This window comes from Sunxiuqinia sp. sy24 (assembly GCF_052677165.1).
On the sequence record NZ_JBQYLH010000002.1, the window covers coordinates 57,672 to 288,357 of the forward strand.

General features: G+C 43.5%; 194 protein-coding genes, 3 tRNA genes, 1 pseudogene and 1 riboswitch (2 of these 199 only partly in view). Of the genes and pseudogenes, 125 read left to right on the plus strand and 73 right to left on the minus strand.

The features are described from left to right. The 17 genes from ACUNWA_RS02445 to ACUNWA_RS02525 form a co-directional block, all read left to right on the plus strand. Positions 1 to 409, plus strand: the 3' portion of a protein-coding gene (locus ACUNWA_RS02445; RefSeq protein WP_445590292.1) for a retropepsin-like aspartic protease. It extends 26 nt beyond the left edge of the window; the window shows 409 of its 435 coding nt (coding positions 27-435); its start codon lies off the left edge, out of view; the stop codon is at positions 407 to 409. 60 nt (positions 410 to 469) lie between these two features. Continuing rightward, on the plus strand, positions 470 to 901 hold the full coding sequence (locus ACUNWA_RS02450) for a hypothetical protein (RefSeq protein ID WP_445590293.1): 432 nt from the start codon (positions 470 to 472) through the stop codon (positions 899 to 901). 112 nt (positions 902 to 1,013) lie between these two features. Continuing rightward, positions 1,014 to 4,010 (plus strand): protein translocase subunit SecDF, encoded by a 2,997-nt coding sequence (gene secDF, locus ACUNWA_RS02455; protein WP_445590294.1) that lies wholly within the window; start codon positions 1,014 to 1,016, stop codon positions 4,008 to 4,010. A 124-nt stretch (positions 4,011 to 4,134) separates the two neighbouring features. Further along, the gene (locus ACUNWA_RS02460; RefSeq protein WP_445590295.1) at positions 4,135 to 4,566 is read left to right on the plus strand and encodes a twin-arginine translocase TatA/TatE family subunit; all 432 of its coding nucleotides are present in this window, start codon (positions 4,135 to 4,137) and stop codon (positions 4,564 to 4,566) included. A gap of 18 nt (positions 4,567 to 4,584) precedes the next feature. After that, positions 4,585 to 5,622 carry a calcium/sodium antiporter gene (locus tag ACUNWA_RS02465; protein WP_445590296.1) on the plus strand — a complete coding sequence of 346 codons (1,038 nt, stop codon included), beginning with the start codon at positions 4,585 to 4,587 and terminating at the stop codon, positions 5,620 to 5,622. Between the two features lie 32 nt (positions 5,623 to 5,654). Continuing rightward, the gene (locus ACUNWA_RS02470) at positions 5,655 to 6,308 is read left to right on the plus strand and encodes an ABC transporter ATP-binding protein (RefSeq protein WP_445590297.1); all 654 of its coding nucleotides are present in this window, start codon (positions 5,655 to 5,657) and stop codon (positions 6,306 to 6,308) included. Positions 6,309 to 6,443: 135 nt separating this feature from the next. Then, entirely contained in the window at positions 6,444 to 7,208 is a 765-nt protein-coding gene (locus ACUNWA_RS02475) for a TIGR02757 family protein (protein ID WP_445590298.1), read from the plus strand. A gap of 84 nt (positions 7,209 to 7,292) precedes the next feature. Then, on the plus strand, positions 7,293 to 8,069 hold the full coding sequence (locus ACUNWA_RS02480) for an NIPSNAP family protein (protein ID WP_445590299.1): 777 nt from the start codon (positions 7,293 to 7,295) through the stop codon (positions 8,067 to 8,069). A 275-nt stretch (positions 8,070 to 8,344) separates the two neighbouring features. Then, positions 8,345 to 9,643, plus strand: coding sequence for a Na+/H+ antiporter NhaA (gene nhaA / locus ACUNWA_RS02485; RefSeq protein WP_445590300.1), 1,299 nt, complete (start codon positions 8,345 to 8,347; stop codon positions 9,641 to 9,643). A 321-nt stretch (positions 9,644 to 9,964) separates the two neighbouring features. After that, positions 9,965 to 12,853, plus strand: coding sequence for a M60 family metallopeptidase (locus ACUNWA_RS02490; RefSeq protein WP_445590301.1), 2,889 nt, complete (start codon positions 9,965 to 9,967; stop codon positions 12,851 to 12,853). 49 nt (positions 12,854 to 12,902) lie between these two features. Continuing rightward, complete coding sequence (locus tag ACUNWA_RS02495; protein ID WP_445590302.1) at positions 12,903 to 14,198, plus strand: DUF3472 domain-containing protein; 1,296 nt, start codon at positions 12,903 to 12,905, stop codon at positions 14,196 to 14,198. A 219-nt stretch (positions 14,199 to 14,417) separates the two neighbouring features. Beyond that, a complete protein-coding gene (locus tag ACUNWA_RS02500; protein ID WP_445590303.1) occupies positions 14,418 to 16,922 on the plus strand; it encodes a glycosyl hydrolase family 95 catalytic domain-containing protein in 2,505 nt (834 codons plus the stop codon). A gap of 201 nt (positions 16,923 to 17,123) precedes the next feature. After that, positions 17,124 to 19,028, plus strand: coding sequence for a sulfatase-like hydrolase/transferase (locus ACUNWA_RS02505; protein ID WP_445590304.1), 1,905 nt, complete (start codon positions 17,124 to 17,126; stop codon positions 19,026 to 19,028). A 42-nt stretch (positions 19,029 to 19,070) separates the two neighbouring features. Continuing rightward, on the plus strand, positions 19,071 to 19,553 hold the full coding sequence (locus ACUNWA_RS02510) for a sulfatase-like hydrolase/transferase (RefSeq protein WP_445590305.1): 483 nt from the start codon (positions 19,071 to 19,073) through the stop codon (positions 19,551 to 19,553). An 8-nt stretch (positions 19,554 to 19,561) separates the two neighbouring features. Next, positions 19,562 to 19,921: a hypothetical protein gene (locus tag ACUNWA_RS02515; RefSeq protein WP_445590306.1), complete on the plus strand. Its 360-nt coding sequence runs from the start codon at positions 19,562 to 19,564 to the stop codon at positions 19,919 to 19,921. Between the two features lie 37 nt (positions 19,922 to 19,958). Beyond that, on the plus strand, positions 19,959 to 21,089 hold the full coding sequence (locus tag ACUNWA_RS02520) for a glycoside hydrolase family 43 protein (protein ID WP_445590307.1): 1,131 nt from the start codon (positions 19,959 to 19,961) through the stop codon (positions 21,087 to 21,089). Between the two features lie 27 nt (positions 21,090 to 21,116). Then, on the plus strand, positions 21,117 to 22,652 hold the full coding sequence (locus ACUNWA_RS02525; protein WP_445590308.1) for a sulfatase family protein: 1,536 nt from the start codon (positions 21,117 to 21,119) through the stop codon (positions 22,650 to 22,652). A 155-nt stretch (positions 22,653 to 22,807) separates the two neighbouring features. Here ACUNWA_RS02525 and ACUNWA_RS02530 read toward each other — a convergent pair. Both ACUNWA_RS02530 and ACUNWA_RS02535 read right to left on the minus strand, forming a co-directional pair. Continuing rightward, positions 22,808 to 22,878 (minus strand) — tRNA-Cys (locus ACUNWA_RS02530). 98 nt (positions 22,879 to 22,976) lie between these two features. Further along, positions 22,977 to 23,681 carry a LuxR C-terminal-related transcriptional regulator gene (locus ACUNWA_RS02535; protein WP_445590309.1) on the minus strand — a complete coding sequence of 235 codons (705 nt, stop codon included), beginning with the start codon at positions 23,679 to 23,681 and terminating at the stop codon, positions 22,977 to 22,979. A 255-nt stretch (positions 23,682 to 23,936) separates the two neighbouring features. Here ACUNWA_RS02535 and ACUNWA_RS02540 point away from each other — a divergent pair, with 255 nt between their 5' ends. The 8 genes and pseudogenes from ACUNWA_RS02540 to ACUNWA_RS02575 all read left to right on the plus strand — a co-directional run bounded on the left by ACUNWA_RS02540 (position 23,937) and on the right by ACUNWA_RS02575 (position 37,467). Further along, positions 23,937 to 25,526, plus strand: coding sequence for a hypothetical protein (locus tag ACUNWA_RS02540; protein ID WP_445590310.1), 1,590 nt, complete (start codon positions 23,937 to 23,939; stop codon positions 25,524 to 25,526). Between the two features lie 327 nt (positions 25,527 to 25,853). Continuing rightward, on the plus strand, positions 25,854 to 26,936 hold the full coding sequence (locus tag ACUNWA_RS02545; protein WP_445590311.1) for a FecR family protein: 1,083 nt from the start codon (positions 25,854 to 25,856) through the stop codon (positions 26,934 to 26,936). Positions 26,937 to 27,204: 268 nt separating this feature from the next. Continuing rightward, positions 27,205 to 30,576 (plus strand): annotated as a pseudogene (locus tag ACUNWA_RS02550) (TonB-dependent receptor). 19 nt (positions 30,577 to 30,595) lie between these two features. Continuing rightward, positions 30,596 to 32,482: a RagB/SusD family nutrient uptake outer membrane protein gene (locus tag ACUNWA_RS02555; protein ID WP_445590312.1), complete on the plus strand. Its 1,887-nt coding sequence runs from the start codon at positions 30,596 to 30,598 to the stop codon at positions 32,480 to 32,482. A gap of 48 nt (positions 32,483 to 32,530) precedes the next feature. After that, complete coding sequence (locus ACUNWA_RS02560) at positions 32,531 to 33,697, plus strand: DUF5126 domain-containing protein (protein WP_445590313.1); 1,167 nt, start codon at positions 32,531 to 32,533, stop codon at positions 33,695 to 33,697. Positions 33,698 to 33,802: 105 nt separating this feature from the next. Further along, entirely contained in the window at positions 33,803 to 34,498 is a 696-nt protein-coding gene (locus ACUNWA_RS02565; RefSeq protein WP_445590314.1) for a hypothetical protein, read from the plus strand. Positions 34,499 to 34,590: 92 nt separating this feature from the next. Further along, positions 34,591 to 36,030, plus strand: coding sequence for a M60 family metallopeptidase (locus ACUNWA_RS02570; RefSeq protein ID WP_445590315.1), 1,440 nt, complete (start codon positions 34,591 to 34,593; stop codon positions 36,028 to 36,030). 147 nt (positions 36,031 to 36,177) lie between these two features. Continuing rightward, positions 36,178 to 37,467, plus strand: coding sequence for a DUF3472 domain-containing protein (locus ACUNWA_RS02575; protein ID WP_445590316.1), 1,290 nt, complete (start codon positions 36,178 to 36,180; stop codon positions 37,465 to 37,467). Here the strand turns inward: ACUNWA_RS02575 and ACUNWA_RS02580 are convergent, their stop codons facing one another. Further along, entirely contained in the window at positions 37,468 to 38,076 is a 609-nt protein-coding gene (locus ACUNWA_RS02580) for an RNA polymerase sigma factor (protein WP_445590317.1), read from the minus strand. 166 nt (positions 38,077 to 38,242) lie between these two features. Between ACUNWA_RS02580 and ACUNWA_RS02585 the strand changes: the two genes are divergently transcribed. Further along, complete coding sequence (locus ACUNWA_RS02585; RefSeq protein WP_445590318.1) at positions 38,243 to 38,485, plus strand: hypothetical protein; 243 nt, start codon at positions 38,243 to 38,245, stop codon at positions 38,483 to 38,485. Between the two features lie 130 nt (positions 38,486 to 38,615). Next, positions 38,616 to 40,124, plus strand: coding sequence for a GDSL-type esterase/lipase family protein (locus tag ACUNWA_RS02590; RefSeq protein WP_445590319.1), 1,509 nt, complete (start codon positions 38,616 to 38,618; stop codon positions 40,122 to 40,124). Positions 40,125 to 40,225: 101 nt separating this feature from the next. Here ACUNWA_RS02590 and folB read toward each other — a convergent pair whose 3' ends face one another. Further along, positions 40,226 to 40,576 carry a dihydroneopterin aldolase gene (gene folB / locus ACUNWA_RS02595; protein WP_445590320.1) on the minus strand — a complete coding sequence of 117 codons (351 nt, stop codon included), beginning with the start codon at positions 40,574 to 40,576 and terminating at the stop codon, positions 40,226 to 40,228. A 228-nt stretch (positions 40,577 to 40,804) separates the two neighbouring features. Between folB and ACUNWA_RS02600 the strand changes: the two genes are divergently transcribed. From ACUNWA_RS02600 to pulA, 7 genes are all read left to right on the plus strand, one after another. Continuing rightward, entirely contained in the window at positions 40,805 to 42,502 is a 1,698-nt protein-coding gene (locus ACUNWA_RS02600) for a glutamine--tRNA ligase/YqeY domain fusion protein (RefSeq protein ID WP_445590321.1), read from the plus strand. Between the two features lie 160 nt (positions 42,503 to 42,662). Then, positions 42,663 to 43,061 (plus strand): hypothetical protein, encoded by a 399-nt coding sequence (locus tag ACUNWA_RS02605; protein ID WP_445590322.1) that lies wholly within the window; start codon positions 42,663 to 42,665, stop codon positions 43,059 to 43,061. 99 nt (positions 43,062 to 43,160) lie between these two features. Next, a complete protein-coding gene (locus tag ACUNWA_RS02610) occupies positions 43,161 to 43,862 on the plus strand; it encodes a LiaI-LiaF-like domain-containing protein (protein WP_445590323.1) in 702 nt (233 codons plus the stop codon). 8 nt (positions 43,863 to 43,870) lie between these two features. Then, a complete protein-coding gene (locus ACUNWA_RS02615; protein WP_445590324.1) occupies positions 43,871 to 44,920 on the plus strand; it encodes a sensor histidine kinase in 1,050 nt (349 codons plus the stop codon). Next, positions 44,917 to 45,666: a LytR/AlgR family response regulator transcription factor gene (locus ACUNWA_RS02620; protein ID WP_445590325.1), complete on the plus strand. Its 750-nt coding sequence runs from the start codon at positions 44,917 to 44,919 to the stop codon at positions 45,664 to 45,666. Before ACUNWA_RS02615 ends, ACUNWA_RS02620 begins: the two co-directional genes overlap by 4 nt. 265 nt (positions 45,667 to 45,931) lie before the next feature. Beyond that, positions 45,932 to 46,477, plus strand: coding sequence for a hypothetical protein (locus ACUNWA_RS02625; protein WP_445590326.1), 546 nt, complete (start codon positions 45,932 to 45,934; stop codon positions 46,475 to 46,477). Continuing rightward, positions 46,478 to 48,418, plus strand: a complete 1,941-nt coding sequence (pulA, locus tag ACUNWA_RS02630) for a type I pullulanase (protein ID WP_445590327.1) — start codon at positions 46,478 to 46,480, stop codon at positions 48,416 to 48,418. On the opposite strand, the gene ACUNWA_RS02635 is transcribed toward pulA, so the two are convergent. Further along, entirely contained in the window at positions 48,415 to 49,623 is a 1,209-nt protein-coding gene (locus ACUNWA_RS02635) for an alanine dehydrogenase (RefSeq protein WP_445590328.1), read from the minus strand. The two genes, pulA and ACUNWA_RS02635, sit on opposite strands and share 4 nt — an antisense overlap. A 55-nt stretch (positions 49,624 to 49,678) precedes the next feature. After that, positions 49,679 to 50,101, minus strand: coding sequence for a tRNA (adenosine(37)-N6)-threonylcarbamoyltransferase complex ATPase subunit type 1 TsaE (gene tsaE, locus ACUNWA_RS02640; RefSeq protein WP_445590329.1), 423 nt, complete (start codon positions 50,099 to 50,101; stop codon positions 49,679 to 49,681). A 130-nt stretch (positions 50,102 to 50,231) separates the two neighbouring features. Between tsaE and gcvH the strand changes: the two genes are divergently transcribed. Then, on the plus strand, positions 50,232 to 50,612 hold the full coding sequence (gene gcvH / locus ACUNWA_RS02645; protein WP_445590330.1) for a glycine cleavage system protein GcvH: 381 nt from the start codon (positions 50,232 to 50,234) through the stop codon (positions 50,610 to 50,612). Between the two features lie 341 nt (positions 50,613 to 50,953). Here gcvH and infB read toward each other — a convergent pair whose 3' ends face one another. The 3 genes from infB to rimP all read right to left on the minus strand — a co-directional run bounded on the left by infB (position 50,954) and on the right by rimP (position 55,823). Then, positions 50,954 to 54,007: a translation initiation factor IF-2 gene (gene infB, locus ACUNWA_RS02650; RefSeq protein WP_445590331.1), complete on the minus strand. Its 3,054-nt coding sequence runs from the start codon at positions 54,005 to 54,007 to the stop codon at positions 50,954 to 50,956. A gap of 106 nt (positions 54,008 to 54,113) precedes the next feature. After that, entirely contained in the window at positions 54,114 to 55,349 is a 1,236-nt protein-coding gene (gene nusA, locus ACUNWA_RS02655) for a transcription termination factor NusA (RefSeq protein WP_445590332.1), read from the minus strand. 12 nt (positions 55,350 to 55,361) lie between these two features. Next, positions 55,362 to 55,823 (minus strand): ribosome assembly cofactor RimP, encoded by a 462-nt coding sequence (rimP, locus tag ACUNWA_RS02660; RefSeq protein ID WP_445590333.1) that lies wholly within the window; start codon positions 55,821 to 55,823, stop codon positions 55,362 to 55,364. Between the two features lie 227 nt (positions 55,824 to 56,050). Here rimP and ACUNWA_RS02665 point away from each other — a divergent pair, with 227 nt between their 5' ends. The 5 genes from ACUNWA_RS02665 to ACUNWA_RS02685 all read left to right on the plus strand — a co-directional run bounded on the left by ACUNWA_RS02665 (position 56,051) and on the right by ACUNWA_RS02685 (position 61,185). Continuing rightward, positions 56,051 to 57,301 (plus strand): HD domain-containing protein, encoded by a 1,251-nt coding sequence (locus ACUNWA_RS02665; RefSeq protein ID WP_445590334.1) that lies wholly within the window; start codon positions 56,051 to 56,053, stop codon positions 57,299 to 57,301. Positions 57,302 to 57,338: 37 nt separating this feature from the next. Next, positions 57,339 to 58,385, plus strand: coding sequence for a UDP-3-O-(3-hydroxymyristoyl)glucosamine N-acyltransferase (gene lpxD / locus ACUNWA_RS02670; RefSeq protein WP_445590335.1), 1,047 nt, complete (start codon positions 57,339 to 57,341; stop codon positions 58,383 to 58,385). Positions 58,386 to 58,406: 21 nt separating this feature from the next. Then, positions 58,407 to 59,795, plus strand: coding sequence for a bifunctional UDP-3-O-[3-hydroxymyristoyl] N-acetylglucosamine deacetylase/3-hydroxyacyl-ACP dehydratase (locus tag ACUNWA_RS02675; RefSeq protein WP_445590336.1), 1,389 nt, complete (start codon positions 58,407 to 58,409; stop codon positions 59,793 to 59,795). Positions 59,796 to 59,823: 28 nt separating this feature from the next. Next, positions 59,824 to 60,606 carry an acyl-ACP--UDP-N-acetylglucosamine O-acyltransferase gene (gene lpxA / locus ACUNWA_RS02680; protein ID WP_445590337.1) on the plus strand — a complete coding sequence of 261 codons (783 nt, stop codon included), beginning with the start codon at positions 59,824 to 59,826 and terminating at the stop codon, positions 60,604 to 60,606. 108 nt (positions 60,607 to 60,714) lie between these two features. After that, a complete protein-coding gene (locus tag ACUNWA_RS02685) occupies positions 60,715 to 61,185 on the plus strand; it encodes a hypothetical protein (protein WP_445590338.1) in 471 nt (156 codons plus the stop codon). Positions 61,186 to 61,284: 99 nt separating this feature from the next. Here the strand turns inward: ACUNWA_RS02685 and ACUNWA_RS02690 are convergent, their stop codons facing one another. The 3 genes from ACUNWA_RS02690 to ACUNWA_RS02700 all read right to left on the minus strand — a co-directional run bounded on the left by ACUNWA_RS02690 (position 61,285) and on the right by ACUNWA_RS02700 (position 66,021). Then, entirely contained in the window at positions 61,285 to 62,253 is a 969-nt protein-coding gene (locus ACUNWA_RS02690; protein ID WP_445590339.1) for a glycoside hydrolase family 130 protein, read from the minus strand. Between the two features lie 195 nt (positions 62,254 to 62,448). After that, the gene (locus ACUNWA_RS02695; RefSeq protein ID WP_445590340.1) at positions 62,449 to 63,747 is read right to left on the minus strand and encodes an MFS transporter; all 1,299 of its coding nucleotides are present in this window, start codon (positions 63,745 to 63,747) and stop codon (positions 62,449 to 62,451) included. 24 nt (positions 63,748 to 63,771) lie between these two features. Further along, positions 63,772 to 66,021: a GH92 family glycosyl hydrolase gene (locus ACUNWA_RS02700; RefSeq protein ID WP_445590341.1), complete on the minus strand. Its 2,250-nt coding sequence runs from the start codon at positions 66,019 to 66,021 to the stop codon at positions 63,772 to 63,774. 318 nt (positions 66,022 to 66,339) lie between these two features. On the opposite strand from ACUNWA_RS02700, the gene ACUNWA_RS02705 reads away from it, so the two are divergent. The 9 genes from ACUNWA_RS02705 (at position 66,340) to ACUNWA_RS02745 (ending at position 79,405) form a co-directional block, all read left to right on the plus strand. Beyond that, entirely contained in the window at positions 66,340 to 67,272 is a 933-nt protein-coding gene (locus ACUNWA_RS02705; RefSeq protein WP_445590342.1) for a lytic transglycosylase domain-containing protein, read from the plus strand. Further along, on the plus strand, positions 67,272 to 70,142 hold the full coding sequence (gene uvrA / locus ACUNWA_RS02710) for an excinuclease ABC subunit UvrA (protein WP_445590343.1): 2,871 nt from the start codon (positions 67,272 to 67,274) through the stop codon (positions 70,140 to 70,142). The genes ACUNWA_RS02705 and uvrA overlap by 1 nt, the downstream gene beginning before the upstream one ends. Positions 70,143 to 70,341: 199 nt before the next feature. After that, entirely contained in the window at positions 70,342 to 72,006 is a 1,665-nt protein-coding gene (locus ACUNWA_RS02715; protein WP_445590344.1) for a nucleoside kinase, read from the plus strand. Between the two features lie 135 nt (positions 72,007 to 72,141). Further along, the gene (locus ACUNWA_RS02720; protein ID WP_445590345.1) at positions 72,142 to 72,741 is read left to right on the plus strand and encodes a TetR/AcrR family transcriptional regulator; all 600 of its coding nucleotides are present in this window, start codon (positions 72,142 to 72,144) and stop codon (positions 72,739 to 72,741) included. Between the two features lie 51 nt (positions 72,742 to 72,792). Continuing rightward, on the plus strand, positions 72,793 to 73,446 hold the full coding sequence (locus ACUNWA_RS02725; RefSeq protein WP_445590346.1) for a TetR/AcrR family transcriptional regulator: 654 nt from the start codon (positions 72,793 to 72,795) through the stop codon (positions 73,444 to 73,446). Positions 73,447 to 73,457: 11 nt separating this feature from the next. Continuing rightward, positions 73,458 to 74,756, plus strand: a complete 1,299-nt coding sequence (locus ACUNWA_RS02730; protein WP_445590347.1) for a TolC family protein — start codon at positions 73,458 to 73,460, stop codon at positions 74,754 to 74,756. 21 nt (positions 74,757 to 74,777) lie between these two features. Continuing rightward, positions 74,778 to 75,827, plus strand: coding sequence for an efflux RND transporter periplasmic adaptor subunit (locus ACUNWA_RS02735; RefSeq protein WP_445590348.1), 1,050 nt, complete (start codon positions 74,778 to 74,780; stop codon positions 75,825 to 75,827). A gap of 39 nt (positions 75,828 to 75,866) precedes the next feature. After that, positions 75,867 to 78,986: an efflux RND transporter permease subunit gene (locus ACUNWA_RS02740; protein WP_445590349.1), complete on the plus strand. Its 3,120-nt coding sequence runs from the start codon at positions 75,867 to 75,869 to the stop codon at positions 78,984 to 78,986. A gap of 125 nt (positions 78,987 to 79,111) precedes the next feature. Further along, complete coding sequence (locus ACUNWA_RS02745; RefSeq protein ID WP_445590350.1) at positions 79,112 to 79,405, plus strand: PG0541 family transporter-associated protein; 294 nt, start codon at positions 79,112 to 79,114, stop codon at positions 79,403 to 79,405. A 79-nt stretch (positions 79,406 to 79,484) separates the two neighbouring features. Here the strand turns inward: ACUNWA_RS02745 and ACUNWA_RS02750 are convergent, their stop codons facing one another. Continuing rightward, positions 79,485 to 80,792 carry an MATE family efflux transporter gene (locus ACUNWA_RS02750; protein WP_445590351.1) on the minus strand — a complete coding sequence of 436 codons (1,308 nt, stop codon included), beginning with the start codon at positions 80,790 to 80,792 and terminating at the stop codon, positions 79,485 to 79,487. Between the two features lie 267 nt (positions 80,793 to 81,059). Between ACUNWA_RS02750 and ACUNWA_RS02755 the strand changes: the two genes are divergently transcribed. Beyond that, on the plus strand, positions 81,060 to 81,659 hold the full coding sequence (locus ACUNWA_RS02755; RefSeq protein WP_445590352.1) for a superoxide dismutase: 600 nt from the start codon (positions 81,060 to 81,062) through the stop codon (positions 81,657 to 81,659). Between the two features lie 512 nt (positions 81,660 to 82,171). Here ACUNWA_RS02755 and ACUNWA_RS02760 read toward each other — a convergent pair. Continuing rightward, positions 82,172 to 83,431, minus strand: coding sequence for a metallophosphoesterase (locus ACUNWA_RS02760; RefSeq protein ID WP_445590353.1), 1,260 nt, complete (start codon positions 83,429 to 83,431; stop codon positions 82,172 to 82,174). 373 nt (positions 83,432 to 83,804) lie between these two features. On the opposite strand from ACUNWA_RS02760, the gene ACUNWA_RS02765 reads away from it, so the two are divergent. Then, positions 83,805 to 84,380, plus strand: a complete 576-nt coding sequence (locus tag ACUNWA_RS02765; protein ID WP_445590354.1) for a superoxide dismutase — start codon at positions 83,805 to 83,807, stop codon at positions 84,378 to 84,380. A 288-nt stretch (positions 84,381 to 84,668) separates the two neighbouring features. On the opposite strand, the gene xylE is transcribed toward ACUNWA_RS02765, so the two are convergent. The 5 genes from xylE to ACUNWA_RS02790 all read right to left on the minus strand — a co-directional run bounded on the left by xylE (position 84,669) and on the right by ACUNWA_RS02790 (position 91,464). Then, positions 84,669 to 86,048, minus strand: a complete 1,380-nt coding sequence (xylE, locus tag ACUNWA_RS02770) for a D-xylose transporter XylE (protein ID WP_445590355.1) — start codon at positions 86,046 to 86,048, stop codon at positions 84,669 to 84,671. 4 nt (positions 86,049 to 86,052) lie between these two features. Beyond that, entirely contained in the window at positions 86,053 to 87,378 is a 1,326-nt protein-coding gene (gene xylA / locus ACUNWA_RS02775) for a xylose isomerase (protein ID WP_445590356.1), read from the minus strand. 99 nt (positions 87,379 to 87,477) lie between these two features. Next, positions 87,478 to 88,830, minus strand: a complete 1,353-nt coding sequence (locus ACUNWA_RS02780; protein ID WP_445590357.1) for a Gfo/Idh/MocA family protein — start codon at positions 88,828 to 88,830, stop codon at positions 87,478 to 87,480. 32 nt (positions 88,831 to 88,862) lie between these two features. Beyond that, positions 88,863 to 90,344 (minus strand): xylulokinase, encoded by a 1,482-nt coding sequence (locus ACUNWA_RS02785; protein WP_445590358.1) that lies wholly within the window; start codon positions 90,342 to 90,344, stop codon positions 88,863 to 88,865. A gap of 124 nt (positions 90,345 to 90,468) precedes the next feature. Next, entirely contained in the window at positions 90,469 to 91,464 is a 996-nt protein-coding gene (locus ACUNWA_RS02790; RefSeq protein WP_445590359.1) for a GntR family transcriptional regulator, read from the minus strand. 42 nt (positions 91,465 to 91,506) lie between these two features. Here ACUNWA_RS02790 and ACUNWA_RS02795 point away from each other — a divergent pair, with 42 nt between their 5' ends. Beyond that, the gene (locus ACUNWA_RS02795) at positions 91,507 to 91,719 is read left to right on the plus strand and encodes a hypothetical protein (protein ID WP_445590360.1); all 213 of its coding nucleotides are present in this window, start codon (positions 91,507 to 91,509) and stop codon (positions 91,717 to 91,719) included. Between the two features lie 151 nt (positions 91,720 to 91,870). Beyond that, positions 91,871 to 92,437 carry a nitroreductase family protein gene (locus ACUNWA_RS02800; RefSeq protein ID WP_445590361.1) on the plus strand — a complete coding sequence of 189 codons (567 nt, stop codon included), beginning with the start codon at positions 91,871 to 91,873 and terminating at the stop codon, positions 92,435 to 92,437. A 49-nt stretch (positions 92,438 to 92,486) separates the two neighbouring features. On the opposite strand, the gene ACUNWA_RS02805 is transcribed toward ACUNWA_RS02800, so the two are convergent. Beyond that, complete coding sequence (locus ACUNWA_RS02805) at positions 92,487 to 93,362, minus strand: proline dehydrogenase family protein (RefSeq protein WP_445590362.1); 876 nt, start codon at positions 93,360 to 93,362, stop codon at positions 92,487 to 92,489. 364 nt (positions 93,363 to 93,726) lie between these two features. Between ACUNWA_RS02805 and ACUNWA_RS02810 the strand changes: the two genes are divergently transcribed. Then, entirely contained in the window at positions 93,727 to 94,317 is a 591-nt protein-coding gene (locus ACUNWA_RS02810) for an OmpH family outer membrane protein (RefSeq protein WP_445590363.1), read from the plus strand. Between the two features lie 74 nt (positions 94,318 to 94,391). Then, on the plus strand, positions 94,392 to 95,573 hold the full coding sequence (locus ACUNWA_RS02815; protein ID WP_445590364.1) for a glycosyltransferase: 1,182 nt from the start codon (positions 94,392 to 94,394) through the stop codon (positions 95,571 to 95,573). A 49-nt stretch (positions 95,574 to 95,622) separates the two neighbouring features. Here the strand turns inward: ACUNWA_RS02815 and ACUNWA_RS02820 are convergent, their stop codons facing one another. Genes ACUNWA_RS02820 through ACUNWA_RS02830 form a run of 3 tightly spaced genes read right to left on the minus strand, consistent with a single transcriptional unit; the run spans position 95,623 to position 97,716 of the window. Then, positions 95,623 to 97,056 carry a pyridoxal-dependent decarboxylase gene (locus tag ACUNWA_RS02820; RefSeq protein WP_445590365.1) on the minus strand — a complete coding sequence of 478 codons (1,434 nt, stop codon included), beginning with the start codon at positions 97,054 to 97,056 and terminating at the stop codon, positions 95,623 to 95,625. A 2-nt stretch (positions 97,057 to 97,058) separates the two neighbouring features. Then, entirely contained in the window at positions 97,059 to 97,337 is a 279-nt protein-coding gene (locus tag ACUNWA_RS02825) for an acylphosphatase (RefSeq protein WP_299580841.1), read from the minus strand. Then, positions 97,330 to 97,716, minus strand: a complete 387-nt coding sequence (locus tag ACUNWA_RS02830) for a hypothetical protein (protein ID WP_299580838.1) — start codon at positions 97,714 to 97,716, stop codon at positions 97,330 to 97,332. Before ACUNWA_RS02830 ends, ACUNWA_RS02825 begins: the two co-directional genes overlap by 8 nt. A 421-nt stretch (positions 97,717 to 98,137) precedes the next feature. Here ACUNWA_RS02830 and ACUNWA_RS02835 point away from each other — a divergent pair, with 421 nt between their 5' ends. From ACUNWA_RS02835 to ACUNWA_RS02880, 10 genes are all read left to right on the plus strand, one after another. Further along, positions 98,138 to 98,614 carry a hypothetical protein gene (locus tag ACUNWA_RS02835; RefSeq protein ID WP_445590366.1) on the plus strand — a complete coding sequence of 159 codons (477 nt, stop codon included), beginning with the start codon at positions 98,138 to 98,140 and terminating at the stop codon, positions 98,612 to 98,614. A 35-nt stretch (positions 98,615 to 98,649) separates the two neighbouring features. After that, on the plus strand, positions 98,650 to 101,154 hold the full coding sequence (locus ACUNWA_RS02840; protein WP_445590367.1) for a S8 family serine peptidase: 2,505 nt from the start codon (positions 98,650 to 98,652) through the stop codon (positions 101,152 to 101,154). A gap of 306 nt (positions 101,155 to 101,460) precedes the next feature. Then, positions 101,461 to 101,814: a hypothetical protein gene (locus ACUNWA_RS02845; RefSeq protein ID WP_445590368.1), complete on the plus strand. Its 354-nt coding sequence runs from the start codon at positions 101,461 to 101,463 to the stop codon at positions 101,812 to 101,814. A gap of 323 nt (positions 101,815 to 102,137) precedes the next feature. Further along, a complete protein-coding gene (locus ACUNWA_RS02850) occupies positions 102,138 to 103,067 on the plus strand; it encodes a hypothetical protein (RefSeq protein WP_445590369.1) in 930 nt (309 codons plus the stop codon). Positions 103,068 to 103,835: 768 nt separating this feature from the next. After that, positions 103,836 to 104,558 (plus strand): hypothetical protein, encoded by a 723-nt coding sequence (locus ACUNWA_RS02855; RefSeq protein WP_445590370.1) that lies wholly within the window; start codon positions 103,836 to 103,838, stop codon positions 104,556 to 104,558. Positions 104,559 to 104,560: 2 nt separating this feature from the next. Then, positions 104,561 to 104,941, plus strand: coding sequence for a hypothetical protein (locus ACUNWA_RS02860; protein WP_445590371.1), 381 nt, complete (start codon positions 104,561 to 104,563; stop codon positions 104,939 to 104,941). 18 nt (positions 104,942 to 104,959) lie between these two features. Next, positions 104,960 to 105,664, plus strand: a complete 705-nt coding sequence (locus tag ACUNWA_RS02865) for a hypothetical protein (RefSeq protein WP_445590372.1) — start codon at positions 104,960 to 104,962, stop codon at positions 105,662 to 105,664. A gap of 29 nt (positions 105,665 to 105,693) precedes the next feature. Beyond that, the gene (locus tag ACUNWA_RS02870; protein ID WP_445590373.1) at positions 105,694 to 106,320 is read left to right on the plus strand and encodes a T9SS type A sorting domain-containing protein; all 627 of its coding nucleotides are present in this window, start codon (positions 105,694 to 105,696) and stop codon (positions 106,318 to 106,320) included. 557 nt (positions 106,321 to 106,877) lie between these two features. Further along, positions 106,878 to 107,594, plus strand: coding sequence for a DUF6261 family protein (locus ACUNWA_RS02875; protein WP_445590374.1), 717 nt, complete (start codon positions 106,878 to 106,880; stop codon positions 107,592 to 107,594). Positions 107,595 to 107,711: 117 nt separating this feature from the next. Next, entirely contained in the window at positions 107,712 to 107,960 is a 249-nt protein-coding gene (locus ACUNWA_RS02880) for a hypothetical protein (RefSeq protein ID WP_299580833.1), read from the plus strand. Between the two features lie 183 nt (positions 107,961 to 108,143). Here ACUNWA_RS02880 and ACUNWA_RS02885 read toward each other — a convergent pair whose 3' ends face one another. Then, complete coding sequence (locus ACUNWA_RS02885) at positions 108,144 to 109,148, minus strand: FAD:protein FMN transferase (RefSeq protein ID WP_445590375.1); 1,005 nt, start codon at positions 109,146 to 109,148, stop codon at positions 108,144 to 108,146. 313 nt (positions 109,149 to 109,461) lie between these two features. Here ACUNWA_RS02885 and ACUNWA_RS02890 point away from each other — a divergent pair, with 313 nt between their 5' ends. The 4 genes from ACUNWA_RS02890 (at position 109,462) to ACUNWA_RS02905 (ending at position 114,854) form a co-directional block, all read left to right on the plus strand. Continuing rightward, positions 109,462 to 110,172, plus strand: a complete 711-nt coding sequence (locus ACUNWA_RS02890) for a YebC/PmpR family DNA-binding transcriptional regulator (RefSeq protein WP_445590376.1) — start codon at positions 109,462 to 109,464, stop codon at positions 110,170 to 110,172. A gap of 122 nt (positions 110,173 to 110,294) precedes the next feature. Then, on the plus strand, positions 110,295 to 111,482 hold the full coding sequence (locus ACUNWA_RS02895; RefSeq protein WP_445590377.1) for a transglutaminase-like domain-containing protein: 1,188 nt from the start codon (positions 110,295 to 110,297) through the stop codon (positions 111,480 to 111,482). A 277-nt stretch (positions 111,483 to 111,759) separates the two neighbouring features. Continuing rightward, complete coding sequence (locus ACUNWA_RS02900; protein WP_445590378.1) at positions 111,760 to 113,367, plus strand: OmpP1/FadL family transporter; 1,608 nt, start codon at positions 111,760 to 111,762, stop codon at positions 113,365 to 113,367. 116 nt (positions 113,368 to 113,483) lie between these two features. Beyond that, positions 113,484 to 114,854 carry a C1 family peptidase gene (locus tag ACUNWA_RS02905; RefSeq protein ID WP_445590379.1) on the plus strand — a complete coding sequence of 457 codons (1,371 nt, stop codon included), beginning with the start codon at positions 113,484 to 113,486 and terminating at the stop codon, positions 114,852 to 114,854. A gap of 102 nt (positions 114,855 to 114,956) precedes the next feature. Here ACUNWA_RS02905 and ACUNWA_RS02910 read toward each other — a convergent pair whose 3' ends face one another. Together ACUNWA_RS02910 and ACUNWA_RS02915 are read right to left on the minus strand one after the other, a co-directional pair. Continuing rightward, the gene (locus ACUNWA_RS02910; protein ID WP_445590380.1) at positions 114,957 to 115,508 is read right to left on the minus strand and encodes a hypothetical protein; all 552 of its coding nucleotides are present in this window, start codon (positions 115,506 to 115,508) and stop codon (positions 114,957 to 114,959) included. After that, a complete protein-coding gene (locus tag ACUNWA_RS02915; protein ID WP_445590381.1) occupies positions 115,501 to 116,745 on the minus strand; it encodes a serpin family protein in 1,245 nt (414 codons plus the stop codon). Before ACUNWA_RS02915 ends, ACUNWA_RS02910 begins: the two co-directional genes overlap by 8 nt. Before the next feature lie 253 nt (positions 116,746 to 116,998). On the opposite strand from ACUNWA_RS02915, the gene ACUNWA_RS02920 reads away from it, so the two are divergent. Both ACUNWA_RS02920 and ACUNWA_RS02925 read left to right on the plus strand, forming a co-directional pair. Next, entirely contained in the window at positions 116,999 to 117,553 is a 555-nt protein-coding gene (locus tag ACUNWA_RS02920) for an RNA polymerase sigma factor (RefSeq protein WP_445590382.1), read from the plus strand. Then, entirely contained in the window at positions 117,550 to 119,040 is a 1,491-nt protein-coding gene (locus ACUNWA_RS02925; RefSeq protein WP_445590383.1) for an outer membrane beta-barrel protein, read from the plus strand. The genes ACUNWA_RS02920 and ACUNWA_RS02925 overlap by 4 nt, the downstream gene beginning before the upstream one ends. 124 nt (positions 119,041 to 119,164) lie before the next feature. Here the strand turns inward: ACUNWA_RS02925 and ACUNWA_RS02930 are convergent, their stop codons facing one another. Continuing rightward, positions 119,165 to 120,994: a fasciclin domain-containing protein gene (locus ACUNWA_RS02930; RefSeq protein ID WP_445590384.1), complete on the minus strand. Its 1,830-nt coding sequence runs from the start codon at positions 120,992 to 120,994 to the stop codon at positions 119,165 to 119,167. Between the two features lie 505 nt (positions 120,995 to 121,499). Here ACUNWA_RS02930 and ACUNWA_RS02935 point away from each other — a divergent pair. Further along, complete coding sequence (locus ACUNWA_RS02935; protein ID WP_445590385.1) at positions 121,500 to 123,029, plus strand: GNAT family N-acetyltransferase; 1,530 nt, start codon at positions 121,500 to 121,502, stop codon at positions 123,027 to 123,029. 166 nt (positions 123,030 to 123,195) lie between these two features. On the opposite strand, the gene thiL is transcribed toward ACUNWA_RS02935, so the two are convergent. Continuing rightward, positions 123,196 to 124,230: a thiamine-phosphate kinase gene (gene thiL / locus ACUNWA_RS02940; protein ID WP_445590386.1), complete on the minus strand. Its 1,035-nt coding sequence runs from the start codon at positions 124,228 to 124,230 to the stop codon at positions 123,196 to 123,198. Between the two features lie 146 nt (positions 124,231 to 124,376). Between thiL and sufB the strand changes: the two genes are divergently transcribed. The 4 genes from sufB (at position 124,377) to ACUNWA_RS02960 (ending at position 129,522) form a co-directional block, all read left to right on the plus strand. After that, positions 124,377 to 125,822: a Fe-S cluster assembly protein SufB gene (sufB, locus tag ACUNWA_RS02945; RefSeq protein WP_445590387.1), complete on the plus strand. Its 1,446-nt coding sequence runs from the start codon at positions 124,377 to 124,379 to the stop codon at positions 125,820 to 125,822. Positions 125,823 to 125,986: 164 nt separating this feature from the next. Then, on the plus strand, positions 125,987 to 126,736 hold the full coding sequence (gene sufC / locus ACUNWA_RS02950; protein ID WP_445590388.1) for a Fe-S cluster assembly ATPase SufC: 750 nt from the start codon (positions 125,987 to 125,989) through the stop codon (positions 126,734 to 126,736). Beyond that, positions 126,733 to 128,094 (plus strand): Fe-S cluster assembly protein SufD, encoded by a 1,362-nt coding sequence (gene sufD / locus ACUNWA_RS02955; RefSeq protein WP_445590389.1) that lies wholly within the window; start codon positions 126,733 to 126,735, stop codon positions 128,092 to 128,094. The genes sufC and sufD overlap by 4 nt, the downstream gene beginning before the upstream one ends. Before the next feature lie 207 nt (positions 128,095 to 128,301). Further along, positions 128,302 to 129,522 carry an aminotransferase class V-fold PLP-dependent enzyme gene (locus tag ACUNWA_RS02960; RefSeq protein WP_445590390.1) on the plus strand — a complete coding sequence of 407 codons (1,221 nt, stop codon included), beginning with the start codon at positions 128,302 to 128,304 and terminating at the stop codon, positions 129,520 to 129,522. A gap of 161 nt (positions 129,523 to 129,683) precedes the next feature. On the opposite strand, the gene trxA is transcribed toward ACUNWA_RS02960, so the two are convergent. The 4 genes from trxA to rbr form a co-directional block, all read right to left on the minus strand. Further along, positions 129,684 to 129,989, minus strand: a complete 306-nt coding sequence (gene trxA / locus ACUNWA_RS02965; protein ID WP_445590391.1) for a thioredoxin — start codon at positions 129,987 to 129,989, stop codon at positions 129,684 to 129,686. Beyond that, positions 129,976 to 130,194 (minus strand): DUF6132 family protein, encoded by a 219-nt coding sequence (locus ACUNWA_RS02970; RefSeq protein ID WP_445590392.1) that lies wholly within the window; start codon positions 130,192 to 130,194, stop codon positions 129,976 to 129,978. Before ACUNWA_RS02970 ends, trxA begins: the two co-directional genes overlap by 14 nt. A gap of 97 nt (positions 130,195 to 130,291) precedes the next feature. Continuing rightward, complete coding sequence (locus ACUNWA_RS02975; RefSeq protein ID WP_445590393.1) at positions 130,292 to 130,945, minus strand: Crp/Fnr family transcriptional regulator; 654 nt, start codon at positions 130,943 to 130,945, stop codon at positions 130,292 to 130,294. Positions 130,946 to 131,127: 182 nt separating this feature from the next. Further along, positions 131,128 to 131,703 carry a rubrerythrin gene (gene rbr / locus ACUNWA_RS02980; RefSeq protein ID WP_445590394.1) on the minus strand — a complete coding sequence of 192 codons (576 nt, stop codon included), beginning with the start codon at positions 131,701 to 131,703 and terminating at the stop codon, positions 131,128 to 131,130. A gap of 214 nt (positions 131,704 to 131,917) precedes the next feature. Between rbr and ACUNWA_RS02985 the strand changes: the two genes are divergently transcribed. From ACUNWA_RS02985 to ACUNWA_RS03000, 4 genes are all read left to right on the plus strand, one after another. After that, positions 131,918 to 132,340, plus strand: a complete 423-nt coding sequence (locus ACUNWA_RS02985) for a SufE family protein (protein WP_445590395.1) — start codon at positions 131,918 to 131,920, stop codon at positions 132,338 to 132,340. A gap of 12 nt (positions 132,341 to 132,352) precedes the next feature. Then, positions 132,353 to 132,658, plus strand: a complete 306-nt coding sequence (locus ACUNWA_RS02990) for an iron-sulfur cluster assembly protein (RefSeq protein ID WP_445590396.1) — start codon at positions 132,353 to 132,355, stop codon at positions 132,656 to 132,658. A gap of 277 nt (positions 132,659 to 132,935) precedes the next feature. Further along, positions 132,936 to 133,904 (plus strand): tRNA epoxyqueuosine(34) reductase QueG, encoded by a 969-nt coding sequence (gene queG / locus ACUNWA_RS02995; RefSeq protein WP_445590397.1) that lies wholly within the window; start codon positions 132,936 to 132,938, stop codon positions 133,902 to 133,904. An 80-nt stretch (positions 133,905 to 133,984) separates the two neighbouring features. Next, a tRNA-Gly gene (locus ACUNWA_RS03000) sits at positions 133,985 to 134,056 on the plus strand. A 9-nt stretch (positions 134,057 to 134,065) separates the two neighbouring features. Here the strand turns inward: ACUNWA_RS03000 and ACUNWA_RS03005 are convergent. Beyond that, positions 134,066 to 134,377 carry a winged helix-turn-helix transcriptional regulator gene (locus tag ACUNWA_RS03005; RefSeq protein ID WP_445590398.1) on the minus strand — a complete coding sequence of 104 codons (312 nt, stop codon included), beginning with the start codon at positions 134,375 to 134,377 and terminating at the stop codon, positions 134,066 to 134,068. Positions 134,378 to 134,546: 169 nt separating this feature from the next. Here ACUNWA_RS03005 and ACUNWA_RS03010 point away from each other — a divergent pair, with 169 nt between their 5' ends. Further along, positions 134,547 to 135,488, plus strand: a complete 942-nt coding sequence (locus ACUNWA_RS03010) for a DsbA family protein (RefSeq protein ID WP_445590399.1) — start codon at positions 134,547 to 134,549, stop codon at positions 135,486 to 135,488. 70 nt (positions 135,489 to 135,558) lie between these two features. On the opposite strand, the gene ACUNWA_RS03015 is transcribed toward ACUNWA_RS03010, so the two are convergent. Together ACUNWA_RS03015 and ACUNWA_RS03020 are read right to left on the minus strand one after the other, a co-directional pair. After that, positions 135,559 to 136,242: a PKD domain-containing protein gene (locus tag ACUNWA_RS03015; protein WP_445590400.1), complete on the minus strand. Its 684-nt coding sequence runs from the start codon at positions 136,240 to 136,242 to the stop codon at positions 135,559 to 135,561. A gap of 491 nt (positions 136,243 to 136,733) precedes the next feature. Beyond that, a complete protein-coding gene (locus ACUNWA_RS03020; protein WP_445590401.1) occupies positions 136,734 to 137,855 on the minus strand; it encodes an acyltransferase in 1,122 nt (373 codons plus the stop codon). A 185-nt stretch (positions 137,856 to 138,040) separates the two neighbouring features. Beyond that, a riboswitch (Fluoride riboswitch) is annotated at positions 138,041 to 138,105 on the plus strand. A 38-nt stretch (positions 138,106 to 138,143) separates the two neighbouring features. On the opposite strand from ACUNWA_RS03020, the gene ACUNWA_RS03025 reads away from it, so the two are divergent. Next, positions 138,144 to 139,448, plus strand: coding sequence for a voltage-gated chloride channel family protein (locus ACUNWA_RS03025; protein ID WP_445590402.1), 1,305 nt, complete (start codon positions 138,144 to 138,146; stop codon positions 139,446 to 139,448). A gap of 186 nt (positions 139,449 to 139,634) precedes the next feature. Here ACUNWA_RS03025 and ACUNWA_RS03030 read toward each other — a convergent pair whose 3' ends face one another. The 4 genes from ACUNWA_RS03030 to ACUNWA_RS03045 form a co-directional block, all read right to left on the minus strand. Further along, the gene (locus ACUNWA_RS03030; RefSeq protein WP_445590403.1) at positions 139,635 to 141,233 is read right to left on the minus strand and encodes a beta-N-acetylhexosaminidase; all 1,599 of its coding nucleotides are present in this window, start codon (positions 141,231 to 141,233) and stop codon (positions 139,635 to 139,637) included. 109 nt (positions 141,234 to 141,342) lie between these two features. Then, positions 141,343 to 142,677, minus strand: a complete 1,335-nt coding sequence (locus ACUNWA_RS03035; RefSeq protein WP_445590404.1) for a Gfo/Idh/MocA family protein — start codon at positions 142,675 to 142,677, stop codon at positions 141,343 to 141,345. 105 nt (positions 142,678 to 142,782) lie between these two features. Continuing rightward, positions 142,783 to 145,119 carry a LamG-like jellyroll fold domain-containing protein gene (locus tag ACUNWA_RS03040; RefSeq protein WP_445590405.1) on the minus strand — a complete coding sequence of 779 codons (2,337 nt, stop codon included), beginning with the start codon at positions 145,117 to 145,119 and terminating at the stop codon, positions 142,783 to 142,785. Between the two features lie 310 nt (positions 145,120 to 145,429). Beyond that, positions 145,430 to 146,212 carry a helix-turn-helix domain-containing protein gene (locus tag ACUNWA_RS03045; protein WP_445590406.1) on the minus strand — a complete coding sequence of 261 codons (783 nt, stop codon included), beginning with the start codon at positions 146,210 to 146,212 and terminating at the stop codon, positions 145,430 to 145,432. 210 nt (positions 146,213 to 146,422) lie between these two features. Here ACUNWA_RS03045 and ACUNWA_RS03050 point away from each other — a divergent pair, with 210 nt between their 5' ends. The 5 genes from ACUNWA_RS03050 to ACUNWA_RS03070 are packed head-to-tail and all read left to right on the plus strand — an operon-like array spanning position 146,423 to position 155,102. Then, positions 146,423 to 147,691, plus strand: a complete 1,269-nt coding sequence (locus ACUNWA_RS03050; protein ID WP_445590407.1) for an AGE family epimerase/isomerase — start codon at positions 146,423 to 146,425, stop codon at positions 147,689 to 147,691. Between the two features lie 2 nt (positions 147,692 to 147,693). Beyond that, a complete protein-coding gene (locus tag ACUNWA_RS03055) occupies positions 147,694 to 151,251 on the plus strand; it encodes a glycoside hydrolase family 38 N-terminal domain-containing protein (protein ID WP_445590408.1) in 3,558 nt (1,185 codons plus the stop codon). After that, on the plus strand, positions 151,248 to 152,600 hold the full coding sequence (locus tag ACUNWA_RS03060) for a sugar porter family MFS transporter (protein ID WP_445590409.1): 1,353 nt from the start codon (positions 151,248 to 151,250) through the stop codon (positions 152,598 to 152,600). The genes ACUNWA_RS03055 and ACUNWA_RS03060 overlap by 4 nt, the downstream gene beginning before the upstream one ends. A gap of 44 nt (positions 152,601 to 152,644) precedes the next feature. Continuing rightward, entirely contained in the window at positions 152,645 to 154,036 is a 1,392-nt protein-coding gene (locus ACUNWA_RS03065; protein ID WP_445590410.1) for a hypothetical protein, read from the plus strand. A gap of 43 nt (positions 154,037 to 154,079) precedes the next feature. Beyond that, positions 154,080 to 155,102: a uroporphyrinogen decarboxylase family protein gene (locus ACUNWA_RS03070; protein WP_445590411.1), complete on the plus strand. Its 1,023-nt coding sequence runs from the start codon at positions 154,080 to 154,082 to the stop codon at positions 155,100 to 155,102. A 1,043-nt stretch (positions 155,103 to 156,145) separates the two neighbouring features. Here ACUNWA_RS03070 and ACUNWA_RS03075 read toward each other — a convergent pair. Then, positions 156,146 to 158,101 (minus strand): glycoside hydrolase family 3 N-terminal domain-containing protein, encoded by a 1,956-nt coding sequence (locus tag ACUNWA_RS03075; protein WP_445590412.1) that lies wholly within the window; start codon positions 158,099 to 158,101, stop codon positions 156,146 to 156,148. Positions 158,102 to 158,293: 192 nt separating this feature from the next. On the opposite strand from ACUNWA_RS03075, the gene ACUNWA_RS03080 reads away from it, so the two are divergent. The 9 genes from ACUNWA_RS03080 (at position 158,294) to ACUNWA_RS03120 (ending at position 173,384) form a co-directional block, all read left to right on the plus strand. Beyond that, complete coding sequence (locus ACUNWA_RS03080) at positions 158,294 to 160,306, plus strand: alpha amylase C-terminal domain-containing protein (RefSeq protein WP_445590413.1); 2,013 nt, start codon at positions 158,294 to 158,296, stop codon at positions 160,304 to 160,306. 1 nt (position 160,307) lies between these two features. Then, positions 160,308 to 161,324 (plus strand): GSCFA domain-containing protein, encoded by a 1,017-nt coding sequence (locus tag ACUNWA_RS03085; RefSeq protein ID WP_445590414.1) that lies wholly within the window; start codon positions 160,308 to 160,310, stop codon positions 161,322 to 161,324. Positions 161,325 to 161,426: 102 nt separating this feature from the next. Further along, positions 161,427 to 163,373 carry an amylo-alpha-1,6-glucosidase gene (locus ACUNWA_RS03090; RefSeq protein WP_445590415.1) on the plus strand — a complete coding sequence of 649 codons (1,947 nt, stop codon included), beginning with the start codon at positions 161,427 to 161,429 and terminating at the stop codon, positions 163,371 to 163,373. Positions 163,374 to 163,392: 19 nt separating this feature from the next. After that, a complete protein-coding gene (locus ACUNWA_RS03095; protein ID WP_445590416.1) occupies positions 163,393 to 164,685 on the plus strand; it encodes a glycosyltransferase family 4 protein in 1,293 nt (430 codons plus the stop codon). A 13-nt stretch (positions 164,686 to 164,698) separates the two neighbouring features. Further along, positions 164,699 to 166,054 carry a glycoside hydrolase family 57 protein gene (locus ACUNWA_RS03100; protein ID WP_445590417.1) on the plus strand — a complete coding sequence of 452 codons (1,356 nt, stop codon included), beginning with the start codon at positions 164,699 to 164,701 and terminating at the stop codon, positions 166,052 to 166,054. Between the two features lie 185 nt (positions 166,055 to 166,239). After that, positions 166,240 to 168,777, plus strand: a complete 2,538-nt coding sequence (gene glgP / locus ACUNWA_RS03105) for an alpha-glucan family phosphorylase (protein ID WP_445590418.1) — start codon at positions 166,240 to 166,242, stop codon at positions 168,775 to 168,777. Between the two features lie 306 nt (positions 168,778 to 169,083). Next, on the plus strand, positions 169,084 to 170,904 hold the full coding sequence (locus ACUNWA_RS03110) for a patatin-like phospholipase family protein (protein ID WP_445590419.1): 1,821 nt from the start codon (positions 169,084 to 169,086) through the stop codon (positions 170,902 to 170,904). Positions 170,905 to 171,125: 221 nt separating this feature from the next. Beyond that, positions 171,126 to 171,701 carry a helix-turn-helix domain-containing protein gene (locus tag ACUNWA_RS03115; RefSeq protein WP_445590420.1) on the plus strand — a complete coding sequence of 192 codons (576 nt, stop codon included), beginning with the start codon at positions 171,126 to 171,128 and terminating at the stop codon, positions 171,699 to 171,701. 30 nt (positions 171,702 to 171,731) lie between these two features. Beyond that, entirely contained in the window at positions 171,732 to 173,384 is a 1,653-nt protein-coding gene (locus ACUNWA_RS03120) for an AMP-binding protein (protein WP_445590421.1), read from the plus strand. 164 nt (positions 173,385 to 173,548) lie between these two features. Here ACUNWA_RS03120 and ACUNWA_RS03125 read toward each other — a convergent pair whose 3' ends face one another. From ACUNWA_RS03125 to nikR, 6 genes are all read right to left on the minus strand, one after another. Further along, positions 173,549 to 174,772 carry a DEAD/DEAH box helicase gene (locus ACUNWA_RS03125; protein WP_445590422.1) on the minus strand — a complete coding sequence of 408 codons (1,224 nt, stop codon included), beginning with the start codon at positions 174,770 to 174,772 and terminating at the stop codon, positions 173,549 to 173,551. Between the two features lie 217 nt (positions 174,773 to 174,989). Further along, positions 174,990 to 175,688, minus strand: coding sequence for an urease accessory protein UreH domain-containing protein (locus ACUNWA_RS03130; protein ID WP_445590423.1), 699 nt, complete (start codon positions 175,686 to 175,688; stop codon positions 174,990 to 174,992). A gap of 11 nt (positions 175,689 to 175,699) precedes the next feature. Next, positions 175,700 to 176,437, minus strand: a complete 738-nt coding sequence (larB, locus tag ACUNWA_RS03135) for a nickel pincer cofactor biosynthesis protein LarB (protein ID WP_445590424.1) — start codon at positions 176,435 to 176,437, stop codon at positions 175,700 to 175,702. Further along, a complete protein-coding gene (gene larC / locus ACUNWA_RS03140) occupies positions 176,434 to 177,609 on the minus strand; it encodes a nickel pincer cofactor biosynthesis protein LarC (RefSeq protein ID WP_445590425.1) in 1,176 nt (391 codons plus the stop codon). The genes larB and larC overlap by 4 nt, the downstream gene beginning before the upstream one ends. Before the next feature lie 6 nt (positions 177,610 to 177,615). Continuing rightward, entirely contained in the window at positions 177,616 to 178,452 is an 837-nt protein-coding gene (larE, locus tag ACUNWA_RS03145) for an ATP-dependent sacrificial sulfur transferase LarE (protein ID WP_445590426.1), read from the minus strand. A 68-nt stretch (positions 178,453 to 178,520) separates the two neighbouring features. After that, positions 178,521 to 178,922, minus strand: a complete 402-nt coding sequence (gene nikR / locus ACUNWA_RS03150) for a nickel-responsive transcriptional regulator NikR (RefSeq protein WP_445590427.1) — start codon at positions 178,920 to 178,922, stop codon at positions 178,521 to 178,523. Between the two features lie 207 nt (positions 178,923 to 179,129). Here nikR and ACUNWA_RS03155 point away from each other — a divergent pair, with 207 nt between their 5' ends. From ACUNWA_RS03155 to ACUNWA_RS03180, 6 genes are all read left to right on the plus strand, one after another. Further along, positions 179,130 to 179,810 (plus strand): queuosine precursor transporter, encoded by a 681-nt coding sequence (locus ACUNWA_RS03155; RefSeq protein WP_445590428.1) that lies wholly within the window; start codon positions 179,130 to 179,132, stop codon positions 179,808 to 179,810. Then, positions 179,810 to 180,472, plus strand: coding sequence for a 7-cyano-7-deazaguanine synthase QueC (gene queC / locus ACUNWA_RS03160; protein ID WP_445590429.1), 663 nt, complete (start codon positions 179,810 to 179,812; stop codon positions 180,470 to 180,472). The genes ACUNWA_RS03155 and queC overlap by 1 nt, the downstream gene beginning before the upstream one ends. 70 nt (positions 180,473 to 180,542) lie before the next feature. Then, entirely contained in the window at positions 180,543 to 181,013 is a 471-nt protein-coding gene (queF, locus tag ACUNWA_RS03165) for a preQ(1) synthase (RefSeq protein WP_445590430.1), read from the plus strand. A 279-nt stretch (positions 181,014 to 181,292) separates the two neighbouring features. Then, complete coding sequence (locus ACUNWA_RS03170; RefSeq protein ID WP_445590431.1) at positions 181,293 to 181,694, plus strand: hypothetical protein; 402 nt, start codon at positions 181,293 to 181,295, stop codon at positions 181,692 to 181,694. Between the two features lie 84 nt (positions 181,695 to 181,778). Continuing rightward, positions 181,779 to 182,651, plus strand: a complete 873-nt coding sequence (locus ACUNWA_RS03175; RefSeq protein ID WP_445590432.1) for a pirin family protein — start codon at positions 181,779 to 181,781, stop codon at positions 182,649 to 182,651. 16 nt (positions 182,652 to 182,667) lie between these two features. Further along, complete coding sequence (locus tag ACUNWA_RS03180) at positions 182,668 to 183,129, plus strand: putative signal transducing protein (protein WP_445590433.1); 462 nt, start codon at positions 182,668 to 182,670, stop codon at positions 183,127 to 183,129. A 35-nt stretch (positions 183,130 to 183,164) separates the two neighbouring features. Here ACUNWA_RS03180 and ACUNWA_RS03185 read toward each other — a convergent pair whose 3' ends face one another. The 5 genes from ACUNWA_RS03185 to ACUNWA_RS03205 all read right to left on the minus strand — a co-directional run bounded on the left by ACUNWA_RS03185 (position 183,165) and on the right by ACUNWA_RS03205 (position 187,580). Beyond that, positions 183,165 to 184,163 carry an NADP-dependent oxidoreductase gene (locus ACUNWA_RS03185; RefSeq protein WP_445590434.1) on the minus strand — a complete coding sequence of 333 codons (999 nt, stop codon included), beginning with the start codon at positions 184,161 to 184,163 and terminating at the stop codon, positions 183,165 to 183,167. Positions 184,164 to 184,290: 127 nt separating this feature from the next. After that, the gene (locus ACUNWA_RS03190) at positions 184,291 to 184,545 is read right to left on the minus strand and encodes a hypothetical protein (protein ID WP_445590435.1); all 255 of its coding nucleotides are present in this window, start codon (positions 184,543 to 184,545) and stop codon (positions 184,291 to 184,293) included. Further along, the gene (locus ACUNWA_RS03195) at positions 184,545 to 185,192 is read right to left on the minus strand and encodes a class I SAM-dependent methyltransferase (protein ID WP_445590436.1); all 648 of its coding nucleotides are present in this window, start codon (positions 185,190 to 185,192) and stop codon (positions 184,545 to 184,547) included. Before ACUNWA_RS03195 ends, ACUNWA_RS03190 begins: the two co-directional genes overlap by 1 nt. A 71-nt stretch (positions 185,193 to 185,263) precedes the next feature. Further along, positions 185,264 to 186,181 (minus strand): D-hexose-6-phosphate mutarotase, encoded by a 918-nt coding sequence (locus ACUNWA_RS03200; RefSeq protein ID WP_445590437.1) that lies wholly within the window; start codon positions 186,179 to 186,181, stop codon positions 185,264 to 185,266. Between the two features lie 274 nt (positions 186,182 to 186,455). Continuing rightward, entirely contained in the window at positions 186,456 to 187,580 is a 1,125-nt protein-coding gene (locus ACUNWA_RS03205) for a formylglycine-generating enzyme family protein (RefSeq protein WP_445590438.1), read from the minus strand. Positions 187,581 to 187,705: 125 nt separating this feature from the next. On the opposite strand from ACUNWA_RS03205, the gene ACUNWA_RS03210 reads away from it, so the two are divergent. Further along, positions 187,706 to 188,470, plus strand: coding sequence for a creatininase family protein (locus tag ACUNWA_RS03210; RefSeq protein WP_445590439.1), 765 nt, complete (start codon positions 187,706 to 187,708; stop codon positions 188,468 to 188,470). A gap of 147 nt (positions 188,471 to 188,617) precedes the next feature. Here ACUNWA_RS03210 and rprY read toward each other — a convergent pair whose 3' ends face one another. From rprY to ACUNWA_RS03235, 5 genes are all read right to left on the minus strand, one after another. Further along, the gene (rprY, locus tag ACUNWA_RS03215; protein WP_445590440.1) at positions 188,618 to 189,304 is read right to left on the minus strand and encodes a response regulator transcription factor RprY; all 687 of its coding nucleotides are present in this window, start codon (positions 189,302 to 189,304) and stop codon (positions 188,618 to 188,620) included. After that, positions 189,264 to 190,904, minus strand: a complete 1,641-nt coding sequence (locus tag ACUNWA_RS03220; protein ID WP_445590441.1) for a sensor histidine kinase — start codon at positions 190,902 to 190,904, stop codon at positions 189,264 to 189,266. The genes rprY and ACUNWA_RS03220 overlap by 41 nt, the downstream gene beginning before the upstream one ends. Before the next feature lie 315 nt (positions 190,905 to 191,219). Continuing rightward, positions 191,220 to 191,957 carry a ribonuclease III gene (gene rnc, locus ACUNWA_RS03225; protein ID WP_445590442.1) on the minus strand — a complete coding sequence of 246 codons (738 nt, stop codon included), beginning with the start codon at positions 191,955 to 191,957 and terminating at the stop codon, positions 191,220 to 191,222. A gap of 4 nt (positions 191,958 to 191,961) precedes the next feature. Then, positions 191,962 to 193,203, minus strand: a complete 1,242-nt coding sequence (gene fabF / locus ACUNWA_RS03230; protein WP_445590443.1) for a beta-ketoacyl-ACP synthase II — start codon at positions 193,201 to 193,203, stop codon at positions 191,962 to 191,964. 20 nt (positions 193,204 to 193,223) lie between these two features. Continuing rightward, a complete protein-coding gene (locus ACUNWA_RS03235) occupies positions 193,224 to 193,460 on the minus strand; it encodes an acyl carrier protein (RefSeq protein ID WP_159521093.1) in 237 nt (78 codons plus the stop codon). Between the two features lie 188 nt (positions 193,461 to 193,648). Between ACUNWA_RS03235 and purN the strand changes: the two genes are divergently transcribed. Continuing rightward, the gene (gene purN, locus ACUNWA_RS03240) at positions 193,649 to 194,221 is read left to right on the plus strand and encodes a phosphoribosylglycinamide formyltransferase (protein ID WP_445590444.1); all 573 of its coding nucleotides are present in this window, start codon (positions 193,649 to 193,651) and stop codon (positions 194,219 to 194,221) included. A gap of 91 nt (positions 194,222 to 194,312) precedes the next feature. On the opposite strand, the gene ACUNWA_RS03245 is transcribed toward purN, so the two are convergent. From ACUNWA_RS03245 to leuS, 5 genes are all read right to left on the minus strand, one after another. Then, positions 194,313 to 195,560 carry a peptidoglycan DD-metalloendopeptidase family protein gene (locus ACUNWA_RS03245; protein WP_445590445.1) on the minus strand — a complete coding sequence of 416 codons (1,248 nt, stop codon included), beginning with the start codon at positions 195,558 to 195,560 and terminating at the stop codon, positions 194,313 to 194,315. 1 nt (position 195,561) lies between these two features. Continuing rightward, positions 195,562 to 196,431 (minus strand): YitT family protein, encoded by an 870-nt coding sequence (locus ACUNWA_RS03250; RefSeq protein ID WP_445590446.1) that lies wholly within the window; start codon positions 196,429 to 196,431, stop codon positions 195,562 to 195,564. Positions 196,432 to 196,618: 187 nt separating this feature from the next. Further along, positions 196,619 to 197,887 carry a hypothetical protein gene (locus tag ACUNWA_RS03255; protein ID WP_445590447.1) on the minus strand — a complete coding sequence of 423 codons (1,269 nt, stop codon included), beginning with the start codon at positions 197,885 to 197,887 and terminating at the stop codon, positions 196,619 to 196,621. 213 nt (positions 197,888 to 198,100) lie between these two features. Then, positions 198,101 to 198,619 (minus strand): hypothetical protein, encoded by a 519-nt coding sequence (locus ACUNWA_RS03260; protein ID WP_445590448.1) that lies wholly within the window; start codon positions 198,617 to 198,619, stop codon positions 198,101 to 198,103. Positions 198,620 to 198,829: 210 nt separating this feature from the next. Continuing rightward, on the minus strand, positions 198,830 to 201,481 hold the full coding sequence (leuS, locus tag ACUNWA_RS03265) for a leucine--tRNA ligase (RefSeq protein WP_445590449.1): 2,652 nt from the start codon (positions 201,479 to 201,481) through the stop codon (positions 198,830 to 198,832). Between the two features lie 2,026 nt (positions 201,482 to 203,507). On the opposite strand from leuS, the gene ACUNWA_RS03270 reads away from it, so the two are divergent. From ACUNWA_RS03270 to ACUNWA_RS03295, 6 genes are all read left to right on the plus strand, one after another. Further along, entirely contained in the window at positions 203,508 to 203,726 is a 219-nt protein-coding gene (locus tag ACUNWA_RS03270; RefSeq protein WP_445590450.1) for a GldL-related protein, read from the plus strand. Between the two features lie 121 nt (positions 203,727 to 203,847). Continuing rightward, the gene (locus ACUNWA_RS03275) at positions 203,848 to 204,237 is read left to right on the plus strand and encodes a hypothetical protein (RefSeq protein ID WP_445590451.1); all 390 of its coding nucleotides are present in this window, start codon (positions 203,848 to 203,850) and stop codon (positions 204,235 to 204,237) included. Positions 204,238 to 204,758: 521 nt separating this feature from the next. Further along, positions 204,759 to 206,243, plus strand: coding sequence for a sulfatase family protein (locus tag ACUNWA_RS03280; protein ID WP_445590452.1), 1,485 nt, complete (start codon positions 204,759 to 204,761; stop codon positions 206,241 to 206,243). Between the two features lie 42 nt (positions 206,244 to 206,285). Next, positions 206,286 to 207,599 carry a sulfatase-like hydrolase/transferase gene (locus tag ACUNWA_RS03285; protein WP_445590453.1) on the plus strand — a complete coding sequence of 438 codons (1,314 nt, stop codon included), beginning with the start codon at positions 206,286 to 206,288 and terminating at the stop codon, positions 207,597 to 207,599. 77 nt (positions 207,600 to 207,676) lie between these two features. Further along, a complete protein-coding gene (locus tag ACUNWA_RS03290) occupies positions 207,677 to 207,898 on the plus strand; it encodes a PLD nuclease N-terminal domain-containing protein (RefSeq protein ID WP_445590454.1) in 222 nt (73 codons plus the stop codon). A gap of 32 nt (positions 207,899 to 207,930) precedes the next feature. Next, positions 207,931 to 208,215 (plus strand): hypothetical protein, encoded by a 285-nt coding sequence (locus tag ACUNWA_RS03295; RefSeq protein WP_445590455.1) that lies wholly within the window; start codon positions 207,931 to 207,933, stop codon positions 208,213 to 208,215. Positions 208,216 to 208,242: 27 nt separating this feature from the next. Here ACUNWA_RS03295 and ACUNWA_RS03300 read toward each other — a convergent pair whose 3' ends face one another. Next, positions 208,243 to 208,497 (minus strand): transporter suffix domain-containing protein, encoded by a 255-nt coding sequence (locus tag ACUNWA_RS03300; RefSeq protein ID WP_445590456.1) that lies wholly within the window; start codon positions 208,495 to 208,497, stop codon positions 208,243 to 208,245. A 203-nt stretch (positions 208,498 to 208,700) separates the two neighbouring features. Between ACUNWA_RS03300 and ACUNWA_RS03305 the strand changes: the two genes are divergently transcribed. Continuing rightward, positions 208,701 to 209,306, plus strand: coding sequence for a MarC family protein (locus ACUNWA_RS03305; RefSeq protein WP_445590457.1), 606 nt, complete (start codon positions 208,701 to 208,703; stop codon positions 209,304 to 209,306). A gap of 487 nt (positions 209,307 to 209,793) precedes the next feature. Here the strand turns inward: ACUNWA_RS03305 and rfbC are convergent, their stop codons facing one another. Then, positions 209,794 to 210,357, minus strand: coding sequence for a dTDP-4-dehydrorhamnose 3,5-epimerase (rfbC, locus tag ACUNWA_RS03310; RefSeq protein WP_445590458.1), 564 nt, complete (start codon positions 210,355 to 210,357; stop codon positions 209,794 to 209,796). A 42-nt stretch (positions 210,358 to 210,399) separates the two neighbouring features. Next, on the minus strand, positions 210,400 to 211,179 hold the full coding sequence (locus ACUNWA_RS03315; RefSeq protein ID WP_445590459.1) for a sugar phosphate nucleotidyltransferase: 780 nt from the start codon (positions 211,177 to 211,179) through the stop codon (positions 210,400 to 210,402). A gap of 391 nt (positions 211,180 to 211,570) precedes the next feature. Here ACUNWA_RS03315 and ACUNWA_RS03320 point away from each other — a divergent pair, with 391 nt between their 5' ends. The 3 genes from ACUNWA_RS03320 (at position 211,571) to ACUNWA_RS03330 (ending at position 213,657) form a co-directional block, all read left to right on the plus strand. Continuing rightward, entirely contained in the window at positions 211,571 to 212,437 is an 867-nt protein-coding gene (locus tag ACUNWA_RS03320) for a cation diffusion facilitator family transporter (RefSeq protein ID WP_445590460.1), read from the plus strand. 121 nt (positions 212,438 to 212,558) lie between these two features. Further along, complete coding sequence (locus ACUNWA_RS03325) at positions 212,559 to 213,017, plus strand: DUF6452 family protein (protein ID WP_445590461.1); 459 nt, start codon at positions 212,559 to 212,561, stop codon at positions 213,015 to 213,017. Beyond that, positions 212,968 to 213,657 (plus strand): DUF6048 family protein, encoded by a 690-nt coding sequence (locus ACUNWA_RS03330; RefSeq protein ID WP_445590462.1) that lies wholly within the window; start codon positions 212,968 to 212,970, stop codon positions 213,655 to 213,657. Before ACUNWA_RS03325 ends, ACUNWA_RS03330 begins: the two co-directional genes overlap by 50 nt. Before the next feature lie 334 nt (positions 213,658 to 213,991). Here ACUNWA_RS03330 and groL read toward each other — a convergent pair whose 3' ends face one another. From groL to ACUNWA_RS03360, 6 genes are all read right to left on the minus strand, one after another. Next, positions 213,992 to 215,629 carry a chaperonin GroEL gene (groL, locus tag ACUNWA_RS03335; protein ID WP_445590463.1) on the minus strand — a complete coding sequence of 546 codons (1,638 nt, stop codon included), beginning with the start codon at positions 215,627 to 215,629 and terminating at the stop codon, positions 213,992 to 213,994. Between the two features lie 31 nt (positions 215,630 to 215,660). Beyond that, positions 215,661 to 215,939 (minus strand): co-chaperone GroES, encoded by a 279-nt coding sequence (locus ACUNWA_RS03340; RefSeq protein ID WP_445590464.1) that lies wholly within the window; start codon positions 215,937 to 215,939, stop codon positions 215,661 to 215,663. A 263-nt stretch (positions 215,940 to 216,202) separates the two neighbouring features. Beyond that, positions 216,203 to 216,553 carry a preprotein translocase subunit SecG gene (secG, locus tag ACUNWA_RS03345; protein ID WP_445590465.1) on the minus strand — a complete coding sequence of 117 codons (351 nt, stop codon included), beginning with the start codon at positions 216,551 to 216,553 and terminating at the stop codon, positions 216,203 to 216,205. Positions 216,554 to 216,566: 13 nt separating this feature from the next. Beyond that, positions 216,567 to 217,169 (minus strand): hypothetical protein, encoded by a 603-nt coding sequence (locus ACUNWA_RS03350; protein WP_445590466.1) that lies wholly within the window; start codon positions 217,167 to 217,169, stop codon positions 216,567 to 216,569. Further along, positions 217,169 to 217,699 carry an LptE family protein gene (locus ACUNWA_RS03355; RefSeq protein WP_445590467.1) on the minus strand — a complete coding sequence of 177 codons (531 nt, stop codon included), beginning with the start codon at positions 217,697 to 217,699 and terminating at the stop codon, positions 217,169 to 217,171. Before ACUNWA_RS03355 ends, ACUNWA_RS03350 begins: the two co-directional genes overlap by 1 nt. Continuing rightward, the gene (locus ACUNWA_RS03360) at positions 217,686 to 218,918 is read right to left on the minus strand and encodes a sigma-54 interaction domain-containing protein (protein ID WP_445590468.1); all 1,233 of its coding nucleotides are present in this window, start codon (positions 218,916 to 218,918) and stop codon (positions 217,686 to 217,688) included. The genes ACUNWA_RS03355 and ACUNWA_RS03360 overlap by 14 nt, the downstream gene beginning before the upstream one ends. A gap of 176 nt (positions 218,919 to 219,094) precedes the next feature. Here ACUNWA_RS03360 and kdsB point away from each other — a divergent pair, with 176 nt between their 5' ends. Next, on the plus strand, positions 219,095 to 219,841 hold the full coding sequence (gene kdsB / locus ACUNWA_RS03365) for a 3-deoxy-manno-octulosonate cytidylyltransferase (RefSeq protein WP_445590469.1): 747 nt from the start codon (positions 219,095 to 219,097) through the stop codon (positions 219,839 to 219,841). A 124-nt stretch (positions 219,842 to 219,965) separates the two neighbouring features. Here kdsB and ACUNWA_RS03370 read toward each other — a convergent pair whose 3' ends face one another. Together ACUNWA_RS03370 and ACUNWA_RS03375 are read right to left on the minus strand one after the other, a co-directional pair. Further along, positions 219,966 to 220,403 (minus strand): peptidylprolyl isomerase, encoded by a 438-nt coding sequence (locus ACUNWA_RS03370; RefSeq protein WP_445590470.1) that lies wholly within the window; start codon positions 220,401 to 220,403, stop codon positions 219,966 to 219,968. 62 nt (positions 220,404 to 220,465) lie between these two features. Next, on the minus strand, positions 220,466 to 221,146 hold the full coding sequence (locus ACUNWA_RS03375; RefSeq protein ID WP_445590471.1) for a lysostaphin resistance A-like protein: 681 nt from the start codon (positions 221,144 to 221,146) through the stop codon (positions 220,466 to 220,468). Between the two features lie 772 nt (positions 221,147 to 221,918). Between ACUNWA_RS03375 and gdhA the strand changes: the two genes are divergently transcribed. The 9 genes from gdhA to ACUNWA_RS03420 all read left to right on the plus strand — a co-directional run bounded on the left by gdhA (position 221,919) and on the right by ACUNWA_RS03420 (position 228,370). Next, positions 221,919 to 223,253 (plus strand): NADP-specific glutamate dehydrogenase, encoded by a 1,335-nt coding sequence (gene gdhA / locus ACUNWA_RS03380; protein ID WP_445590472.1) that lies wholly within the window; start codon positions 221,919 to 221,921, stop codon positions 223,251 to 223,253. Positions 223,254 to 223,386: 133 nt separating this feature from the next. Then, positions 223,387 to 224,151: a TatD family hydrolase gene (locus ACUNWA_RS03385; RefSeq protein WP_445590473.1), complete on the plus strand. Its 765-nt coding sequence runs from the start codon at positions 223,387 to 223,389 to the stop codon at positions 224,149 to 224,151. Between the two features lie 40 nt (positions 224,152 to 224,191). Further along, the gene (locus ACUNWA_RS03390) at positions 224,192 to 225,220 is read left to right on the plus strand and encodes an asparaginase (protein ID WP_445590474.1); all 1,029 of its coding nucleotides are present in this window, start codon (positions 224,192 to 224,194) and stop codon (positions 225,218 to 225,220) included. Between the two features lie 69 nt (positions 225,221 to 225,289). Further along, a tRNA-Ser gene (locus ACUNWA_RS03395) sits at positions 225,290 to 225,377 on the plus strand. A 155-nt stretch (positions 225,378 to 225,532) separates the two neighbouring features. Beyond that, entirely contained in the window at positions 225,533 to 226,351 is an 819-nt protein-coding gene (locus ACUNWA_RS03400; protein WP_445590475.1) for a MotA/TolQ/ExbB proton channel family protein, read from the plus strand. 8 nt (positions 226,352 to 226,359) lie between these two features. After that, entirely contained in the window at positions 226,360 to 226,815 is a 456-nt protein-coding gene (locus tag ACUNWA_RS03405) for a hypothetical protein (RefSeq protein WP_445590476.1), read from the plus strand. A gap of 40 nt (positions 226,816 to 226,855) precedes the next feature. Beyond that, positions 226,856 to 227,434 (plus strand): ExbD/TolR family protein, encoded by a 579-nt coding sequence (locus ACUNWA_RS03410; RefSeq protein WP_445590477.1) that lies wholly within the window; start codon positions 226,856 to 226,858, stop codon positions 227,432 to 227,434. 1 nt (position 227,435) lies between these two features. Beyond that, positions 227,436 to 227,906 (plus strand): ExbD/TolR family protein, encoded by a 471-nt coding sequence (locus ACUNWA_RS03415; protein WP_445590478.1) that lies wholly within the window; start codon positions 227,436 to 227,438, stop codon positions 227,904 to 227,906. A 248-nt stretch (positions 227,907 to 228,154) separates the two neighbouring features. After that, on the plus strand, positions 228,155 to 228,370 hold the full coding sequence (locus ACUNWA_RS03420; protein ID WP_445590479.1) for a hypothetical protein: 216 nt from the start codon (positions 228,155 to 228,157) through the stop codon (positions 228,368 to 228,370). A 170-nt stretch (positions 228,371 to 228,540) separates the two neighbouring features. Here the strand turns inward: ACUNWA_RS03420 and aspS are convergent, their stop codons facing one another. After that, the gene (gene aspS / locus ACUNWA_RS03425) at positions 228,541 to 230,295 is read right to left on the minus strand and encodes an aspartate--tRNA ligase (protein ID WP_445590480.1); all 1,755 of its coding nucleotides are present in this window, start codon (positions 230,293 to 230,295) and stop codon (positions 228,541 to 228,543) included. A 90-nt stretch (positions 230,296 to 230,385) separates the two neighbouring features. Between aspS and ACUNWA_RS03430 the strand changes: the two genes are divergently transcribed. Next, on the plus strand, positions 230,386 to 230,686 hold the 5' portion of the coding sequence (locus ACUNWA_RS03430) for a nucleoside deaminase (RefSeq protein WP_445590481.1). The gene runs 140 nt beyond the window's last position; the window shows 301 of its 441 coding nt (coding positions 1-301); its start codon is at positions 230,386 to 230,388; its stop codon lies beyond the right edge, outside the window.

The following is a 230,686-nucleotide window of genomic DNA, read 5'->3' on the forward strand; positions in this document are numbered from 1 at the left end:
TGAATTGGAGCACCAGAATTACCACCTGCTGGTGCAAGGAACCTTTGAAGATGGCGAAAAAGGCTATTGGATTGTGGATAGCGGTGCGTCAAAAACGGTATTTGACCGGCGACTGGATCAGTATTTTACGTTGATTGAACCGTCTTCGGATGAAGAATATCAGAGTGCCGGGATTAGTGAAGGCATGGTGGAAACGTCCGTGGGGCAATTGCGATCAATGGCTTTCGGGAAACTGAAAATAAAAGAACAGAAAGTGGCCTTGATTAACCTCGATCATGTGAATGAGATTTACCGGAAATACCGCGATATCCGAATTTGTGGCCTTTTGGGAAGCGATTTGCTGAAGAAGTATCATTGTGTTATTGATTACAAATACGAAACGATTTCATTTTCAAGGCCCCGGAAATGACTGGAGCTGTTTTAAAATACCCGTTTGTTTTCCATCGATATTTCACAAAAATGAATATATTTGCGACCAGTTGATAAGAATCTGGTGAAACTAAAAACGCACATATCCAAAGAAATCATGCTACGCCTGCTGATGTTTATAGCCATCGTTGCAGGGGCTGTGGTATTTGATATGTGTCACGATCAAGTTCCCGAACAAGTGGTCAACCAAACACAAGATACTGCGGAACACCAGTTTGATCGGTCGCAGGTTGTTTTCTGTAATCCGGTGAGCAGCTTTAAGCTTCGTACCGGCTCCGACCGATTGATTTCAAAATTATTATTTTCCAAAGGCCAGGATCGTTTCTTGTCGGCCTATCATAACCAGAAAGCTTACCATGTGCTAAAGGCCGAATCGTTGAAAGAACGTTCGCCTCAAAATGCCATGATCCATTTTCTGGAATTTATGATTTGTCATCACGCCAGCTCCGATGACAACCCTCCAATAGCATAAGGTTTTAGTCGAATTTTTATTCGCTTAAAGGTCTTGTTGTGAGCTCATCCCGGCTCTGATGCTGACTTCATTTTAAAATTAAATAAACACATAAAATCTAAATTTTAGACAAATGCAAAACAAAGGATTAATCAGAACTTTTGCCATTTTACTGGCTTTGGTTTGTGTTTACCAGCTTACGTTTACCTTTAAAGCTAAGCAGGTAGAACGCGATGCCCAGGAGTACGCTCAGGGTGATGAAACAAAGGAACGGAACTACCTGGACTCGATTGCCGGTGAGGAAGTTTATAACTTGTTAGGCTTGCGTGGTTATACCTATAAAGAAGTGAAAGCCCTGGAAATGAACCTGGGTCTTGACTTGAAAGGTGGTATGAACGTAACGCTGGAAGTTTCGGTTGTTGACTTGATTAAGTCGTTGTCGAACTACAGTGCCGATGAAACATTTAATGCAGCGATTAAGCGTGCGCAGGAATTGCAGCGCGACAGCCAGGATGATTTCGTAACGCTTTTCGGACGTGCTTTCGAAGAGACTGATCCGAATGCTCGCTTGGCAGCTATTTTCAATACGCTGGAGTTAAAAGATAAAGTAAAATACAATTCAAGCAATGCCGAAGTGTTGCAGGTTATCCGTCAGGAAACGGATGCAGCCATTGAAAACTCGTTCAACATTATCCGGACGCGTATTGACCGTTTTGGTGTTGCTCAGCCTAATGTGCAGCCCCTGCAAACGCGTGGTCGTATTTTGGTTGAATTGCCAGGAGTTGATAATCCGGAACGGGTACGTAAACTGTTACAAGGAACAGCAAACCTGGAATTCTGGGAAACCTGGGATAACAGCGAAGTGTATCCCTATATGTTGCAAGTGAATCAGCAACTGAAAGAAATACAGGAGCTGGATGCTGCTGATAAAGAAACAGACTCAGCAGAGGCTACGGAGACCGATGAAACAGCAGATGCTGCTACAGACGAAGAAGGTTCGTTGTTGGAAGAGCTGGAAACTGAAACAGCCGACTCAACAGGAGTGGATAACATGGCTGACTTCAGAAAAAACTATCCTTTGTTTGCGGTGTTAAACCCAAGCACAACGGCCGACGGACAATTGTATCCCGGACCTGTTGTGGGTACGGCTCATGTAAAAGATACTTCGGCCGTTAATACTTACCTGAATATGCCTCAGGTAAAATCGATCATCCCACGAAGCCTTCAGTTCAAATGGACTTCGAAAGCTGTGGATGAAGGTGAAAATTACTATCGCTTGATTGCGATTAAAGTAACCAGCCGTGATGGCCGTGCGCCACTGGAAGGTGATGTGATTGTAGATGCTCGTCAGGACTACGAACAATTTGGTAGCCGTCCGGAAGTGAGCATGACCATGAACTCGGAAGGTGCAAAAACCTGGGCTCGATTGACCAAAGAAAATGTAGGCAAATCAATCGCCATTGTATTGGATGACTATGTTCGTTCATTCCCCAATGTAAACGGTGAGATTACCGGAGGACGTTCAAGCATTTCAGGCTTGGAATCTGTTGAAGAGGCGAAAGACTTGGCAAACATTCTGAAGTCAGGAAAAATGCCTGCTCCTGCCCGTATCCTTCAAGAAGAAATTGTTGGACCTTCACTGGGACAAGAAGCGATTAGCAGTGGTATGTGGTCTTTCTTCATTGCCTTCGTGCTGGTATTGGCTTACATGTTCTTCTTCTACAGTAAAAACGCTGGATTGACCGCCAATATGGCCTTGCTGGCCAACTTGTTCTTTGTGATTGGAGTACTGGCTTCATTGGGTGCTGTTTTGACGCTGCCAGGTATTGCCGGTATTGTATTGACAATTGGTATGTCGGTGGATGCCAACGTGCTGATTTACGAACGTATTCAGGAAGAGCGCCGCGCCGGTAAAGGCTTGAAGCTGGCGATTGCCGATGGTTATAAAAATGCTTATTCAGCGATTATCGATGGTCAGGTAACAACCTTGCTGACAGGTATCGTTCTATACATGTTCGGTTCAGGTCCGATTAAAGGATTTGCAACTACTTTGATTGTAGGTATTTTTACTTCATTATTCTGTGCAATCTTCTTGACTCGTTTGATTTTCGAACGTCAGCTGGGTAAGGATGCGAAAATTACTTTCACTTCAAAACTGACTGATAACTGGTTGAGACATTCGAACATCAAGTTCCTGGAGAAACGTAAAATCGCTTACATCATTTCTGGTACCTTGATTGTCATCTCTATTTTGTCGTTCGCTACACGAGGGTTTAACTACGGTATCGATTTCAAAGGGGGACGTACTTATGTGGTTCGTTTTGATGAGGATGTAAAAGTGGCTGATGTGGGTAAATCCCTGACGGCTGTATACGGAGAAGCTCCTGAAGTGAAAACATTTGGTGGAAGCAACCAGGTGAAAATCACGACAGAATATAAAATTGATGAACTGACCGACGATATCGATGATGAAGTTGAGCAACTGTTGCTACAAGGATTGAAGGAAGGCGGCTTTATCGGGCAAATGGATATGGACGGCTTTATTGATCATCACCGGATGAGTTCTCAGAAAGTGGGACCAACCATTTCTGATGATATTAAGAAAGATGCTTTGATTGCAATTACCTTCTCGCTGATCATCATCTTCCTCTACATCCTTATTCGTTTCCGTAACTGGCAATATGGATTGGGAGCGATTGCTGCTCTGGCGCATGATTCGATCATCGTGTTAGGTATCTTCTCGGTGTTCTATGGTCTGTTGCCTTTCTCTTTGGAGATTGACCAGGCATTTATTGCGGCTATTCTAACGGTATTGGGTTATTCAATTAACGATACTGTAGTGGTCTTTGACCGTATTCGTGAATACATCGGGCTGCACCCAAAACGTAACCGTGAAGAAAACGTGGATGACGCCATGAATTCAACATTGCGTCGTACCTTCAGTACTTCATTGAGTACCTTTGTGGTATTGTTGGCTATCTTCCTGTTTGGTGGTACATCCATCCAGGGCTTCACCTTTGCCTTGCTGGTAGGTGTTGTGGTAGGTACTTACTCTTCCTTGTTTATCGCAACGCCAATTTCGTACGATACACAAAAAAGAGCAGTGAAAATTGCTGCTAAAAGAAAATAATTTACAGAGACTTACTTGGGAGCCCCGGCTAGTTTAGCCGGGGCTCTTTTTTTTTAAACCGAAAAGTCGCTTTGGTTACCGATGTACTGAACTTGTTTGTATATTTGTTGAAAATTTTGAAAAAATGACCCTGCATATGCTGTTTATTAGTGGTGGTGAAATCGTGTTGGTGATGATGTTGGCGCTTTTATTTTTTGGATCAAAAGCCATTCCTGATATTGCCAAAACCCTTGGAAAAGGGATGCGTGAATTTAAAAAGGCAACGAACGAGATTAAACGTGAATTTGAAGATAACACCAGCGAATTTAAACGTGATGTCGATGATATCCGGTCAACGGTAAAAAGTGAAACCAAGAAAATCAGTCAGGATATTGATCAGGTTTCTTCAAAGATGAAAGAAGAAACGTCTAAATTATCGCAGGAGGTAGAATCCATTTCTGCACAGACTGAAGAAAAGACAAACCAACTGAGCCACGAGGTTGAGGAGGCTTCGACCAAGCTCGAAGAAACGAACGCTGAACTTTCTCCGGAAAAAGAAGGAAAATTAAAGGACTGAACCCTTTAACTCAAAATCATGCCAATTGTATTGTATAGTTTGGCAATGCTGCTTTGTTTTATCCTATTGGCACGCATTGTTGATCAGTTTTTTGTTGTTTCTCTCGATCGGATTTCAAGTGATTTGAAGTTGTCGTCTGATGCTGCTGGTGCCACGCTGATGGCTGTTGGTTCCAGCGCACCGGAATTGTTTGTCGCTCTTTTTTCAGTTCTGAAACAAGGAGATCACGAAGCGATTGGAATTGGAAGCATCGTTGGAAGTGCCCTTTTTAACTTACTCGGAATTGTTGGTGTGGTGGCATTGGTTCGCAAAACGGTGTTAACCTGGCAGCCTGTTATTCGCGATATTTTATTTTACTTAATTGCTGTGGCGCTCTTGCTCTGGGGGATTTTCGATGGAAGCTTCAGTATGTGGGATGCCGCTGCTTTTCTATGTGTTTATGTGATTTATGTGGTTGCTGTCGTTCGGTGGCGAAAAATATTTCCCTATAAGGATATGGAGTTTACTCCTGATGAGCAGCCCGAAAGCGGTGAGGAACCAGCAGCGTCGAATATGGTCGACAAAATGCTCGGTTTCATTTTTCCCAAAGCAGAAAAGTACTACCTCGTATTTTTTGTGTCCATTGTATTGATTGCCGGCTTAAGCTGGGTTTTGGTTGAATCAGCCATTCATTTTGCATATATTCTCGATATTCCTGAGGCTATTATTGGGTTGACGGTTTTGGCGGTTGGAACTTCGGTGCCCGATTTGATATCGTCACTAATTGTAGCCAAGCAAGGGCGGGGCGATATGGCAATCAGCAATGCTATTGGATCCAATATCTTTGATATCTTGGTTGGCCTGGGCTTACCGTTTATGATTGCCATGTTTATTTATGGGGGAACCATTGAAGCCGGAGGTCAGAATTTATTGGAATCTTCTTTCATCCTTTTTGCATCCGTTATTGCTTTTGCGTTGCTTCTATTAATTAAACGCTGGAAAATTAACTGGGTAACCGGTGTCGTATTGTTGGGCTTATATGTGTTTTATTTGGTTCGCGAAATCGTCTTACTTTAATTATCTTTAGGGCTCATTAAAATCTATCTAGTTTGATTGAGGTTCAAAATATAACCAAATCGTTTGGCAAGCTTCAGGTGCTTAAAGGCATCAACTTGCACATCCCCCAAGGAAAACTGTACAGCATTGTAGGCCCTAGCGGTGCCGGAAAAACAACCTTATTGCAGATTATGGGAACCTTGAGCAAGCCCGATTCAGGCGATTTGGCCATTCGCGATCAGGCGGTGTTTGCAATGGATGAGAAACGCTTAGCTGCTTTCCGAAATCGCGAAATAGGTTTCGTTTTTCAATTTCATTATTTACTCCCCGAATTTAATGCCTTGGAGAATGTGTGTATTCCGGCTTTCATCGCTAAAAAGTCGAAAAAGGAGGCGGAAGCTAAAGCCCGGGATTTGCTCCATTTTTTGGGATTAAAAGACCGGATGACTCATAAGCCGGCAGAATTGTCTGGCGGCGAACGCCAGCGCGTAGCTGTTGCCCGGGCTTTGATTAATGATCCGGCCATGATTTTAGCCGATGAACCCTCGGGTAACCTGGATTCCAAAAACCGGGAAGATTTGCACGACCTGTTTTTTACACTCCGCGACCAGTTTAACCAAACATTGGTGATTGTAACCCACGATGAAGATTTTGCTCGCCAATCGGATAAGATTATCCGTATGCGCGATGGTTGGATTGAAGATTAGCTACTAAATCACCGATTGACAATCAAGATCTTGAACACGTCTTATTCTTCCTTGTTATTTAGTTGACATTGATGGAGACTGACGGAAAGCTTTTGCCGGGCAGCCGTTCAATGGCAATACGTTTAATTAAAGCACATGGAGACATTCGAAGAACGGCGCCAGCTGCTGGACGAAAAGGCCAGCCAATATAATCATCCGGATTTTATAGCCACCGACCCCATACAGATTCCCCGGCAATTTGCACGGAAAGAAAATGTTGAAATCGCCGGATTTCTTGCGGCTACCATTGCCTGGGGGCAACGGCCAACCATCATTAAAAATGCGTTTAAACTGATGGCGATGATGGATCAAAAACCGTTCGACTTTTTAAAAGATACGGAAGAGGCTGACTGGGGAGATTTTCTTGATTTTAAACATCGAACGTTTAATGGTGTGGATTGCCTGTTTTTTTTGCGCTCACTCAAAAATATTTATGAGAATCATGATGGGTTGGAAGCGGTTTTTACCAAAGGTTACCAGTTCGATCAAACGGTGGCTTCAGCCTTGCGCTACTTTCGGCAGGTTTTTTTTGACGTGTCCTATGAGCGCCGATCGCAAAAACATGTATCCAATATTGACAGGGGAGCTTCAGCTAAACGTTTGAACATGTATTTGCGCTGGATGGTGCGGCAGGATGACCGGGGAGTGGATTTTGGCCTGTGGAAACAGATTCCGATGTCGGCGCTGCTTTTACCGTTGGATGTGCATACGGGGCGGCAGGCAAGGCAGCTAGGCCTGCTCACCCGAAAGCAGGATGACTGGAAAGCCGTGTTGGAGCTCACCGACAAATTGCGTGCGTTTGATCCCCATGATCCGGTGAAATATGACTTCGCCCTTTTCGGGATGGGGGCTTTCGAGTAATTGGCAGAATATGACCTTGTTATAGTATATTGTTTCGGGCTATTTTGTATCTTCAAGTCGTTAACCTCTAAACCAAAATAACGAATGAAAAGACGAAATTTCCTCAAGGGCTCGGCAGTTCTGGCCGGAGCTACGGTAAGCGGACAGCTTGCGGCTAATGGCACACCTTTAAATTCAGAAAAAGAGATCTACGAATGGCGTGTGTACCATTTTAAAAATGGCGGACAGAAAAATAAGGTCGGCCGCTTTTATCAGGAAGCGCTCATTCCGGCGATGAATGAAAATGGCGTGAGAGTAGGTGCTTTTGGCGAATACGGACTGACTGATCCGCCAACAGTTTATTATTTGCTGGTGTATCCTTCCATGGCCGAATATTCCCGGGTGAAAAAAGCGGTTTGGAAAAATGAATCCTTCCTAAAGCAAGCGACGAATTATTTTGAAGACACAGCTGAAAGTGGCACTTACAGTCGTTTTGAGACTTATCTATTGGAGGCTTTTGATGCAATTCCTCAGTTGCGGCAGCCTGATGAGGGGCGTGGGTTGTTCGAACTACGCACTTACGAAAGTAATAACGAAGAAGCTTGCCAGCGTAAAATCAACATGTTTAATAAGGAAGAGCTAGCCCTGTTTGACCAGGTGGGATTACATGCTACTTTCTTTGGCGAAATACTTGCCGGGCCGCAAATGCCGGCTTTGGTGTACATGCTTTGGTTTAAAGATATGGAAGAGCGGGAAGCGAACTGGAAAAGGTTTGTTAGTAGCCCGGAGTGGAAGACGATGAGCCAAAAGCCGGAATATGCGCATACCGTAAGTGTGGTCAATAAAGAATTTCTGATTCCATTCGATTATTCTCAAATCTGATTGGACTTAGAATGACCTGGTTTGACAACTTAAAAATTGCGCTCAATCGGTTGATAGGAGAATGGTTTTCGTTTATTAATAAGATGTTATTTCGGATTGATTTAATGAACCTTTTCCCGATTTGTTTGATATGTTTATAGCGATAATTCAACATAAGTGATTCCAGACTGGTTACCGTGAGAAATTTATTCGCAGGTTGACGGTTCTGTTATTACCAACTTTGTATAACGCTGACGATTAATCAGGCTTGAGACGTCGGCATAAATTCTTTATTCATGATTCAGAAAATAATGACGCCATTTCAGAAGTTTGTTAAAATTGAGAGTTTTAGCGGGATCCTTTTAATGACGGCGACGATTTTGGCCTTGGTGTGGGCCAATTCGCCACTTGCCCACTTGTATGAGTCGCTTTGGGACTACAAGCTGGGATTTACTTCCGAACATTTCAGTTTGAACAAGCCGCTTATTTTATGGGTCAATGATGGTTTGATGGCTATTTTCTTTTTTCTGATCGGCTTGGAAATTAAGCGTGAGTTGCTGATTGGAGAATTGAATACCCTCAAAAAGGCAGCCTTCCCTTTGTTTGGAGCATTAGGAGGAATGCTGGTGCCAGTGGCCTTATTTCTGTTAATGAATAATAATCCGGAAACGGTTCAAGGTTGGGGGATTCCGATGGCTACCGATATTGCTTTTTCGCTGGCTATCCTCAATGTTCTTGGAAAACGGGTACCTGTTAGTCTGAAAGTTTTTCTGACTGCTTTTGCTATTATCGACGATTTGGGAGCAGTAATTGCCATTGCGGTATTCTACACCTCGGGCATGCAATGGGCTTTGCTTTTATATGCCTTCGGCCTGTTAGCGCTTCTTTTTATTTTGTCGTCACAAAAAGTTTATTCCAAATACCTGTTTTTTATTGTTGGTGTTGTGGTCTGGGTATTGTTTCTCAAATCAGGCGTTCATCCAACCATTGCAGGTGTGTTGATGGCTTTTACCATCCCCATTCGTCAACGGATTGGCGTGTCGAACTATACCAGCAAGTTGAATGGAATACTGGAGGGACTGAAACTCTCCGGATCAACAAAAAAACCAATTTTGACGAACCAGCAAATAGAGCAGATGGATGAGCTTGAAGACCTGACTGATAAGGTGCAGTCGCCTTTACAGCACCTGGAACACCGCTTACATGGCTGGGTTGCTTATCTGATTCTTCCGGTTTTTGCCTTGGCCAATGCCGGCATCTCTATCGGAATGGATGTTCAATTGGATGTTGCTTTGATAGCCTCTATCGTGGTGGGCTTGGTTGTTGGAAAAACGGTTGGAGTAAGTTTATTCGCTATGCTTGGACAAAAGTTGAAACTGGTTGATTTTCCGGATGGGGTGAACCTGAAAAATATTCTAGGCGTGGCGATGTTGGCCGGAGTTGGATTTACCATGTCTATTTTTATTTCGAATCTGGCCTTCACCGATGCGGTATTAACGGATTCGTCTAAAGTTGGTATTTTACTCGGTTCATTGATTGCCGGAGTAGCCGGTTATGTTTTCTTGTACTTCAACGGTACAAAAAAGACTTCGTAGCTTGCGTATTATTCGATAAAATTTGTTTCGGGAAGATATCCTGAATGTAGACTGAAATAGCTTGGCAGCTCAACTGCCAGGCTATTTTTTTTGATTTAGGTTTTATCTTTTCTCAGTCGAGGAGGATTAATATGCGATGCTGCTAGCCCGCTGTTGAGTTTATCAAAATTCAAGAAATAGTTCATACAGCATATTCCTTTAGTTGTAACGGGGAATAAAAATTTAAATATTTGCCATCCCTAAGCCAATTAACTAGCGATCATTATTTTTTAGAGGATTCCGAAAGGACTATTTAATTACTAAAGACCTAAATGTTAATCGATGAAAAAAATGAAATTGATTTTATTATTTGTAGGACTACACCTGCTGCTTCTCCAGTCATGCAGTAAGAGTTCAGAAGTTACTTCAGCGACCCCTGTTCTTGAAATTGCCCAAAGCAAACTTGAAATTGGCTTTTTGGCTCAGGAATCCTCCTCCAGCATTAAAGTTGCTACCAATGCCGAAAACCTGCAAATTGTAAGTTCCGATAGTTGGTGCATGACCAGCTACGACAGCCAATCCAAGAATTTAACGATTTCTGTAGACGAAAATGCAGCACTTACATCGCGCAGTGCAACGGTAAAACTCACCCATGCCAACTTAAGCGAAACCATTACAGTGATGCAGTTTGGCATAGAACCTTCCATTTTTGTTTCCATCGATACCTTAATGACCGATTTTAAATCGAAGGATATCACTATTGAGTTGTACTCTAATGTTGGCGTGAAAGCTGAAAGCGAGGTCGATTGGATTGAAAATACAACGAAACTAAAAAGCGTATCAATTGATCCGGTGAAGTATAGTTTCAATTTTAACATTAAAAACCTTTCAGATAGTGACGTCCGCGAAGGGCATATTTATTTTCAACACGAAGAAGGAGATTTGGCCGACACGGTGTTTATAAAACAGCTGATTATTACTTCGGACGATTACGAACCTACGTCTTCTGACGTTTTTGAGAAAGATCAGAAACTGCCGGTGCTTTCAGCTACTCTTACGCCATCCGATAAGTACCAGTCTGGCCAGAATATTGACAAAACACTGGATGGCGAGCTGGGGACTATCTATCATTCGCCATGGGGAGGTATGCCCGACAAGCCGGCAATTACATTCGAGTACCTGTTGGATCCGGAGCAGTCTCCGGTAATGAATTACCTGGTGTTGCATCCGCGCACCAGTGGTGCCAATGGGATTATTAAAGCTGCTACGGTATGGGTGAAAACCCAGGAAAAACCCACCTATGAAAAAGTGGCCGACATTGCTGCATCCAATAGCAATAACCCTTTGGTTGTATCTTTCGAAACGCCTGTTCTGAACCCTCGAGGGATTAAGATTATTGTGACTGATGCTTACACGCATGATGCCGGTAAATACTATGTTTCTCTGGCCGAGTTCGAGTGCTATGAAAGTAAGTCTGTTAATGCGCTGGATGCAGATCTGGAATTTTTTACTGATGCTACTTTTTCGGAGCTAGTCCCTGGGTTACAGGTAAATGACCTTGCTCAAATTCAAAACCAGTTTTTGCAAAATATTGCAGCTTACCTACTGACGGAGAAATATCCAAAGGAATTTCGGGTGCAGGAATACGAACCATACCGACCGGTTGGAGAGTTGGCTTCCGAATTGAAAACAAGTGCTTACAGTCAGTTTGAGAATCCCACGGGCGTCTATTTCGCAGCCGATGAAGAAGTCATCCTGTTTGTAGGAGAGAAACAGGGAGCCGACATGCAGCTGCGAGTGAAGGACTTTGGCCCCTCGGGAGATGACAATTTCTATCCCTTAAAGCAAGGATTGAATGTATTGAGTATGAAAGGCCAGGGAAATGGTTACATCAGCTATTATAGTAGCAACTATGAAAGCCTGCCGAAGGTAAAAGTGCATATTGCATCCGGACAAGTTAATGGTTACTTCGATATCAATCGGCACACCAACGAAGATGGACGAAACTTGCTGGAGCAGGCAGTAAGCGAAATTATGGATATTAAAGGCGAACGGGTGCAGTTGGCTTACAGTGTTAACTCATTGAAAAACTACAGTCTGAATAGTTTGTACGATCTGACAACTATTTATGATAGCATTGTGAGCAGCCAGCAAACGATGATGGGACTTCGCAAATACAACAGGCTGCCCAAAAATCATATGCTGGGTCGCGTTATTTGGGACGGTTATATGCATGCTGATGGCTGGGGGGCTGCTTTCCACGATAATACCATGAGTACCATTGCTGATCCGCAGAAACTGAAGAATAGCAATTGGGGACCGGCTCATGAGTTTGGCCATGTGAACCAGACCCGCCCGGGACTGGTGTGGGTGGGTACGACGGAAGTAACCAACAATATTTTCTCCAAATGGTGCCAGTTTAATTATACGCCGTACAGTATGCGATTAGAGCATGAAAATGTTGGCGGTACTGTAGGCGGTCGTTTTAATGCTTATATGAACAATGCCTTTATTAATCAACAGGAGTGGGGGCTTCAGGCTGGACCCGATTCAGATTATGGTGCGAATAGTAGTAATGTATGGGGTGGCGATGTTTTTGTAAGCTTGGCACCGTTGTGGCAGCTGCAGTTGTTTTTCCATATTGCAGGTGAAGGCAATGACTGGTATCGACCCTATTTCTATGCCGATGTTTTTGAAGCTGTTCGAAATACGAATGAGAACGGAATGTTGCATGGTCAACTGCAGATGAATTTCGTAAAGAATGTGTGTGACGCGGTGCAGTATGATCTATCCGACTTCTTCACTCAAATTGGGATGCTGCAACCGGTTGATAAAATGTTTAATGATTATACCAGCCGGCAAAAGACCATCACGCAAAGCATGATTGATGAGACGGTTAGTTATATCAGTCAGTATCCAAAGCCAGCGTTGAATCATTCGATGCAGTACATTTCAGTCAATAGTTATCAGGCCTATAAAAACCGCTTGCCGGTAGTTGGAACTTATGGTGAGGGGGTCGTAGCTTTGAGTAATCAGGTAAAAGTAGATCATGCGGCATGGAGAAATGTCACTATATTTGAAACTTTCTCCGGAGATGAGCTTATCCGGATAACCATAGTGGGCACAGGCGATGCCAACAATCGGTCTACCCTGGTTGCCTATCCGGCAGGTGCAACACGAATTGAAGCGGTGGCATTTGACGGCACACGAACGCTGGTTTATGGAGAATAGAGGAGATAGGCTACTTATTTACTACTAATTTATATTGAACAATAAACACATGATGAACAAAAAGCAGTTCTTGCGAATTTTAGCCGCAGCATGGCTATTATTCTGTCTTCAGACAGGCTTGGGCAAAACACTTGTCCACGCTCAGGTCCTTATCCCAACAACCGGCAACAGCTGGGTGATCAATAATGGTTTGAAAACTACTGAAAACATAGGAAAAGACGGTATCCGCTTTCATAGCAGTTTCTCCAAAACATTCCGAACCTTCTTTTATGCAGAAAACACCGGTCAACTTAAGCTTGGGATTCGAGGTCAAGTCAGCGGTGGAAACGCCCGGGTGAAAATCACCGTGGGGAAACAGGAAAAAATAGTTGAGATGGCAAATGAAGCGTTGACCATTCTGTGGGCTGGTGATTTTACCTTGAAAAATCCCGGTTATCAGCAGGTTGATATCACGAGCCTTTCAGGGGACGCTGATGTTTATATCAGCGATGTGGCGGTAGACGGACAGCCAGTGGAAAGTGATTTTTATTTTGCGAAAGATGATTTTTACTGGGGACGTCGCGGACCATCGGTGCATTTGCGCTACCTGGTTCCCGAAACGGTAAAAGATGTCACCTATTTTTACAATGAAATTACGGTTCCTGAAGGCGAAGATGTGATTGGCTCCTACTTTATGGCCAATGGTTTTGGTCAGGGTTATTTCGGCATTCAGGTGAATTCAGAAGAAGAGCGGCGTATTTTATTTTCGGTTTGGAGTCCGTTTCATACCGATAATCCGGATGAAATTCCCGAAGATCAACGCATCAACATGCTCCGTAAAGGAGAAGGCGTACATACTGGCGAATTTGGTAATGAAGGATCTGGTGGACAAAGCTACAAGAAGTTTATGTGGAAAGCCGGAGTTACCTACGGTTTCTTGCTGAAAGGGGTGCCAAGCGGAGACAATTCGACCACATTTACCGCATGGTTTTTCGATCCCGAAGCAGGAGATTGGTCGCTGATTGCCAGTTTCGATCGGCCACAAACAAACACCTACCTGACAGGTTTGCATTCGTTTTTGGAAAACTTTATTCCACAGGCCGGTATATACACCCGTAAAGTGCAGTACACCAACCAGTGGGTGGTAGATGCTAAAGGAAATTGGACAGAACTGAATCAGGCTGCTTTTTCAGCTGATGCTACGGCCCGGAAGAATTCGCGCCTCGACTATGCCGGCGGGCAGCTTGGTGATGCTTTTTATTTGAAAAACTGCGGGTTTTTTACGGGGAAAACGGATTTCGGTGCAGAGTTTATCCGTAAGTCAAAAGGGGAGCACCCAATAATCAATTTTAACTCATTGCCTTAAGACAGAACCTCGAAAAGCATTCTCTTCGGATTGATAAACTTTGATGAATGCATTGTGAAAAATAAAACGCGGAGCTAGCTGATATTCGGTCAACTAGCTCCGCGTTTTATTTTTGGGGGATCATTTCAAGTCACGATTGTGTCTTGAACAAAATATGACTATTTTTAAGGCTTATTTTTCAAAACCTGTCTATCTAATCGCAATACAAATAATAAACGAATGACTAAAATCAGAATGAAACGTTTCCTGCTTACGGCTTGCTTGCTTTGTGCGGTGGCTCCGATTTATGCGCAAAATACGACTTACACCAAAGGCTTGTCGGTTTGGTTTGATGAGCCGAATGATTTGAGTGGAAAAGCCATTTGGTATGGTGGTGATGAAAGTCGCTGGAAAGGAGAGGATAAACCCATTTCAGCCGGAAATTCGGCTCGTAATTCAGATCAGGATTGGGAGTCGAGATCCTTGCCATTGGGTAACGGAAGCCTGGGTGCCAATGTGATGGGCTCGGTAGCTACGGAGCGAATTACTTTGAACGAGAAAACCCTGTGGCGGGGTGGCCCCAACACAGCTAAAGGAGCAGCTTACTATTGGAATGCAAATAAGCAGTCCGCTCATTTGCTTGACGATATTCGCCAGGCTTTTGTAGATGCCGATCAGGAAAAAGCAGCCAGGCTGACCCGCGAAAATTTCAATGGTTTGGTTCCTTATGCATCGGATGCCGAGAAAACGTTTCGTTTTGGAAATTTCACCACTATGGGGGAGCTGTACATTGAAACTGGAATTGAAGAGTCTGCCATCAGTGGATATCAGCGAATTCTTTCTGTTGATTCGGCCTTGGCGGTGGTTCATTTTCAGGCAGATGAGGTGGACTACCAACGCCGGACTTTTATTTCTTATCCCGATCAGGTGATGACCATCCGGTTTTCGGCCAATGAAAAAGGCAAACAAAACCTGACATTTAGCTACGCGCCTAATCCGGTTTCAGAAGGTGAAATACAGGCTGATGGACAAAATGGACTGGTTTACACCGGTCGGCTCGATAATAATAACATGCAGTTCGTGATTCGGATTCAGGCTATCACGCAAGGTGGAACCTTGTCGAATGCAGGTGGTCAGCTGACGGTAAACGGAGCCGATGAAGTGGTTTTCCTGCTTACGGCGGATACCGATTACCAGATGAATTTTGATCCGGACTTTTCAGATCCGAAAGCCTACGTGGGGGTTGAACCGCTTGCAACAACTCAAAGCTGGATGAAACAAGCAATGCGCAAGGGCTACGACCAACTTTTCAGCAATCATTACCAGGATTATTCTGCCTTGTTTAACCGAGTTCAGCTTGACTTGAATCCAACAGTTGAAAGTCTGGTTTTGCCAACAAACAAACGCTTGGAGCGATATCGTGCTGGAGAAAAAGATTTTCACCTGGAGGAACTGTATTACCAGTTTGGCCGCTACCTGCTCATCGCCAGCTCGCGTCCGGGTAACCTACCGGCTAATTTGCAGGGCCTTTGGCACAACAATGTTGATGGGCCTTGGCGGGTGGACTACCACAATAACATTAACGTGCAAATGAACTACTGGCCGGCCTGCGCCACTAGCCTGGATGAATGTATGCTGCCGATGATTGATTTCATTCGCACGTTGACCAAACCGGGTGCCGAAACGGCCAGGTCCTATTTTGGTGCTCGTGGATGGACTGCTTCCATTTCAGGAAACATCTTTGGTTTTACGGCTCCGCTAACCAGCCAGGATATGTCGTGGAATTTTAACCCAATGGCCGGACCGTGGCTGGCGACCCATGTTTGGGAGTATTACGATTATACGCGCGATAAACAGTTTCTGAAAGAAACAGGCTATGAGCTAATCAAAAGTAGTGCGCAGTTTGCGGTGGACTATTTGTGGCATAAGCCTGATGGAAGCTATACCGCAGCGCCGTCAACGTCTCCCGAACATGGCCCGGTTGATCAGGGAACCACCTTCGTACACGCAGTGGTTCGTGAAATCCTGTTGAATGCCATGGAAGCCAGTGAGATTTTAGGAGTCGACAAGCAGGAACGCAAGCAGTGGGCTGAGGTTTTGGAAAGACTGGCTCCTTATCAAATTGGGCGCTATGGTCAATTGATGGAGTGGTCGGAAGATATTGATGATCCGAAAGATAAGCACCGCCATGTGAACCACCTGTTTGGCTTGCATCCGGGACATACGATTTCGCCTATTGTGACTCCGGAATTGGCGGAAGCTTCGCGCGTGGTTTTGGAACATCGGGGCGATTTTGCTACCGGATGGAGTATGGGTTGGAAGCTAAACCAGTGGGCGCGCCTGCACGATGGCGATCATGCCTATAAATTGTATGGCAACCTGTTGAAAAACGGAACGCTGGATAACCTGTGGGATACGCATCCACCATTTCAGATTGATGGAAACTTTGGAGGGGTAGCCGGAGTTACTGAAATGCTGCTACAAAGTCACATGGGCTTTATTCATTTGTTGCCTGCTCTTCCTGCGGCCTGGGGAAGTGGATCAATCAGCGGACTTTCGGCACGCGGTAATTTTCAGGTTTCTTTGAAATGGAAGGATAACCAACTTTTGCAAGCTACAGTTAGTTCAAATGCAGGTGAAACTTGCACGATTCGTTATCTTGATCAGGAATTGACTTTCAAAACCCAAAAAGGAAAAAGCTATAACATTCGGCATCGTGATGGCGCATTGAAGCTGGAAAACTAATCCTCAGAATGGAGGAGATGATTTAAGAAGACCAGGCTTAAAAGCCGGGCGAAGAAGAGAAGCATTTTTTCGATGCTTCTCTTCTTTTTAGATCATCCTGTTAAATAGTTCGGCTTTAAATTGATCAGAATCAATTAATTTAGCATATTTATTTCAAATTAAGTTGCTGAAATAAAATAGCCTGAACTAAAGTTACCTCCTATGAACCTCACTAAACCACCGAGAATACTGCTTTGGATACCGCTGCTAGTTGGAAGCACAGCATGGGCACAGCCCAAACCCAACATTTTGTGGATCACCATTGAAGATACTTCTCCCCAATTTATTGGATGCTATGGCAATGAAGATGCCCGGACACCTGTCATTGACCGGTTGGCCGGCGAAGGCGTTCGTTTTACCAATGCGTTTTCTACCGGAACAGTTTGTTCGCCCAGCCGATCAGCCATTATAACCGGCGTGAAGACCTATAAAACCGGCACCGGAAATCACCGGAGCAACTATCCGGTTCCGGAGTCAATCAAAGGATTTCCTTATTACCTGAAGTCGGAAGGTTACTACACCACCAACAACAGTAAAACTGACTACAATGTAGCCCGGGCTAAGGATTTTATAAAAGAAGCCTGGCATGAAAGCTCGGGCAAGGCGGGCTGGTGGAACCGACAGCCGGGGCAGCCCTTTTTTGCCGTTTTTAACTTGGTAGATAGTCACCAATCCCGAACCATGACAGAAAGTTATGCGTGGTATGAACAGCATGTGCTGGAACATCTGGAAGAAGCAGAACGCATTGGCAATGATGATTTTGAGATGCCACCATTTTACAATGACAACCCCGAAATGCGCAGGCAGATGGCCCGTGTCTATAATTCCATCAAACTAACGGACAATAAGATTGGAGCTTTGTTGACCCGCCTGGAAAAAGATGGACTGAGAGACAGTACGATTATCTTCTTTTATGCCGATCATGGAGAGGGCATTCCGCGTGGAAAAACCAACGGAATCAACCTGGGGTACCGGGTGCCGTTTGTGGTTTGGTTTCCTGAAATGTACAAGGACCTTTCGCCTTGGGGAACGGGCGTAGTTACGGATGAGCTGGTTGATTTTACAGATCTGGCACCAACGATGATCCGTTTGGCAGGAGGAGAGCTTCCTGCACACTTGGAAGGCCGAAGTTTGCTGGGAGCCGATCGCTCTGAAAAGGCGGATTACCTTTATTTATCGTCTGATCGCTCAGACAATGGAATCGATAAAGTTCGAACGGTGACGGATGGAAAGTTTGTGTATTCCCGAAATTTTATGCCGTTTATGCCTGAAGCCCGCTATATTCGCTATATGGAAATTGGGGAGATTAAGCAGCAAATGCGCAAGGAACTGGCTGAAAACAAGCTGAATGACTTGCAGCAAAGCTTGTTTGCAGAACGATCCGCTGAATTTCTATATGACATTGAAAATGACTCATGGGAAACCAATAATCTGGCTACTGATCCTGATTTCAAGCCCATTTTGGAGCAAATGCGCAGCCAGTTGAAAATGGAGATTCTTCGTGCTCGTGATGTTTTGCTTTTGCCCGAATATGAAATTGGCTTGATTTCAGAAACAACAACGCCGTATGAATTCAGGCTGAAGGACCAAAACTATCCGGTTGAGGAAATCTACAAGGCTTCTTCCTTGTCGGGAATACGAGGGAAGAAGGTTTCCAGGCAGCAGCTTAAATTGCTTCAGTCCGATAATAAAATTGTTCGCTACTGGGCCATGCTTGGCTTAAGATCTCAGCGTCCGGAATACTTGAGAGCATGCGAGCCTGAAATTGTTCAGGCCATGAAGGATAGCTATCCTCCTGTGGCGATTACTGCTTCGGCAATGGCTTTTCAGCTATTTCAAAATGAAGCCGCAGAAAATCAGCTAAAGCAATTTTGCGTCAGCGACAATATGGATCTGGCCTTGATGAGTTTGAATTACTTGCTATATGTTGATAATAAACAGCCATTTGTTGAGGTCGTTAAGGCCGTTCGTGAAAAGAAGATAAGCATTTATAATGTGAAGGCGGCCTGTGCTGATTTTCTCGGAAGCTTGGGGCTGCTACCAAATAATACGGATTTCCGACAGTAGCGATCTGTTCAAAAAAGTTTTCAATTTTTAGTGATATCAAAGATGATCAAATTTAACAATTCATATCGGTTGGCGGCGGTTAGCATAGCCATTCTTACGGGAGGAGCTGCTTGTTCAGTCAACAGGGTTTCGAGTGAAGAAGCAGCTAAACCCAATATTGTGGTTGTGTTGATTGATGATGCCGGCTATGCCGATTTTGGTTTTATGGGATGCCAGGATTTGAAAACCCCAAACATCGACCGCTTGGCTAGTCGTGGGGTGGTTTTTACTGATGCGCATGTGTCGGCAACAGTTTGTGGACCTTCGCGTGCAGGAATTATGACCGGGCGTTACCAACAGCGATTTGGTTTTGAGTGCAATCCTTCGGCTGATTCTTGCCATGTGAGTTTAAACGAGCTCTCCATTGCTTCGGCCCTGAAAAAGGCTGGTTATAAAACGGGTGCTTTTGGTAAATGGCACTTGGGTGATCAGCCTGGCTACCGCCCTAACGAGCGGGGGTTTGACTGCTATTGGGGGTTTCTCTAATTCCCTATTTGAAAGGTGAAAAGCAGGGGAGTCCTCACAAGCAGCTTTTTTGGCGTAAAGATGAAATGGCGGCAGTTCGTTCGGATTCCATGAAGTTGATTCGGGTTGAGCGTTTGCCGGTGGTGATGTATAATTTGTCTGACGATTTGGAAGAAACGAATGATTTGGCATCCAATGCACCTGAAGTTACAGCCCATATGGAAACTGCCTTGGAGAATTGGGAAAAGGGACTGATGGAACCCTTATGGACCGAAGGAGCGACTTGGGACACCATTTCCTGGATGATTCATCAGGATTTGATGTTAAATCGTGCGGTTCGGGTTAAAAATCCGAGACAACTGAATCAATGGAAACAAAAAATGGATTAGTCGCAGCCACATTTAAAAACTTAACTATTTTTAAAAAATGAAATTATCAAAGGAACTAACGACCCTGACTTTTGTTTTGCTGACCTTGTTTTGTTCCGCTCAAAACAACAAGCAACAGCACTTCGAGCCTGGAGCACTTTGGCCTGACAACAATGGTGTTCATATCAACGCACATGGCGGTGGTCTGATGGAGTTCGAAGGAACCTACTATTGGTATGGGCAGCATATGATTGAAGGCAAAGCAGGCAATCGGGCCATGGTAGGCGTGCATGTTTACTCGTCCAACGATTTGTACAACTGGAAAGATGAGGGAATCGCACTTCGGGTTTCAAATGATCCCGAGAGCCCGATTGTAAAAGGCTGCATTATTGAGCGTCCGAAAGTTATTTTCAATAAAAAGACTGGGAAGTTTGTGATGTGGTTTCATCATGAATTGAAAGGAATGGGGTACTCCGCTGCAAAAACCGGACTGGCCGTGGCCGATTCACCTACCGGTCCGTTTCAATACATTCACAGCGTCAACCCGAACGCCGGACAGTGGCCGCTGAACTTTACCGCTGAGCAAAAGCAAATGAGTTTTCCGAAAGAATTGAAGAGCTGGTCGGAGGAATGGCTTGAGGCCGTTGCCGGTGGTTTGTTTGTTCATCGTGATTTTGGAAAAGGGCAAATGGCTCGCGACATGACCCTGTTCGTGGATGATGACGGAAAAGCCTACCATATTCATGCTTCGGAAGAAAATCTAACTTTGCATATTTCAGAGTTAACCGACGAATACACGGCATTTACAAATCGCTATGTTGCGGTATTGCCTGCCGGTCATAATGAAGCACCAGCGATTTTTAAGAAAGATGGAAAATATTATCTGATTGCTTCAGACTGCACGGGCTGGGCACCCAATGCTGCGCGGTCGTTTGTGGCTGATCAGATATTTGGGCCGTGGGAATCGTTGGGGAATCCTTGTCGGGGAACTGAAGAACAGATGAACACGACCTTTGACTCACAAAGTACATACATCGTTGAAAACCCCAAAAAAGCAGGGGAGTTTATCTTTATGGGTGATCGCTGGATGCCGGAAAATGCCATCGACGGACGCTACATCTGGCTGCCCATCATGTTTGAAAATGACAAGCCGGTTATTCACTGGCAGGAAAAATGGCAACTGAATTAACAGCTAATTATTCAATATCAATAAGTAATGAAAAATCTACTACTGACTACAACTTGCATGGCTGCTGTTGCGGCCTGCACAACAAGTGAAAAACCAGCAACAGAGCTTAAGCCCAACATCGTTGTGATTTACCTCGATGACTTAGGCTATGGTGATGTGAGTGCCTATGGGGCGACTCAGATTAATACACCAAACATGGATGCGTTGGCTAACGGAGGCGTAAGGTTTACCGATGCGCATGCTACTTCGGCTACCTGTACGCCCAGTCGTTTTGGCTTGCTAACGGGCGTGTACCCTTGGCGAAATAAGGATGCCAATATTCTTCCGGGTACGGCGCCTTTAATTATTGATACCGCTCAGGTAACCATCCCTAAGATATTGAGTAAAGCAGGCTATCATACCGGGATCGTGGGTAAATGGCACCTTGGCCTGGGAACCGGAGTGGTTGATTGGAATGGACATATTGCTCCCGGACCGAACGAGGTGGGATTTGATGATGCGTACATTATGGCAGCCACGCAGGATCGGGTGCCAACCGTGTATATCGACAATGGCTATGTGGATAATTTGGATCCTAATGATCCAATTGAAATTAGCTATCAACACAACTTTGAGGGTGAGCCAACAGGAAAGGATAACCCGGAATTGTTGACCATGAAATGGCATCATGGGCATAACAACAGCATTGTGAATGGAGTTCCTCGTATTGGTTTCATGAAAGGCGGAGAGGCCGCCAAGTGGAGCGATGTGGATATGGCAGATCATTTTCTGGCCAAAGCGCAGGAGTATGTCAAAGATCACAAGAATGAGCCTTTCTTTTTGTATTATGCCATGCAGCAACCCCACGTGCCACGTACGCCGCATCCTCGTTTTGTTGGTTCTACGACCATGGGACCTCGTGGTGATGTAATTGTTGAGGCCGACTGGTGTATTGGCGAGTTTATGAAAACGCTGGAGGAAGAAGGTTTGTTGGAAAATACGCTGATTGTATTGACCAGTGATAATGGGCCGGTAATCAATGATGGTTACTACGACGATGCCGTTGAGAAATTAGGGAGTCATACTCCTTCAGGTCCTCTTCGCGGCGGAAAATACAGTTTGTTTGAAGCTGGTACGCGTGTGCCATTTATCACCTACTGGAAAGGCAAAGTTGAACCTCAGGTATCCGATGCTCTGGTTTGCCAGATGGACTTGTTAGCTTCTTTTGCCTCTTTGGTTGGTACAGAAGAGAAGACGACTGATAGTCAGGATTTCCTTCCGGTTTTGCTGGGCGAAAGTACTACCGGACGCGAGAATCTGGTGCTTGAAGCTACCAGTCGTACAGCCCTGCGTAAAGGTGATTGGCTGATGATTCCTCCCTACAGGGGGGCGGCTAAGATTCAAAGTGTTAATATTGAGATTGGGAACTCGAAGGATTTTCAGTTGTATAATCTGAAAGACGATTTGGGACAGCAGCAGAACCTGGCTCAGGAGCATCCGGCGAAACTGGAGGAGATGATTGAAACCTATACCACGCTTCGAGGTGTCGACAGATCAAAAATAAAGCCAATTGAACTGAAATAGTTGGAGTAAGAAGAAATTGAAGTTTTTTTGAAAATACCGTGGGGGTGACCTCATGGTATTTTTTTTTGAATGCTATCGTGCTTGAGTAGTAAACTGAAATATTGCAAGAAACGAAAAAAGACCCACTGAATAAACAGCAAGTCTTTTTTAAAGTGAGGTCTCTGGCGGATTCGAACCGCCGTACGCGGTTTTGCAGACCGCTGCCTAGCCACTCGGCCAAGAGACCTTTTCGTAATTGGACTGCAAATGTAATAAAATTTTCCACTTCTACACAAGAATTCTTCATGAGAAGAATATAGTAACGGGTAGAATTTTGCTTGTCGATCAGGAGAGGATTTCAGATTGAAGGGTGCAAAACGATTTACAGAAAGGGCATAGGGGTTGATAATCACCGTTGAGCATATTCTCCTTGCATGCATGAATCATCATTCTTATTGGGTTGGAGCTACCAAATTTGGCTCTGATATTTTTTAAATGGGTTCGTACGGTTGGCGTACTAATATTTAAGGCTTTTGCTATTTGCATGGTGTTTTCGGACTTGACCCAACACGATAGAATCTCTTTCTCCCTCAAAGTCAGGGCTTGATGGATTTGGTCCTGTTGGTCTTTCTCCATTAAGGTGTTGATTAGTTTGGGACACAGGTATTTCCCGGAGTCCATAATTTCATGGATGGCCAGAATCAATTTACTGCTTGAACATGTTCTGAGTAAATAACCATTAACGAGATGCATCAATGTTTCCAGAAAATTATGACATACTAATCCGGAGACAATCAGAACTTTAAGCTGGGGGTAAGCTTGACGAATACGTTTAACGATCTCAATACCTTGAGGAGAGATGTAGGATAGTTCTGTTATCATTAATTCCGGTTTGTTAACGCGAATACGCTCCAAAAGCGTGGCTAATCTGTTAGTCGTGACTTCAAGAACCTGAATTTCCTTCACTTTGGATAAGACAGAAGCGAGGCCTTCAGCCATTAATCGCTGGTCATATGAAATACAGATATTGATCTTTGTTGGCGAATACATGCGACTTGAATTTGCCTATTCAAGTTACAAAAAAAAAGCATGGGATAACTGCTGTCCGTCAGCATATTAATGAGTGTTTCTTTTCCTGCGTTGAGTTGTTCTCAACTTGTGTTTATATCGGTCTGTGATTTTGCAGGAGATAAAATGCATAGATAGAGGATTGTCGGAAAGTTGGGATTGGTGTAACTTATTTCTCATTCCCTCTTAGTTTTTGCGCACGTAAATTTCAGATCATGTAATTAAAAATTTATCACCATGAAAAAGAAATCGTTGACTTACTTTGCTTATGTTATTATGATTCTGATGCTGAGTTCCCTCAATGCTTGCCAGAATCAGATGTATGATCCGGCGGTGGATGATCCGTTGAGCTTGAAGAAGGGGGGAGGAAGACCAGCTGATGTTGATAAGGGTGACTTGTATGGCGATTTGGTGGAAGTTGAGCGGAACGACTCAGGAGTGCCTGTGCTCTATGCGTTGCGGTACAAAGTTGACTATCAAGATCAAGCTGTTGAAGGTTATATCGATGTGACCAATCCGAAACTTAATGGTGTTTTTGACTTAACTGTTTTGGTTCGTGATGAAGATGGGTTTGTTGAGATGGAAACGCCAACTGGCGGAGGTGACCCTATCCCCAAAACGGAACCTGCAACGATTAATCCGGGCGATGACAAGATTTTGAATCTGGAGGATGACGGCTTTTCACCCATCGTTCTTTATGATGCTGAAGGCGAAATGCTACCTGCTGTTGTTGAGCATGTTATTCCTGTGGAGCAGGGACGGCTTAATCTGATTCGGACCACAGAAGATGTAATTGACCGGCGTATGAAAGAAGTGATAAAGAACTTTGGCGATGGTACCGTGGCCGATGTCATTCGCGACTATTGTGGGCGCTTGTTTATGTTGCGCACCGAGGCAGTACGCACTGAAGGTGTTGAAGATAAGCCTATTGATTCGCCCTTGGAGAATATGGCGGTCTATTACCAGCTAATGGTTTATGGTTTTAGTCAGTCGGCAATGGATAATGGCTTACTCTTTTTAGTTCAGGAGGAGCCTGAAATTGGCGGATTTAATTTTCAATCGCGTTTGGACGACCGCTGGGGTGAAGGCTCTTTTAGCTATGATATGCTCGTCAGTGCCGAACAACGCGATTTCGTAGCCAACCTGGCTGCTGCTTGTATTGCTGCTGCTTCGGATAAGACAGATCGACTAATCATTGACGAAATTGCGCTGGTTAACCGTTTCTTGAATATCCCTAAAGCCATTGGAAATGATATTGACAAGCCTGCGGAGCAAGTAATTTCTTTTTTACCTTATGTTGAGCAAGAAGTGCGCATGATGGATAAAACGGATAAGCATGAGTATAAGAAATACCGCTACTATGTGGACTATTCTTTCTTTAACTACAATCGAACCAAATTTGAGAATACTTTGATTGATTATTGCACCATTGTGGGTGACTACGATGAGGACAGCACGTTGATCGGTACACACAAGGAGGTGTTGGTTGCAGACCTGCGTTTGCATGATATCTTGATGGGGGATGCCCCGCTGACTGCTGATGCCAATGAGACTTACGTTTACTCTCAGAAGTCTAACCAGCCAACGTCCGGAGCCTTGGGATTTGCAAACCAGGCCGATGACTATGTGCAGGCACTGGAAGTGGTGCATAATAACGAGGAATTTCTGGTTTGGAAGTTGCCGACCCCGACCTGGGACTATCCGGGCTACATCCCCTTTCGGGAAGACGCTCCGTTTTACTACACTCAGCCGGAAGATTCGCACAGTAAAAAGCCGGAAGGAAAAGGAGATGACAGTACAATGGATAAGGGAGGGGAAGGTCACTGATACCTTTGATTTTATTGGTGATACAGCTTGCTGTTAACCCATTGAAATGAGAGGTATTTAGAAGTTTAAATTGCCGATAGAAAATTGCAAGTGTTTAATTCGGTCTGATTGATAAAGAACTTTGTGAAATAACTGCGGAATGCCTGTTTGTCGACAGGCATTCTTTTTTTGTTGCGTTGTGCCATCTCCTAAGGGTTGTAGCAGAGGTTATTCTGTGTCCGCGTTGTCGTTTGTTGATCCATGAAAAAGAAAAAGTTTTAAAATTTTGCCAGAAACATGAGTAGGTTTTTCTATTGACAAGGTATTAACAGAAACGTATGAGTAAGTATGACCAATAAGAAAAAAAATACCTTGGCTTTATTTGATGAGATTGTTGACTTTCTGAAAAAGCAAGAAGCCACTACGGACATTGATGAGAAAAAGCACTTGTGGAATAAAATAATTCAAACAACAGCTCATACAAGACGACAGAAGAGGGTGCGAATTTATGCTTCCTTGACTACTGCAGCTGCAGCAGCTGTTTTAGTGGGGCTACTGATATGGATTGAACCTGCAAGCCGGTCTGAAGATGAAACGAAGCTAAACATGGTTTTTTCAGAGGTCTCCATCCCCAAGCAAGCTTCTGATATCATTCTCATGGTTTCTGATAGCAATGAAATTCGAATTGATAAGGATACGGCGGTGGTCAACTTTTTTGAAAAAGGGAAGATTACAGTAAATAACAAGGCAATAGCAACCCAGAGTTCGTCAAAGGGGATGGAAGAGAAATATAACCAAATCATAGTCCCCGGAGGGAAACGGACCATGTTAACGTTATCGGATAGCACAAAAATCTGGATCAATGCGGGTACACGTGTTGTTTTTCCGAAAGAATTTAAAGGAGTTAAGCGGAAAATTTTTGTTGATGGAGAGGCTTATCTGGAAGTAGCTAAAAATACTGAAAAGCCTTTTATTGTTGAAACACCTGTCCAGTTTGAAATTGAAGTTTTAGGAACTTCGTTTAATGTTTGTACTTACGATGAATTAGAATTTGCGACAGTTGTTCTTGTTCATGGGAGTGTTGAGCTCAAAGGAGTTGGACGGCAGAAGAGAATTATGAGTCCAAATCAACTCGTCCGAATTGATGAAAAAGGGGTATTGGATGAAACGATTTCAGTAAATGCTGAGGACTATACCAGTTGGACCAAAGGAATAATGGTTTTGAACTCCTGGCCTTTTTCAGAGGTGTTGAAAAAGCTTCAAATTTATTTTGGTGTTTCGTTGGAGGTCGATCAATCACTGGATGAAATCATTTCTGGACAACTGGCTCTTAAAGACAATTTTGAAGAAGTACTTTCCGGTTTACAACACATTGTTGCTTTCACTTATTCGAAGGATCAGAATGGAATATATAAAATTGAGAAGCATTGACTTTCTTAATAAGAGGATATAGAAAATTACAAACACGAACCTAAAATCTAAATGAATAAAAACGAATTGCCTATGAAGAGATGACGAAACAGAAAGAATAAAAAACAAATAAGCCGGTCGATACTGGTATTATCGTCCGGCTTTTAATGAGATTCAAAATGTAAATTTTAAAATCTATTACCTATACAAATATATGATTAAAATAGATGCAAATGGCTTAAATATGCGGTCACTGTTAAGGAATAATATTCGAAGAATGAAATTGTTAATGGTCTGCCTTATTTTAGGTTTACAATTAGGTTACGGCGAAAATACTTATTCGCAAACAGTAACAATATCCGTCAATACCGCAGGGAAAACGGTGAAAAGTGTGTTAAAAGAAATCAGTCAGAAAACGGAGTTTGTCTTTATCTATCAAGATAATAATCTGGATCTTAATCGGGAGGTTGAGGCTCAATTCGACCAGCAAGAGATCACTACAATTCTTGATAAATTGTTTGAAAATTCAGAGAATGCTTATGTGATATCAGGGAGGCAAATCTATATTACAGAAAAACAGTTAATACCTGGATATGAAGAGCCATCTAAACAAACTCAAAAAATTACTGGTAAAATTACCGATAAAGATGGAGAATTGCTGGTTGGTGTAAACATTGTTATAAAAGGTACCATCAGTGGAACAATTTCTGACATCGACGGTAATTTTGCGATTAATGCAGTGCCGGGGCAAACTCTTGTTGTTTCGTTTATTGGGTTTAAAAAGCAGGAAATCCTGGTTAGTGAGCAAATGCAGCTTTCAATTGTTTTGGAAGAAGATCAAACTCAACTTGAAGATGTTGTGGTTGTGGGTTATGGAAACCAGAAGAAAGCTTCGGTTGTAGGATCAGTTCAGTCTATTAAACCTGCAGAACTGAAAGTCCCTTCCACACAGTTATCAACCAGTTTTGCAGGTCGTGTAGCAGGTCTTATTTCCGTACAGAGGAGTGGACAACCTGGAGCTGATGGGGCTAACTTTTGGATTAGGGGTATTTCAACATTTGGAGGATCGACTACTCCGTTGATTATTCTTGATGGAGTTCAGATTAGCTCGGGTGATTTGAATAATATTGATCCTGAGGTTATTGAGAGTTTTTCGGTGCTGAAGGATGCTACGGCAACTGCCTTATACGGTACATTGGGAGCAAATGGTGTTATGATCATCACTACAAAAAGTGGTAAGGACCTCAATAAACCTAAGATTAATGTTCGCATAGAAAACTCGATTGCAACTCCAACGTACAAGGTAGACCTCGCAGATGGAGTTACATATATGAATATGTACAACGAGGCACAAAAAAACCCTTCAAGTACCTCATTCATTCCCTACTCTCAAGATAAAATTAATGGGACCATTGCCGGTAACGATCCAACTATTTATCCTAATGTTGACTGGTATGATGAGCTGTTCAGAGATTATCAGACCACGCAAAAAGCGATCATTAATATTACTGGCGGTAGCTCTAAAGTTGACTATTTTTCTTCTCTTTCCGGATCACACGAATCAGGTCTGCTTCAGTCGAGAAGCAGAGACTATTTTTCATACAATAACAATATTTCCTTATGGAGGTATAATTTCCAGAACAACCTTCGGTACTACCCAACAAAGACGACCACTGTAGGATTAAGGTTAAATGTTTAATTAAGGGACTTAAATGGGCCTTACGGATCAGCGAATGACTTATTCGGTACGGTAATTAACACAAATCCGGTCGATTATCCAGTACTCTATCCTGCAGACGATATCCGCAACTTGAGCTACACGAGTGGCCATGTAATGTGGGGAGGACGACCCAATACGAATCAACGGAGAGTTAACCCTGTTGCCGAAATGGTACGTGGCTTCAATTCAGATTTTCAAAGTACAGTAATTGCTGCACTTCGGGTTGATCAGAAACTCAATTTTATTACGCCTGGCCTTGACTTTAGCGGGCTGGTCTCATTTAGAAACTGGTCTCGAACACATATTTCGCGTAGTGCAGATTACAATCAATACTATTTAGGTACAACTATATATGATGATGCTGAAAACGTAACTTCTTATGAACTTGAACGGACAACGGGCTCGCCAGTATCAACCGTTCTTGACATAAATGGTGGCGCCAGTTCTGGTACCGGGAACAGAACCATGTATATTCAGGCTCAATTAAACTATTCGAAAAAGATTAACAGCGTTCATGACATTGGCGCAATGTTACTTTACAACCAAAACGAATATAACATTAATACACCCGGCACGCTAACAAATTCGTTACCTGAACGAAAACAGGGATTTGCCGGACGTTTAACTTATGGATATGGAAACCGTTATTTGGCTGAATTCAATTTTGGATACAATGGAAGTGAAAACTTTGCCAAAGGTCACCGCTTCGGGTTCTTCCCATCAGTTGCTCTGGGGTACAATATCTCTGAAGAAGAATTCTTTCAACCATTGAAGCCTGTTATTTCGCACCTCAAACTTAGAGGATCATGGGGTAAGGTTGGGAACGATCGAACTTCCGGAGGACGTTTCCTTTACCTTTCTGATGTCAATCTAACAGGAGCCGGCTATACGACTGGGGTTGAGCAAAATTATTCGCAATCCGGTCCGGTTTACAGCCGCTACCAAAACAATGATTTGTCATGGGAGATTGGCGAAAAGGCCAATATTGGAATGGATATTCAGTTGTTTGAATCTTTTGAGCTGGCAGTTGATGTTTTTAAGGAGCATCGTACAAATATTTTTCTGAAAAGACAGTCAGTACCATTATTCTTTGGTTCAGCAAAAACTGCTATATTCGGAAACGTGGGAGAAGTAGAAAATAAAGGAATCGATGGAGCACTAAGTTATAATAAGCAAGTAAACAGTAGTTTATTCGTTTCCGTAAAAGGTACTTTTTCGTATGCACATAACGAGATATTGGCATATGACGAACCCGGTTTTCTGCAATACCCGGGCAATTCCAGAGTAGGACACAGCATCAACCAGCCTTTACTTTATATTGCAGATCATTTATTTATTGATGATGCAGAGGTGGCCAATAGTCCTACGCAATTAATTGGAGGTTTTATTAGCGGTGGCGATATAAAATATGTTGATATTGCTGATATTGATGGTGAAACCGATGGACAAATTGACCGAAACGACCGAAAATACACAGGACATCCAACAATCCCGGAAGTCGTTTATGGGCTGGGAACTTCAATGCAATATAAGAAATGGGATTTTTCGGTCTTTTTTCAGGGGGTAGCCCGTACCTCTCTTGTAATGAGTGGATTTCATCCATTCGGTAATAGCCTCACACGAAATGTCCTTCAGTTTATTGCAGACGATTATTGGAGCGAAGATAATGAGAATATTTATGCCGAGTACCCAAGGCTTAGTATTGCAGATAATGGCAACAACACAACTGCATCTACTTATTGGTTACGCGATGCGTCCTTCCTAAAACTGAAAAATATGGAAATCGGATATTCTGTGAAGTATTGGAGATTTTATGTCAGCGGTACCAACTTATTGACCTTCTCTAAATTTAAGAAATGGGATCCGGAAGCAGGTGGAGGCTCTGGGTTATCATATCCAACAATGAGAGTCATTAATCTTGGAGTTCAATTATCACTTTAACATACAAAAAATGAGATACATGAAGAATCTAATAATTATATTATTGGGCATAATATTGCTAAGTGGCTGTGATTATCTCGATATAGTTCCAACAGAAACAGCAAATGAAAGTGATGCCTTTGAAGATCGGGAGGCAGCACGTAGATATCTATATTCCTGCTATTCCTATATTCCAAAAGCTAGAAGCGGCGCTGCGTCGCTCGATCTATTAACCTCCGATGAGGTGGTTACGGCATTCGAGCATGAAACATTTGCAAATTTTCCTCAAGGGAATTATACTCCTACTACACCCATAATATCGTACTGGAGTACCTTGTTTCAGGGCATACGCCAATGTTACCTGCTCATTGACAATATTGATGATGTGCCTGACATGGATGATAGCGACAGACAGAATTACAAAGCTGAAGCTACCTTTTTGGTGGCGTACTACCATTATTTGCTCATTAAGTGTTACGGTCCAACCATACTTGTAACCAGCACCTTTGCATTGGATACGAAACTGGAAGATTATCCATCTCGCTCACCGTATGACGAATGTGTACAGTGGGTGGCCGATAAGTTTGATGAATCGGTTGCTTTGGGCTTACCAAACTCTCAGGATAATACGGCGTTCGGGCGAGCCACAAAGTCAGCGGCGCTAGCCATTAAGTCGCGCATGTTACTATATGCAGCTTCTCCGCAATTTAATGGAGGGACTGTTAATTATTCTGATCGTGATGCCGACGACATTTCGTCTACGTATGCCAGTTTTCAAAATGAAGACGGGACTCTGCTCATGCCCGTAAATTATGATGCAACGAAGTGGCAAAAAGCAGCGGATGCAACTCTTGCTGCGATTAATGCAGCCCAAGATGCAAATATTCGTCTGTATCAAACTGAGGATGTACCAGCCTCAATACTTCAACCTGAAGATTCTGTAGAAAAAGCTTTACGTATGACCATTACAGATAGAGACACTCGGGAAACCATCTGGGCAGAAACCAGGAAAGAAGGTTATTACGGTCTTCAACGAAAGAGTACCCCTTATAATGAAAAAAGTCATAACTCTTACAATGGAGTAGGCCCAACAATGACCATGATTAAGGCATTTTATACAGAAAATGGCTTGCCGGTTGATGAAGACCCAGCGTATGACTACGATAATTCATTCGAATACAGTAGTCAAACCGATCTTTCTCATGGAATTGGAGTGACACTTAACCTCAATAAAGAAAGAGAACCTCGCTTTTACGCTTGGATTGCCTATCAGAATAGCTATTATGAGGTACAGTCTTATGCCAGCGATTTGAACGTTTCCGACGATTTATCCAAATTTATTGTTGGCTTTAGAAAAAATGATAATTGCGGAATTAAAACACGAACACGACAATTTTCTCCTTCTGGTTACCTGAATAAAAAATGCGTGCATCCACAATTCTCGAGACCCGCAAACGGAGTAGCGATAGATTATCCCTGGCCAATAATTCGCTTGGCAGAATTATACCTGAACTATGCCGAAGCATTAATTGAAATCGGAGGAACGGCCAACCTGACAACTGCAAAAGAATATATTGATAAAGTGAGAGAAAGAGCCGGAATACCAACAGTTGATGAAGCATGGGCAACAACAGGGGTGACATTAGATCAGGATAAAATGCGACAGATCGTTCGCCAGGAAAGAACCATAGAACTTTACCTTGAAGGACACCGCTTCTGGGATGTTAGAAGGTGGCTGCTCGGAACTAAATATTTCAATGAGAAGGTACAGGGAATGGATTACAGCCAGGCAACCGATGACGGGTTCTTTAGAGTCGTGGATGTCAATTATACCAGGGCATTCCGGATTCCTCAAAATTATTTGTTACCCATACCGTTTGGAGATACTGAGATTAATCCTAAGATTATTCAAAATCCGGGTTACTAAAGGCTGAGATAATGATATGAATTACAACAAACATTTAAATATAAACGAATGAAGATTTTAGTAAATATATTGTTATTGTCATTTATATGGGGGGTAATATCCTGTTCTGATAAGGATGATAATCCTATCATTCCATCTTCGATATTAGAAACAAGTAGCGAAGCCGATTATGGAGCGGTTATTTTAAAGTGGAGATTGCCTGAAGACAATAGTGTTGACTATGTGAATGTGTCATATAGTATTGATGACAAAAGATTTAGTAAGAATATCTCCAAATATGCTGTTGATTCCATTTCCGGGTATGTTACAGTCACAATAAATGGTTTTGCTGACACTAACCCTTACAACTTTGAACTAAGATCTGTTAATGTAACGGGAGGAGCTTCTCAACCAATAACAATTATGGAATCTCCACTATCTCCGGCATACGAAACAGTTGTTTCAACAGTCAATGTTATACCCGATTTTGGAGGTGGTATTGTAAGCTGGACAAACAATACAGGGAAAAAGCTGACAATCTCTGTAAACTATGCTGATCCTGATAATCCGACAAGTACTTTAACCGCAAGTTTTACATCCGACGAAACAGGAATTGGAATAATATCAGGTTTACCTGCTAGTCTAACTGTATTTAAAGTAACAGCATCAGATCAATACCAAAACTCATCCACTCCTGTTAGTTTTGAATTGACACCATTGGCCGAAAGCAAAATATTGAAAGACAATTGGTCAGTTCCGGGCTATGTGGATGATTCCCCGAGTGGAAAAATTGGATATTCATCACAATCGACGCCTGAAGGAGGATCGCCGGACGGACGTATAATTGCCATTTTCGACAATGATATTAGTACATATTGGAATGCAGATTGGGCACATGGAGCAAGCTATCCTCATTGGTTTATTATTGATATGGGTGAAGAAGTAACCGTTAGCAGGGTTGAATTAACTCGTCGACAGGGAAATAATAAAGGACACATTGGTCAACAATTCCTGACATGTACTGCAGCAGGAGCTACAGAGCCTAGTGATCCAACAACCTGGCAATGGGAAGACCAAGGGGAGTACAGTTTCGATATTGAAAGCGATGATCCTCAGAGTTATCGTTTGCTTTCTAATCCAAAAGCACGATACCTGAAAGTGTATATTGATCCAAAATTTAAGGGACGAAACAATAATACGATGTTAGCAGAGCTAACTGTGTACGGTTCTAAATAAAATTTCAAGGAAACCTTTCTACAAAATGGAAAGGTTTCTTTTTTTCTTATTCAAGCCTAAGTGGCATTCTTTCGATCTCAGAGAAACTACTAATTGACTAACAAAATGCTTATATCATTATTCCGAGACAAATTATTGATTCTCATTGCCGCAACATTCATAATCTATTCTTGCTCAAAAAATGAAGTAGATAACCCAATTATCGATACTGTTTTGGAAGTTCCGGTTTCAAAACTAGAATTTGACCGGATCGGCACAACAAAAACGATTGAAATTACCACCAATCAATCTCCGGTATTCTGCGAATCAGGTGTTGCCTGGTGTTCTGCCAGTTATGCAGAGGGTGTAATTACAGTAGAAACTACCACCAATCAACAAGCCGTCGAACGGGCAGCAATTATTTCGGTTAAAGCAGGAGAACTCAAAAAATCGTTCTCGGTTTCTCAATCAGGCCTCGATTCGTACCAGGGAGATATTAAAGATGACATAAAAGTTGCTGTTTCAGGTGCAGAAGCATCATCTTATCAGCCAGGAGCAAGCATCGAAAGATCATTTGACGGAGATTATACAAACGGTTACCACTCCAAATGGGATAACCATGCTGAAGATTACTTTCCTATCACGTTGGATTATCATTTTTCAAATGTTTCTGCGATCGACTATCTTGTTTATTATCCACGACAGAGCGGGACGAACGGACTATTTAAGGAATTTGAGTTGTGGGTAGCCACCGAAGACAATCCTACTCTTACCAAATACGGTGACTACGATTTTAATGGCAGTTCTGTCCAAGTCGCTTAATGTTTTCATCGGCATTGGTAAAACCAACAACCATTCGGTTCCTAGTAAAATCTGGTGTCGGCGACAGACAGGGTTTTGTTTCCTGCGCAGAAATGGAATTCTACCAGAAAAACCCAGATAATTTCGATTTCTTATCGATTTTTACCGACAACAGTTGCTCCGAGCTAAAAACAGGAACAAGCGAATCGGCCGTAATGACCATCCCAAACAATTTTTTCAAAGACATGGCGCTGGAAATATTCCGCGGAGAATACAACCAGGAATTCAGAATTCAGGAATACCGCTCCTGGCAGGATCCTGCCGTAATGGCCAAAATAAACAAAACAAGCACCTACAGTTTACGCGACAACCCTACCGGAATATCTGTTTCTATCGGAGATGAACTCATCTTTTTTGCCAATAACCCGGATCACAAAAATGTATCAATTGTTATCCAGGATTTGGAAAATGGCTTTGGAGGAAACTCCTATCCGGTTGCCAACGGATTAAACAAGATCAACATTACTTCCGGGGGCTTAGTTTACGTGATGTACCACACCGAGTCCGCCACAGAAAGCCCGGTGAAAATCAACTTTGTAACCGGCACAGTAAATGGCTACTTCGACAGTCAGAAACACAATTCAGAGGATTGGAGCAGGCTTTTAAGTAATGCAAGCTACAAGCATTTTGACGTTCTGGGAAAATATGCACACTTAACTTTCCCCACCGAAAAATTCAGGGAGAATACCCCCGACGGGCTGGCATTGATCAACAAATACGATGACCTGGTTCACCTGGAATGGGAATTTATGGGACTGTTTAAATACAACAAAACCTTTAACAACCGCATGTATTTCCACGTGGTTTATACCGACAGTTACATGTATTCGACCAGTTACCGTACCGCTTATGTTACAGGAACAATGAACGATCTGTGTAGCCTGAATAAACTCGCCACATCTCCCTGGGGCCCGGCGCACGAAGTGGGTCACTCCAACCAAACCCGCCCCGGCCTGAAATGGATCGGAATGACCGAGGTAACGACCAACATTCACTCGCTACACGTACAAACATCGTGGGGCAATACCTCGCGCCTTATTTCTGGTGACAAATACAATAAAGGATTCAACGAGCTGGCGAAAAAAGGCATTCCCCACAACCAAAACGGGGATGTGTTTGTAAAACTCATTCCTTTCTGGCAGCTGAAACTGTACCTGATGGATGCATTGGGGAAACAGGATTTCTACAAAGATCTGTATGAATACATGCGGAACCAGGACAATTCGCAAGCTACAAACGATGGCTTTTATCAGCTCGATTTTGTGCGCGCCACCTGTCGCATTGCCAACCTCGACCTGACCGCTTTCTTTGAAGCCTGGGGTTTTCTTACGCCCATAGACATAACGGTGAACGATTATGCAACTAAACAATTCACCATCAACCAGCAGCAAATTGACAACCTGAAAGCAGAGATTGCCGCTAAAAACTATCCGCAACCCGCGCATAACAACATTTATTCAATAACTGACAACAACGTCTCTAACTACAAATAGACAGCAATAACAGAGAAAGGTAGTTCCTGCAGGCAAAGGCGGTATGCAGCTTTTCAAACGGCGCATACCTGCCTCGGCGGGGCTCCTCAAAAAAAAGAAGTAAATTCGATCTCTTGAATCGTCAATAGTAAAAGCAAGCAAAATAAAATGAAGCATTTAGTTCTTATTCTTTTTATTATCCTGAACCATGTATTTTCAGCCGGTTCAGCAGTAAATATTCCACTTGGCGGGAATGCTTATGTTACCCAAAAAGCAGGAACCGTTGATATCAACAAAAACGGCCTTTCCGGCTGGGACGATAAAGCTGCCGTAATTTCCTGCTGGTTTAAAACAGGCCACAGCGGAAACTTGGACATAGCTTTGAAAACCCGAACACCCGAAGGCAAATCCGAAATTGAAGTATCCATAAACGGGAAAGCGCAAAAACTTACCCTTGATAACCCTGCGTGGGAAAACATTAAAGTGGGAAGTACAACGGTAAAAGAAAACCAGCATGTACGTATTGATTTCAAAGGCAAAACGCGCACAGGTTCTGTTTTTGCAGATATTTCTGACCTTATAATTGAAGGCGAAGCAGCACAGGAACCGCTGATTTTTGTGCGCGAACCCGAGAATTTCTATTTTGGCCGGCGTGGCCCCTCGGTTCATCTTTCGTACCCGATTCCCGAATCGGCCGGAAACGTAGAGTACTTCTACAACGAAGTGATGGTACCTGAAAAAGAAGATGTGATCGGTTCTTACTACATGGTCAACGGTTTTGGCGAAGGATACTGCGGAATCCAGGTAAATTCGCCCACCGAAAGAAGAATCCTGTTTTCAGTTTGGAGTCCTTATTCAACAGATAATCCCGAAGAAATTCCGGTAGAAGCCCAGGTTCACATGCTCGGCAAGGGCAAAGACGTGGTTACCAAAAAATTTGGGGGCGAAGGTTCTGGCGGACAAAGTTTTCTGCGCTATCCGTGGAAAGCTGGAAAGACCTACCAGTTTCTGACCCGGATTCACCCCGACCAAAACCGCGAAGGTGCCACTGTTTATACTTCGTGGTTCTTTGATCCGGAGCAAAACAACTGGCGACTGATTGCTTCTTTCTCGCGACCGCAAAAGATAACATGGTACACCCGCCCGCATTCTTTTCTCGAGAACTTTATCCCTTCGCAGGGGCACCTCACCCGAGAAGTAGAGCTTACCAACCAGTGGATCGTTACCGAAAAAGGAGACTGGATAGAGCTAACCGAGGCCGGCTTTACCTACGATGCAACGGCTGCCGCCAAACGCCGCGCCGATTATTACGGTGGCGTAACAAAAAACCGGAAATCGTTTGTCATGAAAAACTGTGGCTTTTTTGATGAGAACACGGCTTACAGAACGGTTTTTACCCGCGAAAAGTCTCCTATCGCTCACCCGGGAATCGACTTTAAAGCCCTGCCCAAGCAATAGCTATTTCGACACCATACACAAGAGAATCAGGTTTTTCTTCAGATCATCGGTACTGAGAAAAACCTGATTTTCTTTATCCAGTAAAAGGTTTCGCAATTTGGATAAGGCTCTTGACGACGAATTCATCGATGATTGCTCGTTGATATCCAGTATCTCCGCAATTTCTTTATGAGAAAGCTCCTGAATGTATCTAAAATAAAGGATTTGCTTTTGCTTGTCCGAGAGCTGATCATAAGAATGCAACAGCTTTTTTAGCATCAGTACCTCCTCATCGTTGCCACCAAACTTCTTCTCCAGGTCCTCCTCGTCCACGGGCATGTGAAACGAGATATCGTTTTCAGAAACCAGTAATTTCTGCTTGGCCAGTTTATCAATCAAAATATTCCGTATCGATTTTAACAGATAAGACCGTACATGCATGGTTGGCTTTATGTTTTTGCTGGAGTACAGCTTTACAAACAAATCCTGGATGCAATCTTTTATGAAATCTGTGTCAGGATATAACTTCAATCCATAGTTCAATAAGTGGTCATAGTATTTGGTATATATGACTTCAAGAATTTGTTTTTGCCCATTAACAAAAATGTTCCAATATTCGGAATCTTTCATTACTTGTATTAGCTAGGTATGTTTGACATCTGATCCAATCGGACTGTTTTTCTACGAATGTCAGTTTTGGAATAAGATGTCAATCTTCAATTTTTTAAAGTCAGGCTTTAGTGATTCTTTAAAAAAGGTAATTCATGTGTGATAAAAATACAGAAAACTTTTGTTAATGTGGGTGTTTTATGGTAGGAATGTGGATCAGAAATCAGAAACATGGATTACGGAGTTGAATGAGAAAAATCCTTATTATATCACTATTTCAGTGATTCTCTATTTCGATAAACGTTTGGCATTTGAAGGATTTGTAGTTGGCTTTGGTTATGGTAAATATGGGTTACCTAAGTTTATTTTCTACTCTCCGTTTTTTATGGGTTTTGTCTGGAGGCTATTCAGTCAGGTTTTATACCGATAATACTCAGGGATAATTCATAACTTTCTGTATTGGAAGACGGAAAACCTAGTCATTTGTTTGTAACTTCACGAAGCGGAGAGTTTTGACTTCAGCTCCACTGTCTTTGAGGTAGAACCAAAGATTTGAAATCATGGTACGAATCACAAGCTTTTTAATGTTGATGGGTCTCTTGGTTGGTTGCCAACCAGCCGAAGAGGAAGTTCAAAACAAAAAACCGACTGGTTACATTATTGGTGATTCCACTGTGAAAAACGGTCGTGGTGATGGTGCTGACGGATTGTGGGGCTGGGGCGATCCTTTAGCGCAATATTTTGATACGACTAAAATTCGTGTTGAAAATCATGCCTTGGGAGGAACCAGCAGCCGGACTTTCCGGACCCAAGGGCTTTGGGATGAAGTGTTGCGCAATTTGCAAGCCGGAGATTATGTGCTGATACAGTTCGGCCACAACGATGCCGATCCAGTTAATGATGATTTTCGGACGCGAGGCACCTTCGAAGGTATCAGCGATAAAATGGAGGAAATTGATAACTTGCTCACGGGCGAGCATAAAGTAGTTCACACCTATGGCTGGTATATTCGGCAATACATTATTGACGCGAAAGAAAGAGGAGCCATTCCTGTGGTGTTGTCCCCTATTCCCCGAAATCGTTGGGTGAACGGCGAAGTTGTGCGTAACGATGCCACTTATGGCGAGTGGGCGCGAGAAGTCGCTACCTTTGAAGAGGTGGAGTTTATTGACCTGAATGAGAAGATGGCATTGGCGATGGAAGCTGTGGGAGAAGATTCGGTAACCGGTAACTATTTCTTTAAGCACGATCAAACGCATACATCAGCTCAAGGAGCCGTTTTCGCAGCCTCGCTGGTGGTCGAGGGCTTGAATGAATCTACTATTTGTAAATTGAAAGATTATTTGCTGGAGGCGCCAAGAATCCTCTTTCCGGTGAAGCGAAATGTTTTCTTCTTTGAGGATTCCAATGTGGCGCGAGGTGATGGCAAGGTCGTTGGCTGGGCCCGCGAGCTGCCAGTTTATTTGGATACTAGCCGACTAGATATTTTGAATCCGTGCCATTCCCCCCATAATGGATGGAATTACTATTCTCAAGCTCATTGGAGTGAAGTTCTGGAGCAGATGAATGAAGACGATTTTCTACTCATTCAGCTTGGGCAGCGTGAAAAGGTCGGTAGTGAACAGACTCAATATCTGAGCCCGGAGCCGGAATCAGGTGGTGAACCCCAGCAAGAGAGTGGTGAAAATGGCACCAAAGAAACGAATCATTCTTACCCCAAGTTTCTGGAAGAATACATTAAAGATGCAAAAAACAAAGGGGTGTCAGTTATTCTTATTTCACCACTTCTACACAATGAATGGTCAGGAGGAATGGTGAAACGTGTGGGTGACACTTCCGGACAATGGGCTAGAGAAGTGGCCGAAGCTGAGAATGTCTTTTTTATTGATTTGAATAATTCCATTGCTCTTGAGTATGAGGCGATGGGGCCTGAAATTGTCAACCAGTTTTTTGGGGACAATTCGAACTATTCCAATGAAGCCGGGGCCCGGCTGAATGCTTTGATCCTAGCCAAAGAAATCAAAAAGCTTCGTTCCTGTGCTCTTTCGGGTTATGTCAATTTAAACTAAGTTGAATTGTACCTGGGAGAACTCCCCGTTTACGTTAAGCTGTAGCTATTGAGCTTGCCGAAAGTAGCCAATAGCTTCTTTGCATTTACTCAAGCTATACTTCACCGACTTATCGTTAGGCTTACCTTTTCAATTTGTCCGCCCATGGGGGGATTCATCTTCGAAATTTTCACTTTGGCATGCGCAATTTGCGGGAAAGAATCGTATAGTCGGTCTACGATGCGGGTAGCTACGTTTTCCAGTAAGTCCGAGGGAATGGCCATTTCCTCTTTAATCAGCTCATAAGCTCTTTGGTAGTTTAAGGCATCCTCCAAGCGATCCGATTTCCCAGCAGCTTCACAATCGGTTTGAAGACTTACATTCAGAATAAACTTGTTACCTACTTCTTTCTCGACCTGATAATGCCCGTGATAGGCAAAAAACTCCAATCCTTCCAAATCAATTTGTCCCATTTTCCATGCTTTTTAAAGGGTAAACTAACAGGGACAAAATTAATTTTTCTTTTTTAGAAAAAGATTTTGTTTGACTTAAAACCATTTGTGCAGAATCATTTTATATTTTTGTGCGTTATAAATGCAGTGAATCATCCATTGTCGTGATTTGAGTCATTAATAACTTGTGATATAGGCGATGCGGAAAATAATGAATAGGTCCGTGACCTTAATTAATTGAAAACTTCTATGAGCGAGAAAACTCCTGAAAAAGAGCCGGTGGTTAAAAATAATTTTATCCACCAAATTATTGAAGAAGAACTGAAAGCAGGGAAGAATGATGGAAACGTACATACCCGGTTTCCGCCCGAGCCTAATGGTTATTTGCATATCGGACATGCGAAATCAATTTGTTTGAATTTTGGTACCGCTCAGAAGTTCAACGGGCTGACAAATCTTCGTTTTGATGATACCAATCCGTCCAAAGAAGAAACGGAATACGTTGATTCGATTAAAGAAGACGTACGTTGGTTAGGATTTGATTGGGGTGACCGGGAGTTTTTCACTTCTGATTACTTTGACAAGTTGTTCGAGTTTGCCGTAAAACTGATTGAGGAAGGAAAAGCTTATGTCGATGATCAGGATGCGGAGACAATTAGCAGTCAGAAAGGAACGCCAACGCGGCCTGGCGTGGAAAGCCCATGTCGTACGCGTACGCCGGAAGAAAACCTCGACCTGTTCATGCGAATGAAAGCAGGTGAGTTTAACGAGGGAGAACGTGTTTTACGTGCTAAGATCGATATGGCTTCGCCTAATATGCACATGCGCGATCCGATTATTTATCGGGTGATGCATGCACCACACCACCGGACAGGCAACAAATGGTGCATTTATCCAATGTACGATTTCGCTCATGGGCAGAGTGACTACTGGGAAGGAATCACGCACTCGGTTTGTACCTTAGAATTTGAAGTGCATCGCCCTCTTTACGATTGGTTTATCGATCATCTGAAAGAGAGTGAATATCGCCCGCGTCAGATTGAGTTTGCCCGTTTAAACCTCACCTACACTGTGATGAGTAAGCGCAAACTGTTGGAGCTGGTGAAGGAAAAATATGTTAATGGTTGGGATGATCCACGGATGCCGACGATCTCTGGCCTGCGACGTCGGGGTTACACCCCGGAATCGATCCGTAACTTTGCCGAGCGTATTGGGGTGACTAAGGTGGATGGCATGATTGACGTAGCGCTGCTGGAGCACAGTGTGCGCGAAGATCTGAATAAAAAGGCACAACGGGTGATGGGGGTTCTGAACCCATTGAAAGTGGTGATTACCAATTATCCTGAAGGACAGGTGGAAGAAATGGAAGCCATCAACAATCCGGAAAATCCGGATGCCGGTAAGCGAAGCGTTCCCTTCACCAAAGAGATTTATATTGAGCGTGATGACTTTATGGAAGAACCTCCACGTAAGTTTTTCCGTTTGGCACCGGGACGTGAAGTACGCTTACGCTATGCTTACTACATTACTTGTACCGATGTGGTGAAAGACGAAAACGGTGAGATTATTGAACTGCATTGTACTTACGATCCGGAGACCAAAGGAGGAAATTCACCCGATGGCCGTAAGGTAAAAGCTACCATGCACTGGGTTTCGGCCACCGAAAATGTGGAGGCTGAAGTGCGCTTGTATGATCGCTTGTTTTTGGATGAAAATCCGGACGGACACAAAGACCGCGATTTTAAAGAGTTTATGAATTCAGATTCATTGACCGTGCTCAATAAATGTTACATCGAGCCTTTTGTTAAACAAGCGAAAGCATTGGACTCGTTCCAGTTTGAGCGCTTGGGTTATTTCAATGTTGACCCAGACAGCACAGAGCAAAAGCTGGTGTTTAACCGCACCGCTCAGTTGCGCGATAACTGGGCAAAATTTAAAGGAAAATAAATTTAGAATGACTATAGAAATGGGCGAGACAGGTTATGTCTCGCCTTTTTTATGAGTTTATCGTGCTTCTTACCGATTAATCACTTCCATTAACCGATCACTTTTTCAATCGAAAACTTGGAATCCTTAGTTTTACGATGGAAATTTAAGTGGAGCAATTATGGAAAATCATCATTACAGACAGGACAAGCACTCCCAAAGAGAACGAAAATCGAATGGATCTTTTTTAGGAACTGTTTTGATCATTATTGGTATTCTTTGGATTCTGAAAGAATTTGGCTGGCACATTGGTTTGCCGGGATGGCATGCGGTTCGAGAGGGTGCAATAAACTTTTTCAACATCTTTCATGTTGGAGCAGTTACCATTACCTGGCCGGTTATCTTGCTCATTGTTGGCATTCTGTTACTTGCTGGCCGTCGATTGATTGGCACCTTGCTGATCGTTTTGGCCGTATTGTTTCTGCTGCCGCATTTCATCATTCCGGGAATACTGACCATTCTCTTCTTACCGGTCATTTTGCTGCTGGTTGGGATTATCCTGATTATTCGAATTCTTTAGAGCAGGGGAGCGGGACAAATCTTTTTTGCACCTGTCGGAAGAAAATGATTTTCAGCGAAGAATTTAACTATTATAGAAGCTATATTAAGATACTAGGTTATGGACAATAAGAGGAATAAACGGTTTTATTTAGGGGTTGTATTGATCGCCATTGGAGGATTTATGATTCTTGAACGCTTAGGTCTGATTCCATGGAGTATTGTCGATCTGTTGATTTCGTGGCAGATGTTATTAGTTGCCATTGGCATTATTTCGTGGCTTGGCGGTAACCGAACCGGAGGACTTATTCTAATGGCCATTGGCGGTTTTTTCCTGCTACCGGAATTTATTGAGGTGCCCCGACAATTACGTCGTTTATACTGGCCTATGGTTTTGGTGGCGGGAGGAGTGCTTGTTCTCCTACGACACAGCGGGTCGGGAGCCCAGCCAACAGAGGGAATAGGAGGCAGGGATCTTGATCAGTTTGACGATTTTGTCATCTTCGGAGGTCGCGAAATATTTATCAACTCACAGAATTTGAAAGGGGGACGAGCGACTTCCATTTTTGGAGGAATTGAGTATGATTTTCGGCAATCGCAGCTAGCTCCCCAAGGTGCAGTTATTGACTCGCTCTCGATATTTGGCGGATGCAGCATTAAAGTACCCTTGGAGTGGAATGTTCGGAATGAGGTAACAACCATGTTTGGCGCTTTTACCGACAAGCGTGGCGATACGTTTCAGCACAGTCAGTATAATCCTTCAAAAACACTTGTTATTCGAGGATTTACGATTTTGGGAGGTTTTGAGGTTAAGCATGTTTAGTTCAACGCATGAGGCATCCCTTTATCAATAATAAAACATTGATGCTCTATTATGGAGTATTTTGGCTAACAATTGGCACGGTCAATGTCGTGGTTCAAAACCTTTGGTTTGGTACCGATCTGACTACGGCGTTCTTGTCCGCCTTTCCCTTTTTTGCCTTGTATCCGATCTTGGGGGCCAGTATTTGGTTTGTTATTAAGTATAACAGTTTGGAAGAGAAGGATCTGTTATGGATGATGCTTTATCATCTGATTGCGGCCAGTTTGCTTAATGCAATCTGGCTTTACCTGGGCTTTATGTTTGTTAAAATAATTGATGATAGCCAGTTGCAGTTGCTGTATGAGTCTTTACCCAACAAAATTTTTTCAGGCTATGTGATGTATAGTATTTATGTGATGTTTTTCTACTCCATCAACTATTACCAAAGTCTGAAAGAAAAAGTACAGAAAGAAGCAGAGTTGAAGGCTTTGGTCCGGGAAGCCGAACTTAGTGCCCTCAAATCACAGATTAATCCACACTTTCTTTTCAACAGCCTCAATTCCATTGCTTCCCTAACCATTAGCGCTCCGGAGAAGGCACAGGAAATGGTGATCAACTTATCCCGGTTTATGCGTTATTCTTTGCAGCACGATCAGGATGAATCGGTCTCCTTGGCCGATGAGTTGGAAAATATCAAGCTATATTTGAGTATTGAGAAAGTTCGCTTTGGCAAGAAATTGAACCCGGTGTTTAGCGTTGAAGAGCCTTGTCAAGCGTGTCAGATTCCGAACATGATTCTGCAACCTTTGTTTGAGAATGCGATAAAATATGGTGTTTATGAAGCGACAGAACCGGTGAGCATTTCTACCAGCTGTACAATCAAAGAGAATCATATTCTGATCTGTATTGAAAATGATTACGATGGAGAATCAGTCCGAAACAAGGGCGAAGGCATTGGGTTGCAAAACATAAAGCATCGGTTGAAATTGATTTATGGGTCAGCCGACCTGCTGAAACTAACGGACTATAAGACACGTTTTAAAGTTGAATTATTACTTCCAAAGACGATACCGGCATGAAACAGACATTGAAAGCATTAATCATCGAAGACGAGGAGCTAGCCAGAAATCTGCTCAAGAGCTATTTGAAAGATCACCCAACGCTTCAGTTGGTCGGCGAATGTGAAAATGGGTTTGAAGGCGTTCAGAAAATTAACGAGTTAAAACCGGATGTGGTCTTCCTGGATATTCAGATGCCCAAAATTACGGGCTTTGAAATGTTGGAACTGCTGGACCATAAGCCGGAAATTATTTTTACGACAGCTTACGATCAATATGCTTTAAAAGCATTTGATTACAATGCGGTGGATTATTTGCTTAAACCATTTTCGAAAGAACGCATGCTGAGGGCCATTGACAAGGTGGTGGACCGGATTGGTAAGGAGGAAAACACGGCGGATAAACTGGAGCAGTTAAGCACTTATGCCGTGCAGGAGTACCTCGACCGGATTGTGGTGAAAGATAGGCATAAGATTAATATCATTCCTGTCGGGCAGGTTCGGTACATTGAGTCGTTGGATGATTATGTGTTGATTTACACACGGGATGGGCGGCACATGAAGCAAAAAACCATGAAATACTTTGAGTCGCACCTTAATCCGAAAGATTTTATTCGTATCCACCGGTCTTACATTGTGCATGTCGATGATATTGCTGAAATTCAGCAATATGAAAAAGAATCGTATGTGGTCATTCTCAAGGATAAAACGAAATTGAAGGTGAGTAAAACCGGTTATAAGAAGATTAAAGATAGTCTGCATTTTTAGGCTGGATTCAGTCTGATTTGTTCAAGGAAAACGTACTTCTTCTTCCTGCTTTTCATCGATTCCTGATTCTTTGTGTGGGTAGAAAACCGATACAAACATTGGCTTTCATATTGCGAGCATTAGATAAACTCTATTTCGTCTATTAATGAGCGGCGTATGCATTTTAATTACCCTAAATCTAACTTCGGGCATTTCGCTCAGTAAAACTCCAGAGTCCGGTATTAATTGCAGGACTTTGTTATTTTTACATATTCAAATTGAAACTATGAAGAAGTTACTTTTCATTTGGCTTTTATTGATTCCGGCAGGTGTGTTTGCTCAAAACGAGGTTCATCCCGAGGGCTATAAATTACTGTGGTTTTTCCTTATCCTCGTTGCGATCCCCATCCTTTATTATTTTATTCGAAAATTGCTGCCAAAATCGGTAAATACAAAAGGTAAACCGGTTTCGGTTTCCAGGCGACAACTGAAAATTGACTTATTGAAAGACCGCAAATATTGCCCCAATGTGTTGACCCTGCGAGTGGAAAATAAAAGTAAGAAAGATATTGATTTGGAAGCACCTGTTTTAAGTTTTCGCAAACTATGGTCGAAGCGTAATTTTAAATTGAAGGGCATCAACCGATACGAAATTTACCCCCTTTTTCTGGAAGCCGGAAAAACGCATGAACTACGTATTGATTTGAGTGTTTTCTTTAATCATGACCGGAAGCTTAAACGGTTTTTCCGGGCAAAAATACGGCTTCAGGATACCAAAGGGAAAAGTTATTCATCCTCTTCGATCATCTTGCGGAGAAGCTTGTTTTCATAAATGAGAAACTGGAAGTTCAACCATATCGACTTTTCTACTTATCCCTACTACGGTGGTGATGACCTGGGCGTGCGGTACTCGGCCCAAAATCTGCAGGTGAAGGTTTGGGCTCCAACGGCCCGGCAAGTGGAGTTGAAGTTGTATAAACGTAGTGCTGGCGGACGCCCTACCCACATTGAGGCTCTTAATTTGATGGCTGATGGTGTTTGGCAGCTGGCCTTGGCAGGCGATTTTGAAGGACTATATTATACCCTCCGGGTTAATGATGGCGAATGGTTGAATGAGACGCCCGGTGTTGATGCCCGGGCTGTTGGAAGTAACGGTCGGCGTGGGCTTATTTTTGATCCCAGGAAAACTGATCCGGAAGGCTGGGAGAGCGATCAGCCAATCGCTACTGATCATCCGGTTGATGCTGTGTTGTATGAATTGCATGTCCGTGATTTCTCTATCTCGCCGACATCGGGCATGAATCATCGGGGGAAATTTTTGGCTTTCACCGAAAAGAACACGCGAACGCCCGGCGGAACAGTGACCGGCATTAATCATCTGAAAGTGTTGGGAATTACTCATGTTCACCTGCTACCCGTGTTTGATTTTTTTAGTGTGGATGAAAATCACCCGGATGACAAATACAACTGGGGATATGATCCACTTAACTTCAACACGCCCGAGGGAAGTTTTGCCACCAATCCGGATGACACATCGCGAATTACTGAGTTTAAGCTTTTGGTGCAGGCTTTGCACCAAGCCGGAATTGGAGTCGTGATGGATGTGGTTTATAATCATACGGGCTATACGCGTCGGTCGTGGTTTAACCAAACCGTGCCGGGCTATTATTACCGACAAAAAAGCAACGGGAACTTTTCGAATGCCAGTGGTTGTGGTAACGAGGTAGCTACAGAACGGGCGATGGTGCGCAAATACATTGTAGACTCGTTAAAGTATTGGGCATCGGAATTTCACTTAGACGGTTTTCGTTTTGACCTGATGGGAATATACGATTGTGAGACTATGAATGAAATTCGCCGGGAGTTGGATCAATTGCGTCCGGGGATGCTGCTGTATGGTGAAGGCTGGGCTGCTGATCACAGTCCGATGGATGAGAAGTACCGGGCGGTAAAACGAAATGTTGCCAGCCTAAACCATATTGCTTGTTTTAACGATGATATGCGCGATGCGATCAAGGGCAATAATTTTGAGGCGAAAAACAAAGGCTTTGTCAATGGACGAACCTTGAATGAAGAAGCGGTGAAATTTGGCGTTGTGGCGGCCTGCCATCACCCGAAGATTGTTTACAGTTACGTGGAAAGTTCGCATGAGGCTTGGGCCAAAGAGCCTTGGCAATGCGTCAACTACGTGTCGTGTCACGATAATTCTACCCTGTTTGATAAGTTGATGCAAAGCTGTCCGGATGTTTCGGAAGAAAAGCTTAAGAAAATGCAAAAGCTGGCTGCTGCGCTAATTCTGACCTCACAGGGTATTCCGTTTTTGCATGGTGGAAGCGAGTTTTGCCGAAGCAAGAAGGGAGACCACAATTCCTATAAATCATCCGATGTAATCAATCAAATGGACTGGAATCTAAAGGATCGGTTTGTAGATGTGTTTGACTATTTTCAAAAATTGATGGAGCTTCGAAAAGCGATTGCTGCTTTTCGCATGCGTTCGGCCGATGAAATTCGTCGGCACCTGCATTTTTCTGAGAACTACGAGCCTGGGGTTTTGGCTTATTCCATTCTGGATTATCCAAACCAGTTTGGCTGGAAAACCATTCAGCTGATTTTTAATGCACGGAAAGAAGCAACCACCATGGAGTTGGATTGGCATAAGTGGCAGGTGGTTGCCCGCGAAGATGAAATTGAGTTGAACGGAATTGACTGTTTGCTCGACAAAAAAGTATCAGTGCCAGCCCTCTCTATGATGATGCTGGTTAAAGGAGATTAGAAAATAGCCAGCAGCAAGTCAATATCTTTACTCGGAATATTTAGCTTATTGCCCAAGTCCTTATTGGTTAGTATGCCATTATATATGTAAACGCCGCGACGAATTCCTGTGGAGCTTTTAATGTAGTTCTGAATCCCTCCAATTTCTCCAACGGTAATGATAATGGGCGTTAATACGTTGCTAAGGGCAATGGATGCGGTGCGCGAAACCATTGAAGCCATATTGTGAACGCAGTAGTGAATAACGCCGTGCTTGATGTAGGTTGGATTTTTAAGGGTTGTTGGCATGCTGGTTTCAAAACATCCGCCCTGGTCGATGTTGAGGTCAATAATAACCGATCCGTCTTTCATATCGCGCACCATTTCTTCAGATACCTGAAACTTAGTCTTGGAGTTAAAAGACATGGCACCCAGCACCACATCAGCCGATCGCAAGGCTTTTTTTAAAACATTGGGATATAGTACCGACGTGAAAATTCGCTGACCAAGCCGGTCTTCAAGTTCCTGAAGGCTGAACATGTTATCATCAAAAACTTTAACCGTAACACCCAGTCCCAAGGCTGCACGAGCTGCATATTCCGCAGCGGTTTTAGCGCCGAGAATGACCAATTCAGTAGGAGAGATACCCGTAACAGATCCGAGCAAAACACCTTTTCCATTTCTTGAATTACTTAAATATTCGCTGGCAATGGTGATGGCTGTTGAGCCGGCAATCTGACTCATCAGGCGAACAACAGGCAAGCACTTATTTTCATTTTCCATGTACTCGTAGGCAATGGTGGTCACTTTTTTCTGCATCAGTTTTTGCACCGTTTCCTGGCAGTGATTGCTCAGGTGCATGTTGGAAATCAGTGTTTGGTGACCGCGCAGCAGGTCAATTTCGTCGGCATCGAATGGAGCAACCCGGATGATGATGTCGCATTGAAAAACCTCTTCACGTTTGTCAACAACCACGGCTCCGGCTTCCCGGTATTCTTTGTCAGAGTAGCTCGCTGCTTTGCCGGCGTCTTTCTCAATATAAATCTCATGCCCGTAGGAAACTAGTAGTTCAACGGCTTCGGGCGTAAGGGGAATACGATATTCTATTTTTGAGAAATCTGACGGAATGCCAATGGTAATCTTTTTGCCTCTCCTGCGAATCTCCAACATTTCTTCCTTCGGAAGAAGTAAGGATTTGATTTCCGATTGTTGCTCTTTTTCAGTCATCCTGACAAAAATTAATTGCTCAATTTAGTCTATAAATGTAATTATTCAAAATGAATCAGAGGATATTCGCTTTAATCTCACGCGATTGGTTATCCAATACCTCAATATTCACGGCAATGATATTGTCAGGAAGCAGCGCTTCAATGTTTTCAGGCCATTCCATAAAACAGTATTTCCCGCTGTAAACGTAATCGTCAAAGCCAATGTCGAGTGCTTCTTCAATGTTTTTGATACGGTAAAAATCAAAATGAAAGATACGCTCATTGCTGGCGGTGCTGTATTCATTGACCAGAGCAAAGGTCGGACTGGTAATGGGGTCGGTGGATCCCAAGGCCCGGCATAATGCTTTGATTAATGTTGTTTTGCCAGCGCCCATCTTGCCATAGAAGGCGAATAATCGTTCTCCCTTAAAATAATTGAGAAATGCTTCCGCTGCTTGTGGAAGCTCATCGACTGAATTAATTTGGATTGAAAACATGCTTTTAATTTCTTGATTGCAGCAAATTTAAGTAAACTTCGTTTTAAAAAACACGAAGGCTGATTTTTGTTCGATTCCTGTTTGCAAAAAATGTATTACTTTTGAAGAAATCACAATTGAAGTTAGCATTATGAATCTGCCAGAAAACTTAAAGTACACTAAAGAGCACGAATGGGTTCGTGTGGAAGAAAACGTTGTTTACGTGGGTATCACTGATTTTGCTCAGGGCGAATTGGGTGACATCGTGTTTGTAGAAGTCGAAACAGAAGGCGAAGAGTTGGATAAAGCGGAAACGTTTGGAACCGTTGAAGCCGTAAAAACGGTTTCTGACTTGTTTATGCCTGTTGGCGGTAAAGTACTTGAATTCAATACCGAATTGGAGGACGAGCCCGAGCTGATTAACAAGGATCCTTATGGGAAAGGCTGGTTGGTGAAAATTGAGGTGACAGATACTACTGATTTGGATGACCTGATGGATGCCGCAGCTTATCAAGCCATGCTGGAAGCTTAATTTGCTCTTTTGTAAATAGCAAGGCTACACGTTTGATGTGTGCCGATGAAAATATAAAATGAACCCTGAGGAACGAATTCTTCAGGGTTTTTTAGGCTTGTTTTTTTGATAAAAGTGCGAACTCATAACCTGAATTTGATCCAATACAATTGTGTCCTACTGCATTCAATTATCTCCAGCTGCCTTCTGCTGAAGAGCGAACCACAGCACAAAAAAAAGCAAGGTCTCGTTTGACTTTTATCGAACCGGTGATCTTATTATTTTGAGGGGAGCTTTTCCGAAATATAACGACAAAAAAAATCCGGCTGGAAGGCCGGATTTTAATTCGTTGTAAGTTTATCTTATAGAGTCTTGGCGACTTCAATCTCGTGGAAGGCTTCTACCATATCTCCAATTTTAATGTCATTGTATCCTTCAATGTTCAGTCCGCACTCATAACCTTTGGCCACTTCTTTCGCATCGTCTTTAAAGCGTTTCAATGATCCGAGTGTTCCGGTGTAAATTACAATACCATCGCGGATAAGTCGTACTTTGTTGTTTCGGTTAATTTTGCCATCGCGGACAAGACAACCGGCAATTGTTCCAACTTTAGTGATTTTGAAGGTTTCCATGATTTCTGCAGTACCCAAAATCTCTTCTTTGATGTCCGGAGAAAGCATCCCTTCCATCGCTGATTTAATTTCGTTGATCGCATCGTAGATGATTGAGTACAAGCGGATATCCACTTCTTCTTTCTCAGCCAGCTTACGAGCCTGCATACTTGGACGAACCTGGAATCCAATCACAATCGCATCCGATGCCGTGGCCAGCATAATGTCTGACTCAGAAATGGCACCTACGGCTTTGTGGATTACATTAACCTGAATTTCTTCGGTTGACAATTTAATCAGCGTGTCCGAAAGTGCTTCGATAGAACCATCCACGTCACCTTTTACAATCAGGTTCAGTTCCTGGAAGTTTCCAATAGCAATCCGGCGTCCGATCTCATCCAGCGTAATGTGTTTCTGCGTACGTAACCCTTGCTCGCGTGCCAGCTGCTCACGTTTGCCGGCAATTTGACGGGCTTCGCGTTCATTTTCAAAGACATTGAATTTATCACCTGCCTGAGGAGCACCATCCAATCCAAGGATGATTACCGGCTCTGAAGGGCCAGCTGATTCAATACGTTGGTTACGCTCGTTAAACATGGCTTTAATGTGGCCGTAATATTTACCGGCTAACATGATGTCGCCTTGGTGCAGCGTTCCGTTTTGAACAAGTACCGTAGCCACATAACCCCGTCCGCGGTCAAGCGATGACTCGACGATGGTTCCGGACGAACGCTTGTCTTTGTTTCCTTTCAGTTCCAACATTTCGGCTTCCAGCAATACTTTTTCCAGCAGCTCGTCGATATTCGTACCATTTTTCGCAGAGATTTCCTGACTTTGATATTTACCGCCCCATTCTTCAACGAGGAAGTTCAAATTGGCCAGACCTTCTTTTATTTTGTCGGGATTGGCACCCGGCTTATCAATCTTGTTAATCGCAAAAACGATGGGCACACCAGCAGCTTGCGCGTGGTTAATGGCCTCTTTGGTTTGCGGCATGATGTCGTCGTCAGCGGCAACAATAATAATCGCAATATCAGTTACCTGTGCACCACGGGCACGCATAGCCGTAAAGGCTTCGTGACCTGGAGTATCCAGGAAGGTGATCATCCGGCCGTCTTCTAGGCTTACGTGGTACGCTCCGATGTGCTGGGTAATTCCTCCTGCCTCACCGGCAATTACGTTTGCGTTACGGATGTGGTCAAGAAGCGATGTTTTACCATGGTCAACGTGTCCCATTACGGTAACAATCGGTGCTCTTGGGTGTACTTCATTGGGTTCATCATCTTCTTCAACACCATCGAGGATGTCGGCGCTGACAAATTCTACTTCGAATCCAAACTCTTCGGCTACGATCGACATGGTTTCCGCATCCAGACGCTGGTTGATGGAAACAAACAATCCGAGGCTCATGCACGAAGAAATAACTTCGGTGACACTCACATCCATCATGGTTGCCAATTCAGAAACCGATACAAATTCGGTTACTTTCAGAATTTTTTGTTCTGCACTTTCTCTTTCGTGGGCTGCTGTAGCCTTGTCGCTTGCTGCTTGTCGTTTATCACGACGATATTTTGATCCTTTTGATTTCTGTTTTCCAGAAGTCAGACGGGCCAATGTATCTTTAATCTGCTTTTGTACATCTTCCTCGCTAACCTCTTTCTTAATGATTTTGCGTTTTCCTTTACCGCCTTGCTGTTGCAAGCGTCCGCGCTGTGGTTGGCCTTGTTGTGCTTGTCCGGGTTTGGTTACCGTAATACGTGAGTCGGAATCTTTTTGGATGCGGCGACGTTTTTTCTTTGCGTTTTGTGCGCTGGCATCGCTCGAAGAAGCCACTGGCTTTCTCTTTTTAATCTCGATTCGACCAACAACGTTAGGTCCTGAGAGCTTTTCAACCCGGGTTTTTATTTCATTATCCTGACCTTTGCCCTGCTCCGGACTGGTCTGGCGTTTTTGCTTTTCTCTTTCCTTGCGTTCGTCTTCTTTTTGTTTTTTTGTCTTTTTCGTCGGACGCGTTTTCTGGTTGATTGACGAAAGGTCGATTTTACCGACTACTTTGATTTCATCAACTTTCGGAACATTAGTCTGAACATCTTCAATTGATTCAGCTTTTGTTTCTTCTTTTTCCGTTTTCTCGGGCTTTTGCGCTGCTGTTTTCTCTTCCTTCTTCACTTCTTGAACAGGCTTGGGTTCTTCTTGTGCCGGTTTGGGTTCAACTGGCTTGCTTTCCTGAGCTAATGGTGCTTCAACAGGTTTTTTTTCTTCCTTGGCTTGGGCTGGCTTTTCTTCTTCTTGTTTCTGGTCCCCTTTTTTGATAATGGTTGGTTTTCCCTCCCGCTTTTTGGGCTGAATACTGTCCAAATCAATTTTGCCAAGCACCTTGGGGTGTTCAACTTCAGATTTCTCTTCTGCTTCTTTTTCTTCTTTCGGCTGAGGTTTTGGTTCAGGCTTGGCTTTTGGTGCTTCCTTTTTAGGCGGATTCATATCCTTGATCCGAACTTCTTCCACTTCCTCTTCTTCCTCGTCGTGATCAGAGTCTTCTGAATAGGCGTCAGTATTTTCAAGCGAAATAGATTCGTTTTTACTACGGTGACTCATCAGGTTGATCTTTTCTGACTCTTTTTTCAGCGTGATGTCACTCTTATACTCTTTCTCGAGCATGTGGTATGCATCTTCTGAAATTTTAGAGTTCGGATTTGAATCAATGTCAAATCCTTTTTTATGCAGAAACTCCACGATTGTGCTCGTTCCCACATTAAACTCTCTTGCTACCTTACTAAGTCGCGTACTTTTTTTGCCAATTGCCATATACCCAATCTATTTTTTTGTCTTTTTTTAAATTTTGCGCAAAAAACTATGCAATTTTAAATTCAATTTATTTAAATGCCAATAGTTTAATGTTAATTGTTTTTGATTACTCAAACTCGGAACGCAAAATCTTTAATATGTGATCAATTGTTTCTTCTTCTAAATCTGTCCGTTTAATCAGATCATTACGGCTAAGACCCAACACGTTTTTCGCGGTGTCGCAGCCAATCGATTTTAATTGATCCAAAATCCAAGCGTCAATTTCGTCTGAAAATTCTTCCAGATTTACATCTTCATCGTCTGTTGCCATTTCACGATAAACATCAATTTCGTAGCCGGTAAGTTGGCTTGCCAGGCGAATGTTTAGTCCTCCTTTACCAATAGCCAGAGATACTTCATCTGGTTTTAAGTAAACATCGGCACGTTTGGTGTCTTCGTGTAGTTTGATGGACGATATTTTTGCCGGATTTAATGCCCGTTGAATAAACAACTGAACATTGGCAGAGTAATTGATCACATCAATATTCTCATTTCTTAGTTCACGAACAATGCCGTGAATACGGGATCCTTTCATGCCGACGCAAGCGCCTACTGGATCAACCCGTTCATCATATGATTCAACTGCTACCTTCGCACGTTCGCCGGGAACCCGAACAATCTTCTTAATGGTAATCAGACCATCAAAAATTTCAGGAACTTCTAACTCGAACAAACGCTCGAGGAAAACAGGTGAAGTGCGAGACAGGATAATCAAAGGGTTGTTATTGCGCAGTTCTACTTTGTAGACCACGGCTCTCAGGTTATCGCCTTTGCGGAAATAATCTGATGGTATCTGTTCTGTTTTGGGAAGGATTAATTCGTTGCCTTCGTCATCCAATACAAGGATTTCCTTTTTCCAAACCTGGTAAACTTCTCCGGTAACAATGTCACCAATTTTACTTTTATATTTACCGAAGATATGGTCTTTTTCCAACTCCAGAATTCTGCTGGCCAGGTTTTGACGCAAGTTTAAGATTGCTCTTCTCCCAAAGTCTTTCAATTTGACCTCGTCAGTTACTTCTTCACCAACTTCGTAGTCATCATCAATTTTTTTAGCTTCAGAAAGCGTGATTTGGGTGTTCGGATCTTCAATGTCGTCATCCTCTACGACCTCACGGTTGCGCCAAATTTCAAAGTCGCCCTTGTCGATATTGATAATGATGTCGAAATTCTCGTCTGTTCCGTATGTTTTTTGCAATACATTGCGGAAAACGTCTTCAAGAACGCTCATCATGGTGACCCGGTCAATATTTTTCAGGTCCTTAAATTCGGAAAAGGTATCGATAAGATTAATCGTATCCATCTTGCGCTCGTTTTAGAATTTTATAATGTTTTTAACTGTTTTTGCGTCACCAAACGCTATACGATGAAGGCGGGTGATTAGTTGCTTTTTTTTATGCCCTTCCACTTTCTCGCGTTTGCTTGTCTCTAATTCAAATCCATCCTGATCAGCCGATTTTAGCTCTCCTTCCAGTTTCTCACCGGTGTTCAGAACAACTTCCATCTCTTGGCCGATGTTTTTTACAAACTGGCGATAGACTGTTAAGGGTTGTCCTAAGCCGGCAGATGCGACCTGTAGTTCAAAATCGTCTTCTTCGCGATCTAAACTTCCTTCAACCAAACGGCTTATCTGAACGCAGTGATCAATTGTAATACCGCTCTCGCTATCCAGGGATACCTTGATTTGGTTACTTGGAGTCACTTCCAGACTTACGATAAACTGGTCTTCACTTAGTTTATCTTCAATGAGTTGTGTGATTTTATTTTTATCAATCATAAATTGCGACTAATAAAACAGGGGACTTTGGGGTCCCCTGCAAACGGTCTATCTTCCAATTGTCAGCGCAAAATTAGCAAAAGGAATCCAAATCTCAAAATGTGGAAGTTAATGATCATCAGTTAATACGTGTTTCCAAAGAGTACTAGCATGCCTGCCTGACAGTAAGGAATGAAAAAGTTTCTTATTTTTGTTGATAACGCATTTGAAAAAACCTTATTATTAGATTGAAAACAAATAAAAAGAAGATCATCAATGATCCGGTTTTCGGATTCATCTCCATTCAATCCGAGTTTATCTATGATTTAATAGAGCATCCGTTTCTTCAGCGATTGCGGCGAATCAAACAGTTAGGACTCTCTAGTATTGTCTTTCCGGGGGTTAATCATACCCGATTTGAGCATGCGATTGGCGCTGTTCACTTGATGGGCTTGGCAATTTCTAGTCTGAAAATGAAAGATGTCGATATTAGCGATGAAGAAGCCGAAGCGGTGACCGCGGCGATTTTGTTGCACGACATTGGGCATGGCCCGTTTTCGCATGCCTTGGAGCACTCGCTGGTTGAAGGAATTTCGCACGAAACAATTTCGCTGTTGATGATGGAGGAGCTGAACCGACAGTTCGATGGTCAGCTGGCAATGGCTATCTGTATATTTAAAGATGAGTATCCGAAAAAGTTTTTACATCAGTTGGTAGCCAGTCAGCTGGATATGGATCGGCTGGATTACCTTCGGCGAGACAGCTTTTTTTCGGGAGTGACCGAAGGGACAGTTGGTTCGGATCGAATTATTAAAATGCTGAATGTGCGCAATGATGGCTTGGTGGTTGAATACAAAGGAATCTATTCCATCGAAAAATTTCTGATCTCACGGCGTTTGATGTATTGGCAGGTGTATTTGCATAAAGCAGTTTTGTCGGCCGAGCATATGTTGGTGAAAGTGCTTCGAAGGGCAAAGGAGTTAGTTATGAGTGGCGTCGATGTGTTTGCTACGCCCGCACTGCACGTTTTTCTTCAGCATGAAATTACTATGGACTGTTTCGCGAAGCAGACATTTGCCGAACAGCAAAGCTTGCTTGAACTCTTTGTCGAACTGGACGACAGTGATCTTATTCTGGCTATGAAGCAATGGCGGCATCATGATGATAATATTTTGTCGTACTTGGCCGGAGCTGTTATTAATAGAAAATTGTTTCGAGTGAAGATTCAAAATTCACCTTTTTCAACGAAAGCCATTTCAGAACTGGAGACGGAGGTTATGAATCGCTGGGGAATCGCTGAAGATGAGTTACATTATTTTCTGATTCGAGATTCAATTACTAATTATGCCTATATTCAAGGGAGTGATAAAATTAATATTTTAATGAAGAACGGGGACGTAAAGGAGATTAATGATGCCTCTGATGTTAACCTTTCTAGCTTGCTTCAGACGGTAAGTAAATATTTTGTCTGTTATCCGAAAGAATTGGACATTAAGTAATTTAAACCTATTTTTGCAGCGCGCCAAGAAAGAATATATGGAATTTAAAGCACTAAATATAGCTGATTTCCTTCAAGGTACGATTGAAGGAAATGAGCAAGTAAGCGTTAACAATGTATCGAAAATTGAAGATGGAAAACCCGGCACGCTGGCTTTTCTTGCTAATCCCAAATACGAAAGATACATTTATGAAACGGAGGCATCAATTGTTTTGGTTAATAAGAATTTTAAGCCAGAACAGCCTGTAAAACCCACTCTTATTCGGGTGGAAGATCCTTACGAGGCTTTTGCCTCTTTGTTGGAGTTGTATGAACAAGCTAAGCAAATGAAGCAAGGCATTGAGCAGCCTTCTTTTATTGATGCATCAGCTACCGTTGGTTCCGAAGTGTATTTTGGAGCCTTTGCTTACCTCGGACAAAATTCAAGCCTTGGCGACAATGTCAAGATTTATCCGCAAACATTTATTGGTTCTGGTGTAACGATTGGAGACAATACGATTATTTATGCCGGAGCAAAAATATATGATGGCACCGTAATCGGAGCCAACTGCGTTATTCATGCCGGAGCGGTTATTGGTTCCGATGGCTTTGGCTTTGCACCTAAGCCCGATGGATCATATAAAAAGATTCCGCAGGTTGGGAATGTCATTTTGGAAGATGATGTTGAGATTGGAGCGAACTCCACGATTGACTGTTCAACGATGGGGTCGACGATCATTCGCAAAGGAGCCAAATTAGATAACCTGATCCAGATTGCCCACAACTGTGAGGTTGGGGAAAATACGGTAATGGCCGCTTTGGTTGGAATTGCCGGATCAACGAAAGTTGGAAAAAATTGCATGTTTGGAGGCCAGGTTGGAATTGCCGGCCACCTAAACATTGGAGATGGTGTAAAAATAGGTGCCATGGCAGGGGTGACCAACAATATTAAAGCGGGGCGTACGGTCCTCGGAGCACCTGCGATGGATCATGATCAAGCTTTGAAATCCTATGTAGTTTATAGGCGTCTGCCCCAAATGCGGAATCAATTGATTGACCTGCAAAAGGAAGTAGCGGAGCTGAAATCGAAATTAAACGAAGAATAAGTTTTAGAAAACGACTTGGTAATGATAATGATGCAAAAAACTTTAGCCCGTGAATTTTCATTGAGCGGCAAAGGATTACATACAGGAGTGCAGGTTAATATGACTTTTAAGCCAGCTCCTGAAAATTACGGATTTAAATTTCAACGAATCGACCTTGAAGGAGCCCCTGTTTTAGAGGCTGACGCCTGTCTGGTAGTCGATACTTCCAGAGGAACGGTAATTGGCAAGGACGGAGCCCGTCTGAGTACGATCGAACATGCCTTGGCTGCACTTACGGGTATGGACCTGGATAATGTCCTGATTGAGATTGACAATGAAGAGGTCCCAATTTTGGACGGAAGCTCCAAGCTGTTTGTTGAAGCGATTGAAGAAGTAGGTGTTGTTGAGCAAAATGCCGAGCGGGAGTATCTTGAAATTACCGAGAAGATTGTCTATAAAGACCCTGAATCGGGTTCGGAAATCATTGCCTTGCCCGATAGTGAATACAACTTGAATGTGATGATCTCATTCAATTCGCGGGTGCTGAGTAATCAGTTTGCCAGTATGGAAAGCCTGGCTGATTTCAAAAAGGAAGTAGCTCCATGCCGCACGTTTGTTTTTGTGCGTGAATTGGAGTTTTTACTGCAAAACAACCTGGTTAAAGGAGGTGATATGGATAATGCCATTGTCATTATGGACAAGGAGATTAGCCAGGAGGAACTCGACCGTATCGCCGATTTATTTAATCACGACCGTATCGAAGTTCAAAAGGAACAGGGAATTTTGAATAACCTGGCTCTTCAGTTTGAGAATGAATGTGCCCGTCATAAATTGTTGGATGTAGTTGGCGATCTATCTTTGGCCGGCCGTCGGATAAAAGGGCGCATCATTGCGACCAAGCCCGGTCATAAAGCAAACACTGAGTTTGCCAAGTTGCTGAAAAAAGAAATTAGAAAAAACGAAGTAGCGAAAGCGATCCCTCAATATGATCCTAAACAAGAACCTTTGATGTCGGTGAACGATATCAGATCGTTTCTTCCTCATCGGTTTCCATTTTTGTTGGTTGATAAAATCATGGAGATCAAAGATGATTGTATTATAGGGGTGAAAAATGTGACTGTCAACGAGCCGTTTTTTCAGGGACATTTCCCCGAAGAACCCGTGATGCCGGGGGTACTGCTGATTGAAGCGATGGCCCAGTGCGGCGGTCTGTATGTGCTGCATGATAAAGAAGAAAAATATTCCACCTATTTCATACGTGTAGATAATGTTAAGTTCAGGAAGAAAGTAGTTCCGGGAGATACCTTGTTATTTCGGATCGAGCTGGTTTCTCCTATTCGTCGCGGAATTGCCAATATGAAGGGACTTTGTTATGTCGGTGATACCATAGTCGCTGAAGGCGACTTTATGGCACAGATTGTAAAAGCTTGAAGAAATTACTGAAAACAATTATTATAAGATGAAACAACCGTTAGCTTACGTGCATGCAGAGTCACAGGTGGCAGAAAATGTGGTGATTGAGCCATTTGTCACAATTGACAAGGATGTCATTATCGGAGAAGGAACTCGTATTGGTTCAAACGTAACCATTATGCCCGGAACCCGGATTGGTAAAAATTGCCGTATTTTTCCTGGAGCAGTTATTGGAGCCGTTCCACAAGATTTAAAATTCAAAGGCGAATATTCTACGGTCGAAATTGGTGATAACACCACTATTCGTGAGTGTGTAACCATCAACAGGGGAACAGCAGCAAGAGGAAAAACAGCGGTTGGGAGTAACTGCTTAATCATGGCCTATGTGCATATTGCGCATGACTGTCTTGTCGGAAACAATGTGATTCTGGTAAATAGCACCCAGCTGGCAGGTGAAGTGGTCGTTGATGACTGGGCCATTATTGGCGGGATGTCAGCGATTCATCAGTTTTGTCATATCGGATCTCATGTAATGATTTCCGGAGGTTCACTGGTGCGTAAAGACGTTCCTCCGTTTATTAAAGCAGGGCGGGAACCGCTTTCCTATGTTGGTATTAATTCAATCGGGCTAAGGCGCCGTAGTTATAACAATGATAAGATTCGGGAAGTGCAGGAAATTTACCGATATATCTATCAAAAAGGACTGAATATCGCACAGGCGGTTGAAATTATCGAGGCTGAAATGTCAGCAACACCTGAACGTGATGAAATTCTTTTATTTGTAAAAGACTCTAAGCGCGGAGTTATTCGTGGTTATTTCCCGGATTGATCTGCGAGTTAAGATATTAAAGAATAAACCCGGTTTATGCCGGGTTTTTTTATGCAACTTTTTGGGGGAGCCTTTGTTGTTATTCCAATATTTTAACGATTTGTAGCCATGAAATTTCGATTACTTGCCTTTGTGCTTTTAATTTCTAATCTAGTGTTTGCTCAGGAACATGATCACGAACATCATCGCCACCACCTTGGAGTTGGGGTGGGAGGTGCAAGTCTGCTTGCGGAGAATGAACAGGCGTTGGGCACACATTTACATTACCTTTATCGCGTTGCCCCACACAGCCGGCTTTCTGTTGGTCTTGGGCTTGAATCGGTGTGGGGTGAGCATACTCACAATACGATTACAGCATTGCTGAACTATAACATCCTTCCACGTTTGTCAGTCAATGTTGGTCCGGGGTATAGTTTCGCAGAGGAAGAAGGCGAATCGCACAAGGCTTTATCCGGTCACCTGGAGCTTTTATATGAGTTCTCTATCGGCGAGTTTCATCTAGGGCCTATGCTAGGGTTTGGCTTCGAGAAGGACGAATCGCATGCCTCTTTGGGGATTCACTTGGGCTTTGGGTTTTAGTTCCTGAGTCAGCCTAAATGATATAAAAAAAATCCGGCTGCGACCAGCCGGATTTTTTTATTGCTCCAACACCAGATGGGCGGAGTGCTTCTTCAATAATTATAACGAGTTATTCTTGATGAAATCGATGATTTCTTGTTGATAACCAAAAGCCATTCCCACTACGGTATCGGCAGCACCGTAATAAACAGCGATTCTTTCGCCATCGTTTAGGGCAGCGCATGGGAAAACTACATTGGGAACATCGCCAGCCAATTCGTATGGCGCAGCAGGAGCCAACAAATAAGGTTGCGTACGGTAAAGTACTTTGGATGGATCTTCCAGGTCAAGCAAAGCTGCTCCCATTGAGTAACGGAATCCGTTGCAGGTATTGATTACACCATGGTAGAACTCCAACCATCCTTCTTCTGTTTTAATTGGCACTGATCCAGCTCCAATTTTAGTACACTGCCATGCACTATTTTCAAAAGGGCTAACCTTCATAACACAGCGGTGTTCACCCCAGTATTTCATGTCGGGGCTGTAGCTAATGTAGATGTCGCCAAAAGGAGTGTGTCCGTTATCGCTCGGACGACTTAGCATGGCGTAGCGGCCATTGATTTTTTCAGGGAAAAGCACTCCGTTGCGGTTGAAAGGCAAGAAGGCACTTTCGCACTGGTGGAATGTTTTAAAATCGAAGGTGTAAGCGATTCCGATTGTTGGTCCGTGGTAGCCATTACACCAGGTTACCCAGTAGCGGTCTTCAATAAAGGTTACGCGCGGGTCATATTTATAGTCCGATTCGATCATTTCGGTATTTCCGGCAACCATTTCGATGGGCTCGTGGTTGATGTCCCAGTTAATTCCATCTTTACTGAATCCGGCAAAAATATTCATTTGAACAGCTTTGTTGTCGCAACGGAAAACGCCGGCAAAGCCGTCTTCAAAAGGAACAACAGCACTGTTGAAAATACTGTTCGAGCTTGGAATCTGGTAGCGTCCAATAACTGGATTTGCAGAATATCTCCACATGACCTCGGTTGAGCCCTCCGGTCTGTTTTCCCATGGCATAGCGGTTTTTGTCTTCATTATTCTATTTTTTTTGAATTATTAAAATTAGTTCTTTTTGTTAGTACGTATTCAGCTTGGGTTGGAGTTGCCAGTTTGCAGCGTTTAAGTCGCCTGTATTAGGCTTTATATTATCAATCTCTTTTTGCCTGTGACATGTCTTCACCTCCAGCCATTTTCGATACGTCTTCTCAATTAAATGATTAAAGTTATACTTTATTCTTCTATTTTTTTCGGTTCCGATTCTTTATTGTCCGGATGGGTGAAAGGAACAAACTTGGCCGCAAAGAATGATGGAATCATGGCGACTAAAATAAATAGGAAGAATGATTTGTAGCCGACTGAATCGCTGATAAAGCCACTAAGCATACTTGGCAACATAAAGCCCAGATTCATAATACCTGACGCAAAGGCGTAGTGAGCCATCTTGTATTTTCCGGGGGCTACCTGTTGCATCATAAATAGCATCAGGCCGACAAATCCGAAGCCATATACAAAGTATTCAATAATGACTGCCGAGCCTATCAGATAAAGGTTTGATGGGCGATACGTAGCCAGCAAGGCGTAAATAATGAATTGGAAGTTGAAAGTGCAAACCAATATAAACAGCGAACGGCGTAAACCGCGTGCGGCAATGAAATAGCCAGCCAGAAGCGAGCCTACAATAAAGGCTGCCGAGCCAAAAACACCATACAAAAGGCCAATTTCTGAAGTGCTTAGTCCAAGTCCTCCATCGGCTACGGCTGCTTTGAAGAATAGCGGTGCAATTTTTACGGCAAAACCTTCCGCAAAGCGATAAATAAGGATAAAGGCAATATACCAGCCAATGTATTTTTTTTGAAAGAATGTTTTCAGCACATCAAGCAAGGTTTGAAATCCTTCTTTTATTGAATGGACCTCGTTGGTGGCATTGCCTCCCGATGGGAGCATGCGCATGTGGTAAAAGGCCAGTAAAACCATAATGGCTCCATAGGTTCCCATCACTATCATCCAGGCATGCATTGCCCCTATCGTTTCTTCCAGAATCCCGGCCAGATAAACCAGTCCTCCGGCTGTTAATACTTTGGCAATATTATAGGAAGCACCTTGCCAGCCAATGTATTTGGCCTGATCTTGTGATGATAGAACGCTCAAGTAAACGCCATCGGTGGCGATGTCGTGTGTTGACCCACTCAGCGCAACCACTGCCAGCAGAGCAATGGAGTAGGTGAAAAAATCATTTAGTGGTAGCGAAAAAGCAACCAATGCAAAGGTAATTCCTGTAACCAGCTGTGTGGCTACAACAAAATGCTTTTTGGTTTTAAACATCTCTAGAATCGGGCTCCATAGAGGTTTTAAGGTCCAGGGCAGAATGATGAGCGATGTCCAGAATGCAATCATCGCATCGCTAATATCAAGGCTTTCGTACATCAATGGTGAAGCCTGATTAATAGCAGCAAAAGGTAGCCCCATTCCGAAGTAAACGGTGGGGATCCAAGCAGCTGGATGGATTTTTTTTAGTTGATTAAAGCGCATGTTCGTTGGTATTTTTTTTGTTTTTTATTTCTCAATTTTCAGTACGCCACCCGAAACAAGCTCTTTGTGGTTGATGAAGTAACGATTCAGCTTTTGACCGTCTTTGCTGATCTTACGAATGTACTCTCCATCTCCTTTGGTGCGAATGATGAGTTCTTTGCCTGGATAGAAATTTTGATCCAGACGGATTTTTACTTCGTCAAAAGCGGGTTGCGCAATGGCGTAATCGGTATCTCCAGGGCATACGGGGTAAAAACCCATCATGCTGTAAACGGCCCATGCAGAAAGTGTTCCACAGTCGTCATTCCCCGGAATTCCTCCTGGCGCATTTTCATAATGTTCATTTAGTAATCGGCTGACTTCTTTTTGTGTGCGCCACTCTTCGCCTTTTACATAGTTGAACAACCACGGATAATGAATGTCGGGTTCGTTGGCAACATCGTAATGTCCGTCATCAAAAATACCTTGCAATTTTTGAGTGAACTTTTTCTTGCCACCCATCAATTTCATCAATCCGTTAATGTCGTGAGGAGCACAAAAGGTATATTGATAAGCATTGCCTTCATGAAAGCCCGGGCTTGGTTCAAAATTCTCTCCTTGTTTCGGATCAAAATCTTTGTAGAAAGAACCATCAGCCATGCGCGGACGAATCATTTGAAACTCGTCTTTGTCGAAGTATTCCTTGTAGCGGAGCGATTGATTTAAGAAACGCTTGTAATCGTTATCTTTTCCCAACGCTTTGGCAAATTGAGCCAGGTTCCAGTCGGCTATGTAGTATTCCAAGGCATGCGATACCGAGTTGTCAAAAGGAGTAGCGTAAGGAATATATCCTTTGGAAAGATAGTCATCAATATCCGGACGCAGTTTGTTTTCGGCTCCTGGGGTAGTTGCCGATTTGTACATGGCTTCGTAAACCGTTTCCACATCAAAGTCCGTTAATCCACGTAGGTAAGTGTCGGTAATCACCGGAATGGCAGGATCTCCTTCCATTACATGGGTTTCGGTGCTGTTAAGTTCCCATTTCGGCAGCCAACCACTTTCTTCATACATCGCAATCATCGAGCGAACCATGTCTAACTGCTGTTCCGGATAAACCAGACTCATCAGTGGGTGGAAGTTCCGGTAGGTGTCCCAAAGTGAGAAAACCGTATAGCGATCGCCTTCTTTAACCTCGCCAATTCCGTAGGATTCCATTAGCGGATATTGCCCATTCGCATCGTTGATGATGTTGGGATGGATTTGCATATGATATAGTGCGGTATAAAATACCGTTTTCTGATCGTCAGTTCCTCCTTTTACAGAAATACGGGAGAGCGCTTCATCCCATTTTCCTTTTGCTGCTGCGCGAGTTTCGTCAAAGTTAAACCCGGGCATTTCGATATCCATGTTTTGTCTTGCATTTTCAATGCTGACATATGAAACAGCTACTTTAACCAGAATCTCTTCATCTTTTTTGGTGTCGAATGTCATGTAAGTGCCAATGCTGTCGCCGGCCATTTGTGCTTGAAATTCAGAATAAAATTTAAAGGCTCCGTCGTTGGAGGACCAGGCTGATTCAGCCTTCATTTGTGGCATCTTTTTCCAGGCTCCAAATGATTTGGCTGGTTTACTGAAGCGGGCCACAAAATAGACGGGGCGCTCTGTGCCGTCGTTGTAACAGAACGTACCTGTCATGCGCCAGCCTTCAATTTCACGGTTGTTTACAATCCGCAGTGCTGCTCCACTTTCGTTGGTTAAGCCGGTTCCCAAATCCAGCAAAATGTTGGATTGTCCTTCCGGGAATTTGAATTTACTTAATCCAACCCGCGCACTTGCGGTTACTTCTGTTGTGATGTCATATTTCTCCAGATAATTGCTGTAATAGCCGGGAGACGCTTGCTGCTTAGTCATTGGTGAGCCATAGGCTTTATTGCTGGCTTCAACTTTCCCAGTAGTAGGCATCAGCAAAATGACTCCTAGATCGGGGCATCCAACACCACTCAGGTTGACATGCGAATAACCCGTAAAAAAATGGTTGTCCCATGAATAGGGTGTCGACCACCACTGGTTGTCCTTGTCCCATTTGTTACTGGCTGATCCGCTAACATTGAAAGGTACGACAGAAGCCATCCCTTGTGGCACCAGGGCTCCAGGATTGGTAGTGCCATAGTTGGTGCTGCCGATAAATGGATTTACCCAGTCGGTCGCAGTTTTTTCTTGTGCGAGGGCTGGATAAATGCTGTTCAAAGCTAAAATGAAAGTCAGAATAGCTAGTCGTAAAACGTTATTAGGCATGGTTATAGAATTTGATATTTTTAAAATGCCAAAGGTAGTTAATTCACTTTTTGTTGGATCGTTTTATATTGAATATGGCAGAGGTGTCAATTATTTTAAAAAGTTTGCTTGCTGTAATGGTTTGTTGGCTAGTTGATTGTGTGTGTTTGGCTTTAGTGTACTTTTTTAATTGAAAATTGCTCGCTGAATCTTTGTTCCATCGTAAATCAAGCCATAGCGCTGGCTTGATCTGATTTCTCGTTTTTTAGGATTAAATAAGTTGAAAGCCAAGGGCAAAAGAGTTATTTTTGCCGTTTAATAAATTTTGAAAGACGGATTATGAAGCGGAAAGTGAGTCAACTATTTTTTACCTTGTTCTTAGTTGTTTTAGTTTTGGGAGGATACCAGTTCTTGGAATCTTCAACCTATCCTGAGCCTGCTCAGGAAACACCAATCAGGCATTATTACAGCTCAGTGGAGGTTCCCGATTCACTCACATTTTGTGGTGAAAAAGTGCCCATGGAGCTTTTTGATGTTTATGAGAGCCTGGACCGGGAATTGCTGGTGAATTCCTATTTTCATTCACAAACTCTGCGGTTTATAAAGATGGCACCACGCTTTTTCTCAATCATCGAGCCCATTTTGAAAAAAGATAGCATTCCCGACGACTTTAAATATCTGGCTTTGGCCGAGAGTGGTTTTAATCCCAGCGCTGTTTCTCCTGCTGGCGCTGTTGGCTTTTGGCAGTTTATGAAAGGTACGGCGGGCGATTATGGTTTGGAGATTAATCGGGAGGTAGACGAGCGTTATCACATCGAAAAATCGACGCATGCGGCCTGTGCCTACTTGCACGAGTCGTACGCTAAATATGGCAACTGGACTATGGTTGCCGCTACCTACAATGCTGGGCGAAATTTTGTAGGCCGCCAAATCGAACGCCAAAAAGAAACCAATTACTACGATCTGTTGTTAGGAGAAGAGACCAGCCGGTATGTGTTTCGTATTTTAGCACTGAAACTGATTATGGAAGACCAACGGAAGTACGGTTTTGAGGTGAATGAAGGCGAGTATTATCCGCTTTGGAATACCAAAACCATTGAGCTTTCAGGCCCAGTCACCAACTTTGCCGATTTTGCTCAGGAGCATCAGACGAACTATAAAATACTAAAAATGCTTAATCCGTGGTTGCGCGAGGCCTATCTGACTAATTCAAGAGGGAAAACCTATGAGATTAAATTGCCGGCAGAAGGATTCAGATCAATTACAAAGTAATGCCCATGCAGAAAACAGAAACAGCCGTTCTGGAAGAAGAACGCTTAGAAAATGAAGACAAGGTTGTGGTGCTCGGAGCACGTGTACACAACCTCCAAAATATAAATGTCGAGATTCCACGAAACCAACTCACGGTTATTACGGGCCTGAGTGGGAGTGGAAAATCTTCGCTTGCATTTGATACGATTTATGCTGAAGGTCAGCGGCGGTACGTCGAAACATTTTCGGCCTATGCCCGGTCGTTTCTTGGAAATATGGAACGTCCCGATGTGGATAAAATCACAGGACTTAGTCCGGTTATTTCTATTGAGCAGAAAACCACCAACAAAAATCCCCGGTCAACGGTTGGAACAGTCACTGAAATTTATGACTTTCTGCGTTTGCTATATGCGCGGGCGGGTGAGGCTTTTTCCTACGAAACAGGGGAGAAGATGGTGAAATATACCGATGACCAAATTCTGAAACTGATTCAGGAGAACTTTTCAGGGAAACGGATTTTGGTAATGGCTCCGCTGGTGCGTGGCCGAAAGGGACACTATCGGGAGCTTTTTGAGCAAATACGGCGTAAGGGTTTTTTGTATGCCCGTATTGATGGAGACGTGAAAGAACTTGTGCCAAACATGAAAGTTGACAGGTATAAAAATCATTTCATTGAGGTGGTTGTCGACCGGCTGGAAGTTGAACCGGAAAGTATGAAACGGCTGAAGGAGTCGGTTCATACAGCCATGACCCAGGGACATGGGATTATTTTGGTTATGGAGCACGACTCTGATAATATGAAATATTACAGCCGACAGTTGATGTGCCCTACATCTGGTATCTCATATGCAGAGCCGGCACCGCATAATTTTTCATTCAACTCTCCACAAGGTGCTTGCCCGCGGTGTAATGGTTTAGGTCAGGTGGCCGAAATTGATCTGGAGAAAATTATTCCCGAACCAGATAAAAGTATTGCTAAAGGCGGAATCGCGCCACTTGGACTGCAGAAAAACACACTTATTTTCTGGCAGATAGAGGCATTGGGCGAAAAGTATGGGTTTGATCTGAAAACACCCGTAAAAGATATTCCGGAAGACGGCTTGACCGCTGTGCTCAATGGAACCAATGAGCGCATTCAGTTGAAGAATTCACCGCTAGGAAGTTCGGTGAATTACATGATGAGTTATGAAGGGGTTATTAAATACATCAACAATCAGCGGGATGATAATCCATCGAAAAAGGCGAAAAAGTGGGCTAATCAATTTATTAAAGAACGCTCTTGCCCCGATTGCAATGGACTGCGCTTGAAAAAGGAATCGCTTTATTTCAAAATTGACAATCGGAATATTTCAGACGTGGCTAAACTGGATATTAGCGAACTCAGTATGTGGTTGCAGGATTTGGAGGAGCGGTTAACCGATCGGCAGCGTAAGATTGGTACAGAGGTGATTAAAGAAATTCGTGACCGTGTCAGTTTTCTGATTGATGTGGGACTTGAATACTTGTCACTTGACCGGACTTCACGCACGCTTTCGGGTGGCGAATCGCAGCGCATCCGACTTGCGACCCAAATCGGTTCGCAACTGGTTAATGTGTTGTATATTCTGGATGAACCCAGTATTGGTTTGCATCAGCGGGATAACCTGCGTTTGATTCATTCGTTGCAGAAACTGCGTGATACCGGAAACTCGGTTATCGTGGTCGAGCATGATAAAGACATGATGCTTTCGGCTGACTATATTGTTGATATGGGCCCGTTTGCCGGAAGACATGGAGGGGAAGTGGTGGCTGCCGGTACGCCCGACGCACTACTGAAGGCCAATACGCTGACCTCGAAATACCTGACGGGCCAAAATCAGATTGCCATTCCAGAGGTTCGTCGGCCGGGAAATGGTCAAACCATTAAGCTAAAAGGTTGTTCGGGCAATAACTTAAAAGAGGTGAGTGTTGAATTTCCGCTGGGAAAATTAATTTGCATTACCGGGGTGTCTGGCAGTGGAAAATCCAGCCTGATCAATGGAACGTTACAACCCATTTTAAGCCAGCATTTTTATAAATCGGTGAAAGATCCGTTGCCCTACCTAAAGATGGAAGGGCTGAAAAATATCGACAAAGTGGTTCAGGTAGATCAATCGCCTTTGGGGCGAACGCCACGATCAAACCCGGTGACTTATACTGGTGTTTTCTCCGACATTCGAGCCTTGTTTGCTCAGTTGCCAGAGGCTAAAATTCGGGGGTACAAACCAGGGCGCTTTTCCTTCAATGTAAAAGGAGGACGCTGTGAAGACTGCCAGGGTGGCGGACTGAAACTGATTGAGATGAGCTTTTTGCCCGATGTGTATGTGCACTGCGATACCTGCAATGGAAAGCGCTATAACCGCGAGACACTGGAAGTACGCTACAAAGGGAAATCTATTGGCGATGTCTTGAATCTGACGATTAACCAGGGAGTGGATTTTTTCGAACATTTGCCATCCATCGCCCATAAACTGAAGACACTGCAGGAAGTTGGTCTGGGCTACATAACTCTGGGGCAGTCATCAACCACCTTGTCGGGTGGCGAGTCGCAACGGGTTAAGCTGGCAACCGAGCTAGCTAAAAAAGATACCGGCCAAACGCTCTATATTTTGGATGAGCCTACGACTGGTCTTCATTTTGAAGATATCCGGGTTTTGCTTGAAGTGTTGAACAGACTGGTAGATCGGGGCAACACCGTGATTGTGATTGAACACAACTTGGATGTGATTAAGGTTTCTGACCATATTATAGACCTTGGGCCAGAGGGTGGTAAAGGTGGAGGACAGCTGCTTTGCGCCGGAACACCGGAGGAGGTTGTGAAAAACCGAATGTCGTATACCTCCATGTATCTGAAAAAAGAGTTAGCTTTATAGCTGTCAGCAACGAAAAAGTTTCATGGCCGAATGATCAACGAGCAGCAATGAGGATTAAACAGATATTGTAAGCTTATTTCTTTTGGTTTAATCGGCGATGAAAAGAGCATGAGTTTTAAGCAGCCCTGTATCCAAAAAAAAGGATTTCGATTTTGGGTGATTCGTGCTCGATATTAGAACACTAAAAAAAACGGAACGGATGAAAACCATTGAGATCTATTGTGAAAATAATCAAACAACAAAAGCTTATCCATTAGGGACAACACTGGAGGAAATTTCGAATGACCTTCAGATAAAGCTGCCGAATCCGGTTTGCGGAGCATTGGTTAACCACAAGGTGAAGGAGCTATCGTTCTCTGTGGTGAAGTCTAAGCGCATACGCTTTATTGATTATTCACACCCTGATGGGCGGCGCCTCTATACGCGTTCTTTACTTTTCTTGCTTTATGTGGCGGTGAAGGAAACCTTCCCGCAGGTAAAACTGAAAATTATGAATGGGATTTCGCAGGGCTATTATTGTGAACTCGTTGGACTGGAGCGACCGATTACAGATTCGGATATCTTCGAACTGAAAAGTGAAATGCGGCAATGGGTTGAGCTTGACTTGCCTATTGAAAAAAGAGGAATGCCTACTGCGGAGGCTGTCGACATTTTAAACCAGCAGGGTTTGGAGGAAAAGGCCCGCTTGTTTGAGCAGCAGGGAACGCTGTTTTCATATCTCTATTTTGTGAACGGCTTAGCCAACTATTTTTATGGTCACCATGTGCCTGCAACGGGTTACCTGACCAACTTCGGGCTGGAAGCCTATTTCGATGGCTTGTTACTGCAAGTTCCACAGCCGGATAGTTTCGATGAACTCTTTCCGGTAATTGAGCAAGAAAAGCTTTTTGGTGTTTTCAAGGAGCATAAACACCGGGCCAGTATTCTGGATGTTCCCGATTTAGGCAAGCTGAACGAGTATACTGATAAAGGGAAAAGTGGCGATATTATTAAGATTTCGGAAGCCTTGCACGAAAAGAAGATTGCCGAAATTGCGAATGAGATAGATGCTCATCGCGATAATATAAAGGTGATCCTGATTGCAGGGCCTTCGGCTTCCGGGAAAACTACTTTTACCAAGCGACTGGCGGTACAGTTGGCCGTAAATGGCTTGGTTCCCCATATGATTTCGCTGGATGATTATTTTGTGGATCGGGATAAAACTCCTTTGGATGCGAATGGCGAATTCGATTTCGAAGCCTTGGAAGCTATCGATATCCAATTTTTCAATGAACAGCTTTTACAGCTTTTTAATGGCGAAGAAGTTGAATTGCCTAAATTTAATTTTGCGCTTGGTAAGCGATTGAATTCGGGAGAAAAACTTCGCTTGGGCGATGGTCATTTGTTGATGGTCGAAGGTATTCATGGAAATAACCCGGGACTGACTCCCCACGTGAATGAAGGGCAAAGCTTCCGGATATTCTTGTCTGCACTAACTCAAATTTCTTTCGATGACCATAATCATATTTCAACGACCGATAATCGGTTAATTCGCAGGATGATTCGCGATAGCATGTACCGTGGGTACTCAGCTGCAGAAACCATTAGGCGCTGGCCGAGTGTGAAGAATGGCGAAGAGAAAAACATCTTTCCTTATCAGGAGAATGCGAATGTGATGTTTAATTCAGCCATGGTGTATGAATTGGCTGTGTTGAAAAAATATGCCGAGCCTTTACTGAAAAATGTGCCGGAAAACCAAGTTGAATATAGCGAAGCCAATCGCCTGCTGAAATTCTTCAGCTACATCAAAAGTATTGATGATTTCGAGATTCCGCCGACTTCGCTCATCCGTGAGTTTCTTGGCGGAAGTAGCTTTATGTATTAACTTCTTGAAATATAGAATTGAAGAGGTGGCTCGTAGAGTCGCCTCTTTTTGCTTGTGGCTGTTAATGCCTGAAATATTTCTAGAAAACTTTAAAGGATTCAGGAGTTTTTATACCTTTGGCAGAAATTTTAGAATATGGAAGTACGTGATCGCATAATAGAAGAAGCCACTCGCTTGTTTTTCAAATATGGTATCCGGAGTGTTACCATGGATGATATTGCTGCGGGTATTGGAATCTCGAAGCGGACGGTTTACGAGAACTTTAAGGATAAGACGGAGCTTGTTTATACCTGTATGCGTGATTTGATGCAGAAACAGGATAAAATAAACCAAGAGGTAATGACCAATTCGGCCAATGTGATAGAAGCCCTTTTAACTTCCATGAAGTATGGTATTAAAGCTATTAATATGATTAGCCCGTTATTTTTTCATGATTTGAAAAAGTATTATCCGGCAATTTGGAAGCCGCTTCATGAGGAGAATCAAAAAAAGAATTACAATCAGATCTATACACAACTTCGAAAGGGGATTAATGAAGGCTTGTTTCGAAAAGAGATTCATGTGGACATTGTTTCCAAGTTGTTTTATGAACAGATTAACCTGATTTCAGATGAAGCTGTTTTTCCTCATGATGAATATGTATTTGCTGATTTGTTTAAAAGTCTGATGATTAATTTCATACGGGGTATCTCAACTCGTAAGGGAATCGATTTGGTAGACGAAATGTTGCGCTAGTTTTTTTTGCGCTTGAGAAAACTGTAAAAAATACGAAAGTTTTCGGGGTTTATGATCGATAATAAAAAAATAATAGAAAAGACCTATCAACTTTACCTGAAGTATGGGATTAAAAGTGTTAGTGTCGACGAGATTGCCGCGATGCTCGGTATTTCCAAAAAGACGCTTTATCTCCATATCCGCAGTCGGAATGAGTTGATCCAAGAAGTCGTGGAATATGGTAAGCTTAAATTTGTGTCAGGCTTGCGGCAGGCCATTGCATCGGAAGAGGAAGTGCTTCCTCAGTTGGCCCAGTTCTTTCTATACGTAATCCGGATTGTTCGAAAGACAAATCCATCGTTCTTGCCCGATCTCAAGAAAGTTAGTCCGATCCAGTATCAGGCGGTTGATGAATTTCGAAATGATCAAATTTATGAGCTTATTCGTCCGATCATTGAGCGGGGGATTGAACAGGGGCTCTTCCGACCAGATCTCGATATTCGTTTTGTTTATCTCAATCATATTTCCAAAATGTCCGAAAGGTTATCTCGGACTTTACCCACTTATAATCAGGCGATCTTTAGTGATTCCATGTATCGTTTAATCTTAAATGACTTGATTGGGATAAGTACGTTAAAGGGGCATCAGCAGATTGAAAATCAATACAGTGACTTGCTCTTGCTGAACCAGCACGAGCCGTTTAACATTAATTCAGGAAACAATTAAAATAATTAACAATGAGTAGAAAGCAAATTATCTTGTTTGTTCTGGCGTCGTTCTTGCTTCAGGGAGCGAAGGCCCAGGATAAACTTTCCATTGACTTGAATGAGGCGAAGCAACATGCTTTGCAATTCAATAAAAACATCCAGAATTCAGCGCTTTCGGTACAGCTGTCGCAGGAGCAACTGAAGCAGGCAATTGCTGCTGGATTACCCCAGGTGGATGCCACCGCCGATTATAACAATGCTTTGGGAGCTGAAATCTCCATTCAGTTTGCCGAGGGGCAACCGGCATCTCAAATTCCGATTGATCCAACCAGTAGTTTTAACTTAACGGTTGGGCAGTTGCTTTTTAGCGCCAACTATTGGGTTGGGGTTCAAACAGCCAAACTGTACCAAGAACTTTCGGAAAAGAGCCAGACTAAGACGGAACGGGATGTCATTAGTCAGGTGGTTGAAAGCTACTACTTGGTGATCGTGTCAGGTGAAGCACTTGAAATTTTGCAGGAGAATGTGAATAACCTACAAGCAGTTTATGAAAAAACGGCTCCTTTGGTTGAGTTTGGGATGACGGAGAAAGTGGAGCTCGATCAATTGTCGGTTCAGTTGAATTCACTTAAAAATGCAATGAAATCGGCCGCAAGACAGCATGTGATGGCGCAGAATATGTTGCGGCTGCAGTTGGGCGTTGAAGCTGATATGGAGTTGGAATTAACCGAAGAGCTTGACGAATTGCTGTCCGGCGAAGATTTTGACCAAGGCCTGACCGGTGGTTTTGATCTTGCACAGAATATCGATTTCCAACTGATGGAAGCTCAGGGGAAGGTTCAGGAAAAACAAGTGGATATGCAAAAAGCGAATTACCTGCCAAGCCTATCCAGTTATTATTCTTTTAATCACAAGATATTAAAACCTGCTTTCGATATGGCTCCCACGCATATGGTTGGTCTGCAGATGAATATTCCGATTTTTTCGAGTGGTGAGCGAAGAGCTAAGGTGCGTGCCGCTAAAATTGATATGGAAACCTATCGGAATGAACAGGCACTGCTGGAAGATCAATTGTCGATTCAATACAAGCAGTTAAGTTTTGATCTGAAGAGTGCCTTGGAGAATTTCATAAATCAACAAAATAACATTGAAGTTTCACGAGCGGTTTATAAAAACTTAAAACAAAAATATGACCAGGGAATGATCTCCAGCCTGGAGTTGACAAGTGCCGACAACAATTACCTCAAAGCCGAATCAGACTTTTTGCAGGCAGCATTGGAGCTGCTGCAGGCTCAAAACCAATTAAACACCTTAACAGGAAAACTTTGATAAACAATGAGACAAATTAGCATGAAACGATTGAATTACAGTATAGCTCTTGGAGCATTAGGTTTACTTAGCTTGGGAGCCTGTTCTTCTGGACAGGAGAAAAAAACGGATGTAAGCACTGAAGTGGCAGCCGAAAGGGTCCGGATAACCAGTTTGAAAGTTGAGGAAATTACCCGTACTGTGGAATATACGGCAACATTGGAACCCTTTAAAGAAGTGCATATGGCTCCAACATCTCCCGGACGTATTGAGCATATCCGGGTTGAACTTGGAGACCGGGTGAAAAAAGGGCAAGAGCTGGTACGAATGAATGATACCCAGCTCATTCAGGCAGAAATTCAACTGAATAACCTAAAGGCAGACTATACGCGGTTGGATACGCTGAAGAAGCTGGGAAGTATTGCTCAACAACAATACGAACAGCTGCAGGCGCAATACGACGCTGCTAAGGAGAATGTGGATTTCCTTAGGAAAAATACCGTTTTGGAAGCTCCTTTCAATGCTGTCATTTCCGGAAAGTATTTTGAATCGGGCGAGATGTACTCCGGGGCGCCTGTTGCAACTGTTGGTAAAGCTGCGATTTTGTCGGTTATCCAGGTTGATAAGCTAAAAGCAATTGTTAGTGTATCTGAAAAATATTTCCCAAAAGTTGAACTGGGAATGTCGGTGTCGCTGTGTTTTGATGTGTATCCTGACGAAACTTTCGAAGGTGAAATCTTTCGAATTGCACCGACCATTGATCCGCAAAGTCGCTCATTCGAGGTGGAAGTAAGTATTGATAATCCTAAAGGGCAACTGCGTCCGGGAATGTTTGGCCGCGTAACGGTTGGTTTGGAGCAGACTGATGCCATTGTTTTGCCGGCTTTGGCGATATTGAAGATGCAAGGTTCGAATCTGCGCTACTTATTTGTTGAGGAAAACGGTCGAGCTAAGCGTGTTGAAGTTCAACTGGGAAAACGATTTGATGATAAGGTCGAGGTTCTTTCTGATCAATTGAAGCTTGGCGACCATATTGTTATTGAAGGACAAGCCCGGTTGCTGGACGGTGGCTCTGTTGAAGTTGTAAACTAGCCGCATCAGAAACATTGTAGAATTTAATACACAACAATTATGAGTATATATAAAAGTGCGGTCGACAAACCAGTTACAACTTTCATGATTTTTGTTGCTATCATGGTTATGGGGGCCTTTTCGCTTATCAATATTCCGGTCGATTTATATCCGGAAATGGAGCCTCCTTATGTTTCTGTGATGACGACTTACTCTGGAGCCAATGCTTCGGATATCGAAAGTAATGTAACCAAAGTACTGGAAGATGTCCTGAACTCGGTGGATAAACTCAAGGAAATTTCATCAACATCGTCAGATAATATTTCGGTTATTTCTCTTGAGTTCGAATGGGATGCCAACTTGGATGAGGCAACCAATGATATCCGGGATGTGATTGACCGGAGTTTGGATAATCTTCCGGATGGAATCGACCGTCCAACGATATTTAAGTTTAATACGAGTATGTTTCCAATCCTGTTTTATGCCATTACAGCAGAAGAGTCGTATCCGGGATTGGAAAAACTGATTGACGAGAAGGTGATTAATCCACTAAACCGGGTGGATGGAGTAGGATCGGTTGCCATGGTAGGAACACCTCAGCGTATGGTTTATGTCGATGTTGATCCGAAACGCCTGGATGCTTATGACCTGACGCTGGAACAAATTGGTTCTATTATTTCGGGCGAAAACCAAAACCTTCCGTTAGGGAATGTGAAAATGGGTAAGATTGATTACCAAATTCGTGTTCAGGGAGAGTTTTCTGAAAGTGAGCGAATCAAAAACTTGGTAGTTGCTAGTAGAGCTGGCAAACAAGTTTTTGTGCGCGATATTGCAAGCGTGCGCGACACCTTGAAAGATGTTACACTGGAAGAGCGGATTAACGGGGAAAACGGGGTGCGACTGTTTGTGATGAAGCAGTCGGGAGCCAATACGGTGAAAGTTGCACGGCAAATCAAAGACCGGCTGGAAGAGTTGAAACCAACCTTGCCGGCCGATGTGAAAATTAAGGAAATTTTTGACTCGTCAACCTTTATTAAAGGATCGATCAGCAACCTGTCGTCAACGCTAATGTATGCCATGATTTTTGTGGTGTTGGTGGTTTTATTCTTTTTAGGACGCTGGCGGGCTACCTTCATTATTGTGCTTACGATTCCAATTTCGCTGATTGTCTCGTTTGTTTACCTCTACCTGACAGGCAGCTCGCTGAATGTGATTTCGCTGACCTCACTCTCGATTGCCATTGGAATGGTGGTGGATGATGCTATTGTGGTATTGGAAAACATTACCCGGCATGTGGAGCGAGGAAGTAGTCCGCGGGAAGCTGCCATTTATGCTACTAACGAAGTTTGGATGTCGGTTATTATTACCACTCTGGTGGTGGTGGCTGTGTTTTTCCCTCTTACCCTTGTTTCGGGGATGACCGGCGTATTGTTTAACCAGCTGGGATGGATTGTCACCATTACCGTAGTTACGTCAACCTTGGCCGCTATTTCGCTAACTCCGATGTTGGCATCGCGGATGTTAAAGCTGAGCAAAAAGCAAAAACCTCGCCGGTTCTCCTGGGAGAATACCATTGAAAAATGGCTTTATAAATTCGACTTGATGTATGAGAACTTGTTGCGTCGATTGTTGCATTACAAATCGGTGGTTGTTATCAGCACTTTTCTGGTGTTCTTTGCCTCCTTATTCCTGATGAAATATATTGGAACCGACTTTATGCCGGAGTCGGATGAAAGCCAGATTCAGGCCAATATTGAGCTGCAAACAGGTTTGCGGGTTGAAGAAACCTCAAAAGTTACCCGAAAGCTTGAATCACTTATTCGGAAGCGGTACCCTGAAGTCGAATTGATTTCCTCTTCGTCCGGAGCTGATGATGAAGGTGGATTTATTTCGATGTTCAGTACTACCGGGTCCAACATTATTAACCTCACGCTACGGTTGAGCGATATTGACGAACGAGAGCGAACAGTGTGGGTTATTGCCGATGACTTCAGAGAGCAGATTGCTTTGTTTCCGGAAGTGGTAAGCTCCACCATTTCAACCTCCAGTCAGGGGTTGGGCGGTTCAGGTAATATGGTTGAATATGAAATATACGGGTACGATTTTGATGTGACCAACTTGTATGCAGAGCAGGTGTTGGATCGGTTGAAACGAATGGATGGTGCACAGGATGTAACGATCAGCCGCAAAAATGATAAGCCTGAATTGCAAATTGTGTTGGATCGAAACAAGCTGTCAGAGCATGGCCTGACTACAGCGCAAGTATCCATGTTTATTCGTAATCGGATCAATGGTTTGGTGCCATCCTACTATAAGGAAGAAGGGGAGGAATATGATATCAAAATCCGACTGGAAGAAAAGTACCGCAATTCGATTTCTGATATTCAGGAGATGACGATTATGACACCAACCGGACAAAAGATTAAACTGAAAGAATTGGGCAAGATTGAAGAGTACTGGTCGCCACCGAGCATTGAGCACAAACGCCGCGAACGCTTGGTAACCATTTCAGCATCGCCCGATCGTATTTCGTTGGGAGAACTGGCTACGCGGATTAAAACCGAAACGGCTCAGCTTGATACGCCTCCTGAGATTGTCGTTTCGGTTGGTGGTGCCTACGAAGATCAGCAAGAATCGTTTATGGACTTGGCCATGTTGTTTAGCTTAAGTTTGATTCTGGTGTTTATCGTCATGGCCTCTCAGTTCGAGTCGTTGCGGATGCCGCTGATTATTATGTTTTCGATTCCGTTTGCCTTTACCGGGGTCATCTTAGCCTTGGTGATTACCGGAACAACCTTGAGTGTCGTCGCTGCATTGGGAGCTGTGCTATTGGTTGGTATTGTGGTGAAGAACGGAATTGTATTGGTCGACTTTATTAACCTGATGCGGGACCGTGGCGTGGAACTCTATGAAGCCATTGCCCTTTCCGGAAGGTCGCGCTTGCGTCCGGTGTTGATGACTGCTGCCACTACAATTCTAGGAATGCTGCCTTTGGCCATGAGTACTGGAGAAGGAGCTGAAATATGGCGCCCGATGGGAATTACCGTTATTGGAGGATTGGTATTCTCAACCCTCGTGACCATGGTGATTGTGCCTGTGATGTATGCCGTATTAGCCAGCCGTGGCGAACGCCGGAAAAAAGAAAAAGTTAGAGAACAGTTTATATTTATGGACAAGTAAAACAGAAAGAGATGAAACGACCATGAATTATAATTCTCCAGTGTATACATCTGGAATGATTTATACCGGGCAGTCGGAGCATGGGCGTTTTATCTTACACAAAGGAAACCCTCAATTTTAATAACATGAAAGCCGTATTTATTGCATTTAATCAAGCCAATACCGAACGTGTAGAGTACATGCTGGACCGCCTTGACGTGAGAGGCTACACTTGGTGGAACGACGTACTTGGGCGCGGATCGGTTGATGGAGAACCCCGCATGGGAACTCACACCTGGCCCGAGATAAACTCTGCCGTACTCACGATTGTAGCCGATGAACAGGTAGATATCCTTTTGGAAAAAGTTAAGAAATTGGACGAAGTTAATAAGGAAGTGGGCGTACGAGCCTTTGTTTGGGACGTTCTTAAATCAGTATAAATCACTCTTTGTCATGGCCCTTCCTGATCATCTTTCGATGAAAGGGGAGGGCTTTTTGTTTGCTGATGTTGGCGTGCCTTTATTTCCGAATGAAATTTGTTCTCATCACTTTCGGAAACAAAAACGTTTGAAACACCCCACGACTAAGCATAAACAACATCATGGCCAACCAGAGAGCATGACTTTCTAAAAAAGGCTGCAGCAGAAAATAGCTTGGGAGAAAAACGAATAAGCTAGCGCCTAGCATGCTGTTGCGCATTTCTTTCGAGGCTGTGGCGCCAATATAAATTCCATCCCAAATGAAGGACGCAAACGAAAGCAGGGGGAGTAGAACCAGCCAGAATCGAAAGTTAAGAGCTGTTTCAATTAAATCGGTTTGGTTGGTAAGCACCTCTAAAATAAGTCGGTTGGCAAACAGGTAAATGAGTGCAAAAGCGAAGGCCAGCAGGCCACCCCAGTAAAAGAGCAAACGAGTAACGCGTAGAAAAAGGGTTCGGTTTTGTTCCCCTTTGTACCGACCGGCAAGTGCTTCGCCGGCATAGGCAAAGCCATCAATGAAAAAGGCAAAAAACAACAAAAACTGAATGAGAATGGAGTTGACTGCTAACATGTGATTGTTGATGCTGGCCGATTTCGACGTGAAAAAAGTGAAAACAAAAATCACACAAAAGGTGCGGATGAAAATGTCGGAGTTGACCCGAAAAAAGTTTTTCATCGCCTTGGGATCAATAATGGCTTTCCAGTTCCAGGGTTGAATCAGCTGGCGATACGATCTGAAAAACAGAAACAAGCCAAGCGCAACGCCAAGATATTGTGCCAGCACTGTTCCAAGAGCAACTCCGGCTGAGTTCATATGAAGTGATTTGACAAACAGAAAGCTTAGCACGATGTTGAAAACATTGGCTGCAATGGAGGTAATCATTGGAAGTCGGGCATTCTGCATGCCCAAAAACCACCCATTAAGTACGTAGAGTCCTAGGGTGGCTGGCGCTGCCCAAACTCGGATTCGGAAATATTCACGCGCAAGCGATTCGACTTCGTCACTTCCATTGATCAATTGAAAACTCAGCCATTCAATCGGAAACTGCAGGATAAGAATGATTAGTCCAATAAAGGTGGAAATCAACATGGCGCGTAGCAGAATGTGATAACTTTCAGGTGTATTTTTTTCGCCATAAGCCTGAGCGGTAAAGCCACTGGTACCCATGCGCAAAAAGCTGAATCCCCAATAAATAAAGTTGAAAATAACGGTTCCCAGCGAAACGGCACCGATAAAGACTTCAGAATCCAGATGTCCCATCAGAGCCAGATCAACGAGGCCCAATAGTGGAATGGTGACATTACTGACGATGTTGGGAAGGGCTAAACGGAGGATTCTTCGGTTCACGATTTTTTTTGTGCAAAGGAACAAAAAATATTTTGGGCGCTAAACGCTCCTTTTCGATGACAGAAACTTACTTTCGCTCAAGCCAAGGTAGCCATCTATCCGAGCCCATAGGTTTAGTTGTTCATTCGTTGAAACTTATCGGGTGAACCTATCTGGCATAGATATTTTCAATAAAATTAGGTCTAATCTTATTTGGATCGAAACAATTTACCCCTTAGTTTTGTATATAAAGATAAACGAATCCGAAAATCACAAAATAAAATTAATATGGCATTTGAATTACCAAAATTAAGTTACACATACGATGCTCTTGAACCATTAATTGATGCTCGCACCATGGAAATACACCATAGCAAGCACCACGCTGCTTATACAAGCAAGCTGAACGATGCAGTTAATGGAACCGAGCTGGAGGGAAAATCAATTGAAGAATTGCTGGCCAATGTGTCATCACACTCAACAGCCGTTCGGAATAACGGTGGTGGTTTTTACAACCACAATTTGTATTGGGAAGTTATGGCTCCGGGTGGTGCTGCCCAACCTGAAGGAGATTTATTAAAAGCTATAACTGATTCTTTAGGGTCAGTCGATAAATTTAAAGACGCTTTTGCCAACGCAGCTGCAACCCGATTTGGTTCAGGTTGGGCTTGGTTGGTAAAGCAGGGTGATAGTTTGGTTGTTTCATCAACACCCAATCAGGACAATCCATTAATGGATGTTGCTGATGTAAAAGGGACTCCAATTCTTGGAATTGACGTTTGGGAACATGCTTATTATTTAAAGTATCAGAACAAACGCCCCGACTACATTGAGGCTTTTTGGAAAGTCATCAATTGGGATGAAGTAGCCAAACGGTTTAAAGGTTAGTTGATTTTTGGTTTTTTTCCCCGAAGCAGAGGCTTCGGGGTTTTTACTGCCCTAAAGTTAGTGATCTGATTAAAAAACAAGAACGTTCTTTTGCGTTCTTCAAACTTGTCATGGTTAATCCATATTTATTTTTCATACCCGTTCGAATACACTCCTCCTTCTCCTCATTTTTCCATCAATATTCCATTTTATTTCGATTCGGAAACTATGCAATGGCCTAGTAAATAGCTGTGTATGCGAAGTTTTGAGGCAAAATTTTAATTGATTTTGTCAGCTGGAATAAACAAAACAGCTATCTTTTTATGATGCCGACCACCATATCGTCGAACTAATTGCCCGTAATAGTCTGGCAATTCCGAGTCTCGATGCCATCGATTATTACGCTTTTCTTTTGATTAATGATGCTTGGAGGGCCGTTGAGAATATCCAGAATACAGTTCAAGTACTTCAGCAACTTTCAAGTTTTGAAAATCGGAGTAGCGAACTGGCCTTTGTGGTTGAATACGGAAAAATCAAGCAAGCTCAATCATGGTAATTTCGGGTAAGATTCCCAATCGTCCCTGATATCCGATGAACCCAAATCCACGGTTGACATACAAATACTGGTTTTGTTGTTCATACAGACCTGCCCATTGATCGTACACATATTGCACCGGACTCCACTTGAACCCGGGAATATCAATGCCGAACTGCATGCCGTGGGTGTGTCCGCTCAAGGTGAGTGTGATATCGGGAAAATACTGACGAACTTCGGCATCCCAGTGCGAAGGATCATGGCTCAGCAATATTTTCAAAGGAATATCTTTCCCTTCCAATCCAGCAACCGCTTTTTGCAGATCGCCATATTTTGGAAATCCGGCCTTTGCTCCCCAGTTTTCAATGCCGATTAAGGCTAGCTGCTGATTGTCCCGCTCCAGCACCACATGCTCATTGAGTAGCAAACGCCACCCCATCGTTGCATGATGTTGTTTCAGTTGTTTTAGGTTTTGTTGCTTGCTTTCTTCGGATGGCCACGAAACATAATCGCCATAATCGTGGTTTCCCAAAACGGAATATACGCCCATGGGGGCCTCCAACTTTTTGAATACGTCAAGATAGGGCTCAAGCTCTTCGGCTTTGTCGTTGACCAGGTCGCCCGTAAATAAAATCAGATCAGGTTTTTCTTTCATAATGGTAGCCACCCCTTCGGCTACGGCTTCCAGGTCATCAAAACTGCCGGAGTGAATATCTGAAATCTGGATGATGCGTAAGCCTTTAAAGGCCTCGGGAAACGAGTTGGCATCCAACCGGACGCGCCTGATTTGGTAGCGGTACCGGTTAGTCATGCCGTACACCAGCCCCGAGGTGAGTGCAGCTCCCATCAGTAAAGCAGTTTGAGAGATAAAACTAAACCGGCTGATAAAGCGGGATCCATCGGCAGAAGGAGCACCGGGACTGCTTTTAAATGATAGGAAAAACTTAACGACATTGGGAAGTAGTAGTAGCAGGTCGCCTACGAGCATAATGGCTGCAATCAGTACTTTGCCCAGAAAAACACCAATGAGCATATTCACCAGGTATTTAACGCCAATCGAGGGCCAGGAAGTTCGGCCCCAATGCGGGAAAGCCCACAAACTCCATAAAGTAGCCAAAGATACGAGCAGGTAAAGGCCAAATAGCCACCACTGAGTCCCAGTGTTCGTTGGTCGCAAAACGGTTCGTAAGGCAACAAAGGAATAGTATTCGACGGCCAAAATAAAAAGGCCAAAAATCAGAAATTGTTTGCTAATCATCTTCGTGTTTTCTGGGGTGCTGTATTCATGTTCCTTGTGAATATCATGCAGGGTTGAAATAGAAACCAACAAAAGCGGAACTTTCAATAGTAACAAGCATATTCGCCGGATAGTTGTGTCATGAGGATGAATCTATAACGAAACGGAGTGGCTAAACTTGAGATCTTGGTCGTTTTATGTCACAGTCTCCAGTAAGCTTGATTTCCCCCCAAGAGTCCAACATTCTAGGTCATGTATTTCGAACCTCTTTTTATTGTTTATTTGGAATCTTTTTAAATAGCTGTCTGTGGCTTTTTACTTCAAACTTTTTGGGCTTACTTCATGTTAGAAAGACAAAAATCAAGCAAAATATCTAACTTTTAAATTAAAGATTATGTCATTTGAATTACCCGTGTTACCCTACGCCAAGAATGCGTTGGAACCATACATTAGTGAGAAAACCCTGGAATTTCATTATGGGAAACATCACCAGGCCTATGTAAATAATCTAAACGGATTGATTCAGGGTACGAAGTTTGAAAAAGCAGATCTGGAGACGATTGTGAAAGAGGCCGATGGAGGCATTTTTAACAATGGCGCGCAGGTTTGGAATCATACATTTTATTTCATGCAGTTTGCTGCAGATGGCTGCGCTGAGCCTAAAGACGCTTTGAAAAAGGCAATTGAAGCTGAATTTGGTTCAGTTGAATCGTTCAAGGATGCTTTTTCGAAAGCTGCAGCTACCTTGTTTGGGTCAGGCTGGGCATGGTTGGTTAAAGATGCTGCAGGTAAGTTGAGCATCGTTCAAACCAGCAATGCGGCTAACCCGCTGCGCGATGACTTAACTCCACTGATGACTTGCGATGTGTGGGAACATGCGTATTACCTGGATAAGCAAAATGCTCGTCCGAAATACATTGAAGATTTTTGGAAAGTATTGGACTGGAAAGTAATTTCAGAACGTTTCTAGAATTGGAACGATGAGAGCAGAACAAGCACTGGAGGCTTTAATTGGCGCAGAAAAACCATAAAAAGCAGGAGAGATTGTGGAAGTGTCAGGTCTGGAGATGAAGGACGTGGATAAAGCCATGAAGGAACTGAAGGCCAGGGGGCACATTGTTTCACCCCAGCGTTGGCATTGAGAGCCCAAAAATAGAAAAAGGGGACCATTGAGGTCCCCTTCTTCGTTTGCGAGTATTTGCTATTAATTTACCTGAAAATTAATGTTTATAACCCATGCTAAAGGTTCAATAAGAAATTATTTTTTGAGCAAAGATTCCATCTCTTCTAGTGTTTTTCCTTTGGTTTCCGGAACCATTTTCCACACAAAAAAGAATGAGAGTAAACTCATGGCTCCGTAGAAACAGTAAGTCATGCCGCTGCTGAATTCCATCATGGCGGGGTAGGTTGAAGAAATAAAGTAGTTGGCTGCCCATTGTGCGGCAACAGCTATTGCCACTGCTTTTCCACGAATTTTGTTAGGGAAAATCTCAGAGATTAAAACCCAGGTAATCGGTCCCCACGACATCATGAACGAAGCGGTGTAGATTATGATGAACACCAGCGTGCTGATGCCAATGATTTGCATGAAGGCCAGCGTTCCGATGGCGAACATGCCGATGGCCATGCCAACCGAACCAATCATCAGTAAAGGTTTGCGTCCCCATTTGTCAACTGTTACAATGGCCACGACCGTGAAAACCACGTTCACCAGTCCCATAACTACCGTTTGCAACATCGATGCATCTTTTTCGGCTCCCATACTTTCGAAAATTCGAGGGGCATAGTACAGCGCCACATTGATGCCGACAAATTGTTGGAATACCGATAGCAGAATTCCAATAATGATGATGATTTTTCCATAGGCGAACAATTTGGCTGATGATTTTTGGACTGTGCCTTTAATGTCCTGAAGAATTTGTTGTGCCCGTTCTTTACCATTAATTTTGGTAAGAATCGCAAGCGCTTCATCGTCTTTATGATTTAAGGCCAGGTAACGAGGGGTTTCAGGAACAAAGAACAGGAGGAATCCGAAAATGCCTGCCGGAATGGCTTCCGAAGTAAACATCCGACGCCAACCAACGGTGTTAATCCACTCCAAGGTTTGTCCATTGGCAATGCCCCAGTTCACGAAGTATACCACCAACATTCCGAAGATAATGGCAAACTGGTTTATAGAAACCAGGCGTCCGCGAATATCAGCCGGGGCAATTTCGCCAATATACATGGGGCAAACAGCCGACGCTAATCCAACGCCAATGCCGCCAATGATCCGGTAAAAGTTAAACATGTAGAGCAAACCCATGGTCGGTTCTCCTTTGGTGAAAAAGAGGAACTCCGGATTCCCAGAGCCCAAGGCACTCAGGAAAAAGAGTAAGGCAGCCAGCATGAGTGATTTTTTCCGTCCAAGATGCTTGGCTAGCAAACCAGATAACCCACCACCAATAATACAACCGATCAGAGCACTGGAAATGGTGGCTCCATGCACCCAGGAACTGAGTCCGAGTCCGTTGATCAGAAAGGCTTGAACTGATTTTTCTGCTCCGGAGATGACAGCCGTGTCATACCCAAAGAGCAAACCTCCTAGCGTTGCCACCAAAGTGATGGCAACGATGTAGAGTGAGTTTTGTCCTTTCATACGCTTAGATGTAGCAGTTGATTAGTTGTTCCAGCATTTCTTGTTTGCCGCTAATCTGTTGGGGCTCTCCAACTTCTTTGGCTACCGTATACAGATCTTCAAGACTTAATTTTCCGGCATCAAATTCGGCGCCCTTACCTGATTCGAAAGACACATAACGCTCTTTGCGTAATTTCAGGTAGTCTGATTCTTTCAGAATTTTATCAGCAATAATCAAGGAGCGAGCGAAAGTGTCCATTCCGGAAACGTGAGCGATGAAGATATCATCCAGATCGGTAGAGTTACGGCGCACTTTGGCATCGAAGTTAATCCCTCCGTGGGTGAACCCTCCGGCGCTGATAATTTCCAACATGGCTTCGGTTGTCTCGTAAATATTGGTTGGGAATTCATCCGTGTCCCAGCCATTTTGGTAATCCCCTTTGTTGGCGTCGATTGATCCTAACATGTTGGCATCTGCTGCCATGCGCAATTCGTGGGCAAAAGAGTGTCCGGCCAAAGTTGCATGATTGACTTCGATGTTGATTTTGAAATCATCAGCTAAGCCATTCTTTTCCAGGAACCCCAAAATTGTTTGCGTGTCGTAGTCGTACTGGTGCTTGGTGGGTTCCATTGGTTTTGGCTCAATTAGGAAAGTCCCTTTAAATCCTTGCTTACGACCATAATCGCGTGCCATGCGAAGGAATTGTCCCATGTGGTCCAGTTCTTTTTTCGTATTAGTGTTTAGCAGACTCATGTAGCCTTCGCGTCCTCCCCAGAATACATAACCGGTTCCACCCAAGGCGATGGTGGCGTCAATGGCATTTTTGACCTGAACGGCCGCATTGGTAACTACATTGAAATCAGGATTGGTTGAAGCTCCATTCATGTAGCGAGGATTTGAGAACACGTTGGCTGTTCCCCAAAGAAGTTGAGTTCCGGTTGCTTGCTGGCGTGCTTTTGCTTCATCGACCATTTTTGCCAGGCGTTGCTCAATTTCAAAAACCGAACCGTCACCCACCACATCAACATCGTGGAAGCAATAAAAAGGAGCACCAATTTTAGTGATGAATTCAAACGCGGCATCCATACGCTCTCTAGCAGCATCCATTGGATTTGCAGCGCCATCCCATGGGAAAACTTTGGTTCCTGGTCCGAACGGGTCACCACCATCACCACAGAAGGTGTGCCAGTAGGCCACAGCAAAACGCAGGTATTCTTTCATCGTTTTACCGCCAACAACACGGTTTTCATCGTACCATCTGAATGCCAGTGGACTTTTTGATTCTGGCCCTTCGTATTTGATTTTATCAATACCTGGGAAATACTCTTTGTTTCCTTTAAATACAGTCATGTTTTATTTTTTTTATGATTATTCAATCTTTTTATATTCAGAGTCAGAGATTATTTGTTGCTGCATTGGCAGCTACCTATTATGTCGATTGACGTTTGACTACCAAAGATTTTCACCGTAGGACCATCCTTTGCGGACAGGCTCTTTAATGTAGTCGTCTAATTCTGGTCGGTTCGTGACTTTCATATTTTCAGCATCGTACTCAAGTCGTCCTCCAAATCGTTGGGCCAAAACTCCAACTTGCGCCATTTCCATAAGGCTGGCTGAATAGTCAAAGTTCGAACCCGGCAAGGTTCCATTTTTTATGGCGTCAACCCATTCTTGTACTGGCTTCTCTTCTCCAACTCTTGGGATCGTTTGGGCCGGGGGATTCTTCAAGAATTCTTTCATCTCTTCTTCAGGAACCAACAGGCGTGCGTCGTTGGGTCTGCCACCTGTGATTAGCGTTTTTTTATCACCAATCATAATCATTCCACTTCCTGGTAATTCGTCTACGCCCCATTCTGGTCTGATTGCTGGTTTCTCAAAGCCTTCGTACCATTTCAGGGTCACCGGAGCTTTGTTGCCACGTGCAGCAAACTGCCAGGTAACTAACGATTCTTCAGCAACAAAACTGTGATCAGGAACAGGATTAGTGACAATGGCATCAACGGTATGAGGTAAGCCAAGGTCCAAAGCCCAGAAAGGAGCATCAAGCGTGTGGCAGCACCAGTCGCCTAATTTCCCGTTTCCATAATCGTAAAAGCCTCTCCAGGTTCTTGGAGCGTATAATTTGTTGAACGGACGTTCAGGTACCGGTCCTTGCCACAGATCCCAGTCTAGTCCTTCGGGTATTTTATGTGCTTGCGGTGGAAAAGTGGTTGGTTTGCTAAAGTAGCCATCTTTTTCAAAGTTAATTTTACCTTGCCAGGCAATCACTTCTTTTACTTCTCCGAGTACGCCAGCTTCATACCACTCTTTTGTCAATCGGATTCCATTTGTGGTGTGTCCTTGATTTCCCATCTGAGATACAACACCATAATGTTTGGCTGCTTTTGTTAAAGTGCGTAATTGCCAAATATTGTGCGCGAGTGGTTTTTCTACAAACACATGTTTGCCCAACTCCATGGCAGCCATTGCGGCAGGAAAGTGCGTGTGGTCAGGGGTGGCAATGATGACGGCATCAATGTCGTTTGCCATTTCGTCAAACATCACTCGAAAGTCTTTATACTTTTTAGCATTGGGACGTGCTTCAAATCCTTTTGCAGCCATCCGATCGTCAACATCACACATCGCGACAATACTTTCTGCCGGAACCTGGGTCCACGATGCGGCCCCTCGTCCGCCAACACCAATTACGGCAATATTTAACCTGTCGCTTGGTGAGCAACTAATCATGTTAGGAATGAATATGGCGCCTGCTGCCGCTGCAGAGGCTGCTTTCATAAAAGATCTTCTAGAAAGGTTTTTCATTGGTATGCGGTTTAGGTTTAAACTAGTTTGTATTAAATCACTTTTTCAAGTTCTGTTTTCCATCGTTCGTAGGCTCTTTGGTATTGATCCGTATTCACACCAGGCTCGATGGTTTCCAGTTTAGTCAGGTTTTTAAATGCTTCTGCAGCTGATTGGTAATAGCCTGAACCAATCCCGGCGCCTCGCGCGGCACCTACTGAGCCATCGGTATTGTATAATTCGATGGTTGCTCCGGTAATGCCAGCCAGCGTTTCTCTGAATATTGGGCTGAGAAACATGTTGGCTTTTCCGGCCCGAATTACTTTTGCATCGATACCAATGGTTTTCATCACTTCCATGCCATATTTAAATGAAAATACGATTCCTTCCTGGGCCGCGCGGAATATATGAGCTTGAGAATGAATGTTGAAGTTGATGCCGGCAAAGGTGGCTCCCGGATTTTTGTTTTCCAGTACGCGTTCTGCACCATTTCCAAAAGGAAGAATGCTTAAGCCTTCAGATCCGGCAGGAACCGTTGCGGCCAGCTCATTCATCTTTTCATAGGAGAAAGCGCTGTTGCCTACTTGGCGGTTCAGCCATGAGTTCAGGATTCCGGTTCCGTTAATACAAAGTAGCACGCCCAGTCGATTGGCTTCAGCTGAGTGATTTACATGGGCAAAGGTGTTGACACGTGACTTTGGGTCGTAAGCTACTTCTTCGCTTACTCCGTATACGACTCCTGATGTGCCAGCTGTTGTGGCGATTTCTCCCGGATTCAGCACATTTAGCGAAAGCGCATTATTGGGTTGGTCGCCTGCCCGGTAACTTATTTTTGTGCCTTTAGCCAGACCCAGCTCGCGGGCTGCCTGCTCGCTCACTTCACTTTGAACGGAGAATGTTGGTACAATTTCGGGAATGAACGAAGCTTCAAATCCGTAGTAATCCATCACCAGCCTGGAGACTTCGTTTTGCTGAAAGTCCCACAAAATACCTTCGGATAAACCGCCGGCCGTGGTTTGTATATCGTCACTGAGCTTCATGGCAATGAAATCACCGGGCAGCATTATTTTATGTATTCGGCTGTATTGTTCCGGTTCGTTGTCCTTCACCCATTTCAGTTTCGAGGCAGTAAAGTTGCCCGGCGAATTCAGTAAGCTTTGCAAGCATTGCTTTTCTCCTATTTCTTTTAGGGCCTGATCGCCAATGGCAGCTGCCCGGCTGTCACACCATATAATGGATGGGCGAATGACCTTCTGCTTACGATCAACCATCACTAATCCGTGCATTTGGTAGGAAATACCAATGGCGTTGATATTTGTCGGATTTACGTTGGATTCTGCCAGCACATCCTTTAAAGCTAGTTTGAGGTTTTTCCACCATTGCTCCGGATCTTGTTCAGCCCAGTCAGCTTGTTTGGCAACAATTTTCATTTCCTGCTTAGGGTAGAAAGAGGATGCGATACATGCGCCTGTTGCGCCCGCTATTAGTGAAACTTTGACAGATGAGCTGCCGATATCAAAGCCGAGTAGATACATAGTTGAGTGCTTATCGTAAGTTTAAATCTTCTATTCAGACCGTTCTGTTCTGGTATGTTGTGCAAATCTAGAGACAGATAGCCCGATTTCAAAGCAACTGGAATATGTTATAAAACAGAATTTCTTATAATGAACTACGTACCTTCAGACTTGTAGGAACACAATAGTTAATTGGTTGCCCATTGGTTACAAATTCAGCTGCTTTTCGTCCCATTAGTTCAAAATCAGTCGAAATTACAGTTATTCCGTCTTTGACATATTTTTTCATTGGTGTTTCATTGTATGAAATCACGCCCACTTCTTTGCCGGGTGTCAGTTTCTTTTGGTCACATTGGTCGAGAAAGCGGGCTAGCATGCGGTCGCTCACCATCAGATACAGGTCGCCTGGTTGAATGTCCAGTTCTTTTGACTTTTTCATGACTTCGGATTGGATGTCATGATCGTTGCAAAACTGGTCGAAATAAGCAATAGATTCCTGCGGATGATCGGTAAACTCAGGGTACAGATAGATGAAACGTTTGTATTTGCGAATGAAATTGATGTTACTTTTGAACGATGTGTATAAAGTTTTGCCAAAATCCTGATACACGGCTGAGTTGTCTTTTTGAGCGCGGATTTTCCAGTCAATGATCAGGAGTTTGTCTTTGGGAATCCGCTTGATGATTTCCGGCACCCGTTCATGATCAAAATTCATCACAATGTAGTTGGTGTATTTTCCAACACTTTCCTTAAGGATTGTTTCAAATACGTTGATGTTGTAGTGATGGAAGTGCAAATCAACGGTAATATTTTCCGGCAGATTTTCCAAAAAGGATCCGTACAAAACTTCTTTGTACGCTTTAAAGGTGTCTAAAAACAGAAATACCTTGGTGGTGGCTTTGGCTACAAAATAACCTTTGTTGGGCACCGACTCAATCGTTCCTCGGTTCTTTAATTCGGCATAAGCCTTAAAAACCGTATCGCGCGACAATTCACTCTCTTTGCACAACTGGTTTACCGAAGGCAGTATATCGCCAACCTGCAATAGGTTTTTGCTGATGGCTTCCGTAACAGCGTCAATCAGTTGTTGAAACTTTAGCTGATTTGAAGCCGGATCAATTTTGAAATGAAATTTGCTCATGAAATTCAGTGTCTTAAGTGTTCTGTTCTGGTATGCAAACTTATGAAACAATTTAGAAAATGTTCGTATTTTATTCGTTTTTCTGCGGGTTTTTTCCCGTATGGAAATTTAAGTTTGATTGAAGTTGCTTGCCAATGGCGTGACCAAGCCATTGATATGTTGTTTTCGCTGAAGGGTAATATTTGTGTGTTAGGGGCGTTTAAGAGGGAAAGGATAAGTGGAGAGGATTTTTTTAATAGGTACTTTAAAGTTTAGTTAATTCGGTATGATCTCCCTTGTCCTTTTTTACTTTTCAGCATAAGACAAGGTATTTCCTCATATCCTCAAAATAATGCAGCATCCGGTAATCAGTTCCATTTTTTTATCTTGCGCATGGTTTTCATCGATCAAATAAAAATCAAACAACATGTTAAAAGAATTGATTCTGAAAAACAGAAGTTACCGGCGGTTTTTGGAGCGCGAACGCATAAGCAGGAAACAGTTGAGTGCATGGATTGATTTGGCGCGCTGTTCGGCAAGTGCACGCAACGCGCAATCGCTAAAGTATGTTTTAGTGACGGAAGAGGCAAATTGTGAAAAACTGTTTCCTCTGCTGGCCTGGGCCGGGTATCTGAAAGATTGGCCTGGGCCGGCAAAAGGAGAGCGGCCAGCTGCCTACCTCATCATGCTAAATGACCGGGAAATAAGCGAAAACTATTTCTGTGACCACGGCATTGCTGCTCAGAGTATTTTGCTGGGAGCTGTTGAGGAAGGCTATGGCGGTTGCATTATCGCAGCGGTGAACCGGAAAAAGGTGAGTGCACTTTTCGAATTGAGTAATCGTTATGAGGTGCTGCAGGTGCTGGCTTTGGGAAAACCCGACGAGGAAGTTATTCTGGAAGAAATGGTCAACGATGACTACAAATATTGGCGCGATGAGCGAGGGGTACACCATGTCCCCAAGCGAGCTTTAGAAGATTTGATTTTATCTTGAAAAAACAGAGGCGATTTTGAAAGAATATCGCCTCTGCTAAATTTAAAACCTAACCTCTAAAAAACAGTGCTTTTATGATATGATTTGCCATTTGTGGGTTTTCCTTTAAACGGCGGGTCGAGTAGTTAAACCACTGTTCGCCAAAAGGAACATAAACCCGCATCTTATGACCAGCCTGAACAATTGAATTTCGCAGTTCGGGAGTTACGCCATAGAGCATTTGAAATTCATACATCGACTGAGGAACCTGGTATTTTTCAATTAATTTGATGGCTTCTTCTACCAGGTATTTGTCGTGGGTGGCAATGCCGGCATACATCTTATTTTTGAACATGAATTCCAGATCGTCCAGAAAATGGGTTCGAACTTCCTGGTAATCTTTGAAGGCAATTTCTTTCGGCTCAACATAAATACCCTTGCATAAGCGGAAGTTCAGGGGATGTCCGTTGGATGGGAATTTACTCAAATCTGTCAGATCCTCAATTGTACGCCGAAGATAGGCTTGAACGACAAGCCCTATATAGCCACTAAATTCCTTTTTCAGTCTTTTAAAAAGCAGCAACTCAATGTCGACACATTGCGAGTCCTCCATGTCAATTCGGATGAAATTGTTTTTTTCAGCCGCTTTGGAAACTATTTCCCGCAAGTGTTGGTAGCAGGCTTCCTGATCGATCAGCAATCCAAACATGGTTGGCTTTAAAGAGAAGTTGCCTTTTATATTTTCATTGGTAAAACGTTCAATGATTTCCAGGTACTGGTTTTTGTTATCTTCTGCTTGTTCCAAACTGGAAGTGAACTCGCCCAGTAAGTCGATGGTCACTTCAATGTTTTGTTCATTCAACTTGCGGGAAACCCTCAGACCATCCTCAATGCTTTTTCCGGCGATGTATCGCTTACTGAACTGCCAAATCAATTTTTTTGGCATGTAAGGAAGTATATTTGCAATCATTTTATTCAACATGTTCTTTTGCTAGTTTAGTTAATATGGTTTTTCACTAACCTAAAATACGTATTCAGGGCACTCTGTATCAATGATGTTTGTCAGCGAAAAGTCATGATTTTGCGCATGTTTTCTCTGCATATGATCCTACTGGGAGTCTTAAAAAAATATTGCATTAAAGCTGAAAAGCTGATTTTAAATTTTTATTTTTGGCTCAAATTATATTGAAAGGGAAAGCATTTGAAAAGGTTGATGCTTGATATTCGTTGATTGAAATGACGAAAGATTAAGCCCGATCAAATGGCATTTTGGTATTCTTTCTGAAAAAATTAAAACTAATTAGAACAAAATGAAAAATTCTTCATTGATCCTGAACTTGGTTTTGACTGTTGCAGTCATTGTGATTTATGTGTTACATTTTAGTGGAAAAAGTGCCGGAGAAGGTAGTCATGATAATTCATCGACTGCAGGCTCAACTTCTGATTTAAAGATTGCTTATGTCAAGGTTGATTCTCTGATTATGAATTATGATTTAGCGGAAGAATTACACGATACATTCACAAAAAACCAGGAAGCCTATACCAAAGAGTACACGGACAAACGTTCGTCTTTTGAAAAGCGTGCTGCTGCTTTCCAGGAAAAAGTACAGCGTGGTGGTTTTTTAACTCAGGATCGTGCCATCCAGGAGCGTGATCGTCTGGTAGGTGAAGAGCAGGAGATTTTAACTCTGGACCAAGAGCTTTCTACAAAACTATCAGAAATGCAGGCAGCTAATAATCAGCAATTGATTGATAGCTTGATGGATTATTTGAAAGAGTATAACGAGGATAAAAAATACAATTACATTTTGAATGCGGGCAATGTGCTGATTGGTGATGACGCGCATAACATTACCAAAGAGGTATTGGACGAGTTGAACCTGCGTTACAAGAATAAATAAGAAACAAAATAGTCATTTTACGGCTGATTGAATCCGGACTTTGTCCGGATTTTTTTTATCCCTAACTTTCCTGCATGACTTTTGCCAACCGCTACATTCAACGCAATATTAACTACCCCGCATGGGTTTCAGAGATGCCCGCAGCAGACCTGGGCATGATTGTGGTAATCCCCTGTTTTGACGAACCGGATATTTTGCGAACGATTCATTCGCTGGCTGCTTGTCAGCCGCCCAGGCAACAGGTTGAAGTGATCGTTGTGGTGAACCAGTCGGAACATAGCCCGGAGACGGTGACCCTTCAGAATCAACAAAGCATTCAGGAGCTGGAAGCCTGGCAGCAAAGCGAGACACCGGCTTTTTTTCAGCTTCATGTTTTGGTTCCGCCACCTTTTCGGAAAAAGCATGCCGGGGCCGGACTGGCCCGCAAAACCGGCATGGATGAAGCCATCCGACGCTTTGCAGCAATCGATAAGGCCGATGGGTTGCTGATCTCGCTGGATGCGGACACACTGGTTGCTCCCAATTACTTGGTAGCCCTTGAGGAGCATTTTCAGAAGGCCCCCAAGGATGTTGCAGCAACACTGAAATTTGAACATCGGATTTCGGAATTGGAAGAAGAGCGGCACCGGCAAGGCATGCAACTGTACGAAACCTATTTGCATTATTACAAGCAGGCGATGGCCTTCACAGGCTTTCCGCATGCGATTTACACCATCGGTTCAGCCTTTGCTGTGCGCGCCGAAGCGTATGTGAAGCAGGGTGGGATGAACCGTAAACAGGCGGGCGAGGATTTTTACTTTTTGCATAAACTGGCGCAGGCGGGCCACATTGGCGAAATTAACCAAACCTGCGTTTATCCTTCGGCACGCATCTCGCACCGGGTTCCGTTTGGTACCGGGCCGGTGCTCAGGAAATGGCTAGAGGGGGACGAAAGTCTGACGCAAACCTACAACTTTCAGGCCTTTCAGGATTTAAAGCAACTGTTCGACCTGTTGCCAGGGCTTTATGCCGCTACCAATATCCAGGCGCTGTTGAACCAGTTGCCAGCGCCTTTAAAGGCTTTCCTGACAGAAGATGGGTTCCTGGCCTCGCTGGAAGAAGTCCGCGCCAATGCTGCACGTTATAGCAGTTTTCACAAACGCTTTTTTGCAAATTTCAATGCGTTTAAAATGCTGAAATTTCTGAACTTCACCCATCCTCACTGCTATCCTTTGCAGGATTTGGATGAAGCTTACCGGCAACTCAAGCAAACTTGAATGGCCTGATAAGCGTGTGATGTTTATTTCATTGCTATTCCTCGGGCGTTTAAGCCAGCTGTGCAGCTGTTTGCTGAATCAAGGCCCAGGCTCGTTCTACATGTTCTTGCCGGGTTTGCGTTTGTCCCACACTCATGCGAAGCCAGAATTGCCCATTCAGAACGGTATGTGTCAGAAAGATTTTACCACTTTTATTTAGCGCGTTCATCAGCTCCTTATTGAAAGCATCTCCTTGCTTATGCCGGAAACAAACCAGGTTGAATGGCGGTTGGTTCAGCAATTCGAAGTCTTCCGATTTATCAACCCAGGCAGCCAGCTCTTTTGCCAGGCGGATGTGCTCACTGATGTGGTAGCGCAGTCCTTCCAGGCCATAATGCCGAATAACAAACCACAGTTTTAATGCCCGAAAACGACGCCCCAGCTGGATGTGCCAGTCGCGGTAATCAATCACGGCTCCTTTTTCGCTTGCTTCATTTTTAAGGTATTCCGGCAGAATGCTTAAGGTTTTGATCAGTACCGCTTTGTCGGTAACATAAAAGCAGTCGCAGTCAAAGTTGGTAAATAGCCATTTATGGGGATTGAAGGCGTAACTCTTGGCCAATTCTAGGCCATCGAATGCGGCGCGGTACTCGGGACACACGGCGGCTGATCCGGCCATGGCGGCATCAATGTGAAGCCAGATGTCGTAACGGCGGCAGATTTCTCCAATGGCCCGAATCGGGTCAACAGCGTTGGAGGAAGTGGTGCCAATGGTTGCGCAGGCAAAAAACGGGATAAAGCCTTCCTCCAGGTCCTGCTTGATCTGCTGTTCCATTTTCTCCGGATCCAGGGCGAAGTTTTCATCCACCTCCACAATGCGCAGGTTGCGTTCACCAACGCCAATCACTTTAATGCCTTTCTCCAGCGAAGAGTGTGTTTGCGACGAGGCATAGGCTACAATCTTGGGGCAGCCTCCCAGCTTGTTGGTTCCGAAATTGGTTTTCATTTCGCGGGCACAAAGCAAGGCGGTAATCAGCGCGTTGGAGGCGGTGTCCTGAATAACCCCGCCACCGTTGTTGGTGGTTTTAAACGCCTGTGGCAAGCCCATCATGTCAACCAGCCAATCCATTACATGACTTTCCAGCTCGGTGCAGGCGGGGCTGGTGGCCCACAGCATGCCTTGAACGCCCAGTCCGGCCGAAAGCAGCTCGCCCAGAATGGATGGTCCGGAGGTGTTGGACTGGAAGTAGGCAAAGAAATTGGGGGATTGCCAGTGGGTGATTCCGGGCATAATGAATTGTTCCACATCCTTCATCATGGCATCAAAGCTTTCGCCTTTTTCCGGCGCATTGGGCGGCAGGTTCTTACGAACATCACCGGGGCTTACCTGCGATAAAACTGGATAGTTTTCGACTTGCTCATAGTAGTCGGCGATCCAGTCAATAAGTTTTTTGCCCTCCTCGCGAAATTGCGCCGGGCTCATATGGTAGTTTTGTGTTGTCATGGTTAATATCGGATGCTAAAATCGCTGTAATTGGCGTTTGGTTCTAGTTTACTTTGGTTTAATTGGTCGGTTCGGCTATAGCCGTTTCCTAGTTTCAGGTAATCGATAAAACAGTTCAAATCCTTTTCCCGGCCTTCTACTTCCAGTTCCACTTTCCCGTTGGGCAGGTTTTTCACCCAGCCATTCAGCTGGCATTCCTTGGCTTTTTGATGAACAAAATGCCGGAATCCAACACCTTGAACCCTTCCGGAAAGTAAGATATGACGTCTGGATTTAGCCATGATTGACCGGTGCTTCTTCGGGAGCTTTCCCAAATTCAGTCACCACATCCGGATGTACCAGTGCCCAAATGGAATAGATGCCGACACCTGTTCCAACCGGGAAATTGAAAATAGCCAGAACCGACAGGATTAAAACCAGGATGCGGGCCCATTCTTTTCGTTTAATTAAGCCAAGTCCGCCAATAATGCCAGGGATAGCCACCAGGATGAAAAGAACGGCAATGACATTGGCCACAATCGATAGGACGAGGTTGGCTTCCGCGTCGTCGGAGAAATCTCCAACCAAATGCAGAATGGTATAAATTAGGAGGGCGAAAAGTATTCCGAAGATGCTGTAGCCAATTTGCAGGGCTGCAACAATATTGATGTGTTTTTGCATGATGTGATTTTTGCTTTAAAATTAGCAAGAATGTTTGAGATTTGCATGCGGTTTACAAGTACTTCTTGCTTTAGGCCTGATTAGCTGGAAAGAATTGGTGCCCTGATGGTTAATTGCACCCTTGAAGAAGGCTTAAGCACGCTGATGTTTTGAGCTATCAAAGCTGCTTCATAACATAAATGTTTTCAGGCAACCTTTTTATACCTTCAATCATCTATTAGTCAATTGCGATTTTTAAGGAACCCAGGGGACTATGATCTAATTACTTTTCCTAAGTTATAGAACTTTGGAAAAGGTATACACCGACAATTTGCAAGACCTTAAGATGTAAAAGCGATGGATTTACACCCGCCTTAGTACGATTCGCCCCCCCCTTTACGCCTACTCTTAAAAAAATAGTAATAATCAAAAACTTAAAATAATGAAAACAATCAGTTTAAAAATCGGCACTTTCCTTATGCTCTTTGCTTTAATGGGAGCAGGGTGCGAAAAAGAAAACACGATTGAGAATGAAGATCTTATGCCTGTAGAAGTTTTTAAATTTTCTGATTTCGGGTGTGAAAATATTCCATGGCATTTAAAGCAAGGATATGCGAATAACCACTACGTCATTACCTCTCAACAAGAACTTGAAAAATACGTTGAAATTGATTGTAGTCCTCAAATTGATTTTACTAAATACATAGTGATTCTTGGTAGTAAGTCATTCACTACGGGAGCTACTATCTACAGTGAAAGTGTAGAAGAAAGCAGTTCTAAGACAAAATACACTATAACTTTTTTAACGGATATATCTACAGTTGCAATTGGCCTCTCATATCATGTTGTAATAAAGAAAACACTTGGAGAGGACGTTAAAAATATCGAGGTTATAGAATATGTCAAACAGGAAGAATAAAAAAACAAAAATCACTAACTAAACGACATTGAATCATGAAAATTGTAATTATACTAGGAATAATCTTTGCTTCTTTAAATCTTTTTGGACAAAGTGATTCATATTATTGGTATAAGGGTGAAAAAGTTCATTTAAAAGAAGTGAAAAATAAAAAGTTTGTATTATATGAAAGTCGGCATGAAGATCAAGTTATTGCTGACTTAAATAAGTACTCATTGAAAGTGCTTAAAAAATATAAGGATAATTCGATTAGTGCATTAGATAAACTAAAAAAGGAAAAGGAAGATTTGAGCTGGTTAATTGTTGAAAAACAACAAGAAATGAATGGTTTTGTCGATTCATTTTCTAAGCAAGTACTATATGTATCTTCATTTCTCTTGACACAGGATGACTCCGAGGTAGGACTTTCTCATTTGTTTTATGTGAAACTTAAGAATGCAGGTGATATAAAATTATTAGAAGGACTCGCAGTTGAAAATAATGTAGAGATTCTTGGTAAAAATAAATTTATGCCTTTGTGGTATACATTAGCATGTAGTAAAGATTCTAAAGGAAATTCTTTAGAAATGGCAAATTTATTTTATGAATCAGGAAGATTTCATTCATCCGAACCTGATTTAATGGCAGACAAATTAGTTGAGTGTGTTGATGATGATTATTTCTCTGATCAATGGAATTTAAGTAATACTGCCCAGTATGGGGGAACCAGTGGGACAGATATAAATATTTGCGATGCTTGGGATTTAGTTAATGGGTGTAATAATGTAATAGTTGCTGTTTTAGATCATGGATTTGAGTTGAATCACCCAGATTTGACTAATGTATCAGCATTAAGTTATGATACGCCTACAGCAACCTCCCCTAGTATGGTTAGAGGTGACCATGGTACTGCATGTGCAGGTATTATTGGAGCAACTGCTGATAATAATCAGGGTATTGCTGGTGTTGCTTCAGGATGTCAATTGATGTCGGTTAGTCACCCATTAACGCTTACAATCAATGCAAGACAAGAATTAGCAGATGGAATTAATTGGGCCTGGCAAAATGGAGCTGATATTATTAGTAATTCATGGGGGCATACATCTTTAGCCGGAGCTTTTATTGATGATGCGATTGATAATGCATTAACACAAGGGCGAAATAATTTGGGATGCGTTGTTGTATTTGCCACAGGAAATGATGACGGAGCAATAAACTATCCCGCAAATAGTAATCTGGATATTATTGCTGTAGGAGCTATGAGTCCGTGCGGTGAACGGAAAAATCCAAACTCTTGTGATGGGGAAGATAGATGGGGAAGTAATTATGGGACACAATTAGATGTAGTTGCCCCTGGTGTATTAATACCAACGACTGATAGGCAGGGTAATAACGGATATAATCCGAATATACCCATACACACCAACAATAATGGGAATTTAGTTAGTAATGATTATACTGATAATGACTATACGGTTTGGTTTAACGGTACATCTTCTGCTTGTCCTCAAGTTGCTGGTGTTGCAGCATTGATATTATCAGTTAACCCTGGGTTGACTCAAGATGAAGTTAGGGATGCCATTGAATCAACTTGCACTAAAGTCGGGAATTATAATTATTCAACAGTTTCTGGAAGGAATAATGGGACTTGGGATGACGAAGTTGGTTATGGTTGCATCAATGCCCATGCTGCAGTGTTGTCAATTTATCCATCCCTTTCCGGCCCCTCCATTATTTGTTCTTCCGGGGCATCTTTCTCCTTAAGCAATCTGCCACCTGTTGATTCCATTACCTGGGAGCCAGGACCAAACCTTTCTCTTACTTCCGGTCAAAACACTTCAACGGGTGTATTTTCAGCTACGGGGTCTGGTAGCAGTTGGGTTGACGTAACACTGAACACCGTTTGCGGCGATATTAGCTTGCCACGAAAAACCGTTTATGCAGGAACTCCTGATCCGCAGGATATTGATTTTGTCAATGTTGGGCCATATTATCCTGGATCAATGGTCTTATGCGAAGATATACCAAACGATGGGATAGTCCGTTGGGATGCAACAGGCAGTATATTAGAATATTCGTGGAGTGTTTACGATGATGGATCTAATTCCTGGCAAGTAAATCAGCACCCCATGGATCCGTTTGCTGAAATACCAATGGAGAATGTACAGATTATTAAACCTTACGGTAGCGTGAATGGTTGGGTAAATGTAAAAGTTAAAGCCAGAAATGCATGTGGATGGGGTAATTACAGTGCTCCGGCTTTGCAGTTTTCTACAAACACATGCTATCCCTATCTCCTCTCTCTATCACCCAATCCCTCCACCGTAGAAACTACTATTTCGGTAGGGCCTGCTTCGGCAGAGGCCAAAAGCACCGAAGCTTTACCGGAGTGGGATTTGGAGATTTACAACCAGGGGCAACAGTTAAAAGCCCGCAAGCAAAAAATAATAGGAAGTCAAACCACGCTAAATACTTCGGGCTGGAAAGAAGGGGTGTACATTATCCGGGCTAAAGTAAATGGTGAGGTGCTGACCGAAAAGCTGGTGGTGAAAGAGCAGTAAGCAAAAGAAAGCTTTCATTAGGCCTTGTATTTATGCCGGGCCTAATGAAGTTTCAGCTGCTTCATAACATAAATGTTTTCAGGCAACCTTTTTATACCTTCAATCATCTATTAGTCAATTGCGATTTTTAAGGAACCCAGGGCACTATGATCTAATTACTTTTCCTAAGTTATAGAACTTTGGAAAAGGTATACACCGACAATTTGCAAGACCTTAAGATGTAAAAGCGATGGATTTACACCCGCCTTAGTACGATTTGCCCCCCCTTTACGCCTGATTCTGAAAAATAGTAATTAAAAACTTAAAATGATGAAACCAATTAGTTTTAAAATCACTATCATCCTCCTGCTCTTTAGCTTGATGGGGGCGGGATGTGAAGAAGATGATGAACGAGACCCTTTATGTTACCAGGGAAAGATCGTAAGCCTTAACCAAGGGGACGGATGCCAGAATATTATAGAAATTGTCAAAACCATTAAAGATGGCGAGCTTGAAGCAGGCAATACAATGACTTTTAATCCAGAATTATACGAGGCAACGTTAAAAGTAGGAGATGTTGTATATTTTAAGATCATCCAACATGAAGATTGGGCAGGTCCCGCAACTGCTGACTGTTTATGGGCACAGTTCACGGCTCAGATAGAATTTTGTAACAATTAAAATCTCAAAATTATGAAAAGAGCTTTTACAACAATCGTTATCGTTTTTACGTGGCTGGATCGGATTTGGAATCCGATCCCTACTAACAATGGATTTGGAATCCATAAGGTCGAACTGTTTAATTCCCCATCTCCCCTTGTTTGAGCGAAGCGGTAACAAGGGCTTTGCTTGGTGTCGTTTTTAACGACCATTAAAAAATCGGCCAGCCCCCTTACGCCTGATCCTGAAAAATAATAATCAAAAACTTAAAATGATGAAAACAAAGTATCAGGCTTCTGCTGCTCCTTCTTTTAATTAGGAATGTAAAAATATGAAATAAGAGTATGGTTTTTAATTTAGAATTCGCTATGCAACAAAAACCTTTATCAAACTTTAAACTCTGGTTAAATATATTGATATTAATCTTCCTTGTCTCATGTTATAAAGAGGATGACTATCCATCACCGATAAATTACATTATCGAAGGCCCGCAGGACCAGTTCCCGGCTTTTTCACCGGATGGCGAACATATCGCCTATTATCATTTTGCTTGGGGAAACTCTGGCGATTATCCCACAGGGCTTTACATTATTGATAAGAACGGGGGTAATCGTAAATTAGTTTTGCGAGGGGATCATTTTTCACCGTCCTGGTCTCCCGATGGGCAGTGGCTTGTTTTTAGCTCTGGGGGAGTAATTCAAAAATGTAAAATAAACGGAGACAGCCTTACCACTTTTTCAGGCCTAAACCATCTGGATAATCCTGAGTTTTATTTTCCGGATTGGTCGTCAGATGGTAAGTATATATTATTTGACAAGCCATTAGGCGATGAGAGAGGCTTATATTCTATGACACACAAATTCCAGAATCCAAATGTAATTTTTGGGATCAATATTACTTCTGGTAGGGATTCAGAATTATCTCCTAATGAGAATGAATTCATTTATTATGATTGGGTAAATGGTAGGACTCCAAGTGAAATCTTTAAGCAAGATCTCATGGGTAAGATGAAGATTAGACTTACAAACAATGAAAGAGATGATCGTGCTCCCACTTGGTCCCCAGATGGCCAAATGATAGCCTGGAGCAGCAGCCTTCGCTTATGCGTGATGGATGCCGACGGAACTAACCAGCAGGAGATTGCTTACGGCAATGATCCTTCGTGGTCGGTAAATGATGAGATCGTATTCAGCCATGCGAATGTAGACTATTCTAAAGAGGTATTGTATATCGTGAATCGGGATGGTACCAATCAAAGACAAATTACATTTTAAGATTAGCCTCTATTAACGTGGCTGGATCGGATTTGGAATCCGATCCCTATTAACAATGGATTTGGAATCCATAAAAGCCAAGCCAACAGTTTAATAAGCTTACCCGCTTTAGCCGGGCTGCCAGGCAAAATATCATTCATATAAAATTTTAAAACTTATAAAAATGAAAACAACTATTCTAAAAATCAGTGCATTCCCCTGTCTCCCCCTTGTTTGAGCGAAGCGGAAACGAGGGGTGAACTGTTCTGAGTTTGTAACTCAATTTGCTGTGTTTTATTTAGATTCTTTCCGGATTAATACGACTCTCTCTGCTTAATAAAAACAAAAAAAATGTCCGGTGAACCCATGAAGTGCACCTTTTGGCCTTTTTTTGATACCCGTGTTTAACGAACAAAAGCCAGGTTTTCAGGAATGATCTTCTCCTGTTTTTTAACAGGCCAGCTAAAAGGAACTAGCTATTGTTCAATGGAATAAACAAAAAAGTTGCTACCATATTGGATTTAAAATATGTTCGCTAACATGAAAACCTAACGCAACTCTTTGGTAACTTAGCTCATCTACTTTCCAATTGCGGTTCATAAAAAGGGACAACGACTACGAACTTTTCCTTCCCGGCAACTGCCGGATTGAAAAAGGTAATTAAGCGTACACGTTGAAACTTTAAAGCCAAAGATCATGAAATCACAACACCCGCCTTAAAAACTTTTCCTTACCGGCCGGATTTCCCGGCAAAAGAAGAATATATATTAAACTTTAAAACAAGAAATAATGAAAACAATTCTATTTTTAATTTTACTTATGCCTATGCTTGCTTTTCCACAATCAGAAGGTGTTAAGTGGGACTATCCCGTAAAACCCGGTTCAGAGGTCTGGAAATCGTTAAAAAATAATGCTGAAAAGGTTCAAAATTGTCAAATTCCCGGTGATGTATTAGCTACCATGAATACCCGGGATTTATTAAAAGTTTGCCTTAGCTATCCCTTATTACCCGATATCTTTGCTTTTAATAACATCAAAGATGGTTTTGTCAAATTTGAAAATGACTTCAACGGATTCCGGGAGCTTTTAAAGCGCGATGATGCACCTGACGAATTATTGAAAAAATATAAGTCAATAGAACCGGCAGCGATTCCTGCTAACGGGACCATACTGGAAAAAGGGAACTATGTATTGAATATGTCCTTTATTGAGCTTTTTATTTCGCATCCTTTAATGTTGAAAAAAATTGATACTAATGGTAAAAAGGAAATCATTCAAGAGCTTTTGCTGAAGAAAGAAAAAAAGAAAAATCAGCCGGATTGGTACCAGACAACTGGAATTCAAACGAATTATCTGGCCATTACCAGTATCGTTATGAGCGATTCGGACAAGTTCAAATCAGAACTTGATATGACCAAGGTATCTCCCTATATCTATTACGGTATTTTAACCGATCCGGAAATACCAAATCAAATCGATCAGGTAACAGATAAATATTTAAAAAATAATTGATCATGAAAACCAAAATATTATTGGTACTGGGGGCCATCTTTTTTACCCTCTCGTGTGAAAAGGAGGGGAACAGTTATATTGATCCACTTAAAGAAGTTAGCGCCTGTGGATATAACGACCCGTTAAATCAACTGGAATGGCTGAATGAATTGGCCAATAAATCATTGGATGACAAAACTGGAAATTATATCGGAAGTATATGGCTGATAACCTATGAAAACTCGGATATCATCGTCACGGATATGGCTTTAGGTTCGGGAGGAATCGCTTTTTATCTTTTTGATTGTAATGGAGTACAGTCTTCTGATTTAGAGGATTTGAGTTTGGACGAATTGAATAGTTATTTAACAGATTCAAATAAAATTTTTTCAACTTCAAATTAATAAATACATAATCGAATCATGAAAAACACGATAAATTTATTAATCTTTCTCCAATTTATTTTAGGAATTGCTTATGGTCAGGACTATAGAAATGACGTCTGTACACCGAAGGGAACTACGGTAATTGCATATATCACCTCTGAAAATTCTAATTACTGGAGGGATTATTATGATACATATTATGCTAGTGCTTATCCTAATGCGGTTCAAATTGAAACTTATGATGGGTATAGCTCAACTCGCAAATTTAACTGTCACGGTTATGCCTGGCATATTTCAGAAGGGGGTTCTGATCGTTGGATAGGCTATGGTTATCCCTACGATAATAATCCTGAGTATACCTATTGGCAGGATGGAAGTTATGTAGAAGTAGCTCAAAGTGTATACCCTGGAAAGGTGAACTGGTTATCAGGAGATCATTCTGCAATAACAACGGAGAATCCAGGTGTACTGATTTCAAAATGGAATGAATATCCTCTAATGAGACATGCATGGGATGATTCTCCTTACGGAACGAGTAATTTGAAATATTATAAACTAAACTTCTCTATTTCCGGCCCTTCCCTCGTCTGTTCTTCCGGTGCTTCTTTTTCCTTAAGTAACCTGCCAGCTGTCAATTCTATTGCCTGGAACCAGGACCAAACCTTTCTCTTACTTCCGGTCAAAACACTTCAACGGGTGTATTTTCAGCTACGGGGTCTGGTAGCAGTTGGGTTGACGTAACACTGAACACCGATTGCGGCGATATTAGCTTGCCACGAAAAACCGTTTATGCAGGAACTCCTGATCCGCAGGATATTGACTTTGTTAATGTTGGACCATATTATCCTGGGAGTGCCCAAATTTGCTTGGATATGCCCAATGACGGCAAAGTGATTTGGAATAAAGCTGGCTCTGTTCTGGAATACGAGTGGGATGCCGGTAATTGGCAGGTGGTGCAACACCCTATGGATCCCTTTGCCTTTATTCCGAAAGAGAATGTTCAAATTACGGCTCCCCCTTACGGTGCCGACAACCCGGTATCGGTAAGAGTAAAAGCCCGTAATGCATGTGGTTGGGGGACTTATTTAGCCCCTTCTCTTGTTTTGTCAGGAGCCAACTGCTATTCGCTTTTGCTGGTCGTTTCGCCCAATCCCTCCACCGTAGAAACTACTATTTCGGTAGAGCCTGCTTCGGCAGAGGCCAAAAGCACCGAAGCTTTACCGGAGTGGGATTTGGAGATTTACAATCAGGGGCAACAGTTAAAAGCCCGCAAGCAAAAAATAATAGGTAGTCAAACCACGCTAAATACTACGGGCTGGAAAGAAGGGGTGTACATTATCCGGGCTAAAGTAAATGGTGAGGTGCTGACCGAAAAGCTGGTGGTGAAAGAGCAGTAAGCAAAAGAAAGCTTTCATTAGGCCTTGTATTTATGCCGGGCCTAATGAAGTTTCAGTTGCTTCATAACATAAATGTTTTCAGGCAACCTTTTTATACCTTCAACCCTTGTTTGAGCGAAGCGGTAACAAGGGGTTCGCTTGGTGTCGTTTTTAACGATCATTAAAAAATCGGCAGCCAGCTTTTATTTCTCGCGTTGTAGAGATCAAAACTGATAGCTAACTTTTATTTCTCGCCTTGTAGAAATGAAAATCGGCGGCCAGCTTTTACTTCTCGCTCCGTAGAAATGAAAATCAACAGCCAACTTTTACTTCTCGTTGCGTAGAGATGAAAACTGACAGCCAGCTTTTGCTTCTCGCGTTGTAGAAATGAAAACTGACAGCTAACTTTTACTTCTCGCGCTGTAGAAATGAAAATCGGCAGCTAATTTTTACTTCTCGCTCCGTAGAAATGAAAATCGGTAGCCAGTGACTACTGTTCCTTAATTTTTGCATTCCTATTGTTAAGTTGATCAATTTGTTGTAATTTATGGTTCTTAATCATTTAAAAATCAATAGTTATGATCTTAAAAATTTTATACTCTTATTTCAGCCTTGCCCATTTAGTCAGTCTTTCACAGCGGATGATACAGTTGTTGACCGACCGGTTTCCCGATCATCCAATGATTTCATCCTTGCTGGCCACCATTCGCCTTAAGCAGGAAATGGCTGTTCAGGCGGTTGGCAGCAGTAGCTGGCAAGCATTAACCAGTTTGATCCGGAAGGCCGATCAGCGACGCGATAACAGTTACCGCTCCTTGCGCGATCATGTAGCAGCGGGTTTACTGCGCGAGAACGAGGAGTACCGGCTGGCTTGCGAATCGCTGTGGCCTCTTTTTGAAAAAAACGGCTTGCGTTTATACCATGCTTCTTATGCTGAAGAAACAGCAGCAATTACGAGTTTGCTAAAGGACCTGAATGACCAGGCGATGCAAACGCACCTGGTAACCATTCATGCGGTGGAATGGATAACCGAACTGCATCGCGACAACCAGGCGTTTGTTAATCTTTCGCAGGAGCGGACTGCTGCCCGTTCGACCGACGACACGGTGACTGATAAAGAGGCTTTCGATCAGTTAAAAACCTCCTTGGATTTGCTGTGCAACATGCTTAATGCCCTTAATGCGCTCAACGAACCGGTAGGAATTCGTGAAACGGTTGAAGAACTTGATCAAGCGATTCGTGAGGCTACGGCATCGGCCCGGCAAAGTGGCAGCCGTCCGGTGGTCAATCAGTAGGAGCACCGGAGCAACTATACGGCCCATCAGACTGTTATTGAAAATAGACCAGTAGTCATTACGATTAAACTGGATTTTTAAGTATTTTTGCAGCACTTATAAAGAAAGGAGAGAACCATGGAATTTTTGCTAGTATTTGGCGTTGCTGTAGCCTTGGTGGCCCTTGCTTTTGTTGGGTTGGCCATCCGCATTTTAGTTCAGAAAAGGGGGAAATTCCCGAACCTGCATATTGGAGCCAACAAACACATGAAGGAGCGCGGCATTACCTGTGCCCAGACTTTTGATAAGATGGAGCAGGCAAAAGCCAAACGTCAATTAACATTTAAACAACTTTCACTGATTGAGGATAGCCCCGGTGGATGTTGATAACTTGCAGCTCAACTGAGCTTATGGTATAATCAGCCGTCTTTTTTCGTTAAAGGACGGCTGATTGTTTTTTCGAGTTCTAAGTTCCAGGTTCCAAATTCCAGGTTCCAAATTTCAAATTATCGGTTGTCCGATATTCCTTCCCCGTTCTCCTGTTTCCTTACTCCCTTCTTCCTTTCTTCGCTACTCGTATTCCTTTTTCAGCAGCTTTTTAAATCCCGGGCTTACATAGGTTTGGTAGTTCCCGTTTGGGTCTGAATAAATAAAGTACACATCAATCTCCGGGTCAGCTTCGGCTATGGCGATGGATTTTTCCAAACCACTCACCATAAATGCCGTGGCATAGGCGTCGGCCGTCATGCAATTGTCGGCTAATACCGTTGTGCTCAGCAGGCTGTGCTGAACGGGGTAGCCGGTTTTCGGATCGATGGTGTGGGCGTATTTTATGCCATCTTCCACATAGAAATTACGGTAATTGCCCGAAGTGGCCAAGGCTCTGTCCTGCAGTTCAACAATGGCTTTTAGCTTTTGCTGGGTGAAAAATTCGTTGTCATCGGGTTTGCTGATCCCAATTGACCAGTAGTTTCCTTTGGCATTTTTTCCTTTGGCAACCACTTCGCCACCAATCTCAACCATCAGGTTTTTACAGCCCTGGCTATACAAATAATCCGCCACCATGTCGCAGGCAAATCCTTTGGCAATGGCACTGGCATCGAGCATGGTGTTGGGATGATCCTTCATAAGCTGACTGTTTTCGAGATGTACTTTTTGGTAGCCAACCAATTGCTTGAGCGAGTCGATGAGTTGGGGGGTAACCTGTTCTTTGTTTTTGAACCCAAATCCCCAGACATTCACCATCGGAGCCACGGTTATGTCGAAGGCGCCATCGGTGAGTTCCGAAATTTTCTGAGCCTGCTTAAAAATGGTGATAAAGAGCTCGTCCAGTTCGGTGGGTTCATTTTTATTCACCTTCGAAATGGTTGAGGTTGAATCGAAGGTGGACATGGATTGGTTCAACTCCATCATAACGGCCTCAATTTCCGGCTGAAGGTCTTTCCCTTGCGGGCTTTCATATGTAACATGATAAATTGTTCCGTAAATATACCCCTCGTTTGAAATGTACTGAGCGGGTTGTTGGCAGGATGCCAGCGCGAAAAGAAGGAGGGAAAGAAGGTAAAATGTTCTCATTGATCTTGTGTTTTGAAGTTGTCCTTTAAGCGGTTGAGCCTTTGTTTTGAGCTGATGGGCGCCACAGGGCTGTTTGCTGGTGTAAATATAGCGCATTCCTGTTTGTTGTGGTAATTTTTGAACCTCTTCCATCCAGATACCTTGCTTTTTATTGGGAGCACAATTTACGGGACAAGAAGTGTGCTTGTAGGTTGTTTTCCAGCTGATTGATGCTTTAGGGGCTTCTTTTTTGGCTTTTCAGAAACATTCTTGGATGATTATTTTTAATTTTGCGTTCGGAAAAATAAAACATTCACACTAAAATATTTGAACTGTGGGAAGAGCATTTGAATACCGGAGAGCAGCCAAGGAAAAACGCTGGGGGCATATGTCCCGAATTTTTCCAAAGTTATCACGATCAATCACGATGGCCGCCAAAGAAGGCGGGCCTGATCCGGATATGAATGCCAAATTGCGGACAGCCATTCAAAATGCGAAAGCGCAAAACATGCCTAAAGACAATATTGACGCGGCCATTAAGCGTGCGGCAGGAAAAGATGCCAGCAATTATACCGAAGTCAACTACGAAGGCAAAGGTCCTCATGGGGTATTGATTTTTGTTGAATGTGCCTCTGATAACACCACCCGTACGGTGGCCAATGTGAAGTCGTACTTCAACAAAGCTGGAGGTAGCCTGGTGCCTACAGGTTCGCTCGAATTTATGTTTGACCGCAAAGCGGTGTTTCAGTTTGAAGCTTATGAGGGGCTGGACCTGGAAGAACTGCAACTGGAATTGATTGACGCCGGACTGGAAGAAGTGGAGCAAAATGAGGACACGGTTTACGTGTACGGCGATTATACCAGCTTTGGAACACTTTCGCAGGCGCTGGAAGAGTTGAAGATTGATGTGAAAAAATCAAGCTTGCAGCGTATTCCAACATCGGCCGTCGAGTTTACCGAAGAACAACTGGAGGATATTGAAAAACTGCTGGATAAAATTGAAGAAGATGACGATGTGCAGCAGGTATTTACCAACATTGCCTGATTTGAATTTGAAATAAATAAAAACAGAACGAAAAGCTGTTGTCCGTCGGGCAGCAGCTTTTTTTGTACCCTGATCTTTGTGAAATTGTTCGGCGATAACTCAAAAAGAATTATTTTTGCCCTATGAGAAAGATTTATACACTCTTGGTTTTGATTTTGGTAGTAGCTTCTTCCTGCCAGACCCAATGGACAAATGAAGAACAAGCACAGTTGGAAACGGCTTTTAATAAAGCCGGTGAGAATCGGGTGGAGCTGGAGAAGGCCTTGGAGCAAGCACCCAAAGAGCACCGTAAGGCGGTTTTGTTTTTAGTGACAAACATGCCTGAGCGGGATTTGACCTCGTTGACTGCAGACTTTATTCTTGAAAATACACGGGTGGCCTATCAGGCGCGCGAGCAGTTTGCCTGGTGTCAGGCTTTGCCCGACTCCGTTTTCTATAATGAGGTGCTGCCTTATGCCAGCTTAAATGAACGACGCGATAACTGGCGACAGGATTTTCTGGATCGGTTTACGCCATTGGTTGCCGAGTGTGCTACTATTTTTGAAGCGGTTGATTCGGTGACTCAAAACATTAAGGATGTGGTGAAGGTGGAGTACAATACCAAACGCCGTAAAGCTGACCAGAGTCCCTACGAGTCGATGGAACAAGGCATGGCAAGTTGTACTGGTTTGTCAATTTTGCTGACCGATGCCTTTCGGGCTGTTGGAATTCCGGCGCGTATTGCTGGCACGCCATTGTGGACCAACATGCGCGGAAATCATACCTGGGTTGAGGTTTACCTGGACGGAGAATGGTACTTTACCGAGTACTATCCTGATGAATTGAATAAAAGCTGGTTTTTGGCCGATGCCGGAAAGGCTGACCCCGAAAAGCCGATTCATGGAGTTTATGCCACATCGTTTAAAAAAACAGGCTTGAGCTATCCTTGCGTGTGGGATGAAAGTATTCAATACATCCCGGGAGAAAACGTAACGGCCAGATACATCCGCCTGTACGAAGAGCAGGTGAAAAACAGTTCGCTGAATGATGATGAATTGTTGGTGGATGTGGTGCTTTACAAAGGGCGCGATACAGGCAATGGCGACTTGCGGGTGTCGGACCGCGTAGAGGTTCTGCTGGGCGATAAAATGATTGATTTTGGTTATTCGCCGGCTACCGTTGATGATTTGAATCGCTTTTTAAAGTTCAAACTAAAGAAGAATACAACATACACTTTCCGCTTTGCCGATGGCGATGGAAATCAGTTGGAACAGGAAATTGAAACGGGCGATCAAGCTGAATTGATTAAGCTTTACCAGGTGACGTTGTAAACCTGCAATTGGTTTGATAGAGGGGAAGTTGATCCCTTCGTCGATCATGAATTTTGAAGGCGATGGAGACAGTTATTTTTAACTGCTTCCATCGCCTTTTTTCAATAGAGTCTTCTGCTAACGGCCTTTGTTAATGTTAGTAAGAGTTCAGATTATACTTTTAGACCAAGAGACTTCTTTAGTCTAATGTTTTTCAATTAACTGATATACAGCAGGAATGCTTTTTTGAAAAACAAAATATTTTACTTTTGTCAGTTACAACTAATCTTTAAATTGAATGAAAAGAACGACTTTATTATTCATTGTATGCTTTTTGGGCATGCAATCGGCATTTGCTGGAGGCTTGTTGACAAACGCGAATCAGAGTGCGCAATACATTCGGATGCTTTCCAGAAATGCTTCTACTGACCTGGATGCAGTATATTTCAATCCAGCCGGGGTAATGGAGCTGCAGAATGGTTTTCATTTTGGTTTTCATAGTCAAACGTTGTTTCAAACCCGAACCATTACAACCACTGCTCCTTTGAATAATCAGGAATTTATTGGCGATTTGAAAGTGCCTGTTTTTCCAAGCGCCTTTGCGGTGTATAAGAAAGACAAGCTGGCCTTCTCCCTGGGATTTGGACCTAATGCCGGTGGCGGTTCCGTTGTTTTTGATGATGGAATCCCTTCCTTTGAAGGGAGAATTGCCAGCCAGGTAAATGGACAGCTGGTGCCAGCTTTAGCCGGACTTGGGGCTTTTGGGTACAATGTGGAGTCAGGATACGATGCTGCTATCGCTTTCGAAGGACAATCGGTTTTTTGGGGAATTCAACTGGGGATGAGTGCAGAAATCAATGATGTTGTGTCGGTTTATGGAGGGGTTCGGGTTTTGCCTTCGGTGAACACTTATACCGGAACAATTTCAAATATCAAACTGAAAGTAAACGATGAGCTGACCAATGCAGAACAGTTTTTATTAAATGCGTCTTCACTCGTAGGTTCTTATGCTGTAAGTGCTGCTGAGGCAGCTTTAGGTATGCAGTCCTTAGTTGAAGGAGGCGCAGGAAGTTATACGCTGGCGCAGGTGGAGGGAGCTGGCTATATTGATGCAGCTAAACGTGCAGAGATAGAACAGGGCTTAATGGTCCTTGGAGCTAATCAGGATCAGATTGATGCGATGCCGATTACTCAGGTTCAGGGAACCTTCAATTCAGGAGCCACTTCTCTTAGTGCTACTGCTGGCGAGTTGGAGAATAACTCGGCCTTGCTGCAAGATCAGGAATTGGACACGAAACAAACAGGGACTGGTTTTACGCCAATTTTAGGAGTAAATATTTCTCCCAGCGATCGCTTGAATATTGGGGTTAAATATGAATTCCAAACCGTATTGAAATTGACCAATGACACCAAGGTCGATGATACTGGCTTTTTTCCGGATAAAGCCGAATCGCGTACCGACATCCCTGCCATTTTAATGGTTGGGGTAGATTATCAACTGACCCCAAAGTTAGTTAGCTCGGTGTCGTTTAATAATTACTTTGATAAAGGTGTAAATTGGGGGAAAACGATGTCTGGCGACAAGCGGGTTGTCGATGATAATTTGTGGGAAATTTCACTCGGATTGCAGTACGATGTTTCTGATCGTTTTGCGCTGAGTGCCGGAGCAATGCAGTCAACCACCGGAGTAAGCGAGCAGTACCAAAGTGACTTCAGCTACAGCAATTCTTCCAATTCTTTTGCGGCTGGTTTTCAGTGGAAAGCAACCAAGCAGTTGACCTTGGATGCCGGCGTGCTTTATACGGCTTATGAGGATGAAGATAAAGCGTTTCCCGCTTATACGGAGACCTATGACAAGGAAAATCTGGGCATCGCTATTGGATTGCAATACAGTATTTTCAAATAAGCATTTTCGACAAACGAAATAAATACAGAAGAGGCACTCACGGAGATGCCTCTTTTTTTTGGCTTGAATAATGGCTATTTTTGATGCCTTTCAACTAAAATATAGAATTCAAGCATATGAAAAAATGGACTTTTTTCTTGGCTGCGATGCTGCCATTGTTAGCTGTCAGTCAGTCGATTGATCAAAATGATCTGGATAAAATTAGGTCGGGTTTTGTGAAAGATAATTATACTGTTGGCATGCAAAATGCCTTGTCGTCCAATCCAGTGACCGGTTTGGCGTGGAGCCGCAACAATGAAGGCACAACCGATCATTACTTTACGTATCGTGTTGATGTTTCGGGAATTACAAATCAAAAAAAGTCGGGCCGTTGTTGGCTGTTTACTTCCTTGAATATTTTCCGACCTATGGCCAGTAAGCATTTCAATACGAAATCGCTTGAGTTTTCCGAAAACTACCTTTATTTCTGGGATTTGTTTGAAAAGGCCAATTTGTTTTTGAATAACATTGTTGCGACGGCCGATCGCGGGATTGACGATCAAAAGGTACGCTGGTACTTTCGCTCGCCGGTTGATGATGGCGGTCAATGGAGCAACTTCGTTAATCTGGCCAATAAATATGGCATGGTTCCTCGTGAGGCGATGGAAGAAACCTATTCAAGCGAAAATACAAGTTGGATGAACAAGCTGGTGAATCGCAAATTGCGCGAGCAAGCCATAGCGTTGCGCGAGATGAAAGCATCAGGTAAAAGTGAAAAGGCCATTGACAATGCCAAAGTTGACATGATGGCTGTGATTTACCGTATGCTGGCATTGAACCTCGGTGAACCTCCTGTTGAATTCGAATTCAGATACAAAGATAAAGAAGGAGAGTTGGTTGCCCCCAAAACGTTTACGCCAAAATCATTTATGCAAGAGGTGTTGGGCGATATTCAACTGAATGATTATGTGATGCTGATGAATGACCCTTCGCGTCCGTTCTGGAAGCATTACGAAATTGAGAATTACCGCAATGTTGAGGAAGGTGAAAACTGGCACTATGTCAATTTGCCCAACGAGGACATTAAAGCGTTTTGTATTGAATCGATCAAAAACAACGAGGCCATGTATGCTTCGTGCGATGTGGGCAAGCAGTTGCGTCGCGATTTTGGCGTGTTGGATGTTGATAATTTCAACTATGAAGCTGTTTACAACGTTCCTTTCACCATGTCGAAAACCGAGCGCATTCAGAGTCGCGAAAGCGGTTCCAGTCATGGTATGGCCCTGATTGCTGTTGAGGTCGATGCCGATGAAAAACCGGTGAAGTGGCAGTTTGAAAACAGCTGGGGCGAGCAGTCGGGCGAGAAAGGTTACCTTACGTTTACAGACGAATGGTTTAGCGAATACATGTTCCGGATTGTTGTTCACGAAAAATATGTGAGTCAAAAAGTGTTGGATATCTACGGTGAAAAAGCAGAAATACTACCGCCTTGGGATCCAATGTTCTAAGGGAATTGATAAAAGGCAAAACGGGCAGCATGATATAAATGCTGCCCGTTTTTTTTGGATTAATTAAGAACGATTGAGAAAACCAGGTGCTGATTTGTTTGATCAAAAATGCTCTTCAGTGTATCCTGCTTCACCCCGAATGCCAATTAACCATTCCACAATTTCATCTGAAGCCGAACTTGTATTTTTCTGGTACCAGTCGCCACGTTGTTGGAGTAGGTATCTGGTGAGCGAAGGACTATCTTTTTTAGCAAGGTAGATGGCGTAAATCTCAGCACCGGCGTCGGCCATCACCGACTTCCCCTCGGTAAGTTTACCTTGGCGGGCTCGCAATGCCAGCAGTTCCATTCTCTTGATGTCACTTCCATCCAACAAGTCTAATCGGCTTTCTGTTTGTGAAAGGTTATTTTCGAAATCTTCAAGGCTTATTTGGTTGTTTTCTGGCCAAATCCAGTTTTCCGGTTGATGGTAATCGTAGCTATTTCCATGCTGATCGATGATAAAGCCCTGATGCTGATAAGTCCAGGCATGATTCACATATTCAAACTGAAAATAGATGGTGAATTCTTCCGGATTGGTCAGCTCTTCTTCCTCAGTACACGAGGCTGCCAGCAGAAAAGGGAAGATTAGTAATAGTAGTTTGATTTTATTCATGGCGCAACGGATTATTAACTTTTCCCATAAACAAGAAGGCGTTGGTATCTTTTTCGCGAATGGCGAAAACAAAAGGACGATTGACATCGAAAACAGGTTCTGGCCCGATCGAAGTGACCGCAACGGTTACGCCTGTTACGGCTGCGGCTTCAGTTCCTTTTTCATCGAGCTTGATGAAGCTTTTGTGTTTTACTTCAGAAAGAAATAAATCAGAGCGGTTCGAAATGCCTGAGAAGTTCGAACGTGATGCATCAAAGGCATCATTCATTCCCAAAGCTTTCAGGTTGTCCACCAAGCTGCTTTCGTAGGCGAATTCAAGTTTCGGAAGGTAGACTTTCAAGTTACGTTGATGTAGGTTTTCAAGCCAGTTGTTTAGTTTTGCTTGATTAAGATCACCAATTACATCATGGGTTGAATAATTTTCATGTGGAAGGAAAATCAACATGCTGTATTTTTCGCTGCCATAAGGTAGTTCCAAAAGTTGGAATTGTTCTGTCTCGGTATAATTCAAGCTCGTTTTTTCCAGCATCATGCTTGGTACTTGCAACTCGTTCCCTTTTTCGGTGTAAAACACACGATCTGCTGTTTTATCTTTATCGAACCGGTAAGTCCACTGCCCATTAAAATAAATGGCATTGATCAGGTACATCACATCGTTGGACGAAACCTCTTCAATTATCTTTTCAATTTTATTTCGGGTTTGGTCTTTCACCCATCCATTGACCCTGCTCAAAGCGGCATCCGGGTTTTTAAAGTCCAGCGCTTCTACTTCTGCTGCATAGTAGCTTTGGTTGGTCGAAATGAAGTCGGACTTTACGTTAAAATCATCGCGGTGAAAAATAGCATTGGCAATCGATAATTCAACTTTGGGGTCGTGGCTCCCCAGAGCATCAACCAACAGCTTGTAAGCTTGGTTGATTTGTTCTGCAGAAAAACCGGTTTTATGCAGCACCCTTTCCATTTGGGCTTTGGTATCTTCCTCGGCGCCATTGTAAACCATGGCCAGTGCCAGCGAAATGCTCAGTGGCGAAATCATCAGGTTTTCGTCTTCTTTTAATTCGGCATTCACTTGGCTGAAAAGTTCCAGTCCCAAAGCGTTATCGGCTTCAACGAGTTGTTGTGATTTTAAATCGAGTTGAATGTCATTCACTTTGCCTTCATCCACTGGAGAGTTGGAACAGGAGTGGAGTAGGGGGGTGAAAAGAGAAAGACCGGCAAGTAGAATAAGTGCTTTCATCGTTGAGCTATTTTAGATTTTGATGCTGCTTGTGTTTGTTTAGATTGTTTGACGTTAGAAATGGTTGCGTCAAATAAAAAAAATAAGGCGAAAAGTGGATGGCTTCACGCAACCATTAAGCGATGGTTAGCATCTGCTTATTGAATCACCCATCATGCCTGTTGAAAGGTGTGCGTTTTAGAACAAACCAAAGAATGACTTGCTATTTGTGCAAGTATTCTACTAATTTTGATCTTAACCAATTGAAACGATTTTGAAAGATCTGAGGCAAGTCATTATTGATAGTGCTGCCGGAAAAGCAAAAGCGCAGGCTGAGCTATACCGGTATTTGGCGCCCAAGATGTATGGGGTTTGTCTGCGCTATTCCAAAGATAAAACCGAGGCTGAGGATAATTTGCAGGAAGGTTTTTTAAAGGTCTTTGAAAAAATTGGTTCATTCCGGCATGAAGGTTCGTTCGAAGGTTGGGTCAGGCGGATTATGGTGAATGCGTCTTTAGAGCGTTACCGTAAAAACCATTTGATGCATCCGGTTGAGGATATGGGTGTTTATGATGGTCCCGAGCTTAACGATCAGATTATTTCGCAAATATCGGCTCAGGATCTGATGAAAATTATTCAGGAGTTGCCGCCACGTTACCGGATGGTGTTTAACCTCTACGTGTTTGATGGCATGAATCATAAAGAAATTGCCGAAGAAATGAAAATTTCGGTAGGAACCTCAAAATCGAACCTGGCGCGTGCCCGGGCAATATTAAAGGAGAAAGTAGTGAAAGTTTTTGGAGAAATAGAAAATAATTATTCTGCATGACAAAGGATAATAACCAATTAGATGAATTGTTCCGCTCGAAATTACAGAATTTTGAACATGAGCCGCCAGCTTATGTCTGGAGCCGCATTCGGGAGCAACAAGTAGGGAGGAAGCGTCGCGTGTTGTTCTTTTACCTAAAGGGAGCTGGTGTTGCCGCAGCGGTTTTACTAGCCTTCTGGTTAGGGTGGCAGATGCAGCAGCAGCCTGGGGAGCTGACACCGGTATTGTCTGATCGGCAAGTGCCGGTAAACGAGCAAGCGATTCAGTCAGATCCGGGAGAGTTGGGTGTTGAAACGGAAGGAAGTAGCGCAGTTGCAGAGGAGCCGGTGCAAGCAAACGCAGCTTATGTGCAGGAGGTAAACGAGGCCGATGTTCAAAATACAATTAAATCAGAAGGAGTAACAAAAAGAGATCCAAATTTGTCAATCGAAAATAGCTATGCTTTAAATCGGGTTTCGACCGGAGGTGAGGAGCAGCGAATTTTGAAACGGTCAACAAACATGGAAAAAGAACCAGAACCCATGCGTTTATTGAGCTTGCTTAATATTCAGTTGGACGACTCGTTTGAGAAGCAGTCGGCCTTGGTTGAAATGAGCCGGAAACAGCGGGAAATATCTTCGGAACTGAATCGTCTGGATCAGTTTAAGGTGGAAGAAAATGCCCGGATGCTGGTCCTGAACCGTCAAGCTGGAGATCAGCAAGGCTGGCAGGTAGGGGCTATGCTGACGCCGGGCATGGCGGTTAATGAAGCCTCGCAAAGTCCGGAATATTCACGTAATATGACTGTTTCAAATTCGAAAGATAACTTTCAGGTGGGGGCAGGCCTTGCTGTTGAATACAAAACAAAGAAGCGATGGAGTGTTCAGAGTGGGGTATACTACAGCAAGCTGGAACAAACTTCATCGAACCAACCATTTCAGCCGGAAAATATAGCTTCCGATTTAGTCGGTGGGGAAGCTGTTCGAGGAGATGCGGCTTACTTCAATACTGCTGTTGCAGTTAAAGCAGGCGAGATGCTGATGAATACAGCTGCCGGAGTTATCTCTATCGACCGGCTACCAACCAATGCCAAGCTAAGTAATAGTTTTGAATCTTTGTCGGCTAATGATGGGATTTTATTGACCGAAACGGAGTTTGAGCAGAACTTTGAGTATATCGAGATTCCGCTTATTTTTCGTTATCAGCTGATTGATGCAGTTTTTGATTTACAGGTGCTTGGAGGATTCAATACCAGTGTGCTTGTTGGAAACAATGCGTATGCCAGCAGCCAGTATGGTAGCGAGCGGATTGGTGAAACCCGAGATATGAACCGACTGAATTACAGTACGAGTGTTGGGCTTGGGTTGGGCTATGGAATTTCAGATAAGATTAGCTTGCATGTTGAGCCACAGTTGAAGTATTTCCTGGGCTCGCTGAACGGCAATGCCGATGTAGATTTTAAACCTTATACCATTGGGGTTTCAACAGGATTAAGCTATCAGTTTTAGTCGCAAGAATGGTTTGTTTAGCTGCGTTCTAACTTTTATAAAAGAATAAAAGGGATCTCTGGTCGGGATCCCTTTTTCTTTCTGTTTCAATTGTTTATTGTTCTTGGCGTATTTCAATCGTGTCTTATGGTAAAATCACTTTATTGATTACGTGGATAACTCCGTTGGTAGCCTGTACGTTGAGTAAGTCGGCAATCAATCCTGACTCACGTTCATTGGCATCGGTAATGGTAAGCGTGGATAGATCCAACTCAAAACTACCATTCTTAGTGGTGACCGTTCCGGATTCCAGATCGCTGGAATAAACCCGCCCATCAACAACATGGTAAAGTAATACGCTTGTTAATAGTTCCACTGAGAGATCATCCAGGCTGGTTACATCTGGCCCAAGTTCTTCAAGCAGATCCATAAATGCTTGGTTGGTGGGCGCAAAGACCGTAAATGGACCTCCTTCAGCTAAGGTGCTTACCAAGTCTGCTTTTTGAACGGCTGCAACGAGGATCGAAAATTCCGGATCGAAACTCAAGGCTGTACCAACCAGATTCATTGCTGGAGGAAGCAGCACTTGGTCAATGGCATGAATCACACCGTTGGTCGCTTTAACATCGGCGATAGCGACGGTGGCTTCATTGATCATGACACCAGAGGTGAGATCAACCTCTATTGCAGCACCATTCAAGGTCGGTACAAAGCCATTGGCTAAGTCGGTTGAGAAAACACTACCGTCAACAACATGGTACAGTAATATTGGAGTCAATTGTTCGGCTGTTAAATCGGCTACACCTCCTACGCCAAGTTCAGCAAATAATGCTTCGAAAGCGGCGTTGGTTGGAGCAAATACGGTAAATGGTCCACCTTCGGCCAGCGTAGTCGCTAAGTCAGCTTTTACAACGGCTTCAACCAAAATGGAGAACTCGGGATCATAGCTTATCGCTGTTCCAACCAAATTTGTTGGAGGTAATAACACTTTGTCGATGGCGTGAATGACACCATTAGTTGCTTGTTGGTCAGCTATGATAACGGTGGCGTCATTAATCATTACACCGCCAGAAAGATCAACTTCAACTTCTTCACCATTCAGTGTTGCCACAGGACCGGCTGACAAATCGAAAGAGAATACACTTGCATTTACAACGTGGTACAGTAAGATCGGAGTCAATTGTTCGGCTGTCAAATCGTCAACACCACCCACTCCAAGATCGGTAAACAAGGCTTCGAAAGCGGCGTTTGTTGGTGCAAATACAGTGAATGGCCCACCATCAGCTAGGGTGCTCGCCAAATCGGCTTTTACAACTGCTTTAACAAGGATCGAAAATTCAGGGTCGAAACTAATCGCTTTTTCAACTAAATCCATTGAAGGTGGTAACAATACCTTGTCAATAATGTGAATTAAACCATTCTTGGCTTTCAAATCGGCTAAATCAACTGTCGCGTCATCAATCATTACACCGTCCGATTTGTCAACCGTGAGGTAGGCGCCATTGACTGTTTCCACTAATCCATCCGACAGATCGCTCGCTTGAACACGGCCTGCAACGGCATGATAGAGTAGAATAGGGCTCAGTTGTTCGCCTGTTAAAGCGTCAATTCCGCTAACGCCCAGTGCGTTGAAAAGTGCTTCGAAAGCTTTGTCGGTTGGAGCAAAGATGGTTAAGTCCGCGTCTGCAACCGTGCTCACCAAACCTGATTTTACCAGTGCTGCAATCAAAGTGTTAAATTTCGGTTTCTGGGAGATAAGAATTTGTTTCTTTGAATCAGAAATGTCTCCGGAGTAGGAAGCAGGATCATCTGTAATTTGTTGCAAAGAGGTTGCCAGGTCAACAGGGGAAACAATTTCCGGCATCACCGGATCATCATCGTCATTGCAGCTTACAAAAGCTAGAGACATTAATACTACCATCACTAAGGATAGATACCTGGTTACATTCAATTTTGTGTTTTCTAATGTTTTCATCGTCGTTAAGTTTTTGAATTCGATAGTAAAACGTGTTGGGATGTAAAAGTGTTTAATGAATATTGATATTCGCTAAACAAATAGTACGTAATATTTGAAAATGCTCATTGTTTATGAGCGTATCGAGGGGTTTGGCTTGTTTGTTAATAAATGTTAATGATATTCTTTGTTTAAGCCGGGATGGGATGATATTAGTATTTTGAAGCTGAATGGGAGTGTGGAGTGTGTGATTTCTTCTAATTCATTATGAATTGTTTATAGCCGAGGGCTGGCTCCAGTGTCAGGAGTTTTTGGTTGATTGCTTTCTGTTTAGCTTGTAGGCATGAACTGTGAGATTGCCTGCACGGAAACTCGACGTTGATAAAGAAGAGCCGCTGGTTTCGAATCACCCGATTGATCTAAATTGATAGCAGTATGTTTTTATTTCTAAGTGAGTCGACCTAACTTTAGCCGGCATTTAGCTGTTGTTGCAAATGAAAATTACTTACATAAGCGATTTCTGAATATGACAAATACCAATGAAATTGAGAATATTGAGCTGTCTTTTTTAAAGCTTAGTGACTACGAGGAATTAAAGCGCGCTTTGATTGAGTCTTACCCGGAGATGCCCGACTCCTATTGGCTTAAGCCGCATCTGAGAACATTAATCAGCCGGTTTCCGGAGGGCCAAGTGGTTGTTAAGGTCAATGGGCAGATTGCTGGTTGTGCCTTTTCAATCATTGTTGATTCAAATAAGTTTGAAAGCCAGCACACCTATAAGAAAATTACGGGGAACTATACCTTTAATACGCATAACCCGGATGGGGACTTGCTTTATGGCATTGAGATATTTATTCGTCCTGAGTTTCGCGGACTTCGGCTTGGCCGGCGTTTGTACGATTACCGGAAAGAACTTTGTGAGCGGCTCAACCTGAAAGGAGTAGCTTTCGGCGGTCGTATTCCCAACTACCATAAATATGCCGACCAAATGTCTCCCAAGGAATATATCGCCAAAGTCAGGCGTAAGGAGATTGTGGATCCTGTGTTCAACTTTCAGATTTCGAATGACTTTTATCCGTCTAAAATTCTAAAAAATTATCTGGAGGGCGATGAAGCTTCTAATGATTATGCTGTTCTGCTCAAGTGGGACAATATTTATTTTGAAGAAGAAAGCCGAAAGCCGGTGATCACCAAAAAGATTGTGCGGTTGGGCTTAATTCAGTGGCAAATGCGTCTTTATAAAAACCTGGATGATGTGATGAATCAGGCGGAATATTTTGTGGATGCTGTTTCGGGTTACCGTTCTGATTTTGCCCTGTTTCCTGAGTTTTTCATGGCTCCACTGATGGCTGATAACAATCATTTAAGTGAACCCGAGGCGATCCGGGAGCTGGCCAAACACACCGATGAAATTATCCGCCGATTTTCGGAGTTGGCCATTTCTTATAACATTAACATCATTACGGGTAGTATGCCTGAAATGGTAAACGATCGCTTGTATAACGCTGGTTACGTCTGTAAACGCGATGGTTCCGTTGATCGGTTTGAAAAGCTGCATGTAACGCCTGACGAAGCAAAGGTTTGGGGAATGCAGGGAGGTTCGGAGTTGAAAGCGATTGAAACGGATTGCGGAAAAATTGGGGTGTTGATTTGTTATGATGTGGAGTTTCCGGAGCTGGGACGCCTGTTGGCTGACGAAGGAGTCGACATTATGTTTGTTCCTTTCCTGACCGACACCCAAAACGGCTATTCGCGCGTACGGAATTGTGCTATGGCGCGGGCCATTGAAAATGAGTGCTATGTGGCCATTGCCGGTGGCGTTGGAAATCTTCCCAAAGTCCATAACATGGATATTCAGTATGCTCAGTCGATGGTTTTTACGCCCTGTGATTTCTCCTTCCCGATGAATGGAATTAAGGCGGAAGCAACGCCCAATACCGAAATGATTGTGATAGCGGATGTGGATATTGATCTGCTTCGGGAGTTAAATCAGTTTGGTAGTGTGCGCAATTTAAAAGATCGTCGAAGCGATATTTACGAGGTTAAAAAGAAATAGAATCGATTCGTTGAACAGACAAAGAAGGCTTCTATCTTCTGACTTTTCTTTTCTGAGCTCGGTTTGGTCAGAAAAACAACCGGGAAGTCATTTACTTAAAAACGGCACTGCTGAACGAGAATGAGTCAGCAGTGCCGTTTTTTATAACGTCGTTATTTTAGCGTAATTAAATTGGGTTCCAGCCTTGAGCTTGTAAGGGGATGGCTGTTCCGGCACCGGTAATCATGTTGGTTCCGCTGCTGGCTTCGGTAATGTGTCCAATGACGGTAATGTCCGGATCATTCTTTATTTTGTCATGATCGGCCAATGGAATGGTAAATAGCAATTCATAATCTTCGCCACCATTCAGGGCAGCCACAAGTGGGTTGATGCTTAACTCTTCAGCAAACTTCTTGGTTTGAAAATCCAACGGAACTTTCTCTTCGTAAATGGCGCAGCCCACGTTGGACTTTTGACAGATATGCATAATTTCAGATGACAAGCCATCGGAAATGTCAATCATGGCATTCGGTTTAACCTCCAGCCTTTTCAGTGCGCTAATCACATCGGCTCGTGCTTCTGGTTTTAGCTGACGTTCCAAAATATAATCGTAGCCCTCCAGTTTGGGCTGCTCTTTGGGGTTTACTTTGAAAACTTCATTTTCACGCTCCAACAGTTGAAGACCCATGTAGGCTCCACCTAAATCACCCGAAACGCAAATTAAATCGTTCAGTTGGGCACCATTCCGATAGACCACATCTTCTGATTTGGCTTCGCCGATGGCTGTTATGCTGATAGTTAATCCGGTTAGCGAGCTGGTGGTGTCACCTCCCACTAAATCGACGCCATATTTTTCGCAGGCCAGATGAATACCGGCATACAACTCGTCAATGGCTTCAACTGAAAATTTATTGGAAATAGCCAGTGAAACGGTAATTTGACGAGGATGTGCATTCATGGCAAAAACATCGGATAAGTTTACCACTACTGCTTTGTACCCTAGGTGTCTTAAGGGGACATACATCAGATTGAAATGAATGCCCTCGGTGAGGAGATCAGTCGTTACAACGATTTGTTTGTCTTCAAAGCTTAGTACGGCAGCATCGTCCCCAACACCTTTAATTGTACTTTTGTGTTGAATTTGGATGGCTTGCGTCAGACGATCAATAAGTCCAAATTCGCCGAGTGTAGAAAGTGCTGTTTGATTCTTAGTATTATCCATTTTTTAAATATCAGACCTTAAGGTGTGGATTTAAGTGTTTTCGCCTGCAAAAATAGCTTTACTTCCTTATCTTTGCAATTATTTTTAAACAGTCTATTTTAAAGTTTGTTATTACAAGCGGAAAAAGTAACGTATAAAAAGGGGATATGGAAGAACAAGATAAGATATTACACGAGGTAACCTCACAAGAATATAAATTTGGATTTGTCTCTGATTTTGAGTCCGATTCAATTCCAAAGGGATTAAGCGAAGATGTTGTCCGCTTAATTTCGGCCAAAAAGAATGAACCTGATTTTATGCTGCAATTTCGGTTGGATGCCTACCGTAAATGGTTGGAAATGCCGATGCCGGATTGGGCTTACCTGAAAATTCCTCCAATTGATTTTCAGGAGATCATCTATTATTCTGCGCCAAAAGCAAAACCAGAATATGAAAGTCTGGATGAAGTTGATCCGGACTTGATTGAAACATTCAATAAGTTGGGCATTCCTTTGGAGGAGCAAAAAGTACTGGCCGGAGTTGCTGTTGACGCGGTGATTGACAGTGTGTCGGTTAAAACAACCTTTAAGGAAACCTTGGCTGAAAAAGGAATTATCTTTTGTTCTTTCAGCGAGGCGGTGCATGAACATCCTGATTTGATTAAGAAATATTTGGGAATGGCTGTGCCAACTTCCGATAATTACTTTGCCGCCTTAAACTCTGCCGTATTTTCTGATGGCTCATTCTGCTATATTCCCAAGGGGGTGCGCTGTCCGATGGAGCTTTCAACCTATTTCCGTATCAATGCTGCTGGAACCGGCCAGTTTGAGCGGACCTTGATTGTGGCTGAGGACGATAGCTACGTGAGCTACCTGGAAGGATGTACCGCTCCTATGCGGGATGAAAATCAATTGCACGCTGCGGTGGTTGAGATCGTCACTTTAGATCGGGCCGAAGTAAAATATTCAACGGTACAAAACTGGTATCCGGGAAATAAAGAAGGCAAAGGCGGGGTATACAACTTCGTAACTAAGCGTGGTATTTGCCGGGGCGTTTCTTCCAAGATTAGCTGGACTCAGGTAGAAACCGGTTCGGCCATCACCTGGAAATACCCAAGTTGTATTTTGATGGGCGATAACTCGGTCGGTGAATTTAACTCGGTAGCGGTAACCAACAACCATCAGCAAGCCGACACGGGTACCAAGATGATTCATATCGGCAAAAATACCAAGAGTACCATCATCTCGAAAGGAATTTCAGCGGGCGTGAGTAACAACGCTTACCGTGGATTGGTAAAAGTACTTCCAGGTGCTGTTAATTCCCGTAACTTCTCTCAGTGCGATTCGCTTTTGTTAGGATCAACCTGTGGAGCACATACTTTCCCTTACATTGAAGTGGGGAATAAATCATCGGTGGTGGAGCACGAAGCAACCACTTCCAAAATTGGCGAAGACCAGATTTTCTATTGTAACCAGCGGGGAATTTCAACCGAGGATGCCATCGGAATGATTGTGAATGGCTACGCGAAGGAAGTCTTGAATAAGTTACCGATGGAATTTGCGGTGGAAGCACAAAAGTTGCTGGCCATCAGCTTGGAAGGAAGTGTTGGATAATTGAAATTATATATAAATCATAGATTTTGAGTGAGTTTTTTGCCCGGCAACAGGTCGCCTGAAGCGATTTCGATCCCTCAAAAGCAGAAGAGGGAAAACGGTGATGGTCCAAACAGCAGATCATATACAAAACTCAGAGCTCGGAATACGAAATTTAGAATAACATGCTAACAATAAAAAATTTAAGAGTTGCTATTGAAGGGAAGGAAATCCTGAAAGGAATCAACCTTGAAATTAAAGCAGGCGAAGTGCATGCCATCATGGGACCAAACGGCTCAGGAAAAAGTACCTTGGGGAATGTGCTGGCAGGGAAAGAAGAATATGAAGTGCTGGAAGGTGAAGTCATTTACCAAGGCCAGAACTTGCTCGATCTGTCGGCTGAAGACCGTGCCCGCATGGGCCTGTTTTTGGGTTTTCAGTATCCCGTTGAAATTCCGGGTGTTCCGATGGTGAATTTTATTAAGACATCAGTGAATGAAATGCGCAAATTTAATGGTTTGGAGCCGTTAACAGCCGGCGAATTTCTGAAGTTGATGCGGGAAAAAAAGGAATTGGTTCATTTGGATTCACAGCTGACAAACCGTTCTGTTAATGAAGGTTTCTCGGGTGGAGAGAAGAAGAAAAATGAAATATTTCAAATGGCCATGTTGGAACCCAAATTAGCCATTTTGGATGAAACAGACTCTGGGCTGGATATTGACGCGCTGCGGATTGTTTCTGATGGGGTGAACGCCTTGAAACATCCTGAACGATCAACGATTGTGATTACGCACTACCAGCGTCTGTTGGATTATATCGTTCCGGATTTTGTGCATGTTTTGTACCAAGGACAGATTGTGAAATCAGCCGGTAAAGAGCTGGCTTTGGAGTTGGAAGAAAAAGGGTACGACTGGCTAAAAAATCATAGTTTATGACATTAACAGCAAATAAAGTCGCGTTAAGCGAAAAATATACTGAGCTTTTTTATGCAAACCGGAGTCTGCTGGATGAGGGATCATCCGACTTGCTCAACCGGATGCGTGAAATCGCCATTAAGCGTTTTGAACAAGGAGGAATTCCCGGATTCAAAAACGAAGATTATAAATACACCAACCTCGAGCGGGTCTTTGGCAAGTCGTTCCGGCATTTGTTTCAATACCAGCCGGTTGATGTTGACCTGAATGAAGCTTTTCGCTGCGATGTTCCTCAGCTGGATACGGATGTGGTGTTGCTGGTAAATGGCTGGTACTATGCCAAAAATCAACCGCTGAGTAATTTGCCCAAAGGGGTGGTTGTAGGAAGTTTAAAACAAATTGCCAACGAGCAGCCTGTGTTAGTGAAGAACTACCTGAATCGTCAGGCTGGTTTAAGCGAAGACCCAGTAGTGGCTTTAAATACCGCTTTTGCACAGGATGGCTTTTTTATGTATGTGCCTGATCAGGCTGTTGTTGAAAAACCCATTCAGGTGATTAACCTGATGCGTGCTGACGAACCTGTTTTTGCAACGCAGCGAAATTTGATTATTGCGGGCAAAAATAGTCAGGCAAAGGTGATTTTTTGTGATCACACCATGAGTTCAAGTGATTTTATGACCAATAGTGTGACCGAAGTATTTGTCGGGCAGGATGCTGTGTTGGATGTGTACACTATTCAAAATCAAAATAACCAAGCCAACTCCGTGAATTCTTCTTTTTTCAGACAAGAAGCCAATTCCAACTTGTTAAGCAGTGTGGCGACCTTGCATGGCGGACTGATCCGAAACAATTTGAAGGTAGAAATGGCCGGTGAACATGCTGAAGCCAACTTGTATGGCATGTCATTTACCGACAAAAATCAACATGTTGATAACTTTACCAATATCGAACATGCTGTTCCGAATTGCTTGAGTAATCAGGTGTATAAGAATGTGTTGGATGAAGACTCGGTGGGCGCTTTTACCGGACGAATTCACGTGGTGCGCGATGCTCAAAATACCAATGCGTTCCAGCGAAATAATAATGTTTTGTTGACCGATTCTGCAAAAATGAATACCAAACCGCAGCTGATTATTGATGCGGATGATGTAAAATGTAGTCACGGTGCCACGGTTGGTCAGATTGATGAGGAAGCTTTATTTTACCTTCGTGCCCGGTGCATTGGTGAAGCCGAAGCCCGCATGATACTGATGAATGCGTTTGCTCATGAAGTTGTTCAAAATATACGGGTTGAACCCCTCCGCGACCGGATTGACGAACTCGTTGAGAAACGGCTGCGCGGAGAACTGGCCCGCTGCCACGCTTGCGATAAAAATTAGTAAGATATAATCCAAAGCCTCACCTCTCGTGAGGCTTTTTTATTTTCAGAATCTCGTTGGCTGAAGACTAATCTAATCCTGTTGATTTTGCAGGCCGTCTTAAACTTCAAAAGTTTAATCAAAAACATTAGTTTTGTAGCTCTGTTAGTGTATTGAGCACTTCAATTAAGTGAAGCGCTCAATTTCCATTTAATTCAAAAGACAATCATGACACTCGATATTGCCCGCATACGGAAAGATTTTCCAATATTGGATCAACAGGTTTATAACAAATCCTTCATTTATCTGGACAGTGCAGCTTCGTCGCAGAAAGCGCTGTCGGTTTTAAAAAAGGAAGAGCAGTTGCATTTGGAGTACTACGGCAATATCCACCGGGGCGCGCATTTTATGGCCGACCAGGCAACCAATGATTTTGAGGCCGCTCGCGACTTGGCGAAGGACTTGCTAGGAGCCCAGGCGCGGGAAGAAATTATCTTTACAAAGGGCACAACGGAAAGTATCAATCTGGTTGCTTTTTCCTTCGGCGAAGCTTTTGTACAGGCGGGTGACGAAATCATTGTTTCAGAAATGGAGCACCATGCCAACATTGTGCCCTGGCAGTTGATGGCAGAGCGCAAAGGAGCCAAAATTGTTGTCTTGCCTTTTGATGACAATGGCCGATTGGAGATTGAAAAGCTGGATGAGCTGATGACAGCAAAAACCAAGCTGATTGCGGTGGCTCATGTTTCGAATACGCTGGGAACCATTAATCCGGTAAAACGAATTATAGGACAAGCGCATGCGGCAGGGGTTAAGGTGCTGATTGACGGAGCGCAGGCTATTTCGCACCTGAAAGTGGATGTGCAGGACCTGGATGCAGATTTTTATGTGTTTTCGGCGCACAAAATGTATGGCCCCAACGGGGTGGGCATTTTATACGGAAAAAAAGAACTGCTGGATCAAATGCCTCCATACCAAAGTGGGGGAGAAATGATTTCCGAAGTCACTTTTCAAAAGACTAGCTTCAACGAGTTACCCTATAAATTTGAAGCTGGAACGCCCAACATTACTGGAGTGATTGCTTTTGGTGAGGCCATCCGCTACTTGCAAAGTTTAGCTGTCGAAGAAGTGGTCGCTTACGAGCACCAGTTGTTGGATTATGCTACTCAGAAGTTGAATGAAATTCCCGGGATGATGATTTTCGGAACCCAAAAGGAAAAATCGGGAGTTATTACCTTTAATATTGAAGGCATCCATCCGTTTGATTTGGGAACCATGCTCGATAAAATGGGTATCGCCGTGCGTACTGGTCGCTTGTGCGCCGACCCGGTGATGGACCATTTTCAACAGCAGGCAACCATTCGTATTTCCTTTGCCGTATACAACACGCTGGAAGAAATTGATGAGTTCATTAAAGCGCTGAATAAACTAGTCGTGATGCTGGGTTAAGGCGTCCTGCTGATCTCAAAAAGCGTTTGTCGAATTAACCAGATGAATTAAAACAAAAACAGGAATTCTTGCGAATCCCTGTCTTCTTCTTTCCCCTTTTGGTCGACTTCTCAGTCTCAGCTAAACTCCCTCGGGAAGAGGGGTATCTTGATTTGGTTTTTTTAGAAGGAATGAGTGGTTTGCTGGATGATCGAAGCCAGCTGGTCGGCTTGCATCACCCCGCTTCCTGTCCATTTGCGTTGTCCGTTTTGGAAAATCATGAGCGTAGGGACGTTTCTAATTTGAAACTTCGTCGCTATTTCCTGATTCTTGTCCACATCAATTTTTAGAATACGGACCTGCTCGCCCAATTGATCCTTAACTTGTTTCAAGATGGGGGCCATCATTTTACAGGGGCCACACCACTCTGCCGAAAAATCGATCAGCACCGGCGTGCTTTCCTGGATAATCTGGTTAAACTTTTCCATCGTCTGCGGTTTTTTCTTTTGATTTTTTCATGTCGCTAATCAAAAAGCCCATCAGTCCACCATACAAGGAGCTGGTGTGCCAGTTGGCTTGTATAGGGCAAGTGCCGGAGTTACAGCCAATATAATGCCAGTATAAAAATCCGGCAAAAGCACCGACGAGTGTTCCAACGATTTGCCATTTATGCTTTAGGATAATCTGTTTCATGTTTGTCTTATTTTTTAGCAAAGAAATAGGATTGCTTGGTTTTGGGAAGTGACTTGAGTCACACAAACTGTTGGCTGTAGAGAATTGGGTGATGTGCTTAGAGATTCGAGTGGATTAAGGCCGAGAAATCAACTTCATTGCGGCTAAGTTTAACCAGCCCTTGTTGCTCCATTTTTTTCAACAGTCGGGAAATAACTTCACGCGAACTGTTTAGTTGATAGGCAATATCTTGATGTTTGCCACGATACTGCTTTTCGCCGGTCGCTTCAAAACGGGCTATGAAAAAGCGGCGCAACCGTTGGTCTAGATTCTGAAACGCGATAGCATCGATCGTGTCCAATAGCTCCTCAAATCGCTTGCGGTAGGCATACATCACATACGACTTCCATTCAGGGAAGCGCACCATCCATTGGTCCAGCAATTCAACGGGAATGCGGATGATCAGGCTGTTCTGCTCGGCAATAGCGCTGATATTGCTTTGCTGTTGTTCCATGCAGCAGGTGAGTGCCATGGAGCACACTTCTCCCGGATTCAGAAAGTAAAGCAGAAGTTCACGGCCATCTTTGTCCTGGCGGATTACGCGCAAGCTTCCTTCCAGGATGAGAGGAAAGGATTTGATGAACTGGCCTTCGCGCAAAATCTCGTCATCGGCATCGATGGCTTGAGGCAAACCGTGCTGTTCAATCTCATCCACTAGTTCGTTTCCGAAGAAAGGAAAGCGTTTAGTTAATATGGCTCGGATGTTTGACATGGATGACAGCAAAAGTAGTAAGAATCGGTGAGGAAATCGCCTGAAGAAAAGACCGGAAGACAGAGTCATTCTGAACTTGGTTCAGAATCTTTCAGGAGTAGCTGACAAACCCTGAACCAAGTTCAGGGTGACACTGATGGTTTTTCGGGTAGCTTTTCTGCAGGCGATTTTTTTAGTTAAGCTTAATAGTTTGTTGCTTCAATTTCGAAGTACTCTTGCTCATGTTCGCAGGCAGGGCATTTTTTGGGCGGACGTTGTGACTCGTGTAGCAAACCACAAACCCTACATTTCCAGATCACCTTGTCTTCGCGCTCGAACACCCGGCCTTCTTCCAGATTTTCATACAGCGTGCGGTAACGCTCTTCGTGGTGTTTTTCAATTTTAGCAATCGTTTTGAAAACCACGGCAATTTGTTTGAAGCCTTCTTCTTCGGCTATACGGGCAAACTCAGGGTACAAATCTGTCCACTCTTCGTTTTCACCATCAGCAGCAGCTTTCAGGTTTTCCAGGGTTGACCCGATAACACCGGCAGGGTAGCTGGCGGTAATTTCAACCATCCCACCTTCTAAAAAACGAAAGAAGCGTTTAGCATGAGCTTGTTCGTTAATGGCTGTTTCTTCAAAAATAGCGGCAATTTGCTGTAAGCCTTCTTTGCGTGCTTGTTTGGCAAAAAACTCGTAGCGGTTCTTGGCCTGTGATTCACCCGCAAAAGCTTTCAGTAAGTTTTTTTCTGTCTGAGTTCCTACTATTGAATTCATTCTTTATGTATTTAACGATTTTTGTTGATTGATTCTTTGGAAGCTTGAAGATAATTAAATACACTGGGAATTCGAAGTTTGACAGGGTATTTAGAATCATTCAATAAATGATATTTTATTGTTTATTTTTTTAATAAGATGCCGGGGACAGGATTTTATTTTTGTGTGATTCTTAAAAAAATTACGACCTTTGCACCCTTAAAAGCTAAAGCTCATGACAATAGAAAATATACAGCACGAGATTGTGGAGGAATTCTCACTTTACGAGGACTGGATGGATAAATACAGTTATCTTATTGAGTTGGGGAATGATTTGAAAGATCTGGACCCCAAACAAAAGAACGATCAGCACTTGATTAAAGGATGCCAGTCGCGGGTTTGGCTGGTGCCGGAGTTCAAAGACGGAAAGATTTATTTCGAGGGAGAGAGCGATGCGGTGATTGTGAAAGGCTTGGTTGCGCTTTTGTTGCGTGTGGTTTCGGGACGTACTCCCCAGGAATTGATGGAGAGTGATTTGCACTTTGTGGATGACATCGGCTTGAAGCAGCACTTGTCGCCAACACGCTCCAATGGATTGGTTGCCATGATCAAACAAATTAAGTTATATGCTGTTGCTTATAACAGAATTTCAAGCTAAAGAGAAGACGCTATGGATGCCAGAATAGATTTAATTATAGAGAACTTAAAAGAAGTTTATGACCCGGAGATTCCGGTAAACATATACGATTTGGGCCTGATTTATAACATCGATGTGGATGAAAATAGTAAGGCCAACGTGATTATGACCTTAACTGCTCCTGGCTGTCCGGTGGCCGATATGCTGGTGGAAGACACCCGGCAGGCGGCTCTGACAGCAGAAGGAGTGGAAGATGCCCACGTAGAACTGACTTTTGAGCCGCCATGGGACAAGTCGATGATGAGTGAAGAAGCCCGCCTGGAACTGGGATTCTTTTAAGAAAATGGTCTGTATTGTAGGCCAAAATAACCTTCAAGGGGTGAGCTGGATCTAGCTCACCCCTTTTTTTGTTGTTGGCGGGGTTTTTGAAGTTATGAACAAATTGTTGATAACTCGTGTCATCCAGAGCCATCGCTCGTTTTGGAGGGCTAGATCCGCTAGCGATAGTTGGGGTATCGCTAATGGGCGAAGTAGGTTTTTTTGTTCCTGGTAGCTATTTATTTAAAGCGAAAGAGTTTTTATTTTAGTGTACTTGTTTATAGTTTTAAGCCATTGTATGAGCACAACACAAAAAGTATTTTCAGAAAAAATTAAAGCCAAAACGCGGGAGTTGGGCTTGCTTGATTGTGGTATTTCCAGGGCGGAACGGCTGGAAGAAGAGAAACCTCGGCTGGAACGTTGGCTGAACCAGGAAATGCATGGCGAGATGGGCTACATGGCTCGTAATAAGGACATGCGTCTGGATCCGCGGTTGATTGTTGAAGGGGCACAGTCGGTGATTTCTGTTCTCCTGAATTATTTTCCCAAGGAACAGCAGCATGATTCCGAGGCTCCGGTGTTGTCCAAATACGCTTATGGCAAAGATTATCATTTTGTCCTGAAAGACAAACTGAATGCGTTGCTGAAATTTATTCAGGATGAACTAGCGCCTTGTAACGGTCGGCCGTTTGTCGATTCGGCTCCGGTGTTGGATAAAGCGTGGGCCGCCAAGGCTGGGCTGGGCTGGGTAGGCAAACATACCAACCTGATTTCGGTGGAGCATGGCAGTTTCTTTTTTATTGGTGAGCTGATTGTGGATTTGGAGCTGGAGCCCGACACGCGCGTGGTACGCGACTATTGTGGATCCTGTACGCGCTGCATCGATGCCTGCCCCACACAGGCTATTGTGGCTCCGCGGGTGGTTGATGCCCGGCGCTGCATCTCGTATCAAACCATTGAGCAGAAAGGTGAGTTGGATGAATCGTTGCAAGGTCAATTCAACGACCGGGTGTTTGGCTGCGATATTTGCCAGGATGTGTGCCCCTGGAATCTGAAATCGGAAGCCCACCAGGAACCGGATTTTGAACCACACCCCCAATTGATGAAGCTCACCCTGAAGGAGTGGCAGGAAATGGATCACCCTTTGTTTAACGAGTTGTTCCGAAAATCAGCCGTTAAACGAACCAAGTTTGAGGGGCTGAAGCGAAACCTACGATTTATTGAGCGGGCCAGCAGTCCGGGTGAATCTCAATCCCCAGAGGAATAAATAGTTGGTTGAAAAAAAACGGGCTCGCTGGAACATCAGAGCTGAAAATGAATTACATTTGAACAAGTTAGCTCAATCAGGCGGGAGTAGCTCAGTGGTAGAGCATCAGCTTCCCAAGCTGAGGGTCGCGGGTTCGATCCCCGTTTCCCGCTCATGGTATCCTACAGCAGGGTTTCCAGTGTTTTGAAAACAGGAAGTAGCGATTTTCCTTTCTCCGATAAATGGTATTCAATATGCAGCGGTTTTTCCCGGACAATCATTTTTTCTAGTATTTCCTCGCTCTCCAGCTCGCGTAGTGCCACCGCAATGGATTGCTTGTTCGCGCCTTCCAATTGGCGCAAAAGCGCATTGAAACGAACTGGACCTTCTGCGGCCAATCGAAAAATCTGGGGTTTCCACTTTCCTGAAAGCAGTTTCAGCAGGCCTTCAGCCGGGCAGTTGCCATCAGTTGGACAAGAGTTCGTGGTAGTCATATTTTTCTGACTTATTGACTGGTATTTTTTTATCAATCATTTTTGCAGCTGAAATATTCATCAGCTGATAAAAAAGACAAGAACGAACAGGGGGCTTGATTGTTCAGGAATTCTGTGTTTCGAATAATAGAATAAACGAAGCCTGCTTCAGGTAAAAAAAACAAAGAATATGGAAGAAAATAGAAACAATCCGATGGTTTGTGATCCGGAGGTGGGGGTTTGTGATATGCCGGAACAACTGCTACAGGACAAGAAAAAAACGCATTCGGCCGGAAAGAAACCGGTAAAAATCATCTGCTTCTCCGATCCGATTTGCTCTTTTTGTTGGGGCATCGAACCGCAGTTGCGAAAACTGATGCTGGAATATGGCGATGACGTGGAGTTGGAGTACCGCATGGGGGGCTTGCTTCCCGACTGGAACTACAATCGTGGTGGAATAAGTAAACCTTCGGATGTGGCCCAGCACTGGGACGAACTGAGTAGTTATTTTGATATGCCTATTGATGGTGACATTTGGCTGGAAGATCCTTTGCACTCGTCTTTCCCGCCATCGATTGCTTTTAAGGCTGCACAGTTGCAGGATGAAACGAAGGCCCTTCAATTTTTAAGAAGGTTGCGGGAAATGGTGTTTGTGGAGAAGAAAAACATTGCCCGGTGGGAAACGATTGCAGCGGCGACTCAGCAAACCGAACTGGACTTGGTTCAGCTTAAGGCTGACGTTGAAGGACGGGGGGCAGTGCTGTTCGAGAAGGATCGGGACTTGACTCAAGAGCTCGGTGTCAGAGGTTTTCCTACGCTGTTGATTTCTGCCGAAGGGCAAGACCAACAGGTGATTATTGGGTTTAAACCGTATGCTATTTTTGAAAAAGCGGTTGTTGACTGCTATCCGGAAGCGGTAAAAAAAGAGTACGACCGATCGTGGGGAGGTTTGTTCCATGAGTTTCCGACGCTAACCTCTCGTGAGTTCGCCGAATTAAGCGGGAAATCCACGGAGGCAAGCGAAGGCCTGTTGCAGGAGTTGGCCGATCGGCAGGAGCTTCGGAAAACTGCGATTAAAACTGGTACGCTGTGGACAAAGGCTCTATCCAAGATAACTGTTAGTGGCAGGTGATCCGCGAAACGAATGCTGCTTAGATGGGGCGTAGCTTAAGTGTGAACAGATAAGAGGATTGTAGATAAGATCATTCTTGCTTAGTTAAATTAAAGATCCTGGTGCCATTACCCGTTGAAAAATCCGCTGGATAGGTGTCACTACCCGGTTTATTGGCTGCTAAAATTATTGAATTTTCACCGTTGAATTTATAAATAGCATAAGCGTCTTTTTCAATATACTGAGACAAACTGCTTGAAGTTACTGTGGCAATAAGTTGTCTTACTTCATTGCTTGTATTCACGGCGTAATAGCCGGAGTAGACTTCATGTCCACCTGCAATATATCCGAATTCATTTCCCGCAAAGTTCATTTCCCATTCGGTATCTGTACCTACTTCATAACCTCTCCAGACGCCATCTAACTCATTGACATCATCGATATTAATGAAATTAGATTTGGTTTCGGTATGTGATCCATACTCATTACTGACTTTCAAGCTGATAGAATATGCTCCCAAATCAGAATAACTATGTGACGGATTCTGTAGTGTACTTGTATTGCCATCACCAAAATCCCACAACCAGCTGGTTGGATTATTTAAAGATTCATCGGTGAATGTTAAAGATACGCCGATATCGGTGTTGGTATCAGAAGAGGAAAATTGAGCAACAGGAGAATTTACGTCGTCATCATTCTTCCCACAAGATATAAAAGAGGCCAGCAGAACTGTAAGTGTCAAACAAAAAAGAGTAGTCGTTGAGATTTTTTTCATAATGAACGTTTTTAATTAATTCGATAGAAGTTTAATTATTCGGTTTTTTTGTTGAATTCCGACTAAGGTCAAATTTAATAAATTAATAATCCCTTCAAAAATTGTAGGTTAGCATCAGAACTTAGTCGAATGCCCTTATGTGAGATCTGCCGCATGAAGCGTAAGAGATTTGTTCAGTTTCCCTGTTTCAAATTGCAGCCGAGCCCAAGCGCATATTTTGTTTTAACTTTTTTAGCCAAATCTCCGATTTATCAGTGATTGCTGAAGCTACGAACCATCCGAATTGCACCGTGCCTTTATGCTTTATTGCGGTTTATTGTTAGCGATCGTAATTGAGCCAGCAAATGGGCGGCAGATTGTTCGATAAAGGAGAAAAGCCAGCTGAATTATTTTCAACCGGCTTTTACCTGGTGCTATTTTTTCTCTTTGAGTAAGCGAGCTCACTCCTGATCCGTCATTGTTATTCATTCTGTCCCAGGATCAGACTGGCATCAACCAATAATATAATTCGAGCGTGGGAAAAATGAAATTGGTTTCACAATACCGTAGGAAATTGAAAAGGTAAGTACGGTTAGTAGAAACTGTTCAAGCCCTGGATTTATCATCATAGAGTTGTGCAGCCAGGCTGTTATCCACAGGGTGATGATGTAATGAACCAGGAAAATACCATAGCTAAAAACGGATAATTCGGTAAAAACACGCTTCATGAAAGCTGATAGTTTAATGTTCTGAAATAACATGAAAACTCCAGCTGTCATGATGACGACATTGGGAGACAGAAAGCTAATGTTAAACTCGATTAGTTTCCAGTTTTCTACATGCGATAGTGCTAGTGTTTTAAAAAATGCATTTTGGTCGTGTATGAATCCCCAGTAGGTAACAATGACTCCAACGATAAAAAGAATGGCTCCGATAGCCATTGACTGACCGGCTTTCAGACGGTTGTGATGGTGTAGGAAGTAGCCCAGAATAACATAGCCCAGATAGCCTCCGAAATAATAAAACATGCCAAAGTCGTTCCAGTCACATTCACCGTGAATTTGGGGAAAATACAGGCGGAGGTAAGGGAAGAACAAAGTGATTCCCCACATACTTAGGAAGAAAATAAGTGACCTTTTAGAGGCGGTTTTTATCCAGGGTGAAATGATTGGCATAAATAGGTACAAGCCCAAAATGATGTACAGAAACCAAAAGTGAACGTTGCTTCCGGTGAAGTTAAAGGGAACCATCATGAGATTGTATAGGAATACGTTTAATCCGGAATCGGTGAAGGTATTGGCCGGGCCACCAAACGCGATTTCATTGGGTATGGGCAGAAATACATAAATGATAGACCAGATAAGAAAGGGAATAACCACACGCGTAAAACGCCGCTTGAAAAAGCTGGTGTTGTCCTTTTTTATGGGTAACAATAAGATAGACGACATAATGATAAAAAGCGGTACGGAAGAGCGTAATAAAACGGCGAACAGGGAGGCTTCCGTTTCAAATGTCATCGTTTCGGCGTTGAATAGGTAGGCATCTCCTACGTGTACCATAATCACCATAAGCATGGCTAATACTCGTAATACATCAAGGTATACGATTCGGTTTTTGTTGGATGGTTGTATCATTTTTTTCTTTTAAAATTAGTTGACTGCAAAGGATAAAATTTGTTGGGTTGGCACGTTTTCATGTTGCTGGAAATCCTGTTTGGCAGAAATGCCGTGAACTGGTCCTGCGTCCGATCTTAAGCATTATTTACTTTGGATTTTTTTTTTGAATTATTCAGCGAATATAAGTTTTTAACTTAAATTTGCGAGACATTGGCAATGAGGTCTGCCTTAAACCGTTTCGCTTGGAACTAATGACTTCTACTTTCAGTGGCTTAAGCCAATGTAGAATCATTTATTTAAGGTATTATGAGCATAAAAAAAATTAGAGACTTCTTCCTTTCAATTGAGCAAATTCCCTCTTTAATCTATCTTTTTAAATGGATTTTTATTTGTTTAATCCTGGGGGTAATTGTCGGTGGCATTTCTGCTTTTTTTCTATTGAGTTTAGAGTGGGTTACCAATTGGCGGGAATCGCATTTGTGGATCATTGCCTTACTTCCAGTTGGCGGATTCATCATTGGCTTGTCGTACCATTTGTATGGTAACAGTGTGGTGAAAGGGAATAACTTATTACTCGAAGAATTTCATACGCCGGAGAAAATCATTCCTTTCCGGATGGCTCCTTTAGTGCTGTTTGGAACGATTTTGACGCATTTCTTTGGTGGGTCAGCCGGACGAGAAGGGACTGCTGTTCAGATTGGAGGAGCGATTGCCGATCGGTTTACAAAAGTCTTTAACTTGTCGAAACGCGACCGAAAAATTATATTAATCGCGGGTATTAGCGCCGGATTTGCCTCTGTTTTTGGGACGCCTTTAGCTGGCGGAATTTTTGCGCTTGAAGTTTTGGTTTTGGGGCGAATTCGGCTTGATGCCATTATCCCCAGTTTTTTAGCCGCTGTTTTTGCCAACTACTTTTGCGAGATCTGGAATGTGTCTCACACGCATTATCACATTGCTTCGGTTGCCGAAATGAATCCTATCAACCTGTTATGGGCTTTGCTGGCGGGAATCATTTTTGGTCTTGTAGCTATGCTCTTCTCTAAGTCGACACACTTCTGGAGCGACTTGTTTAATCGAACCATCAAGTATCCTCCATTACGCCCTGTTATTGGTGGCGTTGTTTTAGCCGCCAGTATCTATTTCATTGGAACAACCAAGTATATTGGACTTGGCATTCCGACCATTGTTAACGCGTTTGATGTTAAGCTCAATTCTTATGATTTTCTGCTTAAACTACTCTTCACGTCTTTTACTTTAGGGGCTGGCTTTAAAGGGGGAGAAGTAACTCCCTTATTTTATATCGGTGCTGCATTAGGCAATGCGTTAATCTGGTTTATTCCCTTACCCATGGGCCTACTGGCCGGAATGGGTTTTGTTGCCGTTTTTGCCGGCGCAACAAACACGCCAATAGCCTGTACAGTTATGGGAATAGAACTGTTTGGGATTGAAGCTGGAATGTTCATTGCCCTCGCCTGCAGCACTGCTTATTTGTTTTCCGGACATTCGGGCGTTTACTCATCGCAGATTATCGGAAGTCCGAAGCATAATTTTTTCATTCGCGAAAAAGGCTTGCAGCTTTCTGAAATTAGGCAGAAAAGAAAAAAGAAATAAGCGGTTGATCTTTGCTTGTTATTTCGCATTGTTGATAGTGACAAATGTAATTTCAGTAAAAAGGCTGGGTGCATCTTTAGCTGTGGCATTGAAAAGAAAAACTCCCTCGAGACTTTCGTCAGGAAGGAGTTTCATGAATTAGTAGTAATTGATAGTAAGTCGTTAATAGTAATTGATCGTAGTGTATTATTTTTTTTCTACAAAATCATCGGGAGCATAGTAGATGCCTTTTTGTTTCCAAATGGCTTGTAGCCTTTTTAGTGCTGTTTTGAACGAGTCAAAATCTTTGTTTTCCAGTTCTGTCCAGCCAACCTCTGCATAGGCCGCTAAGCGAGGAAAAACCATAAAGTGCATATGTCCATTGGTGGGAATCCATTCGCCCCACATTTGCGAACCGGTTCCAATCACCTTGCTGTGGTATTCTTCGGCCAGTCCTTTCGGAATAGGATCGAAATGATAGGCTTTTGACAAGGGGATAGATTGGTAATCGTAATCCAGGTAGGTCTGAGAGTGAAGCGAGTTGACAATCTCATACCCACTGCTGGCTGCTGTTGTGGCCAGGTTAAAATCACCCTTCCAAAAATGAATCAATGTTTGCTGGGCCAGCTGCTGATCGACCTTGGTGTCCGATTCATCCTGAAAATGATGCAGGTTATGGCCCATAATTTCGTTCCAGCCCATCATCCTTTTTCCTTTCGATTCGAGGTAGTTTGAAATTCGGTTGGTGAAGAAAACCTGTAAGCCGGCCGGCGAAGAAATTCCATTCTCTTTCATATAAGCCTGAACGGTTTCTGACGATTTCCAGTGATCGTATTTCACTTCGTCTCCACCAATATGGATCACCTGAGAGGGGAACAGCTCCATCACCTCATCCAATACATCGGTCAGGAACTGGTAAACTTTCGGATCGCTAACGTCATACACATCGGTGCCAACGCCAAACTTAATGGGCACTTCAATTTCTTTTTTGGCCGTACCCAGCCAAGGGTAAGCTGCAATGGCTGCACTAGAGTGACCGGGCATTTCAATTTCCGGGACAATGGTAATATGCCTTGCTTGGGCATAGGCTATAATTTCTTTGATCTGTTCTTGGGTGTAAAAGCCTTCGTGCACTTCGGCCGACTGGATCGGACTGTTCCATTTTAGCGGGCCAACCTGGGTGCTGCTTCTTTTCGAACCTACTTGTGTCAGAAGCGGGTATTTCTTGATTTCAATTCTCCATCCCTGATCATCGACCAGGTGCCAGTGAAAGACATTCATTTTTAAGCGAGCCATCTCATTCAACAGTAGTTTTACCTGTTCTGCTCCTTTGAAATAGCGGGCTTCATCGAGCATGAACGCTCTCCAGGCAAAGCGGGGCGAATCGCTTATGCTCACTGCCGGAATATCCTTTGACTGATTGTCCATTAGTTGGAGCAAACTCTGAACACCATAAAACCATCCTGCTTGGCTTGATGCACTAATCTCAATGCTTTTAGCTGAAATATTTAACGCATAAGCTTCTTGGGCAAGATCTTTACTTGGCTTGAATTGGATGTAGTTCGCTTTTAGTTTTCCAGCTTCTCCAATGTGATTTTCAAACCCAAATGCTTCCTGAAGATGTTGCTGTAAGACCTTGGCCGATTCATAATTTTCAACGCTGGCTATGATCTCTGTTTGTGGATTGATGGCGAATCTCCCATCCTGTATATGGATTTCTTGTGGGCGAGGAATAATGTTGAGGGTTTGTGCTTGAGTGATATTCGAGATCAGACACAAGGTCAATAGCACGGTTAATAGTTTCATCTTCTGGTGTTTTGTGTTAAGGATCGAAAACAAGATTGAAGTTGTTGGTAAAGAGACTGTCTCTTCATGGAGAAGAAACAGCCTCTTAAAATCTATGAAAAAAAATCTGCTATACGAATTCTACGGGTTTGCGCTTGATCCACTGTCCACGAGTAAAATCGGGAAAGTATTGAGGAGCGCTGTTCTGTGCAATAGATGCTTCTGAAAGTGGCGTAACGGCACTCCAGGCTGCAGCATCATAAACATCCATAACGGGCTGACGCTGTTCTTTTACGGCGTTGATGAATTCGCGGGTAACGAAATAGTCAATGCCACCATGACCAGCACCATTGGCAATCTCACCATACTTTTTCCAAAGTGGGTGATCGTATTTATCCTGCCATGCCTGAAACTCATCCCACGCGTGGTTTTTGCTTTGGCCTTCAATATGAATGCGGCGATGTCCGTAGTCAAAATCAGTGACCCCATCGGTACCGGCTACATGGAAATTCAATGAATAGGGACGAGGCAGGTTACAGTCGTGCGTTACGATAATCGTTTCGCCATTGGTTGTTTTAATGGTTGAGGTGATAATGTCGCCTTGTTGCCAGGGGAGTTTGGCATTCGGATGATCTTTTCCTCCTTGTTCTTCAATGTAATCTTTCAAGCCAACAGCTTTCGAGGCGGTTGATGTCAAATAAAGGAAACGGTTTCCTCGGTTAATATCCAACATGGCAGCAACGGGGCCGAGTCCGTGAGTTGGGTAAACATCGGCATTACGCTTCAAGGAGTGTTGTGTTCTCCAGCGTGCTTCACCTTTTGCTTCCTCTCCAAATTGAAGGTCATTGTTAAACTTAACATTCAGTAAGCTGTGGCGGTATCCGCAACGGGCGTGTACCACTTCGCCAAATACCCCTTGTTTTACCATGTTCATTACTGCCATGGCATCGCGGCGATAATTTACATTTTCCAGAATCATACATGGCATTCCTGTTTCTTCTGAAGTATTAACAAGATCCCAGCATTCTTCGATGGTATTGGCTGCTGAGACTTCAACTGCTGCATATTTCCCGGCTTTCATGGTTGCCACAGCCATCCGTGTGTGCCATAACCAGGGAGTGGAAATAATTACGCCATCAATATCATCGCGCTTAAGCATTTCAAGGTAGGCATGCTCTCCATCAGAATATACATCAGCTTCGCGAACGCCAACATCGCGAAGAAGCTTTTGCGTGCGTGTTACAGCTTCCGGATCGATGTCACAAAAAGCAGTTACTTTTACTCCTTCAGTCATGGCCGCCCGTTTAACGTGTCCGCGTCCGCGTCCTCCACAACCAATGAAAGCGATATTTACTTCACCTTTTTTCTTTTTTGAGAGTGTGCTTCCTTTTGAAATATGAGGAGCGATAAACATTCCGGCTCCGGCAGCACTTACCGTCCGTAGGAAATTTCTTCTGTCAGTCATCTATGTCAGGTTTAAATTTTGTTTTATAATGCTGCAATATAGGCAGGCGTGGGGGAATGGAAGGAGGAACAAAAGGGGGAACACTACAAAAAAAGAGGGATTGTGCTATTTTTTTGAGATTTCAGTGTAGCTTGTTGGGTACTCTTCATTGTAAAGAGCAACATATCTTTTACAGAATTCTTCATAAACTTGTTGTGCTTGCCCGTGATTTCCCTGTGAGGATAAGGACTGCAAAATACACTTCAGCGCTTCTTCATGAAGTGGGTCAAACTTAAAGATGGTTTTGGCTGTCTGAATGGCTAAATCCGATTGATGTTCGATTAGTGGAAGTATCTCCTGGATAATCGCAATGATTTCGTCTGCTAACCCAGTTTTGTATGAATCGAGCCACTCGTGTTCCAGATTGGGGAGGATATTCCCATTTCTTAAAATATGCAAAAGCTGTTGTAGGGGTTCCGCTTCGATGGTATTTTGCTGACGCTGTTGTTGTAGCAGCAGCTTGATCCTCGTGAAATGGAAATAATCAACTTGCAAGCTATCTTCCACCTGAAGGTACCACCTCTTATTTTTGTACAGGATTTCAATCCCGTCAACAGGATCGAGTAATTTGCGCAGCTTTTTGATATTGGCTCCGCGGTTCTCCTTAGCTTTATCTTTATTCATGCCCGGCCAGAACGTGTCGGTTATTTTTTTGACACTAATTCCTTCGGGAGAGTCCGGCGTATTTAAAATACAAAAGGCCAGCAGTTGCCGGAGCAGGGGAGAGAAGCGCTCCGTGATGTTGCCGGTTTTTTCAGTATGAAACTGAAAATTTCCAAATAATTGAATGTGGAACGAAGGCAGCGTAGCAGCCTTTTCTTTTTGTCCTGCTGTTGGTTTTGCTTTAGTCTTCCGCTTATTTTGTTGTCTGATCCAATAAGAGCCAAAAGCGACGGCAAAAAGGACGAAAAAAAGGTAGTAACCCGTTGAACTCTGCGATGGAACTTCCTTTTGTGCCAGGAAAATGCCCTTGATTTCATCTTTCGAAAGTCCTCGATCCCAAATTTTAAGTTCATCAATCGAACCATAAAACTGTTCCCCCCATATGTTGTTGCCAATGATGATCGACTGATCAGAGGGGAGTATTTCTGAAGCATTCATGGTCGACCTCTTCTCTCCGTCAATATAGAATTCGATGTTGGTATTGGGATTGAAAACGACCGCGATGTGGTACCACTGGTTTAGGGCTAAGGGCTCATCAAGCAGGTGGTCTTTTATGGTTGGCGTTGTAAAGTCGGGGAAGCCCATATTCAGTTTTAAAGAAAATGAGGTGCCCAGTCCGATAATGCCCATGAACGGTCTTAGGCTATCAGCTTTAATCCATGTTGAGATGCTTATTGGTGTATCGAAATTCAATTCATTGGCTTTGGCATAATCAATGAACGAATTGTTTTCTGTTAAATGCAGGACATAGCCTCTTTCCTTATCTTTTTCAATCGTTGCATTGTGCGAAATAATTTGATTCCAAGCCGGGTCAATCCTGTTTTTAACTTCCTTGTCGAAGGGGAAATGGATGCTTAGTTTGTCTTCGATGGAACTCGTGTAGGCGATAAATTCTCGGGGGGTGTCTTGTAAGCCGGTATGATGGATCACTTCGCCGGGCGTAATTTTGAATCCGTTTTTATATGGCGAAAAGATTTCCTCGTATTCGGTTAGTGGGGACGATAGTTTAGCAGGGGTTATCATTCCCGGCCGGTTTTTCCAGAATATTTCGTTCAGATATTGGTTTTCATGCCAAAAAATGGCTTTAAATCGCCTCATCGAATTGAGATCCCCGCACAGTTGAGCAATTGCTTCTTCTTTCTCTGCTGGGCAAAGAATGAGGTTGGGAACTTTCCCGGTTAGCTGCCACACGCGCAAACACTCTTGGTAAAGACTATCGGTTGCCTGAGGCTTAAAAACCACAATCTTGTTTAACGGATTAGCCGAAAACCGATCAGTATAAGCAATCGTCTCCTGAACCTGCTCTGAGGTCGTGAAGCACAGATCGTGATTAAAGAGGGCAATGATATTTTTATTGGCTTGATGCAAGGAATCTATTGTCGGCCAGTTGTCTTCATCCATTTTAGTGAAAAGTTGCTTGCCAATTATTTTCGTCAGTTCACTTGACAGAGAGCTTTCAATATAATCACCGGTAAAAGCAAGGCAGAAGGTTTGGTCTTGATTGCTTGCAGCATGCTTGGCAAGTGACTTTATAAATCTTTCCTCATCTTCGGATATTTTCGACTGATCCAGCTCAAGGAGGAAGGCCTGATTACCTGAACGGACCTTGGTGTTTTCATAAGAGGTGTAGGGTGTGCAAGGGAATGCAAAATCATCAACCAGCAGCGGCATCCTTTGTGCTCTAACCGATAGCACAACAAACAGACAGGCAATGAAAGACAAAAAAAGAGCTTTGTTCACGTTGTTTCCCTTTTGGCAAAACACAAAGATAAAATAAACTCGCAGGGAATGGAGCTAAATCTAAAATTTCATGCTGACTCTGGTTTTTCGTATTCATTAGTGGGAGAAATCTGATGAAAAAGTCGTGACGAGCGAAGCGTGGCTGCCAGGTGTGCGGTCTTTCTGCGAGTGTCAGTTCGCAACTGGCAAGCTGGTTTACCGTGAGGTCTGCAGTGTAGGTGATTTGCGATTGATGAATAGACTTGATAGATTTCAATGGCTTGTCGGTTAGGGGGTAATGCTCCTCAAGTTCCTGCTGTGATCGAAATGCTTATTGCTTGCTCTCGCCATTTTTCCTGCGGAATACACTTGGAGTAACTCCTTCCCATTTCGAAAAAGTGGATGAAAAGTGTTGCGACGAATAAAAACCGCAATCTAATGCAATGTTGGTCAGCGTGCGTAAAGGATCTGTTAATAATTGCTTCGATCTTTCGATACGTTGGTATATCAGGTAATTGGCGGGGGTGTAGCCCGTATGTTCTTTTACAAGCTGGGTTAATGTGGTAATACCTACCTGATTCATGCAGGCCATTTCCTGTAAGGTCCATTTTTTGGCAAGCTTACTTTTTAACATGGCATCGAAATTTGAAAACCACTTGCGGTTCTCTATCCAAAGATTATCGCGGTTTTGGATGATGCGCACCGTGCTGATTAGAAACTCCTCAACTAAATTGCATACTCGCTGGTAATAGCCGAATTCCTTTGTTGCAAGCTCTTGTTGCAGTCGCGTGAAAAGCTGCTTAAACGGCTGGGCTTTCTGAATCGTGTGCTTCGGATTTTGAGAAAGTACATTTCCTATCGCCTGGTTTTCGCAATCGGAGAAGCGGGACCAGCTGCCCAGATAAAATTGTCCGTCTTCGGTGAAAATTTCAGGTTTAATAACCATCCAGAATATCTCGCCTAAGTCAAGAGCTTCGCGCGGACTACCATGTTTTTCCCATGGGCAGGTTACAAACCCATTGCCTGGAAGAAGCAAATATTTTTGTTCTCCAACAAGCCATTCGTATCTTCCTTTGGTAATATAGCACAACTCGATCCCTTCATTATAATGCATTTGCAATGGTTTTTGGCGAATGTCTTTGTATTCTTCAAAACCAAAATCGTTGATAAACGGAAACTCTCGCAGAAGTTCGAAACCTGCTGCGTCCCTGTCAGTTCGTGAATAGAAGAAGTGCATGTTTGTATAATATCTTTCAGTGTAAAATTATAGTATCTTTTGATTTTGCAAAACGATTTCTTTGTTTTTAATTCTGACTAAAAAACCATGAATAAACTAATTACCGAAATGTGTGCCTACCAAAACGCATTTCAAAACGAATTGCATCACAATATTTTATCTTTTTGGATGAAGTATGGTATAGAAGCTAATGGAGATGGTTTTTATGGTGCTACTGACCTGCATGGAAATCCGGTTCCCGGAGCCTCGAAATCGTGCGTATTGAATGCCCGCATACTCTGGACTTTTGCCGAGGCTGCTAAAATTTTTGGAAATGAAGAGTATGCTAATGTTGCTCACCTTGCATATCAAGTTCTGAAAAAAGATTTCGCAGACCCACTTTGCGGCGGATATTACATGAGTATTGATGCTGAAAATAAACCACTCGATACCATTAAGCATACCTATGCCCAAGCATTTGTTTTATATGCTTTGAGCAAATATTACGAATTCGCTCCATCGGAAGAACTTCTTCAGGAAATTAAAAGCTATTTCTATTTTTTGGAAGAAAAAACCAAAGCTCAGGAACAAGCAGGCTACCTTGAAGCCTTTACCCGCGACTGGCAACCATATTCCGAAAACCGGATGGCCGATAACAACGAGCCCCGGTCGATGAATACGCACCTGCACATCATGGAAGCTTACGCCGCCTGCTACAACGTTTGCAAAGAAGAACAGGTAGCAAAACGACTAAAAGAACTGCTGCTATTGTTCATCGAGAAGATTATCCGCCCCGACGGGCATCTGGGAATTTTCTTCGATGAAGCATTTAACGAAACCGAACCTTCGAAAGCAATTTGCTCATTCGGGCACGACATTGAAGCTTCGTGGTTGCTTTGGGAAGCCGCTGAAATATTGGGCGATCAGGAAATTATTAAAAAGATGAAGCCTCTTTCAGTGAAAATGCTCGATGCAGTTGATCGTGTGGGAGTGGATAAGGATGGCGGATTGTTTCTGGAATCGACTCGCTTTGGCAGTCACGTACGTACCAACAAACACTGGTGGCCGCAAGCCGAAACAGTGGTGGCCTTTATGAACGGGCTGGAATTAACTTCGGATGAAAAATATTGGGACAAACTCAAATTGAGTTGGGACTTTATCGATAAGTATATCATTGATCACGAAAACGGAGAGTGGTTCACCAAGGTAAATCGTCTGGGAATTCCGTATCTTATTGAGCCGAAAGACGATCCTTCGCCATATTACCGGAACGATTGGAAAATTGATCCATGGAAGTGCCCATACCACAACGGGCGGGCCATGATGGAACTAATTTCGAGAATTGAAAAGATGATAAGCAGTAAACAAAAACCTTGATCATGAAACTAAACCACATTGTCGTTACACTAATTATTTTATTGACAGGCTTTCAACTGAAAGCGCAGGATGATTCACTGAAAAAATTGGCAAAATTGGCAACCGAATCAAGCAACTGGCTCGAGGGCTTTCAGAAAAACATCGGAGGTAACGAGTTTACTTATCACAGTTTCCGTAACGATGTATCTGCATCATTGATTACCCGTTGCACCGATGGGGAAATGGGCATTGAATGGGAAACCGCTGTTGTGCCGGAAAACTGGAATAAAAAAAGCACCGGTTTTTTATGGATTGCAGCTATCGATTTAACATCGAATAAGCACATTTTCGATGTATATGTAAACGGAGAAAAACGCTTTGAAATAACTTCTTCGGAACAAAAAAACTGGCAACTGGAAACTGCCGATGGCGGAATACTTTCGTATATCACCCTCGAAACCGACCACAGCAACGATGCCCACGGTTACATGTCGATGATTGCCCCAACCGATTGGCTGAGAAAGGGAGCTGCCCAAACGATTAAGATAGAAGGACGGGCACACAAAGACCATACATGGATCATTGTTTATCAGGCCACCGATGCTCTTTCATTCTTGCAGAATTCGGTTGAGTATGATGTTTGGATGGAGATCCAGCTGCGTGAAAACGCAAAAAACCTCGCGACACAGCTAAAAGCCCCCTTCACGCTTGCTGGCAAAACTCTTCAGTATCGTTCTGAGAAGAAAACAAAAACGATTCAACTGAGTGAAAAAGACGGTTTTGCCGTTGGTGAACTAATCCTTCCGCTTTCAGCAAAAAATAAAGCTTTTACGTTGAATGACCCAAAGGGCGAAGTGTTTGTGATTGATGCGCTGGGAAAAGATTTTAAATCGACCCGCCTGCTGGCTAAAGCTGTTTTGTTGAACGAAAGCAAGACTGAAGACAACAAAACACTGCTGACTGCGCGCCGAAACTACAAACCCAACACCGTTTCCGATTTGCTGAAACTCTCGAATTCGAGCTTAGGAGATGGACAAATATTGCTGATGAATTCGAGTCACCAGGATATTGCCTGGATGGATTCGCCCGAGAAATGTATCATCGAGCGCGACACCATGCTGCTAACTCCGCTTTTCGAGATGGGACAGAAAGACCAAAGTTACCGCTTCGATGTGGAAGATGTGCTGATGCTCAAAGAATTCGTTGAACGGCATCCTGAGAAGAAGGAACTGGTTAGACAAATGCTAGCTGACGGACGTATTTCCTGCGGTTCAACCTACATTCAGCCTTACGAAGAAATGTACTCGGGCGAAGCGCTGGCACGTCAGTTTTATTTTGGAGCCAAATGGCTGAAAGACCAATTTAACTACGATGCAACTGTATATTGGAACGAAGATGTGCCCGGACGCACTCCGCAAATGATGCAGATGATGCGCAAGGCAGGCACCAAATACATGATGATCAGCCGTCACGAGCGTGGCTTGTTCAACTGGTACAGTCCCGACGGATCGTTTGTTACCACATTTACTCCTGGTCATTACGGCAATGCCTTTTCGGCACTGCAACGCGATTTTCACGAGTCGGCGCAGTTTCTGGCAAACAGCTCACTCGACTGGGAAAAATATTACAGCCCGAAAACAAAAAGTCCGGTAATTCCCTTGTTATCGGATAACGACATGAGTCCGGCAGTTGATCACAGCAGTTTGGTGCGCAACTGGTCGAATATAAGAGAGCTTCCGGATGAAAAAGGAAAGTACGTTCCGGTGCAGCTTCCATCGATAAAGATTGCATCAACGCCCGAGTTCTTTGATGCATTGATGGCTCAAAACCCAAAGCTGGGAAGCATTACCGGCGAACGCCCCAATGTGTGGCTCTACATTCATGGCCCCGGTCATCAAAAAGCACTGAAAGCAAGTCGGGAGGGTGATATTTTGCTAACCATGGCCGAGAAGTTTGCTACTGTCAATGCACTGGTTGATGGTTCGTTTATTAATTATCCGGAAACGGAATTGCGCAATGCCTGGGAAGCCAAAATTTACCCCGACCACGGCTGGGGTGGCAAGCAAGGCGATATTACCGATGCTTATTTTCATCAGAAATATGAATTTGCCAAAGCAGAGGCTGTACGAATTGTGGATAAAAGTTTGAACGAACTGGCTTCGAAAATAAAAACAGAAAGCTCGAAGGGGCGCCCTCTGGTGGTTTACAACAGCATGAATACCAAACGAACAGATCTGGTTTCGATTGAAGTGCGTTTTGCAGAATCGCAGACCTTTGGACTTCAGCTTCAGGATGCAGATGGCAAGAAAGTTGATCTTCAGCTAAAAAACATAAAAAGCTACCCGGATGGATCGATCCAATCGGCCAATTTAAATTTCATTGCAGAAGAAGTTCCTTCTATTGGCTACAAAACCTTCTATCTGAAAACTAATACAGAAGAATTTGCGACTCAAACATCGGTCTTTTCTCCGGAAGTAGAAACCCGCTTTTACAAACTTCGCTTTGCCAATGGTGGCCTTGCTTCTATTTTCGATAAAGCGTTGAATCAGGAGCTGGTGAATTCGGACAAATTTGTGGCTGGTGAAATTTTCACCATGCATTCGGAAGGCAATGGCGCCGGCGAATTTATTGATGTTCAAAAACCCGACATGCAGGGATTCGACAAAACCGGAAACTACAAAACCAATTGGGAGATTGAAGAAAGTGGCACGGTTTCGACTACCTATAAATACCGTCAAAAAATACGGCATGCGGTAGTCGAACAGCGAATTGTGGTTTTTAATCAACAAAAACGAATTGATTTTGAAACCCAAATTTTGAATTGGGAAGGCGTATTGTACCGCGAATTCCGCATGGCGCTGCCGCTCAACATGACCGATGGACAGGTAGCTTACGAAGTGCCCTTTGGCGTGGTTGAAGTGGGTAAAGACGAAATTGAAGGAGCTGCTGGCGAACGTTATAAAACCATTTGCAAAACGATTCACCCGCGTGGTATCGAAAACTGGATCAGTGTCAGCAACGACCGGTTTGGAGTAACCATGAGCTCGTCGGTAGCTGTTGCCGACTGGATTGACCCCACCGACAACCCGCTGGCAAATCAGATTTTGCAACCCATACTTTTTGCTTCCCGAAGAAGTTGCCACTGGGAAGGCAATGAATACTTGCAAACCGGAAATCACTCGTTTAAATTTTCCATTACTTCGCACCAGCCCGGGTGGGTAAATGGCGCAACATTTGGTCGCGCTGCAAACGAAACATTGAAAGCCGTATGGGCCGATCACTCGTTTGCCGGTGCAAGCCTGCCCGAGTCGCAGAGCTTTTTCCAAACCAACTCGGATAACGTACTGATTTCGACGGTAAAAAAAGCGGAAGACAGCAATGACGTCGTGATCCGAATCGCAGAAATGGAAGGAATCGACAAAACCATTGATCTTGATAGTTTCAAAAAAATAAGCCAAGCAAAATCCACCAATTTAATTGAAGCAGAAGGTGAAGTGCTTCCGGTACAAAACAATGACGTAGAGTTGAAGTTGGGACACCATGCTATTGAAACCTTTAAAATAAACTACGAAATAAAATGAACAAAAGTCTTCTTATTTCCACATTTGCTGCAGCATTGGGTGGATTGCTATTTGGATACGATACCGTGATTATCAATGGGGCAATGGTCGATCTGGTTAATTATTTCGAACTTAGCCCTTCCTTGCAGGGATGGACCGTCAGTTCGGCCTTGATAGGCTGCATTCTGGGAACCATCCTGATTGGTAAGCCAGGTGATATTTTCGGAGCCAAACGCCTGTTGCAAATCATGGCCGTTTTGTTTTTTACTTCATCTGCCGGATGTGGTCTCGCGTCCAGTATCAGTATGTTTATCATCTCCCGTTTTATTGGTGGACTTGCAATTGGTGCGTCTTCCGTTTTATGCACCGTTTATATTTCAGAAATTGCACCTCCAAAACACCGGGGCATGCTGGCCTCCACCTTCCAGCTAGCTATTGTCGTTGGCATTTTGCTCTCGCTCATTTCCAATTACATGTTGCTGAATATAGGTGAGAACAACTGGCGATGGATGCTTTTTAGTGGTGCTTTTCCTGCCGTGGCATTTTTTATTATGCTTCTGTTTATCAAGAAGAGTCCACGCTGGCTGGTGAAAAAAGGACGCATCGATGAAGCCCGAGTAATTATTGAAGAGCTTTCGATGCATGAAATTGATACCGAACAAACTATTCGCGAAATTCAGGAATCAATTTATACCGAAGATACAGGGAAGCGAATTCAGCTATTCAAAAAGCCTTACCGGAAAATTATTATCATTGGAATTTTTGTTGGCATATTCAATCAGCTTACCGGGATTGGTGTGGTATTTTATTATTCATCTCAAATATTCCGGATTGCAGGTTTCTCGGCCGATAGTTCGATGGCGCAAAGTGTTATTTTGGGGGCGACAAACCTAATCTTCACACTCATTGCCATGTCGGTAATCGATAAGGTAGGACGCAAAAAGCTTCTGCTTTTTGGTCAGATGGGAATGGTCGTTGTGCTTGGCTTATTTGGCTACGGACTGCTTTCGGGCAATATTAGCGGCTACTGGCTGGTAGCTTTACTGGTTGGCTACATTGCATTTTTTGCCGCCTCGCAGGGAGTGGTCGTTTGGGTGTTGCTTTCCGAAATGTTTCCGAACATTATACGTGCAAGGGGAGCATCCATGGGATCGTTTGCCAACTGGATGGTTAGTGCTACTCTTAATTTCTTGTTTCCGGTGGTTATCGGATTGTTTGGTTCCACCCTGGCAGCCCAGCAATTGGGAATGAGCTATGCCTTTATCTTTTTAGCAGTAGTTTCCCTGATCGGATTTTTCTATCTGAAAAGAAATCTGATTGAAACCAAGGGAAAAACACTTGAGCAAATTGAAAAAGAAGTGCTTTGCTAAATAATTCAAAACTTAAATCTTTTATCCTTCAAAAAAAATAAACGATGGAAAGACGAAATTTTATAAAATTGACCGGAACTTTTGCTACTCTGATGATTGGCACCGATCTGCTAACAGCTTGCAAAAGTTTGGATAGCAGTAATCTTGAAGAAGAACTAAAGATCAAAGCATTTGCAGCTTTCGACCGTTTTTCAGAAATATGGAACTTCAACGATTTTTGGAAACGGGGAAATACCTTCGATGCCTGCCTCACCTTTGCTGATGCTGTGCTGCAACGTTGGCCCGAAGAGCCAAAATTCCAAGAAATGCAACTGAAGGTAAAAGAAATGCTGGAAGAAAATCTGACCTTTTTTAACCGTTTTGACCCGGGAGACTTGTGGGCCGACGATTTTGGCTGGTGGGGACTAATGGGGCTGAATGCCCGTAAACACCTTCAGAAAATGGGTGAATTAGAACTCGCTGAGAAATACCTGAAACTTTCAACCGATTTGTGTTGGGAATATAAAAAAAGGAATGCCTATGATCATACAGCAACCGCTTTGCCTGTTCCTCATGGATGCCGTAACGGCGATGCCAAAGGAGTGAGCAAAGGTGTGAAAAATACAGTAACCAATGTGTTGTTGTTTCTGCTTTCATCGCGCATTTATCGTTTAAGCCTGACTGAAGATATCAGAGACAATGAAAAATACCTCGACATGGCCTACCGTCAATGGTTGTGGTTCGATGAATGGTTTAAACTGGAAGAATATCAGTACCTGAAAAAGCTAAGCACCAAAGGAGCGTTGGTTCAAGAGCGCCCCATGGCTGAATTTGAGGGCTCGGATTATATGGAAAAAATTCACCCGCCTTGGGCTGAAGGCTGGGTTTGGACTGGTGACCAGGGGATGTTGGTTGGTGCACTGACCGACATGCTGGCTGTACGAAAAGAGCTGGCAGTATGGGTTGCCGCGAACAATATTGATGTAACTTTTGATGTACGCGCATATGAAGAAAATATTCGCGCGCTTATCAAGCTGATTGGAACAGGAATTAAAACGGCTCTGGTTAGCAAGAAAGATGGAATTATTCGCGAGGCTCCTTGTTTGTCAAGTTTTGGACCTGCTCACGGAAATGATTATTTGGCCGGGCGTGGCATTATGATGCGCTACATCGGATCACCGGAAGAAAGAGCTCTGCTTGGTGTTGATTTTTCCGAAAACATCATGGCAACGACTGAGGCTATCTGGCAAACCCGCGATGAGTCTAACAATCAGTTTCAACCAGAGTTTACAAGTGCTGAAAATGACCAGATGTATATTGAGCAATTCCGTGAAATTTGGGGACTGGCAGACGACGTTATCCAGTGGGATTTGAAAAAGATGAAAGAGCAGAACAAATTTGGAGTTTGCCAATCGATAGGAATGGATGCTCTGGGAGCTGCAATTAAACTGCTGTAATTCAAGAATAAAGCAAAAAAATAATTTGAATTTATATCTGAAAATGAACGGATACGAACGAATACAGGCAGCTTTAAAAGGAGAAAAGCCGGATCAGACTCCGGTAATGCTGCATAATTTTATGATGGCGGCTGAAGAGGCGGGAGTAAGTATGGCAACTTATCGGGAAAATCCACAAGTTGTAGCCGACACCTTTATTAAATCGGTTGAAAAATATCAATTCGATGGCGTTTTGATTGATTTGGACACGGTTACGTTGGCTGGAGCTGTTGGCGTTCCGGTTGATTTTCCGGAGCACGAACCAGCCAGGTCGGCCACCGGAAACCTGCACGATTTAAGCGAAGTAAAATCGCTGAAAAAGGTCAATATTGAAAATTATCGCTATGTACAAAACTGGCTCGAAGCAGTTCGCCTTGCTAAGCAACATTTCGGTAATGAGATATACGTGCGCGGTAATTGCGACCAAGCTCCCTTTTCGTTGGCCAGCATGATGCGGGGTAGCCAGAACTGGATGCTCGACATGCTCATGGGCGAACCCGATATGATTCAGGAACTACTGGAATATTGTGCCGACATTAGTTGCCAGTTTATTCGCCTGATGGCTCAAACAGGCTGCGACATGGTATCGAATGGCGACAGTCCTGCCGGTCCCGAAATGATTTCACCTGAGATGTACGAAATGTTTGCCATGCCTTTTGAGAAAAGAGTGGTAGATGTGGCTCACGAATGCAAGCTGCCGTATACTTTACACATTTGTGGCAACACCGAGCCCATTATCGAGGCCATGTTTAAAACAGGGGCCGATGCGTTCGAACTCGACTACAAGACCAATGCACAAAAGGCTTTTGATGTATTTCATAACGATGCTTGTTTCATTGGAAATATCGATCCTAGTTCGGTGCTGGCAATGGGGAGTCCTGAATTGGTTGAAAAGAAAACCATCGAATTGATGAATATCTTCTCGAAAACCAATCGGTTTATCCTGAATGCAGGCTGTGCCATTCCATCAAATACGCCAGAAGAAAACTTAAGAAGAATGATTCAAACTGCAAGAGATTACAAATAGTTAGAATAAAGCAATAACGCTGTGATCGCTGGTGTTGCCAACGCAACGCCAGTTTGATCGCAGTGAGAATTATTTCAACGATCCAAACCGGACTATAGGGCTTGGATCAGGATAAGGTACTGGCGGTATTGATTGTTGGGGTTTTCAGTGACTTTCTTTTGTGCAGTCCGGTGTGTTTCAGGCCTCAGCCATTCTAACTGAAAGTTCTGGAGTATTACCTTCGAAATAAGCTCATGGTGAGTGGATGATCCGCATGCTCGTTGAACTGATTTCCATTCGGTGAGGGGCGTACTTTCTGTGCCATTTTCGATTTCTTCTTTTTACTTGTGGTGTAGGCTTCCGAGACTGTTTGGAATGATTAAGTCTGTTTTATTATTACTTCTTAATGCAACAGATTGTGGTCGGACGAGTCAGTATGTACATCGCTCCGTACCAAGTCCGGTTATTGCCCGTTTTTTCCAGGTTATTTCAACGTATCTTCTGTGTTTTTGAATACAGAAGCTATACAGAATATATACAGAAGTAACGCAGAAGATCCGGAGTTGAACCGAAGACGATTCTGTCCGGAAAGAGGTAATAGAAGAAACGAACAGACGAACGCACGAGGTCGTGAATGAACGAATGTACGAATACACGAACGAACCGATTACCAGCAAGACCTGCGTCCCCAACTTCACCGGCAGGTGAAAAGGGCGTTGGCCGAAAATTTGGCCCGGGCCAGCGAGGGACTTGTGGGATGAAGGATGAGATTTTCAGGTTATTTCTTTGTTTTCGTTTCTTTTCATCCGAAAGGAAATGAAAAGTGTTGCTGGTGTAACGCATTGATCAATAAGGTTAATGCCTTCCTTTCGCCTAGCACGAAAGTACAAGGGCACGAACGTAAGAAGGCACGAAGCTACCGATAACCGACAGCTTTCGACCAGCAACCGATTCAGAAACAGGTTCAGGAAGACGCACAACCCGACGAACACACGAAGTCATCATCATATGTACGTATGAACTTAGGTACTCAGGAACTGAAAACCGCCAACTGGCATTTCGACTTACTCGTAGGTCAGTCCAAAACCAAAGGGGAATAATGGATCTTTCGAGTCGTAGGGCAGGTCTTCCTTTTGGGCTTTTACCGCTTCCATGGACGAAGGAATTTCGAAGGGCAGGCGGCCGCTGGGGCTAAAGTCGCCAAATACGATATCCAGCACGGCATCGTCCTGCGCGCCAAAGTCGGCCAGCAAGCCACTGCACTGTCGGCTAAGTTGCGGAATAACTGCGGGGCGATCCATGTAGATACAGACAATGGTTGGTTTTTGCTGCATGATGTTCAGAAGGCGCGATCGTTCGGGCTCTTGGAAATGTAGGTTTCCTTGGTGAAACAAGCTTTCCATCAAGTCATCATCCCGCTCTTCGTAGGGCGTTTTTAGCCGCAGAATTGCCACATCGGCCTCATCAAGCCGATCAACAACCGTTGCATAGCGAGCGGCTTCATTTTGATCGATGTTTTCCGTATAAATTTTGATTCCTTTGGGCAGCGGTAACGCAGAGGTTCCCGATGAACTTTGTTTGTTTTTTAACAGCACGATTGATTTCCGTTGTGCCAATTGCCCTTTGGCTTTAAAGGCTTCCTGATTGACGATTTCAACTGCTTGGTCCGGGTCGACAAAAGGATTGTCAAATAAGCCCAAAGCAAATTTGGCGCTTAGCAATCGGCGGGCCGATTCATCAATTCGCTTTTCAGAGATCGTTCCTTGGCGCACCAATTTGAGTAGTTGACGCGTGTGCATGTTGCCACCAAACTGGTCAACGCCGGCATGGATCACCTTCACAATCCGTTCTTCAACGGATAGTTTTTCAACGCCCCAGTTTTTAGCTTCCACTAATTCGTAGCCCATAAACGAGAGTCCTTCAATAATCCCCCAATCGGTGCATACCACGCCATCGTAGCCGTATTCTTCGCGAAGGAGCTTAGTGATGATTTCTTTGTTGAAACTCATACCTACATTTTCGTTGGTTTGGTCTACGGCAATGCCGTAATAGGGCATGATCATGGCTGTCTTAGCTTTTAAGGCAGCCTGAAATGGAATTAAATGGTAGTTGAAGTTGTTGCCGGGGTAGATCTGGTTTTTGCCATACTGGAAGTGGGCGTCCTCGCCATTTTCCTGCGGGCCTCCGCCCGGCCAGTGTTTGGTCATGCAAGCTACGCTGTTTGGTCCAAGTTCGGCCCCTTGAAATCCGTAAATGTAAGCCGCTGTCATTTGTGCCGCCAGGTGGGCATCCTCGCCAAAGGTGCCATTGATGCGACCCCAGCGAGGGTCGGTGGCCAAGTCGGCCATAGGGTGAAGTGCTGTTCGGATTCCCACGGCGCGATATTCTTGACTGGCAATACGCCCGAACTCGACCACCAGTAGGGAGTCGCGAGTGGCTGCCAGTCCAATGGGCTCGGGCCATTTCGACCAGTTGCCGTCGAATGAATTCCGGCCGATAAAATTCCGAATGCCGTGACGCGGGTCGGTACTGATGCTTATCGGAATACCCAGTCGGGTTTGTTCGGCCAGTTGCTGAATCTTATTCGACCAGATGGCCAATTCCCGTGCTTCCGAAACATTGAGCAGGTTGAAATGATTGAGCTTTCTATAAATAATGGCATCGTAGGTGGAGACCGAACTCAGGATGCTGGGCTTGGCTTGCAGTTCTCCTTCATCGTCAATGCCAATTGGAGGATGCCACATTAACCCGATTTTTTCTTCCAGGGTCATCTGGCGCAGGATATCATCAACCCGAAGATCAACAGGCTGGCGGTGATCTTCATAAGGATCAAGCTGCCCGTTTTTATTCAGATCACGAAACGGAAGTCCGTCAACGGTTAGTTGCGATACTTCCTGGAGCTCCTTTGCAGCCCGCTTATTCAATATAGAATAGTAGCCATTAAAGATGATGGTAGCTACCAGGATGATTCCCAGCGCAACCAGCAAAAAGTAAAGAATGGCGTTAAATAGTTTTTTCATATCAGAATCCATTCAGTTTTTGTACGATAAGATAATCGGAATAAAGTTCTTGATGAAATTTAATCGACTGTTCAATAATAGGTTTTTGGTAATTTCTTTAATCAGCGCTGGTTTGTAATTTATTGTTTATTTAAATGACTTTTCATGGCAATCTATCAGGCATTTTTTTATCTTTAGAGAAAGCATTCAACTATGGATTTACCACAATTAGTTAAAAACGATCTTTACCTGGAGCCGCACGCGCCGGTCATTCTGGAGCGGATTAGTCAAGCCCGGGAAAAAGAGAACGAACTTACGCAGCAGGGCTCGCTGCGCGATTTTGCCAGTGGACACCTTTGGTATGGTCTGCATCAAACCGCCGATGGTTGGGTGATTCGCGACTGGGCGCCCAATGCCACTCAAATCTTTGTGATTGGAGAATTTAATAACTGGGAGGAGCAGGACGAATATCGCTTACAGTCCGTTGGCGAAGGAAAGTGGGAGCTGGAGTTACGTGAGGAACAATTGACGCATGGGCAGCTATACGCTTTCTCGATGCACTGGAACGGGGGAAGTGGCAAACGTATTCCGGCGTGGTGCAAACGCGTGGTACAGGATGAGCACACCAAACTCTTCAACGCCCAGGTTTGGATTCAGGAGAAAGATTTTGGATGGAAACATCCCAACTATAAACGAGCCGACGAAGCTCCTTTGGTTTATGAAAGTCATGTGGGGATGGCTGGTGAAGAGGAACGGGTGCATACATACAACGAATTTCGCGAGCAGGTTTTACCTCGTATAAAAGCCGCCGGATACAATACGGTGCAGCTGATGGCTATTCCGGAACACCCCTATTATGGAAGTTTTGGCTATCACGTGTCCAGCTTTTTTGCCCCTTCATCGCGTTTTGGAACCCCAGAGGAGCTGAAACAGCTGATTGATGAAGCTCATGGCATGGGCTTGGCTGTCATTATCGATCTGGTGCATTCGCATGCCGTTAAAAATGAAATGGAGGGATTGGGAAATTACGATGGAACGCGCTACCAGTTTTTTCATTCCGGAGCCAAAGGGGAGCACCCGGCATGGGATTCGTACTGTTTTAATTATGGCAAAAATGAAGTTTTGCATTTTCTACTGTCCAATATTCGCTACTGGCTGGAGGATTTTAAGTTTGATGGCTTTCGTTTTGATGGAGTAACCAGCATGCTTTATTTTGATCATGGGCTGGGAAAAGCGTTTACCAAATATGCCGATTACTATGATGGAGGAGTAGATCCCGAAGCAGTAAGCTATTTCTACCTGGCCAATAAGCTGATTCACGAAGTAGCCCCCAATGCGCTGTCGATTGCTGAGGAGGTGAGTGGCATGCCCGGACTGGCAACACCCATTGACCAGGGAGGCTACGGTTTTGACTATCGGATGGCGATGGGCGTGCCCGATTTCTGGATCAAGCTCATTAAAGAGGTGCCGGATGATGATTGGGATATGGGGCAAGTTTTTCATGAATTGACTTCGAAACGGCTGGATGAGAAAGTGGTGAGTTATGCCGAGTCGCACGACCAGGCGCTGGTGGGTGATCAAACAATTATTTTTCGCTTGCTGGATAAGGAAATGTATTTCAGCATGCGGAAAGATCAGTCGAACCTGATTGTAGACCGCGGAATGGCTTTGCATAAGATGATTCGGTTGGCAACGGCAACCTGCGCCGGAGGAGCTTACCTCAATTTTATGGGCAATGAGTTTGGGCACCCCGAGTGGATCGACTTTCCCCGGCAAGGAAACAACTGGTCGTATAAACATGCCCGGCGTATCTGGAGCTTGGCTGATAACACAGAGTTACGCTATCACTGGCTGTCGGACTTTGATCAGGTGATGATGCAGTGGGTGCGCCAGATGGGCTTGCTTGAGATTCCGGAAGTACATTGGCGTTATGATGATAAGGCAGATAAGATCCTGAGTTATCAGCGCGGCGATTACCTCCTGGTGTTCAATTTTCACCCCACGCAGTCCTTTACCGATTATGGAATTCCTTATGAACCCTCTAAGTTCAAGATTATTTTTACAACCGATGAGGGACGCTTTGGAGGGCAGGATCGCATCGATCAACGAATGACTTATTATACCCGTCCATCAGCCGGCCAGACCAGCCAGCACTATTTGCATCTCTATTTGCCGGCCCGAACGGCCATGGTTTTAAAAAGAGAAGCTTTTAAACGTATACGATAATATGAATCAGTATTTCACCGAAGTTAAAATAAAGGATCTGGGATGGGAGATCGATCATCAGTCGAAATTGATGATGGCGGGCTCGTGCTTTACCGAAAATATTGGCCGGCAAATGCAGCGGCTCAAGTTTCAGGTCGATATCAATCCCTTTGGAATTTTGTATAATCCGCAGTCGCTGGCCAAAAGCCTTCGCTTGCTGATGGACGCGAAAAAATATACAGCTGACGATTTGTTTGAACACCAAGGGGTATGGCATAGTTTCGATCATCACAGCCGGTTTTCGTCCTCCGATCAGCAACAAGCGCTGGAAGGCATTAACCGGCAAATGGCTCAGTCAGCAGCGCATTTGAAAACAAGCGATTTCCTCATTCTTTCGATGGGAACGGCCTGGATTTACGAGCTGAAAAGAACCGGCGAAATTGTTTCCAATTGCCATAAATTGCCAGCGGCTGATTTTAAACGACTTCGCTTAACTCCGGGCGAAATTGTGGAAGAGTATCGGGAGCTCATTTTAGCACTTTGGAAATTTAACCCAAAGTTAAAGATCCTCTTTACTGTCAGCCCGATACGTCACTGGAAAGATGGTGCGGTGGAAAATCAGCTCAGCAAAGCCACTTTGTTGCTGGCTATCGACCGGTTAATTACCGGCTTTGGCGAAGAACAGTGTGCCTATTTCCCGTCCTACGAAATTGTGATGGATGAACTACGCGATTATCGGTTTTATGCTCCTGATATGTTGCATATTAGTGATCAGGCAGTGGCGCATATATGGCAAAGGTTCGCCTCCAAACTGCTGAGTAAAGAAAGCCTGGAAATTAATAAAAAGGTATTGAAAATCGTGAAGGCTCGCGAGCATCGTCCGCAAAATACGGACTCACAGGCGTATGAGAAATTTCTGTTATACAACTTAAACGAGATCAATAATTTATTGAAATTTTTTCCTTTTCTTAATTTAGAAAGTGAGAAAAAATATTTTGAACTTGAATTGAATGGTTATCAGGAGAAAAGCGTAAAATGAACCGGATTCTTTCCATACATTTGTACATAGCCGCGTTGGCTTTCTGATCACCTGCTTGGATAAATATAATTTACTAACTCGATAAGCCCAAAGTCTGGAACTATGAGCTACCTTAAATTTGATAAAAGTCGTTTAGTGAACCTGGAATATTCGCTGTCAAGAGAAGTTCTTCGGTCCAACCGGTCAGGTTCATATGTCAGTACAACTATTTCCGGATGCAATACCCGAAAATATCATGGTTTGTTAGTTTGTCAGTTAGACGAATTGGATGGAAACAAACATGTGCTGTTATCCACATTCGATGAAACGGTGGTTCAGCATGGTGCTGAATTTAACCTCGGGATTCATAAGTATGGAGACGATTATTATGAGCCCAAAGGGCATAAGTACATTCGTGACTTTGTGATTGATCGAATCCCGAAAACAACCTACCGGGTTGGTGGGGTCATTCTTTACAAAGAACGTCTGCTGGTTCAGGAAGGACAACAGGTTCTAACACGCTATACCCTGAAGGAAGCCAATTCACCTACAGTCTTAAGGTTTAAGCCTTTTCTGGCGTTTCGGAATGTACATGAACTGAGTAAGGCAAACCTTTATGCCAATACGAAGTATGGGAAAGTGCCTAACGGAATAAAGATGAAACTGTATGAAGGCTATCCGTTTCTGAACATGCAGTTTTCAAAACCTGTAGAATTTATTGGAGTGCCCGACTGGTATAATAATATTGAATACCTGAAAGAGAAAAACAGGGGGTATGATTATCTGGAAGATTTATTTGTTCCCGGCTATTTTGAAGTGCCCATTGAGAAAGGCGAAAGCATTGTTTTTTCAGCCTCCACCAGCGAGGTGAACGCCAGTGCATTAAAAGCAAAATTCACTCGCGAAGTCAATAAGCGTTATCCGCGCGATACCTTTATTGGCAACCTGGTCAATGCGGGGCAGCAGTTTTTTGTAAGCAAGGGAGAAACAACGGATCTTTTGGCCGGCTTTCCTTGGTACGGTTCCATTCCCCGGCAAACTTTTGTGTCGCTGCCCGCATTGAGTCTCGATTTGGAAAAATCAGACCTCTTTGAAGCGGTGGTAGATACCCAGTTGAAGAGCCTTAAAAACGGACTATTTCCGAGTGTTAATGGACAGCATCAGTCTGCCTATAATGCGATTGATACGCCACTTTGGTTTTTCTGGGCTTTACAGCAGTATGCCAATGAAACGAACAACAGCCACGATATATGGGAAAAGTATGGAAGCGCAATGAAGCAAATCCTGAATGCTTATCGCAATGGTACAAGCTACAATATTAAAATGAATCACTTGGGGCTGATTGAGGGAGAGGCTGAAAACGTGGCACTCACCTGGATGGATTCTTATGTCGACGGAAAACCAGTTGTGCAGCGGGCCGGTATGCCTGTTGAGGTTAATGCCTTGTGGTACAATACCGTTTGTTTTGCTCTTGAGCTGGCTCAGGCGGTTGGCGACAAGGCCTTTGTTGATGAATGGGAAGCCTTGCCTAAGCAAATTGCAGCCTCCTTCATTGACGAGTTTTGGTGCGAGGAGCATGGGTATTTGGCCGATTGCGTGAATGGTGATATGAAAGATTGGTCGGTTCGCTCCAATATGGTGATTGCGGCAGCTCTGGATTATAGCCCGTTGGATCGGGAAAAGCAAAAGCAGATTTTGAGCGTGGCGAAACAGCAGCTGTTGACTCCGAGAGGACTACGAACCCTGTCTCCCCGGAATGCACACTACGAAGGTATTTGCGCCGGTAGTATTGCTAATCGGGAAAAAACGCTCCACCAGGGAACGGTATGGCCATGGCTATTGCAGTTTTTTGTTGAAGGTTATCTGAAAATTCATAAAAGAGGCGGTTTGCCTTTTGTTAAAAAAATTGTTGATGGGTTCGAAGAGGAGATGACAGAACATTGTATTGGTACCATCCCGGAGAATTATAACGGCAATCCACCGCATCAGGGAAAAGGAGCGGTGTCGCAAGCCTGGAGTGTTGCCGCCTTGATTCGCGCCTATAAAATGACCCTCAATTTTCTCGAATAATTGTAAAAAAGGAATGTCTATGAAAGTATTAATGTTTGGTTGGGAGTTCCCTCCACATATTTCGGGAGGTCTTGGAACAGCTTGTTACGGATTGACAAAAGGGTTGGCGGAGCACAAAGATGTTGAGGTCATTTTTGTAGTTCCCAAAGCGCATGGTGACGAGGATCAATCAAGCATGAAATTACTGGGGGCCAATAAGGTGCCAATAACCCGAAAGCAGGTTCATTTCCGCGATCTTCAGAAGAAAATTGATTATTATGAAATCGAATCGGGCATGGTCCCCTACATGGATCCGGAGGAGTTCTGGAAGCTGAGTAGTAAGAAATATTCAGAAAAAACACGGTTTATCGAAACCGATGAACAAGGTAGGCTTGAATTTAGCGGCACCTATGGAAAAGATTTACTGCAAGAAATTTACAAATATTCGCTGGTGGCTGAGGTGATTGCGCGTGATGAAGCGTTTGACCTGATTCATGCCCACGACTGGCTGGCTTACCCGGCTGGCATAGCGGCCAAGGAAGCTAGTGGAAAGCCTTTGGTGATTCATGTGCATGCCACAGACTTTGACCGGAGTGGCGGCAGCGTGAATCCGCAGGTGTTTGACATTGAGCAGCGCGGGATGCAGGCAGCGGATAAAATCATTACGGTGAGCAACATGACCCGTCGGACCGTGATCGAGAAATACGGAATTGATCCCCAAAAAATTACCACCGTTTATAATGCCGTGGAACCACTTAGTCTGGAGGAAAAAATCCGCTTGAAGAAAGGAGTGGATGAGAAGATCGTTACTTTCCTGGGGCGGATTACTATGCAAAAAGGACCGGAATATTTTGTTGAAGCAGCCAATCTGGTGCTGAAGCAAATGAAAAATGTTCGTTTTGTGATGGCCGGAAGTGGCGATCTGATGAATCGGATGGTGAAGCGTGCCGCAGAGCTTAAAATGGCCGATTCTTTTCATTTTACCGGATTCCTGAAGGGAGATGATGTATTCGATATGTTTCGCATGAGTGATGTGTTTGTCATGCCTTCGGTTTCTGAACCTTTTGGTATTGTGCCGCTTGAAGCTATGCAAACCAATGTTCCGGTAATTATTTCCAACCAGTCAGGTGTTGCAGAAATTTTGAAATACGCTGTAAAAACCGACTACTGGGATGTACATGCCATGGCCGATGCCATTTACGGCTTATTAAACTATCCGAGTATGTGGAATATGTTTATGAAACATGGAAAAAAAGAAGTTGACAGCTTGCAATGGAAGAACTCGGCAAGCAATGTCCGTGATGTATATTACGAAGCATTAAAAAACGAATAAAAAGACAAAAGATATGAGAGCCATTTGTTTTTATTTTCAAGTTCATCAGCCTTTTCGCTACCGCCGCTACCGTTTTTTTGATATTGGCAACGATCATTATTATTACGATGATTATGCCAATGAAACCATTCTGCGAAAGGTAGCTGATCGTTGTTATTTGCCGGCCAACAAACTGATGCTTGAGTTAATCAAAAAGCATAAGGGGAAATTTAAGATTGCCTACTCGATAACCGGAACCGCGCTGGAGCAATTTGAATTGTATGCTCCCGAAGTGTTGAAATCATTTCAGGAACTGGCTCAAACCGGACAAGTCGAATTTCTGGCAGAAACTTATTCCAATTCGTTAGTATCTCTGAAGAGTAAAGAGTTGTTTCAGGAACAAGTCAATAAGCACAGCGAAGCCATTGAACACTATTTTGGTCAAAAGCCTCAGGTGTTCCGAAACACCGAACTGGTGTATTCCGACGAAATAGGAGCCGCTGTTGCCGACATGGGATTTAAAGCGGTAATAACAGAAGGTGCCAAGCATATTTTAGGATGGAAATCGCCTAACTTTTTATATTGTAATGCTATCAATCCAAGGCTACAGGTTTTGATGCGCAACTATAAGCTAAGTGATGATATTGCTTTTCGTTTTTCTAATCAAGGGTGGAATGAATACCCCCTTACTCCGGAGAAATTTGTGCAGTGGATAAACCATGATGAGAAAGATGAAATCATCAATTTGTTTATGGATTATGAAACCTTTGGAGAGCGCCAATCTGAGGAGACCGGTATTTTCCGATTCATGGAACAACTGCCGGAGGCAGTGTTTAAGGACTCCAACTTTAAGTTTGCAACACCCTCCGAAATAGCAGCTGAGTTTCAGCCGGTTTCAGCGGTTAGCGTCCCCTATGCTATCTCTTGGGCCGATGAAGAGCGGGATATAACGGCTTGGCTTGGTAATGAGATGCAGCAGGAGGCCTTCGATAAGGTATACCAATTGAAGGACCGCATGGCTAAAGTGAGTGATGAAGCCTTGAATAAAGATTGGCATTACCTGCAGGTGAGTGACCATTTTTATTACATGAGCACTAAATTTTTCTCCGATGGAGAAGTACATAGTTACTTTAATCCTTACGAAAGTCCGTATGAGGCTTTCATTAACTTTATGAATGTCTACAGTGACTTTAAACTAAGACTAAATACGTTTGTTCCAGAAAGTGAGCTGGAAGTAAAGTTGGCAGCACTCAATAAAGTATTAGATGAGAAGGAAGAAAAGTTAAAGAAATACGAACTGGAAATTGCTCAATTGCAAGCTAGGAAAAAGCGGAAGAAAGCTAACGATAAATCGAAAAAGACTTCAATCAAAACAGGAAGCAAAAAATAGTTTTAGCGGAAATTCGAGACCTCTGAGAATTGTTGAAAAATTTGGATAGAACGTTATTATGTTTTTGCATCCTTTTTAGCTCAGGAAGTATGATGTTGAAAATAAAAAAAGATTTAGTATAATTTAATTGATAGATGGAGATGAATACAGAAGGTGTAAGATTTATAAAACGACCTGTTGTAGATATGCCAAATTGGAAAAAATTGTTTGTTGAATCAAGCATTCCTGAACGTTTAGCTCCTCTGAAAGAGTTGAGCAAAAACCTTTGGTGGGTTTGGAATACCGAAACACGTGAATTATTTGCAAAGATAGATGAGGAAATTTGGGATGAATGTGATCACAATCCCATTATTTTGTTGGAAAAGGTAAGCTACCAGCGTTTTAAAGAGCTGGAGGACGATGAATTCTTCTTGGAGGATATGGATCGAATTTATGCCCGATTGCAAAACTACCTGACAGATCGTGAACAGCAGGAAGGGCCTAAAATAGCCTACTTCAGCATGGAGTATGGCTTGCACGACAGCCTGAAGATTTTTTCGGGCGGACTGGGAATTCTGGCTGGTGACTACCTGAAAGAAGCCAGTGATTCGAAGGCTAACCTGGTAGCTGTCGGGCTGCTTTATCGGTATGGCTATTTTAAGCAGACCATATCGCTGCAGGGTGATCAGATGGCCAACTATGAGGCCCAACAGTTTTCGAAAATTCCGGTGCAGCCAGCTCTCGACAGAGATGGAAATTGGATACAGGTAGAAGTCGAGTATCCGGGGCGGACGCTTTATGCGCAAGTTTGGGAAGTGAAGGTTGGCGCTGTCAGCCTCTATTTGCTCGATGCCGATTTTGATGCCAACAATGAAAAAGATCGCTTTGTGACGCATCACCTGTATGGTGGTGATATCGAAAATCGCTTGAAGCAGGAAATGTTGCTGGGGCTTGGAGGTATTCGGGCCTTGCGCAAGCTGGGCCATATTGATGCCGAGATCTATCACTGTAATGAAGGCCATGCTGCAATGATTGGCTTGGAACGGATTCTTGGGTTGCAAGAGAAAAGTAACCTGACGTATGCCGAAGCCAAGGAGATTGTTCGGGCATCGACCTTGTTTACAACCCATACACCGGTTCCGGCTGGGCACGACTCTTTTCATCAGGATTTGTTTGCCATGTACATGAAAAACTTTCCGGAGAAAATAGGCTTGAGCTGGGATGAATTTGTGATGCTGGGCAAAACAGCTCAGCATGAAGATCATTTTAATATGAGCTTCTTGGCGGCCAATCTGTCTCAGGGTATTAATGGTGTTAGCATGTTGCACGGCGATGTGTCGAAGCATATTTTGAAACCTTTGTTTGAAGGGTATTTGTCAGAAGAGCTGAATATTGGCTATGTGACCAATGGGGTTCATTACGATACCTGGACAGCCAAAGAGTGGAAGGCAATTCATCAGAAATATTTTGGGAAGGATTTCACAAGCAACCAGTTGGATGTTGATTTGTGGGATAAGATCTACAAAGTGCCGGATCAGGAGATCTGGGAACTAAAACAAAACTTAAGGTTAAAACTGATTGATTACATCAAGAAACGGTTTACCGATAACTGGGTGAAGCGCAACGAAAATCCAAAGCTGATCACCGAAGTTATCAGCTCGTTAAATCCCAAGGCACTGACTATTGGCTTTGCCCGGAGGTTTGCTACCTATAAGCGGGCCCATTTGCTGTTTCGTAATCTCGATCGTTTGTCCGAGATCGTTAATGATTCGGAGCGTCCCGTTCAATTTATTTTTGCAGGGAAGGCGCACCCTGCTGATAAAGCCGGGCAGGATCTGATTAAATACATTGTGGAAATTTCCAAACGCCCCGAGTTTTTGGGTAAGATTTTATTTATTCAGAATTACGATATGAATTTGGCCAAGATGTTGCTTCAAGGTGTTGACATTTGGCTGAACACGCCAACCCGCCCACTTGAAGCTTCGGGCACCAGTGGCGAGAAAGGAATCATGAATGGCACCTTGCACTTCTCTGTTCTCGATGGCTGGTGGGTAGAAGGCTACCACGAAGGCGCCGGCTGGGCTTTGCCTTTGGAACGTTCTTATGATGTGCAGGATTTTCAGGATGAGTTGGATGCGCAAACGATCTACAACCTGTTTGAAGATGAAATTATACCGACTTTTTATACTCGAAATGCTAATGACATTCCGGAAGAGTGGGTGGGGTACATCAAAAACACTCAGGCCCAGGTGGCTCCCCATTTTACAACCAGCCGGATGATTCGTGATTATCAGGAACGCTTTTATGCCCCGCAGGCAACGCGCGGCAATCAATTGAAAGCTGATGATTATAAAGAGGCGCGGGAAATCGTTATCTGGAAAGATAAAATGGCCTCCAAGTGGGATGACATTGAGGTAAAGGAATTGGAAATAGCCGACGGAATAACCAATGCGATCCGTATTGGTGAAGAATATCCGGCGCAGGTGGTGTTGGACTTGAAAGGTCTGGCGCCAGAAGAAATCGGTGTGGAAATTGTGATGACCGAGAATAACGACGTTAATGATGAGCCGGAATTGGTGGAACGCAAAGAGTTTGATGTTGTAAAAACCGAAAATGGGTTGACAACCTACAAGCTTGAACTTCATTTGGTTCATCCAGGGGCTTACAGTTATGCCATTCGCATGTTTCCTAAAAACGAGAAGTTGCCGCACCGGCAGGATTTTAAGTATATACGCTGGTTGTAATCATTTAATTCCTCACGGGTTGCCGCGAGGATCGTCAATTCGAACGATTTTTTTGACGGATAAACTATCGAATAATATGGAAGGCAGGCTCATGGAGCTTGCCTTTCTTCGCTTTGGGCAAGATACTGCATGTTGAAGGATTAAGTCGTCGATTTTCCCCTTGACTGGTCATCCTTTTATGTTGTATCTTTAGGTTTAAAACCAGTCAACACGAAAACCTTGGCGGTTGGCTAAGGCCAACGAGTCTGCTCCCGAAAAGGTATCACGCTTTTAAATGGTGCATGTTAACCCTTAAAGAACGTTTGTATGACTGAGCCTAAGACGATTCGAATTGGTATTTGCATGGCTGGTGCCGTTTCCGCTGGTGCCTACACGGGTGGAGTGATTGATTATCTGCTTGAAACCCTCGAACATTGGCAACGGGCTAAAGACCTGAACCTGCCAGGAGTGCCCCGCCACGAAGTGAAAATTGAAGTGCTCACCGGAGCTTCGGCAGGAGGAATGACCGCAGCTATCAGCACCTGCGCCTTGCAACAGCAATTTCCAGCTATCACAACATCGAATTACAAGTCGAAAGAGGCAGCTGAGAATTTGCTGTTTGATGCTTGGGTGAACCTCACCGAAACTGAGTTCGAGAATATGATGGATCAGATGCTCGATACGGAAGACATTAACCGGCATCCGGATCATGAGGTTAAGTCTATCTTTGATTCAAGCTTTATTGAAAAAGTGGCTTCGCGACTGATTGATACCACGGTTAAAGATCCACAGGTTCGTCGACCTTACGTTGCGGCAGATTTAGAGATCCTAACCACACAAACCAACCTTCGCGGCTATAATTACGAGCTGAAGTTTAAGACTGCCTTGGGCGAAAGTCTTCACCGAATGACACGTCATCAGGATCTGGTACACTTTAAACTGACTGATGATGGAGAATATGGAGGTGATGGCTTGATTCCTTTATCGTTTGCAACCGTTGAAGGGGTTAACAAAGCCTTGTTAATTGATGCGGCCATTGCCACCGGAGCTTTTCCGGTAGGACTGAGTCCTCGGAAAGTTACTCGCCCGCCTCATTATGTTCTCGATAATTCATTTCTAAATAATGGGAAAGATCATCTCCAACTAAACACGGAACAGGATTATGCCTGTGTGAATGTGGATGGCGGGGTGATCAACAATGAGCCTTTTGGCTTGACTGACCAGATTTTGGAGCGCCGGGCGAAGGATAAGCTGTTGGCAGAAGGGAAAAAGATGGAGGCACGAAATTATGAGCTGAAACGATCTGCATCATCCTTTGATACTACGCTGATTATGATTGATCCTTTTCCGAGTGACCAAGGGCTGGTGGAGGAAAACGAACCGATGGATGCCATCAAGTTTGCAGTTCCTGAATTGTTGAATGCCATGCGTCAGCAGTTGATGTTTAAAGAGGAAGAATTGGTGAAGGCTTATGATGAGGAGAACTATACCCGCTTTATGGTTTTGCCGGTTCGTTATCGAAATAACGAAAAGCAACGTTTTCCTTTGGCATGCGGTGGCTTGGGCGGTTTTGCCGGTTTCTTTAAAAAGGAATTCCGGGAACACGACTTCTTACTGGGGCGCCGAAACTGTCAGCTTTTTTTGCAGAGGTATTTTAGCGTTCCGTTAGAAAAGAACAACCCGATTTTGACAGCGGGTTATCGCGATGTGGATCGATTTCGAATTTCTGCACAAGAAGGGATGGGCGTTTTTCTACCCATCATCCCGGATATGCGAGTGGTGAAAAATCCGGATGGAACGAGCAGTTTGATGGATCAGGTGCCTGAAGAAAGCGGTATCGATTATGATTCGGTAAAAATCAGACTTGGCGAATTATTGGCATTGGAAGATAAGCTGGAAGACCGCTTTGAAGCCGTATTGGAGAACATCATGAATGGCGAAAGGAAAGTTGAAGGCGCTGATACTCCCAGTGAGATTGTGGCTCGTCTGCGAAAGAAAAGTCTGTTTAAAAAGTTAGTGCATCGTGTTGCATCCCGGGTGGGAATGCGCTTAGGGATTGCCCAGGCTAAGAAAATTATGGCCGCTAAGTTTATCGATGCGGTAATTATTGAGCTCGAGAAGCGGCAGTTACTTTTAGATGATCTTTAATCAATCGAATAGCCAAAGAGTGGGAAAAGATCTCGCGGTAGGTTTATATCGGTTTTTTATGGCCGTAATACTCCAATAAGAATCCTCCGGGAGTTTGCTTGAAATTTATATTGTTTCTAAATGTCTTGTCAATTGCAATAAGCAAGCGGTTTCTTGTGTCTTCGCGTTTGACTGCCTTAAAAATAAAATTAAATTTGTGGGCAGACTTAAAGTGAACCGGCATGGCAAAAAAACATGATCTTGGAAAAAAAGTAAAACAAGTTCGAGAATCGAAAAAAGTAAGCCTGGAGGAAATGGCTGAAAAAACGAATATCGATATTGATCAGCTTCAAAAAATTGAAAAAGGCGAGGTGTTGCCGTCTCTGGCACCCCTCATTAAAATTGCTCGGGCATTGGGCGTTCGTCTGGGAACTTTTCTGGATGACAGCAACAACCTGGGGCCGGCGATTGTGCGTGCGGACGAACATGAAAAGGGCGTTCGATTTTCATCGCAGCAGAATGGCTCGCGTGAGCACCTGAATTTCTTATCACTGGCATTTGACAAAGTAGGACGCAGTATGGAACCGTTTATCGTTGAAATTGAACCCGGTGAGCAATCGGATTATATGCTTTCATCGCACGAAGGCGAAGAGTTTATCTATGTTTTGGAAGGACAAATCGAGATAAATTATGGCAAAGAATTGTATCAGTTGGGAACTGGAGACAGTATATATCTTGATTCCATTGTATCGCACAATGTGCATGCCGGGAATAAAAAGCCAGCCAAAATATTGGCTGTGGTGTATGCCCCTTACTAAAACACGCTTCGATTCAAAAAAAAAGAAATCATGCAATTACTCGACTATACGCTTGGCGGAATTTTAGAGAAATACGCTTACGAAACACCCGATCAGGAATTTATGGTTTATCCCGACCGGGATTTACGTTTTACCTATAGCCAATTTAACGACCGGGTCGATAAACTGGCCAAAGGCTTAATGTTTAACGGTGTTGGCGTGGGCGATAAAGTTGGTATCTGGGCGAACAACGTCCCCGACTGGTTAACGTTTATGTTTGCTACTGCGAAAATCGGGGCTGTTTTGGTGACCATTAATACCAACTATAAATTAGCCGAGCTGGAATTTTTGCTGAAAGACGCGGATATTCATACCTTGTGTTTGGTTGATGGCTGGCGCGATAGCGACTATGTCAACATGATTTTTGAGCTATTACCCGAGCTCAAGACGCAATTGCGTGGAAATCTGAAATTGGAAAAATTTCCTGAACTCCGGAATGTTGTTTTTATAGGACAAGAAAAGCACCGGGGAATGTACAATACTGCTGAGCTGATATTGCTGGGCGAACATTTGGACGATCTGGAACTGGAAGATGCTAAGTTAAGAGTGAGCCCACACGATGTGGTGAATATGCAATATACCTCGGGAACAACGGGTTTCCCAAAAGGGGTTATGCTTTCGCATCACAATATTCTTAATAATGGTTATTCGGCTGGAGAATGTATGAAATATACGGCTGCCGATCGTTTGTTGGTTTGTGTGCCTTTTTTCCATTGTTTTGGTTGTGTGCTGGCTGTTTGTGCCATTGTTAGTCATGGCGCAACGATGGTTGTTACTGAAAATTTTGATCCGTTGATGGTGCTGGCCTCAGTTGAGAAAGAGCGCTGCACGGCTCTTTATGGTGTGCCTACCATGTTTATTGCTGAGCTGAATCATCCGATGTTTGACCTGTTCGACCTAAGCTCGTTGCGTACCGGAATTATGGCCGGCGCTTTGTGCCCCATTGAAACCATGAAACAGGTGATGACCAAGATGCATTGCAAGGACATCATCAGCGTCTACGGTTTAACAGAAACTTCGCCCGGAATGACTGCCACTCGCACACATAACTCGGCCGAAGTTCGTGCGACAACGGTAGGGTTTGAATTTCCAAATGTTGAAGTTAAAATCGTCAATCCGGAAACCGGAGAAGAATGTCAGGAGGGTGAACAAGGGGAAATATGCTGCCGGGGCTATAATATCATGAAAGGGTATTATAAGAATGAGGAAGCTACCCGGAATGCCATCGACGAAGAGGGTTGGCTGCACTCGGGCGACCTGGCAGAGAAAACGACCGATGGATTTTACCGCATCACTGGCCGTATTAAAGACATGATTATCCGCGGAGGCGAAAATATTTACCCACGTGAAATTGAAAACTATCTGTTTAAATTGGATCAAGTGGAGTCGGTTGAAGTGGTAGGAATTCCAAGTCCAAAGTATGGTGAGCAAGTTGGTGCTTTCATTAAACTGAAAAAGGGACAAAGTATGGCGGAAGAAGAAGTTAAGGAATACTGCCGCGGGCAAATTGCTCGGTTTAAAATACCTAAGTACATATTCTTTGTTGAGGACTACCCCATGACTGCCAGTGGTAAAATTCAAAAGTACAAACTGAAAGAAATCGGTCTGGATTTGTTAAAGGAAAAAGGCATTGAGGTGGTCTAGCTGAAGGGTAGAATAGGTGATGCTAATTTTTTTGAGATTCACTGCCAGCGATCTGCCCGATCTTGATGAGTCTAAGAAATCTTGTTCGTTCCAATATAAGAACAAAAATAAAACCCTCTGAGAGAGCTTGTCTTCAGAGGGTTAATTTTTTTTAAGGCTTTCGGCTATTTGCGTCCGCCAGGCTTCCCTCGAAAATTTTTCTTGTTGCCGTATTTCCCTTTTCCTCGTCCTTTTTTTGACACTTTCCATGCAGGACCTTCACCCAGCTCTGGGGGCAGCGGTGCTTTAAATACTTCTGATTCAATGAGTGTTTCAATCTGTTGAAACTTATACATGTCATCCTCATTGATTAGCGTAAGGGCAATTCCGGTGGTGTTTGCACGTGCAGTCCGGCCCACCCGGTGCACGTAATCTTCGGCATCTCCCGGCACATCGTAATTGATGATCAGGTTGATGTCTTTGATATCGATGCCTCGGCTCAATACGTCGGTTGCTACCAAAATGCGGATCTGACGGGCCTTGAAGCGCATCAGCACATCTTCCCGGTCTTTTTGTTCCAAGTCTGATGAAATACCTTCAGCAGCAAATCCTTTTTTCTTCAGGGCGCGTGCGATTAGCGAAACTTTTTTCTTGGTTGAGCTGAAAATAATAATGCTTTGGCAGTCATCTTTTCCTTCAATCAACGATTCAATAAGCGGAGTCTTTTGATTTTCGTGGCATAGGTAAGCCGCTTGCAGAACTCCTTCGGCAGGCTTACTAATCGCCGTGCTGAATTCTTTGGGGCTGCTTAAAATTTTTGAGGCCAGCGTACGGATCTTCGGCGGCATGGTGGCACTGTACATTAGCGATTGACGTTTCTCTGGGAGGTTGCTGAAAATTTTGATGATGTCATCGTGAAAGCCGATATCCAACATGCGGTCAGCCTCGTCCAGTACGACAAACTCGACACTGTCGAGCTGGGCAATGCCGTTGTCAAGAAAAGAAATTAATTTACCCGGGGTCGCTACAATCAAATCAACACCTTTTTCAAGTGCCTGACGTTGCAATTCCCATTCGCTGCCATCGCCACCGCCATACATAGCAATGGAGGTGATTCCCAGGTAATAGGCAAATCCTTGAACTTGTTGTTCAATCTGAATGGCTAATTCGCGCGTAGGGGCAATCACCAGGGCGCGGGTTTTTCCTTCGGGGTAGCTGGCTATTTTATCCAGAATGGGAAGAATGAATGCGGCTGTTTTTCCGGTTCCGGTTTGTGCACAGGCAATTAAATCGTGGCCTTCAAGAATGATGGGGATGGTGCTTTCCTGAATGGCTGTGGCTTCTTCGAAGCCCATATCGTAAACGGCATCTAGAATGTCATCATGTAAATCAAAATCGTCAAATCTCATATAAAAATTGGAATGTATTTCTAATTATCAGGAAAAAGAATCTAACCTTTTGAGAAAGGTGCTTGTCCGGATTTATTCAACACAAAAGTAGCATTTTTTTTGGAGTTTAGGAGAATTGCTTTTTGGAGTAAAAAGTTAGTCTCCAGATTCCTGATTGATCGCTGTGGTTTAGGTACTGGATGACGGATTCTTGAGGTGCTCTACTCGCATCTCTCGATTACCATCCCATAAAGACAATGCCAACTCCACTGACGAGGATGATCAGCCCGGCCACTAAGTGCAGGTAACGTTCGTGTTTTTTGAAACGTACCATTGCACTTCCTTTATGGCCGAGGTAAACAGTTAGTAGCATGGTTCCAATGGTGGCCACCCCAAAAATGAGGGCTACGGTAATCATTCCAACTGTGCTGTGTTCGTAAGCCGGAAAAATAAGCATGGGGATCAACACTTCGCAGGGGCCAAAAACAAAAATAAGAAATAGAATCCACGGTGTCAGTTTGGTGTTGTCTCCTTCTTTATCTTCGGTTGGGAGATGCTGCCATTGCCGTATGTTTTTGGGTAACAGAAAGGATGGTAGATGCGAATGGTGTATGCTTTTTACATATTTGTAAATTCCGTAGATGGTGTAGGTTAGCCCAAAGGCCAGCAGCAGCCAGCCAACCAGTTCGCCGCGGATGGCTTCAATCGATTCGAGCTTGTTGAGGCTGATGCCCAAGGCAATCCCCAGAAAACCAATCAATACAGAGCTGCTGACATGGCCCACCCCGGAAACGAAGGTGATCCACATGGTTTTGTTGCTCGACCACTGCCGTGCTTTACTTAAAACGATGAAAGGGAGGTAATGATCAGGACCTAAAATGGTATGAATAAAGCCCAGCGAGGCGGCTGAGATAGATAGTAAATACAATTCGTTCATTTTTCTTTCTGTTAGAGTTTATTGATTAATGAAGCTTGACAGGCAGCTCCAAAACCATTGTCTATATTGACCACGCTGACGCCGCTGGCGCAGCTGTTGAGCATGGATAGTAAGGCAGATAGCCCTTCGAAGTTGGCGCCGTAGCCAATGCTGGTGGGTACGCCAATCACGGGTTTATCAACCAGACCTCCCACCACGCTGGCCAGTGCACCTTCCATGCCAGCCACCACAATAATCACGCGTGCATTGCGGATGAGTTCCAGCCGGTGAAACAGCCGGTGAATGCCAGCCACCCCCACATCATACACTTTCTCTACGCGGTTACCCAGAAACTGTGCTGTTTCCATGGCTTCTTCAGCCACGGGTAGATCAGAGGTTCCTGCTGCTACAATCGCGATATAACCTTTTGTGTTGGGGGTATGGCTTTGTTTGTAGGTGATGGTTTGGGCCAGTTTGTTGTAGTGTGCACCGGGAATCCGTTTTTTTACTGCTTCAAACATTTCAGGCGTGGCGCGGGTCGCCAATACATCAATTCCTTTTTGGTACATCCGTTCGGCGATCAGGCTCACTTGTTCCACTGTTTTTCCTGAAGCATAAATCACCTCAGGCAGTCCGGTGCGACTGAATCGGTCTGTGTCGATGGTAGCAAATCCCATTTCTTCGATTCCGCGGTCGGGGAATTGTTCCAAGGCCTCGGTCAGGCTGATTTCTCCGCTTTTATATTTCTCCAGCAGTTCTTTGGGGCTCATGATTTCAGTTGATTTTGAATTTCTTTTTCAATTTCAGAAAGACTGATTTGGTGCTCTTTGGCGAGCTTTTTACAGTCTTCAAATTCCGCTTTCGAACGAACTCGCTTGCCTTCAAAATAGCTGTGTTTGACACGTACTGGCCCGTAGGAAGTTGGTATGCTTGTTTCTTCGCGACGAAGTTTAGTTTTGCTTACCCGGTATTCGCGAATGCCGAGCGATGTACTGTGTCTGAAAATCAAGCTCTTCAATTTTAGCGCTTGCTCTAGCGGACATAAAACCGATAGCTGAACCGCCGGACGCGATTTTTTCATAATTATGGGCGTCAGCCAGGCATCGCTGGCTCCGGCTTCAAAAAGTTGATCGAGCAAGAAATCGTAATGCTCGGGATTCATGTCGTCGATGTTACTTTCCAGTAGCAAGGCCTCTTCCTTATCCACATCTTTTAGTGTTTGGGCCTCTTCCAGCAAATATACCCTTAAAACATTAGGCACTTCGCTGTCGCGATTCCCAATACCATAAGCTGTTTTGGTGATTGGCAGGCTGATGTGCTCAGTAAATTCATCGACCGTAGCCACCAGAATAGCTGCCCCGGTAGGGGTGGTGGCTTCGTGGTTTACCAAGCCGGTTTTAATGGGAATGTTTTTTACAATTTCAGCGGTGGCAGGAGCGGGCACGGGCATGATACCATGCGCACATTTAACAGTGCCTCCACCTAGTTGAATGGGAGAAGCCATCACCTTATCCACTTGGAGATAATCGAGACAAATAGCAGCACCCACAATGTCGGCAATGGAGTCGAGGGCACCTACCTCATGAAAATGAACTTTCTCCTTTGAAATGTTGTGAACCTTTGCTTCGGCCACGGCTATCAGATCAAAGATTGTTAGCGCGTTGGCTTTCACTTGCTGGGGGAGCGAACTGTTGTTGACAATTTCTTCCACATGCCGCAGGTGGCGGTGTTTTTCATTATCCGGATTTTCAATGATCACATCAGCTTTAGTGCCGGTAATGCCGCGGCGCTGGTCTTTTTTTATTTCGAGGTGAAAGCCTTCAATATTCAGTTTTTCCAATTCTGTTTTGAGGTAGTTGGCATCCACTCCCAGATCAATTAGGGCGCCCAGATTCATGTCGCCACTTATTCCTGCAAAACAATCGTAATAGAGAATTTTCATTTTTGGCTATTTAGTTTGATTAATACCCTTCAAGACCCGGTTGAGTTTTCCTGAAACCAAGCCCTCGCGGTCGATTTGCACTTTCTGAAAACCGAGGCCTTTGATTTGTTCAATCACTTCCTTCTCAATGGCCAATAGTTTGTCTAATTCGGATGGCTGAACTTCTACTTTGGCATAATTTCCGTAGTGGCGAACGCGTACATCTTTGAACCCCTTTTCATTGAGGAGGTTCTCTGCATCTTCAACTTGTTGTAGTTTTTCGCGGGTTATTTGGTGGTTGTAGGGGATGCGTGAGCTTAGGCATGGGCTGGCCGGTTTATCCCAGTTGGGCAACTCAAAATGTTTGGCAATTTGGCGCAGCTCATCCTTGGTCAACTGGCAGGCGGCCATTGGCGCCAGCACCTGGTACTTGGCAGCAGCTTGCAAGCCGGGACGGTAGTCGGCCAGGTCATCCTGATTGGTTCCGCTCAACACATCAAAGTCCGGGTGTTTTTTGTTGATAACCTGCAAATCATGAAATAGGTGTTCTTTGCAGAAATAGCAGCGGTTTTCCGGGTTTTGGTTGTAACGCAAGTCGCTTAGTTCTTCTGTTTTGATGACTTCCAGCTGGATGTCAAAATCTTGACAAAACGATTGAGCCAGCTTGAAATCTTTGGCTTTCAGGCTTTCGGAGTTCGAAATGACCGCAATGGCATTTGCCCGGCCCTGAAACTTCCTGGCGAGAAAGAGGACCAGCGTTGAATCGATTCCACCGGAAAAAGCGACAATGGAGCCTTTTCGTTGTGAGTACCAATCTTCCAACTGGCTGAGTTTATTTTGAAGGTGAGGGGCTAGATCTTTCATCGTACTATTCATTCTTTCGTTTTGGTTTATAGAGGTATTGTGTGAAAATTTACGGCCGGAGTAACCAATTAATCAATTCGGCTCATGGCCAGCTTGCCGTGTTGCATTCCTTTAATTGTGATTAATTTATCGGCCAGTTCGGTCAGCCGGTTGGCTACACCTTTGATCGCTAAAATTTCCATGTGTTTGGATTGATTTAAGATCAGTCGTTGCGTTGAGATAATTTCCTCGTGATACTGCGCTACGATGTCTGTGAGTTGGTGTAATATTTCCCGGCGATTTGGATCGTAAACCAAGGTTACAGAGCCTGCCACTTGGTTGTTGCACTGCCATTTTTGCTCAACAATGTTACGGCTGATTAACTGTCGGATGGCCTGTGATCGGTTCGAAAAATAATTTTCCTTTACATATTGATCTAAGGCATTAAGCAGATCTTTTTCCAATGAAACGCCAAATCGGGAAACAGTCATAGTAACATCTTTTAGTAAAAAGGTAACATGTTTTCAAAATTAAGAAAAAATGGGTAGCGACATGAGTTATTAACATTTATTTGCTTCTATCTTCAGGGCTTGAAAAACAGATTTTTCGAAGGTGTATTTCATCTCAGGAAAAACAATTATATTTGCAGTCAATTATGAACATCGTGTGCTTGGTAACCACGTAAAAAACAAGAAATCATGAAGAACAAAGTATCTGTTTTATTCCTGTTGGCAGGAGTGCTATTCGCTGCCTGCCTGTTAATCTCAAACATTTTAGCGTCAAAAATCATTCTCATTGGGCCTTGGTCGGCACCAGCAGGAGTGTTGATTTTTCCCTTGGCATACATCATCAACGATGTAATTGCAGAAGTGTGGGGCTATACGAAAGCGCGCCTGATTATCTGGGCCGGGTTTGGTGTCAATGTTTTGGCAGCCCTCTTTTTTATGCTGGCCATTAGTATGCCTTCGGCTCCGTTTTATGAAGAGCAGGCCGCTTTTCAAACCATTTTGGGAAGCTCTATCCGCATTGTGTTAGCCAGTTTGATGGCTTATGTGGTTGGCTCTTTTTTGAATGCTTATGTGATGAGTAAATTCAAGCTGATGACCCAGGGAAAGAATTTTTCACTGCGTGCTATTGTTTCGACGTTGGCTGGTGAAGGAGCCGATTCGCTGATTTTTATTACTATTGCCTTTGCTGGAATATTCCCGATGCCGGTTATTTTGGGGATGATTGTTACTCAGGCCTTGTTGAAAACAGCGTATGAAATTTTGGTTTTACCTCTGACTTATCAGGTGGTGAAAAAAGTAAAGTCAATCGAAGGTATCGATACCTTTGATGAAAACATTTCCTATAATCCATTTCGATTTAAGCAAGTCTGATGAATAAGGCATTAGTTGTCTTTTCGGGAGGGCAGGATTCAACCACCTGCCTGTATTGGGCTAAATGTACATTTGATGTCGTGGAAGCCATTTCCTTTGATTACGGACAAAAGCACCGATTGGAATTGGAGCTGGCAGCCGCGATTGCAGAAAAGGCCGAGGTGCCATTTCATGTGTTTCCGTTGGATTTACTGCCTCTGCTAACCAGCAATGCCCTGACGAATCCAGCATTGCTGGTGGAAAAGGATAAGCCAGCCGATCGCCCGCCCAATACCTTGGTGGAGGGACGGAACCTGCTGTTTTTAACTTATGCTGCCATTTTTGCCAAGTCGAAAGGCATCCATCACTTGGTAACAGGTGTGGGGCAGGCTGACTATAGTGGTTATCCGGATTGTCGAGATAATTTTATCCGTTCGTTGAATCAAACTCTGAACCTGTCGATGGATTACCCGTATGAAATTCATACGCCGCTGATGTGGAAAAATAAGGAACAGATTTGGCAGTTGGCCGATGAGCTAGGCGTTTTCGACCTGGTGCGGTATGAAACGCTGACCTGCTACAATGCGGTGGTGGGCGATGGTTGTGGTCAATGTCCTGCCTGTCATTTACGTCGAAACGGACTGGAGGCGTACTTGAAAAAGCGGGAAAATGGAGATTTATGAGAGTGGGGTGATCTTTAATACTCACTACTGATGTTTTTTCTTGAATAATGTAATTAGAAATTAATAGTTTATGAATGATTTGAAACAACTCGGAAAAGATTCCAATTATTCGTTTGATTACAGCCCCGATGTTTTGGAAGCCTTTGATAACAAGCATCCGGACAATGATTACTGGGTGAAATTTAATGCTCCTGAATTTACGAGCTTGTGCCCCATTACCGGGCAGCCCGATTTTGCAACCATCTACATCAGCTATGTGCCCGGGAAAAAGATGGTGGAAAGCAAGTCGCTGAAATTGTATTTGTTTAGCTTCCGTAATCGTGGTGATTTTCATGAAGACTGCATCAATATTATCATGAAAGATTTGATTAAACTGATGGATCCCAAATATATTGAAGTGTGGGGTAAGTTTTTACCACGCGGAGGCATTAGCATCGACCCGTATGCCAACTATGGTCAAGTGGGCACTAAATACGAAGAGCTGGCCTGGTTTCGTATGCAGCACCACGATTTGAATCCGGAGCGCGTTGATAATCGCTAGTGAAAGTTGATTTTGTTGAAGAGAAGTCTTTTACGTGTTTATTTCAAAGAGGATAATTCTTCAAATATCCTGGCTTATCTATTTTATGGAGGAATTTGTAAACAATTTGTCAGTTTGAAGTTGAGACCCGTATTTTCGTTTCAGATTAAAAATAAATATATTGTATTTTGTTAATCATGTGATAGATTATTGCTAAATTTAACGGAAATGCATTCTGGCAATGAGCAAAACTCCAAGCCAATGGTTGCTGATTCTGTAATTCTAGACAAAGACTGAACCATGAGACAAGTCAAAACGATCATGCTGGCTTTTGAAAACAGGGCGGATCACATCAAGCGGACAAATGTTTTAGGTTCGTGGCTGTTGTCAAATGAGCAATTGGATAAATCAAAAGATGAGGGGCAGGATTCAGCAGGACAGCTGGTGACCAGGTTTAAGTTAAATTCGGATTCTACGGCTACGGTTTTCGCAAGCTATTTAGGCGAAAGAAGCACGATTGCTGGGAGTTGGAGATGGAAGGCAGATAAGAAAATGGGAAGCAAGACTTTTGGTCTTAGTTTGCAAAGTGATGTCCTCATTGAAGTTCAGGGAAAAGTAATCTTAGGTTTACGCCTGAAAGAAATTGACGGAGAAATTAGCTTGATGGTTGGTGATGCTGCTTATATGACAGCAAGCCAGTGAATTGTCAATAGATGCAAACTCCTGTTTAACCGAATGCTTATGAACGAATGAATTAACAGAGTAAGTGGATTTTTAATTTAAGGAATGTCAAACATCGAATTAATAATAGAAGAGCGGGCGGCCAATATAGGCCAGTTTTTGGTGGGACGATTGTTGCCTTTTCTTCAGAAACGTGCCGTTGGTCCTTTTGTCTTTATTGACCATATGGGACCAACTAATTTAGAAGCTGGCGAGAATTTAGATGTCGCTCCACATCCGCATATCGGGCTTTCTACGATGACTTATCTGTTTGAAGGGGCTATTATGCATCGGGACAGCCTCGGCTCTGAAGTGGAAATTCAACCCGGCGAAGTCAATTGGATGACTGCAGGAAAGGGAGTGGTGCATTCGGAACGGACACCCGACTATTTGCGAAAACAAAGCAAGCCCCTGCATGGCTTGCAAATATGGGTGGCATTGCCAAAGCAGCTGGAGGATATGGAGCCTTCTTTTACTCATGTTGAAGCGAGTGATCTCCCTCAGTGGGAGCAAGATGGCGTTCAGGTGAAGTTGATTGCCGGCGAAGCCTTTGGACGAAAATCTCCGGTGCCGGTTCATAGTGCCATGTATTTCATTGAGCTTAAAAGCACACAGCGGACTTGCATAACACTTGGTGCCCATCTTTTTGGAGAGAGTGCTTTGTACCTCTCCCAAGGGCATATTTATAGTGAAGGTCATACTTACTTGCCCAATCAGCTTTTAGTTGCCAAAGACAGTAGCTTGTGTTCCTTTGAGATGGGCGAAAACTCAGTTGTTTATCTGTTGGGTGGTGAGCCTTTTTCTGAAGAGCACTTTATTTACTGGAATTTTGTTCATTCTGATAAGGAGCGGATTGATGCAGCAAAGCAGAACTGGAAAGAGCAAAAGTTTCGACCTGTATTGGGTGAAACGGATTTTGTGCCACTCCCTGAGGAGTAGATTAAATTTATAGCTGATGGAACAGATACCTGTAGACGCATGGAAAACCCTGATGGTTTTTACATATCCTCATGAGGCGCACGTGGCTCAAAGCTTTTTGAAATCAGAGGGAATTGACTGTGTGCTGGTGGATGAAATGACTGTGCAGGTTCACAATTTTTACTCGAATGCGATTGGGGGAATAAAATTACAGGTAAGGGAATCAGCTTACGCTGAAGGTTTGAAAATATTGAAAAAGGGCGCTTATGCGCCCTCTGAATCAATATCGCAGGAAGTTGTTCGTCTGTCAAAAGCCGATCATTTCGATCGGGAGCATTGTCCGTTTTGTCAGTCTGCGAATATCAGCATCAACCGAAAGCCGAAAGTGCTGATGGTCGTCGTTTTCGTTATTTCAGGGATTTTATTCCCGTTCCTGAAAAGGAGCTATACCTGTTTTGATTGTGGCCGGCAGTGGAAGTTTGTAAGAAATAAAACTTAGCAACCCAATTCAGTCGTAAGCTTTCCTCTGGTCACTCAGGCTTTTACAACCATTTTTCCGGTGTTCTCACCCTTAAACAGTCCAAGTAGAGCTGATGGTAATTGGTCGAAGCCATCAATTATCGTTTCAGTAAATTTCAACTGATCAGCCATAACCCATCCTGTTAATTCTTTCAGTGCATCAGGGAAGTGCTTGGCAAAATCGCTGACAATAAATCCCTGCATGAGGGCACTTCGAGTGAGTAGCCGTGGTTGAATTCGCGGTCCTACGGGTGTCTCGGTATTGTTGTACAGCGAAATTTGACCACAAAGAGGAATCCGGGCGTGGAAGTTAATATTATTGATAACCGCATCCGAAATGTCACCACCAACATTGTCAAAATAAATATCAACCCCTTTGGGGCAAGCTTTGGCTATGGCTTTTTGCATGTCGGGCGTGGTTTTGTAGTTGATGGCTTCATCAAAACCGAAATCTTCTTTTAGTAGGTTTACTTTCTCATCGCTTCCAGCAATCCCGACAACATGGCAACCTTTAATCTTTGCAATCTGACCGACCACAACTCCGACAGCACCGGCAGCACCCGAAACCACAACTGTTTCTCCGGCTTTCGGCTGACCGATTAGTGTTAATCCCAAATGGGCGGTAAGGCCAGTCATGCCCAGTATCCCTAGGAAGTAACTAGCTTGTCCAACTGCCGGATCAATTTTTTGTAAGCCTTTTGCTGAGGCTGTCATCTGCTCACGCCAGGGAAGGACTCCGACAACTAAATCGCCGGTTTTGAATAGCGATGACTTACTGTCTGTTACTTCGGCCACCACGCCACCTTCCAGTGGCAGGTCAATCGTAAAAGGCGGTACATACGATTTCGCATCGTTCATTCGCCCACGCATATACGGGTCAACCGAATAAAACAGCCCTTTCAGGGCGACTTCGTCTTCTTGTATTTGTGGTAGTTCAACGGCTTCTTTTCTGAAATTCTGAAGGGTAGGGGTGCCTTTGGGGCGCGATGCCAATACGAATTGTTTTGTATTCATGTGATCGATTTTATCTTGATTTTATGTGTGTGAAACGGAACCTGATTGGTTTGTTAGTACCAACGAATGCCTGCTGGGGAAAGTTCACCAAAATCACGATCCTTTGCGATCACTATGAGTTGATGGCCTACTTCGGCTCTTTTAGCTCACAGGCATTGGCAATTTTTAGATTAAATACAGAAGGGTAGTTACGCATCAACTCTTTCATGCTGGTGTTCAGTATTTGCATAACTTCATCATATTCTCCACGAATCAAGGTGCTCATGGTGCCTGATTCAACCGTTATTTCTGGCTGGTTGTTGAGTAAATCCAGCAGTTGAAATACAGGCTGGTCGTAATTCTCGGTGAGTGGGTAATAGCTTATTTCGACGGTAATGTACATCAGTTTGTTTTTTGAACGGTTGCTGCCATGAAAACCCCAGGAATTGTTTGTTCCTCAGTCGTTTTATTTACGAGTTTAAACTCAGGTGAAAGATGAACCCCGATTTTCAGGATTGGTTCTCCAATGGTCGATAAGTGTTTGTGAAGCTCTGTTTTTTTCATGAAATGGGCATGCTTAAAAACCGGATCCTGCGCTTTGTTTTTACCCAGGATCGAGTCGGCATTGAGGCAACCGGCAATGAGCCATCCTCCAGGTTTCAATACCCGTTTGATTTCGGCAAATGCACGGGGAATATCGCCGCAAAACTCCAAGGCTGTAATGACGCCTACCTGGTCAAAATGGTTGTCGGGGAAGGGTAGTTGAAAAACACTGGCGGTTTGAATTTCAGTATTGGGGAGTTGTTTTTCTCTAGCTAATTCAAGCATGGCTTCAGACACATCGGTGGCTGTTATCTTAAATCCTTGTTGACTGAAAAAGGCAGTCCAATGGCCGGTGCCGCAGCCAATCTCCAATAGTTTTCCCGGAGTCATTGGTTGGATTAAATCTTCAATCATCTGTTTTTCCAGCAGGTCGATTTGCTTGCCCAGGGGTGTTCCATAGTAGGCATCATATTCTTGTGCAATTTCTTTCTCAGCAAATATGTTCATAGTCGAATCTGTATTTCTAAACGATTAGCTTGCTTTTTTATTAAGGTGATTTAATGATGACTTTTGAGAAACTACTCGTCCAGCCCGATAGTTGTTGCTGTTTGGTGTGATTCGCCCGGAGCCAGCGTAATGCAATGCTTAAAGGCATTGGTCGCTTCCACGCAAACAAAGGTTTCGTAGCCCTCATCCGGAATATCCTGTATGTTGAGGCAAGCTTCTTGTCCGGGATTCCAAAGGGTGGTGACCTGGCTTCCTGCTTTTTGAACCTGAATTCGTCGGCGGAAAACGGGATCCGAAATGACGACTGGCGATTGAGTATCCAGATAGTGCCTGGTGAGAGGCTCTGATATTGTTAGGTTTTGTTCTTCCTGAACGGCGTGCTCGTTGGTGAGCTGGTTGTAATAAGTGGTTCCCTGCAAGCCTTCGATATGAATGTTTTCAATTCCCGACAGGTTAAAATACGAATGCAGGGCACAGCTGTATTCAAAAGCTTCGGAAGAGGTGTTGGTAACCTTCAAACTCAGCTGCAGTTGCGCGCCTACGGTAATGGCCAATTCGGCTGAGAAATCATAAGGCCAATACGTTTTGGTAGCTTCCGAGGCGTTGAGTTGAAAACGAATAAAGGTTTCGCCAGTAGCTTCCGATTTGGTTTCAACAACCTCCCAATACGTCAGGCGGCCAAAACCATGCTGTGGTAATTGAGGATCGGTTTTGTGCGGCCCAAACCAAGGGAAACAAACCGGGATTCCACCCCGAATCGCTTTGCCTTCCTCCGAAAAGCTGTCCGGACTCATCCACAGCAGCTCGAACGTTTTGTGTGGTGTAAAGCTCATTACATGAGCACCATATAAGCAAATGTCAGCCTGGGCATATTTGTTTGAGATGCTGATGAAAGGCAGTTCGCCTTCCATCTCCATGAATCCTACTTCGCCTTCAATACTATATTTTTTATCCAGTAAATCGATATCAATGGGATACTCTAAATTCATTTTGTATGTTTTATTGGTTAATAACCCTCATCTTAATCTTCGCTCGGAATTAATTCATATTTTTCCTGGCAGGAAATGTCCTTTGATTCTTAGTTCCGATGGGGAAGATGAAATACGAATGGATTTTAAGTTTCGACAACAAGGTCATCTTGAAACACATAGCGTTCGGTGAGCCACCCATTCGTTATAACTTGCTTTAAAACTACAAAAACATACTGAAATCCCGTAGCGGACAGCCATAAGTTGGGACAAAATTTAGCGAATTCCTCTTTCGCTAGTTGGCTGAAACCACACAGCGAAAGCCGGTATGGTTGAGACTCGTGTCCCAACTTGTTTTCATGCGAGCTGAAACCCGAAAGCCTGAGCAATATTGGTCATTGCATAAAAATGAACCTCCACGGGTTACTTTCTTCTGAGCATAGGGTTCATCCGGATCAAAGGCCTGATCAGGGCCTTGCGGATTGGTTACGACGCCTTCTGTTAAACAAGTTTGGTAGTAGTCGTTTCGGTACCAGTCGGCGCACCATTCCCATACATTACCACCCATGTCATATAGCCCATAGCCATTTGCGGCGTATTGCTTCACCGGGGCGGCACGCTCAAAACCGTCGTTTGCCAGATTTTCATAAGGGAAACGTCCATCCCAGGAATTGGCTTTCACCTGTCCTTCGTGGATCAGTTCATTGCCCCAGGGATAGATGATTTGTTGTTGTCCTCCTCGGGCAGCATATTCCCACTCGGCCTCGGTTGGCAGACGCTTGCCCGCCCACTGGGCATAGGCCGCGGCATCTTCCCACGATACATGCACTACTGGATAATCTTCCTTGCCCTCGATGGAGCTGCCCGGTCCTTCCGGATGTTGCCAGTCGGCACCCGATACCCAAGTCCACCAAATTGTTGGATTATTGAGAGACACGGAACCATCGGTTGGTTTGAAAACAAGCGATGCGGCAACCAAAACGTCTTCAGAAGGTTTGGGCGTTCCTGGTGGAACCTGCTTTTTCAGTTCTTCCCAGTCGGGTTTTCGTTCAGCCATTGTTACATAGCCAGTAGCATCAATAAACGCCTGAAACTGTCTGTTAGTCACTTCGTGTTCATCCATGTAGAACGACGAAATTGTTACTTCATGATGTGGGAACTCATCGGGGCGCCCCCAAATGGAATCGCCTCCCATTGTAAAGTTTCCTCCCGGGATATAAATCATGCCTTGCTTCTGCGCCTTTGCTGCTTCAGCAGGAATAACCGATGGACTGTTGGCAGAGGAAAAGCGATCAGGCAGCTTAGAGCAGCAACTAGAGATAGTATCGTTTGCCAAGAAGGGCTGTTCTTTTTTATTTTCAGAAGTTGACTGGCAGCTAAGCAAAGCTATAAGGATCGGAATATAGACGAATGGTTTCATGAAAGATCAATTTAAAAGGGTTAAACACCTGCTATTAAAAAGGGTTTAGCTTTGGGGCTTATTTAGAAACCAATTTGAGAAACAGAATTTAGTTCTTAAATTCATCCATCCTAAATCAAATCACCATGCGATCATCTTATCTAGCAGAAAACAACTGGAAAACCATTAAGAGCCAAGACGTCGATTTGGTAATTCTTCCCTGGGGAGCCACTGAAGCTCACAACTATCATTTGCCTTATGGTACCGATAATTATCAGGTCGAAGCCATTTCAGCAGCCTCGGCCCAAAAGGCGAATGAGCAAGGAGCCAATGTCCTTGTTTTGCCTGCCATACCGTTTGGCGTTAACACTGGACAGTTGGACATTAAGCTGACCATTAATTTCCATCCTTCTACTCAAACTAAAATTTTATTCGATGTTGCTGAAAGCCTGAGTCGTCAGAATATTCGAAAGCTGCTGATTATGAATGGGCATGGCGGAAACGATTTCAAGCAAATCATCCGGGAGGTAAATACCCGTTTCCCTGAATTGTTGATCTGCACTAGTTCGTGGTTCAAACTATCCGGACGTGAGCGTTTTTTTGATGCTCCCGGAGATCACGCCGATGAGTCGGAAACCAGCTTGATGCTATATTTGTGTCCCGATCTGGTGCTGCCTTTAAGAAAAGCAGGAAGCGGGGAGAGCAAGCAATTTAAGGTGCAGGCCTTGAATGAAGGCTGGGCGTGGGCCGAACGGAAATGGACCGAAGTGAGCCAGGATACTGGCATTGGTTCTCCTTATTTGGCCAGTGCGGAGAAGGGGCAAGCTTTTTTCGACTACTTGGTAGAAGAGTATAGCCAGTTTATGCTTCAACTCTCTGCCCTCGATCTGGAGGAAGGCTTGTTCGAATAAACGTTCGGTTAGAAGTGGTGAGCTATTCTGAATTCGAAACTCAAAAGTTTGCGACAATAAACAATCCGGAATGTGTGGGGATAATCATTCATAAAAAATCCCGTCCAATCGAATGGGCGGGATTCTATGTATTTTGTATATGGCTGATTACATGATCAACTTGTAGCCTTTTCCATGCACATTGATGATTTCGACAGCCGGTTCATCTTTGAGGTGCTTCCGTAGTTTGGTGATGTACACATCCATGCTTCGGGCGTTGAAATAGTTGTCGTCAATCCAGATGGTTTTCAGCGCAAAGTTACGTTCCAGTACATCGTTGGCATTGTTGCACAGTAAGCGCAGTAGCTCAGATTCTTTGGTTGTCAGCTTCACGGTTTCGTCATCGGTAACCAAGGTTTGCTTGCGGTGGTCGAAAGTATATTTGCCCAACTGATAGGTTGATTGCTCGGCACTCTTGCTGTCGCTGGTGCGGCGCAGAATTGCTTCAATCCGGAAGATCAGCTCTTCCATACTGAAAGGCTTAGTGATGTAGTCGTCAGCTCCCATTTTGAAGCCTTCTAAAACATCTTCTTTCAGGTTTTTGGCTGTCAGGAAAATAATGGGTACCTCCGAATTCATCATGCGGATGTCTCTGGCCAGTGTCATGCCGTCCTTTTTGGGCATCATAATATCGAGGATGCATAGGCTGTATTGATGTTTTTTGAAGCCTTCATAAGCAACTTCGCCGTCGCCAAAAAGGTCGGTGTCGTATCCTTTGGCGATTAAGTATTCTTTTAATAAGAGGCCTAAGTTTTCATCGTCTTCGGCCAATAAAAGTTTTGCTTTTGTTTCCATTTACTTTCACATTTAGTGGGAAATAGATCATGAATTTTGTTCCTTTATTTAGGATGCTCTCAACTTTTATTTTTCCTTGATGAGAGTCAATGATTTTCTTTACATAGCTAAGTCCTAGTCCAAAGCCTTTTACATCGTGCACATTACCCGTTGGGACCCGGTAGAACCGTTCAAAAATCTGGTCTTGATGTTCCTTAGCAATTCCTATGCCATTGTCCTTAATGGAAACGATCACGAAATCATTTTTGTTTTCCGTTTTTACTTCAATCGTTGGCGTACTTTTGCTGTACTTCATGGCATTGTCAAGCAGGTTGAAGATCACGTTGGTGATGTGTACTTCGTCTCCTTTAATCAGATCATCCTCAGCCGTTATGGCCGATGCAAGAGTGCCATTTTTACTCTTGACACGCAATTCAAAGTTGATAATTACATTGTTTATCAAGTCATTTAGATGGACTTCCTTGAATTTTAATTTTAGTCGGCCTTCGTTGAAAACAGCCATCTGTAAGACTTTTTCCACCTGAAAACTTAAGCGCTTGCTTTCCTGCAAAATCACATTCGAGACGTGCTCAATGGTTCGAGGGGTGTTGCTGATGCTGTTGTCGTGTAGCATCTGGCTGGCCAATGATATGGTTGAAATGGGGGTTTTCAGCTCATGCGTCATGTTGTTGATAAAGTCATTCTTAATTTTCGACAGTTTTTTCTGCTTCAGAATAATCAGAATCGTGTACACAAAAATGCCGATCAGCATGGCGGTTAAAATTGCTGTTGGGATCACCATTAGGCCGGCCTCTTTCAAAAGGTAGCTTTGTCGCTTTGGAAAATAGACGGATAAATAGTTAGGCTTTACCTCAATGACGTCGTTCGGGAAAAGCAGATTCTTGTATGGCTTTTTATTCTCCAGGTTAAAATCGGAACTACCATAAACTTTTACCTCCTGCCCGGGGGGATAGGTGAAAACAGCATATTTGTATTCCAGGTTAATGTTTGAGTTTTCAAATTCATTTTGAAGTGTGCGTTCTAAGGTTTTGCTGTCAATACGGTCTTTCACGGGCAATTGCGAAAAGAGATATTGATTTTGCAAAATGCGATAATAGTTGGCTTGTTGATTCATGCGCATCTCATACTGCTGACGGATGTATCCGTCGTAGTCATGAATCTCATTAAAGGCAGAAGGAAACTCGCCCGGCATACCTCGTTCATTATTGAAAATTGCGCTCGAGTCATTGTAGGTAATCGATAGCTCTTCGCTGTAGCTTCCAGTCGTTTTTTGCTTTGAAAACCGAAAGGAAATATTGACATCTCCTTGGGTGTTGGGCTCAGTGCTATTGGCGGTTCCCGGGAAAACTTTAATTTGTTGGTTTTTTCTGGGGAAGATAGAGCTGTTATAGGCTTGTTGGTTGCTTTGTGCAATTAGGCGGGAGGCTTCTTCCATTTCCAGCCTACGAACAACTTGATAGATGGCTCGGTTGACTGATTGGTCAAACTGTTCTTCTTTTATCTGAAAAGCTTTTTTAATTGAATTGGTTTGCACCACGATCAAGCTGGTCATTACGGTGGCCATGATCACAATCAAAAAGATGATAACTCTTCTGCTCATAGGTACAAAGATAATCTTTAAAGGATAGGGTAATTCGCTGCTTAACAATATTTAACATTGCATACAGTAAAGGGATTCCCGAAAGTTTTTAGAAGCGAAATTCTTAACAGGCTTTAACATTTGTTTGCACCGTTAAACGCTTTCAGTCTCTATATTTGTGACAAGCAAATGTAAAACAATACTTTACAGAAAAGTAGATAGACAGTATTTTTTTATAAATAGAATTTAGGTTTTAGTTTTTAGAGCGGAGTTGAAAGACTCCGCTTTTTTTTGCTTGGGAGAATGGTAATGGAGGGCAGTTGGCAGTTGTTTGGTTTAAACGTCCAGTTGATCCAGTTTGGCCAGCGCTTCTTTTGAGGCATTTTGCTGCGCCTCTTTCTTTGAAGCTCCTTGTCCTTTTCCCACTAACTGGCTGTTGACAGTAATGGTGGACTGGAAGAGTGGCTGGCGACTATCTGAGGTCGTTTTTTCAACCGTTTCGAAATCCACATCGTTCTTATTCTTCTGGCTCCATTCAATTAACTGACTTTTGTAGTTGGTGTTGGTATGTTGAATTTCGTCCAGATTAACTTGTTGTAAGAGCAGTTTTCGGATAATAAACTGTCGGGTAACCTGGTAGCCTTTATCCAGGTATAGGGCACCAATAATGGCTTCCAGCGCATCGCCGTAAATATGGCTGTTCTCTTTAGTGTTGTTGGTGTTGGACTGGATGTAGTAGTTTAGTCCAATCTGAAAGGTTAACTCCGTCAGGAAGCTCCGGTTAACCAACTTGGAGCGCATTTGTGTGAGAAAACCCTCGTCCATGTTTGGAAAACGGTTGTATAAGAACTCGGCAATGACGGCTCCTAAAATAGCATCGCCCAAATATTCCAGGCGCTCATTATTAACCCAATTTCCTTGCGAATCCGTTTTGGAGGCCGACCGGTGGGTAAGCGCGGTTTCGTATAACTTGAGGTTATTTGGAGTACTGTTAAATAGTGCTCGTAAAAATAAATAAAACTCTTTTCTCGGTGAAGAAAAGAGTTTTATTTTTTGTGCGATATTTCTAATCACTTATTCAGTATTTCTTAAAAATAACAGTCGCGTTGTGTCCTCCAAAACCAAAGGTATTGCTGAGGGCATAAGTAATCTTACGCTCTTTGGCTTTTCCAAAGGTGAAATCCAATTTACTGTCAATCTCAGGATCATCAGTAAAATGATTGATTGTTGGAGGAATAATTCCATCTCTGATAGCCAGAATGGAGGCAATGCCTTCAATAGCACCAGCTGCTCCCAGCAAGTGTCCGGTCATCGATTTGGTGGAACTGATGCTTAAATTATAAGCATGCTCGCCAAAACATTTTTGAATTGCTTTTGGCTCTGCAATGTCTCCTAGTGGAGTAGAGGTTCCGTGAACATTGATATAATCAACGTCTTCCGGTTTTATGCCGGCATCTTCCATAGCCCAATTCATGACTAAAGTAGCGCCTTTGCCGTCAGGATCAGGGGCAGTCATGTGGTAAGCGTCTGCAGACATTCCTCCACCGGCAACTTCGCCATAGATTTTGGCACCACGTTTTACAGCGTGTTCATACTCCTCAAGAATAAGGGCGCCTGAACCTTCCCCCATGACAAAACCATCGCGGTCTTTATCAAATGGGCGAGATGCTGTTTTGGGGTCATCATTTCTGGTCGAAAGTGCACGCATGGAATTGAAACCACTTAATCCGGCTTCGTTAATTGCTGCTTCTGATCCACCTGTGATGAACAGGTTGGCTTTGCCCATGCGGATGTAATTGAAGGCTTCAATTATAGCATGAGACGCCGAGGCACAAGCAGAAACTGTCGTGAAGTTTGGTCCTCTGAATCCGTAACGGATGGAGAGCATACCCCCGGCTATGTTGGCAATCATCTTTGGAATAAAGTACGGATTAAACTTGGGGCGTTCAATATTGTAGGCCCGGGATTCTTCAAAAAATGTTTGAAGTCCTCCGATTCCTGCTCCCCAAATAACACCGGCACGATCTTTATCAATGGTTTCCAGGTCAAGACCTGAATCTTCCATTGCTTGTTGTGCAGCACCGTAGGCATACAACGTGTAAAGATCGTGCTTGCGCACTTCCTTTTTCTCTACATAAACTGTAGGGTCAAAGTCTTTGACTTCGCATGCAAACTGAGTTTTTTGCAGATCAACATCGAATTTCGTAATTCGACCAGCTCCGCTTTCTCCGTTTTTCAGCGCTTCCCAAAACTCCTCAACAGAATTACCAAGCGGGCTCACGGTTCCAAGTCCGGTAATAACTACCCGTTTAAATTCCATAAATGTTTAATTCAAATTTATTACTTTACGTTTGCCTCGATGTGCGAAACAGCTTCTCCTACTGTCGAAATCTTTTCAGCTTGATCGTCTGGAATAGCTAAATCGAATTCTTTTTCGAATTCCATGATCAACTCAACAGTATCAAGCGAATCTGCACCTAAGTCATTTGTAAATGAAGCTTCGTTAGTCACTTCACTTTCGTCAACGCCTAATTTGTCGACAATAATTGCTTTAACTTTACCTGCAATATCAGACATAGTTCTAATTTTAAGTTAATATTCAATTTTGTTTTTAAAAAATCCGGTGCAAAGTAATAAATTTACCCAAAATATATCAAAGAAAAATCGAAATAAATAGCTGTTTGGAGCTGTAAGTTGTTGATTATCTAAACTATATTTGAACATGTGAGTCTAATATTCAAAAACGAATCAGAATTAAAAATAAGATGAAGAAGATTGCCATTTTCGCCTCAGGATCAGGCACTAATGCTCAGAATATCATCGAGTATTTCCAGAATAACCGACATGTTACTGTCGATTCATTGTGGTCGAATAATGAGAATTCCTATGCGCTTATTCGTGCCGAACGACTTGGAGTTGAGACTTTTACTTTTTCGCGCGATGAGCTTTATGGTAGCGTTGACGTGCTGGAGGAGCTCGTTGATCGAAAAATTGACATGATTGTGCTTGCAGGCTTCCTTTGGTTGGTCCCAAAATACCTTACGGAGGAGTTTAAAGTCGTCAATATTCACCCAGCCTTGTTGCCCAGGTATGGTGGAAAAGGAATGTATGGTCGTTTTGTGCACGATGCCGTTGTGCAGAATAAAGAGAAAGTTTCGGGTATTTCTGTCCATTATGTGAATGAGCGGTATGATGAAGGGAATATTATCTTCCAGGCTACCTGCGAATTGGTGAAGGGTGATCTGGCAGAGGATGTGGCCCGGAAAGTTCATGAACTCGAACTGGAGCATTTCCCCCGGGTGATTGAGGAAGTTCTTTTTGCTGAAGAGGAAGACTAACGACTTCGATTGAGGCCATCTACCAGAGGAGAAATCAGTTTTTCCTCTAGTAGATCTTAACTTTAAGTGTGGCCCGGAAATTTCGTATGCCCTACTGTTGGAAAGGAATTAACTCCAGTTGCTTACTTAGAGAGTCTTTAAGAGCATTAAAACTAGCTTTATTGGCTTCAAAAACCGGTTCCACCGGTGGAGCTTCCACTTTGAGCGGATCCATCGGCGATCCGTTTCTGAAAACCCGAAAGTCGAGGTGCGGCCCTGTAGCCAGCCCGGTTGCTCCCACATACCCGATTACTTGTCCTTGCTTGACGCGCACTCCGGGGGCCATGCCTTTTGCATAGCCATGCAGGTGCATGTAGCATGTTGTATACACCGAGTTGTGCTTGATGTAAACATAGTTTCCACCGCCACGACGCTGGTAGGCTTTGCGAGTTATGACGCCATCGCCGATTGATCGCACCGGTGTTCCGGTTGGAGCGGCATAATCAATGCCATGATGTGGACGTCTTATTTTTAATACCGGATGGTATCGGCTGTTTGAAAAGCGACTGCTAATGCGCGAAAACTCTAAGGGTGATTTCAGAAAAGCCTTTTTAAGACTATTCCCTTCTTCGTCGAAATAGCTTAAGGTGCTGTCTTGTTCAAACAGGAAAGCGTAGAAGTCCTGCTTCATATGCTGAAACTGACAGGCATAAACTTCGCCAATGCCAATCGGGGTGGAATCGACATACATTTCTTCATAAATCAATCGGAACTGATCGCCCCGCTGAATGCCATAGAAATCGATGGTCCACTGGTAAATGTCGGACAGTTCATTCGCCAATACCGGATTGATGTTATTGTCCGTCATGGCATTCCAAAGCGACGATTTGATGGTGCCGGAGGCGGTTCTCAATTCCCGATGGATTGGTTTCTGACCTCGGTAAACGTCAATGGAGTCGCCTAAAAGATAAACCACATAGTCGGTGTTATCAATCTCATAAACGAAATAGGCCGGTGTGTGAAGGCTGTCTTTCTTTAGGAAAAAGTGGTAGCGGTTTTTATGTTTTATTTTTCGCACGTCGAAAATGGGTTTCGATTTTCGCGCGAGCTGGTCAATCATTTGGTACGAAATATTTTTCTTTACCAGAATGTCGGATAAGTTCTGGTTGCGCAGGATGTTGTCGGTTTCAATGTTAAACGAATCAGCCGGAAGGCCAAATTGCAAGACCGGTTCAGGGATTGGGATTGGTTCCGGTTTGGGAACTCGTTCCGGTTTCGATTCGGGGGGGCTTGTTATAAATAGAACCAATAAACTAATAGCGACTAGTAAAAAAATAACTTCTGCAATATATTTCTTCATATTAATGTTTCATCTTATCAAATCCTTGTCCGAAAACGCCCATCACACTTCCCATCGAAATAAACGCCTCAGGGTCTATTTCTTTTAGCTTTCTGAAAATCAGGCTGGATTCTCTTTTCCGGACAACGGTCATGACTATTTTTACATTTTGCTGGGTGTACCAACCTGTTCCGTCCATTACCGTAACGCCTCTACCTACATTATTATTGACGTAATTGGCAATTTCTTCAAAATTCTTCGAAAATATAAAAATTTGGGCAGAAGCATTCGATCCATTCAAAAAAGCATCGATTGCAAAGGAAACAACCCACATGTTCACAAAGCCATAAACAAGTTTTCCGGGCGACTGAAACACAAAATAACTGGAGGCAATAATAATAACATCGCAATACATGATAATACGCCCCGGGCTGATGTTGCGGTTTTTATTGATAATCATGGCGATGATGTCGGTTCCGCCGGTGCTGCCGCCACGGGTAAAAACAATGCCGATACCTGCGCCGCCAAGCATGCCGCCAAGTACAGCCGACAGGAAGGTGTCATCAATTAGCGGAGTGGTGATCATGCCGGGAGTTAACCAAAACAGGAAGGTGGCTACAGCCATGCTAAAAACTGTTTTGATCCCGAAATTTGTTCCGAGTGTTTTGATGGCAATAAGGATAAGGAACACATTAATAACAAAGTAGGAAACCGCAATTGGAATGTTGGTGCCGTAGAAGATAACTGCTGACAACCCACTGATACCACCTCCGGTGATCTCCGCAGGAATCAGGAATACGGTCCAGCAAAGGACGTATAGCGTCATCCCGAAGGTGATTACCAAGTAATCCATGAAGGTTGTTTTCAGCTTTTCTTTATATTCTTGTGTCATTTCCTCTTTTGTTATCTCGATTGCTAATTAATTGTTGTCATTTCACCTTGAATTGACAGGTGGCTTGGGCTGCAAAAGAATGCTTTTTTATCGAGGAAAAGATGGATAAATATCACTGTTTGTAAGTTTAACGAAAAGCTTATGTTTCGGATAGATTGGGAGCTGTTTGGGAAGAGAAAAAAGAGGTTCATAAATTCAGAATAACCCAGTTGTCTTTGCGTTGCGACCAAACAAAATCGACGCTAATGGCCAGCCATGGAATGGAAGGAACCCTTAACTTTAGATTGGTATAGGCTGAATAGTATGGTTTAGCATTAAATAGACTGAGGTATTTTGAAGCTCCATTCCCCAGGTTGAAATAGAAGGACTGAACCATAGCAAGCCATTGTCGGTTGAAGTAGGTCAGTTCGCTTCCGATGGAGGCTGCATAATAGGCTTTTCCGGAAACCTCGCCGGCATAAGTTCCTTTTACATCATTTCGGTAGAAAAGCAGGGAAGGGATGTTGGTCGAGGTATAGGCCGTTGTGGCGGAGCACGAGAATTGAACCACGCGATTGAATAGTTTGTGATAGGACGCTCCGGTTGATATGGTGTGATAGCTTGGGCTGTCGGTTGTGAGGCCAAGTCCCCAGCCCACACCCATGCCCAGGTGATAGCCATCTTTTTGATGGCGTTTTTGTTTGATGTAGCCCATTGATTCGCTTATACCAATCTGAAGATAAGAGACCTCGTAGTTGTCGGCGTGGGTGATGTCTGCGCTGATAAGGGTGCTGTCTGTTGCATGTTGGGTCAGGTGAAGGCTGATATCGGGCGAGAAGTTGTACTTGAAATCTGTGTGCCATGGATTTGAAATACCGAGTGAAAATTCTTTTTTCAGATAGCCTACTCCCCGTATTTTTTGCCCTCCTGCGTATTGGTAGTTCATGCTGTTTCCGTAGGTGAAACTACCAGAGAGAGCCATGTTGCGGTAAAGAAGCTGGCGTGGAATTGATGTTCTGATCCTAAGGTGTTTGTTGTTTGTTCCGGTGGTTCCGTTGAGCTCGAGTCCAATGTTTCGGCCCAAAAAGTTGTTGTCGTTTATGCCAGCCGAAAACTGGAAATTGTTTTTATTTCCATTGAAAGATAAGTTGGGGACTATTGTAAAGGCGTCTTTGGCGGTGATGTTAAGCAGATTTTGCCCATCCGGTAGTGAAGTGATTTCATAGTTGATGGTGGAGAAGTTTCCAATATTCCAGATTTTAAGCATGGACGTGTCGATGGCACTCCTCGTTGTTTGGTCGCCCATTTTCAGGTTCAGCTCCTGCAGGATAATGGCATCTTTGGTGCGCCAGTTCTTATTGATGCTTATGGAATCAATGGTAATTTCTTCCTGATGAATTTTGGGCTCCTGAGCAAGTAGGCTTATACTGCATTGCAAGAGAAGCAACAGGATGGCTTGTGTCTTAATCATTTTCATGAGTCCGAAAATAGATTAAGGTTTTATTGTAAGCCTTTGATTATGCTCCCAAAGGGATAAACTTCCGGTATTGGGGATGAATGCATGCCGACACGGGGAGCGGGTGGGCTTAAGGTGGCGATTTTGGGGATGAAATGGCCATTGGTAAATTACAATTGCTGGAGATTTGGAGAATAGGCTGGTAGCTCAGTGTTCTTTCTTGGTCGCTTGTGGCTATTCTGGCAGGACAACAGCAGGACTTGTTGGTATTATCATGGTATATTCCCATTTAAAGGATTTGTATTTTTTTCCTCTTGAAAGAAGTTGAATTCCTTTTATGGCTCCGAAGGTTCCCAAGGCAGCAATGCTGGCGGTGAATGGAATGAGAACAAGGGCAAAGCTACCCTCGGCTGCGACGGCAACTGTGCCGGCAAGACCTCCTGCGCCAGCCCAAATACCCAAAATTGAGAGAGCACTACCTCCTAAATTGCTGGAGGATGTCTTTGCGAATAACTCATCGATCTGGCTTAAATTGATGGTGTCGGACCCGATGGCAAGCGCTTCTTGTGAGACAATTTGAAACTTTCCTTTATAGGTTTGACCATCCTTTTTGATGGTGATTTTGGAGCCTTCCTGAATTACTCGGGATTGTTGATTTTTGAAATTATTGATTAAAAGGCCATTGGATGATTGAGCGGCTCCCTGATGTAAGAACAAGAAAAGAAAACTAAGAATCAAAATGGCTGATTTCATAAATTCTGACTTAAGTGTGTTGTGCTACTTTTGTTGCTGTAAGATAGTGTAAGACAGTATTTTATTGCGTGGACTAGATTGTAACATTCGCTGTGCCCAATTGTTTTGGTTTTGCGATCTAATTTATGGGAACGCCAAAAGTAATTCGCAAAAAAAAGGATGAATTCTACTCGCAGAATTCATCCTTTATAAGTTGGCAGGTCTTCTTACTTAGATGACCACGTTAATAATTTTCTTCGGAACATAAATCACTTTTTTGGGTGTTTTACCGTCCAACCATCGTTGTGACAGCTCGTGGGTGCTAATTGTTTTTTCCACTTCTTCGCGCGAAATATCCAGTGGCAGCTCCAATTTGAAACGCATCTTACCGTTGAATGAAACCGGGTATTCATGGGTGTCTTCCACCAGCAGGCTTTGGTCGGCTAAGGGCCAGGGCTCGTAAGTCAACGATTGTTTGTTGCCATATTGGCTCCACAGTTCCTCGGCCAGGTGCGGTGCGTAAGGCGCCAAAATGCGAGCAAATGTTTCAGCTGTCGCTTTGGTGACTTTCCCTTTTTTGATGGCCAGGTTGTTGAATACCATCAGGGCCGAAATACCCGTGTTGAATTTCAGGTTTTCAATATCGTCGCCTACTTTAATAATGGTTTGCTGCAACAGTTTTAGTACGTCTTTATCTTCTTCACCTTCCACAATGTTGTCGGGGTTGGCAAAGAAACGGTGGGCGCGGCTCAGGAATCCAAAGACCCCTTTCACTCCATTTTCAGCCCACGGCTTGGTGTCGTCCAGCGGCCCCATAAACATTTCGTACAAACGTAGGGCATCGGCACCGTATTTCGCAACCACATCGTCGGGGTTGATCACGTTTTTCAACGACTTCGACATTTTGGCTACAATCTGGCGCAGCTCTTCACCGGTTTGCGTGTGGAAATATTTACCGTCTTTTTCTTCTACCAGATCCGAAACCACTTTGGCTCCCGTTTGCGTTTCATAGGCAAATGCCAGAATCATTCCCTGGTTGTACAATTTTTTGAAGGGTTCCTCGGTCGAAACCACACCCAGGTCGAACAATACTTTGTGCCAGAAGCGCGAGTACAGCAAGTGCAGCACCGCATGTTCGGCACCACCAATGTATAGGTCAACCGGCATCCAGTAGTTTTCCAGTTTCGGGTCAAAAATTTGCTCATCGTTGTTGGGGTCGATGTAACGCAGGAAGTACCAGCACGAACCGGCCCATTGCGGCATGGTGTTCGTTTCGCGACGCCCCTTGCGGCCATTCTCATCCACTACGTTCAGCCAGTCGGTGGCATTGCCTAGTGGCGATTCGCCTCCTTCGCCGGGCTCAAATTTTTCCATTTCGGGCAAGGTCACCGGCAAATCATCTTCTACAACGGTTACTTCGCCATCTTCCCAGTGAATAACCGGGAAGGGCTCGCCCCAATAGCGCTGGCGGCTAAACAGCCAGTCGCGCAACTTGAAGTTGGTGGTTGCCTCACCAATTCCTTTTTCTTCCAGCCAGGCCGTAACCTGGGCAATTCCATCTTGCTTGTTCAGCCCGTTAATGTCGATGCCAGTCAGTTCGCTGGCCGAATTGATGTAAGCGCCATCTTCAGTCCAGCAAGCTTTGCCGGCCAGTACCTGTTCGCGTAATTCGGGTTCAGCATCTTTCGGATCGAGGATGCAAACGATGGGGATATTGAATTTTTCAGCGAACTCAAAGTCGCGGGTATCGTGCGCCGGAACAGCCATAATGGCACCGGTTCCGTAGCCCATCAATACATAGTCGGCCACCCAGATTTGGATTTTTGATCCATTCACCGGGTTGATAGCATAGCGACCAGTAAATACACCGGTCTTTTCTTTGGCCAGCTCGGTGCGGTCTAAATCGGACTTCAGCGAAGCAGCTTGTGAATATTTCTTTACTTCTTCTTTTTTGTCTTCTGCCAACAAGGCGTCCAGCATGGGATGCTCGGGCGAAACCACCATATAGGTAGCGCCAAACAAGGTGTCGGGGCGGGTGGTGTACACACGCAGTTTATCGGTCATGCCTTCTACGGTGAAGTCCACTTCAGCACCGATCGATTTGCCGATCCAGTTTTTCTGCATGTCTTTCACTCCTTCGGGCCAGTCCAGCTCGTCCAGTCCTTCCAGCAGGCGTTGGGCATAGTGTGGAATACGAAGCAACCATTGTTTCAAGTTCTTGCGAATCACCTGATGACCACATTTCTCATGCGCTCCATCGGTCAGCACTTCCTCGTTGGCACAAACTGTTTTACAGTTTTCGCACCACCATACCTGCGCATTGTCGTAATAGGCCAGGCGTTTTTTGCTGATATATTCTTTTACAGCGGCATCGCCTTCGGCTTTCACTTCCTCAGGAATAGGAAGCTCGCTGACAGGGCGACCTTTGCCTTGCTCGTAATCAAACCAAGTGTTGTACAGCTTGGTGAAAATCCACTGCGTCCATTTAAAATACTTCGGATCAGTGGTGTTGATTTCCCGGTCCCAGTCATAACTTAACCCCAGGGTTTTAATCTGCCGGCGGAAGTTGTCGCAGTTTTTGTTGGTGGTAACCGCCGGATGGGTTCCGGTTTGAATGGCATACTGCTCAGCGGGCAAACCAAAGGCGTCCCAACCCATGGGGTGTAGCACGTTGAACCCTTTCATCCGTTTGTAGCGGCTGATGATGTCGGTGGCCGTGTATCCTTCCGGATGCCCTACATGTAATCCCGAACCCGATGGGTAAGGAAACATGTCGAGAATGTAATATTTTGGCTTCGAAAAATCATTTTCGGTTTTGAAGGTTTTGTTTTCCTCCCAGTAGGCTTGCCATTTCGGCTCAATGTCCCAGAATTTGTATTCCATCGTATTGATTGATTAAAAGCATTTTTAGGTCGAAGACCTGTTTTCGTTTATTCATCGAAGAGTTGGTGGTTATTGCCGGCTTGCATCCGGAGATATTAACTCGTGTACCTCATTCGATTTGAGGCGCAAAGATAGCAAAAAGAAGGAAGAGTGCGAAGGGGAAAACAGGAGAGCTTTGAGTGTTGCCAGATGACAGTTGAGAGTTGTAAGTTGTCAGTTGTTAGTTTTCAGTTGACAGCAGTTCATGCTTTCGTGAGTTCATAAGTTCGTCGGGTTAAGCGTCTTCCTGAACTTGTTTCAGGATCTGTTGCTAATCAGAAGTTGTCGGTTTCGTGCGTTCGTACCTTCGGTTATGGGTTGTCCAAATAGCTTTGACCCGGTGCTTGGCCATTAAACGCTGACATGACCTTCGGACGCTGTCAGGTTGTGGGCTACCGTTTACGGATACGCTCTTTTCTCCTTCTTTTTTTCAAGGAGCAGTGGCACCGGTTTACCGGTGACGAGGTGGTTTTGTTGGTTAGGCTTTTATGTCAACGGCGATTTTCATTTCTTACAGTGAAGTTGGAAATAGAATCTCTGTAACTGCCAGATTAAGTCTGCACAGCTTATTTCAAAACGACTCCGGGGAGAGTTTGATTAAAACAAAATCGGTTCCCCAATCGCTGTTTACTAAATGATTCACCTGGCCGTTTCTTCCTTGCTCTTTGCCCCATGCGCTCTGCTCTTTTCCTTCAAGCAACCTTGTCCTTTTGGTTTGATCCAAAAGAACGAAAAAATCAAGGCGGACGATGCTTTTGAACGAAAACGACGGATCAGTCGCTCCTCGAAACCCAACTCCTCCCGCTGGTCGTCAAACAGGGTTTTCTTAGCGAGTGCCCGCGCTGATTCCTTCCCTTGTTTTCTGTTTCACAACCCTCGTAGGCCGCGCTTTTCACCTGCCGGTGAAGTTGGTGGAAGCAAGTCTTGCTGGTCATCGATTCGTACGTTCGTGACCTCGTACCCTCATGCGTTCGTACCTTCGTTGATCTGTCCTTTTGGCTTGATCCAAAAGAACGAAAAGATCAAGGCGGACGATACTTTTGAGAGAAAACGGCGGATCAGTCACTCCCCGAAAACCAACTCCTCCCGTTGGTCGTCAAACAAGGTTTTCTTAGCTAGTTCCGGCGCGGATTCCTTTCCTTGTTTTCTGTTTCAAAACCCTCGTAGGCCGTCCTTTTCACCTGGCGTTGAAGTTGGGGAGTTAGACTTTGTCTGTTGTTGGGAATCGGTTCGTGCGTTCATCTGTTTGCATCTTCTATTGCATTTTTCCGGACAGAATCATCTTCGGGCCAACTCCGGATCTTCTGCGTTGCTTCTGGGTATATTCTGTGTATCTTCTGTATTGACAAACACAGAAGATACGTTGAAATAATGTAGAAAAAACGTGGAATTAGTGGACTTGGTACGGAGCGATTGAGGGATTGACAAGTTTGAGTGCAGCTTGGTTGAGGCCAGCTGGGTTTTCAAGGCAGAAAATTAAGTTTGCAATAGTTCAATTAGAGAGGCAGATAAAGACGGAATGCTGAATGTTTTTATTTTAAAACAGCCTTGCTTTTTGCAATGATACGGATACAAATCCTCGCCAGTGAATGAGGTGCGAAAATGATGGTGAAGGGTTTAAAAATGAACTCCAGTAGCTAATTGGAGCATTCGGAGCAGCGCAAAAGGCTACTTCTGAAGTTAACCATAACGGCTCTACAGCATAAAAAACATAATGCAGTTTATCATTTTGTTTTGCTAACTTGCCTTTCGAAACAATAAACAACTATTTTCATTCAAGCTAATTAACTTTCCTGTAAATCGATAAACAAAAACTAATGAGAAAAACCCCTCTACGAACACCAACCACACCCAACAGGCATTTTAACCAGCAAAAACACATCCAGCTAAAGCGAATATACCCACAAGACTGTGGATATATTCGCTTTAATCCAAATAACAGGAAAGCCTTTAAGAACCTAAACGATAACGATAAAAATCGATTCTCATGACCAGAGAACAAACTGACAGCTTAATGGGCATGCTGTTAAATACTTCAGTTGCTTTAGTACTGATCGGTGCATTTTTCAAATTGCAACACTATCCCTATGGAAACCTCATCCTATGGACCGGATTCATCTCCGGCCTGTTAATACAGAGTTTTGAAATCAAGCGTTTAAAGCGAATTATTAAGAAACTGGAAAATAACGAACAAGAACCGGAATAAAAGCCTGTGCTAATAAAGTCCATATCGCATAGGGTTTCGGCAACTGATCGGCTGATTCGAAGTCAACCGATCGGTAAAAAAACTGATACGAATTCACTAACTAATTTTTAAAACTTATCAAATGAATCAACAACAATCTTTTAAGCTGAGCCCTGAAGCTTTAGCCGGTTTTAGCTCCGTTTTTATGAAACTGGTTTTTATGATTATCGCGGTTTACCTTTTAGTTATGGTTATCAATTTTTTGCGCGACAAGTTCATTAACCAAGAGGTGAGCAGCAAAAAAGAAGACATTTCCGATTTACTTACCATCTTGCATAAACTATTCTTTTTCGCAGGTTATGGATTCATTATTGCCAATATTATGCAGTATTTTTTTTCCAAGCTTCCTCATCGCTCAGGCGGTATGGTGAATATGAATCTCAGAGGAGAATGGGACTACCTGGCCTTTGGAGTCATAATCATCTTCATTGGTCTTGGCTTTAAAGCTGCGAATCGGATTTTGAAAAAATGAACGCAAATGAATAAATGCCAGCCTATAAAGGCACCGCATATGAGCTGACAGAATCTGCAAGGTGGGGCGCTTGTTCTTGTTTTTGAGGGTCTTATGTAGTTTAAAGTCAAACATTCTAGCTCATTTTGACATCAGAACGAATTTTTATCACTATTTTCAACAGGTAGCTTAAAAAACTTGATTCGGTTCATTTGTTTCTATCAGATGAGGCTTTTTAGACAGTCAACCGCCAGGCCCAATTAATATTAAAAGGGCTATTCTGATTACATCAGAGAATGATGAATCAAAAGATGAAGCAGCGGGGTATCAAAAAGAATTGAATAATTGCCAAATTAGTGCATGCTTATTCGAAATAAAAGTACCTGACGAAAAATAAACGCCATGGAAAAAGGTGTTACTGTAAGCTCTTTGCGTGGCAAGTTCATAAAGCAATTTATTAGGAGAACTCGTAAGTTATGAGATATCAATTTATAAAAAAGGGGGGACTTTTAGTTTCGGTTTTTGCAATAGCAGGCTGCCACATGGAGCCAAAACAAAATCAACCGAACATTTTAATTATTCATGCCGATCAGCACCGGATGGATTGTATTGGTGCGTATAACAATAAGGATGTAAAGACTCCGGCTATTGATAAGCTCGCGGCAGAAGGGGTGATATATCATAACTCATATTGTACTTTACCGGTTTGTACGCCTTCGCGCTATTCATTACTCTCAGGCATGTATGTGCATGAACACAAAGGATGGACAAATCACAGTACCTTGAATCCTTCGATTGAGACGTTTCCTGAAGTATTGCAAAGCGCAGGATACAAGACCAAAGCGATTGGGAAAATGCACTTTGCCCCAACTTATCTTGATGTTGGTTTTGAAGAAATGATTTTGTCAGAACAAGATGGTCCCGGAAGGTGGGATGATGATTATCATCGGGACTTGATGAAAAATGATTTGGTAGATGTAATCGATTTGGCGGATCAACGCCAGGAGTACCGAAAAAATGCATCAGAGGAATATTGGAAGTCCTATGGTACAATTACAACGAACTTGCCTGATGAATTTTATTCTACGAACTGGATTGCTGATCACGCCCTTGAAGCGCTTAACGAATGGGATCAATCGGGAAATATGTTGATGGTGGGTTTTATTAAGCCTCATCATCCGTTCGATCCTCCAACGAAATGGGCGGAAATGTACGACCCTGATCAATTGGAACTCTTGCCTGGTTGGACAGAAAAGCCTATTAGTGATGATATCCGTCAGCATCCCGGATATTTTTCAAATGCAGAATTAGATGAATCGATCTTGCGAAAGAGTATGGCCTACTACTACGGCAGCATTACTCAAATAGATTATGAAGTTGGACGGATGATAGCCATTTTGAAAGATAAAGGGATATACGACAACACCTTAATTATTTATACAAGCGACCACGGCGAGCATTTAGGTTATCATCATCAACTGTTGAAAGGGGGGAATTTATACGAGTCGATAATGAAAGTGCCATTAATTGTTAAATATCCTGAGAGCCAATATGGCGGAACCGAAAATAGAAAACTCGTATCTACGATTGATTTAGCTCCCACCGTATTGCGCATGGCTGGATTAGAACCACCGGAATCAATGTCAGGCTATCGTTTAAACAACGATTCAATTCGTCGAGAATACATTTTCGGACATGCCTGGCTTGGCGATCAGGCGATGGCCCGCTCAGAAAGATTCAAGCTTATTCGAAAAAGAAATGGGGAATCACTTTTTTTCGATCTTCAAAGCGATCCGCTGGAGATGACTAATTTATACCGAGACTCCAATTATCAGGATGAAATAGAATCACATGTACAAGCGATCGTCAGTTGGCAGGAAACAGATCGTTTGTTGGGTGAAAATTACCTTGATGAATATGCACCTATTATAAATCAACCGAACGCAACAAAATACAATGATGGACATCGGGAGAAAGTAACGAACTATTTTAGAAGAAAAATGACAGCCGAAAAAACGGACTATTGAAATAGCCAGCCGCCAATGTTAATTGCAAAAGAATAAAACCCAATGAGAACGATAAGCAGAAAATCAATACTGTTATTTGCCTTAGTTGTCTTTTCGTGTTCAATCCATGCCGAACGGAATCAATCGAATGTGATCCTGATCATGGTTGATGATATGGGATATGAATGTGTTGGTGCTTATGGCTCCACCTCCTATCATACGCCTAACATTGATAAAATGGCATCGCAGGGAATCCTTTTTTCAAACTGTGTATCTCAGCCTTTGTGTACTCCTTCCAGGGTGAAAATCATGACCGGTAAATACAACTACAGGAACTACGATTTTTTTGGACATTTAAATCTTTCTGAATATACTTTTGGAAATCTGATGCAAGATGCAGGATACGAAACCTGTATTGCCGGTAAATGGCAACTGAATGGATTGGCCTATAAAGACCTTATTCCGGATTGGCAAGACAACACCAGACCCCATAAATTCGGGTTTGACGAATATTGCTTATGGCAGCTTACAAAAGAGGGGCGAGAAGGCGGTAGGTATGCAAATCCTCTAATTGAACAGAACGGAGAAATCCTGGATCGAAATGTTGAAGCCTATGGCCCGGATATTTTTGCAGACTATATTTTGGATTTTATTGAGCGAAAAAAAGATAAACCCTTCTTTGTTTATTATCCCATGGTTTTGGTTCACGATCCATTTGTTCCAACACCAGATTCTCCGGATTGGGATAAGGAAGAAATCAGGTCTAAAAAGGATACGTCCTATTTTAAAGATATGGTTGCTTACACGGATAAAATTGTAGGGAAGATTATTCGTAAGCTCGAAGAATTAAATCTGGATGAAAACACCATACTAATTTTTACAGGCGATAATGGCACTCACCGTTCAATTCAATCGCGTGTAGCGGAGGAACTCATTGTCGGGGGAAAAGGAAAAACGACGGACGCAGGAACACATGTGCCTTTAATTGTATATTGGCCTGCCCGAATTAAAGCACAATTTGTATACAATGATTTGATCGAGTTCAGCGACTTTTTCCCAACATTCGCTGATTTAACAGAAACTGACATTAAGTCCGATGGAAAAAGTTTTTATCCCTTACTAATTGGCGGTGAGCATCAGCCAAGAAAGACTGCCTTTGTTCATTACGATCCTCGCTGGGGTAAAAATGTCAATCAATACAGAAATCAATTTGTACGATCATTGGAATATAAACTATACCCTGATGGCCGTTTTTATAATCTAACAAATGATAAGCTGGAAAAGAGTCCTTTATGCTTGGATGCTCTCAGCGCAGATGGATTAATAATAAGAACAGCTTTGGAGAATGAATTTGAGAAGCATCCAGCATGGAGATAAAATAAGACGCAATTGCGCGGTAGCAGGGGGAATAAAAAAACGAAACCCAGTAGACTAACTTTAGACTTTAAATATTTATGACAGCTCTTGGATTTATTAGTGGTGGAGAGATAATAATCGTACTCTTTTTTGTTTTATTTCTATTGGTTTTTGCACTGATTGCTCTTGTGGATATTTTAAAAAGCAATTTTAAAGGAAATGATAAACTGATCTGGGTAATTGTTGTGATTTTTCTTCTCCCCATTGGGGCAATGCTCTATTTCTTAATTGGCAGAAACCAAAGGATTTCAAATCCATAAACCAACTGACTAACTAATTTTAAACGTAGTTTATGAAGCGTATTAAGCGATTTAATGTTTGGCAAACAGCGAAAGTGGTTGCCTTGATGTATGTTCTGGTTATTGCTATTTTTATGATTCCACTGGGGCTGATTGGCAGTGTTGCCGGTGGCTTGTTTGGTAATGCCTTCCCGTTTAGCGGGGCGATGCTGATTTTTTTGCCCTTTGTTTATGGTATTCTCATTTTCCTGATGACCGCCTTGGGCTGTGCCATTTACAACCTGGTTGCCCGATGGGTAGGCGGAATTGAAGTGGAAGTTGAGCTGGTTGAGGCGTAAATGCAAGGTTTTCCGAAGAGGGGGAGCTCACTCTTCTTCGGACGTTTTTTTTTGAAACCAGTTGCCGGGGTTCAGCCGGGCTTTGTATTTGGTGAAAAGTTCTTTGCCTACCAGTAGGCCGCCCAGCCAAAAAACTACTTCCATTGCAATGAAACTGGCCGACGACCATACGACTTTTTGTTTGGTTTCGAGCTCCAAAAAGGGAATGAGCAGGGTGAGGGCAAAAAATACCCCGCTAAAAATCATCAGGAAGATACCCCATTTAAAGTTTTTCTTTTTCATGCTCTAACTAAAACGGTTGACTAAGCCGAAATGTTTGCCGGCCGGGAGGCGTGATCGTGAAAACGGTCGTGTTTTTTAGGCTGCTCAACAAGGCGTAATTTTATTTGATCGTTTAGAAAAATGTTCTGTTATTCGCAACATAGAATGTTGTCGGCCGATAGCCGGACACGAAATTAAAAACCGATAAAAAGTAGTATCAAGTTATGTTGTCATCCATCGTTGAATTCCTGGTCATGTTAAATCCGTTCGCCTTGTTTCTTTACCTCGAACCGATTCGGAAAGATTTGTCGCATCGCGATTTCATGATGGTAATTTTTAAAGCCACCTTAATTTCATTCTCCGTTTGTCTGATTTTCTTTTTGTCAGGCGATCTGTTTTTTCGCAAAATTTTCCAGATCGACTTTGAGTCTTTCCGGATTTTTGGTGGGGTCATCATCTTCTCTTACGCTTACTTTTACATTGTAAAGGGGCAGAAGGCATTGATTATGATTAAGGAGAACCTCGATGATCTGGCTTCTGAAATTGCTTTGCCTTTTATGGTGGGCGCCGGTTCTATTTCCCTGAGTATTTTGTTAGCTCACGACCAGTCGTACCTGATTGGGGGCGTTTCGCTGGCCGGTATCTTCCTGATCAACTTTCTGGTCATTTTTTTGCTGAAGACTTTTCGGGATTCGATTGAGAAGAAGAAGTTTAAAACAGCCTTTGATAAAAACATGGAAGTCTTGCTCCGTCTGAATGGTTTCTTTATTGGTGCCATTGGTATCAACATGGTGCTGATGGGTATCAAAAACCTGTTTGGAATTGGGTAGTGCGGGCAGTAGCCGAAGCCGAAAAAGGGATGAATCGATGCGATTCATCCCTTTTTTCTGAAAGTCATTTTTTTCTTGGGCCCTATAAGGTTTTTCGATAATTGCTTGAGTTATCCATGAAGTCTTATCAGATGGATTTTCCTCTTTGTCTTGAAACAAAGAGGAAACAGGAAATTTCAGAAAGCACTACGTTCAGCAGCTCCAAACAAGCTTGGATGCTGCCTTCACTCAAACGTGCTTTTCAAGGCTGATTTTTATCTTCATCCTCCATCTTTCTTAAAGCTAAGTTCAACGAGCGATTTCCTCCTTCGTCGGAACTTCTCGTTTGCACTAGCTCTTAGGTTGATTTCGGCCTTGATAAAAATAGGCCCATCCGCGTCTCAAAAAAACAACTCAAATTAGCATTCTTTCCTTTTAGGTCACTTTCATCCTTGTTGATATTCCTCATGAAAATTAAATACTTTTCGTCGGTTGTTGGAGAATTTCTTTAGAGTACGACACCGCCGCCGGTTAGTTCATCAAATTCCTTGAAGGTCATGTTGCGCAGGTCTTTGTCTGACAGTTGTGGGTTTTTTGCCGGCCATTGGATGTTGAGTGTGGGGTCGTTCCAGATGATGGCGCGCTCCGATTCGGGCGCATAGGCATTATCAACCTTATAGGTTACTTCGCTGATTTCGGAAAGGGTGCAAAAGGCGTGGGCAAAGCCACGTGGGATAAAGATCATCTTCTTGTTTTCCTCGCTCAACTCAATGGAGTCCCACTGCCCGTAAGTAGGCGATCCTTTGCGCAGATCGACACAATAATCGACAATGGAGCCGCGTATGCATCGCAGCATTTTGGTTTCGGTAAAGGGGGGCATCTGGATATGCAGTCCCCGGATGATCCTGGCTCTTTCCGATCGGGAGTGGTTTTCCTGCACCCAGTGCCGCTCTAGTCCGGCTTCTTTCAGGATTTTTTCATCGAATATCCGCATAAAAAAGCCACGCGGATCCATATGTGGTTGCAGTTGAATTTCGTATACACCTTTGAGTTTTCTTTCTGTGATTTTCATGTTGCAACGGTTTTTAGTTTTACATTATGCGGTGAAGTGCTATTAGTCCCATATTTTCCAAGTCGGATCTTGCTTCCATAGTTTGTTGAGCTCTTGGTTGTCGCGAAAGGTATCCATACACTGCCAAAAGCCTTTGTGCCGGTAAACCGACAATTGGTTTTCGCGAGTGAGTGCATCAAAAGCCTCCATCTCGAGGTCGGCCCCCGGATCGTTGGGGATGTAGTCAAGAAATTCTTTTTTGAATACAAAGTATCCTCCGTTGATTGGTTCTTTGTGGCAGGTATCTTTTTGTTTCTGTTTAAATTTTTCTACCTGTGCGCCGTTGGTTACCATGTCGCCAAATTTCGAAGGCGGGAAAACGCCGGTCACCGTGCCAATGGAGTCGTTCTTTTTGGCAAAGGCAATTAGCTCTTCGATGTTTATATCGGCCACCGCATCACCGTAAGTCAGCATAAAGTAGTCGTCATCAACAAATTTGCCGGCCAGCTTGGTTCGAAAACCTGTCATGGAATTGTCCCCTGTTTCTACCAACGTTACTTTCCAGTCTACATCATGGTCTTTGCCATGTATTTCAATATCTCCATTGGAGAGGTCTACCGAGAAGTTCCGGTTGTAGTTATAAAAATTAAGGAAGTAGTCGCGAATCACGTCGCCTTTGTAGCCCAGGGCTAGAATAAATTCGTTGTGTCCATAGTGGGCGTAGTGTTTCATAATGTGCCAAAGGATGGGGTGTTCGCCAACTTCAACCATTGGTTTGGGTTTGTATTCCGTTTCTTCTCGTAAGCGGGTGCCCATTCCCCCACATAGTATTATTGTTTTCATAAGTTATTGTTGTATTTGGTTTGTAGATTATTTATAAAGAACAGGAGACAATGTGGGTTTAATTTAATTGTGATTAAAAGTTACAATAATCCCTGTAATTGTGAGAGTTCCAAGTTTGATTTTTTACTATTATTTGAATATTCAACAAGAATGAATGGTGTATTGTTGAATGATATATTGATTTTGTCGTGGTTCTTTTCATGAATAAAAGTGAACTTCAACTGCTGTCTCGTATATTAAGGAGTCGGCCATGGTATTAAGCAAGCTGGCGAGAAGAATTGCCTCAGCGTTTTTCTTTGTGACGAGCACACTATAAAGGTTCATCTTCAAAAATCAAGGATTTCATTTGTCTTTTTCAAGCATAATTAGCTAGTTTTGTTCGGATAAGTTGATGAAAAATAACAATCATAAATATATTGTACAGGAAGGTTGGATCTCAATTATGACCAACCTGCTGCTGTTTGGGATTAAGTATTGGGCCGGTATTGTTTCCGGGTCCATTGCTCTAATCGCCGATGCCTGGCATACCTTGACCGACTCCGTGTCGTCGGTCATTGTTTTGATTGGAGGCAAGCTGTCCAGTAAACCGGCCGATGAAGAACATCCGTTTGGACATGGGCGAGCCGAACATATTGCCGCCATTATTATCGGAGTGCTGCTGGCCCTGGTCGCTTTTGATTTCGTTTTAAGTGCCATTGAAAAATTCAATAGTGGGGAGGGAGGCCGTTTTGGCACCATTGCCATTGTCGTAACCATCCTATCGATTTTGGGAAAGGAAGCTTTGGCTCAGTATGCTTTTTGGGGCTATCGCAAAACGGGCTCTTCCATTTTAAAGGCTGACGCCTGGCATCACCGCACCGACTCGCTGTCGTCGATTGTTATTTTAGTGGGAATCCTAGTGGGGAAATATTACTGGTGGATTGATTCTTTGTTAGCAATGATCGTCGCTTTTATGATTGCGTATGCCAGTTATGAGATTTTGTCAAAAGAAATTAAGAGTTTGCTGGGCGAGCGAATTGATCCGGAGTTGATCCACTTCATCAAAGTCGAGATTGATGGTCTTTTGGAGCGGGAAGTATTTATACATCATTTTCATTTGCACCAATATGGGCAACACAATGAGCTGAGTTGTCATATTAAACTTCCGGGCACTATGTCTTTAAATGAGGCGCATGTTATTTGTACCCGGATTGAAAACCGGATTATGGAAAAGTTTGGCTTGGTGACCACTATTCATCCGGAACCATTGGAAGACTAAGGAAAGCGGGAGAATCTTTTCCGTTGGGAAGCTTTCTTGTTTTATTTGTTAAAAAGTTCTTTCGGTTTGACTTCCATTCATGGGTAATATCCTTAAATTAGCGTTTTTGATTTTCGAAAAGATGAGAAAAATTCTTTACAGCTTGATTTGGCTTGTCCTGTTTGTGGCGTGCCAGGATGTTTTCGAATCTCCACCGCAGGCCTTGCTTGAAGTGAAGATTAAAAATGTGGATACCCTGAATACCCGGCAGCCAAAAGTGTCGGTGCATGGCGTAGGGAAGGACAGCATTTGGATTTATCAGGTAACAACCGATGTGTTTCGCTTGCCTCTTAGCAGTGGCGATACCACCAATTATGTGGTTTTACTCGATTCTATAGCAGATACGCTTAGTATCATTCATTCCAACGAACTGATTTTTGAATCAGCAGAGACGGGGTTTTACCAGGAATCAAAAATTTTAGATATCGAACACAGTTTTAATCGGATTGACGATTATGAAGTTACGGATAGCGCGGTCACAAAAAACTGGCATGAAAATATTCAGCTTTACATTTATTCTTTGCCTGCTGGCGATAACTAGCCTGGGGCAGCAACCTGAGCTTAAAAAGAAACCTAAACGGACCGATAAGTTCATCCATATGGATGGATTGCGGGTTGGTATGGATCTCTCGCGACCTATGCAACACTTGTGGAATAAGGGGGATCGATACGGTACCGAGTTGAGTTTCGATATGGAGTTGATTCCGAATCTGTATCCGGTTATTGAAACCGGTTGGGAGAAGCTGAAAATAGATCACGATTACCTGGACTATAGCTCGGCCGGGTCGTATACTCGCTTTGGTTTTGATTATAACCTGTTGGTTGCCGAGCATGCGAAAGATATGGACATTGTTTATGTTGGTCTTCGTTATGGTTTTAGTTTTGCCAACCAGCAAGTGAAAGAGTACCTGATAACAAACTATTGGGGGGATGTGACTGGTCGTATGGGAAAACAAAATTATACAGCTCAGTGGGCTGAGTTTGTGTTGGGAATCAAAGGAGAGGTTTTCCGGAATCTGTTTATGGGGTGGAGTATTCGTGGTAAATTGAAAATGAGTCAAAAGGACTTTGAGATGCCGCATGTGTATTTTAATCCCGGTTATGGCCCCGCTGAAAAGGAATTCAACTTCGACTTTTCCTATTCTATCTACTACAATCTGCCTTTTAACTTCCGAAAATAAGAAATAAGCACGCGTTGCCGGATACGTGACTCCCTTTCTCTGGAAATCAGAGAATCCAAATTTCCTTGCCCTGATTTTTGACTCCGGGACTCCCGATTTGTCCTATGTCGTGGCACACTACTGATGCTCTTTGCAGCTATTTTTGAAGCATGATGTTAGATCGCGTGAGCTTAAGAGTTTCGGTTGTGCAAGATTTATGCATAGACCAAGAATTTGGATGTGAGCCATTATGAAATACAGCCACTGACTTTGCGGCATAAAAAAACAGCGCATCAATTGAATGACGCGCTGCCTTTTTTATTTTAGATTTACTAATAATCGGAATGGTGTTCGATTACATCATGCCACCCATGCCGCCGCCCATTGGAGGCATAGCAGGAGCTGCAGGAGCATCTTCTTTTTCGTCTACCAACACGCACTCTGTAGTCAGGAACATACCAGCAATTGAAGCGGCATTTTCAAGGGCTACACGAGTTACTTTGGCAGGGTCGATAACTCCTGTTTCGTATAAGTTTTGGTATTCGTCAATGCGAGCATTGTATCCGAAGTCACCTTCGCCTTCACGTACTTTTTGTACGATTACAGCACCTTCTTTGCCGGCGTTGCCTACAATCTGACGTAGTGGCTCTTCGATGGCGCGTTTCACGATCTCGATACCTGTTGTTTCGTCTTCGTTGTCTCCTGTCAATCCTTCTAACGAAGCAATGGCGCGGATGTAAGTTACACCACCTCCAGGAACGATTCCTTCTTCAACAGCAGCACGTGTGGCACTCAAGGCGTCATCAACACGGTCTTTCTTTTCTTTCATTTCCACTTCAGAAGCGGCACCAACGTATAGAACAGCAACACCACCGGCTAATTTAGCCAGACGTTCTTGCAGTTTTTCACGGTCATAGTCAGAAGTTGTAGCTTCAATCTGACGTTTGATCATGCTTACGCGAGATTTGATTGCTTCATCTTCGCCAGCACCAGCAACAACTGTTGTGTTTTCTTTGTCAACAGTAATTTTTTCAGCTTGACCCAACATTTCGATTGTTGCGTCTTCCATTTTCATGCCTTTTTCTTCAGTAATCACTGTTCCACCTGTTAGGATGGCCAGGTCTTCCAGCATTTCTTTACGACGATCACCAAATCCAGGAGCTTTAACAGCGCATACTTTCAATGAACCACGCAGGCGGTTAACAACCAAAGTAGCTAGAGCTTCTCCGTCAATATCTTCAGCAATGATCATCAATGGACGGCCAGTTTGAGCGGTTTGTTCCAGTACAGGAAGCAGGTCTTTCATGGTGCTGATCTTTTTGTCGTGGATCAGGATGAAAGGATTTTCAAGGCTGGCTTCCATTTTTTCAGTATCAGTAACAAAGTAAGGAGAGATGTAACCACGATCGAATTGCATACCTTCAACAACATCAACATAAGTTTCTGTTCCTTTGGCTTCTTCAACAGTAATTACGCCTTCTTTGTGTACTTTTTCCATCGCTTCAGCAATCAATGAGCCGATTGCTTCGTCTCCGTTTGCAGAAACTTTAGCGACTTGCTTAATTTTGTTGTAGTCGTCGCCAATATTTTGAGCCTGATTGCGAATGCTTTCAACAACTTTAATGACGGCTTTGTCGATACCACGTTTCAGGTCCATTGGGTTAGCACCTGCAGTCACGTTTTTCACACCTACATTAACGATTGATTGAGCCAAAACAGTTGCCGTAGTTGTTCCGTCACCAGCGTCATCACCTGTTTTGCTGGCTACTTCTTTCACCATTTGCGCGCCAATGTTGGCATATGCGTCTGGTAGTTCAATTTCTTTGGCAACAGTAACGCCATCTTTGGTAATTTGAGGAGCTCCAAATTTTTTCTCAATAACCACGTTTCGGCCTTTAGGTCCAAGGGTTACTTTTACGGCGTCAGCCAATTGGTCAACTCCTCTTTTTAGCAATTCTCTTGCTTCGACATCGAATTTAATTTCTTTTGCCATTGGTATTCTTTTTAAAGATTTTCAGTTTAAATTAGACAATGTATAAAACATCGGTTTGTGACATCAACAAGTAATCTTTTCCGTCGATGTTCAACTCCGTTCCGGAGTATTTTCCGTAGAAAACAGTATCGCCAGCTTTTAATTCCATTGGCTCGTCTTTTTTAGCTTCACCAACCAAAACGACTTGACCAACTTGTGGCTTTTCTTTTGCTGAATCAGGAATAATAATTCCACTAGCTGTTTTTGTTTCTGCTTCCTGCGGTTGAACCAGGATTTTACCTGCAAGGATTTTACCTTTTAACTCTGCCATCTTTCAAATTATTTTTAGTTAGACATATTTTAAAATTGTTACCCTTACCTATCGAATTTTGTGCCAAAACAAATCCACCGTCGAATGGCGAATGAATTGAGACATTTTTTCATTCAAAAGCGTAGTGAATGTCGGGTTGTCTGGGTTTAATTGCTTATTGTCAGTATTTTGCTGCTTTTGTCAGGGCGGTTGGATACCTGACATTTGGGCATAAAAAAACCACTCGCTTAAGGAGTGGTTTCTAACTATGAGGTTAAAATAATTTATTCTGCAGGTGTTTCTTCTGCGTTGTCTTCTGCCGGTGCTGTCATTGGGAAATCAGGAACGGCATTAGGATCAACTGCATTTTCAATTTGCTCCTGAATTGCTGATTGGTTAGCTTCTTCAGCTGATCTTGGGATGAATGCGCTTCCCATGACAGACAAGACTAACAGCGCTCCGGCTAAATACCAGGTTGCTTTTTCCAGGAAATCAGTTGTTTTGCGAACGCCCATAATCTGATTTGAAGACTGGAAGTTGCTTGCTAAACCACCACCTTTTGAGTTTTGAACCAATACAATCAGAATCAAAAGAGCACAAGTGATGAAAATTAAAACAGTAATTAGCGTATACATGGTTAGCTATTATTTAATTCGTTAATTTTTTTAAAATCTTAATCTGCTCGGCAAAGTAAGTATTTTTTTCCGGAAATTTCAAACTTAATTTTTCATATACCAGAATTGCTTTCTTGTAGTGCTTTTGTTGAGCATATATTTTGGCGAGCGTTTCTGTAACCAGCGAGTTGTCAGCTAGTTCGGCTTGCTGTGGCTCTTCCGGATTGTCCGCGTCGTCCAGGGCCTTTTTAACTTCTTGTTTTCGAATTGAGCGAATGAGGTCGACCAGCGACTCTTCGCGTTCTTCTTTTCGGTTACTTAATTGATAGGCTCCGGGAGCCATGTATTCTTTGGCCAGCGGATCATCTTTATCGAGGGTGGCTGCTTGCTCTAGCAATTCAGGATCTTCCTGATGCAGAAAATGGTACAGCATACGCCGGTCGGCAATGCGAATGGCTCCTTGCTTCAGGTAGCTGTCGAAGTCCGGGTGATCAAGGCGTTTCAAATTTTTTAGCAATAGGATCCAGGCTGTCTGAAAAGCCGGATAGCTTTTGACTACTTCTTTAAGTTCAACTAAACTCTCCTGGTTTAGCTGTTCCGGGTGTTTTAGGTAGTTGTAAAAAGCTTCTTTTTGCATTACCAGTTTGCAATCGATGCGTTAAAAATATCTTCTGTTAGTTTGTCCAAAATAGCGATTACCAATTCATCTTCAACGCTACTTAGAATTTGGTTGCTGTCAAAATCTTCATAGGCTGAAAAGGTCTTTTCCCAGTCTTCGTCATGATTGGCGTTGTTGGTATATTTTACTTTTACGGAAACAGTTAAGCGGGTTTGTGACGCCAAGTCGCCTTGTGAGATATTCATCGGGCGGGTTTCGTAGTTGGTAATCTGGCCTTCAAATTCGAGGTCGCCGCTTTCTTCCTGCTGATTCAGCGATGTTTGCCGAAGCAGTTTGTCCTGCAGCGCTTCGGTCATTTGCTGACTTAGGTTGGGATTAATTAAGCGAGCCCGGTTGGGGAAGTAATACACCGAGAATGTTTTTACTTCCGGAGAAATAGAAGCCCCAGTAAAGGAGTAGGAAACTTTGCAGCTTTGCAGCAGGCTACTCACTCCCAATACGAGTAAAATAATTAGAGTGAGGCTTTTGATGCTATTAGTTAATGTCATATTCTTTAATTTTTCGATACAGGGTGCGCTCTGAAATCCCCAGCTCCTGTGCGGCGTATTTTCTTTTTCCTTTGTGTTTGTCGAGAGCTTTTTTGATGAGCTCGATTTCTTTGTCTTCCAGCGAAAGGGACTCTTCTACAAATTCTTCGGTGTCCTGAATGTCATCCCGGTTAATAGAATCATTGTAATGAATAGAAGACTGGCTAGCTGTTTTCGAGACCATCGGATCACTATCTTCCTGATAAATTTTCCGGATGATTTGTGCATTTTCGGAATGGAAATCGGGGCGGTCGGCGCCATCAACCATGAGGTCGTGAACCAGCTTCTTTAAGTCGTTCATATCCTTTTTCATGTCGAATAAGACCTGGTAAAGGATTTCACGTTCGTTGGCAAATGTTTTTTCATCAATTCCCTTGTATATTGCCGGTAAATTGTTTTTGGCGCTGGGGATGTATCCGTGCATGGCATGGCCGTCAATGATTCGGTTTTGTTCGATGATGGATATTTGTTCGGTAATGTTTTTGAGTTGACGAACATTACCTGGCCAGTTGTAATTCACCAATACGTTTTGTGCTTCTTCGTCCAGTCGAATGGGAGGCATGCGGTAACGCTCAGCGAAATCAAGAGCGAATTTGCGGAAAAGCAGGTAGATGTCTTCTTTGCGATCGCGCAATGGCAATACCCTGATCGGTACGGTGTTGAGTCGGTAGTACAAGTCTTCGCGAAACTTACTCTCTTCAATGGCTGTGGGGATGTCCACATTGGTGGCTGCTACGACACGAACATTGGTTTTCAGTACTTTTGATGAGCCAACTTTCATGAATTCGCCAGCTTCCAAAACGCGTAGCAATCTTACCTGGGTCGAAAGGGGCAGTTCTCCGATTTCATCCAGAAAGATGGTTCCACCATCCGCTTCTTCGAAGTAACCTTTCCGATCAGACAAGGCACCCGTAAATGCTCCCTTTTCGTGTCCAAATAATTCGGAGTCAATGGTTCCTTCAGGAATTGCACCACAGTTTACGGCAATGTATTTGCCGTGTTTGCGGGAAGAAAATTGATGTATGATTTGAGGAAATGCTTCTTTACCGGTTCCACTCTCGCCGGTAATTAAAACCGACAAGTCTGTTGGGGCAACCTGTACCGCAACTTCAATGGCCCGGTTGAGTCCCAGTGCATTTCCAATAATTCCAAAACGTTGTTTTATTTCCTGAACATCCATAGTTACGCAACTGATTTTTCAACGCACAAAGTTACAATTTTAACTTTTAAAGCCTTTGCTTTTCTTGGTTAAGAATGATGATGTGTCAATAGTATAGGCGAAATTAACAATTTTTAGTTTTTTTGCGAGTCAACTAGCTGTTCGTGCTACCTTTGTGAATCTTTAATTTTGAAAGTATGAAGTTTATTGGAGTTATCCCTGCTCGTTATGCGTCGACCCGATTCCCGGGGAAACCCTTGGCCTTGTTGGAAGGAAAACCGATCATTCAGCATGTTTGTGAGAATGCCGGACAGGTGTTGGATGAGGTGTGGGTAGCCACCGATGATGAGCGTATTGCTCAGTGTGTGGCTGATTTTAAAGGACAGGTTGTCATGACCCGTGCAGATCACCAAAGTGGTACCGATCGCTGTGCTGAAGCGGCGCGTTTGTTGTCCGCGAAGCATGATTTTGATGTTGTTATTAATGTGCAGGGTGATGAGCCTTTTGTTCGGGTTGAACAAATTGAAGCCTTGAAAGCATGTTTTGCTGATCAGGATACTGACATTGCCACGCTGGTCAAAGTGATTGAGCAGACGGAGGTTCTTTTTAATCCGAATCGTCCGAAGGTGGTAGTCGATTGCAATCAGAATGCGTTATTTTTTAGTCGTGAAGCAATTCCTCATGTTCGGGGTGCTAAGAAGGAAGATTGGCTGGCCCATCACCAGTTTTACAGTCACCTGGGCATGTATGCTTACCGGAAAGACGTATTGCAGCAGCTGACTAAATTAGAGCCTTCCAGCTTGGAGTTGGCTGAATCGTTGGAGCAGTTGCGTTGGCTGGAAAATGGCTTGCGGATTAAAGTGGGGCAAACTCTTTTTGAAAGTATTGGAATAGATACGCCTGAAGATTTGGAGGCTGCCCGTCAGTTTTTGAGAAATCAATGAGTTGATTAGGCGCTTGGTAAAGAATCCTTTACTGTCAGCTATCCTTGTTTCGATTGGGAATGCTGCTTTTGTTTATTCTAAAGTAAAAGGATTGGATAAGTGAACTCATCCAATCCTCGATTTCTTATGATTCTGTAATCACAATTTTTTCGATCGTATCTCCTTGGCGGATGGCGTCAATGACTTCCAAGCCTTCGTATACTCTACCGAAGCAGGTATGGTTACGGTCGAGGTGAGCTGTGTTTTCTCTGCTATGGCAAACGAAAAACTGAGATCCACCTGTGTTTCTTCCAGCGTGTGCCATCGATAAAACACCGCGGTCGTGGTATTGATTGTTTCCATCCAATTCACACTTAATTGAATAACCAGGACCGCCAGCGCCGGTTCCGTCCGGACAGCCGCCCTGGATAACAAAGTTTGGAATTACCCGATGAAAAGTCAGCCCATCATAAAAGCCTTCTTTCGATAGTTTTACGAAGTTTTCTACTGTCCCTGGCGCGTCTTCTTCATAAAAGTTGACTTTCATGACGCCTTTGTTGGTATGAATTTCTGCTTGTTTCATATTTCTGATTTTAATGTTCAGGGGCAAAAGTACAACTTTCAGTTTGTATTTTGCCTTTGGTTTTACCAAATCTGAGGCTCAGAGTCTATTGGGCTTAGCTGTATACTTCGCTTGTGAATGATGAGCAGACATCCCGCAAGGGTCAGAGCAGCAATGAAATAGAGCAGTAGGTATACTTTGGTGTTGGAAATTGTTGACTCGATATTGAATCCATTGTCTAGCAGGTAGTAAGCTCCATAGGCAATTCCATTGTAAAGCATATGTGACAGGATGCACAGCGAAAGCGATTGAATTTGCCAATACAGATAGCCGAGAAAAATGCCCGAAATCAATCCGGAAATGAGTTGGTTGATATTGAAATGAATTGCGCCAAAGAGAAAGGCGGTAAGCAGAATGGACTTTAAGGGCGAATAGTTATTCAATAAGCTTTTTAATATGATGCCCCGAAACAAAATTTCTTCTGTAATCGGAGCAAGCAATACAATAATAATGAAGGCGTAGGCTTTCAGTTCAAGCAAGTTGATGAAGAATTCCTGAATGGGAAAGGGGAGTGGCAGGATTTGCTCCAATGGGTCAAGCAGGAAAAATAGGGCGAATGTTCCAAGCATGACCAAGGGAAGAAAAGAAAAAGGGAGGTTCCTTAATTCGCTGCTAAGACTGAAATCTTCTTGAGTTTTTTTTCGATTGATGGCATAAATGATGATCATGATCTGAGCCAGAACTAATACTGATGTTATATACACTGTTTTGAATGTTCTGTTTTCGACTGCGTTGTTGGTCAGGTGCGAAAAGATGAAAATGGGAATGCAGAGGCAGAGAATTAGAACAAGAAGCCTAAAAAGGAGAGTGACTGCATTTTTGAGTGAAGGATAGTTTGAGATCATAGGGTTTGGTTTTTAAAGAACATAAAGTTAAGGGAGACGAATGAGGCATCAAATACTTTTTCATTTTTTTTGATAAATGGCCTGTTTTTGATGCCTAAATGCACCTCTGGAGTACATGAAGGGCCTTTGGGGCTTTCAGATAAAGATGTTTTTTTCATTCATATTCGTCGAAAGATAGCTTGAAAAAATCTCCTCGATGGCGATTTTAGGGTCAAGTTTTGATATTTGTGAAACGCGAGGTGTCGTGTAATGATATATTTCCTGCATTCAGTCAGTTTGTCTGGCTTGATGCCACCTGTGTACTGTTAATAAAAATGAGTCGGCAGCTGACCGGTTCTGTGCTTTCTGGAGATGCTTTTGATTTTTGGATTGCTGGTGATCTAAATGTTGGTTTTGCTGTGTTTTTAAGAGCTAAAGGTCAGAGAAGTATGTGAGTTTTTGATTAATTGACAAAACGTTTTAAATAAATGAGGACTTGCTTTTATTTCATGAATATTAAATTGACATTTGTTTCTGTTTTTAAACATTATTATCGTAATTAATTGTTGAATAAAGTCAGTGTTTTAGGTAATTATCGTCTATTCCTTTGTCTAAAGCAATTGGTTGTTCATTTGGAAAAAAAATAAACAAGATGAGAGCAGATATCAATGATTTCATGTTGGGCTTAAAAGCCAAAACACCTGGTGAAAACGAATTTCATCAGGCCGTTCAAGAGGTGGTCGAATCCATTTGGGATGTTTATCAAGAAAATCCGCGTTATAAAAAAGCTAAGATTCTCGAACGCATGGTTGAGCCGGAGCGGGTCATTATGTTTCGGGTTCCCTGGATTGATGATCAGGGGGAAGTTCAAATCAACAGAGGGTATCGGGTTGAATTTAATTCTGCCTTAGGACCTTATAAAGGAGGTTTGCGGTTTCACCCAACGGTGACGCTTTCTATTCTGAAGTTCCTGGGGTTTGAGCAAACATTTAAGAATAGCCTGACAACTCTGCCAATGGGCGGAGGGAAAGGTGGATCTGATTTTAGTCCCAAAGGAAAATCGGATAATGAAATCATGCGTTTTTGCCAGAGTTTCATGACTGAGCTGCAACGTCATATCGGACCCAATACGGACGTGCCTGCCGGTGATATTGGCGTTGGAGGCCGGGAAATTGGCTATTTGTTTGGGCAGTATAAACGTATCCGAAATGAATTTACTGGCGTGTTGACTGGAAAGGGCTTAGCTTGGGGTGGAAGTTTGATACGTCCGGAAGCGACGGGTTTTGGCGCAGTGTATTTTGTGCAGCACATGCTCGAATTGCTTGGCAAAACAGTTGCCGGGCACACCTTTGCTGTGTCCGGTTTTGGAAATGTGGCGTGGGGAGCAATTATGAAGATCAATGAACTCGGCGGTAAGGTGGTTACTATCTCCGGACCTGATGGCTATATTTATGATGCAGAAGGGATCAGCGGAGAGAAAATCGATTACATGCTTGAGCTTCGGGCCAGTAACAATGATGTTGTAGAGCCATATGCCGATGAGTTCGACGCTGAATTTTTCCCCGGTAAAAAGCCTTGGGAGCAGCCGGTCGACATTGCTATTCCATGTGCTACCGAAAATGAATTGGATGTTAGTGATGCAAGTTTACTGGTATTAAACGGTTGTTTCTTATTGGCGGAAGCGTCGAATATGGGCTGTACAGCCGAGGCTGCAGAATTCTTAACCGAAAAAATAAGTTATGCTCCCGGGAAGGCTGTTAATGCCGGAGGCGTTGCTGTGTCGGGGCTGGAGATGACCCAAAACAGCCAGCGCCTGAACTGGACGCGTGAAGAGGTGGATGCCCGGTTGCATATTATAATGCGTGAAATTCATGATACCTGTGTGCGGTATGGCCGCGAAGGAGATAAAATCAACTACATAAAAGGAGCCAATGTCGGAGGCTTTGTGAAAGTCGCTGATGTTATGATGGCTCAGGGGGTTGTCTAATTAAGGGGGGAGAGAGGGAAGCGGTTGTTTCCCTCTCAAAATTTAAAAACCTCCGGGTGGAATTATCAATTAGATAATATTTCTTTTAAGGTTAGCTAATCGAAATTGATTTTCTTTGAGCCAAATTTTTGAAATGTTAATTGATACACACGCGCATATTTATTCCGAAGAGTTTCTCGACGATGTTGATGATGTTATTACCCGGGCCTACGACAATGATGTCCGGAAAATAGTGTTGCCCAATATCGATAGCTCCTCGGTTAAGAAAATGTTGGATCTGGCAGATCAGTATCCTCAAATTTGTTATCCTCTAATGGGATTGCATCCCACTTCGGTAGGCGAAGATTATGAAGAGGAATTGGAGTTGATCGAATTTTGGCTGAAGAAACGGAAGTTTTATGGGATTGGCGAGATCGGTATTGATTTGTATTGGGAGCAAAGCTTCCTGAAAGAGCAAATTAATGCTTTCCGACGCCAGCTACAGTTGGCAAAAAAATACAAGCTTCCGGTTGTTTTGCATGTTCGGGAGTCATTCGATGAAGTTTTTGCTGTTGTCGATGAGGAAAATCAAGCTGATTTGACTGGAGTGTTTCATAGTTTTACGGGAACTGTAGCGCAAGCCGAAAAAATTATTGACCTGGGATTTAAAATAGGGATAGGTGGAATTGTCACGTTTAAGAATAGTGGTTTGGATCAGGTGATTAGGCAGATCGACCCAAAACATCTTATTCTGGAGACAGATGCTCCCTATCTGACCCCCACGCCATTCCGAGGTAAACGCAACGAATGTGCTTACCTGATACATGTAGCTCGTAAAATCGCAGAACTCCATGATTTGTCGGTAAATGAAGTGGCAAAAATTACTTCAGCCAACGCGGTTAATTTATTCGGTATTTAGTTAGATGTTTCCTTACCTTTGAAGTCAAAATAGCGAACACGTGAATGATCAGTCGATTCTAATAATTTACACCGGCGGGACTATCGGGATGGTACAAAAGAATGGAAAAGGAGCACTGGCTCCGGTCCGCTTTGATCAAATAGCCGATGAAGTTCCTGAGCTCCGGCGCCTGGGGTGCAACTTGGAGTCACAGACTTTTCACCCGCCGCTTGATTCTTCAGATATGTCGCCTAAAACCTGGGGGCGGCTGGCCAAAATTATTTTGCAAAATTATCGAAAGTTTGATGGGTTCGTTATTTTACACGGAACCGACACGATGGCCTACACTGCTTCGGCATTGAGCTATATGCTCGAGAATCTGGATAAGCCCGTTGTGATGACGGGCTCACAATTGCCCATTGGTGTTTTGAGAACCGATGGAAAAGAAAACCTGATCACAGCTATTGAGATTGCAGCCGCTCAGGAAAATGGTACGGCTATCGTGCCGGAGGTGTGTATTTATTTCGACAATAAACTCTACCGTGGCAACCGGGTCGTTAAAAGGCATGCCGATCACTTTAGCGCATTTGATTCGGTTAATTATCCCATTTTGGCTAAAGCAGGTGTCGATATTAAGTTTTTTCATGAGAATATTTTCCATCCGGAGAAGAAAGGGATCATGAAAGTAAGCTCTAATTTTGATGATCGGGTGGTTGTTTTGAAGTTTTTTCCGGGCATGAATCGGGAAATTTTTGAGCAAATCATCAATATCTCAACAATAAAAGGAGTGGTTTTGGAAACATTTGGTTCGGGTAATGTGCCAACCTTGGGTTGGTTGATCCGGGTGATCCGAAAAGCCATCCGCCGCAATGTGGTTTGTGTTAATGTTACGCAATGTCAGGGTGGAACGGTTAAAATGGGGCAGTATCAAACCAGTAGAGAGTTGAAAAAGATTGGCGTTGTAAGCGGAAAAGATATGACAACAGAGGCTGCTGTAACCAAGCTCATGTTCTTACTTGGGCAGGGTTTGAGCCACGAAGATGTCAAGTTACATTTGCGGAAAAATTTGAGTGGGGAAATAAGTGAGTAGCTTATTTCATTTTCATATTTTTTTTGTATTTTGCAGCCCTGAAAAATACTGGTGACAGTATAATATATTGGAGAGGTGCAGGAGTGGCTGAACTGGCACGCCTGGAAAGCGTGTGTACTCCAAAAGGGTACCGAGGGTTCGAATCCCTCTCTCTCCGCCGACAGGTTAATGTTAATGGTAGAAAGCATTAATCAATGAGGTTTAAAAATAGAACAATCAAAAGTTATCATCGCTTTTGGTTTAGTCAATTACAAAACAAATAGTATTATAAAATTAAAAATTCAGAAGATTTACTAATTAAAATTAAAACCAATGATGAAAAAACTATTTGCGTTTATAGCAGTTCTTGGGATGCTTTATATTGGAGCGTCGAACAATGCCGTTGCTCAGGATACAAAAGAGGAAGCAACTACTGAGGTAGCAGAACAAACTGCTCCTGCTGTTGATTTAGCCGCCGATGCTGAGGAAGAAGCAGCCGCTGCAGCCGAGGAAGGTAAATCATTGCACAGTCAGTTGAAACAAAAATTCATCGAAGGTGGACCTACTTTTATGTCTTTTGTATTGATCTGTTTGATTTTAGGTCTTGCAATGTCATTAGAAAGAGTGATCTATCTTAACTTGTCAACAACCAATACAAAGAAATTGTTGGTGAAAGTTGAAGAAGGTTTGGAAAATGGTGGTATTGAAGCAGCAAAAGAAATTTGCCGTAATACACGTGGACCTGTTGCCAGTATTTTCTTCCAAGGTCTTGACCGTTCAGACGAAGGTTTAGAAGTGGTTGAAAAAACCGTTGTTTCATACGGTGGTGTTCAAGCTGGTTTGTTGGAAAAAGGATTGAGCTGGATTTCTTTGTTCATTGCCTTGGCCCCTATGCTTGGATTCATGGGTACAGTAATTGGTATGATTGCTGCATTCGATGCGATTGAAGTTGCTGGAGACATTAGCCCTGCATTGGTTGCTGGTGGTATTAAAGTGGCTTTGATTACAACTGTATCTGGTCTTGTGGTTGCAATGATTCTTCAGGTATTCTACAACTACTGTTTGGCTAAAATTGATAGTATCATTAACGACATGGAAGATGCATCTATCTCTCTGATCGATATTCTAGTAAAACACAATCTTAAAAAATAATTTAACTTATGAAGTTAGATAAAATATTATCCATCGTTTTGTGGGTACTATTAGCAGTTTCAGCTGTTCTGATTGTGTCAATGATGACAAATATCAGTGAGAACGAAGCTGACCCTACTATGGGTGCCTGGATTAACTCGAACCTAACCTGGTCATACATTCTTTTGGGTGCTGGCGCGCTTATCGCCGTTGTTTTTGCCCTATTTAATACCTTTACTGACAAGTCAGCTGCTAAAAAAGGTGCTGTTGCGCTGGTTTTTGCTGCTGCAGTCGTTATTGTTTCTTATGTTCTTGCATCTGATGCAATCCCACAATTTTATGGTGTCGAAAAATTTGTTGCTGACGGAACATTGACCGATTCAGTCTCAAAAATGGTCGGAACAGGTTTGTATGCAACATACGTACTGTTTATTCTGGTGATGCTGGCTATTGCTGGTTCATCGCTGAATAAAGTTTTTAAATGATACATAATTGTAGGAATTAACACAGGAAAAATAAAATAATATGGCAAGAAGAGTACCAGAAATACCGGGGTCATCATTAGCAGATATTGCTTTCATGTTGCTTATTTTTTTCCTGGTAACCACCACAATGGATGTTGACAGCGGATTAGAGCGTCGTCTTCCCCCTATGCCTCCAGAGAATCAGGAGGATGATGATACTCCGCCAATTAAAGAACGTAACGTGTTCGTGGTTTTGGTTAACGCCAATAACCAATTATTGGTGGAAGGTGAAATTAGCCGTATCGAAGACCTTCGTGAGAAAGCCAAAGAATTTATGGACAACCCTTATAATGAAGAAAACTTACCTGAAAAAGAAGTCAAAAATGTTGATTTCTTTGGGGAAGTGGAAGTTACTAAAGGGGTTATTTCTTTGCGAAATGACGTAGGTACTCAATATGGAACTTACATCGCTGTTCAAAACGAGTTGGTTGGTGCCATCAACGATTTAAGAGAAGATCTTGCTAAACGTAAGTTTGGCAAATCATATGAAAGCTTGGATAGGGAACAACAAGGAGCGATTAGAGATATCTATCCTTCTAAAATATCCGAAGCAGAACCTAAAAAAGTGGGAGGAAATTAGTATGTCAAAGTTTAGAAAGAATGACTCTAAGGAATTACCACCGATTTCAACGGCATCATTGCCCGATATCGTATTTATGTTGCTTTTCTTTTTCATGGTTAGTACAACCATGCGGGAAGTTACTTTGATGGTAAAAGTAACCGTACCTGAAGCAACTGAATTATCGAAATTAGAAAAGAAATCTTTGGTTAGCTACATTTATGTAGGAACTCCGCATAACCAATATCAACGTGTGTTTGGTTCTGAACCACGCATCCAGTTGAATGATCAGTTTGCGAAAGTGACCGATATCCAAGACTATATTACAAGTGAACGCGAGGCACGTGATGAGGCTGAAGTACCTTTCATGATTACCTCGTTGAAAGTAGATGAATTTACAAAGATGGGTATCGTTACTGATATCAAGCAGGAACTGCGTAAAGCTTCAGCCCTGCACATCAACTATTCGTCTCGAAAAAGATCTGAAGAATAGTTTTTTGATCATCAATATAGTAAAGGAGAGCCAATGGCTCTCCTTTTTTTGTATAATACGCATGATTACAAATTGAGTCACTCTCGCAGGGGCTGGAAAGGAGGAGCGGAATGCTTTGAGCGTCTTTAAAGTCCGAAATTTATGAACATTGGTACTCCGTATTCAATCTGGAGGATTAGCTATCAGAGCAAGGTATTTGGTTCGCTATGGAGTATCTTTAGGAACAAAGCAGGATAACTAATGGAATTATGGCAACAATCAAATTTGACCAAACACCTTATGACATTGTGCGATCAGGTTTGCAGCGCAAGCTGATTCACACCGATCATTTAATGACGGTATTAATTGACTTTACGGATGGGCCCTGGGAAGAACCAGAGCCTAAGCACAGCCACCCGCACGAGCAAACGTCCTATATTGCTTCGGGCCGTATTCGTTTTTTTTGCGATGGTGAAGTGCCCTAGGAGTTAACAAGCGGCGATATGTTTGCGGTGCCTTCCGGAGTGCCACATACGATTCAGCTACTCAGCGAAACGGCACGTCTGGTTGATAGTTTTAATCCGGTGCGCGAAGATTTTTTAAAATAGAAAAGGGAGCCAGAAACTCCCTTTTTTTATGATGTGGTATTCATTTTTTACTTGGTTTTTAAGTCAACCTTCAGATTCAATTCGTCCAGTTGAGCCTCCGAGATAGTCGATGGTGAATCGATCATGACATCGCGTCCTGCGTTGTTTTTTGGGAATGCAATAACGTCGCGAATGGTATCCAGGCCAGCAAATAACGATACCAGTCGGTCAAACCCAAAAGCGATTCCGGCATGCGGTGGAGCACCGTATTTGAATGCATTCATTAAGAACCCGAATTGAGCTTCAGCTTCTTCTTGGGTAAAGCCGAGCAGGCTAAACATTTTGGCCTGAAGTTCTGCGTCGAAAATACGAACAGAACCACCACCGATTTCTACACCATTAATCACAAGGTCGTAAGCATTGGCGCGAACGTTTCGAGGTTCGGTTTCCAATAGAGCAATGTCTTCTGGCTTTGGTGCTGTAAACGGGTGGTGCATGGCATAGTGGCGCTGCGTTTCTTCGTCCCATTCCAGTAGCGGGAAATCGACAACCCAAAGTGGATTGAAGGTATTTTTATCCATCAAACCGAGCTGTTTTCCCATTTCAAGACGAAGTGAGCCTAGCGCATCAAGCATGTCCGGTTTGTCTCCGGACAGCACTAAAATAAGGTCACCCGGTTGGGCATTGCAAGTAGCTGCCCATTGCTGTAAATCTTCTTGTGCGTAGAATTTATCAACTGATGATTTGAAGCTACCATCTTCGTTGCATTTGACATACACTAGGCCTTTGGCACCAATTTGCGGGCGTTTTACCCAATTGGTTAATGCATCCAGTTGTTTACGAGTGTAATCGGCGCATCCGCTAGCACAAATTCCGCCAATGAACTCGGCTTCGTCAAATACCTTGAAGTCTTTTCCTTTTACCACTTCTGTTAAGTCGCTGATCAACATTTCAAAGCGGGTATCCGGTTTATCCGATCCGTATTTCGCAATTGCCTCGGAATAGGGCATACGAGGGAAATCGATGATATCTACATTCTTGATGGTTTTGAAAAGATGCTTGGTTAAACCTTCAAAGGTATTCAGCACATCTTCCTGCTCCACAAATGCCATTTCGCAGTCGATCTGTGTGAATTCAGGCTGACGGTCGGCACGTAAATCTTCATCGCGGAAACACTTTACAATCTGATAGTAGCGATCGAAGCCAGCAATCATCAATAGCTGCTTAAATGTCTGTGGCGATTGGGGTAGGGCGTAAAACTCACCTTCATTCATACGTGAAGGAACCACAAAGTCGCGGGCACCTTCGGGCGTTGATTTAATCAATACAGGTGTTTCCGTTTCAATAAATTCCTTATTGTTTAGATAGGAGCGGATGGCATGAGCCATGTTTGAACGCAGAATCAGGTTTTCGCGGACCGGATTGCGTCGTAGATCCAGGTAGCGGTATTTCATGCGGATATCATCGCCGCCGTCACTTTCATCTTCAATGGTGAAGGGAGGAGTAGCCGACGCACTTAACACCTTTAGGTCTTTGACGTCAACTTCAACTTCGCCGGTAGCGATATTTTTGTTCTTACTGCTACGTTCACGAACAAGTCCTGTAGCTTGAATCACATATTCCCTTCCAATTTTCTTGAGTTTTTCTGTTAGCTCGCTTGAGGTGTTCTCATCAAAAACCAATTGGGTAATGCCGTAGCGGTCACGCAGATCGACAAAAGTCATTCCACCCAGTTCGCGTTTGCGTTGCACCCAGCCGGCCAGTGTTGTCTCAGTACCCTGTTGTTCCAGGCGTAATTCTCCACATGTATGTGTTCTGTACATAACTTTGTTCGTTTTTGTTTGCCTGCAAAAATAAGCAGATTTTAGCAATTTAAATTGTAGGTTTGTGATTAATTCTGAATGGATTTTGAGATGAAGCCTTTTGATGATACTTATTTTATGAAGAAAGCTTTCCAGGAAGCTCAACGAGCCTATGAAAAGGGCGAAGTACCCGTTGGAGCTGTGGTGGTTGCGCAGGACCTTGTGATTGCACGAGCGCATAACCTAACGGAAACGCTAACCGATGTGACGGCACATGCTGAAATGCAAGCCATTACGGCTGCAGCAAACCTGCTTGGCGGTAAATACCTCGATAAATGCACCCTTTATGTCACCTTGGAGCCTTGTGTGATGTGTGCCGGTGCGTTGGGGTGGTCGCAGATGGGGAGGGTTG

Excerpts from the sequence above, each read along its gene's own strand:
- ACUNWA_RS03005 (WP_445590398.1), bottom strand. The coding sequence starts at position 134,377 with ATGACTACCACGAACTCTTGTCCAACTGATGGCAACTGCCCGGCTGAA.
- ACUNWA_RS03270 (WP_445590450.1), top strand. The coding sequence starts at position 203,508 with ATGACCAGAGAACAAACTGACAGCTTAATGGGCATGCTGTTAAATACT.
- queF (WP_445590430.1), top strand. The coding sequence starts at position 180,543 with ATGAATGATTTGAAACAACTCGGAAAAGATTCCAATTATTCGTTTGAT.
- ACUNWA_RS03405 (WP_445590476.1), top strand. The coding sequence starts at position 226,360 with ATGAAGTTAGATAAAATATTATCCATCGTTTTGTGGGTACTATTAGCA.
- ACUNWA_RS03125 (WP_445590422.1), bottom strand. The coding sequence starts at position 174,772 with ATGAGATTTGACGATTTTGATTTACATGATGACATTCTAGATGCCGTT.
- ACUNWA_RS02850 (WP_445590369.1), top strand. The coding sequence starts at position 102,138 with ATGGTTTTTAATTTAGAATTCGCTATGCAACAAAAACCTTTATCAAAC.
- ACUNWA_RS02735 (WP_445590348.1), top strand. The coding sequence starts at position 74,778 with ATGAAACGATTGAATTACAGTATAGCTCTTGGAGCATTAGGTTTACTT.
- ACUNWA_RS02915 (WP_445590381.1), bottom strand. The coding sequence starts at position 116,745 with ATGAAAGCACTTATTCTACTTGCCGGTCTTTCTCTTTTCACCCCCCTA.
- ACUNWA_RS02590 (WP_445590319.1), top strand. The coding sequence starts at position 38,616 with ATGGTACGAATCACAAGCTTTTTAATGTTGATGGGTCTCTTGGTTGGT.
- ACUNWA_RS02905 (WP_445590379.1), top strand. The coding sequence starts at position 113,484 with ATGAAAAAATGGACTTTTTTCTTGGCTGCGATGCTGCCATTGTTAGCT.
- ACUNWA_RS03275 (WP_445590451.1), top strand. The coding sequence starts at position 203,848 with ATGAATCAACAACAATCTTTTAAGCTGAGCCCTGAAGCTTTAGCCGGT.
- ACUNWA_RS02555 (WP_445590312.1), top strand. The coding sequence starts at position 30,596 with ATGAAGAATCTAATAATTATATTATTGGGCATAATATTGCTAAGTGGC.
- xylE (WP_445590355.1), bottom strand. The coding sequence starts at position 86,048 with ATGAAAGGACAAAACTCACTCTACATCGTTGCCATCACTTTGGTGGCA.
- ACUNWA_RS03210 (WP_445590439.1), top strand. The coding sequence starts at position 187,706 with ATGCGATCATCTTATCTAGCAGAAAACAACTGGAAAACCATTAAGAGC.
- ACUNWA_RS03130 (WP_445590423.1), bottom strand. The coding sequence starts at position 175,688 with ATGAACGAATTGTATTTACTATCTATCTCAGCCGCCTCGCTGGGCTTT.
- aspS (WP_445590480.1), bottom strand. The coding sequence starts at position 230,295 with ATGTACAGAACACATACATGTGGAGAATTACGCCTGGAACAACAGGGT.
- ACUNWA_RS03250 (WP_445590446.1), bottom strand. The coding sequence starts at position 196,431 with ATGACACAAGAATATAAAGAAAAGCTGAAAACAACCTTCATGGATTAC.
- ACUNWA_RS02755 (WP_445590352.1), top strand. The coding sequence starts at position 81,060 with ATGGCATTTGAATTACCAAAATTAAGTTACACATACGATGCTCTTGAA.
- ACUNWA_RS03100 (WP_445590417.1), top strand. The coding sequence starts at position 164,699 with ATGAGAGCCATTTGTTTTTATTTTCAAGTTCATCAGCCTTTTCGCTAC.
- ACUNWA_RS03340 (WP_445590464.1), bottom strand. The coding sequence starts at position 215,939 with ATGGCAGAGTTAAAAGGTAAAATCCTTGCAGGTAAAATCCTGGTTCAA.
- ACUNWA_RS03175 (WP_445590432.1), top strand. The coding sequence starts at position 181,779 with ATGTCAAACATCGAATTAATAATAGAAGAGCGGGCGGCCAATATAGGC.
- ACUNWA_RS03400 (WP_445590475.1), top strand. The coding sequence starts at position 225,533 with ATGATGAAAAAACTATTTGCGTTTATAGCAGTTCTTGGGATGCTTTAT.
- ACUNWA_RS03065 (WP_445590410.1), top strand. The coding sequence starts at position 152,645 with ATGGAAAGACGAAATTTTATAAAATTGACCGGAACTTTTGCTACTCTG.
- ACUNWA_RS03290 (WP_445590454.1), top strand. The coding sequence starts at position 207,677 with ATGACAGCTCTTGGATTTATTAGTGGTGGAGAGATAATAATCGTACTC.
- ACUNWA_RS03180 (WP_445590433.1), top strand. The coding sequence starts at position 182,668 with ATGGAACAGATACCTGTAGACGCATGGAAAACCCTGATGGTTTTTACA.
- ACUNWA_RS02800 (WP_445590361.1), top strand. The coding sequence starts at position 91,871 with ATGTTAAAAGAATTGATTCTGAAAAACAGAAGTTACCGGCGGTTTTTG.
- ACUNWA_RS02585 (WP_445590318.1), top strand. The coding sequence starts at position 38,243 with ATGTGGGTGTTTTATGGTAGGAATGTGGATCAGAAATCAGAAACATGG.
- ACUNWA_RS02600 (WP_445590321.1), top strand. The coding sequence starts at position 40,805 with ATGAGCGAGAAAACTCCTGAAAAAGAGCCGGTGGTTAAAAATAATTTT.
- ACUNWA_RS03360 (WP_445590468.1), bottom strand. The coding sequence starts at position 218,918 with ATGGATGTTCAGGAAATAAAACAACGTTTTGGAATTATTGGAAATGCA.
- ACUNWA_RS03300 (WP_445590456.1), bottom strand. The coding sequence starts at position 208,497 with ATGAAAAAGAAAAACTTTAAATGGGGTATCTTCCTGATGATTTTTAGC.
- ACUNWA_RS02910 (WP_445590380.1), bottom strand. The coding sequence starts at position 115,508 with ATGAATAAAATCAAACTACTATTACTAATCTTCCCTTTTCTGCTGGCA.
- ACUNWA_RS03320 (WP_445590460.1), top strand. The coding sequence starts at position 211,571 with ATGAAAAATAACAATCATAAATATATTGTACAGGAAGGTTGGATCTCA.
- ACUNWA_RS03055 (WP_445590408.1), top strand. The coding sequence starts at position 147,694 with ATGAAACTAAACCACATTGTCGTTACACTAATTATTTTATTGACAGGC.
- ACUNWA_RS02925 (WP_445590383.1), top strand. The coding sequence starts at position 117,550 with ATGACAAAGGATAATAACCAATTAGATGAATTGTTCCGCTCGAAATTA.
- ACUNWA_RS02495 (WP_445590302.1), top strand. The coding sequence starts at position 12,903 with ATGATGAACAAAAAGCAGTTCTTGCGAATTTTAGCCGCAGCATGGCTA.
- ACUNWA_RS03255 (WP_445590447.1), bottom strand. The coding sequence starts at position 197,887 with ATGAAAATGATTAAGACACAAGCCATCCTGTTGCTTCTCTTGCAATGC.
- queG (WP_445590397.1), top strand. The coding sequence starts at position 132,936 with ATGAGCACAACACAAAAAGTATTTTCAGAAAAAATTAAAGCCAAAACG.
- ACUNWA_RS02985 (WP_445590395.1), top strand. The coding sequence starts at position 131,918 with ATGACAATAGAAAATATACAGCACGAGATTGTGGAGGAATTCTCACTT.
- groL (WP_445590463.1), bottom strand. The coding sequence starts at position 215,629 with ATGGCAAAAGAAATTAAATTCGATGTCGAAGCAAGAGAATTGCTAAAA.
- ACUNWA_RS03325 (WP_445590461.1), top strand. The coding sequence starts at position 212,559 with ATGAGAAAAATTCTTTACAGCTTGATTTGGCTTGTCCTGTTTGTGGCG.
- ACUNWA_RS03045 (WP_445590406.1), bottom strand. The coding sequence starts at position 146,212 with ATGCATTATAATGAAGGGATCGAGTTGTGCTATATTACCAAAGGAAGA.
- ACUNWA_RS03035 (WP_445590404.1), bottom strand. The coding sequence starts at position 142,677 with ATGACTGACAGAAGAAATTTCCTACGGACGGTAAGTGCTGCCGGAGCC.
- ACUNWA_RS02745 (WP_445590350.1), top strand. The coding sequence starts at position 79,112 with ATGAAAGCCGTATTTATTGCATTTAATCAAGCCAATACCGAACGTGTA.
- gcvH (WP_445590330.1), top strand. The coding sequence starts at position 50,232 with ATGAATCTGCCAGAAAACTTAAAGTACACTAAAGAGCACGAATGGGTT.
- ACUNWA_RS03295 (WP_445590455.1), top strand. The coding sequence starts at position 207,931 with ATGAAGCGTATTAAGCGATTTAATGTTTGGCAAACAGCGAAAGTGGTT.
- ACUNWA_RS03170 (WP_445590431.1), top strand. The coding sequence starts at position 181,293 with ATGAGACAAGTCAAAACGATCATGCTGGCTTTTGAAAACAGGGCGGAT.
- ACUNWA_RS02990 (WP_445590396.1), top strand. The coding sequence starts at position 132,353 with ATGGATGCCAGAATAGATTTAATTATAGAGAACTTAAAAGAAGTTTAT.
- ACUNWA_RS02725 (WP_445590346.1), top strand. The coding sequence starts at position 72,793 with ATGATCGATAATAAAAAAATAATAGAAAAGACCTATCAACTTTACCTG.
- ACUNWA_RS02760 (WP_445590353.1), bottom strand. The coding sequence starts at position 83,431 with ATGATTAGCAAACAATTTCTGATTTTTGGCCTTTTTATTTTGGCCGTC.
- kdsB (WP_445590469.1), top strand. The coding sequence starts at position 219,095 with ATGAAGTTTATTGGAGTTATCCCTGCTCGTTATGCGTCGACCCGATTC.
- ACUNWA_RS03080 (WP_445590413.1), top strand. The coding sequence starts at position 158,294 with ATGGATTTACCACAATTAGTTAAAAACGATCTTTACCTGGAGCCGCAC.
- ACUNWA_RS02545 (WP_445590311.1), top strand. The coding sequence starts at position 25,854 with ATGACCAATAAGAAAAAAAATACCTTGGCTTTATTTGATGAGATTGTT.
- ACUNWA_RS03220 (WP_445590441.1), bottom strand. The coding sequence starts at position 190,904 with ATGAGCAGAAGAGTTATCATCTTTTTGATTGTGATCATGGCCACCGTA.
- ACUNWA_RS02970 (WP_445590392.1), bottom strand. The coding sequence starts at position 130,194 with ATGAAACAGATTATCCTAAAGCATAAATGGCAAATCGTTGGAACACTC.
- infB (WP_445590331.1), bottom strand. The coding sequence starts at position 54,007 with ATGGCAATTGGCAAAAAAAGTACGCGACTTAGTAAGGTAGCAAGAGAG.
- uvrA (WP_445590343.1), top strand. The coding sequence starts at position 67,272 with ATGCCCATGCAGAAAACAGAAACAGCCGTTCTGGAAGAAGAACGCTTA.
- ACUNWA_RS03420 (WP_445590479.1), top strand. The coding sequence starts at position 228,155 with ATGGCAACAATCAAATTTGACCAAACACCTTATGACATTGTGCGATCA.
- ACUNWA_RS02840 (WP_445590367.1), top strand. The coding sequence starts at position 98,650 with ATGAAAATTGTAATTATACTAGGAATAATCTTTGCTTCTTTAAATCTT.
- ACUNWA_RS03245 (WP_445590445.1), bottom strand. The coding sequence starts at position 195,560 with ATGAAGAAATATATTGCAGAAGTTATTTTTTTACTAGTCGCTATTAGT.
- pulA (WP_445590327.1), top strand. The coding sequence starts at position 46,478 with ATGAGAAACTGGAAGTTCAACCATATCGACTTTTCTACTTATCCCTAC.
- tsaE (WP_445590329.1), bottom strand. The coding sequence starts at position 50,101 with ATGTTTTCAATCCAAATTAATTCAGTCGATGAGCTTCCACAAGCAGCG.
- ACUNWA_RS02575 (WP_445590316.1), top strand. The coding sequence starts at position 36,178 with ATGAAGCATTTAGTTCTTATTCTTTTTATTATCCTGAACCATGTATTT.
- rimP (WP_445590333.1), bottom strand. The coding sequence starts at position 55,823 with ATGATTGATAAAAATAAAATCACACAACTCATTGAAGATAAACTAAGT.
- purN (WP_445590444.1), top strand. The coding sequence starts at position 193,649 with ATGAAGAAGATTGCCATTTTCGCCTCAGGATCAGGCACTAATGCTCAG.
- ACUNWA_RS02830 (WP_299580838.1), bottom strand. The coding sequence starts at position 97,716 with ATGCAAAAACACATCAATATTGTTGCAGCCCTGCAAATTGGCTACAGC.
- ACUNWA_RS03200 (WP_445590437.1), bottom strand. The coding sequence starts at position 186,181 with ATGAATTTAGAGTATCCCATTGATATCGATTTACTGGATAAAAAATAT.
- ACUNWA_RS02605 (WP_445590322.1), top strand. The coding sequence starts at position 42,663 with ATGGAAAATCATCATTACAGACAGGACAAGCACTCCCAAAGAGAACGA.
- ACUNWA_RS03115 (WP_445590420.1), top strand. The coding sequence starts at position 171,126 with ATGGCAAAAAAACATGATCTTGGAAAAAAAGTAAAACAAGTTCGAGAA.
- queC (WP_445590429.1), top strand. The coding sequence starts at position 179,810 with ATGAATAAGGCATTAGTTGTCTTTTCGGGAGGGCAGGATTCAACCACC.
- ACUNWA_RS03190 (WP_445590435.1), bottom strand. The coding sequence starts at position 184,545 with ATGTACATTACCGTCGAAATAAGCTATTACCCACTCACCGAGAATTAC.
- ACUNWA_RS03120 (WP_445590421.1), top strand. The coding sequence starts at position 171,732 with ATGCAATTACTCGACTATACGCTTGGCGGAATTTTAGAGAAATACGCT.
- ACUNWA_RS02875 (WP_445590374.1), top strand. The coding sequence starts at position 106,878 with ATGATCTTAAAAATTTTATACTCTTATTTCAGCCTTGCCCATTTAGTC.
- ACUNWA_RS02815 (WP_445590364.1), top strand. The coding sequence starts at position 94,392 with ATGACTTTTGCCAACCGCTACATTCAACGCAATATTAACTACCCCGCA.
- ACUNWA_RS02620 (WP_445590325.1), top strand. The coding sequence starts at position 44,917 with ATGAAACAGACATTGAAAGCATTAATCATCGAAGACGAGGAGCTAGCC.
- ACUNWA_RS02935 (WP_445590385.1), top strand. The coding sequence starts at position 121,500 with ATGACAAATACCAATGAAATTGAGAATATTGAGCTGTCTTTTTTAAAG.
- ACUNWA_RS03010 (WP_445590399.1), top strand. The coding sequence starts at position 134,547 with ATGGAAGAAAATAGAAACAATCCGATGGTTTGTGATCCGGAGGTGGGG.
- ACUNWA_RS02695 (WP_445590340.1), bottom strand. The coding sequence starts at position 63,747 with ATGCGCTTTAATCAACTAAAAAAAATCCATCCAGCTGCTTGGATCCCC.
- larC (WP_445590425.1), bottom strand. The coding sequence starts at position 177,609 with ATGAAAATTCTCTATTACGATTGTTTTGCAGGAATAAGTGGCGACATG.
- ACUNWA_RS03050 (WP_445590407.1), top strand. The coding sequence starts at position 146,423 with ATGAATAAACTAATTACCGAAATGTGTGCCTACCAAAACGCATTTCAA.
- ACUNWA_RS03355 (WP_445590467.1), bottom strand. The coding sequence starts at position 217,699 with ATGACATTAACTAATAGCATCAAAAGCCTCACTCTAATTATTTTACTC.
- ACUNWA_RS03195 (WP_445590436.1), bottom strand. The coding sequence starts at position 185,192 with ATGAACATATTTGCTGAGAAAGAAATTGCACAAGAATATGATGCCTAC.
- sufC (WP_445590388.1), top strand. The coding sequence starts at position 125,987 with ATGCTAACAATAAAAAATTTAAGAGTTGCTATTGAAGGGAAGGAAATC.
- ACUNWA_RS02510 (WP_445590305.1), top strand. The coding sequence starts at position 19,071 with ATGATCAAATTTAACAATTCATATCGGTTGGCGGCGGTTAGCATAGCC.
- ACUNWA_RS03085 (WP_445590414.1), top strand. The coding sequence starts at position 160,308 with ATGAATCAGTATTTCACCGAAGTTAAAATAAAGGATCTGGGATGGGAG.
- ACUNWA_RS02625 (WP_445590326.1), top strand. The coding sequence starts at position 45,932 with ATGAAGAAGTTACTTTTCATTTGGCTTTTATTGATTCCGGCAGGTGTG.
- ACUNWA_RS02790 (WP_445590359.1), bottom strand. The coding sequence starts at position 91,464 with ATGAGCAAATTTCATTTCAAAATTGATCCGGCTTCAAATCAGCTAAAG.
- sufB (WP_445590387.1), top strand. The coding sequence starts at position 124,377 with ATGGAAGAACAAGATAAGATATTACACGAGGTAACCTCACAAGAATAT.
- ACUNWA_RS03315 (WP_445590459.1), bottom strand. The coding sequence starts at position 211,179 with ATGAAAACAATAATACTATGTGGGGGAATGGGCACCCGCTTACGAGAA.
- ACUNWA_RS02480 (WP_445590299.1), top strand. The coding sequence starts at position 7,293 with ATGAAAAGACGAAATTTCCTCAAGGGCTCGGCAGTTCTGGCCGGAGCT.
- lpxA (WP_445590337.1), top strand. The coding sequence starts at position 59,824 with ATGAAACAACCGTTAGCTTACGTGCATGCAGAGTCACAGGTGGCAGAA.
- larB (WP_445590424.1), bottom strand. The coding sequence starts at position 176,437 with ATGAGCCCCAAAGAACTGCTGGAGAAATATAAAAGCGGAGAAATCAGC.
- ACUNWA_RS03070 (WP_445590411.1), top strand. The coding sequence starts at position 154,080 with ATGAACGGATACGAACGAATACAGGCAGCTTTAAAAGGAGAAAAGCCG.
- thiL (WP_445590386.1), bottom strand. The coding sequence starts at position 124,230 with ATGGATAATACTAAGAATCAAACAGCACTTTCTACACTCGGCGAATTT.
- ACUNWA_RS02795 (WP_445590360.1), top strand. The coding sequence starts at position 91,507 with ATGAAACAATTTAGAAAATGTTCGTATTTTATTCGTTTTTCTGCGGGT.
- ACUNWA_RS02580 (WP_445590317.1), bottom strand. The coding sequence starts at position 38,076 with ATGAAAGATTCCGAATATTGGAACATTTTTGTTAATGGGCAAAAACAA.
- ACUNWA_RS03205 (WP_445590438.1), bottom strand. The coding sequence starts at position 187,580 with ATGAAACCATTCGTCTATATTCCGATCCTTATAGCTTTGCTTAGCTGC.
- ACUNWA_RS02765 (WP_445590354.1), top strand. The coding sequence starts at position 83,805 with ATGTCATTTGAATTACCCGTGTTACCCTACGCCAAGAATGCGTTGGAA.
- ACUNWA_RS03410 (WP_445590477.1), top strand. The coding sequence starts at position 226,856 with ATGGCAAGAAGAGTACCAGAAATACCGGGGTCATCATTAGCAGATATT.
- ACUNWA_RS02975 (WP_445590393.1), bottom strand. The coding sequence starts at position 130,945 with ATGTCAAACATCCGAGCCATATTAACTAAACGCTTTCCTTTCTTCGGA.
- ACUNWA_RS02860 (WP_445590371.1), top strand. The coding sequence starts at position 104,561 with ATGAAAACCAAAATATTATTGGTACTGGGGGCCATCTTTTTTACCCTC.
- ACUNWA_RS02560 (WP_445590313.1), top strand. The coding sequence starts at position 32,531 with ATGAAGATTTTAGTAAATATATTGTTATTGTCATTTATATGGGGGGTA.
- folB (WP_445590320.1), bottom strand. The coding sequence starts at position 40,576 with ATGGGACAAATTGATTTGGAAGGATTGGAGTTTTTTGCCTATCACGGG.
- ACUNWA_RS02570 (WP_445590315.1), top strand. The coding sequence starts at position 34,591 with ATGGAATTCTACCAGAAAAACCCAGATAATTTCGATTTCTTATCGATT.
- ACUNWA_RS02960 (WP_445590390.1), top strand. The coding sequence starts at position 128,302 with ATGACACTCGATATTGCCCGCATACGGAAAGATTTTCCAATATTGGAT.
- ACUNWA_RS03385 (WP_445590473.1), top strand. The coding sequence starts at position 223,387 with ATGTTAATTGATACACACGCGCATATTTATTCCGAAGAGTTTCTCGAC.
- ACUNWA_RS02675 (WP_445590336.1), top strand. The coding sequence starts at position 58,407 with ATGATAATGATGCAAAAAACTTTAGCCCGTGAATTTTCATTGAGCGGC.
- ACUNWA_RS02505 (WP_445590304.1), top strand. The coding sequence starts at position 17,124 with ATGAACCTCACTAAACCACCGAGAATACTGCTTTGGATACCGCTGCTA.
- ACUNWA_RS03025 (WP_445590402.1), top strand. The coding sequence starts at position 138,144 with ATGAGCATAAAAAAAATTAGAGACTTCTTCCTTTCAATTGAGCAAATT.
- ACUNWA_RS03415 (WP_445590478.1), top strand. The coding sequence starts at position 227,436 with ATGTCAAAGTTTAGAAAGAATGACTCTAAGGAATTACCACCGATTTCA.
- ACUNWA_RS02855 (WP_445590370.1), top strand. The coding sequence starts at position 103,836 with ATGAAAACAATTCTATTTTTAATTTTACTTATGCCTATGCTTGCTTTT.
- ACUNWA_RS02720 (WP_445590345.1), top strand. The coding sequence starts at position 72,142 with ATGGAAGTACGTGATCGCATAATAGAAGAAGCCACTCGCTTGTTTTTC.
- ACUNWA_RS02885 (WP_445590375.1), bottom strand. The coding sequence starts at position 109,148 with ATGAGAACATTTTACCTTCTTTCCCTCCTTCTTTTCGCGCTGGCATCC.
- ACUNWA_RS02930 (WP_445590384.1), bottom strand. The coding sequence starts at position 120,994 with ATGAAAACATTAGAAAACACAAAATTGAATGTAACCAGGTATCTATCC.
- ACUNWA_RS02465 (WP_445590296.1), top strand. The coding sequence starts at position 4,585 with ATGCCAATTGTATTGTATAGTTTGGCAATGCTGCTTTGTTTTATCCTA.
- ACUNWA_RS02635 (WP_445590328.1), bottom strand. The coding sequence starts at position 49,623 with ATGACTGAAAAAGAGCAACAATCGGAAATCAAATCCTTACTTCTTCCG.
- ACUNWA_RS02810 (WP_445590363.1), top strand. The coding sequence starts at position 93,727 with ATGAAAAATTCTTCATTGATCCTGAACTTGGTTTTGACTGTTGCAGTC.
- ACUNWA_RS02490 (WP_445590301.1), top strand. The coding sequence starts at position 9,965 with ATGAAAAAAATGAAATTGATTTTATTATTTGTAGGACTACACCTGCTG.
- secDF (WP_445590294.1), top strand. The coding sequence starts at position 1,014 with ATGCAAAACAAAGGATTAATCAGAACTTTTGCCATTTTACTGGCTTTG.
- ACUNWA_RS03095 (WP_445590416.1), top strand. The coding sequence starts at position 163,393 with ATGAAAGTATTAATGTTTGGTTGGGAGTTCCCTCCACATATTTCGGGA.
- ACUNWA_RS03075 (WP_445590412.1), bottom strand. The coding sequence starts at position 158,101 with ATGAAAAAACTATTTAACGCCATTCTTTACTTTTTGCTGGTTGCGCTG.
- ACUNWA_RS02615 (WP_445590324.1), top strand. The coding sequence starts at position 43,871 with ATGAGGCATCCCTTTATCAATAATAAAACATTGATGCTCTATTATGGA.
- ACUNWA_RS02535 (WP_445590309.1), bottom strand. The coding sequence starts at position 23,681 with ATGTATTCGCCAACAAAGATCAATATCTGTATTTCATATGACCAGCGA.
- nhaA (WP_445590300.1), top strand. The coding sequence starts at position 8,345 with ATGATTCAGAAAATAATGACGCCATTTCAGAAGTTTGTTAAAATTGAG.
- ACUNWA_RS03350 (WP_445590466.1), bottom strand. The coding sequence starts at position 217,169 with ATGCAAAAAGAAGCTTTTTACAACTACCTAAAACACCCGGAACAGCTA.
- ACUNWA_RS02690 (WP_445590339.1), bottom strand. The coding sequence starts at position 62,253 with ATGAAGACAAAAACCGCTATGCCATGGGAAAACAGACCGGAGGGCTCA.
- ACUNWA_RS02520 (WP_445590307.1), top strand. The coding sequence starts at position 19,959 with ATGAAATTATCAAAGGAACTAACGACCCTGACTTTTGTTTTGCTGACC.
- secG (WP_445590465.1), bottom strand. The coding sequence starts at position 216,553 with ATGTATACGCTAATTACTGTTTTAATTTTCATCACTTGTGCTCTTTTG.
- rprY (WP_445590440.1), bottom strand. The coding sequence starts at position 189,304 with ATGGAAACAAAAGCAAAACTTTTATTGGCCGAAGACGATGAAAACTTA.
- ACUNWA_RS03285 (WP_445590453.1), top strand. The coding sequence starts at position 206,286 with ATGAGAACGATAAGCAGAAAATCAATACTGTTATTTGCCTTAGTTGTC.
- ACUNWA_RS03030 (WP_445590403.1), bottom strand. The coding sequence starts at position 141,233 with ATGAAACTATTAACCGTGCTATTGACCTTGTGTCTGATCTCGAATATC.
- ACUNWA_RS02705 (WP_445590342.1), top strand. The coding sequence starts at position 66,340 with ATGAAGCGGAAAGTGAGTCAACTATTTTTTACCTTGTTCTTAGTTGTT.
- ACUNWA_RS02780 (WP_445590357.1), bottom strand. The coding sequence starts at position 88,830 with ATGAAAAACCTTTCTAGAAGATCTTTTATGAAAGCAGCCTCTGCAGCG.
- gdhA (WP_445590472.1), top strand. The coding sequence starts at position 221,919 with ATGAGAGCAGATATCAATGATTTCATGTTGGGCTTAAAAGCCAAAACA.
- ACUNWA_RS03235 (WP_159521093.1), bottom strand. The coding sequence starts at position 193,460 with ATGTCTGATATTGCAGGTAAAGTTAAAGCAATTATTGTCGACAAATTA.
- ACUNWA_RS03155 (WP_445590428.1), top strand. The coding sequence starts at position 179,130 with ATGAAGAACAAAGTATCTGTTTTATTCCTGTTGGCAGGAGTGCTATTC.
- ACUNWA_RS02565 (WP_445590314.1), top strand. The coding sequence starts at position 33,803 with ATGCTTATATCATTATTCCGAGACAAATTATTGATTCTCATTGCCGCA.
- ACUNWA_RS02500 (WP_445590303.1), top strand. The coding sequence starts at position 14,418 with ATGACTAAAATCAGAATGAAACGTTTCCTGCTTACGGCTTGCTTGCTT.
- fabF (WP_445590443.1), bottom strand. The coding sequence starts at position 193,203 with ATGGAATTTAAACGGGTAGTTATTACCGGACTTGGAACCGTGAGCCCG.
- sufD (WP_445590389.1), top strand. The coding sequence starts at position 126,733 with ATGACATTAACAGCAAATAAAGTCGCGTTAAGCGAAAAATATACTGAG.
- ACUNWA_RS02785 (WP_445590358.1), bottom strand. The coding sequence starts at position 90,344 with ATGTATCTACTCGGCTTTGATATCGGCAGCTCATCTGTCAAAGTTTCA.
- ACUNWA_RS03020 (WP_445590401.1), bottom strand. The coding sequence starts at position 137,855 with ATGATACAACCATCCAACAAAAACCGAATCGTATACCTTGATGTATTA.
- ACUNWA_RS03090 (WP_445590415.1), top strand. The coding sequence starts at position 161,427 with ATGAGCTACCTTAAATTTGATAAAAGTCGTTTAGTGAACCTGGAATAT.
- ACUNWA_RS02715 (WP_445590344.1), top strand. The coding sequence starts at position 70,342 with ATGAAAACCATTGAGATCTATTGTGAAAATAATCAAACAACAAAAGCT.
- ACUNWA_RS02900 (WP_445590378.1), top strand. The coding sequence starts at position 111,760 with ATGAAAAGAACGACTTTATTATTCATTGTATGCTTTTTGGGCATGCAA.
- ACUNWA_RS02460 (WP_445590295.1), top strand. The coding sequence starts at position 4,135 with ATGACCCTGCATATGCTGTTTATTAGTGGTGGTGAAATCGTGTTGGTG.
- ACUNWA_RS02880 (WP_299580833.1), top strand. The coding sequence starts at position 107,712 with ATGGAATTTTTGCTAGTATTTGGCGTTGCTGTAGCCTTGGTGGCCCTT.
- lpxD (WP_445590335.1), top strand. The coding sequence starts at position 57,339 with ATGGAATTTAAAGCACTAAATATAGCTGATTTCCTTCAAGGTACGATT.
- ACUNWA_RS03060 (WP_445590409.1), top strand. The coding sequence starts at position 151,248 with ATGAACAAAAGTCTTCTTATTTCCACATTTGCTGCAGCATTGGGTGGA.
- ACUNWA_RS02835 (WP_445590366.1), top strand. The coding sequence starts at position 98,138 with ATGAAAACAATCAGTTTAAAAATCGGCACTTTCCTTATGCTCTTTGCT.
- nikR (WP_445590427.1), bottom strand. The coding sequence starts at position 178,922 with ATGACTGTTTCCCGATTTGGCGTTTCATTGGAAAAAGATCTGCTTAAT.
- rfbC (WP_445590458.1), bottom strand. The coding sequence starts at position 210,357 with ATGAAAATCACAGAAAGAAAACTCAAAGGTGTATACGAAATTCAACTG.
- ACUNWA_RS02540 (WP_445590310.1), top strand. The coding sequence starts at position 23,937 with ATGAAAAAGAAATCGTTGACTTACTTTGCTTATGTTATTATGATTCTG.
- ACUNWA_RS02805 (WP_445590362.1), bottom strand. The coding sequence starts at position 93,362 with ATGCCAAAAAAATTGATTTGGCAGTTCAGTAAGCGATACATCGCCGGA.
- ACUNWA_RS03330 (WP_445590462.1), top strand. The coding sequence starts at position 212,968 with ATGAAAATATTCAGCTTTACATTTATTCTTTGCCTGCTGGCGATAACT.
- ACUNWA_RS03110 (WP_445590419.1), top strand. The coding sequence starts at position 169,084 with ATGACTGAGCCTAAGACGATTCGAATTGGTATTTGCATGGCTGGTGCC.
- nusA (WP_445590332.1), bottom strand. The coding sequence starts at position 55,349 with ATGGATACGATTAATCTTATCGATACCTTTTCCGAATTTAAGGACCTG.
- larE (WP_445590426.1), bottom strand. The coding sequence starts at position 178,452 with ATGAAAGATCTAGCCCCTCACCTTCAAAATAAACTCAGCCAGTTGGAA.
- trxA (WP_445590391.1), bottom strand. The coding sequence starts at position 129,989 with ATGGAAAAGTTTAACCAGATTATCCAGGAAAGCACGCCGGTGCTGATC.
- rbr (WP_445590394.1), bottom strand. The coding sequence starts at position 131,703 with ATGAATTCAATAGTAGGAACTCAGACAGAAAAAAACTTACTGAAAGCT.
- ACUNWA_RS03260 (WP_445590448.1), bottom strand. The coding sequence starts at position 198,619 with ATGAAATCAGCCATTTTGATTCTTAGTTTTCTTTTCTTGTTCTTACAT.
- ACUNWA_RS02685 (WP_445590338.1), top strand. The coding sequence starts at position 60,715 with ATGAAATTTCGATTACTTGCCTTTGTGCTTTTAATTTCTAATCTAGTG.
- ACUNWA_RS02845 (WP_445590368.1), top strand. The coding sequence starts at position 101,461 with ATGATGAAACCAATTAGTTTTAAAATCACTATCATCCTCCTGCTCTTT.
- xylA (WP_445590356.1), bottom strand. The coding sequence starts at position 87,378 with ATGACTGTATTTAAAGGAAACAAAGAGTATTTCCCAGGTATTGATAAA.
- ACUNWA_RS03370 (WP_445590470.1), bottom strand. The coding sequence starts at position 220,403 with ATGAAACAAGCAGAAATTCATACCAACAAAGGCGTCATGAAAGTCAAC.
- ACUNWA_RS03280 (WP_445590452.1), top strand. The coding sequence starts at position 204,759 with ATGGAGCCAAAACAAAATCAACCGAACATTTTAATTATTCATGCCGAT.
- ACUNWA_RS02825 (WP_299580841.1), bottom strand. The coding sequence starts at position 97,337 with ATGGCTAAATCCAGACGTCATATCTTACTTTCCGGAAGGGTTCAAGGT.
- ACUNWA_RS02475 (WP_445590298.1), top strand. The coding sequence starts at position 6,444 with ATGGAGACATTCGAAGAACGGCGCCAGCTGCTGGACGAAAAGGCCAGC.
- ACUNWA_RS02525 (WP_445590308.1), top strand. The coding sequence starts at position 21,117 with ATGAAAAATCTACTACTGACTACAACTTGCATGGCTGCTGTTGCGGCC.
- ACUNWA_RS03015 (WP_445590400.1), bottom strand. The coding sequence starts at position 136,242 with ATGAAAAAAATCTCAACGACTACTCTTTTTTGTTTGACACTTACAGTT.
- ACUNWA_RS02740 (WP_445590349.1), top strand. The coding sequence starts at position 75,867 with ATGAGTATATATAAAAGTGCGGTCGACAAACCAGTTACAACTTTCATG.
- ACUNWA_RS02820 (WP_445590365.1), bottom strand. The coding sequence starts at position 97,056 with ATGACAACACAAAACTACCATATGAGCCCGGCGCAATTTCGCGAGGAG.
- ACUNWA_RS02700 (WP_445590341.1), bottom strand. The coding sequence starts at position 66,021 with ATGCCTAATAACGTTTTACGACTAGCTATTCTGACTTTCATTTTAGCT.
- ACUNWA_RS03305 (WP_445590457.1), top strand. The coding sequence starts at position 208,701 with ATGTTGTCATCCATCGTTGAATTCCTGGTCATGTTAAATCCGTTCGCC.
- ACUNWA_RS03185 (WP_445590434.1), bottom strand. The coding sequence starts at position 184,163 with ATGAATACAAAACAATTCGTATTGGCATCGCGCCCCAAAGGCACCCCT.
- ACUNWA_RS02895 (WP_445590377.1), top strand. The coding sequence starts at position 110,295 with ATGAGAAAGATTTATACACTCTTGGTTTTGATTTTGGTAGTAGCTTCT.
- leuS (WP_445590449.1), bottom strand. The coding sequence starts at position 201,481 with ATGGAATACAAATTCTGGGACATTGAGCCGAAATGGCAAGCCTACTGG.
- ACUNWA_RS02730 (WP_445590347.1), top strand. The coding sequence starts at position 73,458 with ATGAGTAGAAAGCAAATTATCTTGTTTGTTCTGGCGTCGTTCTTGCTT.
- ACUNWA_RS02610 (WP_445590323.1), top strand. The coding sequence starts at position 43,161 with ATGGACAATAAGAGGAATAAACGGTTTTATTTAGGGGTTGTATTGATC.
- ACUNWA_RS02865 (WP_445590372.1), top strand. The coding sequence starts at position 104,960 with ATGAAAAACACGATAAATTTATTAATCTTTCTCCAATTTATTTTAGGA.
- glgP (WP_445590418.1), top strand. The coding sequence starts at position 166,240 with ATGCCAAATTGGAAAAAATTGTTTGTTGAATCAAGCATTCCTGAACGT.